Source organism: Methanolobus halotolerans (assembly GCF_004745425.1).
GTDB lineage: Archaea > Halobacteriota > Methanosarcinia > Methanosarcinales > Methanosarcinaceae > Methanolobus > Methanolobus halotolerans.
Window position 1 is genome coordinate 57,543 of record NZ_PGGK01000001.1, and the last position, 230,686, is coordinate 288,228.

209 protein-coding genes, 6 tRNA genes, 1 other RNA gene and 2 pseudogenes (2 of these 218 only partly in view) are annotated in these 230,686 nt (G+C 44.9%); 92 read left to right on the forward strand and 126 right to left on the reverse strand.

Annotated features, from left to right (window positions below; all coding sequences use genetic code 11):
* The 5 genes in view from CUN85_RS00305 to CUN85_RS00325 are tightly spaced (at most 38 nt apart) and all read right to left on the reverse strand, a layout consistent with a single transcriptional unit that may run on beyond the window.
* A protein-coding gene (locus CUN85_RS00305; protein ID WP_135387832.1) for a hypothetical protein crosses the window boundary here: on the reverse strand, positions 1 to 162 show its 5' portion. It extends 426 nt beyond the left edge of the window; the window shows 162 of its 588 coding nt (coding positions 1-162); its start codon is at positions 160 to 162; its stop codon lies off the left edge, out of view.
* Positions 163 to 174: 12 nt separating this feature from the next.
* Complete coding sequence (locus CUN85_RS00310) at positions 175 to 720, reverse strand: XTP/dITP diphosphatase (protein ID WP_135387834.1); 546 nt, start codon at positions 718 to 720, stop codon at positions 175 to 177.
* Positions 713 to 1,285, reverse strand: a complete 573-nt coding sequence (locus tag CUN85_RS00315) for a Kae1-associated kinase Bud32 (RefSeq protein ID WP_135387836.1) — start codon at positions 1,283 to 1,285, stop codon at positions 713 to 715. Before CUN85_RS00315 ends, CUN85_RS00310 begins: the two co-directional genes overlap by 8 nt.
* Before the next feature lie 23 nt (positions 1,286 to 1,308).
* The gene (locus tag CUN85_RS00320; protein WP_135387838.1) at positions 1,309 to 2,301 is read right to left on the reverse strand and encodes a bifunctional N(6)-L-threonylcarbamoyladenine synthase/serine/threonine protein kinase; all 993 of its coding nucleotides are present in this window, start codon (positions 2,299 to 2,301) and stop codon (positions 1,309 to 1,311) included.
* Positions 2,302 to 2,339: 38 nt separating this feature from the next.
* A complete protein-coding gene (locus CUN85_RS00325) occupies positions 2,340 to 6,572 on the reverse strand; it encodes a S8 family serine peptidase (protein ID WP_135387840.1) in 4,233 nt (1,410 codons plus the stop codon).
* Positions 6,573 to 6,814: 242 nt separating this feature from the next.
* Between CUN85_RS00325 and CUN85_RS00330 the strand changes: the two genes are divergently transcribed.
* Positions 6,815 to 7,144, forward strand: a complete 330-nt coding sequence (locus tag CUN85_RS00330; protein WP_167848738.1) for an antibiotic biosynthesis monooxygenase family protein — start codon at positions 6,815 to 6,817, stop codon at positions 7,142 to 7,144.
* 262 nt (positions 7,145 to 7,406) lie between these two features.
* On the opposite strand, the gene cobN is transcribed toward CUN85_RS00330, so the two are convergent.
* The 15 genes from cobN to CUN85_RS00405 all read right to left on the reverse strand — a co-directional run bounded on the left by cobN (position 7,407) and on the right by CUN85_RS00405 (position 22,162).
* Positions 7,407 to 12,638 (reverse strand): cobaltochelatase subunit CobN, encoded by a 5,232-nt coding sequence (gene cobN / locus CUN85_RS00335; RefSeq protein ID WP_135387844.1) that lies wholly within the window; start codon positions 12,636 to 12,638, stop codon positions 7,407 to 7,409.
* 157 nt (positions 12,639 to 12,795) lie between these two features.
* Positions 12,796 to 13,158: a DUF2149 domain-containing protein gene (locus tag CUN85_RS00340; protein WP_135387846.1), complete on the reverse strand. Its 363-nt coding sequence runs from the start codon at positions 13,156 to 13,158 to the stop codon at positions 12,796 to 12,798.
* Complete coding sequence (locus CUN85_RS00345) at positions 13,155 to 13,778, reverse strand: MotA/TolQ/ExbB proton channel family protein (protein ID WP_135387848.1); 624 nt, start codon at positions 13,776 to 13,778, stop codon at positions 13,155 to 13,157. The genes CUN85_RS00340 and CUN85_RS00345 overlap by 4 nt, the downstream gene beginning before the upstream one ends.
* Before the next feature lie 2 nt (positions 13,779 to 13,780).
* Positions 13,781 to 14,455 carry a DUF2162 domain-containing protein gene (locus CUN85_RS00350; protein WP_135387850.1) on the reverse strand — a complete coding sequence of 225 codons (675 nt, stop codon included), beginning with the start codon at positions 14,453 to 14,455 and terminating at the stop codon, positions 13,781 to 13,783.
* Between the two features lie 350 nt (positions 14,456 to 14,805).
* On the reverse strand, positions 14,806 to 14,955 hold the full coding sequence (locus CUN85_RS00355) for a 30S ribosomal protein S27ae (protein WP_135387852.1): 150 nt from the start codon (positions 14,953 to 14,955) through the stop codon (positions 14,806 to 14,808).
* Positions 14,956 to 14,964: 9 nt separating this feature from the next.
* Positions 14,965 to 15,279, reverse strand: a complete 315-nt coding sequence (locus tag CUN85_RS00360; RefSeq protein ID WP_135387854.1) for a 30S ribosomal protein S24e — start codon at positions 15,277 to 15,279, stop codon at positions 14,965 to 14,967.
* Entirely contained in the window at positions 15,260 to 15,850 is a 591-nt protein-coding gene (locus tag CUN85_RS00365) for a GTP-dependent dephospho-CoA kinase family protein (protein ID WP_235856134.1), read from the reverse strand. The genes CUN85_RS00360 and CUN85_RS00365 overlap by 20 nt, the downstream gene beginning before the upstream one ends.
* On the reverse strand, positions 15,851 to 16,036 hold the full coding sequence (gene spt4, locus CUN85_RS00370; protein ID WP_135387856.1) for a transcription elongation factor subunit Spt4: 186 nt from the start codon (positions 16,034 to 16,036) through the stop codon (positions 15,851 to 15,853). It abuts the gene before it with no gap.
* A 15-nt stretch (positions 16,037 to 16,051) separates the two neighbouring features.
* Positions 16,052 to 16,618 (reverse strand): DNA-directed RNA polymerase, encoded by a 567-nt coding sequence (locus CUN85_RS00375; RefSeq protein ID WP_135387858.1) that lies wholly within the window; start codon positions 16,616 to 16,618, stop codon positions 16,052 to 16,054.
* A 53-nt stretch (positions 16,619 to 16,671) separates the two neighbouring features.
* A complete protein-coding gene (locus CUN85_RS00380; RefSeq protein WP_135387859.1) occupies positions 16,672 to 17,049 on the reverse strand; it encodes a DNA-binding protein in 378 nt (125 codons plus the stop codon).
* The gene (locus CUN85_RS00385; protein WP_135387861.1) at positions 17,046 to 18,272 is read right to left on the reverse strand and encodes a translation initiation factor IF-2 subunit gamma; all 1,227 of its coding nucleotides are present in this window, start codon (positions 18,270 to 18,272) and stop codon (positions 17,046 to 17,048) included. Before CUN85_RS00385 ends, CUN85_RS00380 begins: the two co-directional genes overlap by 4 nt.
* Positions 18,273 to 18,546: 274 nt before the next feature.
* Entirely contained in the window at positions 18,547 to 19,302 is a 756-nt protein-coding gene (locus tag CUN85_RS00390; protein ID WP_135387863.1) for an RAD55 family ATPase, read from the reverse strand.
* Positions 19,303 to 19,439: 137 nt separating this feature from the next.
* Positions 19,440 to 20,597 carry a formate--phosphoribosylaminoimidazolecarboxamide ligase family protein gene (locus tag CUN85_RS00395; protein ID WP_135387865.1) on the reverse strand — a complete coding sequence of 386 codons (1,158 nt, stop codon included), beginning with the start codon at positions 20,595 to 20,597 and terminating at the stop codon, positions 19,440 to 19,442.
* An 84-nt stretch (positions 20,598 to 20,681) separates the two neighbouring features.
* Positions 20,682 to 21,287 carry a stage II sporulation protein M gene (locus CUN85_RS00400; protein ID WP_135387867.1) on the reverse strand — a complete coding sequence of 202 codons (606 nt, stop codon included), beginning with the start codon at positions 21,285 to 21,287 and terminating at the stop codon, positions 20,682 to 20,684.
* 23 nt (positions 21,288 to 21,310) lie between these two features.
* A complete protein-coding gene (locus CUN85_RS00405; RefSeq protein WP_135387869.1) occupies positions 21,311 to 22,162 on the reverse strand; it encodes a DUF63 family protein in 852 nt (283 codons plus the stop codon).
* Positions 22,163 to 22,334: 172 nt separating this feature from the next.
* Here CUN85_RS00405 and CUN85_RS00410 point away from each other — a divergent pair, with 172 nt between their 5' ends.
* The 7 genes from CUN85_RS00410 to cfbB all read left to right on the forward strand — a co-directional run bounded on the left by CUN85_RS00410 (position 22,335) and on the right by cfbB (position 29,726).
* Positions 22,335 to 23,393, forward strand: a complete 1,059-nt coding sequence (locus tag CUN85_RS00410) for an NAD(P)-dependent glycerol-1-phosphate dehydrogenase (RefSeq protein WP_135387871.1) — start codon at positions 22,335 to 22,337, stop codon at positions 23,391 to 23,393.
* Positions 23,394 to 23,414: 21 nt separating this feature from the next.
* Positions 23,415 to 23,864, forward strand: coding sequence for a UPF0179 family protein (locus tag CUN85_RS00415; protein ID WP_135387873.1), 450 nt, complete (start codon positions 23,415 to 23,417; stop codon positions 23,862 to 23,864).
* 92 nt (positions 23,865 to 23,956) lie between these two features.
* Positions 23,957 to 24,583 (forward strand): DUF2150 family protein, encoded by a 627-nt coding sequence (locus CUN85_RS00420; RefSeq protein WP_135387875.1) that lies wholly within the window; start codon positions 23,957 to 23,959, stop codon positions 24,581 to 24,583.
* A 144-nt stretch (positions 24,584 to 24,727) separates the two neighbouring features.
* Complete coding sequence (cfbE, locus tag CUN85_RS00425; protein WP_135387877.1) at positions 24,728 to 26,104, forward strand: coenzyme F430 synthase; 1,377 nt, start codon at positions 24,728 to 24,730, stop codon at positions 26,102 to 26,104.
* 218 nt (positions 26,105 to 26,322) lie between these two features.
* Positions 26,323 to 27,459: a Ni-sirohydrochlorin a,c-diamide reductive cyclase catalytic subunit gene (gene cfbD / locus CUN85_RS00430; RefSeq protein ID WP_135387879.1), complete on the forward strand. Its 1,137-nt coding sequence runs from the start codon at positions 26,323 to 26,325 to the stop codon at positions 27,457 to 27,459.
* Positions 27,456 to 28,250 (forward strand): Ni-sirohydrochlorin a,c-diamide reductive cyclase ATP-dependent reductase subunit, encoded by a 795-nt coding sequence (cfbC, locus tag CUN85_RS00435; RefSeq protein ID WP_135387881.1) that lies wholly within the window; start codon positions 27,456 to 27,458, stop codon positions 28,248 to 28,250. The genes cfbD and cfbC overlap by 4 nt, the downstream gene beginning before the upstream one ends.
* A gap of 12 nt (positions 28,251 to 28,262) precedes the next feature.
* Positions 28,263 to 29,726, forward strand: a complete 1,464-nt coding sequence (gene cfbB, locus CUN85_RS00440) for a Ni-sirohydrochlorin a,c-diamide synthase (protein WP_135387882.1) — start codon at positions 28,263 to 28,265, stop codon at positions 29,724 to 29,726.
* A gap of 8 nt (positions 29,727 to 29,734) precedes the next feature.
* On the opposite strand, the gene CUN85_RS00445 is transcribed toward cfbB, so the two are convergent.
* Positions 29,735 to 29,950 (reverse strand): DUF5652 family protein, encoded by a 216-nt coding sequence (locus CUN85_RS00445; protein ID WP_205804314.1) that lies wholly within the window; start codon positions 29,948 to 29,950, stop codon positions 29,735 to 29,737.
* 144 nt (positions 29,951 to 30,094) lie between these two features.
* On the opposite strand from CUN85_RS00445, the gene CUN85_RS00450 reads away from it, so the two are divergent.
* On the forward strand, positions 30,095 to 30,571 hold the full coding sequence (locus CUN85_RS00450; protein ID WP_167848739.1) for a TspO/MBR family protein: 477 nt from the start codon (positions 30,095 to 30,097) through the stop codon (positions 30,569 to 30,571).
* A gap of 69 nt (positions 30,572 to 30,640) precedes the next feature.
* Here the strand turns inward: CUN85_RS00450 and CUN85_RS00455 are convergent, their stop codons facing one another.
* Positions 30,641 to 30,940: a carboxymuconolactone decarboxylase family protein gene (locus CUN85_RS00455; protein WP_135387886.1), complete on the reverse strand. Its 300-nt coding sequence runs from the start codon at positions 30,938 to 30,940 to the stop codon at positions 30,641 to 30,643.
* 248 nt (positions 30,941 to 31,188) lie between these two features.
* On the opposite strand from CUN85_RS00455, the gene endA reads away from it, so the two are divergent.
* From endA to CUN85_RS00475, 4 genes are all read left to right on the forward strand, one after another.
* Complete coding sequence (gene endA / locus CUN85_RS00460; RefSeq protein ID WP_135387888.1) at positions 31,189 to 32,247, forward strand: tRNA-intron lyase; 1,059 nt, start codon at positions 31,189 to 31,191, stop codon at positions 32,245 to 32,247.
* A gap of 111 nt (positions 32,248 to 32,358) precedes the next feature.
* Positions 32,359 to 32,751: a DUF2209 domain-containing protein gene (locus tag CUN85_RS00465; RefSeq protein WP_135387890.1), complete on the forward strand. Its 393-nt coding sequence runs from the start codon at positions 32,359 to 32,361 to the stop codon at positions 32,749 to 32,751.
* A 24-nt stretch (positions 32,752 to 32,775) separates the two neighbouring features.
* On the forward strand, positions 32,776 to 34,023 hold the full coding sequence (hflX, locus tag CUN85_RS00470) for a GTPase HflX (protein WP_135387892.1): 1,248 nt from the start codon (positions 32,776 to 32,778) through the stop codon (positions 34,021 to 34,023).
* Between the two features lie 240 nt (positions 34,024 to 34,263).
* Complete coding sequence (locus CUN85_RS00475; RefSeq protein ID WP_135387894.1) at positions 34,264 to 34,953, forward strand: CehA/McbA family metallohydrolase; 690 nt, start codon at positions 34,264 to 34,266, stop codon at positions 34,951 to 34,953.
* Here CUN85_RS00475 and CUN85_RS00480 read toward each other — a convergent pair.
* From CUN85_RS00480 to CUN85_RS00495, 4 genes are read right to left on the reverse strand one after another with little or no spacing between them, the layout of a single operon-like run.
* Positions 34,939 to 35,643: a dihydromethanopterin reductase (acceptor) gene (locus CUN85_RS00480; RefSeq protein ID WP_135387896.1), complete on the reverse strand. Its 705-nt coding sequence runs from the start codon at positions 35,641 to 35,643 to the stop codon at positions 34,939 to 34,941. The genes CUN85_RS00475 and CUN85_RS00480 overlap by 15 nt on opposite strands.
* Positions 35,644 to 35,693: 50 nt before the next feature.
* A complete protein-coding gene (locus CUN85_RS00485) occupies positions 35,694 to 36,284 on the reverse strand; it encodes a DUF447 domain-containing protein (RefSeq protein ID WP_135387898.1) in 591 nt (196 codons plus the stop codon).
* The gene (locus tag CUN85_RS00490; protein WP_135387900.1) at positions 36,284 to 37,246 is read right to left on the reverse strand and encodes a triphosphoribosyl-dephospho-CoA synthase; all 963 of its coding nucleotides are present in this window, start codon (positions 37,244 to 37,246) and stop codon (positions 36,284 to 36,286) included. Before CUN85_RS00490 ends, CUN85_RS00485 begins: the two co-directional genes overlap by 1 nt.
* Before the next feature lie 19 nt (positions 37,247 to 37,265).
* Positions 37,266 to 38,393: a methanogenesis marker 9 domain-containing protein gene (locus CUN85_RS00495; RefSeq protein WP_135388331.1), complete on the reverse strand. Its 1,128-nt coding sequence runs from the start codon at positions 38,391 to 38,393 to the stop codon at positions 37,266 to 37,268.
* A gap of 227 nt (positions 38,394 to 38,620) precedes the next feature.
* Here CUN85_RS00495 and CUN85_RS00500 point away from each other — a divergent pair, with 227 nt between their 5' ends.
* Entirely contained in the window at positions 38,621 to 38,827 is a 207-nt protein-coding gene (locus CUN85_RS00500) for a hypothetical protein (protein ID WP_135387902.1), read from the forward strand.
* 58 nt (positions 38,828 to 38,885) lie between these two features.
* Here the strand turns inward: CUN85_RS00500 and CUN85_RS00505 are convergent, their stop codons facing one another.
* Positions 38,886 to 40,478, reverse strand: a complete 1,593-nt coding sequence (locus tag CUN85_RS00505) for an FMN-binding glutamate synthase family protein (protein ID WP_135387904.1) — start codon at positions 40,476 to 40,478, stop codon at positions 38,886 to 38,888.
* 476 nt (positions 40,479 to 40,954) lie between these two features.
* On the opposite strand from CUN85_RS00505, the gene CUN85_RS00510 reads away from it, so the two are divergent.
* Entirely contained in the window at positions 40,955 to 41,506 is a 552-nt protein-coding gene (locus tag CUN85_RS00510; protein WP_135387906.1) for a TMEM165/GDT1 family protein, read from the forward strand.
* Between the two features lie 94 nt (positions 41,507 to 41,600).
* Positions 41,601 to 41,807, forward strand: a complete 207-nt coding sequence (locus CUN85_RS00515; RefSeq protein WP_135387908.1) for a hypothetical protein — start codon at positions 41,601 to 41,603, stop codon at positions 41,805 to 41,807.
* A gap of 12 nt (positions 41,808 to 41,819) precedes the next feature.
* On the opposite strand, the gene CUN85_RS00520 is transcribed toward CUN85_RS00515, so the two are convergent.
* The gene (locus CUN85_RS00520) at positions 41,820 to 42,047 is read right to left on the reverse strand and encodes a hypothetical protein (protein WP_135387909.1); all 228 of its coding nucleotides are present in this window, start codon (positions 42,045 to 42,047) and stop codon (positions 41,820 to 41,822) included.
* Between the two features lie 271 nt (positions 42,048 to 42,318).
* Here CUN85_RS00520 and rnpB point away from each other — a divergent pair.
* Positions 42,319 to 42,690: RNase P RNA component (gene rnpB, locus CUN85_RS00525), an RNA gene on the forward strand.
* 12 nt (positions 42,691 to 42,702) lie between these two features.
* Here the strand turns inward: rnpB and CUN85_RS00530 are convergent.
* From CUN85_RS00530 to CUN85_RS00550, 5 genes are all read right to left on the reverse strand, one after another.
* Positions 42,703 to 43,854 (reverse strand): geranylgeranyl reductase family protein, encoded by a 1,152-nt coding sequence (locus tag CUN85_RS00530; protein ID WP_135387911.1) that lies wholly within the window; start codon positions 43,852 to 43,854, stop codon positions 42,703 to 42,705.
* 19 nt (positions 43,855 to 43,873) lie between these two features.
* Positions 43,874 to 44,497 (reverse strand): DUF116 domain-containing protein, encoded by a 624-nt coding sequence (locus tag CUN85_RS00535; protein WP_135387913.1) that lies wholly within the window; start codon positions 44,495 to 44,497, stop codon positions 43,874 to 43,876.
* Complete coding sequence (locus CUN85_RS00540; RefSeq protein WP_135387915.1) at positions 44,490 to 45,128, reverse strand: DUF116 domain-containing protein; 639 nt, start codon at positions 45,126 to 45,128, stop codon at positions 44,490 to 44,492. The genes CUN85_RS00535 and CUN85_RS00540 overlap by 8 nt, the downstream gene beginning before the upstream one ends.
* A gap of 71 nt (positions 45,129 to 45,199) precedes the next feature.
* Positions 45,200 to 46,447, reverse strand: coding sequence for a (Fe-S)-binding protein (locus CUN85_RS00545; protein WP_135387917.1), 1,248 nt, complete (start codon positions 46,445 to 46,447; stop codon positions 45,200 to 45,202).
* A gap of 2 nt (positions 46,448 to 46,449) precedes the next feature.
* A complete protein-coding gene (locus CUN85_RS00550; protein WP_135388334.1) occupies positions 46,450 to 47,223 on the reverse strand; it encodes a disulfide reductase in 774 nt (257 codons plus the stop codon).
* A 297-nt stretch (positions 47,224 to 47,520) separates the two neighbouring features.
* On the opposite strand from CUN85_RS00550, the gene CUN85_RS00555 reads away from it, so the two are divergent.
* From CUN85_RS00555 to CUN85_RS00575, 5 genes are all read left to right on the forward strand, one after another.
* Positions 47,521 to 48,210, forward strand: coding sequence for an RNA methyltransferase (locus CUN85_RS00555; protein WP_394346212.1), 690 nt, complete (start codon positions 47,521 to 47,523; stop codon positions 48,208 to 48,210).
* 200 nt (positions 48,211 to 48,410) lie between these two features.
* Positions 48,411 to 50,501 carry a minichromosome maintenance protein MCM gene (locus CUN85_RS00560; RefSeq protein WP_135387921.1) on the forward strand — a complete coding sequence of 697 codons (2,091 nt, stop codon included), beginning with the start codon at positions 48,411 to 48,413 and terminating at the stop codon, positions 50,499 to 50,501.
* Between the two features lie 13 nt (positions 50,502 to 50,514).
* Positions 50,515 to 50,805, forward strand: a complete 291-nt coding sequence (locus CUN85_RS00565; protein WP_135387923.1) for a DUF424 domain-containing protein — start codon at positions 50,515 to 50,517, stop codon at positions 50,803 to 50,805.
* An 18-nt stretch (positions 50,806 to 50,823) separates the two neighbouring features.
* On the forward strand, positions 50,824 to 51,489 hold the full coding sequence (locus CUN85_RS00570) for a hypothetical protein (protein WP_135387925.1): 666 nt from the start codon (positions 50,824 to 50,826) through the stop codon (positions 51,487 to 51,489).
* Positions 51,486 to 52,406 carry a coiled-coil protein gene (locus CUN85_RS00575; protein WP_135387927.1) on the forward strand — a complete coding sequence of 307 codons (921 nt, stop codon included), beginning with the start codon at positions 51,486 to 51,488 and terminating at the stop codon, positions 52,404 to 52,406. The genes CUN85_RS00570 and CUN85_RS00575 overlap by 4 nt, the downstream gene beginning before the upstream one ends.
* Before the next feature lie 30 nt (positions 52,407 to 52,436).
* On the opposite strand, the gene CUN85_RS00580 is transcribed toward CUN85_RS00575, so the two are convergent.
* Genes CUN85_RS00580 through oadA form a run of 4 tightly spaced genes read right to left on the reverse strand, consistent with a single transcriptional unit; the run spans position 52,437 to position 57,251 of the window.
* Complete coding sequence (locus tag CUN85_RS00580) at positions 52,437 to 52,997, reverse strand: S-layer protein domain-containing protein (protein WP_167848740.1); 561 nt, start codon at positions 52,995 to 52,997, stop codon at positions 52,437 to 52,439.
* Positions 52,998 to 53,007: 10 nt separating this feature from the next.
* Positions 53,008 to 53,979 (reverse strand): biotin--[acetyl-CoA-carboxylase] ligase, encoded by a 972-nt coding sequence (locus CUN85_RS00585; protein ID WP_135387931.1) that lies wholly within the window; start codon positions 53,977 to 53,979, stop codon positions 53,008 to 53,010.
* Between the two features lie 55 nt (positions 53,980 to 54,034).
* Entirely contained in the window at positions 54,035 to 55,516 is a 1,482-nt protein-coding gene (locus CUN85_RS00590) for an acetyl-CoA carboxylase biotin carboxylase subunit (RefSeq protein ID WP_135387933.1), read from the reverse strand.
* Positions 55,517 to 55,526: 10 nt separating this feature from the next.
* A complete protein-coding gene (gene oadA, locus CUN85_RS00595; RefSeq protein WP_135387935.1) occupies positions 55,527 to 57,251 on the reverse strand; it encodes a sodium-extruding oxaloacetate decarboxylase subunit alpha in 1,725 nt (574 codons plus the stop codon).
* A gap of 601 nt (positions 57,252 to 57,852) precedes the next feature.
* Between oadA and CUN85_RS00600 the strand changes: the two genes are divergently transcribed.
* The 5 genes from CUN85_RS00600 (at position 57,853) to CUN85_RS00620 (ending at position 65,041) form a co-directional block, all read left to right on the forward strand.
* Positions 57,853 to 60,696 carry a methyl-accepting chemotaxis protein gene (locus CUN85_RS00600; RefSeq protein WP_167848741.1) on the forward strand — a complete coding sequence of 948 codons (2,844 nt, stop codon included), beginning with the start codon at positions 57,853 to 57,855 and terminating at the stop codon, positions 60,694 to 60,696.
* A 20-nt stretch (positions 60,697 to 60,716) separates the two neighbouring features.
* Positions 60,717 to 61,208, forward strand: coding sequence for a chemotaxis protein CheW (locus CUN85_RS00605; protein WP_135387939.1), 492 nt, complete (start codon positions 60,717 to 60,719; stop codon positions 61,206 to 61,208).
* A gap of 58 nt (positions 61,209 to 61,266) precedes the next feature.
* Positions 61,267 to 61,866 (forward strand): CheR family methyltransferase, encoded by a 600-nt coding sequence (locus tag CUN85_RS00610; RefSeq protein WP_135387941.1) that lies wholly within the window; start codon positions 61,267 to 61,269, stop codon positions 61,864 to 61,866.
* 271 nt (positions 61,867 to 62,137) lie between these two features.
* The gene (locus CUN85_RS00615; protein ID WP_167848742.1) at positions 62,138 to 63,208 is read left to right on the forward strand and encodes a rod shape-determining protein; all 1,071 of its coding nucleotides are present in this window, start codon (positions 62,138 to 62,140) and stop codon (positions 63,206 to 63,208) included.
* Positions 63,209 to 63,235: 27 nt separating this feature from the next.
* Positions 63,236 to 65,041, forward strand: coding sequence for a hypothetical protein (locus CUN85_RS00620; protein WP_135387945.1), 1,806 nt, complete (start codon positions 63,236 to 63,238; stop codon positions 65,039 to 65,041).
* A 106-nt stretch (positions 65,042 to 65,147) separates the two neighbouring features.
* Here the strand turns inward: CUN85_RS00620 and pyrF are convergent, their stop codons facing one another.
* Positions 65,148 to 65,813: an orotidine-5'-phosphate decarboxylase gene (gene pyrF, locus CUN85_RS00625; RefSeq protein WP_135387947.1), complete on the reverse strand. Its 666-nt coding sequence runs from the start codon at positions 65,811 to 65,813 to the stop codon at positions 65,148 to 65,150.
* Between the two features lie 43 nt (positions 65,814 to 65,856).
* A complete protein-coding gene (locus tag CUN85_RS00630; protein ID WP_135387949.1) occupies positions 65,857 to 66,807 on the reverse strand; it encodes a deoxyhypusine synthase in 951 nt (316 codons plus the stop codon).
* Positions 66,808 to 67,160: 353 nt separating this feature from the next.
* On the opposite strand from CUN85_RS00630, the gene CUN85_RS00635 reads away from it, so the two are divergent.
* On the forward strand, positions 67,161 to 69,206 hold the full coding sequence (locus tag CUN85_RS00635; protein WP_135387951.1) for a cation:proton antiporter: 2,046 nt from the start codon (positions 67,161 to 67,163) through the stop codon (positions 69,204 to 69,206).
* A 756-nt stretch (positions 69,207 to 69,962) separates the two neighbouring features.
* On the opposite strand, the gene CUN85_RS00640 is transcribed toward CUN85_RS00635, so the two are convergent.
* A complete protein-coding gene (locus tag CUN85_RS00640) occupies positions 69,963 to 70,649 on the reverse strand; it encodes a DUF21 domain-containing protein (RefSeq protein WP_328591203.1) in 687 nt (228 codons plus the stop codon).
* A gap of 922 nt (positions 70,650 to 71,571) precedes the next feature.
* Positions 71,572 to 72,195, reverse strand: a complete 624-nt coding sequence (locus CUN85_RS00645; RefSeq protein WP_135387953.1) for an FKBP-type peptidyl-prolyl cis-trans isomerase — start codon at positions 72,193 to 72,195, stop codon at positions 71,572 to 71,574.
* Positions 72,196 to 72,539: 344 nt separating this feature from the next.
* Here CUN85_RS00645 and CUN85_RS00650 point away from each other — a divergent pair, with 344 nt between their 5' ends.
* From CUN85_RS00650 to CUN85_RS00670, 5 genes are all read left to right on the forward strand, one after another.
* Positions 72,540 to 72,956: a hypothetical protein gene (locus CUN85_RS00650; protein ID WP_235856135.1), complete on the forward strand. Its 417-nt coding sequence runs from the start codon at positions 72,540 to 72,542 to the stop codon at positions 72,954 to 72,956.
* A gap of 16 nt (positions 72,957 to 72,972) precedes the next feature.
* Positions 72,973 to 73,818, forward strand: a complete 846-nt coding sequence (locus CUN85_RS00655; RefSeq protein WP_135387955.1) for a metallophosphoesterase — start codon at positions 72,973 to 72,975, stop codon at positions 73,816 to 73,818.
* On the forward strand, positions 73,815 to 76,646 hold the full coding sequence (locus CUN85_RS00660) for a DEAD/DEAH box helicase (RefSeq protein ID WP_135387957.1): 2,832 nt from the start codon (positions 73,815 to 73,817) through the stop codon (positions 76,644 to 76,646). The genes CUN85_RS00655 and CUN85_RS00660 overlap by 4 nt, the downstream gene beginning before the upstream one ends.
* A 324-nt stretch (positions 76,647 to 76,970) precedes the next feature.
* Positions 76,971 to 77,981, forward strand: a complete 1,011-nt coding sequence (gene mtaA, locus CUN85_RS00665; RefSeq protein WP_135387959.1) for a methylcobamide:CoM methyltransferase MtaA — start codon at positions 76,971 to 76,973, stop codon at positions 77,979 to 77,981.
* Positions 77,982 to 78,217: 236 nt separating this feature from the next.
* Positions 78,218 to 80,152 carry a hydantoinase/oxoprolinase N-terminal domain-containing protein gene (locus CUN85_RS00670; protein ID WP_135387961.1) on the forward strand — a complete coding sequence of 645 codons (1,935 nt, stop codon included), beginning with the start codon at positions 78,218 to 78,220 and terminating at the stop codon, positions 80,150 to 80,152.
* Between the two features lie 133 nt (positions 80,153 to 80,285).
* Here CUN85_RS00670 and mtaB read toward each other — a convergent pair whose 3' ends face one another.
* The 9 genes from mtaB to CUN85_RS00715 all read right to left on the reverse strand — a co-directional run bounded on the left by mtaB (position 80,286) and on the right by CUN85_RS00715 (position 90,015).
* Positions 80,286 to 81,671, reverse strand: a complete 1,386-nt coding sequence (gene mtaB / locus CUN85_RS00675) for a methanol--corrinoid protein co-methyltransferase MtaB (protein WP_135387963.1) — start codon at positions 81,669 to 81,671, stop codon at positions 80,286 to 80,288.
* A 13-nt stretch (positions 81,672 to 81,684) separates the two neighbouring features.
* Positions 81,685 to 82,446, reverse strand: a complete 762-nt coding sequence (mtaC, locus tag CUN85_RS00680; protein WP_135387965.1) for a methanol--corrinoid protein MtaC — start codon at positions 82,444 to 82,446, stop codon at positions 81,685 to 81,687.
* An 834-nt stretch (positions 82,447 to 83,280) separates the two neighbouring features.
* Positions 83,281 to 84,393: a GTP-binding protein gene (locus CUN85_RS00685; RefSeq protein ID WP_235856136.1), complete on the reverse strand. Its 1,113-nt coding sequence runs from the start codon at positions 84,391 to 84,393 to the stop codon at positions 83,281 to 83,283.
* Positions 84,394 to 84,429: 36 nt separating this feature from the next.
* Positions 84,430 to 86,052, reverse strand: a complete 1,623-nt coding sequence (locus CUN85_RS00690) for a methylamine methyltransferase corrinoid protein reductive activase (RefSeq protein ID WP_135387967.1) — start codon at positions 86,050 to 86,052, stop codon at positions 84,430 to 84,432.
* Between the two features lie 208 nt (positions 86,053 to 86,260).
* On the reverse strand, positions 86,261 to 86,539 hold the full coding sequence (locus CUN85_RS00695; RefSeq protein ID WP_135387969.1) for a FeoC-like transcriptional regulator: 279 nt from the start codon (positions 86,537 to 86,539) through the stop codon (positions 86,261 to 86,263).
* Between the two features lie 12 nt (positions 86,540 to 86,551).
* The gene (locus CUN85_RS00700) at positions 86,552 to 87,025 is read right to left on the reverse strand and encodes a hypothetical protein (protein ID WP_135387971.1); all 474 of its coding nucleotides are present in this window, start codon (positions 87,023 to 87,025) and stop codon (positions 86,552 to 86,554) included.
* Positions 87,026 to 87,034: 9 nt separating this feature from the next.
* Positions 87,035 to 89,032 (reverse strand): ferrous iron transport protein B, encoded by a 1,998-nt coding sequence (gene feoB / locus CUN85_RS00705; protein ID WP_135387973.1) that lies wholly within the window; start codon positions 89,030 to 89,032, stop codon positions 87,035 to 87,037.
* A gap of 68 nt (positions 89,033 to 89,100) precedes the next feature.
* A complete protein-coding gene (locus CUN85_RS00710) occupies positions 89,101 to 89,334 on the reverse strand; it encodes a FeoA family protein (protein ID WP_135387975.1) in 234 nt (77 codons plus the stop codon).
* A 189-nt stretch (positions 89,335 to 89,523) separates the two neighbouring features.
* On the reverse strand, positions 89,524 to 90,015 hold the full coding sequence (locus CUN85_RS00715) for a metal-dependent transcriptional regulator (RefSeq protein ID WP_135387977.1): 492 nt from the start codon (positions 90,013 to 90,015) through the stop codon (positions 89,524 to 89,526).
* 509 nt (positions 90,016 to 90,524) lie between these two features.
* Here CUN85_RS00715 and CUN85_RS00720 point away from each other — a divergent pair.
* Positions 90,525 to 90,773 carry a hypothetical protein gene (locus tag CUN85_RS00720; protein ID WP_135387979.1) on the forward strand — a complete coding sequence of 83 codons (249 nt, stop codon included), beginning with the start codon at positions 90,525 to 90,527 and terminating at the stop codon, positions 90,771 to 90,773.
* Positions 90,774 to 91,241 (forward strand): helix-turn-helix transcriptional regulator, encoded by a 468-nt coding sequence (locus CUN85_RS00725; protein ID WP_135387981.1) that lies wholly within the window; start codon positions 90,774 to 90,776, stop codon positions 91,239 to 91,241. It abuts the gene before it with no gap.
* A 7-nt stretch (positions 91,242 to 91,248) separates the two neighbouring features.
* Here CUN85_RS00725 and CUN85_RS00730 read toward each other — a convergent pair whose 3' ends face one another.
* Together CUN85_RS00730 and CUN85_RS00735 are read right to left on the reverse strand one after the other, a co-directional pair.
* Positions 91,249 to 92,406: a pyridoxal phosphate-dependent aminotransferase gene (locus tag CUN85_RS00730; RefSeq protein ID WP_135387983.1), complete on the reverse strand. Its 1,158-nt coding sequence runs from the start codon at positions 92,404 to 92,406 to the stop codon at positions 91,249 to 91,251.
* Between the two features lie 128 nt (positions 92,407 to 92,534).
* Positions 92,535 to 93,455 (reverse strand): mechanosensitive ion channel family protein, encoded by a 921-nt coding sequence (locus CUN85_RS00735; protein WP_135387985.1) that lies wholly within the window; start codon positions 93,453 to 93,455, stop codon positions 92,535 to 92,537.
* A 238-nt stretch (positions 93,456 to 93,693) separates the two neighbouring features.
* On the opposite strand from CUN85_RS00735, the gene CUN85_RS00740 reads away from it, so the two are divergent.
* Positions 93,694 to 94,602 carry a hypothetical protein gene (locus CUN85_RS00740; protein WP_135387987.1) on the forward strand — a complete coding sequence of 303 codons (909 nt, stop codon included), beginning with the start codon at positions 93,694 to 93,696 and terminating at the stop codon, positions 94,600 to 94,602.
* A gap of 338 nt (positions 94,603 to 94,940) precedes the next feature.
* Positions 94,941 to 95,537: a c-type cytochrome gene (locus CUN85_RS00745; RefSeq protein WP_235856137.1), complete on the forward strand. Its 597-nt coding sequence runs from the start codon at positions 94,941 to 94,943 to the stop codon at positions 95,535 to 95,537.
* 273 nt (positions 95,538 to 95,810) lie between these two features.
* Here the strand turns inward: CUN85_RS00745 and CUN85_RS00750 are convergent.
* The 5 genes from CUN85_RS00750 to CUN85_RS00770 all read right to left on the reverse strand — a co-directional run bounded on the left by CUN85_RS00750 (position 95,811) and on the right by CUN85_RS00770 (position 99,052).
* Positions 95,811 to 95,882 (reverse strand) — tRNA-Thr (locus CUN85_RS00750).
* 67 nt (positions 95,883 to 95,949) lie between these two features.
* Positions 95,950 to 96,927: a class I SAM-dependent methyltransferase gene (locus tag CUN85_RS00755; protein WP_328591204.1), complete on the reverse strand. Its 978-nt coding sequence runs from the start codon at positions 96,925 to 96,927 to the stop codon at positions 95,950 to 95,952.
* 26 nt (positions 96,928 to 96,953) lie between these two features.
* Positions 96,954 to 97,565, reverse strand: a complete 612-nt coding sequence (locus tag CUN85_RS00760; protein ID WP_135387990.1) for a LysE family transporter — start codon at positions 97,563 to 97,565, stop codon at positions 96,954 to 96,956.
* A 115-nt stretch (positions 97,566 to 97,680) separates the two neighbouring features.
* Complete coding sequence (locus tag CUN85_RS00765) at positions 97,681 to 98,694, reverse strand: transcription initiation factor IIB (protein WP_135387992.1); 1,014 nt, start codon at positions 98,692 to 98,694, stop codon at positions 97,681 to 97,683.
* Between the two features lie 97 nt (positions 98,695 to 98,791).
* The gene (locus CUN85_RS00770) at positions 98,792 to 99,052 is read right to left on the reverse strand and encodes an H/ACA ribonucleoprotein complex subunit GAR1 (RefSeq protein ID WP_135387994.1); all 261 of its coding nucleotides are present in this window, start codon (positions 99,050 to 99,052) and stop codon (positions 98,792 to 98,794) included.
* 278 nt (positions 99,053 to 99,330) lie between these two features.
* Here CUN85_RS00770 and ppdK point away from each other — a divergent pair, with 278 nt between their 5' ends.
* Positions 99,331 to 101,994, forward strand: coding sequence for a pyruvate, phosphate dikinase (gene ppdK / locus CUN85_RS00775; RefSeq protein ID WP_205804315.1), 2,664 nt, complete (start codon positions 99,331 to 99,333; stop codon positions 101,992 to 101,994).
* A gap of 233 nt (positions 101,995 to 102,227) precedes the next feature.
* On the opposite strand, the gene CUN85_RS00780 is transcribed toward ppdK, so the two are convergent.
* The 16 genes from CUN85_RS00780 to serA form a co-directional block, all read right to left on the reverse strand.
* Entirely contained in the window at positions 102,228 to 103,193 is a 966-nt protein-coding gene (locus CUN85_RS00780; protein ID WP_135387998.1) for a polyprenyl synthetase family protein, read from the reverse strand.
* Positions 103,194 to 103,229: 36 nt separating this feature from the next.
* Positions 103,230 to 104,576 (reverse strand): RNase J family beta-CASP ribonuclease, encoded by a 1,347-nt coding sequence (locus CUN85_RS00785; RefSeq protein WP_135388000.1) that lies wholly within the window; start codon positions 104,574 to 104,576, stop codon positions 103,230 to 103,232.
* A gap of 62 nt (positions 104,577 to 104,638) precedes the next feature.
* On the reverse strand, positions 104,639 to 105,742 hold the full coding sequence (fni, locus tag CUN85_RS00790) for a type 2 isopentenyl-diphosphate Delta-isomerase (RefSeq protein ID WP_135388002.1): 1,104 nt from the start codon (positions 105,740 to 105,742) through the stop codon (positions 104,639 to 104,641).
* Between the two features lie 11 nt (positions 105,743 to 105,753).
* The gene (locus tag CUN85_RS00795; RefSeq protein ID WP_135388004.1) at positions 105,754 to 106,533 is read right to left on the reverse strand and encodes an isopentenyl phosphate kinase; all 780 of its coding nucleotides are present in this window, start codon (positions 106,531 to 106,533) and stop codon (positions 105,754 to 105,756) included.
* 1 nt (position 106,534) lies between these two features.
* Positions 106,535 to 107,443, reverse strand: a complete 909-nt coding sequence (locus CUN85_RS00800; RefSeq protein WP_135388006.1) for a mevalonate kinase — start codon at positions 107,441 to 107,443, stop codon at positions 106,535 to 106,537.
* A gap of 31 nt (positions 107,444 to 107,474) precedes the next feature.
* A complete protein-coding gene (locus CUN85_RS00805) occupies positions 107,475 to 108,272 on the reverse strand; it encodes an MEMO1 family protein (protein ID WP_135388008.1) in 798 nt (265 codons plus the stop codon).
* 67 nt (positions 108,273 to 108,339) lie between these two features.
* Positions 108,340 to 109,023: a 30S ribosomal protein S2 gene (rpsB, locus tag CUN85_RS00810; RefSeq protein ID WP_135388010.1), complete on the reverse strand. Its 684-nt coding sequence runs from the start codon at positions 109,021 to 109,023 to the stop codon at positions 108,340 to 108,342.
* A gap of 4 nt (positions 109,024 to 109,027) precedes the next feature.
* Positions 109,028 to 109,213, reverse strand: a complete 186-nt coding sequence (locus CUN85_RS00815) for a DNA-directed RNA polymerase subunit K (RefSeq protein WP_135388012.1) — start codon at positions 109,211 to 109,213, stop codon at positions 109,028 to 109,030.
* A gap of 201 nt (positions 109,214 to 109,414) precedes the next feature.
* Positions 109,415 to 109,511: transfer RNA gene (locus CUN85_RS00820), tRNA-Pro, on the reverse strand.
* A complete protein-coding gene (locus CUN85_RS00825) occupies positions 109,512 to 109,700 on the reverse strand; it encodes a DNA-directed RNA polymerase subunit N (RefSeq protein ID WP_135388014.1) in 189 nt (62 codons plus the stop codon).
* Between the two features lie 10 nt (positions 109,701 to 109,710).
* The gene (locus CUN85_RS00830) at positions 109,711 to 110,115 is read right to left on the reverse strand and encodes a 30S ribosomal protein S9 (protein WP_135388016.1); all 405 of its coding nucleotides are present in this window, start codon (positions 110,113 to 110,115) and stop codon (positions 109,711 to 109,713) included.
* A 12-nt stretch (positions 110,116 to 110,127) separates the two neighbouring features.
* On the reverse strand, positions 110,128 to 110,547 hold the full coding sequence (locus CUN85_RS00835) for a 50S ribosomal protein L13 (RefSeq protein WP_135388018.1): 420 nt from the start codon (positions 110,545 to 110,547) through the stop codon (positions 110,128 to 110,130).
* Positions 110,548 to 110,558: 11 nt separating this feature from the next.
* Positions 110,559 to 110,939 carry a 50S ribosomal protein L18e gene (locus CUN85_RS00840; protein WP_135388020.1) on the reverse strand — a complete coding sequence of 127 codons (381 nt, stop codon included), beginning with the start codon at positions 110,937 to 110,939 and terminating at the stop codon, positions 110,559 to 110,561.
* A gap of 144 nt (positions 110,940 to 111,083) precedes the next feature.
* Positions 111,084 to 111,548 (reverse strand): DUF2240 family protein, encoded by a 465-nt coding sequence (locus CUN85_RS00845; RefSeq protein ID WP_135388022.1) that lies wholly within the window; start codon positions 111,546 to 111,548, stop codon positions 111,084 to 111,086.
* Complete coding sequence (locus CUN85_RS00850) at positions 111,549 to 112,031, reverse strand: hypothetical protein (RefSeq protein ID WP_135388023.1); 483 nt, start codon at positions 112,029 to 112,031, stop codon at positions 111,549 to 111,551.
* An 82-nt stretch (positions 112,032 to 112,113) separates the two neighbouring features.
* Positions 112,114 to 113,685: a phosphoglycerate dehydrogenase gene (gene serA, locus CUN85_RS00855; RefSeq protein WP_135388025.1), complete on the reverse strand. Its 1,572-nt coding sequence runs from the start codon at positions 113,683 to 113,685 to the stop codon at positions 112,114 to 112,116.
* A gap of 376 nt (positions 113,686 to 114,061) precedes the next feature.
* Between serA and CUN85_RS00860 the strand changes: the two genes are divergently transcribed.
* The gene (locus CUN85_RS00860) at positions 114,062 to 115,561 is read left to right on the forward strand and encodes an ATP-binding protein (RefSeq protein WP_135388027.1); all 1,500 of its coding nucleotides are present in this window, start codon (positions 114,062 to 114,064) and stop codon (positions 115,559 to 115,561) included.
* Positions 115,562 to 115,603: 42 nt separating this feature from the next.
* Here the strand turns inward: CUN85_RS00860 and alaXM are convergent, their stop codons facing one another.
* Positions 115,604 to 116,314 (reverse strand): alanyl-tRNA editing protein AlaXM, encoded by a 711-nt coding sequence (gene alaXM / locus CUN85_RS00865; protein WP_135388029.1) that lies wholly within the window; start codon positions 116,312 to 116,314, stop codon positions 115,604 to 115,606.
* A gap of 112 nt (positions 116,315 to 116,426) precedes the next feature.
* Between alaXM and CUN85_RS00870 the strand changes: the two genes are divergently transcribed.
* Positions 116,427 to 116,633, forward strand: a complete 207-nt coding sequence (locus CUN85_RS00870) for a hypothetical protein (RefSeq protein ID WP_135388031.1) — start codon at positions 116,427 to 116,429, stop codon at positions 116,631 to 116,633.
* Between the two features lie 16 nt (positions 116,634 to 116,649).
* On the opposite strand, the gene CUN85_RS00875 is transcribed toward CUN85_RS00870, so the two are convergent.
* From CUN85_RS00875 to CUN85_RS00885, 3 genes are all read right to left on the reverse strand, one after another.
* A complete protein-coding gene (locus tag CUN85_RS00875) occupies positions 116,650 to 116,925 on the reverse strand; it encodes a YgaP family membrane protein (RefSeq protein ID WP_135388033.1) in 276 nt (91 codons plus the stop codon).
* Between the two features lie 66 nt (positions 116,926 to 116,991).
* Complete coding sequence (locus CUN85_RS00880; protein WP_135388035.1) at positions 116,992 to 118,347, reverse strand: dihydrolipoyl dehydrogenase family protein; 1,356 nt, start codon at positions 118,345 to 118,347, stop codon at positions 116,992 to 116,994.
* A 100-nt stretch (positions 118,348 to 118,447) separates the two neighbouring features.
* Positions 118,448 to 119,764, reverse strand: coding sequence for an MFS transporter (locus CUN85_RS00885; RefSeq protein WP_135388037.1), 1,317 nt, complete (start codon positions 119,762 to 119,764; stop codon positions 118,448 to 118,450).
* A 219-nt stretch (positions 119,765 to 119,983) separates the two neighbouring features.
* Here CUN85_RS00885 and hsp20 point away from each other — a divergent pair, with 219 nt between their 5' ends.
* From hsp20 to CUN85_RS00905, 4 genes are all read left to right on the forward strand, one after another.
* Positions 119,984 to 120,514 carry an archaeal heat shock protein Hsp20 gene (hsp20, locus tag CUN85_RS00890; protein WP_135388039.1) on the forward strand — a complete coding sequence of 177 codons (531 nt, stop codon included), beginning with the start codon at positions 119,984 to 119,986 and terminating at the stop codon, positions 120,512 to 120,514.
* Between the two features lie 224 nt (positions 120,515 to 120,738).
* Complete coding sequence (locus CUN85_RS00895; RefSeq protein WP_135388041.1) at positions 120,739 to 122,241, forward strand: homocysteine biosynthesis protein; 1,503 nt, start codon at positions 120,739 to 120,741, stop codon at positions 122,239 to 122,241.
* A 1-nt stretch (position 122,242) separates the two neighbouring features.
* Complete coding sequence (locus tag CUN85_RS00900) at positions 122,243 to 122,635, forward strand: 4Fe-4S binding protein (RefSeq protein ID WP_135388043.1); 393 nt, start codon at positions 122,243 to 122,245, stop codon at positions 122,633 to 122,635.
* Positions 122,636 to 122,693: 58 nt separating this feature from the next.
* Positions 122,694 to 123,407: a UPF0280 family protein gene (locus CUN85_RS00905; protein ID WP_135388045.1), complete on the forward strand. Its 714-nt coding sequence runs from the start codon at positions 122,694 to 122,696 to the stop codon at positions 123,405 to 123,407.
* A 62-nt stretch (positions 123,408 to 123,469) separates the two neighbouring features.
* Here the strand turns inward: CUN85_RS00905 and CUN85_RS00910 are convergent, their stop codons facing one another.
* Positions 123,470 to 124,165: an AIM24 family protein gene (locus tag CUN85_RS00910; protein WP_135388047.1), complete on the reverse strand. Its 696-nt coding sequence runs from the start codon at positions 124,163 to 124,165 to the stop codon at positions 123,470 to 123,472.
* A gap of 163 nt (positions 124,166 to 124,328) precedes the next feature.
* On the opposite strand from CUN85_RS00910, the gene CUN85_RS00915 reads away from it, so the two are divergent.
* The 3 genes from CUN85_RS00915 to CUN85_RS00925 are packed head-to-tail and all read left to right on the forward strand — an operon-like array spanning position 124,329 to position 125,963.
* Positions 124,329 to 124,580 carry a glutaredoxin family protein gene (locus CUN85_RS00915; RefSeq protein ID WP_328591206.1) on the forward strand — a complete coding sequence of 84 codons (252 nt, stop codon included), beginning with the start codon at positions 124,329 to 124,331 and terminating at the stop codon, positions 124,578 to 124,580.
* A 13-nt stretch (positions 124,581 to 124,593) separates the two neighbouring features.
* A complete protein-coding gene (trxB, locus tag CUN85_RS00920) occupies positions 124,594 to 125,499 on the forward strand; it encodes a thioredoxin-disulfide reductase (RefSeq protein WP_135388051.1) in 906 nt (301 codons plus the stop codon).
* 44 nt (positions 125,500 to 125,543) lie between these two features.
* Positions 125,544 to 125,963 (forward strand): DUF2111 domain-containing protein, encoded by a 420-nt coding sequence (locus CUN85_RS00925; protein WP_135388053.1) that lies wholly within the window; start codon positions 125,544 to 125,546, stop codon positions 125,961 to 125,963.
* 3 nt (positions 125,964 to 125,966) lie between these two features.
* Here the strand turns inward: CUN85_RS00925 and CUN85_RS00930 are convergent, their stop codons facing one another.
* The gene (locus tag CUN85_RS00930) at positions 125,967 to 126,146 is read right to left on the reverse strand and encodes a hypothetical protein (RefSeq protein ID WP_135388055.1); all 180 of its coding nucleotides are present in this window, start codon (positions 126,144 to 126,146) and stop codon (positions 125,967 to 125,969) included.
* 196 nt (positions 126,147 to 126,342) lie between these two features.
* On the opposite strand from CUN85_RS00930, the gene larB reads away from it, so the two are divergent.
* The 7 genes from larB to CUN85_RS00965 all read left to right on the forward strand — a co-directional run bounded on the left by larB (position 126,343) and on the right by CUN85_RS00965 (position 133,451).
* A complete protein-coding gene (gene larB, locus CUN85_RS00935) occupies positions 126,343 to 127,119 on the forward strand; it encodes a nickel pincer cofactor biosynthesis protein LarB (RefSeq protein WP_135388057.1) in 777 nt (258 codons plus the stop codon).
* Between the two features lie 80 nt (positions 127,120 to 127,199).
* Positions 127,200 to 128,384, forward strand: a complete 1,185-nt coding sequence (gene larC, locus CUN85_RS00940) for a nickel pincer cofactor biosynthesis protein LarC (protein WP_135388059.1) — start codon at positions 127,200 to 127,202, stop codon at positions 128,382 to 128,384.
* 88 nt (positions 128,385 to 128,472) lie between these two features.
* Positions 128,473 to 129,369 (forward strand): serine/threonine-protein kinase RIO2, encoded by an 897-nt coding sequence (locus CUN85_RS00945; protein ID WP_135388061.1) that lies wholly within the window; start codon positions 128,473 to 128,475, stop codon positions 129,367 to 129,369.
* Positions 129,370 to 129,402: 33 nt separating this feature from the next.
* On the forward strand, positions 129,403 to 131,376 hold the full coding sequence (locus CUN85_RS00950) for a DUF460 domain-containing protein (RefSeq protein WP_135388063.1): 1,974 nt from the start codon (positions 129,403 to 129,405) through the stop codon (positions 131,374 to 131,376).
* A 31-nt stretch (positions 131,377 to 131,407) separates the two neighbouring features.
* Entirely contained in the window at positions 131,408 to 132,022 is a 615-nt protein-coding gene (gene mobA, locus CUN85_RS00955) for a molybdenum cofactor guanylyltransferase (protein ID WP_167848743.1), read from the forward strand.
* Positions 132,023 to 132,042: 20 nt separating this feature from the next.
* A complete protein-coding gene (locus CUN85_RS00960) occupies positions 132,043 to 132,573 on the forward strand; it encodes a hypothetical protein (protein ID WP_135388067.1) in 531 nt (176 codons plus the stop codon).
* 206 nt (positions 132,574 to 132,779) lie between these two features.
* Positions 132,780 to 133,451 (forward strand): tetratricopeptide repeat protein, encoded by a 672-nt coding sequence (locus CUN85_RS00965; RefSeq protein WP_167848744.1) that lies wholly within the window; start codon positions 132,780 to 132,782, stop codon positions 133,449 to 133,451.
* Positions 133,452 to 133,454: 3 nt separating this feature from the next.
* Here CUN85_RS00965 and CUN85_RS00970 read toward each other — a convergent pair whose 3' ends face one another.
* The 3 genes and pseudogenes from CUN85_RS00970 to CUN85_RS00980 all read right to left on the reverse strand — a co-directional run.
* Positions 133,455 to 134,693 (reverse strand): MBL fold metallo-hydrolase, encoded by a 1,239-nt coding sequence (locus CUN85_RS00970; protein WP_205804317.1) that lies wholly within the window; start codon positions 134,691 to 134,693, stop codon positions 133,455 to 133,457.
* Positions 134,694 to 134,713: 20 nt separating this feature from the next.
* The gene (locus tag CUN85_RS00975; RefSeq protein ID WP_135388071.1) at positions 134,714 to 136,939 is read right to left on the reverse strand and encodes a DNA topoisomerase I; all 2,226 of its coding nucleotides are present in this window, start codon (positions 136,937 to 136,939) and stop codon (positions 134,714 to 134,716) included.
* Between the two features lie 429 nt (positions 136,940 to 137,368).
* Positions 137,369 to 137,464, reverse strand: a pseudogene (locus CUN85_RS00980) (peroxiredoxin); the annotation flags it as partial.
* Positions 137,465 to 137,549: 85 nt separating this feature from the next.
* Between CUN85_RS00980 and CUN85_RS00985 the strand changes: the two are divergent.
* Positions 137,550 to 138,323, forward strand: a complete 774-nt coding sequence (locus CUN85_RS00985) for an exodeoxyribonuclease III (protein ID WP_135388073.1) — start codon at positions 137,550 to 137,552, stop codon at positions 138,321 to 138,323.
* 1 nt (position 138,324) lies between these two features.
* Here the strand turns inward: CUN85_RS00985 and CUN85_RS00990 are convergent, their stop codons facing one another.
* Both CUN85_RS00990 and CUN85_RS00995 read right to left on the reverse strand, forming a co-directional pair.
* Positions 138,325 to 138,801: a TIGR00725 family protein gene (locus tag CUN85_RS00990; RefSeq protein WP_135388075.1), complete on the reverse strand. Its 477-nt coding sequence runs from the start codon at positions 138,799 to 138,801 to the stop codon at positions 138,325 to 138,327.
* Positions 138,802 to 138,834: 33 nt separating this feature from the next.
* Positions 138,835 to 139,347 carry a DUF367 family protein gene (locus CUN85_RS00995; protein WP_135388077.1) on the reverse strand — a complete coding sequence of 171 codons (513 nt, stop codon included), beginning with the start codon at positions 139,345 to 139,347 and terminating at the stop codon, positions 138,835 to 138,837.
* A 141-nt stretch (positions 139,348 to 139,488) separates the two neighbouring features.
* On the opposite strand from CUN85_RS00995, the gene minD reads away from it, so the two are divergent.
* The 4 genes from minD to CUN85_RS01015 all read left to right on the forward strand — a co-directional run bounded on the left by minD (position 139,489) and on the right by CUN85_RS01015 (position 144,375).
* Positions 139,489 to 140,280 carry a cell division ATPase MinD gene (minD, locus tag CUN85_RS01000; RefSeq protein WP_135388079.1) on the forward strand — a complete coding sequence of 264 codons (792 nt, stop codon included), beginning with the start codon at positions 139,489 to 139,491 and terminating at the stop codon, positions 140,278 to 140,280.
* Positions 140,281 to 140,365: 85 nt separating this feature from the next.
* Positions 140,366 to 142,468 carry a type II/IV secretion system ATPase subunit gene (locus CUN85_RS01005; protein ID WP_135388081.1) on the forward strand — a complete coding sequence of 701 codons (2,103 nt, stop codon included), beginning with the start codon at positions 140,366 to 140,368 and terminating at the stop codon, positions 142,466 to 142,468.
* Entirely contained in the window at positions 142,461 to 143,384 is a 924-nt protein-coding gene (locus CUN85_RS01010; RefSeq protein WP_135388083.1) for a type II secretion system F family protein, read from the forward strand. Before CUN85_RS01005 ends, CUN85_RS01010 begins: the two co-directional genes overlap by 8 nt.
* A gap of 1 nt (position 143,385) precedes the next feature.
* Positions 143,386 to 144,375, forward strand: coding sequence for a type II secretion system F family protein (locus CUN85_RS01015; protein WP_135388085.1), 990 nt, complete (start codon positions 143,386 to 143,388; stop codon positions 144,373 to 144,375).
* On the opposite strand, the gene CUN85_RS01020 is transcribed toward CUN85_RS01015, so the two are convergent.
* The 3 genes from CUN85_RS01020 to CUN85_RS01030 form a co-directional block, all read right to left on the reverse strand.
* On the reverse strand, positions 144,368 to 144,943 hold the full coding sequence (locus tag CUN85_RS01020) for a FumA C-terminus/TtdB family hydratase beta subunit (protein ID WP_135388087.1): 576 nt from the start codon (positions 144,941 to 144,943) through the stop codon (positions 144,368 to 144,370). The genes CUN85_RS01015 and CUN85_RS01020 overlap by 8 nt on opposite strands.
* Positions 144,943 to 145,782: a fumarate hydratase gene (locus tag CUN85_RS01025; protein ID WP_135388089.1), complete on the reverse strand. Its 840-nt coding sequence runs from the start codon at positions 145,780 to 145,782 to the stop codon at positions 144,943 to 144,945. Before CUN85_RS01025 ends, CUN85_RS01020 begins: the two co-directional genes overlap by 1 nt.
* 14 nt (positions 145,783 to 145,796) lie before the next feature.
* Positions 145,797 to 145,882 (reverse strand) — tRNA-Leu (locus CUN85_RS01030).
* Between the two features lie 217 nt (positions 145,883 to 146,099).
* Between CUN85_RS01030 and CUN85_RS01035 the strand changes: the two genes are divergently transcribed.
* Positions 146,100 to 146,345 carry a winged helix-turn-helix domain-containing protein gene (locus tag CUN85_RS01035; protein ID WP_135388091.1) on the forward strand — a complete coding sequence of 82 codons (246 nt, stop codon included), beginning with the start codon at positions 146,100 to 146,102 and terminating at the stop codon, positions 146,343 to 146,345.
* Between the two features lie 46 nt (positions 146,346 to 146,391).
* On the opposite strand, the gene CUN85_RS01040 is transcribed toward CUN85_RS01035, so the two are convergent.
* Positions 146,392 to 146,853, reverse strand: coding sequence for a hypothetical protein (locus CUN85_RS01040; protein WP_135388093.1), 462 nt, complete (start codon positions 146,851 to 146,853; stop codon positions 146,392 to 146,394).
* A 176-nt stretch (positions 146,854 to 147,029) separates the two neighbouring features.
* Here CUN85_RS01040 and CUN85_RS01045 point away from each other — a divergent pair, with 176 nt between their 5' ends.
* Positions 147,030 to 150,452, forward strand: coding sequence for a DNA polymerase II large subunit (locus CUN85_RS01045; protein WP_135388095.1), 3,423 nt, complete (start codon positions 147,030 to 147,032; stop codon positions 150,450 to 150,452).
* A gap of 15 nt (positions 150,453 to 150,467) precedes the next feature.
* Here the strand turns inward: CUN85_RS01045 and mmp10 are convergent, their stop codons facing one another.
* On the reverse strand, positions 150,468 to 151,700 hold the full coding sequence (mmp10, locus tag CUN85_RS01050; protein ID WP_135388097.1) for a methyl coenzyme M reductase-arginine methyltransferase Mmp10: 1,233 nt from the start codon (positions 151,698 to 151,700) through the stop codon (positions 150,468 to 150,470).
* A gap of 324 nt (positions 151,701 to 152,024) precedes the next feature.
* Here mmp10 and mcrB point away from each other — a divergent pair, with 324 nt between their 5' ends.
* The 6 genes from mcrB (at position 152,025) to CUN85_RS01080 (ending at position 159,188) form a co-directional block, all read left to right on the forward strand.
* Complete coding sequence (mcrB, locus tag CUN85_RS01055) at positions 152,025 to 153,329, forward strand: coenzyme-B sulfoethylthiotransferase subunit beta (protein WP_135388099.1); 1,305 nt, start codon at positions 152,025 to 152,027, stop codon at positions 153,327 to 153,329.
* Between the two features lie 38 nt (positions 153,330 to 153,367).
* Positions 153,368 to 153,865: a methyl-coenzyme M reductase operon protein D gene (gene mcrD / locus CUN85_RS01060; RefSeq protein WP_135388101.1), complete on the forward strand. Its 498-nt coding sequence runs from the start codon at positions 153,368 to 153,370 to the stop codon at positions 153,863 to 153,865.
* Positions 153,865 to 154,476, forward strand: a complete 612-nt coding sequence (gene mcrC, locus CUN85_RS01065) for a methyl-coenzyme M reductase I operon protein C (RefSeq protein WP_135388345.1) — start codon at positions 153,865 to 153,867, stop codon at positions 154,474 to 154,476. The genes mcrD and mcrC overlap by 1 nt, the downstream gene beginning before the upstream one ends.
* A gap of 6 nt (positions 154,477 to 154,482) precedes the next feature.
* On the forward strand, positions 154,483 to 155,232 hold the full coding sequence (gene mcrG, locus CUN85_RS01070; RefSeq protein WP_135388103.1) for a coenzyme-B sulfoethylthiotransferase subunit gamma: 750 nt from the start codon (positions 154,483 to 154,485) through the stop codon (positions 155,230 to 155,232).
* A 10-nt stretch (positions 155,233 to 155,242) separates the two neighbouring features.
* Complete coding sequence (gene mcrA / locus CUN85_RS01075) at positions 155,243 to 156,961, forward strand: coenzyme-B sulfoethylthiotransferase subunit alpha (protein ID WP_135388105.1); 1,719 nt, start codon at positions 155,243 to 155,245, stop codon at positions 156,959 to 156,961.
* Between the two features lie 175 nt (positions 156,962 to 157,136).
* Positions 157,137 to 159,188 carry a hydantoinase/oxoprolinase family protein gene (locus tag CUN85_RS01080; RefSeq protein WP_135388107.1) on the forward strand — a complete coding sequence of 684 codons (2,052 nt, stop codon included), beginning with the start codon at positions 157,137 to 157,139 and terminating at the stop codon, positions 159,186 to 159,188.
* A 55-nt stretch (positions 159,189 to 159,243) separates the two neighbouring features.
* On the opposite strand, the gene aroA is transcribed toward CUN85_RS01080, so the two are convergent.
* Positions 159,244 to 160,521, reverse strand: coding sequence for a 3-phosphoshikimate 1-carboxyvinyltransferase (aroA, locus tag CUN85_RS01085; protein WP_135388109.1), 1,278 nt, complete (start codon positions 160,519 to 160,521; stop codon positions 159,244 to 159,246).
* Between the two features lie 314 nt (positions 160,522 to 160,835).
* Between aroA and CUN85_RS01090 the strand changes: the two genes are divergently transcribed.
* Positions 160,836 to 161,300, forward strand: a complete 465-nt coding sequence (locus CUN85_RS01090; protein ID WP_235856138.1) for a DUF488 domain-containing protein — start codon at positions 160,836 to 160,838, stop codon at positions 161,298 to 161,300.
* Between the two features lie 2 nt (positions 161,301 to 161,302).
* Here CUN85_RS01090 and htpX read toward each other — a convergent pair whose 3' ends face one another.
* From htpX to CUN85_RS01105, 3 genes are all read right to left on the reverse strand, one after another.
* Positions 161,303 to 162,157, reverse strand: a complete 855-nt coding sequence (htpX, locus tag CUN85_RS01095) for a zinc metalloprotease HtpX (RefSeq protein ID WP_135388113.1) — start codon at positions 162,155 to 162,157, stop codon at positions 161,303 to 161,305.
* Between the two features lie 124 nt (positions 162,158 to 162,281).
* Positions 162,282 to 162,548, reverse strand: a complete 267-nt coding sequence (locus CUN85_RS01100) for a hypothetical protein (RefSeq protein ID WP_135388115.1) — start codon at positions 162,546 to 162,548, stop codon at positions 162,282 to 162,284.
* A gap of 68 nt (positions 162,549 to 162,616) precedes the next feature.
* On the reverse strand, positions 162,617 to 163,984 hold the full coding sequence (locus CUN85_RS01105) for a hypothetical protein (RefSeq protein WP_135388117.1): 1,368 nt from the start codon (positions 163,982 to 163,984) through the stop codon (positions 162,617 to 162,619).
* A gap of 281 nt (positions 163,985 to 164,265) precedes the next feature.
* On the opposite strand from CUN85_RS01105, the gene CUN85_RS01110 reads away from it, so the two are divergent.
* The 5 genes from CUN85_RS01110 to CUN85_RS01130 all read left to right on the forward strand — a co-directional run bounded on the left by CUN85_RS01110 (position 164,266) and on the right by CUN85_RS01130 (position 168,795).
* Positions 164,266 to 165,075, forward strand: a complete 810-nt coding sequence (locus tag CUN85_RS01110) for a helix-turn-helix transcriptional regulator (RefSeq protein ID WP_235856139.1) — start codon at positions 164,266 to 164,268, stop codon at positions 165,073 to 165,075.
* Positions 165,076 to 165,140: 65 nt separating this feature from the next.
* Positions 165,141 to 165,656: an amino acid-binding protein gene (locus CUN85_RS01115; RefSeq protein WP_135388119.1), complete on the forward strand. Its 516-nt coding sequence runs from the start codon at positions 165,141 to 165,143 to the stop codon at positions 165,654 to 165,656.
* Positions 165,653 to 166,648 carry a homoserine dehydrogenase gene (locus tag CUN85_RS01120; RefSeq protein ID WP_135388121.1) on the forward strand — a complete coding sequence of 332 codons (996 nt, stop codon included), beginning with the start codon at positions 165,653 to 165,655 and terminating at the stop codon, positions 166,646 to 166,648. Before CUN85_RS01115 ends, CUN85_RS01120 begins: the two co-directional genes overlap by 4 nt.
* A gap of 31 nt (positions 166,649 to 166,679) precedes the next feature.
* On the forward strand, positions 166,680 to 168,371 hold the full coding sequence (locus CUN85_RS01125) for an ATP-dependent DNA ligase (RefSeq protein ID WP_135388123.1): 1,692 nt from the start codon (positions 166,680 to 166,682) through the stop codon (positions 168,369 to 168,371).
* Between the two features lie 61 nt (positions 168,372 to 168,432).
* Positions 168,433 to 168,795 carry a hypothetical protein gene (locus tag CUN85_RS01130; protein WP_135388125.1) on the forward strand — a complete coding sequence of 121 codons (363 nt, stop codon included), beginning with the start codon at positions 168,433 to 168,435 and terminating at the stop codon, positions 168,793 to 168,795.
* Positions 168,796 to 168,807: 12 nt separating this feature from the next.
* Here CUN85_RS01130 and CUN85_RS01135 read toward each other — a convergent pair whose 3' ends face one another.
* Positions 168,808 to 169,839, reverse strand: coding sequence for a radical SAM protein (locus tag CUN85_RS01135; protein WP_235856140.1), 1,032 nt, complete (start codon positions 169,837 to 169,839; stop codon positions 168,808 to 168,810).
* 85 nt (positions 169,840 to 169,924) lie between these two features.
* On the opposite strand from CUN85_RS01135, the gene CUN85_RS01140 reads away from it, so the two are divergent.
* Positions 169,925 to 170,773, forward strand: a complete 849-nt coding sequence (locus CUN85_RS01140; protein ID WP_235856141.1) for a phosphatase PAP2 family protein — start codon at positions 169,925 to 169,927, stop codon at positions 170,771 to 170,773.
* Between the two features lie 68 nt (positions 170,774 to 170,841).
* Entirely contained in the window at positions 170,842 to 172,068 is a 1,227-nt protein-coding gene (locus CUN85_RS01145; RefSeq protein ID WP_135388131.1) for an MFS transporter, read from the forward strand.
* Here the strand turns inward: CUN85_RS01145 and CUN85_RS01150 are convergent.
* The 5 genes from CUN85_RS01150 to lonB all read right to left on the reverse strand — a co-directional run bounded on the left by CUN85_RS01150 (position 172,058) and on the right by lonB (position 179,017).
* Positions 172,058 to 172,888 (reverse strand): response regulator, encoded by an 831-nt coding sequence (locus CUN85_RS01150; protein WP_135388133.1) that lies wholly within the window; start codon positions 172,886 to 172,888, stop codon positions 172,058 to 172,060. The two genes, CUN85_RS01145 and CUN85_RS01150, sit on opposite strands and share 11 nt — an antisense overlap.
* Positions 172,888 to 174,207, reverse strand: a complete 1,320-nt coding sequence (locus tag CUN85_RS01155) for a sensor histidine kinase (RefSeq protein ID WP_135388135.1) — start codon at positions 174,205 to 174,207, stop codon at positions 172,888 to 172,890. Before CUN85_RS01155 ends, CUN85_RS01150 begins: the two co-directional genes overlap by 1 nt.
* Before the next feature lie 228 nt (positions 174,208 to 174,435).
* Positions 174,436 to 175,746: a TldD/PmbA family protein gene (locus tag CUN85_RS01160; RefSeq protein WP_135388350.1), complete on the reverse strand. Its 1,311-nt coding sequence runs from the start codon at positions 175,744 to 175,746 to the stop codon at positions 174,436 to 174,438.
* A gap of 5 nt (positions 175,747 to 175,751) precedes the next feature.
* Positions 175,752 to 177,083 (reverse strand): TldD/PmbA family protein, encoded by a 1,332-nt coding sequence (locus CUN85_RS01165; RefSeq protein WP_135388137.1) that lies wholly within the window; start codon positions 177,081 to 177,083, stop codon positions 175,752 to 175,754.
* A 32-nt stretch (positions 177,084 to 177,115) separates the two neighbouring features.
* Positions 177,116 to 179,017, reverse strand: coding sequence for an ATP-dependent protease LonB (gene lonB, locus CUN85_RS01170; protein ID WP_135388139.1), 1,902 nt, complete (start codon positions 179,015 to 179,017; stop codon positions 177,116 to 177,118).
* A 176-nt stretch (positions 179,018 to 179,193) separates the two neighbouring features.
* On the opposite strand from lonB, the gene CUN85_RS01175 reads away from it, so the two are divergent.
* From CUN85_RS01175 to CUN85_RS01190, 4 genes are all read left to right on the forward strand, one after another.
* Positions 179,194 to 179,643 carry a hypothetical protein gene (locus tag CUN85_RS01175; protein ID WP_135388142.1) on the forward strand — a complete coding sequence of 150 codons (450 nt, stop codon included), beginning with the start codon at positions 179,194 to 179,196 and terminating at the stop codon, positions 179,641 to 179,643.
* A 267-nt stretch (positions 179,644 to 179,910) separates the two neighbouring features.
* Positions 179,911 to 179,987, forward strand: a tRNA-Val gene (locus CUN85_RS01180).
* Positions 179,988 to 180,060: 73 nt separating this feature from the next.
* Positions 180,061 to 180,133: transfer RNA gene (locus tag CUN85_RS01185), tRNA-Phe, on the forward strand.
* 15 nt (positions 180,134 to 180,148) lie between these two features.
* A tRNA-Gly gene (locus tag CUN85_RS01190) sits at positions 180,149 to 180,220 on the forward strand.
* A 64-nt stretch (positions 180,221 to 180,284) separates the two neighbouring features.
* Here CUN85_RS01190 and CUN85_RS01195 read toward each other — a convergent pair.
* Positions 180,285 to 181,022 (reverse strand): endonuclease NucS domain-containing protein, encoded by a 738-nt coding sequence (locus CUN85_RS01195; RefSeq protein ID WP_135388144.1) that lies wholly within the window; start codon positions 181,020 to 181,022, stop codon positions 180,285 to 180,287.
* 223 nt (positions 181,023 to 181,245) lie between these two features.
* Between CUN85_RS01195 and CUN85_RS01200 the strand changes: the two genes are divergently transcribed.
* Entirely contained in the window at positions 181,246 to 181,440 is a 195-nt protein-coding gene (locus CUN85_RS01200; protein WP_135388146.1) for an MM0924 family protein, read from the forward strand.
* A 709-nt stretch (positions 181,441 to 182,149) separates the two neighbouring features.
* Positions 182,150 to 182,746 carry a ferric reductase gene (locus tag CUN85_RS01205; protein ID WP_135388149.1) on the forward strand — a complete coding sequence of 199 codons (597 nt, stop codon included), beginning with the start codon at positions 182,150 to 182,152 and terminating at the stop codon, positions 182,744 to 182,746.
* Positions 182,747 to 182,779: 33 nt separating this feature from the next.
* Here the strand turns inward: CUN85_RS01205 and CUN85_RS01210 are convergent, their stop codons facing one another.
* On the reverse strand, positions 182,780 to 184,195 hold the full coding sequence (locus tag CUN85_RS01210; protein ID WP_135388150.1) for a sodium/glutamate symporter: 1,416 nt from the start codon (positions 184,193 to 184,195) through the stop codon (positions 182,780 to 182,782).
* Between the two features lie 166 nt (positions 184,196 to 184,361).
* Between CUN85_RS01210 and CUN85_RS01215 the strand changes: the two genes are divergently transcribed.
* Positions 184,362 to 187,013, forward strand: coding sequence for a cation-translocating P-type ATPase (locus CUN85_RS01215; RefSeq protein WP_135388152.1), 2,652 nt, complete (start codon positions 184,362 to 184,364; stop codon positions 187,011 to 187,013).
* 50 nt (positions 187,014 to 187,063) lie between these two features.
* On the opposite strand, the gene CUN85_RS01220 is transcribed toward CUN85_RS01215, so the two are convergent.
* A complete protein-coding gene (locus CUN85_RS01220; protein WP_235856142.1) occupies positions 187,064 to 187,579 on the reverse strand; it encodes a LabA-like NYN domain-containing protein in 516 nt (171 codons plus the stop codon).
* A gap of 408 nt (positions 187,580 to 187,987) precedes the next feature.
* Between CUN85_RS01220 and CUN85_RS13470 the strand changes: the two are divergent.
* The 3 genes and pseudogenes from CUN85_RS13470 to CUN85_RS01230 form a co-directional block, all read left to right on the forward strand.
* Positions 187,988 to 188,401, forward strand: a pseudogene (locus CUN85_RS13470) (DMT family transporter); the annotation flags it as partial.
* A gap of 3 nt (positions 188,402 to 188,404) precedes the next feature.
* Entirely contained in the window at positions 188,405 to 188,977 is a 573-nt protein-coding gene (locus CUN85_RS13215) for a DMT family transporter (protein WP_235856146.1), read from the forward strand.
* Between the two features lie 268 nt (positions 188,978 to 189,245).
* Positions 189,246 to 190,457 (forward strand): hypothetical protein, encoded by a 1,212-nt coding sequence (locus CUN85_RS01230; RefSeq protein WP_135388157.1) that lies wholly within the window; start codon positions 189,246 to 189,248, stop codon positions 190,455 to 190,457.
* Positions 190,458 to 190,516: 59 nt separating this feature from the next.
* Here the strand turns inward: CUN85_RS01230 and CUN85_RS01235 are convergent, their stop codons facing one another.
* Positions 190,517 to 193,120, reverse strand: a complete 2,604-nt coding sequence (locus CUN85_RS01235; protein WP_135388159.1) for an S-layer protein domain-containing protein — start codon at positions 193,118 to 193,120, stop codon at positions 190,517 to 190,519.
* 325 nt (positions 193,121 to 193,445) lie between these two features.
* Here CUN85_RS01235 and glgP point away from each other — a divergent pair, with 325 nt between their 5' ends.
* Positions 193,446 to 195,122, forward strand: coding sequence for an alpha-glucan family phosphorylase (gene glgP / locus CUN85_RS01240; RefSeq protein WP_135388162.1), 1,677 nt, complete (start codon positions 193,446 to 193,448; stop codon positions 195,120 to 195,122).
* A 70-nt stretch (positions 195,123 to 195,192) separates the two neighbouring features.
* On the opposite strand, the gene tes is transcribed toward glgP, so the two are convergent.
* The 3 genes from tes to CUN85_RS01255 all read right to left on the reverse strand — a co-directional run bounded on the left by tes (position 195,193) and on the right by CUN85_RS01255 (position 198,949).
* Positions 195,193 to 196,713, reverse strand: coding sequence for a tetraether lipid synthase Tes (tes, locus tag CUN85_RS01245; protein ID WP_135388165.1), 1,521 nt, complete (start codon positions 196,711 to 196,713; stop codon positions 195,193 to 195,195).
* Between the two features lie 458 nt (positions 196,714 to 197,171).
* On the reverse strand, positions 197,172 to 197,891 hold the full coding sequence (locus CUN85_RS01250) for a site-2 protease family protein (RefSeq protein WP_135388167.1): 720 nt from the start codon (positions 197,889 to 197,891) through the stop codon (positions 197,172 to 197,174).
* 62 nt (positions 197,892 to 197,953) lie between these two features.
* Positions 197,954 to 198,949, reverse strand: a complete 996-nt coding sequence (locus tag CUN85_RS01255; RefSeq protein ID WP_135388169.1) for a TIGR03557 family F420-dependent LLM class oxidoreductase — start codon at positions 198,947 to 198,949, stop codon at positions 197,954 to 197,956.
* Positions 198,950 to 199,198: 249 nt separating this feature from the next.
* On the opposite strand from CUN85_RS01255, the gene CUN85_RS01260 reads away from it, so the two are divergent.
* A complete protein-coding gene (locus tag CUN85_RS01260; RefSeq protein ID WP_135388171.1) occupies positions 199,199 to 199,396 on the forward strand; it encodes a PLDc N-terminal domain-containing protein in 198 nt (65 codons plus the stop codon).
* 90 nt (positions 199,397 to 199,486) lie between these two features.
* Positions 199,487 to 200,116 (forward strand): diacylglycerol/polyprenol kinase family protein, encoded by a 630-nt coding sequence (locus CUN85_RS01265; RefSeq protein ID WP_135388173.1) that lies wholly within the window; start codon positions 199,487 to 199,489, stop codon positions 200,114 to 200,116.
* 102 nt (positions 200,117 to 200,218) lie between these two features.
* On the opposite strand, the gene CUN85_RS01270 is transcribed toward CUN85_RS01265, so the two are convergent.
* Both CUN85_RS01270 and CUN85_RS01275 read right to left on the reverse strand, forming a co-directional pair.
* Positions 200,219 to 200,710 (reverse strand): DUF2892 domain-containing protein, encoded by a 492-nt coding sequence (locus CUN85_RS01270; RefSeq protein ID WP_135388175.1) that lies wholly within the window; start codon positions 200,708 to 200,710, stop codon positions 200,219 to 200,221.
* A 151-nt stretch (positions 200,711 to 200,861) separates the two neighbouring features.
* Positions 200,862 to 202,157: an MgtC/SapB family protein gene (locus tag CUN85_RS01275; RefSeq protein ID WP_135388177.1), complete on the reverse strand. Its 1,296-nt coding sequence runs from the start codon at positions 202,155 to 202,157 to the stop codon at positions 200,862 to 200,864.
* A 137-nt stretch (positions 202,158 to 202,294) separates the two neighbouring features.
* Here CUN85_RS01275 and CUN85_RS01280 point away from each other — a divergent pair, with 137 nt between their 5' ends.
* Positions 202,295 to 204,538, forward strand: a complete 2,244-nt coding sequence (locus CUN85_RS01280) for an amino acid permease (RefSeq protein WP_135388180.1) — start codon at positions 202,295 to 202,297, stop codon at positions 204,536 to 204,538.
* A 403-nt stretch (positions 204,539 to 204,941) separates the two neighbouring features.
* Here CUN85_RS01280 and CUN85_RS01285 read toward each other — a convergent pair whose 3' ends face one another.
* From CUN85_RS01285 to CUN85_RS01350, 14 genes are all read right to left on the reverse strand, one after another.
* Positions 204,942 to 206,954, reverse strand: coding sequence for an amylo-alpha-1,6-glucosidase (locus CUN85_RS01285; RefSeq protein WP_135388183.1), 2,013 nt, complete (start codon positions 206,952 to 206,954; stop codon positions 204,942 to 204,944).
* A gap of 36 nt (positions 206,955 to 206,990) precedes the next feature.
* Positions 206,991 to 208,952, reverse strand: coding sequence for a glycoside hydrolase family 15 protein (locus CUN85_RS01290; RefSeq protein WP_135388184.1), 1,962 nt, complete (start codon positions 208,950 to 208,952; stop codon positions 206,991 to 206,993).
* Positions 208,949 to 209,758: a V4R domain-containing protein gene (locus CUN85_RS01295; RefSeq protein WP_135388187.1), complete on the reverse strand. Its 810-nt coding sequence runs from the start codon at positions 209,756 to 209,758 to the stop codon at positions 208,949 to 208,951. The genes CUN85_RS01290 and CUN85_RS01295 overlap by 4 nt, the downstream gene beginning before the upstream one ends.
* A 46-nt stretch (positions 209,759 to 209,804) precedes the next feature.
* The gene (locus CUN85_RS01300) at positions 209,805 to 211,004 is read right to left on the reverse strand and encodes a glycoside hydrolase family 57 protein (protein WP_135388190.1); all 1,200 of its coding nucleotides are present in this window, start codon (positions 211,002 to 211,004) and stop codon (positions 209,805 to 209,807) included.
* Positions 211,001 to 212,131, reverse strand: coding sequence for an alpha-amylase (locus CUN85_RS01305; RefSeq protein WP_135388193.1), 1,131 nt, complete (start codon positions 212,129 to 212,131; stop codon positions 211,001 to 211,003). The genes CUN85_RS01300 and CUN85_RS01305 overlap by 4 nt, the downstream gene beginning before the upstream one ends.
* 11 nt (positions 212,132 to 212,142) lie before the next feature.
* On the reverse strand, positions 212,143 to 213,012 hold the full coding sequence (locus tag CUN85_RS01310; protein WP_135388196.1) for a mechanosensitive ion channel family protein: 870 nt from the start codon (positions 213,010 to 213,012) through the stop codon (positions 212,143 to 212,145).
* Positions 213,009 to 213,722: a DUF432 domain-containing protein gene (locus CUN85_RS01315; protein ID WP_135388199.1), complete on the reverse strand. Its 714-nt coding sequence runs from the start codon at positions 213,720 to 213,722 to the stop codon at positions 213,009 to 213,011. The genes CUN85_RS01310 and CUN85_RS01315 overlap by 4 nt, the downstream gene beginning before the upstream one ends.
* Before the next feature lie 19 nt (positions 213,723 to 213,741).
* Positions 213,742 to 214,803, reverse strand: a complete 1,062-nt coding sequence (corA, locus tag CUN85_RS01320) for a magnesium/cobalt transporter CorA (protein ID WP_135388202.1) — start codon at positions 214,801 to 214,803, stop codon at positions 213,742 to 213,744.
* A 59-nt stretch (positions 214,804 to 214,862) separates the two neighbouring features.
* On the reverse strand, positions 214,863 to 216,026 hold the full coding sequence (locus CUN85_RS01325; protein ID WP_135388206.1) for a glycosyltransferase family 4 protein: 1,164 nt from the start codon (positions 216,024 to 216,026) through the stop codon (positions 214,863 to 214,865).
* 27 nt (positions 216,027 to 216,053) lie between these two features.
* Positions 216,054 to 217,028 (reverse strand): galactose-1-phosphate uridylyltransferase, encoded by a 975-nt coding sequence (locus CUN85_RS01330; RefSeq protein ID WP_135388209.1) that lies wholly within the window; start codon positions 217,026 to 217,028, stop codon positions 216,054 to 216,056.
* A 1-nt stretch (position 217,029) separates the two neighbouring features.
* The gene (locus CUN85_RS01335) at positions 217,030 to 218,829 is read right to left on the reverse strand and encodes a glycosyltransferase (RefSeq protein ID WP_135388356.1); all 1,800 of its coding nucleotides are present in this window, start codon (positions 218,827 to 218,829) and stop codon (positions 217,030 to 217,032) included.
* A gap of 200 nt (positions 218,830 to 219,029) precedes the next feature.
* Positions 219,030 to 221,747, reverse strand: coding sequence for a cation-translocating P-type ATPase (locus CUN85_RS01340; RefSeq protein ID WP_135388212.1), 2,718 nt, complete (start codon positions 221,745 to 221,747; stop codon positions 219,030 to 219,032).
* A 66-nt stretch (positions 221,748 to 221,813) separates the two neighbouring features.
* Positions 221,814 to 222,452 (reverse strand): MarC family protein, encoded by a 639-nt coding sequence (locus tag CUN85_RS01345; RefSeq protein ID WP_135388215.1) that lies wholly within the window; start codon positions 222,450 to 222,452, stop codon positions 221,814 to 221,816.
* Positions 222,453 to 222,857: 405 nt separating this feature from the next.
* Positions 222,858 to 223,679: a hypothetical protein gene (locus CUN85_RS01350; protein WP_135388218.1), complete on the reverse strand. Its 822-nt coding sequence runs from the start codon at positions 223,677 to 223,679 to the stop codon at positions 222,858 to 222,860.
* A 411-nt stretch (positions 223,680 to 224,090) separates the two neighbouring features.
* On the opposite strand from CUN85_RS01350, the gene CUN85_RS01355 reads away from it, so the two are divergent.
* Positions 224,091 to 224,741 carry a peroxiredoxin gene (locus tag CUN85_RS01355; RefSeq protein WP_135388359.1) on the forward strand — a complete coding sequence of 217 codons (651 nt, stop codon included), beginning with the start codon at positions 224,091 to 224,093 and terminating at the stop codon, positions 224,739 to 224,741.
* Between the two features lie 75 nt (positions 224,742 to 224,816).
* Here the strand turns inward: CUN85_RS01355 and CUN85_RS01360 are convergent, their stop codons facing one another.
* Positions 224,817 to 225,653, reverse strand: coding sequence for an MBL fold metallo-hydrolase (locus tag CUN85_RS01360; RefSeq protein WP_135388221.1), 837 nt, complete (start codon positions 225,651 to 225,653; stop codon positions 224,817 to 224,819).
* A gap of 68 nt (positions 225,654 to 225,721) precedes the next feature.
* A complete protein-coding gene (gene thiC / locus CUN85_RS01365; RefSeq protein ID WP_135388224.1) occupies positions 225,722 to 227,014 on the reverse strand; it encodes a phosphomethylpyrimidine synthase ThiC in 1,293 nt (430 codons plus the stop codon).
* Between the two features lie 218 nt (positions 227,015 to 227,232).
* Between thiC and CUN85_RS01370 the strand changes: the two genes are divergently transcribed.
* Positions 227,233 to 229,557, forward strand: coding sequence for a DNA topoisomerase (locus CUN85_RS01370; protein WP_135388226.1), 2,325 nt, complete (start codon positions 227,233 to 227,235; stop codon positions 229,555 to 229,557).
* A gap of 194 nt (positions 229,558 to 229,751) precedes the next feature.
* On the opposite strand, the gene CUN85_RS01375 is transcribed toward CUN85_RS01370, so the two are convergent.
* Positions 229,752 to 230,198 (reverse strand): nitroreductase family protein, encoded by a 447-nt coding sequence (locus tag CUN85_RS01375; protein ID WP_328591214.1) that lies wholly within the window; start codon positions 230,196 to 230,198, stop codon positions 229,752 to 229,754.
* On the opposite strand from CUN85_RS01375, the gene CUN85_RS13575 reads away from it, so the two are divergent.
* Positions 230,107 to 230,301: a hypothetical protein gene (locus tag CUN85_RS13575; RefSeq protein WP_328591210.1), complete on the forward strand. Its 195-nt coding sequence runs from the start codon at positions 230,107 to 230,109 to the stop codon at positions 230,299 to 230,301. The genes CUN85_RS01375 and CUN85_RS13575 overlap by 92 nt on opposite strands.
* Before the next feature lie 57 nt (positions 230,302 to 230,358).
* Here CUN85_RS13575 and ilvC read toward each other — a convergent pair whose 3' ends face one another.
* A protein-coding gene (gene ilvC / locus CUN85_RS01380) for a ketol-acid reductoisomerase (protein WP_135388232.1) crosses the window boundary here: on the reverse strand, positions 230,359 to 230,686 show its 3' end. It continues 680 nt past the right edge of the window; 328 of the gene's 1,008 nt are visible here — the last part of the coding sequence; its start codon lies beyond the right edge, outside the window; the stop codon is at positions 230,359 to 230,361.

The window sequence follows — 230,686 nt, forward strand, 5'->3', positions numbered from 1 at the left end:
TTTTTCAACCTGTGATCCGGTCAGGTACGGAGAAACATTGTTCCATGAGACTGTTACAAGGATAAGGATTACTCCTGCGCTGATGAGATAGAACACCATTTTCTGGGGTACTGTATCGATACCTCTGGTGTCTTTCCAGAATCCCCTGTCATTTCGTCCCATTCTTCTCCTGTTTTAATCCAGCCATTCGAAGAAATTGTCAATGGCCCTTCTTCGATGGGAGACCTTGTTCTTTTCTTCATTACCAAGTTCACCGAATGTTTTCCCGTTATAATCAAAAATAGGGTCATATCCAAAGCCGCCGGTTCCACGTTCTTCATAAGATATCTTACCCTCTACTGTTCCGGTGAATACCTTTGGCTCTGAGCCGGGCTCGCAGTAGCCAATGACGGATTTGAAGGTTGCGGTCCTATCCTTTTCATCTTCCATAAGTTTAAGCACTCTTCCGTTCCCTAGTTTCTCTTCCACAAAGGCAGAGTAAGGTCCGGGGAATCCTTTGAGTGCCTTAATGAAAAGCCCCGAATCATCCACCATCACGGGCATTCCCAGTTTCTCAGCTGCCCATTTTGCTCCATATGCTGCGATGGGTTCAAGCTCATCTTCCTGTAGTTCGGGATAGCCGTCACGGTTCTGGATAACCTCTATCCCTTTTACCGCAAGAATTTCCTTTGCTTCACCGAACTTGCCTTTATTACCTGTCACAAAAACTATCTTACGCATATCTGCCTCTTTTTTCTATATCTCTTACTCTTTCCAGCACTTCTTCAGCATTATCACACGTTTGCCTGTAACCTCTGCAAAAAGCATCTGTAAGTATCTCATGATCGTGATGGGTGCTCTCAAAGGTCTGGAACAGGACATGTATATCCACTCCTCTTGCCTCGATACCCGGATCAATGAAAGATAGTCCGAAATCTATCATGTATATCCTGTCGTTATAAACTATCATATTTGAAGTTGTAAGATCACCATGTATGATGCCGCCCGTATGCAGGTTTCCCACAAGTTCTCCGAGCCTTTCGCTTAAACTTTCATCGACAACATATTTCAGAGGTGTTCCCGGTATGTATTGCATAACGATTGTTGAGTTCTGTACGTCGTGCACTATTGGAGTCGGTATGCCCAGACGCCGGGCTTCGGATATCAGACGTGCCTCGTTCTTTGTCCTTTCTTTCCGGATGCGTTCGTCAAGTTCCTTCTGGCGGTATTGTTTAGGGATTCTCACTTTGATTACATATCCCCCCTCTACTTTAACTGTGGCTTCGGCACCTCTTGTCAGATACATAATATCACTTCACCTTTCCATGATCATTTACGCCAGCTGACATCCACGTCGTCAGGCCTGAAATTCGGATTCACATGTGAATCTTCGATAGCCAGAGTATCTCCTGCTTCATACATAAGAAGCCCCAGATAAGCTATCATGGCCCCGTTATCCCCCATAAATCTTTTTTCGGGTACATAGAAGGATGCTCCTCTTTCCTCACACATTATGTCCAGCATTTCCCGAAGTCGCATATTAGCTCCCACACCACCTGCAAGCAGTACCTCATTCTTTTCTGCATGTGCAAGTGCACGTTCGGTTACCTCTACGACCATGGCAAAGGCGTTTTCCTGCAATGAGTAGCATACATCTTCGATGGGATATCTCTTCAGGGCTTCCGTTGCTGCAGTTGAGAGTCCTGAGAAGGATAGGTCCATCCCTTTGACCACATAGGGCATGGGGATGTAGTTCGCTGACTGTTTAGCCAGCTGCTCTATCTTCGGTCCGCCCGGATGACTGAGGCCTGCACCTCTTGCAAATTTATCAAAGGCATTTCCAAGACCTATGTCCAGGGTCTCGCCGAAAACACGATATCTTCCCATCCGGTAAGCCAGTACCTGGGAGTTGGCGCCACTTACATATAGTGTCACAGGATCCTCAGCGGGTGTCTTCCAGCGTCCGACCTCTATGTGTGCGAGACAGTGGTTAACACCTGCAAGTGGTACATCAAGTTTTATCGAAAGCATCCTCGCTGCGGTGGCCACAGTGCGCAGACAGGCACCAAGTCCGGGTCCCTGCGAGAAAGAGATAGCATCGATGTCAGAAGTTCTGATGCCTTTTTCCTTAGCCTCTTCAAGGGCTTGCTTAATCATAGCAGAAGCGTATTTGGCATGATGCTGCGCAGCTTCACGCGGATGAATGCCTCCGGTTGGCGGACTGTATGTATCAGTGGCCTCTGATATGACATTTTTCTCATTTACTATGGCAACGCTGAGATTCCATGCAGTGCCCTCTATACCAAGGACTGTTCCTTTCAAATCTATTTCTCCAGCGCTTAATGGTCAGCATCATAATATTAATTTTGCTGTTTTCTTATCAGTAAGTAGGCGATGGTAAGAATTAGTCCTGTTAATCCCGTATAGACTAATAGCATTGTACCGGATGTTGAAGAGTCTGTTCCTGACCTTGATGTATTCTTTGTAAGAGGATATTCATTAGTTTCGATTTCTTCTTTCATCAGGACAGTACCGTCAACTGTAGTCTCTATCTGAGCTCCCGTACTCATTCCTGTTATGGCAAAAGGTGAAAATCCAGGTGTCTTTGCTTCAAAGTAAAGGTATTTATCATCGGAGCCAGACAGTTCTGTAGATAATTTACTCCATGCTCCTCCTGAGTATCGTTGAAGTTTTATGGATGACTGATCGATCCCATTGTCAAGCAGCCATTTCCTGTCAACCCTGAATCCGATTGCAGGGTCCTTGATGTTTTCCTCTGTGGCATAACCTGTTTTTCCGATCCAGATATTTATGTTCTTATAAACTGTGCCGGAGGCCGCACTATTGGAAAACGTGGAGGTGTTCTTTAAAACCTCGATGGTAACAGTGATTTTTCCCGCGTTCTTCAGTGACAGGTAGCGGACATAATCAATATCGTTATTCTCATCATTGAAATCAAAGTCCGCGAGCTCGTCCTTTCCTGCATATACTGTGAGTACATCCTTGAAGGCGATGTTCTCATTATCTTCACCTGTGGAGCCGCCTCCTCCACCTCCACCGCCGCTATTATCATTTCCGTCATCATCAGAAGATAATGTCGTTACGGTCGTATTTGTCCAGTTTCCAATATTTCCTACAAAATCGATTGGTCTTAGGCCATAACTGTAGCTTGTACTGGCAGAAAGACCTGTGTCTGTTATCTGCTGGTCAGAACTGTTCTCCAGTAACACACCATTTTTCCATATCTCAACACGATCTGTATCGTCGGATTCGTTCCATGAGATTGTTATGGATGATGATTTTCTGGAACTTGAAAGGCCACTGATCACTGGTGCAGTATTGTCCTCAAGTGGAGCATAGATACTAAGGTGAGTGATATTCGTGGTTGTGGTATTTGCAGTGCTGTTCACTGTGCTTCTGAATGGAATCCATGTTCTTTCATTTTCATCATACCATGCGACTACAAGCTTGTCCGTATTGTTCACAAGGTAAGGGTCGTATCCTAGTGTAAGGGACACATCCTCGTCAAACTGATGCGAATAGTTAACATCAGATTCATTAATCACTCTGATATCGATCGGACTTGCTGCAAGAATCGAACCGTTCTCAGGCTCCACTCCTCTTACAAGAGCTACAGAGATGTTTCCGGGATTGGATGGTGTGCCTGTGATGTTGAAGTTAATGGCAGGCTTACTGACATTATTGCTAATACCCGGGACAGAAAGGCTGACCTCATCATTTCCTTCAGTGTTGAATGTATCTCCAAGACTAAGGTGGATCGTTGTGTTGGAACTGAAGTAGTTCTTCTCAGAATTATTGAAGATGGAACTGACATTAACAGTATTCGTTCCGTTCGACAACGGGATGTTCGTCAAATTGAACATGCCATTTGAAACAGGCCATGACTCTTTGGTAATGATCCCATTAACATCGACCGAGATATTGGTTGCTATTCCTGCAGTTCCGTTCAGGGAGAAGTTATCAGCAGGCAGGTAATAGATCATTCCGGATACCGGTAAATCGACACTTGGCTGACTGGTAAATACAGTGAAGTTCACGGTGGCTGAACTGATATTTCCTGTGATATCCTCGGCAAAGACTGTGATATTATGGTGACCTTCACTTACATTTAAACTTGTATTAATTGAAAAAGCGTTACCAGCTGTAATATTCAAACCATTATCAATATTATACCAGAAATCACATAATTTCCTGTTACTAATGTTGATATCAAAACTTTCTTCCTGTATCACTGCATTCTCTTCAAGCCCCTGAATGCTTATTATATTCTCATCGGTACTGACATAAAAACTCCATTTGTGATTAATTTCTTCATTCTGGTTTGTCATTGCACTGACAAACACATTATGATATCCTTCTGTGTATGGGTTTTCAGTCCGGTTCTCAACCCTGTATCCACCATCTATGGGTTCTGATATGGAATTTACCAGTGATTCATCAATGGTCATGTTTATAGAGCTTGCATTGATTCCTTCGGGATGTGTGAAGTTAAGATAAACAGTGGTGGTATTGTCCTCAGTGAACGAATTACTGGCAGGGAATCCATCAACATCACATGTAAAATATGCTACAAGAGAGAAATTCTGAGGGCCCTCATTTATCTCTGTGCCATTTACTTCTACTGTATAGATCCCGGCAACAGGATTAGTCAATTCAATACTTTCAACATTGTTTGTATCATCAGGCGCGTTACTTAGATCATAATTTCCATAATATGTACCCTCAGGGCCTGTAACTGTAAGATCAAGGTTATTTACAAGTGTTTTACTTGCTGAAACCAGTCCCGGATAATCAGTCCAGACAAGTGTTACTCTGAGCATGTCCGATGAATCAGCTATATCGTAAGTCACATTCCACGAATCGCTGGTGTTCAATGGTTTAACATTATCAAAATATCTGATAATTCTCGGGTATTGTGGATATACGGAATTCTCGACATCAACACGCCCCCAACCCTGGGAGTAATCTGGCCTGCCGGTACTTTCTGGATCTATATCACGCGCTCCGTTGATTAACGTAGCTTTTATGAGTGCAGCACTGGGGTTGGGTACGTTCTCTATGTCCATATAGTACTGTCTTATTAGGGCAGCAGAACCTGCTACTATCGGTGTTGACATACTTGTGCCGCTCAGGTAAAGATAATCGCTATTAATTGCTTTGCCATATTCAGTATCTGTAGTTGCCTCACTTGATCTTGTAGAAGCAATATATGTTCCCGGTGCAACCACATCAGGTTTTATTCGATCATCTGCGGTAGGACCGCGGCTACTAAACGATGCAACATCATTAACGTTATCCGAGTAATGTCCTTCTTCAGGTCTGTCATTTTCCGAAGCACCTACTGTCAGAGCGTTCTTTGCTGTCGCCGGGTAACCGATTGTTTTACTGTCTGGACCCTCGTTACCTGCAGCAAAAACAATCAGCATATCAGGGTGCTTCCAGATGAACAAATCTACCTGTCGTGATTCCTCAGTATACTTCCCATTAACATCCCCTCCCCAACTATTAGAGTGTATTCTTGTACTTGTATCGGTATTATAGGTTTGCAGGAAAAGATCGTTTAAATCAGCTGGAAGAACTAAATTATCTTTAGACTTTCCAATTGCTTGAAATACTAATTTAGCCTCTGGTGCCATTCCTGCGTACTGTCCGCTGGAACGATGGCCATTGCCTAAAACTGATCCCGCGACGTGAGTTCCATGGCCCGAATATAAATCTCTTGTATCTTTATCGCCTGCCACATCAAAAATCTCTATAATCCTTCCCCTAAGGTCTTCATGCATTGTATTATCGTTCATGCCTGTATCAAGTCCGGTGTCACAAACAGCCACGATCTGTCCACTGCCGGTAAGCCCATAGTTTTCACGTGTTGTGTTCACAGTAATGATTTCTGCAGCAACATCGTTGTTGATAGTTGGCTGAACGTATTCCTCGATCCAGCTGACGCCATCAATTTCTGCTATTTCGGGCAGTTTATCAGACAGGGTGAGTACCCTTATCACATCACCGGAAACTGAAAGAACCTCCACACCGAGATTTTTGATCTCTGAACTTATCTTTTTGTTGTCAGATTCTGAGAAAAGCAGTACATGGTATGCTCTTTCATACTGGATATCGGTGGCTGATATCTGGAAATCTTCTTTCTCGGTAAGTCCGGGTTCATACTTATAGGAAGCCTGATACTCTCCTATCCATCTGACAAAATCAAGTGACTGTACCTGTACCTTCACATCATCGTTCATCCTGAAGATGAAAGCATTGTTCGGAACATAGTCGTAGATTACAGCTCCCTTCGATATTATGTCCCTTTTCCATATTTCCCTTACAGGGCCGGTAAATTGTACTATGTAGTAATTTTCCGTATCTTTAATGGACATGGTCGAAATATCCCGGGCCGCTGTATCGTTGGTCTTTTTCTCAGATCCGGTAATTTTGTCAGTGTCTATGTGTCCGGCCTTTAGGAGAATGAGGTTGTTGTTGGCGAGATCTCTGTTATCGCTACTAGCTGAAGCATTTGATATCGTGAAAAGAATGAGGATTAATATTATCAGGGTCTTGTTTTTCATGTGCATGAACCAACATCCTTTGGCTATACTCAGAATAACACGATATTATATTAAATATATTTATATCTAATGTCTAATAAAAAAATAAATCATATCTCTGTAGAAATCATTGCTAATTGCAGTTTTCATATAAGCAGCTTTAGCTCCTCAAAATGATAGAGAAAACTGTGGAATAATTTGATGGACTCCAATTTACATTACCATAAATATTAAAGTAAATGAGACAGAATATAAAAAGGGGAACTAATGTGGATGAAGAAGCTATATACTCAGTTGGAGTCTGGTCTGTAAAAACCGGCAAAGAAGAAACCTTTTTAAGAACCTGGATGGATTTCGCTAATTGGACCATGCAAAGTCAAAAAGGGGCTTGTAACGTTATAATGTTACAAGATTTGGAGCAAAAGAACAGGTTTATTTCTCTTGGTCCGTGGGATAATTTAGAAAGTTTGCAAGCATGGCGGGAAACTCTCGAATTTAAGACTGCTTTTGTGAAGTTCAAAGATCTATGTAATGAAATTGAACCACATACCATGAAAAAAGTGATTACTATTCCATCTCCACTGGTACAAAAAGAATAGCTCATTTCAACTGAATACTCACAATTTGCCACAAAGGCGAGGATATCCTCTGGATAACAAAATTCTAAGCCACACAAAGTATCCTATTCAGGGCTCTGTCAATATTCTGGTAGCAATAAAGTCAACGATTATTCGAAATGTACTGTATGGTTGTGGTGGAATATGTTACTTTCTCCCGATGAGGCTGATCCAGGGGGTTCCACAGGCCCCACAAATAAAATTGAAGAGGCGCTTTTTGGCTTGAAAAGCGCCAAAAGAGTCGTTAAAACTTTCTCCTTCTCCAGAATCCTAGGTATATAGCTCCCACACCAGCTAATACCAATATAGATGCTATGACGTCCGAACCGGAGAATGAGGTGTTACTCCTGCTTTCGGGATTAGTGGTACTATCCTTGGTCATTTCGTAGCCTTCCACATAGTTATCCGGGGACGGTGACTTTACAGAAGCTTCACTATCAAGGTCCGCACCTGCCCCGGCATCGTTTACAGTCTGGTTCCCTGAACCTGTTTCCACTATGCTGAGCTCTTTGCCGGTATTACTTGAACTGGAAGTAGAACTGGCTGGATTCGTGGTGGATTCGGTTTTTTTATCAGCTGCAGTTGTGGCCGTCTTCATAATCTCCCTGTACTGATCCATTTCTGCCTGACTGAGTTCTCCGGTCTCAACCATGGCCTGTGCTATTCCGTCCACAAAGTTCTGGTTCAGGATATTGCCGCATGTATGGTGACAGCATGTCGCACCGCTTTCAATTACGGATCTGACCTGTTCAGAAACAAGGTTTCGGAGAGCATCATCAGACGCATCCCAGCTATCCTTTCTGATGGTTTCGGTCATCCTGGCAACCATTGACTGGTAGGCATAAGGGTTGTTCTCCTTGAGCCAGTCGCTAAGCTCAGCATTGGCGAAGTAGTTGTCATAGACCTTGTTCCAGATATCATCACTTATAAGGTCTGGGTTAAGGGCTTCCCATCCCCAGAGGTTCTCAAGGAAGTTCTCCATCTCTCCAGCACCCTCAAAACCATGCTGCTGCATACCGCTTATCCAGGATGGGTTAAAATACCTTGCATAGAGTTCGTTTGCGATATAGGTCTGGAGTGTCTGTATCTCAAAGTCATTGAGGTTCTGCAGGTTCACAACATACGCCTCAGGAGCAGTGCCGGAAATGTATTTGATGGCATTGTACAGTCCGCCCATGTACTGGTAGAAATCATCCGTATCAAGTGCACCATACGTATTGGAACTCCTGCTGTGGAATATGGTCTGTGTGTCTTTCAGGTTGTTCTCAAAGACAGCCGTATTATCGATATCCACTACCCGGCCGGTTTGCTGTTTGATGTATTCGGCGATAGTCTGTCCCCAGATATCCTGGCCGTAGACGTAGCTCATCCTGCTGACATAAAGCTCTGCAAGCTCGGTGTTGTTCTCCCACGTGTCACTGGCGTCCACGGTGTTTGCCATGCCTGTTCCATAGTTCCCGTCGGCCGGACCGAATATCCTGAACAGTGCGACATCAAGTGAAAGATCCCTGTCCTGAATCGTTTCATTCAGGACTACCTGCAAAGCATCTGTGTTCTGTGCCACGTAGTTGTCATACTGGTCGCTCTCTTCCTGCTCATAGGCAAGCCTTACAGCCTTGTCTATCAACTGCACCTTCATAGGGAATGTGTCCCTGTACAGGCCGGATATCTGTACAATGACATCGACACGTGGTCTTCCCAGTTCGGAGGAGTCGATGAACTTAACGTCCTCCACCTTGCCGTTAGCAGAATTCCACACAGGTTCTATCCCCATCATGTAAAGGAGCTGTGACTCCATGATGCCTTGATGGCGTGTGGATTCTCCTGCCCAGAGGATGTACCCCACCTTTGTGGGATATTCCCCATTCTCTGCATAATATTCAGTAAGCCAATGGTCAACAAGGGCCTTACCCTGCTCCCAGGCCTGTTTTGTTGGAATTAGCTGTTCGTCAAAGGCATAGAAATTGCTGCCTGAAGGCAACGTGTCCGGACGCAGTACCGGGTCACCGCCAAGGTTTGGTCGTATGTATTCTCCATTCATGGCCTTGAGGACCTGCTGGACCTCGTTTTCTGCCTCAGCAAGCATTTCTGCATAATCAATAGCAGTGCTCAGGTATGTCTCGATATCTGTGGAAGTGGTGCCAAGTATCTGTATTTGTGCATCAGTTATGTCATCTTCTTCCAAAAGTACCTTTGACAGCAGGTCGTAATTTGCAGAATCCGAATCATTGTATGTTGCAACCTGTTCAGCAAACCCGCTGCCAAGCATAGAATTGACCATTCCCACAAGTTCCTGGTCCTCGGGTGCTTCCCCGAGTATGTGCAGGCCGTATGGCATTGACAGGCTCCTGAGTTCATAGAGTACATCCGTGAGCTCATCAAGGAATTCATCAACTGTCTCATTGTTGTCAGCTAAGGCCATGTTGACATGCTCATCAAGCCCAAGCTCAATTGCCAGATCAATTATGTCCTGCAGATGAGCCTGTTTCAGGTCATCATCCTCTGCAAAAGAGGTCTGGTAGGATGTTATCTCACTGCTGAGGGCGCTGTAATTGCCGTATAGGCCGGCAGATACTACAGGTGGTATCAGGTGGTCGATAACGACAGCATTTCCCCTGCGTTTTGCCTGCATGCCTTCACCCATTCCGTCCATTACATATGGATAGATGACCGGTATGTCCCCGAGCATGAGTGCAGGCCATTCGTCGCTGAGCAGGCAGAAGTCTTTCCCTGGCAGCCACTCAACAGTACCGTGCCTTCCCATGTTTACCATCACATCGGCATCGAACTCGTGCTGCAGCCAGAGATAGAATGCAATGTACTGATGGTGAGGCGGCAGTTCAGTATCATGATAGAGCACTTCATTGTCCTGCAGCCATCCTCTTGTGGGTTGGGGTGCAAGGACCACATTATCACTGAGCCGGATCTCAGGGATGACAATGAACCTGTCACCGTTGTCGTCTGTGTGGACCATTATCTCCCCGGGAGCCTCACCCCACATATCAATGACCTCTTTTCTTCTATCTTCAGGAAGCTCATTGAACCATGACAAGTAAGTGCTCTCGGGAAGCAGCACGACCTCTCCTGTCTCAACAAGTTTTTCAAGTTCTCCGGGGGCCCATGTCCCGACATTCCTTCCCTGATGAATCATGAGGTTAACAAGCTCTGTCTTGTTGGGTAGCAGGCTACTATCCACATTGTAACCTGCATCTGCCATACCTTCGAGAAGGTTGACGATACTTGGTGTGACTTCAAGATACGATGCACCGATGTTGTCTTTGCCTCCGCCATGATTGTAGTAGATGATGGCAACCTTCTTGTCAGCTTCATCCTTGATGCCGAGATTTGCCTGGGAAGTAGTGCGGTCAACCAGCCACTGTACCTGTCCATTGTGAGCAATGTATTTCTCAGCAGTACTGTTTTCCAAGCGCATTGTCTCCTTGGCGCCGAACATGATTGGGTCGATCATCCCTTCTGTTTCCGGGCCATATATCCTGAGCATATTAGTAACTGGTAAAGGAGTGCTCGTTCCTATCCACTGGCTCGTGTTCATATATCCGTTGAGTATGGCATTCACGATGGGAACTCCAAGTTCCTCTGTCTGAAAATAATTGCCACGGTAGTGAAGGGAAACAACAGTATTCACTTTTGTCCGGTTACTGTGATTCAGGTAACTATCCATGTAATTATCAGCATTACCATAACATGCAACTACATTCACACCCTTCTCTTCAAAACCCTCTATGAGTCTGTCGATGGGGTCCATGTCATCAGGGTAGTATGACCTATAAAATGTGATGCCCACGGTTGCTGCATTCTCATCAAATGCATGGCCATTTGTCCTGCCTGCATACCATTCAAAATACTCATCTGCACTATTTGTGAAGTATTCAGTAACCGTTGATGTCATTGCAGGATGATAGATTGCGCTATCAAGACCTGTCGGTCCCTCATATTTTAAGTCCGATCGATTGCAGAAAGTCTGTGACAGATAGAAAATCAGATTGTCAAAATTTGCTTCATCAGAAGACCCTCCTGACCAATAATTAGAAAGATACTTCTTAAATTCGGTCTCATCTGCAAACTGTGCGGGTATGTCGTAATCACTCTCTGGCAAATATGTGTTCGAACCTATTACAACTGCTCCGTTATCAATTGCATCTTGGACTGTATTCTCAAGAATGCCTGCACTCTGGGTCACCATTACGATATAGATTATATCTTCCTGGCTGAGGTCTATATTGTCAGGTATTTTGGTCGTTACATAATGTTTGAAAGTTATATTAAGGTCAGTATTGGCATTGATTCTTTCGGCAACGGAATCAAGTTGATTCTCATAGGACGAATAACCTGTAACAAAGGAGATGTTAAGGTGAGGAGCATTATTCCTCTCTGCGGATTGTCGTTGTTTTAACAGGACTACGTTACTTGCTTTGTAATAGTAATTACTCATTGCGTAGAGGTATGTAGATCCCTCTATAGCAGACCTGTCAAGATATGCAAGCACTTCATTCTCATCGATATCTGAACCACTAGCTATCTCCACTTCAAGTTCCGTAATATCTGAACCGTTCAAACTGACATCCGTTTTTCCGTTATACCATCTCCATTCCTGATATTTATTGGAATATGAATTGTTAACTGCGTACAGGATATATTCACCATTTGGTATGTCCTCAAAAACAAAATTTCCCTCATAATCACTGATTGTGTTAGCTACCAATTCATCAGTTCGTTTGTCTACAAGGGTCAATGTGCTTGCTTTGTAATAGTAATTGCTCATTGCGTAAAGATATGTGGTTCCCTCTATGGTTGACCTTTCAAGGTACGCAAGCACTTCATTCTCATCGATATCCGAACCACTAGCTACTTCCACATCAAGGTTCGTAATATCTGAACCGTTCAAACTGATGTCCGTTTTTCCGTTATACCATCTCCATTCCTGATATTTATTGGAATATGAATTGTTAACGGCATATAGTATATACTCCCCGTTTGGAATATCTTCAAAAACAAAATATCCTTCCGAATCACTGGTCGTATTAGCAACTGGTTCATCAGTCTGCTTATCAACAAGTACCAGTGTGCTTGCTTTGTAATAGTAATTGCTCATTGCGTAGAGGTATGTAAATCCTTCTATTGCTGACCTGTCAAGATATGCAAGCACTTCATTCTCATCGATATCCGAACCACTAGCTACTTCCACGTCAAGTTCCGTAATATCTGAACCGTTCACACTGACATCCGTTTTTCCGTTATACCATCTCCATTCCTGATATTTATTGGAATATGAATTGTTAACGGCATATAGTATATACTCCCCATTTGGAATATCTTCAAAAACAAAATTTCCGTCAGAATCGCTGGTCGTATTAGCAACCAAGTAATAATCACTTCCAGCTGCAGATGCAACCGTGATAAGTGAAGTTAACAACAATACACTTAATACTATTACCAATATATTTCTTTCTTGCATGTTATCACCGATGGCGTGTGAGCACTTCGGGAGCGCCGCCAAGCTTTTTCCGAAGTGCTCGAATCACTTTTTTTGTTCTTTAGTTCTCTGAATTTCACATCATATTAAATATAACTTGATTTAAAACACTTTAATTTGCGCAAGTCAATGAAAAAAATTAAGTAGAGAACTCGTTGTCATCCTCCGGCACATAGACCACTCTCCCGTCAGCCAGTTTGTACGCAGTACCCAAGGCCTCGCCTGTACCACCTCCGATCTGGTCGGTCATGTTCAGGACCTCTATAGGTTGACCTTTTTCTTTGATGATTATTTTCATATCCTCTTGACCCGGATTCTTTACGATGGTGATATCATCTGTGGGGCTGAGGAGTTCAGGTAGCTGATAGGACATCACCAGTGCCACCAGCAGTGCCACAGAGAAGACCATGGCAATATCAAAGAGGTTGGCAACACCTGTGAGGGGATTCTGCTCATCTTCGTTGTTTATCAATCCCGTTCGCCTGTATCTTCTGCGTTTCATTCTCCTACCTCGAGTGTGTCCAGAATGTAATTGATATCAGCCATGTCCTGCCAGTACCATCTTTTCCTTACCTGGGTAAGCACATAGCCTATGGTTCCTGCAAAGAGCCCGACTACGGTTGTTGCAAAGGCAATCATAAGGTTGTTTGCAAGCTGCACGATGTCACCCTCTGACAATCCGATGAGTGCTGGTCCTAGGGGAATAAGGGTTCCCATCAGGCCCAGCATCGGTGCGATGGTTGCCACGATCCTGGTCTGCTCAAGACGCTTTGCCATCCTGATCTCATACTCCTGTGATAGCCATTCGATAGCAGGGATCATGTTCTTTTCCAGATGGGCTGCTGCCTCCATTGCAAAATTTGTTACCATGAAGTTCTGACTGATACTTCGAAGGGCTTCTGCAGCTGTTCCAAGTGATTTGTCAGTAAGCTTATTCCTGGCCTCAAGACAACAATTCTCAAGGTTGCTCACATCACGACTACGTTTTGCATATTCCGACAGGAACTCTCCTATAAGGATCAGTGAAAAGAGTACCAGTAACAGGAGTATGATCACGACCGGGTATAGCAGTGAAGATGAGAACGTGTACAGTATGGCGAACAAAGACGAAGTTATATCCATTTTTATTGACCTCTCATATGATTAAAAGCGAAACCCCCGAGGATGAAAATAGAAAAGAATATCAATGGCAGTATCTCAAAACTCCCTCCTTCCATTGCTGAGATATTCATCTGCTTTGCCTTGATATATGCCGGAACAAGCATTGCTCCGAGCATGTAGAATATCCCCAGGAACATCATTACGGTCCCAAGGTCTTCAGGGGTGCGTCCCATTTTTCTGAAGACAAAGGTTGACGATATCACTGATAAGAAGAAGACGAGACCTACTATGATACCCACTTTCCATCCGCTCATCTCAAGACTTGAAGCAAGTATCATGCAGGATACAAAAAGAGCAGTCAGGCAAACGGGGCAGGGAATTGAGATCACCAAAAAGGTCTTTTTTGAAACATCATGTCCGCAGTTCCATTTCTTCTGGGTGTATATTCCGGTTGCTATCAGGATCAGTGCAATAAGGACATGAAGCGTCATTCCAAGGTTCGCGATCCCTTCTAAATAAGACTGGTCGACCAGCCCCACAAGACTCCCCAGGATGACAGATATAATAAAGTAACCGCTGGCAAGTAAAAGTACTTTTTTCTTTTCCAGTTTTGAAAACCCGCATCCAATTCCGGTCTTCAGACCGAATATGAATATACCAATAAGGATGCCTATGGCTGCTGCATAAATCGTATTCATTTCAACCTACCAATTAAACATTATATTGTGTTTTTGTTTAATTTTATTTATGTATTTAAATGGAATGCATATTTGATATTATGATCATGTGAGTTTCAATATAGCATTCAAGTGTTTGCATCTAAGGTAACACATAACATCTATTTATATCTTGCTAAATTGATTTTTCTAATCAAAATTCTTTGATACTCCAGAAAAACATTGCAGGTCTTACTTGTCTTAACATGGTAGGTTTAATAAAGTTCGCTAAGTAAGTTAATTGATCATGTGACAAAAGTCAAAAAAAGAAATTTCACAACCTGCTGGTTGTGTGAAAACTGAACTAAATGAAAACGAACTAATTAAAAAAATTACTTTTTAAATTCGGTGTAACCGCATTTTCCGCAGGAGCGTCTGTCCTTGTGCTCTGCAAGGAACACGCCTTCACCGCAACGAGGGCATGACTGGTGTGTCCGCTCGATAGAATCGCCGCTTACCTTGTAATGATCCTTTACTGCCATTATATCACCTTATTCTGCCGGAGCTTCAGCTGCCTCTTCTTCAGCTTCAGGAAGTGCGTTCCTTTTCAGGACATACTTCGCTTCTACTTGTTTCATGCGTTCTGCATTCTCATATATTTTGACATATGCACTTACTGCCTGTCTACCGAACTCATTCTTCATCCTCTGAACAATAACAAGTTCCAGAGGTACGTTCAGCATAGCCGCAACTTTTCCTTTTACCTGGTCCCTGGATGGGGTTGCCCCGTCGAATCCAATGTTCAGGTCCAACTCACGCCTGTTGAGGGGTGCGTTGTTTTTTTCCTTAATGATCTTGATGTCCATCTAATTTTCTCCAAATGGTTCTTATTTCTTCCTTGTTGTCCTGCGCTTCAATTATCTTGTTTAGCAGGCCTCTGATCTCTTCCTTTTTGGATTGAGTGATTCTTACGAGTACGACACCCTTGTCTGGTTGCCCATATAGAACAACCGATCCAGATGGTGCCGTTAGAATGGCGGGTAAAGCTGCAAGGTCTTCTTCGCCGCGCACGAATATTCTGACATGTTCATCTGATTTGATGGCGTTCTCAACGGCATCTATCAGATCTTCGGTTATTACCCCGGCTGGGTTGTCAACGAATATCTCTGTGAAACCCTTGTGCTTTGTGCCCACAACGACCCGGTCTGAAGCCGGACCGCGTTTTGTCCGGTCATCCACTATCAGGACGTCCGGTATGATATCTGAATTGAGCAAGTGGAATGTAGTAACATCACCTACGGATATAAGTTTTGTGGGACTTCCAAGGTCCTTGGAAAGCTCCCTGATAGTGTCATCTCCGCTGCCTGTATATAAAACACCAAATATCTTACTAAAAAGCGGTCTTAGTTGTTCATACAGGACGATCTGTGGTCCCAACTAGCGCACCTTCAGGGCGTACTTGTCGGCTACTTTCACATCGATCTTCTTTGCTATCTCTGAATTTTCCGGGTCTATTATTATAACCATGCCGCTCCAGTCTGCACTAAGGTTACTGGATCCGCAGATGGGGCATGTCTGGCTGGAGATTATGCGATGACATTCGCGACAAACCTGATCACTCATCTATCTGCCTCCTGATCATTCCGCCTTCTCGGCTTTAGGTTTTTTCTCTTCTTCGATCCATTCGATCTTCCCGAGGGAATGCTGCCTCATCGTAAGCCCGATCTTGCTTTCCCTGGGTTCCCTTTCATTGATACTGACCGCTACTATGCGGGCTCTGATCTTGTCGCCTTCTGAAAGGGCCCTGCCACCAGTCTTGCTGACAAGCCTGCCGTTCTTGCCGTCATAAGACATGAAGTCGTCGGTGATCTGGCTCACATGTAAAAGCCCGTCCATTGCTCCGATACTGATAAAAGCACCGAAATCAACGGTTTCAACGATTTCTCCTTCAATGACTTCCTGTATTACCGGAACGAATACTATAGCTTCAAAAGTAGCATCATAATACACAGCACCGTCGCCCACGAGGATGTGCCCTTCTCCTATAGTTTCGATTTCAGTAACGGCAACTATGGCACCCAGTGCCTTGTCGATCCTGCCTTCAAGTTTATCCTTCAATGCAGCTTTGACATTCGTTTTCACATCTCCGCCCAGAAGGCCTGGCGCCACACGAATTGTGTCCGCGAGTTTCATCTTTTTGTACATGTGATTGACTCCAATTATCCTGATATGATTAACCTAAATGATTTATTTGATCTTTAAACTTCATCTGTGATCTTCTCAAGCCTGTTCTTCTGGCGCAGGCATATGATCGGAATGCTCCTGTCCTCAAGCCTATTCCTCAATCCGATATCGTTGGTCAGTACGGCTGCACAAAGTTTTGCAGCAAGATCGATTATGACATCATCAGCATGTCCTGATGTTTCAACGATGTCACACCTCTGAGCAAGTGAATATGCCACCTTTGCAGCTGTTCTGTCCTTCCCTTTGAGTCCCTTCCGGAGCGATTCAAGTTCTCTGATCACAGAAAGAGGCACGATGTACCTGTCATATCCAAGTCTTTTGAGCTCCTCGAAAATATCGACATTGAACTGTACCGGTATCATCAGGCCATTAGTATCGATGATGACTTTCAATCCTTAATTACTCCTACGCCAATCAGACGCCAGCGGGATCCAACACGCCTGCTGATGGCCACTGTTGCCCCGATGTCTGCACAGACCGGTCTTTTGAGCTTTACCTCTGCAGTGTCCTTTCGCGCACTGGTAACAACACCTACGGTGGTGGCGGTACCAACGTTGAGCATCAGAGGTTCGCTTGTCTTGATCGGACCGATCTCCTCTTCATCTGTAACTCCTACGACCCTTTCAAGCAGGTGCAGTTCAAGTGTAAACAAGTCGTGAGTTGGTGGTAGTGTTCCGGGTGAACCTGCGACCTGCCCGGTAAGTGTATCGCTCTTTGTAAGTGCGGGATCAAGGCTGGTCCCAACTGCAAGCAAGCCTCCGGGGGTTGCCTGATCAACGGGTTCTTTTCCGGCCACTATCCTGGAAATCCTTGTCATTATCGGTTTCCATCTGGTTGTCCCCTCGCTTTCGATCTTTATGCCGGGGCATATCTCCAGCTCATCACCTGCATGAAGTGCACCTTCTGTCAATGTACCGCCGATCACTCCGCCGGATATGTCCTTTATGGGGGTGCCGGGTTTGTTGATATCGAAAGATCTTGCAATCAGCATATGTGGATGCTTGCCGAGTTTATGGACTGGGGTTGGTATGATCTCTTCCATTGCCTGTATCAGGGAATCGACATTAGTGTTCTGCTGGGCAGAGATCGGTATGATTGGTGAATTCTCAGCTACAGTTCCTTTGACAAATTCCTTGATCTGATGGTAATGTTCTATCAGTTGCTCCCTGGAAACCAGGTCTATCTTGTTCTGCACGATTATCAGATTTTTGATACCTATGATATTCAGGGCCATAAGGTGTTCTTTGGTCTGCGGTTGCGGACATTCCTCATTTGCGGCGATGACAAGGATAGCTCCGTCCATAATGGCAGCACCTGAAAGCATGGTGGCCATGAGTGTCTCGTGGCCAGGTGCGTCTACAAAGGACACTGTCCTGAGCTCTTCGGAAGGCTCATTGCATCCTTCACATTTCCTGGAAACCGTATAGCACTGTGGTTCCGGGCAGTTAGGGCACTTCCTGAATGTTGCATCCGCGTATCCGAGGCGGATCGATATGCCACGTTTCATCTCTTCACTATGTGTATCTGTCCAGACTCCTGACAGTGCGCTGACAAGTGTGGTTTTTCCATGGTCGACATGGCCTACCATGCCGATATTAACGCTAGGTTGACTCAATTTTTAATTTCCCTCCGGTTGAGCAATAATTCGAACGTACAAAATGTATGAAAGATTTTATTGATTGCAATTTAGATTTGTGCTATCATTCAATTAATCATATTTAAATGATTTCAACAGCTTTATCAATATTCAAACTTATCTGCCATATTCTGAACTTACCACTATTCTCTTTATATAGTAAATAATTTGCTCCTGCAGAATACCCTCACTATAATGATAAATGGAGCTACTTGAGATGAGTAAGGCTCGAAAAATTAGCTGGTGCGGTGTTTCAAACAGCCGATCCGAGTGCTTCCCTTAATATATCATCTCTCTGGAATATCTTTTCTATCTTTATACCCGAAGGCGTTATCCTGAAGCTTGTGGGTTCCAGAGATAGATCAGTACACCTCATCTTGGGAATATAGAGTTGCCTCAGGCCTTTTCCTTTTCTCCCGTTCCTGTTGGTGTAGAGCATTATGCTCCCGAAGGATATGTGTTCTGCGACACGGTGCTTTATATCTGATTCTTCCTGCCCGATGAGAAAAAGAGTCGTACATCTTTTTGAAGAAAGTATATCATTGATCGTGAAGAACTTGTCTGCAAATTCTTCAACGCTGTGGTACAGCGATAACATATCAAGGTTATCAATGACCACGATCTCTACATCATCAGGTATTTCCTGTACGTTCTCAACACAGTCCTTCTCAACAAAACCGATGCCACTTCCCAATCTGGAAGCATTATGTATCTTGTTAGTACGGACTTCGAAAGACTTTGTAATCAGAAGTGTCCCGTTATCCAGGCATCTCTTAAAATCAAAACCGATGTTCTCTGCCTGTTCCAGAAAACTTTCAACATTCACATGTGTCAGCATTAACATGCACTTTTTACCGTCTTTACAGGACTGGTGAAGAAAATGGGTTGCAAGGATTGTCTTTCCTGCGCCCGGGGGTCCACTGATAAGAATGCCGTGCCCCTTCGGATACCCTCTATCAAGTAAGTCGTCAAGTTCTGATATTCCCGTTGAGACTCTTTTAACAGGCATATGAAGAATATAATATATCTAATTATATAAAAAAGGTTCTATGGTCGTCTTCGGTCATTCAAGCTATCAAAAAAAGCAGGGGGTATACAAAAAAAATTTTGTTTTGCTCCCCTGGTTAAATATGGTGGATTTCCAGGTTAAGTCACAATTTTATCAAACTGACCTGTCTCAAGTGCTCTGCGTACCTCGTGTGCAAGGCGCCTGCCAGTGCTCATGGGTTTGCGCCAGAGTGTGTTCCCATAGGGGTGGCCAACTGACATATGAACATTGGTTCCGCCGCCTACTCTCGGTGCCACGTCATATATATAGAAATTCAGGTCTTTGTCAACACACGTCTGCAGACAGAAAGGACCTATTATTCCTGGGTCATAGTATTTCTTTGCAGCCTCTGCATATTTTTCACAAAGCAGGAACGACTCCTCAAGAAGTGATTCTCTCAGGGTTGCAGAATTGTGACCGCATACTGTATATTCAGGAGTGAGCTGATGCTCTGCCAGGCTCATCTGCTGGGGTGCAGGCAACCTGACATGACCGTCAAGGCTGGTTTCGAATCTCCAGTCCACGCCAAGTAACTCAAGTTTGTTCATTTCCGACTCGATGGGTGAGTAGAACATATCCAGGTTGAAAACCGGGCCTATAATGTATCTTTCGATCCTTGCGTTCTCAAGCGCTTCCTGTGTGATCACGCCCTGCTTCAGGAGTGCCCGTGACTTTGCAAGATATTCTTCATAGGTGCCTGCAGTGAAGAACCCTCTTTCAAGTTTCTTGACAGCATGGGGGAGTTTGACCATTACAAGTTCATCGATATCCTGGGGGTCCTCTATTCTTTCAGGGAATGGCAGGCCTGCCTTCTCAAGCAGCCAGTAATAATCTCTTTCCATTCCTCTCTCCTCGCTTCTGAGCATATTCCTGCTGCCTACAAGCGGAACCTTGAACTTGTTCTCTACATCGTCGATACCACAGTAAGAAGTAAATGATCTGTTGGGGATGAAAAGGACGTTATTGTCGATGAGTTTCTGCTGGTTCTCAGGTCTGATGATCTCGTTGAACTTACCCAGGGACAAAGACTCATCAACTATACCTCTGATAATCTTTCCATTGGTGTCCCTCTGGGACCTGAAGTAGTCGGTGTATGTTTTTTCACGTCCTTCCTGACAAACTGCCAATGTCCTGAGGTCTTCTTCAATGGCACCGTCAAATATATCCAGTGCTGAATGTGAGGCGACAGTGCCTATTTTTAATTTGTCAGTATCATAACCTTCGATAATCTCTATGATTTCTTTTCTGTCTATCATCTTATGACCTCGATCTTGTCCGGAAGATGTATATGGTGGTTAATAAATCTGTTCACATCATCTATCTGGCCTGCTTTCTCTGCTTTAGATCCCCGAAACAAGGAAAATTACCAGTGGCGTTATAAATGTCTCGACTATTGCAGCAATGAGTATCAGGGGCAGGAGTACGTAAATAAAAAGCCTCAACCCTTTTGTAAACTCCTCTGTAAGGTTGGCTGGTTTGCCAGTGATTGTCCTGAAAGTCTCATGGCCGAGTTTTATCCCGATGGCTGATGAAATGATCAGCATGGGTATCTCTATTATGCCATGGGGTGTCAGGCCTGCAATAATGAAGAACAGATTATTCTCAATTATCTGGATATGGGCAAAAACACCCAGTACAAACCCATTGATCACCAGGAATGCAAATGGCGCTATAGCAAATGCAGGTCCGAGAAGTATCGCAAATAACATCTTTATGGCATTATTAAAAAATATTAAAAGCATTATCTCAATGGCTGAAAGGCTCTGAAGCATCTCTGCGAGTTCCTCGAGGCCTGAAAGTGAACCTGCGGAATAATCCGGGCTGAGTCCGTATCCAATGTAGCCGGCAACCATTGACAGCACAAAAAGGAATGTGCTGATCACAATGTATGGTTTGAGCTCTCCAACATAAGTTCTAAAAGTAGTTCTGCTTTCTTGATTAAACATGGTTTCCCCTACTCCCTGCTGAATTAGATCCCCAAAGTCATTCTGATCGTATTCCTGCATGCAGGTGCTAACCCGAGTACAATTATAACTAATTTCAGGAACTCTTTAAGAGTCCTTGACTCCTCATCATCCTCAAATTGGGTGTCAAGTATATATATTACTGGTATGAAGATTGAAAGTTTTAACGGATACATTACCAGCGCGGTATCTGTAAGGTCTATAAGGTAGGCAGGCACTACATGTTTCTCATAATACCCCAGAAGATCCACGCCAACAACCGTGGAAGATGCATCAAGCAGATGAGCCATCATTATGGAGAGATTAAGCTTGCTCTTCAGCATCGAAGAACCTGCCCGGTCAAATATAAAATACAAAAGGTACAGGACCAGACCTGCGGCACTGATCACAAGGAAAGGGACCCAGGGCAATACTATATCTTCCAGGTATAACAGGGCAACGATGTTGGCAGCAAACCAAACGGTCCCCAGAAAAGCGAAGACTTTATGGAAGTCTCTCTTGTTGTCCATTCTGGATATCCGTCTCGATATGAACAGGAATATGATCGTGATGAAAGCCGAAACGAAATAGATGTTCGGTGTTATGAGAAGATAACTGACAGGAGGTTCAAGTGCACCTGTGTCCTCTATGACCCTGAAAGATGCACCTGCCAGTATGTAAGGTATCAGGGAGCCTGTCAACTTTTTATTGATACTGACATCATATCTCTTAAGCAGCTTTACTATCCCGAATACGCAGATTCCCAGAATAATTGCCCATGTGATCGTGTTAACAATATTGTAGCCACTATCCTGTAAAATAGGTTCGATATAGTACTCATTAACGAGCCGGTTTATTTCTTCTATGAATGAAACCATTTAGATCACAGCAGTAAGATAATATAGGAATATCCTAATACAATCAACATTTAATAGTTTATGGGAAAATGTCCGTCTGATAACAGGTATCATTTTATAAGGGCAGGTCTTCTATAATGCATATTAAAGAGATATATTCAGATATAAACCAGCAGGTATAGAATTGATCCCGATGCAAGATGGAATGAAGAAATGGATGCAACTCCCCAGAGATGTGCTGGTTGGTCATGGTGTCATCAATGACATCAATGATGTTTGCAAAGATCTGAAACTTGGAAATGATCCTTTAGTAGTTACAGGTACTACTACTAAGAAGATAGCAGGCGATGTCGTCTGCGATCTTCTCTCGGATTGCGGCGACAATGTGCATATAGTGGCTTCCACAGATGCTTCCATGTCGGAGGTTGAAAGAGTTAAAAAAGAAGCTATAGAGCACAAAGCCTCATACCTTGTCGGTGTTGGCAGCGGAAAATCGATAGATGTTGCAAAGTTTGCAGCCACCCAGGTCGATGTACCTTTCCTGAGCGTCCCCACTGCTGCTTCCCATGACGGGATCGTGTCTTCCAGGGCCTCTATCCGCAGTGAAGGTAAAACCACTTCTGTAGAGGCGAACGCACCCATGGCGGTAATCGCTGATACCGAGATAATATCCAGGGCACCCTACCGCCTGCTTGCAGCAGGGTGTGGTGATATCATCTCAAACTATACTGCTGTGAAGGACTGGGAACTTGCACATCGCCTGACCAATGAACCTTTCAGTGAATATGCTGCAGCCCTGTCCCTGATGACTGCGAGAATACTGATCGATTCGGCAGATTCCATAAAGCCTGATCTGGAAAGTTCTGTCCGGATGGTTGTAAAAGCCCTGGTGTCCAGTGGTGTTGCCATGAGCATTGCAGGTTCATCAAGGCCTGCATCCGGGTCTGAGCATATGTTCAGCCATGCCCTGGATATGGTGGCTCCGGAACACGCCTTACATGGTGAACAGTGCGGACTTGGAACAATTATGATAATGTATCTGCATGGTGGCGACTGGTGCAGGATAAAGGAATGTCTTGAGGTCATAGGAGCACCTACGACTGCTGAAGAACTTGGTATTGAAGATAAGTATATATTAGAGGCGCTTCTTGTTGCACATACTATCCGTCCGGAAAGATACACTATACTTGGCACAGGCCTGACGCCTGCAGCAGCTGAAAAAGTAGCACGTATAACGAAAGTAATCTCATGATCAATTATTCAAGGTGACCAAATGACAGATACAGATACCATGATCACTCTTGTTGGCTCAAGACTTGCAAAAGAAGGGGAAGAGTTCGTATTCCTCGGCGAGTCACGTGAGTGCCAAAAATGCAAACTGAAAAGAACATGTCTGAGCCTTGAGCCCGGACGCAAGTACCATGTCGTAAAGCTCAGGAGTGATACGGTTCATGAATGCTTCATCCACGATAGTGGAGTCCTTGCGGTAGAGGTTGTGAGTTCTCCTGTGGTGGCTGCCATCGATTCAAAAAAAGCGATTGCCGGTGCCAGGATCAGCTACGAACGTCCGAAATGCACGGATTTCGATGACAGTCTTTATGACCTGATAAATCCGGAAGGCATCAACAACGGGGACAAGTGTACTGTCAGCAAGGTCATTGACAGTATCGATGAAGGACTCCTGTCAGGCTGCTCACTGAAAAAAGTAGAACTTAATTTGTAAGTTTGTCTCGAATGTATTTTGTACGACAGCATAAATCGTATCAATAATAACAAAGACCCACGGTTAATAATTCAAAAAGTAGAGGTAAGGAAATGTCTGATACCGAAGATAAGTCTCTTCACCATGATTTTTATACAGAAGAACGCTGGACGAACTGGTTGAACCAGGTCAAGCAAAGCGATTTCAAGTTTGAGGAGTCCGAAGAGCCGCAGGGAAAAGAAGGAGCGATCTTTGTCAATATGGAAGACGACATCATCCTTGCCTGTTTGAAGATAATTGCAAAATATGACAGAGGTCAGATATCTGCCGATAATGCAATGCAGATGTTATCTCGTATAAGAGATATCGCACTGGCTGAGGTTGAGCCGATCTCCGAGGATGCAGATCTTATGATCGATTCTCTTCAGACATCCCTGATAGGCAGTTTTGCAGCATGTGAATGCTATCTGACTAGTGATTATGATGAAAAGGACAGTGTCGATGACCTCGTAAAGGTTGCTCTTGAGGCAGAAGGATCGGATGACATTGAGATCGCTCTTGCAACCGTTGCAGAGATCGGTGCACTGGTCCTGAAAGGAAATGATCTGTCCGATAAGACCCTTGAAGAAGTTCCCTACGGCCTGGTGGCAGAATGGCTCGATGGAATAGAGTCTATATCGGCTGCAATGGTAGGCTCTGACAGTTATAAAGAAGATGAAGAGGACGACGAGGCCTGCTAGTACTTCTATTCGTCTTCACTGTTTTGTTCAGGCTGGTCTGCATTTTTGCCGGGTCTTTATGGGAATAACTTATATGCATATGAAATAAGTCCGATATAACCGGGCTTGGTGTTTCCGTAAAACCCGTTTATCTTTCGAGGTTTCATGTTTTTTCCTAAAAATAATGTTGCGGTTCTTGACCTGACCCACGCTGGCCTGTTCATTGCCCGCAAACTCGTACAATATGGCGTGAATGTCACTGCAGTGGATGTATACGACACTGTGGACGATGGAACTCTTAGTGAACTGCAGAGGGATTACGGGATAAAAGTTTCAAAGAAAGCTGTTCCTATAGATCGCTTTGATTTTGTGGTAAGTCCGGTACACCTGGATCCTGCATATGAGATGCTCAGGTCTGCAAGGGAACAGGGCAAGGATATTATAAGCCATCACCGTGCAGTGGGAATGATACTGTCACATGGAAGGGTCCTTGATGGTGTTAAGGTCATCGAGGTGACCGGTTCTAAGGCAAAGACCAGCACTGCATCTCTTCTTGCTGATATGATCTCGCGGGTCATGGTGGTGGTCCTGCATACTTCCAGAGGGGTGGAAGTATGGAAGGACGGTGAAGCGGATATGATACATTCCGGGCTCAGTATAGCACCCGGCAGCATTCTGCCTGCTATTGACATACTAAAATCCGCGGAGATGCAAATTGATTGTTGCATCTTCGAGGTGTCCATAGGAGGCACCGGCTATGCGGATATCGGTGTTATCACAACACTGGAACCTGATTATTCTATCGCCAGGTCCAGCTCAATGGCAAGCGATGCAAAGCTGAGCATGGTCAGGCATGGAAAAGAGGGAAGTGATCTATTCCTGAACGCAAGGGACAAAAAAGCTGCTGAAATGGCTCAGGAACTTGGTAGGGATTTCTTCACATTCAGTGATTCGAAAGAACTGGCATCCGGTCTGCAAGCGAATCTCTCCGGGAAAAAAATTGTGTTTACTTCTGATACTATCAACTTTGCTGTTGATTTGAATCCTTTCTACAATGCTTCATCCTATACTACTGCCTTTGCAGCAGCAGGTGCGGTTGCCCTGCATATGGGGGTTGATACTAATATTATTGTTGATGTAGTGTCCGGTTTTACAGGTCTTGCGGGAAGGATGCAGGAACGGGGACTTGATGGCAGGATACTGATAGATAACTCTAACTCGGGAATGGATATACGTTCTGCTGAGAAGTCCCTGGATTACGGGCTGAAACGTCTTGGTAACAGGGGGACTGGGAAAGTAATGTTTGTTCTTGGAGAGGAGGCTGCGCAGGTGTGTGAGGGTCTTCCTCCTGAAGATGTGGCGGAATTAGTTAACAGGAAGATCGGGGAAATTGATATCCTCATACTTGTTGGTGAGAGGATGCGGTCCGTTACGCATGAAAGGGTTCTCTATGCATCTCATCTGGAAGAGGGTCTTGAAAATGCTCTCCGTTTATCCTCCCGGGGTGACCTTATCCTTTCCTGTGTGAAATGTTTCAGATGACTGCCAGATGTTCCGCTCCAAAGGTATTCTTTTTTGTAGAATGAACGATGCTTTTATAAGATGAAGAAGTAGATAATGCAGAAAAATTGCAGTCCTTTTAGTATACGATTTCATACTTATATTCATATTAATAACAATTGAATATAAGTTCCAAAGGAACTGCGACAATCAATTATGCATATCAAATAATATTTATCAAACAAAGTTACGGAATGACTATGATGGGAAATGAGATATCGATCATACATCCGCGGCCAAGTTCTATCGTGGCGGCGCTATATACGTTACGTGACCTGAATGTTGATGTTGCTATCCTTCACGGCCCGCCGGGATGTTCATTCAAGCATGCCAGGCTTCTTGAAGAAGACGGCATACATGTTGTGACAACGGCTCTTGATGAGAACGGATTTGTTTTTGGTGGGCGTGATGAGCTTTCCTCACTGCTGGCAAAGGTCAATGAGATGTTCCGGCCCAGACTTATCGGTGTGGTGGGAACATGTGCCAGTATGATAATCGGTGAAGAACTTCACGAACCCGTTCAGGATGCAAACCTGGATGTACCTATAATAGAGGTTGAAGTGCATGCAGGATACCCAAATAACACAAAAGGTGTTCTTTTGGCACTGGAATCCGCATGTGATGCGGGTATTATCGATGCAGAGGAGCTTGCAAGGCAGAAATTCCTTCTTGAGGAAGCGACCAATGTTGAGAAACGGCATGGTGCGGCTAGCAGGGAATACCTGGAACCTTCCAGAGGTGATGTGAAGTACAAGGTTGCCGAAAAGGTGGTCAACTACCTGAAAGAGGGTAAGCGCTGCCTGACCATCATGAATGCAAAGAAAGAGACCGGTTATATGTTCGCTGACGTTACTGTTGCCATCAACGAGGTCGCTGCACAGCTTGGCAAGGAGGGCAATGTCACCAATATGGCGAATGTGGATGACAACGTTGGTCTTCCCCGTGTACGCCACCACGCAAAAAGCATAATGGACGATTTCAGGGGAAAAGGTGTCATGATCCATGAGAATATCGGCGGCATGGATGAGTATCCTATAGCTGGTGAAAAGGTAAGTGAACTGATTTCGGAGAAATATGGTGATTTTGACTTTGCTGTCATTACCGGTGTCCCTCATGCAGTACCTATGGACAATCTTCAGAGAATGGAGGTTATATCCGTTACCAATGGGCCGAGACAGGTGATCCCGTTAAAGGAAATGGGGCACGAGCACGTTATCGTGGAAATAGACCTGCATCCGAAAACGCTTGGTGTGAACCATATTGTGGAATCTGAGTTCGGTGCAACTATACGTGAGGTTGCAAAGGATATGTTTGAAAAGAATAAGGAGCTTTTATAATGGCACAGAAGAGAATCGCCATATACGGCAAAGGCGGCATCGGTAAATCCAGCACTGCTTCCAATGTTGCAGCAGCCTGTGCCGACGAGGGCTACAGTGTAATGATAATCGGATGTGATCCTAAAAGCGATTCATCCATCACGCTGCTTGGTGGCAGGAGGATACCTACTATCCTCGATCTTCTGAGACAGAAGCTAGAAGTCACCGAGAAGCATATCGTCTTTGAAGGCTACAAGGGCGTTAAATGCGTGGAGGTTGGTGGACCTGAGCCGGGTATCGGTTGTGCAGGACGCGGTATCATCGTTGCTATACAGAAATTGAGTAAAGCCTGTAATTCCATGGCCGATATGGACCTGATAATCTATGATGTGCCGGGTGACATTGTCTGTGGCGGGTTTGTAGCACCCATACGCAAGGGGCTGGTGAATGAAGCCTACATCCTCACATCAGGTGAATACATGCCGCTCTATGCTGCAAATAATATATGCAGGGGACTTGCGAAGATAAATACCCCGCTATCCGGCATTATCTGTAATTCCAGGAGCGTAACCAGGGAAGAGGGAATCGTCCGGAAGTTCTCGGAGGAGATTGGCAGCAAGCTTATGGCTTTCATTCCAAAAGAGCAGATTGTCCAGGATTGTGAGAGGGACGGTTTCTCTGTGATTGAAAAAGCCCCTTATTCATCAATTGCAGTCACTTATCGTGAGCTTGCACACGCTATCATGGCCAACGACAGTTCGGTCATGCCTACAGCCCTTGAAGATGAAAGGTTGCGTGAACTAACGCGGTGAAGGTCGATCACAATGTCCGGCAACTCTCTTGATCAGCAAACAAAGAACATCCCGAGGATAATCCTGTCAGCAGGCAGTTCCTCTTCGGGTAAGACCACTATCACCATTGGCCTGCTCGCAGCCCTTACTGAGGCCGGATATAAAGTCCAGGCGTATAAGGTGGGGCTGGATTATATCGATCCGAGTTACTATACTGAGATAACAGGTCGCAGAGCCCGTAACATCGATGGTTTCCTGATGGACGGGGAAGGTGTGAGGGATGTCTTCATCCATGGTGCAGAGGTTGACGGGGAGGCCGATATAGCCATTATCGAAGGTGTGCGTGGACTGTATGAAGGCTTTGACAGTTTTACGGATACAGGCAGCACTGCTCAGATCGCAAAGCTACTGAAATGTTCTGTTATCCTTATCATCAATGCAAGAAGCATTACCCGCTCTGCTGCTGCCCTGGTGAGTGGTTTTAAGGAATTCGACAAGGATGTGCATATCTCAGGTGTCATCCTCAACAATATAGGCGGTCCGAGACATGCAAAAAAGGCCACCGAGGCGATTGAACATTATACAGGTATTCCTGTTATCGGAGTAATACGCCGTAACGGTTCCATGAAGATATCCATGAGGCATCTAGGCCTTGTACCTGCTATCGAGGAACGCCGCCGGGCAGATAATTTCGATGAGAGGATAGAATTTATCAAAGATACTATAAAAGAAGGTGTCCGGATCGACCGCCTGCTGGAAATGGCTCATGAGGCTCCCGGCCTTGAGAGGCCTTCAAAGTCGGTCTTCTCTCCACAGGAAATCAAAGGGAACCGCCCGGTCATAGGTGTTGCCCTGGATGAGGCTTTCAATTTCTATTACCATGACAATCTCGAACTGCTTGAAATGGCAGGAGCCCGGATTGAATACTTCAGCCCCATCCACGACAGCAAGCTCCCGGATGTGGACGGCCTGTACATGGGCGGTGGTTATCCAGAGCTTTTCGCAGCAGAGCTCGAGAACAACGTTTCCATGCGTGAGGACATCCTGGGTGCATCACGCTCTGGCCTGCCTATCTACGCAGAGTGCGGCGGCCTGATGTACCTGACAGAAAGATTGAGTACGGGAGTAAAAGGCATGGGCTCTCATCACATGGCTGAGATGCCCGAGTCCACCCATGAAATGGTGGGGGCGCTCCCCGGACACACACTAATGGGCCATAAGCGCGTAGTCAGCTATAATGTCGGCTCTCTTGCAATGGATACTGTTATCGGCCGGGCAGACAACTCCTTCCGCGGCCATGAATTCCATCACTCTGAGATCACCGATATTCCCGGGGATGCGAAGTTTGCTATCAGACTCTCCCGCGGTACCGGTATTATCGATGGCTGGGACGGGCTGACAGTGAACAATACGCTGGGCTGTTATGCTCATCTGGTCGCGAGCTCGTACAGGGAATTCGCGGGAAGCTTTGTGGATTTCATTATGGGGAAAAATTGAATTATGTATTATATCCCTTTTTTCCCTTTCTGGAATAGAAATATATAAATTATTGGAATTATCCTTACACTGTTTATTATCAGCATCGCAATGAACCAGTATTTCTGCTTGTTTCTTGCAGCTTTCCACAGGCCAATGCCTTTCCATACGATCTCCCGGATTACAAGAATCAGTATGATGGCCCAGAATGCCGTCGACTGGACATCAGTTGGCATATATGACATATAAACCACATTTTCCACCCGGAGATAATTTACTTCTGTTATGATAATAATTATTGTGCTATTTGTCTGTCATGCATAATTTTGATACCGGGGCAAATATAAGCACTCAGACTAAAACTATAGCAAGGTGGTAGTCTGGATACCGTGGATGTAGACTGGAAGAAACTGATTGCATCAATTGTTATCTGTCAACTTGCAGGGATACTCGGGGCTATATTCACAGCATCTGCGATTCCGACCTGGTATGCGTCTCTTGAGAAACCTTTCTTTGTGCCGCCGAGCTGGACGTTCTCGGTGGTATGGACGATTCTTTACCTGATGATGGGGCTTGCTCTTTACCTTGTATGGAAGAAAGGATGGGGGAGCCGTGATGTCCGAATAGCAATGGGTGTTTTCGGCCTGCAGTTATTCCTGAACTTTCTCTGGTCCATATTGTTCTTCGGTCTGCGGTCTCCTCTTCTGGGACTTATCGAGATAGTTTTCCTGTGGCTGGCTATAATAGCCACAATATGGTCATTCTACAGAATATCACGGACTGCAGGGCTGTTGCTTTTACCTTATATTGTATGGGTATCCTTTGCAGCCCTGCTGAATTATTACTTTTTCGTACTTAACCCTTGAAGGTCCTGAAATGTATGTTTTTCTGGCAGTCTGCCAGGTCTGGATCCGTTCATAGGTCTGTTCTCATCTTCAAAGTACGTCCTGCAATCCTCTTGCAGCTACATATACACTTCCCACTCCTGCTACATACTGAGTAACCCTTAAAGCTTCCATTATCTCTTCTTTTGTGACTCCTTCGGCCATGGCCTGCATTGCAAGTACTTTTACTCCGTCTGCAGCACCGGCGGCAGCATCAAGGGCCATTGCAATAAGCAATTTATACTTAAGGGGAATGCTGCCTTCTCCAAGTGCTGTTGTGCGGGTTATCTCTGTAAGGTTGAACAATTCAGGGTCTGCATCCATTATCGTCTTTAAGGGGTGTTCTTGCATTTCTATATCTCCATTAATTCCAGTGTTTTGATTCCATTATATAATGCTCTCTGAGCGCTTAACTATTTTTCTTTTATGTATAAGCATGATCCAATGACCATGCGGATTCTTCATTGCTATCGGATGTTCTTCTTTTTACCGTGATATGGGACTGGAGGTGATGGATTACCTGCTCATCAGCCCACTATTATTAAATAGATTGCTTGATATCTGTTCCCTGACTTATTTTAGCTCCACAGGTGACCTCTTTGATAGGAAAACTAATGCAGGATCGCGTCCTTTCGGGAAAAAAAGCAGTAAACGAACTTTATAGAACAGGTTATTACGGGCGGCCTAAAGAGGATTCTCTTGAACTTACACTCGTGGAGGCGGCATATCTCCTTTACAAGAACAAGCTAGATATTGAATTGGACAACAGGATACTGGAATTTGAAGAATTCTTTACGGAAGCTGCAAAAAGGCAGCAATATTTTGAATTGAAATATATCGTCTACAAGGACCTTCGGGAAAGAGGTTTCTATGTACAGTCAGGTGTCACCGATTTCAGAGTATATCCAAGGGGAGGGCATCCGGGAAAGGCACCTGCAAAGAGTTTTGTCTATGTCAGGTCCGAACGCATACCTATGCCCCTAACTGACCTGCTTCCATCTGTCAATGCCGCCGAGAACGTGCGCAAGCAGATGATCCTTGCCATAGTTGATGAGGAAAGTGATCTTACTTATTATGAAGTTAAAAAGGTAAATCCAAAAGGTAAAACGGATGTCATCCGGCCTGCAGGAGATCTTATCAGATCCACTCTCCTCAAAGACCGTGTCCTTGTCTGGCAGGCAGCTCATGCACAGTACCTTCACAGGAACGGGTTCTACGGAAAGCCCCTTGATGATGAACGTCTGCAGCTTTCTCTTGTAGAATCAGCTTATCTTCTGAATCTGGGTCTGATCCGGATTCAGAACAGTGATACGGGAAATGATCCCGGCATTGATGAATTCTCTTTACTTGCTTCTTCCATCGAACCGGATTTCCTGCGTAAGTACAGGGCATATGCAGATATGCGCAATGGGGGCCTTGTGCCCAAGACCGGTTTCAAGTTCGGAACACACTTCAGGGTCTATGCCGATGCTGTGTCTCTTGAGAAGATCCCTCACTCGGAATATCTGGTGCATACAGTTGCAGTGGACCATGTGTTCATGCTTCCTGTGATGTCAAGGGCCGTAAGACTTGCCAACAGTGTCAGGAAAAGGATGTTGTACGCCATAGGGGAACGAGATGGCATGATGTATCTCGATATTGGGAGAATAAAGATGTAATATGCTGCAACATAACTTACTTCCGGGATAAGGACCTGCAATCTTTAGTACAGATCAAATACCTATAACATTTCATTTGTTTAAATATCACATAACATTTAATTTCAAAGCATGTTCAATATAATCGCAGTGGATATCTCAGGGCGCCACAAGGCAAACGGCTATTATCTCATGGTCTGTGCGGCAGTTGCTGCATCCGTAACCGCAGATCATGTTGAGAAAGTTAAGCAGATCAACATACGTTACTTCAGGAAAAACTCGGCACCGGACGTTCAGATGGTCGTGAGTATGATGGAGGATACGGTATCTGAAATGAATTTTGATGGTACTGTTATCACGGAGCCAGGAGACATGTATAACCGACCTCAGTGGCTTATAGACAGCATGTTCACAATGGATTTCAAATACGAAGAATCCTTAAGTGAGAGACGTTGTATGGAGATCGCACATCATGTCTCGCTTAGTGCAAGGAAACTTCTGCTAAAGGAACTGGATATTCAATAAACAAATTACTAATGTTGTTTGATCATGAAACGCGCTATTCTGGTTAAAAGGAACGATCCCCGCAGTGAGGATTATGAGAATGAGCTCCAGATGACCGAACTTGAAGAACTGGCAGGATCTGCTGCTTATACCATTGTAGCTGAGCTGACACAGACCCGACATCCGGATCGCAAATACCAGGTCGGAAGGGGGAAAGTGGAAGAACTGGCACAGCTTGTGCAGGATGTCCATGCCGATAAAGTGATCTTCCATAATCCGCTCAGCACGATGCAGGTCTATAATATTTCTGAGATATGTCGTTGCGAGGTTATCGATAAATTCCAGCTCATCCTGGAAATCTTTGCAACCCGTGCAACAACACATCGCTCAAAATTGCAGGTGGAACTTGCAAGGCTGGAATACGAACTGCCAAAGGCAAGAGCTATAATCTCCATTCTTAAAAAGGAGGAACGTCCGGGTTTCATGGGTCTGGGGGGCTACGAGGACTCATATGCCCAGGATGTAAAGAACAGGATCTCCCGTATTAAGGATGAGCTCAAAGATGTTGAAAGGGACAGGGATTCCCTGCGAAGTTTCCGTCACTCCAAGGGTTTTTCACTCGTAGTACTGGCAGGCTATACCAACGCCGGTAAGAGTACACTATTCAATCTTCTTGTTGATGAGAGTCGCACTGTGAGAAATATGCTGTTCACGACCCTGGTGCCCACTACAAGGTCCCTTGATGTGGAGGGTAGGGAGGTTCTTCTGACCGATACCGTAGGTTTCATTGAGGACCTGCCTCACTGGATGGTAGATGCCTTCCGTTCCACGCTCAATGAGATCTTCTTTGCCGATATCGTTCTTCTAGTAGTGGATTCAAGCGAGCCTCTTGAAAAGATTCGCCGTAAACTCCTTGTCTCCCATGAGACAATGTGGGAACAGTTACAGGAAGTGGAAATAGTGACGGTTTTCAATAAAAGTGACCTGCTAACGGAAGAGGAACTTGACGAACGTATGCTCAGTCTTGGTTATCTTGCGCCGAATCCTGTGGCAGTCTCATCCAGAACAGGTTTTGGTATTAAGTCGCTGAAGCAGGAAATACGCAAACATTTACCCAGGTGGGATCGGATACAGTTATCCCTTCCTCTGTCCGAGGAGGGTATGTCCATGCTCTCATGGTTGTTCGATGAAGGTGTTATCCACGGTGTTGATTATAGTGATTCTATAGATATCGACTTGGAGGCCAGGGAGAACATTCTCAATAAAGCACGGTCCTTCGCGTTGAAAAAGTAAATCCTGATATTTTCTATTTGTTGCGATTTTGCGTAAAATATAAATACGATAGAGTTGTTTGTATGTGTGCGAACGGGTAACTTCTCTAATGTACCACAATCCTATCCAACCACCCAACCAACCACAAACTTCTATTTTCCCGTTCGCTTTAACTTTTCTTTGAATGTTTCTTTTTAATTTTCACTTTCCTGTTATTCTCTTATAAAAATCCTTATAAGGCCTCAGATCTTAAATGCTTTTATGCGATTTGATCTCCATGTTCATTCTATTTTCTCCAAGGACAGCAATGCAAGACCTGATGAGATTCTGGAATATGCTTCAAGGAATGGTCTGGATGGGTTTGCAATATGTGATCATGATTCCATTGAAGGTGGTATCGAGTGCGCAAAAAGAGCACAGGAGATCGGCTCTAAACAGATAGTTATCCCGGGTGTGGAGGTCAGCTCATCAAAGGGACATATACTTGTGCTGGGTGTAAAGGAAAGTATAGAGCCTGGCCTGAGTCCGGAAGAGACTATCAGAAAAGCACATGAACAGGATGCAGTAGTAGTCATTCCTCATCCGTTCAAGATATCTTCCCATGGAATAGGGTATCTGGATGGTCTCGATATCGATGCTGTGGAAGTCCTGAACTCACGTTGCATGACGAAAGGCCCGAACAACAAAGCCAGAAAAAGTGCAGAAGGGCTCGGTTTGCCCCAGGTGGCAGGGAGTGATGCACATGAGGCCCGGATGGTTGGCAGGTCATACACAGAAATAGATGCTTCCGACAGGAGTGTAAAAGCGGTTCTGGATGCCATCCGTGCAGGCAGGACAAGTGCCTGCGGGCATCTTACGCCGGCTTCATTCGTTATAAAACAGATGTTTGCAGGCCACCTGAAAAAGGCAAGAACACGTCTTAGAGGCTCCGGAAGATTACATATTTTGTAGGATGCTCATTATTTCTTCAGGTCTTTCAAGAACTGTTATTCCTTCAAGGCCTTTGAGTATTTCCACATTCTTTGAGTCGATATCCCTTACTCTAAGCTTAACAGGTCCGCCTTTGATGGCATTGAAATTGCAAAGTTCCTTGCATATGCCGCATCCGCTGCATCTGAGCAGGTCTACCTGGTCCTTTATGGCATTGTTCGGGCATTTCTCCCTGGGCGGACATTGTTTGCATTTGTAGCATATCTCCCTGTTAATCCCAATGGGCAGTTCTGATACCACAACACCTGCTATGTCCACGGGTACTACATAGACCGGTACGTTTCCTTTTACAGCTTGTGCCACTGCATTGCTGACAAGTGAATCTGCTGTTCCGTGTGCTATCTTGGATACTGTATTGGATGTGGCAGGGGTAATGATAAGCGCATCGTATCTGTCAAGAAGAAAACGGCCTGTTTTCGGCCAGCTCTTACCCTGCTGTGTCTCAGGGAATATCTCTTCAAGATAATCTCCACATGATATTGTTTCCATCTCCTTTTCAAGCCCGTACATCCTGACAACCTCTTCGGCTGCACTGGAAAGGAAAGTATTCACTCTTATGTCATGTTCACTCTTGATACGCTCAAATATCTTAAAACTGGATGTGAGAAGGTGCCCTGCACCAGTAATACCCCATGCGACTGTTTTTTTCATAGCGCAAAAAACGGTTTTTTCTAAGTTATATCTTTCTGCCGGCAGAGTTTCTAGAGGAACTCGTAGATAAGCTTCATTGCTTCTTTTTCAGCATTCCCTCCACATTTTTCCACGATATCACCGTATGCTTTGATGAGTCTGAGATATTTCTCATCCTCGGTCAGATGGTATCTGGTTGCGTGTATGCAGGCTTCAATGACCCCATTAAATCCGCGGTTGGGGGCGTGTATACTGCATTTGTTTAAATGTGCACGGATCGGGACCAGTTCGGAAATAAAAGCGTCACTGGTCAGTTTTGAATTCATACATTCGAAGGCAACCCAGCATTGTGCTTCTTTTAAAGGGGAGATTGATATGCCATTGAAGGTGTTTTGTTCGAATTCAGAATCCTCCAGGTCTGTGAATGTGGAAAGTACAAAGAGAATCGGGTCGCATGTTATATTTGCAACAAGTACTTTCCCGGCCAGTACATTCTCATAGGTCTTTGATCCTTTGAAGAGCCTGATGAAAAGCTTGTCCTTTTTTCTTATTATTCCCATGGGCGCCGCATTTGGTGTCCATCCTTTGTTCGTTGTTACAATAGTTTCGGAAATTCCTTCATATATCCCGAAATTGTCAAGATCGAAATCCTTGTCCAACATTAATATCTGGCTCCTGCAAGCAAAGCAATGAATATGCCGGCGATTACTATATCGGCAGTGGATCCCGGATTGATTTTTCTTTCCAGGAGTTCCCTGTCCATTTCTTCTATTAAAGGTTTTATGTCTTTAATACAAACTTTGTGATTATATATATTTTGTAGCAAGGATCTTGCATGGGACGAAACGGACATGGCAGTTTCACTGTCGAATTTGGTACTTATAAAAGTGTCTTCATTCTCTGACAGTATCTTCAAAAAAGCGTAAACTATCACGTCATTGATGTCAGCATCAGGCCTGCCGGAAGAATCATTCCTGTCCATGCTCCGGATGATTATCTCTGCACAGGCAGCACACCTGTCGAAGCCTGAAGTCCATTCATTTGCTATCAGGTCGTAATTCTTTGCGATTTCCATGAGCTCATAGAGACTGACCTTTTTTTCATTCAACTCGTTTATCGCTTTCTTGTCCTGCAGGCTGAATTCTTCTACGGGGTTGACCTTCACACCGGCGTCATCAAAGCAGCTATAGAAACTAACTGCATCTGATATGTCCGTATTTTTCAGTATTTTATGTGCGCACTCTGTGAGCTCGGGAATTGTGAACGTGTCCTTTCTATCAAGTATCCTTCCTGTTGCCATCGCAAGCGGTATAAGCAATATGATGGCCCCGAAATGGGTATTACCCCCTTTCTGCCAGCTAACGCTCTCTTTGACTGCTTTTTTTATGAGCTTGCCAACATCATTTGAATTACTGGCGGCTTCTTCTATGACAGGATATATACTGATGGCAGATGCCAGAAAATGTTCGTAACGTGTATCCTCGTAGTCATCATGTCTGTCCACATTTCCAGGTTTTGGAGAGGCTGAGACCTCAAGGCACATTGCAAGCTGGGCGCAGCGTGCGATATATGAACTAAAAGGATAAATCCCTCTTTTGATCGTAAAACGTGGTGTTTCACTCATCTGTCTGGCCTTTGCAGCTTTACCGGGGTTTTACATTTTCAAGGATGTGGTCTGCAAGTTCTTTCTTCAGACGCATGTATTCCGCATCAGATAGACCAAGTGTCTCAAGTACGCCATCTCTCAGGAAACATGGTTTCGAGATTTTACAACACCATACAAGACTTCCAAAACATGTACTGTCTCCGTACTCCAGTATTGTTCCCTTTGCGAACTCCATTTTAATATCTACAAACTCCTGTGCTGTAAGTCCCAGTGTCTTGATCTTGCCATGTACCGGGCATTGTTTGACCGGCAGGCAGCAGAATGTGAGTCCTCTTAGATCACCTTCACCTCTGCATACGTGTTTCGGGGCATTGTACCATCCCATATCTTCATGGAGTATTGTCACATTCTTTACAAGATGGCTTATAAGTGCCGGGTTCTCCAAAACTCCTCTTGCGACAGAAACCATATCAGCACCCCTTGAGAACATGTCCTTCGCTGTTCCCGGGTCAGTGACCGAATTGTTGCATATAAGGAACATGCGAGTGGAATCACGTATGCTCATGATAAGTTTGAGGTCCGCTCCCGCTCCTTCCATCATCGCATCAAGGTGGAGAATGTCAGCACCTGCAGATTCTATCTCTCTTGTAAGTTGTAAGTCGTCAACAACATTTCCTCTGACCTTTACGGAGAGAACCACTCCTGTTCCTTTTATCTTTTTTATTAATTCCGTAAGTAAAGGTATATTGTACAGCAACGCCTGCCCGGTTCCGATTGAGGTCATTTCCTCCTGCCGGCAGTGTGCATCCAATTCCAGGATGGCACCTGCATCTTTTGCTATTGCGGCTGCTTTTAGCAGAGGTCCAATGCTTGTACTTCTTACATTCACAGCAACGGCAGCCCCTGTACTAACTGCCATGATCTCCTGTTCAATAAATTTGAAAGGATCTTCTGCAATGAACTCTTCCCTACCTCTTGCAATCATATCCGATGCTGCACTTTGTGTCTTTTCGTCAAGATTGTATCCGCCCAGTATCACAAGTCCTGCGTCAGCTGCATGCTTGTTTGCAAAATCACTATCTGTTATACCGCCCATTGGGGCAAGTGCAATGGGATTCTTGAAATTAACATATCCTGCTTTCAGGTCAAAAAGTTCATCAGGCACACTTTCACCTCTGGTCTGCGTTTTTAGCTTTATGTGCTGCTCAATATTGGTTGTTTTCATATTAATATGACGCTGTGGGATATTTCTCCCGGTATTGACCATGAAACTTTCTAAAAAATGGCATACTATGTTTACCTGTAACCGGTACTCAAGAACTAAATACTATCAACACAAACATTTAAAATAAGCATTGATTCCGATCAATGGGACAAAGGTGGAGGTAAATTATGAATTGTATTGTATGCGGAGCTGAAAGTAATACCAGATATTGTAATGATTGTGGCAAAGTGATGGACGAGCTGATAAGAAGAGTGGGTGAAGAGCGCTGGGCCGCCATGGATGATTGTTCCTTCATCTATCCTATGGTGCTGCGGGTTGCAAGGGGGGAACTTGCGATAAACGATATTATACAGGCCCTGGAAGTTGAGGACTGAAAACGATTCAGTTCTCAATATCCCTTTAAAAAATAAAAAATAAGTAAGCAGGGCTTACTTATCCGTCAAGTATCTCTTCTGCAACGTCTCTATAGGCATCCATCACGTAAGAGATGCCGGAAACTTTTGCAGCTTCCTCTGTAAGTGTCATCAGATCTTTGCGTGAGAGTGTCGGAAGGCTGAATCTCCTGGAGCCCGCCATGAGCTGCTGGAGTCCTACCTTTGTCTTCTCTGCATAAGAGTATATACCGATTGCACCCAGTGGGATGTCCTTTATGTCATTGCCGTAGCGCTCTTCGAGTTCCTCGTAATGGATGAATATCTCTTCTGGCCTGTGACCGAATTCGGATACTGTCTTTGGCAGATTTCCTTCTTCAAGCCATTTGCCGATGTTCTTACCCACCATTCCGGGGATCATGAGTCCACGTCCCATGCATACTGCCTTGAAATAAGGTGAACCCATTGCAAGTACCTTGTAGATTCCATCCTCGCTTGAAAATCCTCCTGCCATTGCAAGGTCAGGTACTCTCTTGCCCCTTGCGCTTAATTTTTCTGCGAACTCGTAAACAAGGGACTGGAGATAGAATGTAGGTGTTCCCCATTCTTCCATCATTGGCCACGGGCTCATTCCGGTACCACCGGGTGCACCGTCATATGTCAGCAGATCTATCTTTGCATCTGAACTATACTTGATGGCCATTGCAGTCTCTGCCATGGAGTAGGCACCGGTCTTTAAGGTGATGCGCTTGAAACCGAGGTCTCTGAGCCTATCACATTCTGCGTGGAAACCTTCTTCTGTGACAAAGCCAAGTCTGGAATGTCTTTCGAATTCCCTGATGGCACCCATCTTGTATGCTTCCTGGACAGATGCAAGCTCAGGGTCGGGGGTCACGATGTAGCCTCTGTTCTTGAGTTCGATCGCACGGTCAAGATCCCTTACCTTGATCTCTCCGCCGATGCATTTTGCACCCTGTCCCCATTTCAGCTCGATAGTATCCATCTCATGCTTGCTGGAAAGATACTCTGCAACACCGAGTTTTGTATCTTCTACGTTCATCTGAACGAGCATCTCGCCGTATCCGTCGTAGAATTTCCTGTAAAGTTCTAACCTACGGTCCATTTCCGGGGATTCTGTCACAAGACCGTCGCTTCCCCTCTTAAGTCCCGGGTCGATACCACATACGTTCTCACCACATACTATGGTTATACCTGAGATTGCTGCACCTATTGCGAAGTGCTCCCAGTTTTTCCTTGCGATCTCTGTGGAACCGAGTGCTCCGGTAAAGATTGGTACTTTCATCTTTACTTTTTTGTCCCAGCCATATTCTGTTTCGGTACTGACATTCGGGAACCTTGCAGTTTCAGGGCTTGGCACCATGCCTTCTGGCATACCGACAGCTCCGACAGCATATCCCTGAATATTAATATGGGAATAGTCGATAGGGTAGTTCTTGTCAGCACCGGCTGTTATTTCGCCAAAAGGTCCGGGGTACAGGACTTCACGTCCTCTGAAAGTCGATTTAAAAATTTCACAATTTCCACGGCATCCGTCCACACAACGTGTGCAGATACCTGACATTGGTGCAACGCTCTTTGACCTGTTAAAGGTCCCAGTAGCTTCATTTGCATTTGGTTGTCTAAGATTGACCATACGTGTTCACTTCCTCTTTATTTTAGTACTATTTTTCAGGCCGGTCTTCCTGCTTCCGGCTCTTTCCTAACCATAAGGTGGCAATAGTAGGCTAGCGGTTGGCTCTTGCTTATATTTATAGTTTTCTCTTTTTTCTTTTTTTTCCACCTCTTTTAACACGCATACAATAGCCGCCTGCCGGTATCAATATTTAAATGTTTTTATGAATAACAAAAGCCGGTTAACTATGCTTATATATATTTTATTGATGATTTTATGCGCATTGTACTTTAGATAAGAATAGGTGTATATTCACGACGGCGTATCTTGTGTTTAGATTAAGGTCTCCCTGTGTTAATCTCTTCTAAGGGAATTAGATACAGTCATATTCAATGCTAAATTATATTGATAGGTTAATAAAAAACGATTGTGGAATCGATATTTTATAACATTTAAATTCGAGTTCAATTTAAATAGTACAGCTCTGTACTCTTTTCATGATCCAGGACATACTCATACCTTTTCTGCTGGTAGGTATTGCGGAACTGGGTGATAAAACCCAGCTCGCGGTACTGATCCTGTCAACGAAGACCAAAAGGCATGTCTCTTTACTTGCGGGTATTATGCTGGCCTTTATCCTGGCAGATGGGCTTGCTATCCTGCTTGGCAGCTTCATACGCGATGCTATTCCAATGGATTATGTGCGCATTGGTGCAGGGCTTATATTTATTCTGTTCGGTGTTATTACCCTTATCCAGCGTAAAAAGGAAGATGAAGGGGCTTCTTATGAATTAAAAAGTCCTTTTATATCAGGATTTACTTTGATTCTTGTTTCCGAGATGGGGGACAAAACCCAGCTTGCTTCTGCCTTATTTGCCACACAGTATGATCCTTTACTTGTTTTTACAGGCGTGATCATGGCACTGCTTGTTCTCTCTGTTGCGGCCATCTTCCTGGGTAAATTCATTATGGGAAAGATCAACAAAACAACTATATCTCTGATTGCAGGTATTTTGTTCATACTGATAGGTGTTTCATTCCTCTTGTAGGCTAAAACAGGGTAGAGCTGGATACGCACTTGAAACAACATTAATAAACCATCAGTCCTATCTTGAGAATGGAGGTTTTAGTATAGTCCACATAATGAGATGCCGGGATCTTGGATTCAATGATGATTTCATAGTTGTCGACAACGACCCTTCCAGAGCTAAGGAAAAAATGCGTGAGCATATTCTGGATAAGCACAAGGATGAGTTTGAACAACTCTCTGACTATCACCAGGAAGAAATAATGTCAAAAATGGATTTCCTGCTGACCCGCGGTTGTGGCTGTGGTGTATTGAAGCTCTGATTCTGTTTTAATTTATTTTCCAGTCCTTTTCATCCTGTGTCTGGTCAGAATGTAAAACCCTGCTATGGCGGGTGGAAGGCTTATAAGGACAGCTTTGCTGAGAGTATCTGTTTTCAGATAAGTAACACTCTCTGAATGCATGTGCACTTTGGCAGGTCCTGATACGGAATCCGCAAACATGATCAGGAGAACGAGCATGAGCAGAATGACTCCTGCCAGAAGATATCGGTTATACTGCATTTAGTACCGCCCTTCTTTCAGGTTAAATTTACTACTTAATAAATTTTGCCAATTTGTACTCTGTTCTATAGGTCAGTTGTTACAATCACTGAATGTCATATAATCTAAAATTAAATAAGATTAAAAGACAATAATATTCAGCCGGGTCAATAGTCCAGGCCGCAGTAACAAATATAGTTTTAGGATTCCTGGATAGGGGTTATCTTTTCTGACAAGCTGATTCATACGAAAGATATATGTACCATGCAGGAAGGAATGTAACTTATTCCATGAGAGAGGAAGGACGGCTGCCGGGTCGTAAGACCTGAGGAAAGTCTCCCCACCATATAAACACACGAGTGCCTGTAAAGGGCACCGGGCGAGAGTCCGGGCAGTTGTATTGCAACTCATGCAGTTCTTATGCATGCTGGCACAGAAACGATACCGTACCATGTTAATGCTGTGATGCTGAGAGGCTGAGGTCGCATGGATCGCGGATGGAACGGCGAAACTTCGTGGGTGCAAGTCGGAAAAAGGATTGGTCTTGATCATCCTGATTATATGACGCTTAGCCGAATGCCGTCAATGCAGCTTTTCGGAGCACATCTCCTGCCAGGCGGGATGATGTATTGCATTAACAGAAGGGAGCTTACTCTCCTCACTCATATCATATTTATCAGAATCTGCTCTTTAGCAGCCACCCGGGCCTGAAGTTGAAAAGTAGCCATTTAAGATATTGCTTGTAGCTCAACCTGAATGCTGCAACCTCAAGGAACTTGTCGATAATAGCTTCTTCTTTTGTGAATATATTGAACGTGAGTTTCGGAAATTTATGCATAATCCGTGCAAAGATGAGTGAATATCTGAGATGCTCTCCGAACTCCCGGTAACATCTTCTCTCATACTCCTTAAGCTGCACCATATCTGCACAGGAGCTGGAGCTTAAAACATCCGATATAACTTCTGCTGCAATCTGTCCTGACTTTATTGAATAGGCCAGTCCTTCTCCACTGAACGCATCAACGAACCCCGCTGCATCCCCGCTAAGTATTATCCGATTGTCTGTCAGGTTACGTTTATAGCCGCCACAGGGTACTACATGACCCTTAAGTTTGTATTTTCCTCTGAACCCGTTCTCTTCAAGGTACTCCCTTATGGCGCCGTTGGGATCAGGCAAAAAGTTTGCAACGCCTCCTATTCCCACGGAGTAGTAATTATCATGTGGAAATATCCATCCGTATCCCATACCCGAAACCCCGAATCGCATTTCAATGCTCTTCCGGATGTACCTGTCGATGGCTTCATTGTCTTCTTCCACTTCCGTAACAATACAGATTCCATATTCTCTTTTCTTGTCTTTTCTTCGGACAGTGTTTTTTAAAGGACTCTGTGAACCCGTTGCCAGGATCACAAACCGGGACTTATATGTCGAACCTTTAGTTCTTACAGTTACATGATCGCTGCCATTTGAAAGTGAAGTCACTTTCTCTCCATGGATGATCTCGATTCCGGTCTCCTGTGCTTTCTCAAGCAGGAAACTGTCAAGTTTGCTGCGTGTGACAATGACCGATATACGATAGTCCTTGAAACGCTCGATGACCTGATCACTGAAACATATCCTGCTTCCATAAATCTCCTTCTCAATTAACTTCCCGGGTATTTCAAAATCAAGGTAGGACATTGCATGGTCTGAAAGGGCACCGCCACATGGTTTGTATCGTGGAAATTCTTCTTTTTCTATCAGCAAGGTTTTCAATCCTGCTTTTCCTGCGATTCTCCCTGCTGCTGAGCCTGCAGGACCGCCACCCACAATGATCAGGTCATACATCTGTTTCACCAGTTAATATTCAATTGTCAGCAAACATCTCCAGTGTCTCGATCACTTTGCTATATTCAACTTTAGTATTGAAGCACCCATCGTTTAGCATGGGGATGCCATATGTGACAATGTCCTTTCCTTTCAGTCCCATCATCACCTTGTTGAGCTCGTAGTCACAGGCAATTAAAAGAGCACCATCGTATTTTCCTTCTTTGATTATATGTTTTACAAATGAGGACCCTGTTACGATGTAGAGTTTATAGCCAAATCTGACTGCATCCTCCTTAAGCCTGGTGAACACACATTTCCCGCAGGATATGCACTGTATCCCTGCTTTCGTAGAGGATGCGGGACATTCAATGAATCGCATGCAATGAGGGGCAATTATCATACGAGCCCTGGTATTTGCAAATTTATTCCTGTGGGCAATGTTCTTCAGGGATACCATCCACTTGTCGAGCTTGCGGGTGTCAGATAGTTTGAAGAAGAAGAATTTAAGGGGGAAGTAGAAGAAGTCAAGCACTTCTACAAAGAACCCGGCAAGCCATACATTCCGGTTCAGACTGATCCTGCTTGCAGCCAGAGCTACACTTGCCAGCATCACGGATACAACTGATAGGATGAGTATGATCTCTCCGAGAAGCCTATACATCACATTCCTCCATTTTCCTTATTACCTCTTCAACATCTACTCTTGTGTCAAAGCATCCGTCCTGGATCAATGGTACTCCCTGCACTACCATAAACGGGGATGCTCCCTGCATGGATTCGGTGAGTTCAGGATAGCACGCCACACCGATGCAGCTTTCTGGTCGTTGAGTCTTGATTATCTTCTTTACGAAACTGCCTCCCGGGATGACATATACCTCAAAGTTATGTTCCTTTGCAGCTTCATGGATCCTACTGATGTCGCATAGTCCGCACATCTTACATTCATATCCCTTTATGGGGTCACAGCGCGCCTTACAGGAGGGGTGACGCATGCATTGTGGAAGGAATATCACACGTCTGCCTTTTGTATCTTTAAACTTAGCGATCATGACAGCATTGCGTACCTCCACCAGTATCTCATCTACAATGATATCATTTATTAAAAAAGTCCTGCATATCGTTTTTGCAGGCCCGTAGAAAAGGTATAAAACAAAAAGGATGAAATTGGGGAGTAGTATCTTGTGCTTCTTATAACTGTAAATACCTAGCAATAGTGCCACCAGTATGCCTGCTAATACAACTATGGCGATGGCAACAAAGACCTTTCCAAGAAAATCATAAGGTATTGGCATGAGCAAACAGAGCTAGGAAATATGGTTGCATTTAAATCGATGTATGAATAAAAAAGAGACAAAGTGAATTATCACTCTGTCGGTGCGTCACTGAGGTCTATTCCCATTGCCTGTGCTGCTAACACTACAACGTCTTCAACCTCAAGTTCCTTTGCACCAATGGCGTCCCTGCCGTCACTGAGGTTTCTCTTACAGAAAGGACAGGCACTTGAGAGGATGTCTGCCTGAGTCTCAAGAGCGTCATCGACTCTTGTTTTTGCAACTCCTAAAGCAAGATCCGGAATACCAGCTTTTACACCACCGCCTGCTCCACAGCAGCGCTGGTTCTCTTCTATCCTCTCCATCTCGACCAGTTCTATGCCGGGGATACTCTTAAGAACTGCTCTTGGAGGCTCGAATACTCCTACATGGCGTCCAAGGTGACACGGATCGTGGTATGTAACCTTCTTGTTAATGGACTTCTCCCATTCGATCTCTCCCTTCTCTATAAGATCCTGCAGGAACTGTGTGATGTGGACTACCTTGAAAGGAAGCTCCTTGCCTGTAAGCCTTGGCCAGTCTATCATGGATGCCCTGAAACAACCTGCACATGCATAAAGGACTGTCTTTGCACCCTTTGCCTTGATGTTGTCCACATTCTTCTGGGCATTGATCTTTGCAGTGTCGTTTATGAAATACTGTCCTGTTCTGATCAGGGCGGATCCGCAACATATCTCATCCTCGCCAAGCATGGTGAACTTGATGCCAAGTTTATTAAGCAGGCGGGCGGTTGCAAGGGCCAGTTTCCTCTGTCTGAGTTCGGCAGTACATCCGCCAAAGTAAAGGATCTCTGCCTGGTCCTCTATCTTTACGTCCTCGGGAAACCAGTTTGTCCTGTCCTTGTTCTCGGCCATGTACGGATTCTTGTACTCTCCGATGAGCTTGAGGAAAGCACTCTGCTTACCGAACGGACCGGTTCCGCGTTTTACAAGGTTTGCACGCATGGATTCCCAGAGTTCAACTGTGTTGATCGCAGACTCACAGACAGTTGCACACATTCCGCATGTAGTGCAACCATATACGTCATCTTTGAATTCCTCTATCTCCTCTTCTGATATCTGCTTTGGTCCGAATAGTCTGGCTCGCAGACCATAGGACTTGTTCATGAACTCCCTCCACCTGAGGATCTTATCCCTTGGTGCAAGACCCGGCTCCTGTCCGGATGCGTCATAGGTTGGACACCAGTTCACACACTCACCACATCGGCTGCATGCATCAAGTTCCATTAACTGAACGGCTGTAAGATTATCTGTATTAACTGTAGGTTCGCGCTTAGCCATTATTATTCTCCTCCTTTGTTTGCAAGGAGTGCGAGCGGTATTGCAATCATGTGTATGTATTTACTGAATGGGATATATGCAATACAGAAGAGCAGTGAGATCACCACGTGGAACAGTGCTGCCGGGGGAGCATATTCGAATGGCATGTCAAAACCCCAGAATCTTCCTGTTCTTATTCCGTCTGCAATAAATCCTGAAATTGTGATAACGGTGAGTCCGATCAGAAGGATCGAGTCATATGCTATGGTTGCTTCTCTGACCTTGGCAACGAACAATCTCCTGTATATAGCTATTATAATGCCTGTAAGCAGTATATAGCTGAATATATCGTTTGGTACTGCAAGCATTTCCCTGAAGACTGCGGGTTCTATTAGGTGAATGCCGGCCAGCTCTATCATTTCCACTGCGAACATAGCAAGTGAAAGTACGAAAAGCGCCATCCATCCAAAGAATATAGTAAAGTGCATGAACCATCTCAGGGGACTTCTTCTCAAAATCCTTCTCTGGAAGAGGATGTCCAGGAAAAACGTTTCCAGCACTGATTGATTATGTACGTGTGCATGTTCGCTCATCTGGTATGCAAGCATTCTCGGGAATGTAAAGATGCTGCCTGAAGGTTCAAGTCCGTAACCAGTAGAACCCATACCCCATTTTTTCAGATTTATATACATTCCTATAAGGAAAATACCAATTGCCAGGTTCGCAAGGATCATTACTATTAGGAAATTTATCCTTATTATGTCACCGTCTAGTAATAAGCCGGAATAGTACTCCATACTCATTTTTAACTTTCTCCTGAAATATTATCATAAAATATAATTATCACCTTAAGAATCAAAGTACGTTTTTACTTATGAGTAACCGCTTTGGTTTGCATGATTGTAGTATCGATATTATTTAAAGATTTGCATCATGGATATCTGCATCGGGAGGCTGATTGTTCAAAAAGGTTTTAGGTAATGAGTTCTTAGGTAGGTCTACATCATAATCAAATCCCTATCCGTGACTCTTATCAAAGGATAGTTTTAGAAATCCATGTCTAACTTCCTGCAATAAACTTCAGGAACATACAAATGAACCTTAAAATAGTACTCGTTGAACCTCTGTATCAGGGAAATGTCGGCTCAGTTGCCCGTGCGATGAAAAACTTCGGTTTTTTTGATCTTGTGCTTGTAAATCCCTGCAGGCTTGAAGTGGAAGCCAGGGCAATGTCCTCTCATGCCTGGGATCTGCTTGAGAATGCGACAGTCGTTTCCTCTCTTTCAGATGCAATAGCGGATTCCAGTATAGTTATAGGGACTAGTGGCGTGTCCGGTAGTAAATTCGATGAGCATCTTAGGGTCCCTGCCTTTTCCCCGCGTGAAGTTAAAGAAAGCCTGTCGGGAATCGATGGTAATGTGGCTGTACTTTTTGGCAGGGAGGATCAGGGTTTTAACAGGGAGGAACTCCGGCTATGTGATATGATCATGACCATCCCTACATCAGAGGTCTATCCTATTATGAATCTCTCACATGCGGTTGCAGTCGTACTCTATGAGATGAGTGGTATGACTACAGGTGAGCTTCCTCTTGCAGATGCTTTTGATGTACGTTTGCTGCATACGCACTTTGCCGAAGTTCTGGATGACATTAACTATCCAGAACACAAAAAGGAAAAGACGAAACTTATGCTGAAGAGGATATTCGGGCGGGCCTGCCTGCTTGAAAGGGAAGTGCAAACTCTGAGGGGGATAATGAGGAGGATACAGAAAAATCTCCGTTAAGAATATTTAACACTTAAGCATGTTTCGAAATATTCATATTGCTTTAAGTGTATCTTGCATACCCGATCGGGTATCGGTATGTATAATATAATTGCTAAAATATGATTGTTAAAGATGGCTACTTGGATTCAGTTGCCTAAAGTACAATTGCTTGACTATAATTGTTCAATATCAAATTCTGTGTGATTTTTGTGTAAAACATGACTGAAGGTAAGTGGGATGAAAAGTTCAGGACTTTTCTAAAAAAATATTACTGGGATAACATTCTCCAGCTTGCAAATGACTATCCTGACCAGCGTAGTCTGTATGTTGATTTCTCAGATCTTGAGGTATTTGACAGGGAACTTGCGGATGAACTTCTCTTTCACCCGGATGAGGTAATCCCGTCAGCTGATAATGCACTTCAGGACATTGACCTCCCGGTGGAGAAAGTGCTTGATGATGCAAAGGTCCGTTTTGTCAGGATACCGAACAAGGTCCCGAACCGAGATCTCAGAAGTAAGCATCTTATGCAACTGGTTGCCATTGAAGGCATGGTACGAAAGGCAACGGAGGTCCGCCCGAAGATCCTCAATGCAGCTTTCAAGTGCATGCGCTGTGAGCATATCACTCTGATACCTCAGACAGAGCTCAAGTTCGTGGAGCCTGTTGAGTGTGAGGAAGAATCATGTGGAAGGAAGGGACCTTTCAAGATCATGATAAACCAGTCACTCTTCATTGATGCACAGAAGTTGCAGGTCCAGGAATCCCCGGAGAATCTCAAAGGTGGTTCCCAGCCTCAGAGTCTTGATGTAGATGTGGAGGATGACCTTTCGGGAATCGTTAAACCAGGTGACCGTGTTGTTATCAATGGCGTTCTGCGCTCTCATCAACGGACTACGCGAGAGGGAAAATCTCCTTTCTATGACCTGGTATTGCACGCAAATTCCATTGAATATGTAGACCAGGAATTTGATGAACTTGATATATCGGCTGAGGACGAAGAAGAGATCCTTGCATTGAGCCGCAATCCCGATATATATAATAAGGTGCTCAAGTCCATAGCACCTTCCATTTATGGTTACGAGGACGTGAAGGAAGCTCTCTCCCTTCAGCTCTTTTCAGGTGTTCCCAAACACCTGCCGGATGGTTCCAGAGTGCGTGGGGATATTCACCTGTTATTCGTGGGAGATCCGGGTGTTGCAAAAAGTCAGATGCTTCGATATATGGTGAAACTTGCACCAAGGGGTGTCTTTGCATCGGGAAAAAGCGCATCTTCAAGTGGTCTGACCGCCGCAGCAGTAAGGGATGATCTTGGTGACGGTCGATGGACCCTTGAAGCAGGTGCGCTGGTCATGGCTGATATGGGTATTGCCTCAATTGACGAGATGGACAAGATGAGCACCGAAGACAAAAGTGCGCTTCACGAAGCAATGGAACAACAAACCGTCTCAGTTGCGAAGGCCGGTATCATTGCCACATTGAAGTCACGTTGTGCACTTCTTGGGGCTGCGAATCCTAAATACGGACGTTTTGACAGGTATGAAGGCATAGCTCAACAGATAAACATGCCTCCGGCTCTCATGTCAAGGTTCGATATGATCTTCGTGCTTCTGGATACCCCCAACGAGGAAATGGATGCCAGAATCGCTAATCATATTCTCAAGTCGCACTATGCAGGGGAGCTCTCCGAACAGCGTAAGAATATACTCTCAAGTGCCATCACACAAGAACAGGTGGACGAGCATATGGAAGTAGTAAAGCCTGACATCGATCCCGATGTCATGCGTAAGTATGTCGCGTATTCACGGAGGAACATCTATCCTGTAATGGAGAACGATGCGCGTGAGCATCTGATAAAGTTCTATATGGACCTGCGGAAGATGGGTGAAGGAAAGGACTCTCCCGTACCGGTGACAGCACGTCAGCTGGAAGCCCTGGTCAGGCTTGCCGAGGCAAGTGCCAGGTTAAGACTTAGTAATGTGGCTACCATTGATGATGCAAAGAGAACTACCAGGATAGTATATTCATGTCTCAAACAGGTAGGTATCGATCCCGATACAGGAATACTGGATGTTGATATCATAGCTTCCGGTACTACCAAGAGTCAGAGGGATAAAATAAAGTTAATTAAACAAATAATCAAAATGGTCGGTGAAAAGCATTCCGGAGGGAAAGCTCCTCTGGAGGAAGTCTATGCTGAAGCACAGGCACAGCAGGTTGACAGGCAGCATGCAGAAGAACTTATCTCTAAAATGCGACGCTCCGGTGACCTGCTCAAGCCAGATAAAGACCATGTAAAAGTAATATGATCGATGTGGTTTGATGTATCTTAAAATACATAGATCCGGTGGGAGTGTGATCGTCGCTTTATGTGACAGAGAAATACTCGGGAAGACCCTTAAAGAAGGAGACATAAGTGTAACAATCTCTGAGGAATTCTATAAGGGTGATCCGGTATCGGAAGAAGAGGCCAGGGATGTCTTGTCCAGGGCTGGAAATATCAATATCTTCGGAGATAGGTCTGTATCCTGTGCCATAGATTGTGGTATTGTGAATAAGAACAACGTGAAATTTATCGATGGAGTGGCACATGCCCAAGTCTTTAGAATTTAAATATTGTGAGGTTTGTCTATGAGTGATGATGCCCGGAACGGGCCTGCTGTAGATATTACTACCTACGGGAAACAAGAACTTCTTGAAAAGGTCATTGGCAAACATAAACGTTTGCTGGATGAGTACGCGTCAGAATTAGCTGAGATCGAGATCAAGGTGAATTCCCTGAACTCTGCCATTAGTTCTTCCAAACAGAGGAAAGAAGAGATGAACAGCAAGATCGATATCCTTACTGAAAAAAGACAGTTGTTCTACCATCAGGCTGAAAAGCAGCTGGATGATCTCAAAGCATTGTCTGAGAATGATCCTGCGTTCTTGAGGGGATTAAATGAGATATCAGAAAGGATATCAAAGGCAAAGACCTCTCTTCCTCCCGAAGAGGAGAAAAAGCTTGTTGATTCCATCCTTGAGGGCCTGTCCTCGCTCGCTGCAGATGGTTCCGGCAGGGATACTCTGGATTCGATCAAAGCGAGGGTCAACGATGCCGTTGCCTCCCGGATGGAACTGTCCTCCATAAAGAACTCGGATGAAGATTTCGATAAAGAGAAAATAGATTCTGAAAATGCGCTAAACGAGCTTAATCCCCGGCATAAATGGCTGGAGAACCGGACAAGCAGCCACAAGGAAGCACTTATGTACTGGACAAAGGTATCATCAGAGCAGGAAGATGAGGTGAGATCATGACCGGTGATATTTCAACGATGTCAGAAAAGGAGTTGAAAAACAAGGTCAATGAACTGAGGACTCAGATAGGCCAGCATGACAGGGAACTAAAATCCATCTACAGGGAATTGAAACTTCATCGTACCAACATGGATGAGCTCAAGGCAAAACGTGATGAGTTGAATTCAAGGGTAAAAGAACTTGTGAAAAAGGCCCGTGAAGCCAAGTCCAAGAGGGATGCTTTTAACGAAAGGATTTCTGCCCTCAAGGCCTCAAGGAGCGAGATAGAAGGCCAGAAAAACAAGTGTACCACCGAGATATCCGAGTTGAAGAACAAGCGTGACAACCTCAACAAGCTTTCAAAGGGAAGTGTGGACACACTCTCAAAAGCATATGTGGCTGATCTTGAAGTCTTTTCCAATGCCGATATTCCTTTGAAGCACGAGATCGATCTTTTCGAGAGGCTGGTTACAATGAAGGAACGACTGGATGCGGCTTTTGATGCAAATAAGGTCCACCAAAAGCTTGTGGAGGCCTATGAGAGTTCAAAGGATGTATTTACCACTCATACGGATGCCGGCAATGAGATACATGAGCTTGCGGAACAGTCCCAGAAGTATCATCTTGAGATGATCGAGATATACAAGCAGGTTGACGAAATACGTAAGGATGCTGATCTCGCGCATTCTCAGATCACTGCAAAGTTCGCTGTCACCGCACCTATAAGGGAAAGGATTGATCCGCTCAAGGCTAAGATATCCCAGCTCAGGGAAGAACTGGATGTTCAACTGGAAAAACTCGACGATATAAATCTTGAGAAAAATGAGAAAAAGCAGGAAGAACACCTTACAGTTGCTAAAGAGAAACTGGATAAGAATGCAAGGTTAAGCCTTGAAGATCTTAGGATCCTCATGGAAAAAGGAGATATCAAATTCTGACGGAGTCTTCCGTCATTCCCTGTTTTTACTTTACTTCTTTTTAGCTCTTTTGTCAAGGCAATATGTTACAATCGTAATTACGACAAGCGCCAAGAACGTTCCAAAACCTGGTATGGATCGGTTATTTCCATCGAGCCGGCTATCTGATGTATTGTCATCCGATTGATGATTTTCTGTTTTATCTTTTATTTCAGGTTCCGGAATCTCAGAATCAATATACTGATAAACGGGTTTGAATGTGAGAAGTTCTCCTTGGGGGCTTGAATATATTGTGTCCAGTGTAATATTTAATATTTCTCCGTTACGAGAATAAACCAGAGTTTCACCCTCACTCAATATGCCTTCCCTGATCACTTCCCCGTTAAGTGAGAGCTCCACCCATGCCTTATTCGTTCCCTGGTTCACACTTTTGATCTTCAGGTAATATCCCTGGTCAAAAGACCATGACTCTCCTGTAGTCAGGAAAATGCCGGTTCCGTTGAGGAGTATCTCGTTCTCAGCACATGTGGCCGGGGGCAATGCAGATAACAGTAAAATCACTGCTAGTAAGTATATAATGATCTTTTTGTGCGCCTGAGAACTTTTTTCCATAACCGGGACCTTATTTGATATATCTGCAGCGTCCTGCAATGATCTCCTCTTTGACATTGTTATCGGTAAGTATCAGGAGAGCGCCTCTGTCAGTGATTCCCACTGCCTTACCCTCGGTAATCTTTGTCGGTGTTGTCACAGTTACTTTCTTTCCTATAGTGTCAGAAAGGGATATCCATTCACTGACAACGTTTGAGAACTGCTGGGTCTTGAATTTGATGTATTCTTGCTCGAGCTGGAAAAGCAGGTCCTTTATAAAAGATATCCTGTCGATGGGTTCTCCAAGTTCTGCCTCGATACTTGTAGAATTCTCTTTGATATCTTCCCGGAATTCATTCAGCCTGACATTTGCATTGATGCCTATCCCGAGGATGACATGTTCAACCTGTTCTACCTCAGCATCAACTTCAGTAAGTATCCCGCAGACTTTTTTGCCATTGATTAGCACGTCGTTTGGCCATTTAATGCGGGCGTCGACTCCCAGATCACGCATTGCTTTAGTTACTGCCAGGCCTGCAACCAGTGTCATCTTGGCTACGTACTCAAGAGGTATGGAAGGTTTCAGTATAACCGAGAACCATATACCGCCCGGGAGTGACAGCCAGTCGCTCCCCATGCGACCACGCCCTTTTTTCTGGGTTTCCGCTATAACTATGGTTCCTTCTGGATATTTTCCGGCGAGTTCTTTTGCAATGCTGTTCGTGGACTCGACTTCATCGTAATAGACAATCTCCTTCCCAAGCAGACTTGTTTCAAGACCTATTTTTATCTGTTCAGGGTACAGCATATCTGGTGAGGACTTAAGTGTGTATCCTATCTTCGGTGAGGACTGGATCTCATAACCGTCTTTCTTGATCTCCTTGATGTATTTCCAGACCATTGCACGGGTTATGCCAAGCTTTGATCCGATCTCCTGTCCGGATACTGGTTTACTCCCTGAACTCTTAAGTATTCTTAGAATTTCGGTTTTATTCCCATTCACAGATATCTCACCAGTGAATATTTAGTTCCCACACTATATATTACTCACAGATTGATTATTTTTTCCGTTCATCTGCAGCTTTCATGTATGAACCTACAGCTGCAGTGATGGCTGCAATTTTCTGATCTCTGTTTTCAAGAGCAGACGCTAAGGTAGCCCCCCTGGTGGAATCTTCCTTCACAACTTTCCTGACATCTTCGATGATATTGTGATCATCGATGAAATGAGTGGTGAGTTTACCTTTCCTGAAGCTCTCGTTTCTCAGGACTGCTTTATGGAACGGGATGTTCGTTGTCACTCCTGCAACCACATACTCGTAGAGCGCACGGTTCATGCGATCAATAGCTTCCTCTCTGTTCTGTCCCCATGCACACAGTTTAGAGATCATTGAATCATAATACGGGGATATTGTGTATCCCATGTGCACACCACTGTCGACGCGTATACCGGGGCCGCCGGCAGAGCGATATCTCCTTATCTTGCCAGGGGAAGGTGCGAAATCATTGAGAGGGTCCTCTGCATTGATACGACATTCTATTGCCCAGCCTCTATAGGTTATATCCTCCTGCCGGAATGGGAGTTTTTCACCCCATGCAATGCGCAGCTGCTGTTTTGCAAGGTCTATGCCGGTTATCATTTCCGTAATTGTGTGTTCGACCTGCAACCTTGTGTTGACTTCAAGGAAGTAGTATTCTCCCTTGGAATAAAGGAACTCTACGGTTCCTGCGTTCTCGTAGCCTATGGCTTTGGCAGCTCTGACCGCTGTTTCACCCATCTCTTTACGGAGTTCGGGGGTCATCACAGGAGATGGTGCTTCTTCTATCAGCTTCTGGTGCCGGCGCTGTATGGAGCATTCTCTCTCCATCACGTAGACGACATCGCCATACTTATCAGCAAGTATCTGGAATTCTATGTGCCTGGGTTCCTCAACATATTTCTCAATGAAGACTGTCGGATCACCAAAGGCCGAAGAAGCAACGGACTGGATCGAATGGAATGCTGTCTTGAATCCCTCTTTGGAATGAACTATCTTCATACCAATCCCACCGCCACCGGCGGATGCCTTGATTATAACCGGATAACCGATTGAATCAGCTGTTTCAATGGCTTCTTCCTTACTTGCTACAGCCCCTTCTGTTCCCGGGACTACCGGAACACCCGCTTTTATCATCACATTCCTGGCGGCGATCTTGCTGCCCATCTGTTCAATGGCTTTGCTGGGCGGGCCTATAAAGACTATTCCTGCCTCTTCACATTTTCTGGCAAAGATACTGTTCTCAGAAAGGAATCCGTAACCAGGATGTATCGCTTCTGCTCCGCTCTCCAGTGCCACTTCTAATATCTTGTCGATGTTAAGGTAACTCTGGCTTGAGGGTGCAGGGCCGATATAGTATGCCTCGTCTGCATATTTCGCGAAGAGGGCGTTCTTATCTGCCTCCGAGTATACGGCCACTGTCTGGACTCCTAACTCCCTACATGCCCGCATCGCTCTGATCGCGATCTCTCCTCGGTTTGCAATAAGTACTTTTTTGAACATGACAACTCTCCTAATTAATACTCATGAGTACACAACCGGAGGTTATAGCATCACCTTCAGCGACAAATATCTCTTTTACTATGCCGCCATGCGGTGCATGAATGGCATTCTCCATTTTCATGGCCTCTATAACACAGACAGTATCACCTTCGCTGATCTGCTCTCCTACCTCTACCTTGACGGACAGTACCATTCCCTGCATGTGACTGGTAACGGCTCCGGAAACAGGATCAGGAGTGATCTCTCCCTTTGACCCTTCAACACTTATTCCTCCCACCGGGTTGACTTTGACATTGAACATCTCTCCGTCAACCTCCACCTTGAACTCTGTGGGTACTATAGTAGTATTAGCAGAGGCACATGGGTTCTGTTGGGTGCTGATCGGTACAAGCTCTTCCTCCTTTGCTTCTCCTTTCAGGAAAGCGGGAGCAATTGCCGGATACAGGATGTATGTAAGTATATCCTCTTCCTTTTTTACAAGACCTGCATCTTCAGCTTCCTTTTTCATCTTCTCGTATTCCGGCTCAAGAAGGTCTGCCGGTCTGCATGTGATCGGTTCTTCATTTCCGATTATCTTTCCAACAATTGCATCATCGATCTTCTGAGGTGGTCTGCCGTAGAGGCCTCGTACATAATCCTTCACTTCCTTCGGGATCACCTTATATCGCTCTCCCATAAGGACGTTCAGTACAGCCTGGGTGCCTACTATCTGGCTTGTTGGCGTAACAAGCGGGGGGTAACCCAGTTCGGCTCTGACTCTGGGCATCTCGGCAAGCACCTCGCCGTACTTATCAAGCGCATTCTGCTCCTTGAGCTGGGAAACAAGGTTTGACAGCATGCCTCCGGGTATCTGGTAAAGAAGCACGTTAGTATCGATCTGCTCTGAGATCGGATTAAGGATGCACCGGTACTCCTCTTTGAGTTCCTTGAAATACTGGGCTACCTCGGCTATTAGTTCAAGATCCAGTCCTGTAGCACGTTTTGTCTCGGCAAGTGCGGCAACGATGGATTCGGTGGGTGGCTGGGATGTGCCCCATGCAAAGGGGGAAAGTGCTGTGTCGAGTACATCAACGCCTGCCCTGCATGCTGCTGTATAGCTCATCGGCGCCATGCCCGATGTACAGTGACAGTGCAGGTCTACCGGAAGATTGACCTCCGTCTTCAGGGCTTTCACAAGATCGTACGCCTGCTGAGGTGATATAAGTCCTGCCATGTCCTTTATGCACAGTGAGTCACATTCCAGTTCAGCCAGTCCTTTTGCCAGTTCAACATACTTTTCAATTGTATGCACCGGGCTGATGGTGTAACATATTGTTCCCTGGACATGTGCGCCTTCCTTTTTAGCTACGCTGATTGCCTTTTCCATGTTGCGGATGTCGTTAACGGCATCAAATACCCTGAAGATGTCGATTCCGTTCTCGTAGGCCTTTTTGACGAACTTCTCGACAACATCATCTGAATAATGTCTGTAACCTACCAGGTTCTGTCCGCGCAGGAGCATCTGGGCGGGTGTGTTCTTCATGTGCTTTTTGAGTTCTTTCAACCTTTCCCACGGGTCTTCGTTAAGATATCTTATGGAACTGTCAAATGTAGCACCACCCCACATCTCGAGTGAAAAGTATCCGATCTCGTCCAGTTTGTCAACTACTGGCAGCATGTTGCGGGTGCGCATTCTGGTTGCTATAAGGGATTGATGCGCATCTCGAAGAATGGTTTCAGTTATTTTTACTTTCATGGAATCCTCCGGGAAATGATTATTGTATCAGTATTACTATGAATAATTACTGAGGATAATTTTTAAAATTCATCTGGCACCAAGTCTCAGATGGGTTTCTGTTTCTATATATCATGTTCTTTTATGTAGTTTCTGGTGAACACTTATATATCGTTCAAAAAAGATTCTCTGGCGGCCCACTTACAAAAAAATAACTGCAAATATATTTCTTTTTTGGTCATGCAGATAAAAAAGAACACATTCAAGTAAGAACTTTATTTATCGCCCATTATAATATTTTCTACATAATGCCTTTTACCATTTAGCTCTGCTTCAATGATTGTTTTTACAACAGGAACTGTTTTCCCATCGGTTCTTACCAGCATGCAGCTCGACCTGTCGATATCGGCATCTAGCTTTACTTCAGGATCTGCCTGGCTTATCAGTTCCTTCTTTTTGCAGTTAAAATGGATATACTTTTATATTAAAGCATTGATAGTATATTTGTAATAATTATAATTAAATAGATATTATTATCTATTCTTAATCTGCAAAACAAGCGCGTAACTGTAAACATAATGTTCGGACCCGCCTGTTTTACGAGGGTGTATATATGCTAGGCATGAACAACAAACTGAACAAAGAAATCACTCGCGTGTTGAATGACATCAGCAATGGGTCTCTGGATTCCAGGATAAGCTTGGAATTGACAGGTAATGATGAAATACTTGCTGAGAAGTTCAATGCTTTTATTGGGAATGCTGTTGAATGGAAACGTTCCGCTGATTCCCAGACTGTGATCGCCGATGAGGTAAGCAAGCTTGCCGTGTGTGCATTGGAAGGTAATCTCGATAAAAGGATAAAGACCGGTGAATTTAACGGCAGGGCAAAAGAAACCATGGATGAGATCAACAGTCTGATGGATGCTGTGGTCGAACCATTCATGGCTGCATCTAAGTATGTCCGCAGGATATCCGAAGGTGACATCCCTCCACAGATAACGAAGGAATACAAAGGTACCTTCAATGAATTTAAGAATAACCTGAATGCCTGTGTGGATGCTATCAATTCGCTTGTTGAGGACTCCGCCAGGCTGGCTGAAGCAGGTATTGAAGGCAGAGTAGATGTGCGTGCTGATGCTTCCCGCCATGAAGGTGATTTCAAGAGGATAATCGAAAGCCTGAATACCACACTTGATGCAATCGCACGACCTCTTCACGAAAGCACGGATGTTCTTCTGAAGCTGGCGGTCAATGACTTCGAGACTGGTGTTGATGGGGAGTATACGGGTATTTTCAAGGACAATGCCTACGCTGTCAATGAGGTAAGAAACAGGCTGCTAAACATCCAGCGTACGTTCGAATACATGGCTGTAGGAAACTTCAGTGATCTTGAAAGATACAGGAAGGCAGGCAAGCGCTCGGAGAATGATAAACTTCTTCCTAACACCGTTCTGTTGATGGAAACCGTCAAGGGAATGGCTGACGAGTTCATAGGGCTTGGTACAGCCGCAGAAGCAGGCAGTCTGGACCACAGGGTTGATTCTTCAAAGTTTGATGGCCTTTTCCAGGAAGCGGTCAATAGTGTAAACGATGCATTTGATGCTCTTATCGCTCCGCTCAACATGACTGCAGACTATGTTGAGAACATTTCCAGGGGTGAGATACCGGAGAAGATACACGACGAGTACAAAGGTGATTTCAACATAATCAAAAACAATATCAATGCCTGTATCGATGGTCTTGCAGGCCTTCAGGAATGTGATGAAATACTGCAACTCATGGCAGAGAACGATCACACACGTAAGGTTGAAGGCCAGTATCAGGGTATATTTGCTGATGTGGGTGAAGCCACGAACTCCATCCGTGACAGGTTGCTCACGGTGATGTCTGTCAACAAAAGGATTGCTGTCGGCGACCTTGGTAATCTTGAAGGTCTTAAAAAAGTAGGTAAACGTTCTGAGAACGACGAACTGATCCCCTGTTATATTACTATGATGAGCAATATAGAAGGCATTGTAGATGAGTTCATAAAGCTGGGTCGTGCCAGTGAAACCGGAAACCTTGATTACAGGGCCGATTCTTCAGCTTATGACGGTGTATTCCAGGAGGCCATCGATACAGTCAACATGGCGATCGATGCGCTTGTAACACCTTTGAATGAATCTATCCGTATAGTCAATGAATATTCTGAGGGTAGACTCGATGCCAGAGTAAGCTTTGAGACACAGGGCGACTTTAAGGTATTTGCAAATGCTCTTGACAGTTTCGGTGACAATCTTCAGGCCATAATTGCAGATTCAAGTGAAGTTCTGGAGGCTATTTCGAATAACGATCTGACACGTCCTGTACGAGTGAGGGGTGTAGGCGAATTCCAGTTGCTTACAGATGGAGTTGAGAATACACGCATGTCACTGAACGATGTTGTTTCAACAGTCAATAATAGTTCAAGGAATGTTGCATCCACAGCAGAAGAAATGTCCGCGTCTGTAGAGGAGATGACCTCGTCATCCTACCAGATAGCAGACACTGTTTCTGAGATCTCCAAAGGTGCTCAGAACCAGGCAGGTAAGACCGAGGAAGTTTCACGTGCGATGGTTGACATGACAATGACCGTCCAGGAAGTAGCTACCAATTCCCAGAAGGCGGCTGAAACTGCAAAAGAGTCCAACGAGCTGATCCATGACCTGGGTGAGCTGGCAGGGGATCTCCTCAGGAAGATGGAAGGCATCAAAGGAGCATCCTCTGAATCATCTAAAGCAATAATGGAACTGGATGGTAAATCCAAGCAGATCGGTGAGATCGTTAACCTCATAACCAGTATTGCCGATCAGACCAACCTGCTTGCGCTCAATGCAGCAATAGAAGCAGCTCGTGCAGGTGAGCATGGACGCGGGTTCGCGGTAGTTGCCGATGAGGTCCGCAAACTCGCAGAAGACTCCGGTAATGCTGCTAAGCAGATCGCAGGTCTCATACATCAGATACAGGATGGTACTGCAAATGCTGTCACTACAATGCAGGAAGGGGCGGATGAGGTTTCCCATGGTGCCTCCGCACTCAATGATGCGGTCAATATGATACAAAAGGTTGTAACCGCCGGTGACCTTATCGCAAGCATGGTGCAGGATATTGCAGCTGCTGCACAGGAACAGTCAGCTTCCATTGAAGAAGTAACGTCTTCAGTAGAAGAGGTCAGCGCCATTTCCGAGGAATCAGCAGCAGGTACGGAGGAAGCATCTGCAGCCGTACAGGAGCAGACGGCAACAATGCAGGAGCTTTCAAGATCTGCAGAAGACCTTGCCCTGCTGGCAGGTGAAATGAAAGTCGTGGTTGACAAATTCATACTCGATGAAATGCAGTTGAATTGTACTGGTTCACTTGAAAAGGGTGTTGACACCGATGCAGACAAAGCTGATAATAAACCGGATGGTATTGGAAAAGGACCCCGGGACAGTGCTCTTGTATGAGTCCGCCTGAGGAAGATCACATGGACGAACTGTTATTTGATGGGACAAACACTTCCGATGATCTGCTTCAGCTGGTGATCTTTCAGCTTGGAGGTGAGGAGTTCGGTGTTGAGATCATAAAAGTTCAGGAGATCATCAGGATGCCTGAGATCACTCACATCCCCCAATCTCCTGATTTTGTCGAAGGTGTTATCCACCTTCGCGGAAGGATCATAGTTGTGGCCAATCTCGGCAAACGCTTTAACCTTAACTTAAAGGATGTAGATGAGAATTCCAGGATAATTGTTGTTGAGATAGAGAATAATGTTGTAGGTATGGTCGTCGACTCTGTCAATGAAGTATTGAGAATTCCAAAATCAAATGTTGAACCTGCACCTGATCTTGTTCTTTCGCAGATAAGCAGGGACTACCTAAATGGTGTTGGTAAGGTCGACGACCGTCTTCTTATACTGCTGGATCTTGCCAGGGTCCTGACTCTTGAGGAAATAAATGAGATAGCCACCCTTGCCTGATTGGCAGGATATTTTTCATTTTAAAATATCTTTGACAATTTTCTGTGGAAGGAACATTATGGCTTTTACATACTTTTTCAGGGACATGCAGACACTTGAGATGATAAGGGACCACATTATTCCGGAACTTAGAACCCGCAGGTATATACACATATGGGATGCGGGCTGTGCCATGGGTCCCGAACCATATTCACTGGCAATTGTATTGCGTGAGAACATGGGAATGATCTTCAGGAATGTGAAGATACATGCAACTGATATTGATAACAGCAATCTCTTTGGTGATATTATCAGCAAAGGTATATACCCCAGGGAACAGGTCCAGCGGATACCAAAGGACATTATAGATAAATATTTCTCTCCGGCCGTCGAGCCGGGTCATTTTGTAATATCAGATGAAATAAGGAACAGTGTTTCTTTCACCAGGCATAACCTGCTGGACCTGCAGCCGATAAGAAAGGGTCTGAATCTGATCATGTGTAAGAATGTACTTCTCCACTTCCAGGAAAAGGAACGCATAGATGTTATCAGGATGTTCCATGATGCTCTGGAGGGGGGATATCTTGCCATGGAGCAGACCCAGAAAATGCCGGCAGAGCTTAATGACTATTTCGAGCCGGTGGTTTCGAATGCACAGTTGTACCGGAAACTTTGTTGACTGTCCTGTCAAAGTCATGGAATTAAAAAATGCCCTGAAGTTAAGATAATCATTGGTGCGTATCATAATTAAATTTCCAATGTGGTCCTTGTATTTTGTACATGGGTGAAATAACCGGCTTACGTTCACAAGTGTCTGTTCTTTAACCGATATTTTTTCGCCATCATTTTTATCACCGCCATAAGTCAGTGTTTCATGTTCATAATACATAAATACTGATTTACCACAACTTTGTCTTATCAGATGTCAGACAAAGATCAGGGGTATCAATTTGGAAGATTTTGAACAGGTCCAAAGTGGGAAGGAAACTGAAAATAAGACTTCAGAGCCTGCAAATGGGCAAGAGGTACTTTATGTGGGTATCGATCTTGGTACTTACACAATAGCAATATGTACAAACAAGGGAACAAAATTTGTGGGATACAGTGCCATTGCTTATGAAGGAGAACAATTTCCGCAAAGCGTGGAAAATGAGAATATCCTTTTCGGAAAAGCTGCTCTTGAACAGACAGATATGGAACCAAAAGTGCCTGTAAAGGATTTCCTTATGGGAAATACCGGCAATCAGGAACCTGTAAAGTTCTTATTACAACATTGTCTCAAGAGTGCCGGGATAGAACTCGACTCCGGGGAAAGTTATGCAATTATAGGTGTTCCTGCAGGTGCTGATATCACCTATAAGAAATCCATACTGGGTATGGCAAGAGGGATGTTCACAGGTGCAATGGTGGCCGATGAAGCCTTCTGTATAGCTTATGGAAGCGGCCGTATGGAGAATTGCCTTATTGTAGACATAGGTGCAAGTAAGCTGAATATCTGTCATATCAATGGCAATGTTCCCGGGGATGAGGACCAGATAAAAATATCCTTTGCAGGGGAGAACATCGACCTGGAGCTAATTGACCTGATCAGGGAAAAGTATGAAGATGCGAAGATAACAAAGCACCTTGCAAGGCAGTGGAAGGAAGAGTTTGGCTATGTAGGTCTTTCAGATGTCCGGTGCGAAGTTGAACTGCCATTAGAAACCTCATCTGAAGAATCATCAATTACCGAAGAACTGAGGCTTGCATGTGAATCAGTAGTTCCTGATGTTGTTTCAGGCCTGACCAAAATGATCTCCGATTCGCAACCGGATATCAGGGAAACATTGAGGAACAATATCTATGTATGCGGCGGTTGCAGTAAAATAAAAAATGTTGGCAATTTCATTGAAGGCGAGTTGAAAGAGCTGGGTGGAGGAAAGGTTTTCTTGTCGGAAGATCCGGATTTCGCAGTTGCTCAAGGTGCCAGAAAGCTTACTGAAAGAATGCCTCAGGAATTCTGGTCACAGGTGAATAGTTAATTAGACAAAATATCCGGATGTGTTTTTATGAGTTCATTAACTTGGTCAAAAAATGCAAAACAGGTAAATAAGGGCCGACAGGACTTCACTCCTAACATTTACCGTAAACCTGTAAAAAACGATGATGAGGACAAAGAACAACATATGGTTCCGTCTTCCGGTGGTCAGGGTAAAACCGATCCACAAGGGCAGGATCCTAAAGTTAAAGAACTTGAAGACGGTCTTGAAGATATAAGAGAAAAATATGAAGCTGAGATCCGGGAATACAGGGAAAGGGAAACTGTTCTTGCCGAAGTGAAGTCAAGATACGAATCGGAAATGGGAGAGTACAGGCAAAAACAGGAGCATCTCAAACAAGAGATGGAGGAACTTTCCAGGCAGGAAAAAGATCTCAACCGAAAATGTGCCCTGCTCATATCAGCAACTTCAAAGGTTGAAAACCTGATACCTGAGATAGAAATTAACGATCTTGAAGAGAAACGCTCTGCCTTTGAGAAACAGAAGGCTGACTTCGAAAAACAGGTAGCAGAGCTCGAGAGTTCTAAGTTAGAGTACGAGGAACAATTTTCCATTCTCGAGAATAACAGGACAGAACTTTACAATCAGAACTCCTCCTATGAAGAAAATCTGCAGTCCTATATGGAAAAAAAGGATGAACTTGAGGAAAAAGTAAGATCACTCGAAGAACAGATGTCTTCAGGCAGCAATCTCACAGCTGACCTTGCAGACTTCAACTATGCAGGGGCTGTGGAGGTTGTAAGATTTAGGTACTTCTCCGAATTAAAAGAATTGAACCGTAAGCATGCTGATCTTCGGACACTTCGGGAGGAACTTGAAAGTGAGGAAGCACTGCTTATGGCAAAGAGTTCCGGTGTCGAGGAGATCAAGGCACAGATCGAGAAAGAATTCTCCAAACTCAAACCAAGGGCAAGCGAGCTGGAGAACGCTACCTGGGAATATGAGGAAAAGGCCAAAAAGCATAGCGAGAACGAACGCATGCTGTCGGATATTATATCAAGATACAATGTGGAATATGCTCTTTTCAAACAGAGGCAGAGTGAACTCAAGGAACTTAAAAGCGTACAGGAAAAACAGGAATATGATCTTGTCAGGAGAAAGCTTGCGGCATTTGAATCCGGAAAGCTGCTGAAATCTGAGGTATGCAGGATAAATTCCCTGTCCGAGGAACTGGCAGAAAAGGTCCGTGGGTTTGAGGAGAATATCGTAAATTACGAGACCGATCGTCTGAGCTATGAAGAGAAACTCAGGGTCCACACTGAGAATGAGGAAAAACTCTGTGAAGATATCTCAAAGTATGAGTCCGAACTCAAGGTTCATGAAGAGAAGCGCTTGGAGCTGGAAAAGCTCAGGTCATCCCTTTCCGGGTCAGAAGATGCTCTCAGGGAGAAGCAGTCAGAGATTGACAGACACAAAAAGGAACTTGAGATTGAAAATGAGAGCCTTCTTGCTCATCAGAAAGAAGTTGATGTTCAAAGAACAGAACTCGAGTCCGAGCTTGAAAGCATCAAATCAAAGCTTGAAGATAACAAGCGTCTTGAAAAAGAACTTGAAACCACATCAAATGAGCTGGTATCAAGACGCAGGGAACTGGAGGGGCTAGTTGAGACCACACATAAGGATATCGGAACACAGGTGACGATACATCGTCAGCATCTGGATATCAAGAAGATGAGTACCAAGCTCGAACAGCAGTCGGTCTATATACAGAGTCTGAAAAAGTCTCTGGAAGAACTGCAGGGTTCCCTTGAAGATTCAAGGAAGAACGAAGTGTTCTCAGAAATAGTACAAATGAATATCGGAATCTTAAAGTGATTCCTTAAAGTGGTCTGTTTAGTTCATATTGTAAATGTGCCTCAGAACTCATAGGGTTCATCATGGATCAGAACGGTTTTATCATCACAGGCACACTTTTCAGATTTCAACTTGAATCTTTAATAACTTTTTTTATTTCCCTGACAATACCTGCTGCAGCTCCTGCGGGGTCAGCGGACTGGTAGAGGCTCCTCCCAACGATCACCCAGTCAGTACCTGCCATGATGGCATCAGAAGCGCTACCTCCCTGGGCACCAACGCCCGGGGATATTATAGCAAGCTCCTCACCTATTATTCTTCTGATCTGCTTTACCCTTTCCGGACGGGTGGCAGGGGCTACGACACCTGAGGCACACTGGTCTGCGGCCATCTTTGCGATAGCCTTTCCGGCTTCCTGCATGAGATCAAGTGCACCGGGGTGGCTCATTTCGGTCACCACGAAAATGTCCTTCTTACGTTCGCGTGCCAGCTCAACACATGCCTCAAGACTGTCATGCCCTGTAAATCCCTGTACTATCACTGCATCAGCACCTGCATCGAATACCTGCTCACAGATAAGGCGGTTTGTGTTCGGGATGTCCGCTACCTTGAAATCCGCTATGATGGGCGCATACTTCACCAGTTTTTCTATGATCTGAAGCCCACTCGCAAGTACGAGGGGATAGCCCACCTTTATCGCATCTACATGTCCGGCAACAGCCTTTGATATCCTTATAGCCTCATCACTGTCCAGCACATCCAGTGCGAGTATGAGTCGGGTGTTCTTTTCCATGAGATCTCTCCTTGATAGTGGTTTAAAGATATGCTCTCCTCTTTCATTCCTTGGCCAGTCGGCTCCTTGCAGCTGCAACAAGGATGGGCAAAGTTATTGTGGCATCGGAATGTACTGTCACAGAGCGTGCCGTCTCGCTGACCTTTCCCCACGAGCGTGCTTCATCAAGGGTCGCACCGCTCAGGCCACCTGTTTCAGGCGTGTCCATTGTCAGCTGGATGGCGTATTCGAACTCCTGGTGTGTGATTAGCATGGACTGGAAAATATAGTTCTTGGGAACGCCGCCCCCTATTAACAGGGCACCGGGCTTCTTTGACTCGTAGCAGATATCGATTATTTCCTTCATGTCAGCGAAGGCATCCACTTTTAGTGGATTCTTCTGTTTGTAGAGCCATGCCTGCAGTCCTATCATGGAATCCTGTATGGCCGGACAGTAGACAGGAACGTTCATATCAGCTGCAGCCTTCAGGATTGAGTTATCATCATCTATATTCCTGCCGATGTGCGTCATAAGCTCCCTTATGGAAATGGTATCGTCGCCAAGTCCCGATAAAATTGCCTGCATCTTTTCCTCGAAATCGACAAAATATGTTTCGGGTAGATAGACATCGTATATCCTGTTGATCTCGTCATGTTTCAACTCAATGTCGTTGCACTCCGCACATCCCTTATAGTGGTGCAGTCCCAATGACTCAACAATCTCATGCACCATATTCGCACCGGTGGTCACCAGTACGTCTATGTAGCCGTCCCTGATCAGATCAGTCACGATGCTTCTCATTCCTGCCGGTACCATGGCTCCTGCCAGCCCGAAAAAGCTTGTGGAACCTTCACTTAGCATCTCATGGTAGATGTCCACAGCATCCGCCAGCTTACCTGCCCCGAAAGCGCATCCGCTAATGGAGTTTATGAGTGAATCAACATCCATGCCGGCTGTTATCCTGGCCTGGTCGATAGGGTTCTCGAGCTTTTGGCTATGTAGGTCATGTTCCATTTTAAGTCCTCTTAATTTTATAGTTCCTATGGCAGGCTCATTCATTAATGTTGCTCTAAGCATACTTTTGGAATGAAGAACAAAGTTTGCAGAATCAAATTGATCCCTTACTTCAGATAAACCTTCCATAACTGAATATTTACAGAATAATGGCTTGTAGAAGACCTGTCAAAACACAATCTGTAGAATAAAATAGGTATATCTGTTTGATAATCAATATACATTTTGAAATTTTGTTGACCTTAATTTTCTTTCGAATTCTGAGGATTTCTACAGAGCCGACATCCATCGTATTTTTATATTATAGGGACTTCTGGTGTTCAAATATGCGTTGATAACCATAGAGAATAAACATGTCCCTGTCAATACCTTTACATGAGCCTGTGCTGATTTTTGCGTTGTCGATGCTTGTTTTCCTTATAGCACCTCTTCTGTTCAAGCTACTTAGACTACCGGGGATGATCGGTATAATCCTTGCCGGTGCACTAATTGGGCCCAATGCTTTGCATATACTGGAGAGAGATCAGACGATTGTGCTTCTTGGTGAAATCGGTCTTGTTTACCTGATGTTCATAGCAGGACTGGAGATAAATATTAATAAATTCATTGAGAAGATAGACAGGAGTCTGGTGTTTGGTACACTATCATTTTTAATTCCGCAAGTTGCAGGTACTGCTGTGGGATATTATGTGTTGGATCTGCCTTTCATTGAAGCCTTCCTTTTTGCATCGGTGTTTGCTTCACAAACCTTGCTTGCATATCCTGTTGTCAAGAAGCTTGGCATCGTCAACAATGAGGCCATTACTGCAGCGATTGGAGCTACTTTACTTACTGACACAATGACCCTGATGGTCCTTGCTGTTGTGATTTCTTCTCTGGAGGGGAGCCTTGATTTATATTTCTGGATCGGGTTGCTTTTCGGGCTGACCGTTTTCTTTGCAGGCTCTTTGTTCATTGTTCCTCGCATTGCACGATGGTTTTTCAGTAAATTTACAGATGAGAGTTATTTTGAATTCCTTTTTGTCCTGGTTATAGCATTTATACTTGCATATCTTGCAGAAGTTGCAGGAATTGAACCTATTATTGGGTCTTTTCTGGCTGGTCTTTTGCTTAACCGTCTAATTCCAAATACCAGTCCACTCATGAACAGAATAGAATTTGCTGGAAATGCATTGTTCATACCTTTTTTCCTTTTTTCAGTAGGAATGCTTACAAATATCCATTCTTTCTTTGAAGGAGGAAACCAACTCATTGTGGCACTCTGGATGATAGGCGCCATGTTCGCTGGCAAGTTTGGAGCTGCATGGCTTGCAGGGAAAATGTACCGCTATAACAAGGATCAGATTATGAGCATGTTCGGTTTGTCTATTGGCCATGCTGCAGCAGCACTTGCAATTGTACTTGTCGGTTTTGAAGCCGGTCTTTTCAACGAGGGTCTGGTAAACGCCGTAGTGATAATGATACTTGTTGTCGGGGTAGTAAGTCCTCAAATTGTTGAAATATATGGTAATAGGATTTCCCTTGCAGAGAGTGTCACATGCCATCCTCAGGAAGTAGACTCCCGTATACTAGTTACTTTTTCGACGCAATCCACTTACAAGCAATTCTTAATGGACCTGGCCCTGATGATTCGGGAGAAAAGATCAAGTGAACCGTTACATGTACTTTCTTTTGTAAAATATAGTGGTGAGGATTCTGAAAAAAAGGTTGTTGAAGCTGAGAAAATGCTTTTGCAAACCGTTAGTTATGCTGCATGCGCTGAAGTTCCTGTTAACACTCATGTGCGTCTTGGCTATAACGTAGCTTCCGGTATAATGGGAGCGGTTCTTGAGAACAGGATATCAACAGTCGTGATGGGCTGGGATGGTGTCCATTCTCCAAAGGAAAGTATTATTGGTTCTGTCACTGACCAACTACTAAGAGGAACTAAGAAACTTGTGCTTGTTTCAATGATAAGAAATCCTTTGTGTAATACGCAGGGAATAACTCTTATAATCCCTCACGGCATGGCTCATAACTCGGGTTTTTGTTCCGTAGTGGATTCAATAAAAAGGATAGCTGAACATACATCAGCACCAGTGAAGGCTATAGTGGTGGACGATGACCCCGAAAAATATAAAGGATTTTTAGATAAGTCAGGTTCTGATATTTCCATCACATTTGAAAGTATGGAAGGATGGGACGCTCTTATACAGTCTCTGGATGCAAGAGGTGGATGTCAAAATGAGCTTAGAATAATTGCAAGCACTCGTCGGGATACTCCTGGGTGGCATTCGATATTACAAGTGCTACCAAAACGTATTACTACATTTTTTAAAGGTAATCTTATAATAGCCTATCCACCATCCGAAGAAAGATTTGATGATAAAGCAGATCATAATATTTTCCTCCTTCGATAAATACCACGTAAGGCAGGAGAATATAACTGGTAAACTATCCTTAAAAAGATTTGAGGTGCGTCTACTTGCCAAGAAATTCGGTCTACACAATTAATGAAGAAGAAGCTCTATAGAAATTCTCGATATTCTAACAAATATTAAAGTTAGCAACAATTCAAAATGTACGGCTAGATATTGAACAAATGTGCCATTTTAGTCTTATTGATGTTGATTTAGGTAGGTTTTCTACAGAGCCGAAGAAAGTATTAATAATGTTTCATGTTTCTCTTCAATAAGGTAAAGTCAATTTGAGTACTTCTCTGATTTCGGCTCTGTAGAATACTACTTTACATTTTATTTTGGTACGGCTTCGTGAAAAACTATCACAATGTAAAAAATAAAACGGAACAGGAGGTCTGGCAGTTTTAGCTAGGTACTAGTTCACTCAACCCTGATCACTAATCCTCTCAATAGTCTTCCGAGGATATCCGATCCGGTAATGATTTTTTTTAACCGGATCATCCTTGTTCCAGTAGAGTATCAGGTCCTCGTCAATAACATCATCCTCCAGGTCCCTCGGGTAGGCCTTAAGGCGGTTTATGACACTGCCTATCTTCTCATTAGGATTTGAGACTACAATTGGATGGTGGCAGTACCTGTAAGGGTCGAAGCCTGTGTCGACCTTCAGGGCACCCCGCAGGAAGCCGTCCGCATCAATGGCTATTTTTGGTTCATCCCTTTGATTTAAGACTATTGTCCACTTCTTACCTGAAGAGGCTATCTTTCTGAGCAGTGGGTCCCCCGGATTCTATCTATCTTCGGGAATATGGGGCGGTTGTTCTCAAACGGAAGTTGTATTATACTCTGGGGGTGTATTACTGATCCTTCTTCCTTGATAGGAAGATCGTCTATGGAAAGAAAGTTCAGAGCACCTATACCCTCGCATTTCCCAATGTCTGATTGACAGCTGTTAATGTGTTTTATTATCATTGTACGAAAGGCCCTTTCTTTGAAATATTCCACCTCTTCCTTTCCAAGTATTCTATCAAGGACGATACTGGATGGTTTGGCTACTGGATAGAGAATTATCCCGTAGAACCTTACCAGAGGTGAAAGACGTGCTCCCATTTTCAGAGCATTGCGGGAGAAATATGCCTGGGGCAGTAGTTCTCCGAATGTGGCTATGCCTGCCGTGGAAAAGGCAAAGGCTGCAACCCCTGTCATTATGGTGTCTGTGAGTAGTGCCAGTAGAGTATTTATCGCTACGTTCCCCCACAGCAAAGTGGAAAGTAGGTAATGTGAATTCTTGCGAAGGCCTATAAGCTTTATTGCATAGGGGTTTTTCAATTCTGCTTCTATCTCAAGTCTTAAGGGGCTCAAACCAAAAAGGCCGATTGTCAAACCTGAGAAAATAGCAGACTGTACAAGACACAGAAAAATGAAGATCCATGTAATTTCTATCATAAAGTTTCACTGGATTTATAAAGGAAATTTTGCATTAACAAGTAATCTATTGTAGCTCCAAATTAGAAACGACTTTGTATTCATTTGCTCCAAAGAGTTTCTTCTACACTCTTCATATGTATGCACCAATCGATATTAATTCTTTTGCATATGTTTGTTTATCGATTACTTATAAGTAAAAAGTAAATCCTATTTTTTGGGTCTGTAGAAATACTGGATACTTGGAGAAAATAATAAATTAACAATAATTTAGAATGTACCAGGGGCAATTGAGTAAATTTAACTTTTATTCTATCTATTCTGATCGATTTTCTAATGGACCAAAAATAAATAAGAAGCATAAACCTTGTCCAGCTTGGATGGTAAGCTCTTCTATTCAGATACTAATACTTCAATTGCACGTAGGCGTTTAATGCGTTCTTCAGTAACAGGATGAGCCCGGAATAAATTCATAATAGAACTTCTCTTCAATGGGTTCACTATGAACATATGTGCTGTACCCTCTCTTTTACGCGTGCATCTCCTATTCTTTCGACATAATGTGCTAATCCATACTCCAATTTTAAAGAGAGAACATATTTTTATAATTAAATTGCGTGGTTATATCAGAGGTGTGTGATTGCCAATATTTTTCGTACCACCCCACCACCCAAATCCGTTAGTGCAAGTCGCACACCTCTTTGATTGATTGCTTATCTCATATTGCAGTAACTTCTATCAATTTATTATTTGTTAAAAAAGAGACATTAACTTTTAGAAGTCCAGTTTAATAATGTAAAAATGGCACTTGTTTTACAGAGCTTAATGAACGGGCAGTTTTCAGTCATGTAGCAGCCCAGAATTCCGGAAACGGATGATTAAAATATGACTCACAATCCCGGAACTCTGGCTTTTTTTAGGCTGGCTAAACTACAATAGGTAGTTATAAGCCTTCATCTATGGGAAACTCTTCCTCATCCACAATAGATTCTTCAACACCTTCTGTTGCGACTTCACCTTTTTCAACGGACACCACAGTTATATCAAAGACAATCGTTTCATTTGCAAACGGTGAATTAGCATCCAGTACTATATGAGTATCATTGACATCCGTAACTGTGATTACTCCCATCTGGGACATCAACTGTTCTCCAGGCTGAGGTACCTCGGTTGTGTTGGTGGCATTCTGGTATTCCTGGATGGGTATCTCTTGTACCAGCTCTTCTCTGTATGGGCCAAAAGCCTGTTCAGGTGGCAGTGTAAGTTCTTTCTGTTCTCCTTCGCTCATACCAACAACACCTTCATCAATTCCCATAATGGTCTGCTCAGACCCTACTTCGAACACCAGTGGTTCCGCAGTCTGCATAATATCGTTATTTTCAGCGACGGTTTCATTGGACGTCTCAATAACTGTGCCGTTTTCGGTCATTAAAGTGTAATCCAGCGTTACAGTATCCCCTTGTTCTACTGATGCTGTCTGTGCTGTGATATCATCGGTATCCACGCATCCGCTGAGAAGCAGGGCACTTCCCAGTATAAGCATCATTATAATTTTTCCAGATCTCATCAGTTCTTCTGAGGGGATGACTATTAATAGTTTTTTTGGTTTGAAATAAGCATTGTTAACCAAGTATAGTAAGTTCTTTATATTTTGTACTTTTTCAAAAAAAGGATAGATTATTTTGTCGAATATGGGATATCTGGAAAACCTGTTTTCTGTTTTATTTATTGCGTAATAGCTTAAAAAAGATATCATTCCAGAGTGCCAGTTTCAATCGAAAGGGAAACCATGCATCCACTAGTACACAACCCTGGCAGGTATGCTGAAGTTGTGTATGTAATTCAAATAAGTATCTCTACAGAGTCGAATTAACTGCAAAATTTAAATAATGCATTAAGACCATAATTCTCATGATGAGTTCCATTATAGACAAAGTTGTTCCAAAACAGAGGAAGATGTCTACCAAACTCGGCGGCATGCTTATTATAGTTGGGGAGACCATGTTCCTGTTCTCCATACTTAACTTCCTTATGATCACCAGGCTGCAGTATTACAGTTCAGGGGACTCTTTCATCCGGACAGTGTTTCCACATTATATTCTGTTCCTCCTGGGATTGTCGGCAGTTGCATTCATTGGAATGTGGCTTGCATACGTCTATGTTTTCCCCAGTAAGCAGAAGTTCTCTCAGGAGCAGGCCATTAAAGATGGTCGCAGTCCTATGTACAGTACAATACTGGAGATACAAAAGGAACTGATTGAAATGAGGTCCACAATCAACTCACTTTCAGAAAAGATTGATATAATGGCTGAGGATAAGAACAAATGATCCGTTTTTGAAAGAAATGACAATAGAACTAAGGCCCATAATCGATGAACCTGCCCTGGTGGTGGAGAATGAGACAAAGACACTTGTCATCGCAGACATCCACCTCGGGATAGAGTGGGACCTGTACAGGAGTGGCATCTCTATACCAAGTCGTATGCAGTACGGACTTGACCGCGTGCTGAGGCATATAAAGCAGGAATCTCCCGGGAGGATAATCCTGCTTGGGGACTTAAAGCATAACATCCCCCGGATATCCTGGCAGGAGAGGGATGAGATTCCATATTTCCTTGAGTCACTGGCCGAATATGCGGAAATAGATATCTTCCCGGGTAACCACGACGGAGGTATCGAGTGTCTGGTCCCAAAAAGAGCGGATATAAGGGTACATCCGGTCAGAGGGTCGATAATAGATGGTGTCGGATATTTCCATGGTCATACCTGGCCGGACCCGGGACTGCTTTCTGCAGAGTACATAATCACCGCACACAATCATCCCACTATACGTCTGACCGATTCCCTGGGATATGTTGTTACAGAGCAAAGCTGGATACGGACACGACTCAAACCGGATGTACTCCGGGGGCATTTCAGGAATCTGGACCTTCAGGCCGGCAAAGTTAAATGGAAAGGTCCTGAGCTTATTATAGTCCCATCTTTCAATGAGCTCTGTGGGGGAATTGCATTCAATGAGATCCTTCATGATGGCCTGCTTGGTCCGATGTTCTCTTCCGGGGCTGTGGACATCGATGATGCACAAGTCTACCTGCTGGACGGGACATCACTAGGTGCTCTGAAGCATATTCGCAGGATGGAAGAGAGCAGATTCCGTGTAAAGCGCAAGAGGAAAGGTGTAAATAAATGAGTTTTGGCAACATCTTTGACTCATTCAATCCCGGGATACAGGAGGCTTTGAAGAAACAGGGCTTTGAAGCACCTACGGAACCACAGGAAAAAGTTTTCCCTCATATCCTTAAAGGTGAGCATACTTTCCTGGTAGCCCCTACTGGCTCCGGAAAGACAGAATCTGCTGTCCTTCCGATATTTAATGCCATACTTTCAAAGAATACGGAACAGAGGACTGGTATCTCCGCACTTTATATAACACCCCTTCGTGCGCTCAACCGTGATATGCTTTCACGTATTCGGTGGTGGGGACTTGAGCTTGACATTGATGTCCAGGTACGTCATGGTGATACTTCTCAGTATGAGAGGCAGAAACAATCACGTAAGCCCCCTGATTTGCTTATAACAACTCCCGAGACCCTCCAGGCAATGTTCACTGGCTCACGCTTGCGGAAAAATCTGGAATGCGTGACACATGTAGTAGTGGATGAGATACATGAGATGGCATCTTCAAAAAGGGGTACGCAGCTTGCAGTTGGTCTGGAGCGGCTTGTGGAGCTTGCAGGTGAGTTCCAGAGGATCGGGCTTTCGGCCACAGTAGGCAATCCTGAAGAAATCGCGAAGTTCCTGGCCGGGACAGATAGGGATGTTTCGGTTGTGGTTGTAACCATGCTTAAACTCCTGGAATTTAATGTACTTACACCTTCGCCTGCCGATGAGGATATTGAGCTTGCCAAAAAGATCGGTTCGGAAGCTGAGTTTGCAGCTCATCTGAGATACATAAGGACTATTGTTGAAAATAATGTATCTACGCTGATCTTTGTGAATACCAGGCAAAGTGCGGAAGCCCTGGCATCCGGTTTCAAGATGCTTGAACTGCCTATTGGTGTGCATCACGGATCCCTTTCGGTTGATTCAAGGATAGAGGCAGAGGAATCCTTCAAGAGCGGTGACCTGAGGGGTCTTATCTGCACTTCTTCCATGGAACTTGGCATCGATATCGGTAATGTTGACCACGTCGTACAGTATGGTTCCCCCAGACAGGTTTCAAGGCTTTTACAGCGTGTGGGTCGTGCCGGCCACAGGATACATGAGGTTTCCAGGGGGACCGTACTGGCCATGGGGGTGGATGATGTGGCAGAGAGTATGGCTATCTGCAAACTTGCACTGGAGGGGAAAGTGGAATCCATTGACCCTCATATGAACTCCCTTGATGTGGTCGCGAACCAGATATCCGGTATGGTCCTCGATTTTGGTGAGGTGGAGATCGAACGGATATTCACGATTCTCAAGCGTGCTTATCCTTTCAGGGACCTGAGATTTGAGGTATTCAAAAGAGTAGTTGATCAGGTTAACGATTACAGGATGGTTTGGAATGAGGAAGGTTCGAACATCCTCTCACGCAGAAGAAAGAGCTGGCAGTATTATTATGATAACCTTTCCATGATACCTGACGAAAAAAAATATGAGGTATTCGATATAGTTACCGGAAGGACCGTTGGTGTACTTGATGAAGCCTTTGTCATTAACTTTGTAGCACCCGGCGCTGTTTTCATCACCAAGGGCGATATGTGGAGAGTACTTGAGATGCACGGCGACCGTGACAGGATAAAAGTAGAGCCTGTAAGTGGAATGGGGGAGATCCCAAGCTGGGTCGGTGAGGAAATACCTGTACCCTTTGAAGTTGCAGGGGAAGTAGGCTCTATTAGAAGGTCGATTGCAGACAGGATTCTCGACGGCTGGGATGATAACAGGATAGCAATGCAGCTTACCGTTGATCATCCGGTTGATTTAAACGGGGCTCTGGAGCTTGTAACTCTCATACGGGAGCAGGTCACAGGTAATTTCCCTGTTCCTGATTCAACGGTCATCGTTATTGAGAATGATGAAGATGCTGTTCTTATCAATGCGTGCTTTGGTCACAATACCAATGAGACCTTTGCAAAGGTCCTGACATCATTGCTTGCTGCGAGATATGGCAGCAGTGTCTCCCAGGAGATCGATCCGTATCGGATAAGATTACAGCTTCCCAGGAGGTTAAAAGCACGGGAAATCGGGCAGCTGATACGTGATATACAGCCTGAACATATCGAACCTATCATAGAGATGACTCTGAAGAACACTTCTCTTATGAAGTGGAAAATGGTGCATGTTGCCAGAAAGTTCGGTGCTCTGAGCAAGGATATCGATTATGACCGGATAAGCATGAAGAAACTGCTTGATATATACCGTGGGACTGCTATGTATGACGAGGTTATCAGGGAGATTTTCCATACAATGCTTGATGTTGGAAAAGCATCAGAACTCTTCATGCAGATATATTCCGAAGAAATATCTATTGTTACCAGTCCCTCGACTCCGATAGGGAGGGCTGGTTTTTCCATGAAAAGGGACCTGGTAGCACCTGAAAAGGCTGACAGGTCCATAGTGATGGCTCTTAAAGATCGTATTATGAATGACAGAGTAATACTCTTCTGTGTACACTGCAAAAAATGGATATCAAGAAGGCAGGTAAAGAATGTTCCCGATGAGATCATATGTCCGGTCTGTGATTCTAAAATGATAGCTTCTCTTAAACCCTGGGAGGAAGACGAAGTAAAACTTGTGCAGAAACAGGGGAAAATAAGTTCTGAGGACGATCTCAAACGTGTCAGAAGAGTCTACAGGAATGCCAATATCGTAATGACACATGGGAAACAGGCTGTGGTGACGCTTGCCAGCAGGGGTGTGGGTCCGGAGATGGCAACTCGTGTGATACAGAAGATGAGGCATGATGAAGAAACATTTTACAGGGACATACTGGTGGCTGAAAGGAACTATGCAAAAAATAAGAGATTTTGGGGTTAGTTTACGTTTTTGGGCTTTATTAATTGGTTTTACTGGGATTTTCTTAGAACTTTTCACTGGAATATTTCTTTTATAAGTTCACTCTGAATTTAGTTTTAAAAATTTTATTTAAATTGGATTCGGGTGTTTTTCAAATATTGTGTTTTTCAAATATTAATAGATAAGTAATACATAATCAGTATGATATATGCATTTATAAAAACGTCTACTCTTACTGAACTTTCCGTCGGGAATTCTTGAAAAGCAGCTTCAATCCAATAGTTTTATATCTGATGCAAGGTAAATCAAGGTGACTAAAGTCTACTCTAAAGAGAAGGATTCATTATGAACATGAAAGAAAGGTTTTTAAAAGCATTAAAAGGTGAAGAAGTCGACAAAGTTCCTGTTCTGTCCGTAACACAAACTGCTATTGTTGAGCTTATGGATAAGACTGGTGCTGCATGGCCTGAAGCACACAGCGATGCACAGAAGATGGCAGACCTTGCACTGGCGTCATATACCGAATGCGGTCTTGAGGGTGTAAGGGCTCCTTACTGTCTTACAGTGCTTGCAGAAGCCATGGGCTGTGAAGTCAACATGGGTACAAAGAACAGGCAGCCTTCTGTCACAGACCACCCATATCCAAAGGGTGTCGATGACCTTAAAATGCCAGAGAACCTCCTCGAACAGGGCAGGATCCCAGCGGTAAGAGAAGCTCTTGGAATTCTGAAGGAAAAGACAGCAGGCGAAGTTCCTGTGATTGCCGGTATGGAAGGTCCGGTCACACTTGCATCCGATCTTGCAAGCGTTAAGAAGTTCATGAAATGGTCCATCAAGAAGCCAGAAGACTTCCAGACCATCCTTGATTTCTCATGCGATGCATGCATTGAATACGCAAATGCTCTTCTCGATGCAGGTGCAGATGTTGTCAGTGTACCAGATCCGGTAGCTTCCCCAGACCTTATGTCTCCTGATACATTCGACAAGATTCTCAAGCCAGTACTCCAGAAATTTGCAGACGGTGTTAAAGGCCCAATGATTCTCCACGTTTGTGGTGACGTTTCCCCGATCCTTGAAATGATGGCAGACTGCCATTTCGAATCCATAAGTATCGAAGAGAAGGTCAAAGATCTCGCAGGTGCAAAGACTAAGGTCGGCGACAAGGTAACCATTTGTGGTAACATTTCAAGCCCATTCACACTTCTTTCAGGTGATGAGGCAAAGGTCAAGGCAGACTCAAAGAAAGCTCTTGACGATGGTGTTGACGTACTTGCTCCTGGTTGTGGTATCGCACCGGACACCCCGTGCTCGAACCTCAAAGCAATGGTTGCAGCAAGAGACGAATATTACGCATAAATCCATACTTGCATGGCATAGTTTCGGAACTATGCCTGCATTCATTCTTTTTTGATGTTCAGGTCTTTGGTTTTATAATTTAAGTTGTATTCTAGTATTTGATGCAGTCGATGACCTGAGTTTATTCCATAAATTTTTAATATAACCTAAATCTAGTTGTAAGCATATATTTGTTCGATACGCTTTTTTGTCAAGTGAGATTAAGGCGTCAATATTCTTAAAAGGAGTTTTTTATTATGCAATTCAGTCTTGGGATCGATGCTGGTGGTACATATACAGATGCTATTCTGGTAAGGGATTCAGATGGTTCTGTCGTAAGTTCCAGTAAAGCGCTAACAACTTATCCGGATCTGATCATTGGTATCAGAAACGCGATTGATGATCTTGAAGAACAATATCTTCCAAATGTAAGTCTTGTATCTGTTTCTACAACTCTTGCCACAAATACCGTGCTAGAAGGCACCGGTAGTCCCGTTGCACTAATTCTTGTTGGTGAACATCCTATTAAGGATCAGTTCCCTGCAAAGCATATTATCCTGGTGAACGGTGGGCATAATTTCAACGGAGAAGAAATCCAGTCTCTTGACATTGAAAAGATTAAATATTTTGCTCAGAAGGTTCAAAATGATGTTGCAGCGTTTGCTGTTTCTTCCTTTTTCAGCATCCGTAATCCTGAACACGAACTGGCTATAAGGGATATCGTTCATGGTTTAACAGGAATGCCTGTGGTCTGCGGGCATGAACTTTCCCAGGACCTGGGTGCATATGAGCGGGCTGTAACCGCATCTCTGAACGCACAGCTATTACCTATATCTGATCATTTCATCAAATCCGTAATAGGGGAGGTTGAAAGAAGGAACATCAATGCGAAACTGCTGATGTTGAAATGTGACGGTACTGTTGTCGGACTCAGGGATGCTCTTGAAAAACCTGTAGAGACGATCTTTTCAGGCCCGGCTGCAAGTCTGGTAGGTGCATCTTACCTTTCGGGTTGCGATACATGTGCAGTCATAGATGTAGGGGGAACAAGTACTGACGTTTCGGCAGTATATGCCGGTGTTCCTGAGTTGACAGATGAGGGTGCTATTGTGGGTGGATGGAAAACGAGAGTCAGGGCAACAAGGATGGAAACTTCTGCAATGGGTGGTGATAGTCATGTGTGGACACGTTCCAATAAGATATTCATCGGTCCCAGAAGAGTAATTCCTCTTTGTGTTGCTGCAGCTAGGTATTCCGGCTTTATGGAAAAACTTCAAAAATCTATTATTCCTCCAAGGCATGTTCTTGACAGGAATATACAGCCCACTAAGTTCTTTATGAGGTCCGGTTATAAGGCATTCGAGATGAATGATTCCGAAACAGCAGTATTTGATGTGATCGGGGAAGAACCGATGTCTCTGGATGAAATATCATCACTTTCAAAAAAGTATCCTTCAAGTATTGTTCTTGATTCCCTCATACATAAAAGATTGATTCAACCAGTTGGTTTCACGCCCACGGATGCATTGCATGTCCTTGGGGACTATGCTCAGTGGGATGCAGAAGCATCTATGATCGGGGCTGAAAAACTCTCTCGAATAAATAAGCTGAATGAGTTTGAGTTCTGTGCCAGGGTAAAGAACATGGTTGCAAAGAACATGGCTTTTGATCTTATGTCATTTCTCCTGAAGGGTGTGGACAGGCTCGGTATTGAGAAAATAGTTGATGGTCAGTTCCCGGCAAGATTCAAGACGGACATCCCTGTTGTCCTGCTTGGAGGGCCGGTGAGTGCCCTTGGCGGAGAACTTGCCAAGGTTATAGATGCCGAGATTATCGTTCCGGATCATGCAGAAGTTGGGAATGCCGCAGGTGCACTTTTTGGTAAGGGGATAAAAAGGATCGAGTTTTTTATAAGGCCAATCTCGGTTGCTGATCCGGATGGCGGTTACTTGGTTTTTTCACCAACTGGAAGAGAAGAATTCAGAATGTATAATGAAGCGCTTACTTTTTCAAAAGAGCTTGGCAAAAGGATGGTTTTGGAATATATGGGTGACTGCGGAGTAAGTAAGGATAACCTAGAAATAAAGGTAAATCTGAAGACATTTTCTCCAGAAGACTGGAAACACGATCCAGTGGAGACTAAACTGATGGTGGTAGGAGTTGGTTACCCCAAAGATCTTCGAAAGCATTAATAAAAAAACTTAATGGCTCTTTCTTTTAATTTTTCTATTTGCTTATAGCTTAACTTTTCAAGTAGTTAAGAAAATCAGTTTGAGTAAATAAAGAGTAAGCTACAAAAAAAGAAAAAAGTAACAAGTTCTAAATTTAGAACTTGTAGTTTGCGTCTGGTCTGAATACTGCAACTTCTGCCTTGTACTTCTCGAGACTGTCGCTCATGAAGGTGTCGGCTTCGTCAGTCATTGCGTCGAGTGCTGCCTTTGCATCTGCAAGTGCATTCACTTCGAACTTTGACATGCTGAGCTTCTTGGCTTCAGGTGAGTTCAGAATGTCGACACTGGCAACTGCTGCGTTCTTTGCACGGAGGAATATGTCGTCTCCGTCCTTTACGATTGCCTGTCCTACCTTGTATGCATTGTCGTATGCAAGGACGAATCCCTGTGGGTCTCTGTATTTGTCAGAGAGTACGAGGATGTCACGAAGCATCTTTGCATTTCCGGTTTCGGTTGCTACGTTGAGCATTGCTGCATCGTAGTTAAGGGTCTCTGACCAGCACTGGACAGATGTACCACCGAATTCACCGTGGTATTCTACGGACTCGTTGGACCACAGGTCACAGCACTGCATGACAAGGTTACCCATTACATCGGAGTGAGCACATGTTGATGTCTTACCTTCCTGTGCAATTGGACATCCTGTGATGGACTTTACAATTGTGTTCTCATATCCACAGTCCTTTCCTGGACCCTGGGCACCTGCTTCATAACCTGCGAGTGTCCTTGGTGCGGAAATTGCTCTTGCAATGATTGCAATGGTGTGTGCAAGATTCTTGTCAAGGAGACCACCTGCAATAAACATTGCAGTGTTTGCCTGTGCACAGTCTGTGTCACCAGCTGCAATTCTTCCCTTCTTGTCTGCGATCTTCCTGATGTCTTCCCATATCATGGTCATGTCCATTGAACCGAGACAGCCAATAGCGTAAATAAGACCAGGTATGTCGTTTCTGAGAATTGCGTAGTCGAGGATTTCCTTACCGCCCATTGTTTCGATGGACAGGAAGTCAGCACCGCCTTCTGCAACAGCTTCGAATGACTCCATGAGTATGTCATACTTCTTGCCGATCAGTGCAAGCAGATCACGGTCTTCACGAATGTCACCAGGTGTGTGCCTGAGACCACATTTGATTCCATATTCTTCGTGGTATTCTTCGAGAATAGTCTTCTGTACGTGAGCGATCTCTCCTCCCCATGTTGGGTTGTTAGTCATCTGCTCTACGTGTTCTGTCTCGAGTGAAACTGCTGGGAAACCGACCTGTACAGCTCTTGCCATGATGTCGGTTGTAAGTCTGCGGTATTCTGAAACGAGTTTCTCCTTTGAGACTCCGGCTTCAGGTCTTGGTGCATAGTTAACTTCTGCTGTTACGTATCCGGCACCTACTTCTAATCCGAGTTCTGCCTTTACAGGGTAAACTGACTTACCGAAGATCATATCGTCAGCAGCTTTGTATGCCATATCTGTGTATCTTTTAACCATTTCTCTCACCTCTTTAGTGTTTGTGGAACTGATCCTTTAACTGTGCAAGGCCTTTGCCTGCCAGTATTGCGTCTGCCATCTTTGGTGCATCTGCTGCTTCTTCTCCATATACACCGAGTTCATACTGGGTAACGAAGTCCTGGTTAACTGCACCGCCACCACACTGGAATGGTATTTTAATTCCAGACTCGAGGAGTCTGTCATTGACTTCCTTGAATGCATACATTGTTGTTGTCATCAGTGCTGTTCCGGTAAGCATCATTGGGCTTTCCTTCTTGACTGCTGCGATGACCTCATCGACTGGTACGTCACGGCCAAGGTCGACTACGTCGTATCCGGCTGCTCTGAGTAAAGCTGCTACGATGGTCTTACCGATGTCGTGTACGTCTCCTTCTGCTACGTGGCATACGATCTTGCCTTTTGGTTTAGGTACTGATCCACTCTGCTCTTTACAGAATTCGATACCTTCGAGCATTGCGTCAGCAGACATCATTACATTTGGAAGGAAAATGACACCCTGGTCGTATAAGTCGGTGACGATCTTCATTCCTGGCATAAGGACATCATCGATAAGTGCAATTGGGTCTGCTCCACCCTCGATTGCCTTCTCGAGACCTTCAATTACGTCATCCTCTTCTCCTTCAAAGATTGCAGCGGAAATTGTTTTTGCTGGTTCTGCTGAAGGATACATTTCAGATGCCATCTGCTCAGGTGTCTGTGCTTTTTCTTTCTGCACATTGTACCTAATTAATATTTTAGTTGGGTCTATATCCATCTATTCTACCTCCTTAGTATCTAGATTGGTTTCTGCTACCTGACCATCAAAAATAATGGTGAGGGTAGCAAATGGATTTCAATCAGCTAACGGTGAAAATGATGCTATGGAAGATCTCCACAATCTGACAAGCATCCTTAACCTTTAGCCAATTTTATTTTCCACATAAGCACCTATTCTAGGTAGCTATATAAACCTAGCGGTTTTGTTATTTTATAATATATTTCTGATACATCTCGCTGATATATTTCTCAAAGTATCTACTGCAGTCTATTTTTTATGTGAATCATTGCCTACTGAGCTACTATATTTCATAAGTTGTGGTCTAACAGTTAGTTTTAAATTGCTTTTACTACAATTATATTCACACAGTTAGGGTGCAAAAGGGTAAATTTTAAATAAGATAGTTTTGAATTCAAAGTTAATTGATTTAAATCAAGTATTGTTTAGTAAATAATATGTTTTTATACAATAAACTTAAAAGCAAGTCTTAAAAAAACCGAATAGTTGTTTTCATATCTAGTTAATTATTTTATTAAGTACGTATTTAATTATAACTTATTCTATCTGTCTCAAGTTTATGCTCTTTTGTATACCGTTTGATTTAAGTAATGGAATATTTTGATTGACATAGATCAGGATGTTTTATACTGGTTGAATGTCTTCTAAAAAATGACGATTGCGTTATATTTATATATAGTTAGTTCCCAAGTCAGGAATCGTTTAAGGTATAAAATTTAATTCTTAATACCCAAATCTAAATTTCCTGAAATAAACAAAAAAAGAATCTCCTTTGTAGAAAGGAGGCAGATATATTGAATTATTGCTTCAGTGCTAGTGGTCTTTTTCGTGTGCATGACCGGAGATCTTATGGGTAAAGTCTATGTCTTTCACACTAAGTTTTCCTTCAATGGTGTCCTGCACAATATCTACGAGATCATCATGTCCGATATTGGAAACTGCTGACAGTATTTTCAAGCGTGGTACTTTTGTATTATTTGATTCGAACACCTCTACTGTCACATCCTTGTCATAAGCCGTCAGGTTCACTTTTATGGTGTCTGTTCCTGATTCTGCGAACAGTTTGATGTGACCTACGAATTCAGGACTATGCTTCATCACTTCTGATTTGATACCCTCCATTATATCCAGGGCAACAGATCTGGCCGAATCTGTATCAATATTATCAATAGTATATTCGGTTGCATAGCTGGTGATGCCTGATGCCTCTATGGAATTCATAGTAGCTTCAATTGGCAATCCGGTATCTTTGTCAAGTACCTGTATCTCGGGATTTGTTGTCTTGAGTTCAATATTTTCAACATCCCGTATCAGCTCATCGGCCTCCTCACCAAGTGTAATTCTTACAAAATTATGCCAGTGTTCATCTTCATATGCGGCAGAAAGCAGGATCACTTTCGCTTTTGGATTCAATTGTTGTACAGATGCTTCTATTATGGGTATCCGTATCTCCTCAACAAGATCCAGCTTATTGATGCCCAGTATTTCTGCATCTATTATCTGTCTCATGGCAAAGTTCTTTACTTCTTTCATAAGCTGTTTGAACCTGCTTCCGTCAATAAGTGTCACAAGGGGCTGGACGGATACATCGCTCAGGTTCATCAGGTTGATCTCATTCTTGATCAACTGTGGAAATGCGATACCGGTGGGTTCTATGAGCAAGATGTCCGGGGCATAATCCTTGGCCAGCAGGGTAATGGTAGTTTTCATGTTGACCTTTAAAGAGCAGCAGATACATCCGCTGGTAAGCTCTGTTGTCTGGAGTCCGTACTTTGAGATCACATCTCCGTCTATGCCAACCTCGCCTATCTCATTGACTATGATCGCAACTTTCTTACCTGCATTGCTGAATTCTCTTCCAAGTCGTAAGATGGTGGAAGTTTTACCACTCCCTAAAAATCCACCGATCACTAGTACTTTCATCATATTGCCCTCTGCTTTGTTTTACTGAAAAAGTGCAGATTATTCTGCTATCTCCATAACTTCCAGATTTTCCCACTTGAACTTATCTTTCGGACAAGCATTGATGCACCTCTTACAGTTTGCACCGTCACAAAGATCCGACCTTATCATCACAAGCCCTTCCTCATCTATGCTGAGTGCATCTGTAGGACATACCTTGGCACACTTCTGGCACTCAGGACAATCAATTTTCATCGTAAGGTAGGTACCGACCTGCTCAAGTACATCAAGACCTTCCTCTCCAAGTACAGGAATGTCTTTTTCCACACGCTTATCCACCTTTGTGGGATGATCGGGAAGATCGATCTGCGGAAGTTTCTTCTTTTTAAGGAATTTCTTGAGCATCTTAAAGGGCATTCCCTCTGTCCAGTAGGATATCTCCTGTATGTAAGCTTCCTTAAAGCCCTGGTCCGTTGCAAACATGACATGATTGCTCACAATCCTGGATGCAATTTCCTGGAGTTCCCACAACCTGTCCTCCGAAAGTAGTACTTCTCTTGCTACGATCAGTGAGGTGTTACCGATCTGTATGACCTCGTCTACGCTGTATGGTACCATACCTATCTGATGAGCCTTAATAGCATCCATGTAAGTTCCTGCTGCACCTGACATGTATGCTTTTTTCACCTCTGCTACTTCTATGCCTGCAGCATTACAGAGTGCAAGATGTCCGGCACGTATGGCACCGATTGCCAGTCCTGCCTCTTGGACATCGCTCTCAAAGAACTTTACCTTGTCCTGGAGGTACAGAATATGATCCGGCGTATTTATCTTTGGGAGTTGTATGATGCCATTCTTCATGCCGGCATCAATGATCGCTATCACACCTGTGCCTGTAATTCCCTTAGCTGTGATACTGTCATCCTCTACGACATCTCCGTTCCTGGGATCGATCAGTTTTCCCTTTACGGTGTTCATCTCGTCATCAAGCACATAGTTGCGTATATTATCATTCTCGAACTCCACATCGGAGATCACAAAAGGAGATGCAAGTTTTCCATGCTTTATCTGCTGACCTTCAAGTGCAGGGCCTGCAGCAGCGGAACCTGTATAGATGGTCCCTTCATGGATCAGTGCCATTTCGGCATTGGTTCCGTAATCAGTCGCGATTGCAGTTTCTTGTGTATCAAGGAAACCTGACTTGATGATAAGTGCAAGGGCATCGGCGCCGACCTCATGCCTGATGGCAGGCGGTACTACTAGTTTGGCATTCGGATAAACCTCAAGACCTGTGATCTCAGAGCAGTCAACTATGCGCGCATCCCGGTTCTCCTCTTTGATGTTCAGTTTCTCTTTTTTCCTTTCACCTGCGTATGCAAGGTCGTCTATAGGGATTCCCTGGAAAATGGAAAGCTGTATAGGGTTACCACAGATGGCCATTCTCTGCAGTTCTTCAGCTTCTACTCCAAGTGCCTCTATGATTTTCCTTACAGCATTTACATGCAGTCCGTGTGCACGTTCCAGGCCGTATGTGATGGCAAAATCAAGATGATCCATCACATTTGCCCCGGGAAGCGGATTTCGAAGTGTTATTACAGTCTTCTTTATGTCCCCGCTGTCAAGGTCTATCTTCTGTGCTCTTATACCACTGGTTCCTAGGTCGATTGCGACTCCTGTTCTCATATGAATCCCTTGAATACCTTTTGAATTTTCTATAACATTAGTACTGAGCTATAACTTAAAAATATATCTTACGTACTGATGTCTATGTGCAGTACTATTTAAATTGATTGTAGTACTTATAAAATAACCGAAAAACAGCAGTACGAGTTAACGCTGTTATAGTGAAACTTAAATAAAACAAGTGTTTTTGATTTAAAATGTCTGTACGTTAGTATCTCATCCTATCGCACATTCTCTGGCCTTTTTCAGTGAGGACAAGCTTTTTCCCTGTCGTATGGCTGCCTTCTATATGGCATACTGTTGTTCCCCTACAGGATCTGCATCCGGAGCATGCAGGGGCTTTCTCATCAATAGTTCTTATGTACCCCATGTGTTCCATGGTCTGTATCATCTCTTTTAGTCTTTCGGAACTGATATTGAGTTTTTGTGCGGTTTCTGCGGTTGAAAGATTATCGATGTAAAGGTAACTTAAAATTTCTTTGATCATGTTTTCACACTTTCAATCATTCTCAATGTCAAAATCATCTTTCCATTGCAGGTAAGATAACAACGATATGAATCCAAGGTATATCTCCGGCCTGATGTCATCAAGTATGGACCAGTCAGCAAATGCTGTATTTTTCAGAATGTACACTTCCAGGATGTTTCCCACTGCCGCCAGCACATATATCCCTGCAAATATGAGTGAGAGGAGTATTCCAACATATACATAGGCTATCCCTTCTTCTCTACCTGAATGTATTTCTACGAAGCCATAAATGAATACGCTTCCCATCAGTATGAGCACAAATCCGCCAATGGCATCAGGGGGGATGAATAACACATCTGTTATGAACCTTCCAAGGTTTTCAGGTGCCGTAAGGTTTAACAAAGCTTTTGACGATCCCGTGATCAACTGTATGGTCCCAAAAAGAATATAAACAAAACCCATGAAGAGGGCGAATACCATTTTACGGCGATTGTCCCTTTTCATATTATCACCTCAATACCCAAGCAGTTTTCCTCCCTGATATACTATAAACGCAATTATCCATGCAATAGTAACTCCGTAGATCAATGCGAAAAGTGTCCATTTCCAGGAACCAGTTTCCTTTTTAATTACTCCAAGGGTTGCTACACAGGGCATGTACAATAAACTGAACACCATCAGACTCAGTGAGCTCAAGGCTGTTATCGCAGGATCTGCAATCAGACTCTGTGTCAAAGCTTCCGGGTTATCTCCTACCCCAAACAGGACTCCCATGGATGCAACTACGATCTCCTTTGCCACAAATCCGAATATCAGTGAGACAGTGATCTTCCAGTCAAAGCCGAGAGGTTCCATGACCGGTTCGAAAATGTGTCCTATCATACCCACGTAGCTCGCTTCGCTTCCGTACTCTATTCCCCAGGGGAAAGATGCCAGAAGCCAGATGATGACCACGCCTAACAATATGATCGACCCTGCTTTCTTAATATACATTGCCCCGTTATCCCACATATGGATCAGACTGGTCTTGAGTGTGGGTACGCGGTATGGCGGCATTTCCATAATAAAAGGTGCAGGTTTACCTTTAACAAGGGTAGCCCTCAGAAGTTTTGCAGATGCTACGGCAACTGCAATTCCCAGTACGTACATCATAAAAACAACGGTTCCTGCCTGACGTCCAAAGAAAGTTCCTGCAAATAGTATATATATGGGTAATCTGGCCCCGCAGGAAACGAAAGGAACTACGAGTATAGTGATCAGCCTGTCCTTTTCATCCTCTATGCTGCGCGTTGCCATGATCGCGGGGACATTGCATCCAAATCCCATGAGCATGGGTATAAAGGATTTACCATGCATGCCTATCTTGTACATGAGCCTATCCATAATGAAAGCTGCTCTTGAAAGGTATCCACTACCTTCAAGCAGGGAAAGCAGGAAGAACAGTATGAATATGTTCGGGACAAATGTCAGAACAGCTCCGACTCCTCCTATAATGCCGTCTCCTATAAGGGAGGCCAGCCACGCAGGTTGAAGAGAATCGGCTACAATGTTTGCCAGCCATGTAAATCCTATCTCGATCATGCCTGTGAAAGGAGTGGCAAATGCGAATGTTAGCTCAAAAGCACCCCACATCAGGGCCAGAAAGATGGGTATCCCAAGGTACTTATTGGTCAGAACTCTGTCGATCATGTCTGATTTGCTCAGCTTCACATTACATCTGGTGCACAATTGTGGAAAGATAGCATTGATCGTTTCATAACGTTTGTCTGCGATATCTGCCTCGTATTCCTCCTGGTCAATTGAATCAAGCAGATCGTTGATGGCTACCGAGGCAGGACTTTTTGAGATTTTCTCCATGACATTCATATCACCTTCAAGGAGGCGAATACTGATCCAGCGTAGAGGATATCTGTCTGCGAGTTCTTGATCAGCGATAAGTACTTTTTCGATCTCAAGTATCATCCCCTCTATCTCATCCCCATAACCGATTTCGTGTCCATGGTACTGCTCATTGTTCTTCTCCTCGATAACCTTATCAAGCAACTCCTCAATACCGATATTACGGCTTGCGACCGTCTTGACAACTGGTGCTGCCAGTATCTCCTCCATTTTGTCGAGGTACAACTTGTCTCCCCTTTCCAGGGCCAGGTCACACATGTTCAGAGCAATAATCATCTCTGTCTGCAGTTCCATCAGCTGTGTTGTAAGATACAGGTTCCTTTCGAGGTTCGAAGCATCCACTATCTGGATGACGATATCAGGTTTCTCCTCAATGATGAAATCTCTTGCAACGATCTCGTCCATTGAATAAGCTGTCAGGCTATAGGTTCCCGGCAGGTCGATAATTTCGATTTCATAACCCTTGTAGATCTTCGTACCGCTCTTTTTCTCAACAGTGACTCCGGGCCAGTTACCAACATGTTGTCTTGATCCGGTTATTGCATTGAATAACGTGGTCTTCCCTACATTTGGGTTACCTGCAAGGGCGACTCTGATCTTATTGTTTTCCATTGTGTCCTCTGTAATGTACTTATTAGAAGGCTCGAAGATTATGCTCTTCAAAAGAAGGCGAGGATCTATTAAATAATGTGAACGAAGATCTGTCTTGCTTCATCTTTTCTTATCGAGAGGTTGTACCCCTTTATCCTGAATTCTATGGGGTCTCCAAGTGGTGCTTTTCTTATAAGCTCAATTTCCGAACCCGCAACCATCCCCATATCGAACAGCTTTCGTCTTGTATGTCCCTTTACACGAACTTTGGTTATTTTGGCTAAATCGCCAGGTTTTAGGGTATCAAGTGTGATCTCAGACATTTAATTTGTTCCTTAGGCAATTATTTTACATCCTGTTTATGACTTAGCGTAATCACACTTTTGATATATAGTGATTTCGCGATACCTAATTTATTTAAATGCGTAAAACAGCAATATCAATAACATTATCTATGCTGCATGATTCCGGTTTCGTACATGTGGCTATAGAATTTGTTTTATGAAAGGAGTTCAATTTGTCTTTGCTTTTTTCCCGTGTACCGGACAGGTATCTTTTGCTGCAGGGGTGCATTCGATGTATTCGCCAGTTGTGTAGAAATGCCTGAAATGCTCTAGCCAGTATGGCCATTCTTCTCTTCTGTCAATAAATTCTACGAACTTTGTAAGGACATCAAAGGTTTCAGGAGCTAACACATGCTCTATCTTGCATGCATCCTGGTCGGCTGTCTCTTCATCAACTCCCAGTATCAACAGGAAATCCCTTATAACTCCGTGTTTTTCCATGGTGCACTTGGCAATCCTTTCACCTTCTGGTGTAAGCGTAACACCGCCGTATTTCTCATAATTGATATAACCCAGTTTAGTAAGCTTCTTGAACATTCCTGTAACACTGGGGGAACTCAGTTCCAATTCCTTCGAAACATCTTTCACCTGAGCATAACCTTTTCTTTCAATTACCCTTTCAATTACTTTCAGGTAGTCTTCAACTCTTTCTGTTGTCATTGCTCCTCACTAGTGGGATCATATTCCAGCCGATGGTCCTGTATATTCAGCATACATAAAATATGTTTTATAAGTCCTTTTATATCTGCTATCTGATTTATTGCTATGCACAAAACACTATATATACTTTGCTGAAGTTTACTATATTTTGTAGCAGTGGCTAAAATCGTTAAGATCTTTATCTTATACTTACTTTCGTTTTATGATCTGATCTCCTCTTGCTAATAAAATATAAAGCAATTCTAAATATGTGATTTCAATTCCTGTAAAAAAAGATATTGTATAGAAACTTATTTATATTTGTTTATATAATATAATATTACTAATATATTCTAGATAAACTGGCCTGGTGTTACTGATAGTAACATGTTGATGAGTATTCCTCTGAATTCTCTATGGTTCATTTGTAAGCAGTGAATTCTGACGGTTTCGGTAGGCGGTATGCGATGAAAAGAACTTTACTCAATATGGTATTCACTTGTAGTTTAGTAAAAGATATTTTTTTATTATTGAATGATGGTCCAAAGGATATTGTGGGTATTCAATTTGCTTTAAAAGCAAGCAGACAGGCCTTGCTTCCAAAGATCAGGATACTGCAGGAAGAAAATATCGTTTCTGTGGTTGACGGTTTCTGTCAACTGACAGTTTACGGAAGGATACTGGTCGAAAAAATGGTGCCACTGCTGGATACATTTGATTCGCTGGGGGATATCGGCAGCTACGATATGGCTTTCATTCCTCCTCATCTATTTAAATAGATGAATAACATCGGTCCATGTACTATAGTAGATCCCTCTCCTCCCGAAATATTTGAAGTGGACAAAGAGTTCCATAAAAAGTCAAAAGAATCAAAGTCTGTTGCTGCTATCACAACTTTTCTGTTCCCGAATTTCAGTAATATATTCACAGAATATATTGAAATGGGGATACGTTTATCGCTCATTATCACGAATGAGCTTTCTGACAAGGTTAAGAGTGATTGTCCTGATGAAGTCACAAAGTTGATGGACAGTGAAAATGTGGAAATTTACGTTCATGAAGAGGATATGCATCTGGTATCTTTCACACAAAATGATTGCGGGCTCATGCTCCGGCTACTGTCGAACTCAAATCCTCCCAGTTACGATTACAAACGAATTTTTTTCCAAAGCCCGGGTGCGCTCGAATGGGGCAAAGACCTATTTGATCACTATAAACATAATTCCGTACTGTTGACCGGTATATAACTTTATATTATTTACCAGCAGCGAAGTATGCTTGTATTCTATCCATGCCCTCTTTTATATTCTCAAAGCTATTTGCATAGGAAAAACGCAGATAACCTTCCGCACCATCGCCAAAGTCAATTCCCGGTGTTACTGCTACGCCAATATCCTCAAGTATCCTGTAGCTGAGTTCAAGGGAATCCTTCCCGAATTTACGGGCATCTGCAAGTATGTAATATGCGCCTCTTGGTTCACTTTTGACTTCCAGTCCTGCCTCACGTATCCTCTCTAACATATAGCGGCGTCTCTTATCGTAAGTCGAGACCATCTCCCTTACAGTATCCTGAGGTCCGCGAAGGGCAGCAATCCCTGCATATTGTACAAATGCATTGGTTGATATGAAAAAGCTCTGCTGCATCTTCTGCAAGGTTCTTATGTATTCTTTTGGAGTTATCAGGTATCCCAGTCGCCACCCGGTCATGGCATAAAGTTTTGAAAAACCATTGAGTACAAATGCATTCTCCGTATATTCCAGGATGGTGTGGTCCTCTCCTTCATAAACGAGTCCCTGGTATATCTCATCTGAAATGATTGGTATTTTACCTGCAATATCTGCCAGTCTTTCAAGTACCTCTGAAGATAATACATGTCCTGTTGGGTTAGATGGTGAATTTATGAGGATTGCTTTTGTTCTCTCATTGATCTTCTCCTTTATCAGTTCTGGTTGCAGCATAAATCCATCGCAACTGTCCATAAAGGCAAAACTGGGAACTCCGCTTACGGCCTTTACAAAGTTGGGATAGCATGCATAATGTGGATTTGACATTATTACTTCATCACCGGGATTTATAAGCGCCATGAACAGTAAAAGCATTGCAGGACTGGTTCCTGAAGAGATCACCACCTGCTCAGGGATGATATTCACATCGAATTTCTGTCTGTAGTTCTCAACTATGGCTTCCCTGAGTTTCAGCAGACCCTGGCTGTGAGTATACTTCGTGTTACCTGCGCACATGGCAGCAGTCGCAGCTTCACAAATATGTGGTGCTGTGGGGAAATCCGGTTCTCCTATCTCAAGATGTATTATTTCCCTGCCTTCTCTCTCAAGTTCCTGCGCCCTCTCCAGGATCTCCATCACATGGAATGGGGGCATGTTCACAATTCTGTCGGATAGACTTATGTTCATTGCGATGCACGTTCCGTAATCTGCTCTATAGGTTCAGGAACGCTTAAAAATATAAAATAGTTTTCATCAGATAAAAAGGTGTCAGATCAAAAAATAACCAGGCTTATGAGCCTGGTTTTAATATGGTTTTATTTCTTTTCCCTTGCATAAGCAACAAGAGCTTCTTTTATACCCCAGCGGAAAGCTACAACGATTGCAATTCCCCATGCAAGCGGACTTAGCAGGATATAGAATATACTTGTGTCTATGAGCAATGTATCGAGGGCAAGAAGCACTATTATCAGTGCAAGGAAGCCTCTAAGCGCAGGTATCCATATTTCGCTGCCTTCGACATCCATACTCTTCATCATGCTTCCGATGTAGTCTGCGAACAGGTCGATTGCCAGAAGGCCTATCACAAGTATGATTACTCCCGCAAACAGGTTTGGCAGGTAGGCTAATATCTGTCCGACGACTACCGCGATCATGGACAGATTGAGAATGTCCAGTGCGGCAACTATGAATATCAGGTATCCGAAAAGCCTCACGAGCCAGGATGTTATTCCGGAAAATGTTAGTCCGCTGGTTCTCATGGCGCTTCCGTAGGATGTCCTTTCAAGGCGTTCATCGATTCCGGACGCAATAAGAATGTTCTTCACAAGATCTGCAAGGAAATCAACAATCAGCAAGCCTATTATTAAGACTACCAGTGCAGAGAGTATAATTGGTATATACAGGATAATGGTTGTGATGAAATCCGCTACGATCTGTATTTGCAAAAGGTCGATAATAATAACTGCAAAGATAATGTAGATGAACCATCTTATCGCCGCATCGAAAAACTCAACGACTGTCACCTGGGCTCGTTCAAACATAGTTCCCAGGGATGTTCTCAGTATCAGATCGTCAAGTCCTATCTTATCAAGGATCTTGGCTCCTATCTTCCCTAAAGCTCTTCCTGCGATCCACCCAACAATGATAAGCAGTATAACTGCCAATAAGGTCGGAAGGAAATTAATTATATCATTCGCTATATCGTATAAACTACTGGTTAACGATCCATTTGCCATATGACGTACCCCTTTCTAATTCATTCACCAATAAAGATGCTTGTATCAAGCAATGCTCCAACCCCTTTTTACAAAAAAAAATTAGTTCCTTTTGTTATTTAAACTTATTCTAAAATCTCCTATTTGTACAATATGGAAGAAAAAATTTTTATGAAAATAAATATTTACTAATTTTGTATAGATCCCTGATGTTATTATAGCATGGTATATTTAACGTATCAATAGAGAATTTGATGACATGAATCCTGACTTCATCAAAAAGATGGACTCGAAAATCGATCAGATTAGTTCTTTCCCTGTCATCAATGGATATTACCTTGTCATTGGCGGCGGGAAAATAGGGACGAGATTTGTGGAGCATGCAAGAAAATCCCGTTTACCTTTTGTACTTGTGATTGACATTGACTGTGAGGCACTGGTTTCTGGGAATGTGACGGTGCTTAAGGACAGGTGGCATCTTGTTGATGTCCTCGATTCATTGACTGCAAGTGGAAAAAGTGATGATTGCTATGTCTCATGTAAAGGCCCATCAATTCATGGATGTAATATCTTTTTTTACTGCATGGATTCAAAAGAGATACCTTATCTTCTGAACCATGGGATGCCTGAATACATAATTCCTGCCGTTCCCACTCATGCCGCAGTTGATATTGTTGAAGATCTTCTGAATTTTCAGAATGAGAGAGCATTCATACGCAAAGTTTGCATAGACGAAGATGATGAGGATTCAATGCAGCTCTTTAAGAACATCGTTTCCTTTTTTCCTGATAACATCGTGGCAGGAAAATTTCCGGAACATGGTACTATTTTCCTATCGTATGCCCGCCCTGGGGAGATATGTCCTGGCAATTGTAAGGGACAGGAAGGTTACTGCTACACTTTCACAAGGATAAAACCAATAACGATAACCAGCTATGTGCTTGAGCTTTCCGGGAGTGAAGCCGGCTGGGTGTTTGAGAGCTGTCAGATGGCGCCTGGTATCGGTGGAATACGTGGCAGGGATCTCAGGGAGAATCTGATAGCGATAATGAAGCATATACGTCGGATAAAAGGGGAACCTTCAATCCATGGTACCGGAGAGAGGTCTTTCTTTATAGCGACAACATGTAACTGCCATGGTATTCTCAATATTCTGCAGATAGTATAATGTCCCCGGAACCCACGCTTTCTGTTCATTACCGATTAAGATATTGTGAGAAGAAGAAAGATTGGCCGGATAGGATTGGTTGGTTGGTGGTACGTTATGAACCCGGCCTATATTTTAATAAAGACTATTAATATAAATATATGTCCATTGATCAAATGAGATTGCTGGAACTACAAATTTTATTAGAATTATCTCGACAACTCTGTCATATTTGATTTAAGAGCTTATGGATAACAGTCTTACTTGGTTGAAGTAGAATACCTGCAAAGCTTGCGTGTTTCCGGTCAATTGCAAAGTATTATATCGCTTCAATCCAGACTAATATTTGGGGCTTTAAAATGGATAAGTTCGAAAGGTACTTATTTGCAATTATGGGGTTAGTTATAATTGTCCTTCTGGTGGTGGTCATCAGTATGCTTGGCAATCCTGTCTCAAGATATGATTATCAGTCAGGATACAGTCAGCCTGGTGGAATGATGGGTGGTCCCAGTGGCCGGATGGGTCCGGAATATGCCTATCCATATGGGGTATCGGATATTGATCCTGAGTTAACAGATTTCGACTCAAACGGTGAGATGATATATTACACGGGATATAATGAAAGCGGACAGAAGATTCCTTTCTCATACGGTCCTACCTGGCTTTCCGTTCGCGGTGGTAGTTGTGTCAGCTGCCACGGAGTAGACGGCAGAGGCGGTGTTCCGGTAATGATGGCTTATGAAATACCTTCGGATATTACCTATGAGTCACTGACATCCGAAGAGCACGATATGGAAGAAGGTGAAGGCCATCCTCCATACACTAACGAGACAATCAAGATAGCCATAAGGGAAGGTATTGATCCGTCAGGTGATGAACTTGATCCGGTCATGCCAAGATGGCATATGTCAGATGAGGACCTGGATGATCTCATTGAATATTTGAGAGGATTGTGATCTACAAAAAAAGATGACGAAGAATAACTACAAACAGTAAAAATCGAGACGATCGTAAGCACCGCAGTCATGCCCGGCCCGAAGCCCAGTTGGCTGCGGCGGCAGCTAATCTCTCAAAACCCACTAAAGCAATAAATTATACTACCATTCCAGTAAAAACTTCTTTCCGGATTTTTCAAGAAGCTATAAGCATATCTAACAGTAATAAAAGCCACTCATTCTTTTCGTGGTTGTAAATCCCTATAATTCCGCAACTTAAGATTTAGAAATTAGAGCCTCCGGGGGGATTTGAACCCCCGACCTGCTGATTACGAATCAGCCGCTATACCCCTAAGCCACAGAGGCGAATGTTAACGACCTTATACTTGTATAGGGTGATTTAACGATTTCGCTTATTATTTATTTATTTAAATCACGATACTTTTACTTCGATACAGACATTGAACTGGCGGGGGGCGTAGGAGCGGACGACCCTTGATCCCGTCAGTTGGATTGTCCTGCCGGCCCTGGATGCTGATTTTCGTATAAGATTCAGGGAGCTGTCGAAAAGGTCGTCCCCGGGTGTGATATCATAATAATGGATAATTGCTCCGGGTGCACATAGTTTTATGGCGGCATCCAGGAATTCATGGGCGTTGTGGGGGAGGTTCATTATCACATGATCGGCTGTTGAGGCAAATCTTACAGCTTCCTGGTTGGCATCTCCTTCAATGGCCTCCACATTGCTGATAGAATTGAGTTCTATGTTCCGGCGCAAAAAATCCACAGCATCGGGGTTCTTGTCGATTGCTATCACGCGGATATCAGGGCTTTTCTTTGCGATCATGATACTGTAGGGCCCCACACCTGCAAACATATCCACAACGGTCTGGCCTTCACTTACCTGTGCGAGTATTCGCGAACGTTCCGTTGCCAGGCGGGGGGTGAAATATGCTCTCTCCATGTCTGTGTAGTATCTGCATCCATATTCTGTGTGAACGGTTGAGGTCCTGTCCTCTCCTGCAATAGTCCTGAACCTGCGGGTCCTGAACTCCCCTTCAACAGGTCCCAGGGCTGCAAGTACCGTCCTGACGTTCTTCTTCACTTTCATAATGGCATCAGCAACCCTTTCAGGTTCTGCAACATCATCTTCGATAAGTGCGATATCGCCGATCACTTCAATATGCGGTACTTCATCAAGGATGTTCTCAAGCTTTAACTGTCCTTTCTGTTCCTCGAATTCGTATTCTCTAAGCTCAAATTCCCCTGGCAGTTCTTTAAGGATGTCTTCATGCTGTCCTTCTGTAAGGGGTAAATAAAGGAACTCTCTCTGCGCACTTATGCGCACAGACTTGTCCAGCAGGTCCATCTCCAATAACTCTCTTCGTATTGGTTCTCCATTTTTCTTCAAAACTCTTATGCAACTCTTAATCATGTTCACATACCTATAATAAACCATGATCCGAACAGGACGAGAAACAGACTGCAAGACATCAGTACTCTTTCATAAAGCTTTGGGGACATGAACTTCTTCCCCTTGCTGAAGGAAGTTGACACCAGCGTAAAATATCCCAGGTCGGCGATCCAGTGTCCGATCACGAACATTGCGGCAGCCAATATACTGATCTCAAGTCCGCGCAGGACAAGTGCACTGCCGGCAGCGAGCCACCACAGCCAGAAATAAGGGTTTGAAGCGGAGGTAACTATCCCTGCAAGCACAGGATTCGAGCCGGTGGTTCCGTGCTCATGCATTGAACTTGCAGCACCCTTTGCGTTCCTGAATGTAAGGACTCCAAAGATGATCAATGTGGCTCCTCCTATGAAGGATATTGTCATGACTGTGTTGTCACTGACTGCAGTGACGCCATATATCACAAGTATGCATACTAGGAGTTCCAGGAAAGCGTGACCCAGGAACACCTCCGGGCCTGCTCGCCACCCTTTCTTCAGGGACGTATCTATTGTCGCGAAAAGCATTGGTCCGGGTACGAGCGCACCTGTCATTCCAACGGCAAATCCTATGGCCAGCATCTCCAGCAGTTCTAACATAGTCTACACTGCATAATCAGGTCAAGTGCAAAAAAGCTTTGGCAAAAAAAGCATCTAGGACAAAGGAAGAGGTAGTACGGTCTTCCTTTGTTTTGTTTATCTGGTATCCTTTTGTTCAGAGGATAATTTCAATATCCAGCTCTTCCGCAAGTTCCTTGTACCTGTTACGGATCGTGACCTCGGTCACACCTGCAACATCAGCGACCTCTCGCTGGGTGCGGCGTTCGCCACAAAGGATGGAGGCAATGTAGATAGCTGCAGCAGCTACACCTGTAGGGCCGCGGCCACTGGTAAGTTCCTTCTCTGATGCCTGCCTGAGGATCTCAACACCCCTGGACTGGACTTCACCCTTCAGGTTGAGTCCTGAGCAGAATCTCGGGACATAGTCTATGGGTGATGTAGGCATGAGCTTAAGGGACAGCTCTCTTGATATGAAACGATATGTCCTTCCGATCTCTTTCCTGCTTACCCTTGACACCTCCCCGATCTCATCAAGTGTCCTTGGGACGCTGCACTGGCGGCATGCTGCATACAATGCGGCTGCTGCAACACCTTCAATGCTCCTTCCGCGGATTAGGTTCTTGTCGACAGCTTTCCTGTATACGACAGCAGCAGTTTCACGTACGGTCCTTGGAAGACCAAGAGCCGATGCCATGCGGTCGAGTTCAGAAAGTGCGAAGGCAAGGTTCCTCTCAGTTGCGTTACTTACGCGTATCCTACGCTGCCATTTTCTCAGCCTGTAAAGCTGTGCCCTGTTCTTGGATGATATTGACTTGCCGTAAGAGTCACGATTCCTCCAGTCTATCATAGTGGAGAGACCTTTATCGTGAATGGTATAGGTCATAGGTGCGCCCACACGGGAACGCTTCATTCGCTGGTCATGGTCAAACGCACGCCATTCTGGTCCTTCGTCAACGAACTCTGCGTCAACTACAAGTCCACAGTCCGAGCATACAAGTTCTGCTCTCTCATAGTCCTGTACAAGATTTCGGCTGCCACATTCCGGACACTGGACTTTTGCTTTTTCAACTTCAGTGTCCTTTTCTTTCTCTTTACGTGCCTTGATCATTGCACGTATCTTCTCCCTTTCGGAAGTATCGGAATAACGTACCCTTTCAACTTCGACCATTTCAATCACCTTTCATAATAAACTTAAATATATTCCACAAGTCTTATATCGTTCAATCAAAGCTCACTCTGTCTGTATTTTGAAACTAGTTCTACTCTCACTGAACATATACCCGGTCGTTGATCAAGTTCTTCAGATCAGAATCAGTAGATCCCTTGTTCGGTTTCACAATAAAAAAAGGCCAATCAACAGGTCCGAAGGTGCCGGAGATCCTCCCTATTCTTTTTATTGATTTATCAAGAACAAAAGAATTTATTCTAGGCATATCTCTCATGGATCCGGAGTATTTCTTTTCATCCCCTCTGATGATAATACCATCCTGCTTCGAAATATGTAATACTTTACCCAATCTTTTCATGTTGTGTATGTTTAGAATCTATTGTTTCCCTGTTTTTATGGTCTTTATCTCGACTCTATTCTATATATAGTTTTCGCAGAACTTTTAATATCTAAGCTAATCATTACAAAAAGATATCGTTTATTCCGGGAATAAATCTCCCGTACTTTAGTTCGTACATGGCCTTTTTATGTTGTAGCAGACCACAAACTTAAAGTTATAACAGGTCCATTCTGGCACGACTTATACTTAATAATTTAATACGATCCATCATATATCTTATGCATGGAGGAAATTCGGTGGCAGATAGAAAATTCGTATATTTTTTCGGGAACGAAGATACAGACGGTAAAAATAGCATGAAAGATCTGCTGGGTGGCAAAGGCGCCAACCTGGCAGAGATGGCCAACCTGGGAATTCCGGTTCCTCCCGGCTTTACTATAACAACTGAGGTTTGTGTGCTCTATCTTGAAAAGGGAGCATATCCTGACGGTGTACTTGATCAGATCAATGATGCGATCGAGAATCTTGAAAGGGTTAATGGTAAGAAGTTCGGGGATATCGAGAATCCCTTACTGCTTTCAGTAAGGTCGGGTGCACGTGTCTCCATGCCAGGTATGATGGATACTGTTCTTAACCTGGGCCTCAATGACGATACAGTTGAAGGGCTTGCAAGGAAGACAGGTAACGAAAGGTTTGCATACGACAGTTATCGCAGATTCCTTACAATGTTCGGGGATGTGGTACTGGGTATAAAGCACGAGGAATTCGAATCAGCGATCGAAGCCAAGAAAAAACAACTCTGTGTAAACCTGGATACGCAACTCAATATCGATGCTCTCAAAGAACTGGTCGAAGAGTTCAAAGGTATAATCCGCAAGAATACCGGCAAAGATTTCCCCCAGGTTCCACGTGAGCAACTTCAGATGGCAATTGATGCGGTTTTCAATTCATGGAACAATCAGCGAGCTATCACATACAGGAAGCTCAATAACATTCCCAGGGACTGGGGAACTGCAGTCAATGTTCAATCAATGGTTTATGGGAATATGGGTGAAACTTCCGGTACGGGTGTTGCCTTCACAAGAGATCCGGCAACTGGTAAGAAGGTATTCTTCGGTGAATATCTGATCAATGCACAGGGCGAAGACGTGGTGGCCGGTACCAGGACTCCGCAATCTATAGAGACCCTGAAGCAAACAATGCCCGATGCATATGCTCAACTGGTGGAGATCTACCAGAAACTTGAAAACCATTTCAAGGACATGCAGGATATAGAGTTCACAATTGAGGAAGGTAAGCTGTACATGCTCCAGACCAGAAATGGTAAGAGGACTGCTGCAGCAGCCTTGAACATAGCAGTGGACATGGTCAATGAGGGTCTGATCGACAAGGAAACCGCTCTTATGAGATTGAGGCCGGAGCAGATAGACCAGTTACTACATCCGATGATCGATCCGGAGTCAGAATATAAGATAGTTGCTACAGGTCTGCCGGCGTCACCTGGTGCTGCTGTCGGTAAAGTTGTTTTCACTGCCGAGCATGCTGAAGAGATGGCTGCTTTGAACAAAAAAGTAATTCTGGTCAGGACCGAGACATCCCCTGAAGACATCGGCGGTATGAATGCGGCCCAGGGCATACTCACAGTTCGTGGTGGAATGACCTCACATGCTGCAGTTGTTGCCAGAGGAATGGGAAAACCCTGTGTTGCAGGATGTGACGCACTCAGTATCGATATCCATGAAAAGGTCTTTACAATTGGTGATTTTATCATCAGGGAAGGGGAATATATTTCTATCGATGGTGCAAAAGGATGCGTCATTATGGGGGAAGTCGATCTTATTACACCAGGCGTCACCGGGGAGCTGGAAACACTGCTCACGTGGGCTGATGAAGTAAGGAAGATGAAAGTACGGTCAAATGCCGACACTCCGCATGATGCGCTTGTTGCAAGGGAGTTCGGTGCAGAGGGTATCGGATTGTGCCGAACCGAACATATGTTCTTTGGTGATGACAGGATACCTGTTGTGAGGGAAATGATCCTGGCAGAGGATGAAGACCTTCGAAAGAAAGCTCTCAATAAACTTCTGCCAATGCAAAGAGGGGATTTCATTGGTCTCTTCCGTGTGATGGAAGGTTACCCGGTAACCATACGTCTGCTCGATCCTCCATTGCATGAGTTCCTTCCAAAACATGAAGAACTTGCTGCTAAACTAAGGGACCTTGAGGCAACTGTCTCGCAGACTGGCATAGGCGAGAGAGGGAATCTTAAGAGATTAATGGAACGTGTCGAATCCCTCACAGAGATAAATCCCATGCTCGGGCACAGGGGTTGTCGTCTTGGTATCACGTATCCTGATATCTATGAGATGCAGGTTCGGGCGATCGTAGAGGCTGCATGTGAGCTCAAGCTGGAAGGTATAGACATCGTACCTGAGATAATGATCCCTCTGATCTGTCATGTAAATGAACTCAAGTCGGTCAAACAGCATGTGGTAAACATTGTCGAGGCTGTGCTTAAAGAGAAGGATGTCAGGATGGACTATCTTGTAGGTACCATGATCGAGCTTCCAAGGGCGGCACTGACAGCTGACCAGATTGCACATGAAGCTGAATTCTTTTCCTTTGGTACGAACGATCTGACACAAACGACTTTTGGTTTCAGCAGGGATGATGCGGGTAAGTTCCTCCCGTTCTATGTTTCAGATTCCATCCTTGAGAACGATCCGTTTGCAGTTCTTGACCAGGAAGGTGTTGGTGAACTCGTCAGGATTGGAATTGAAAAGGGCCGTTCCACAAAGCCGGACCTTAAAATTGGTATATGTGGTGAACACGGGGGAGAGCCAAGTTCAGTCAAGTTCGGTTACAGGATCGGACTGGATTATGTAAGCTGTTCCCCATTCCGTGTTCCGATAGCCAGACTGGCGGCAGCACAGGCTGTTCTTGAGGAGAAGGAAGAATAAGATAATACAGTTCATCCGCATTAGTTCAGTTTGAACGGCTGTCCTGATTCTGACAGCCGCTTTCGGTTTTTTTGAAACCCTGTTTTATTTCAATACGGCTGATCTCCATGAATATCAATTCATATAGTCCGACTATGCTGATATGAACATGGATGTAGATAATGGGCCTCTAAATATACGAAATTCAACAGCCGACTTAAAAAGAGATGAACTTGCTTTGATCTGTAGCAAGTTCAATGTGATCTCTGGATCATATAATCTGCAATAGCACAAAGTATGTCTTTTGATTCAGAATCCTCCAGAACATCAAGCAATTCCTTGCTTCTTGCTATATATGAGAGTGCAAGGTCTCTTGCATATTCAATAGATCCTGAATCTTCCAGCATGTGGACCGCGTTGTTGATCTCTTCATCACTGGCATTTCCCTTGCCAAAGATATCGAGTTCAACACCGTTGTTTAAGGCGTGGATCGCGATAAGTGTTTTCTTACCTTCCATCAGATCGCTTCCTCTTATCTTACCGAGTATCTCTTCAGGAGTTATCATGTCGATGACATCATCATATATCTGGAAGGCAATGCCTATCAGTCGTCCAAATTCATAAAGAATGTCTGCAACTTCATCGGATGCTCCTCCGAGAATCGCACCTATCTGACATGAAGCAGCATAGAGTACTCCGGTCTTCTTCTCTATCATTTCAAGGTATTCTTCCTTAGTGACATCCATGCGGTTTTCAAATTCCACATCCATCCATTGTCCTTCACAGATGTCCCTGCACGTCTTTGACAGAATATCGATGCACTTAAGTATTTTTTCAGGATCTCCTTCTGCATGTGCAAGTATCTCAAAAGCCTTGGAGTAAAGGGTGTCACCGGCAAGAATGGCTCCTGCCTCACCCCATTTCACGTGTACTGCCGGCATTCCTCTGCGGATGTCATCCCTGTCCATTATGTCATCATGAACAAGTGTGAAATTATGCACCAGCTCCACGGATACGGCAGCAGGAACCACTTTTTTCGGGTCCGAACCTACTGCTTCAGCAGTGAGTATCACGATGGCAGGACGAAGTCTTTTACCACCGGCGTCCGGAAGATAGCGGGCTGCCTTGTAAAGTTCTATGGGTCTGGAGACAGGGAGGTAGTCCTCAATGCCTCTGTCAACATGCACAGACCTCTTTTTTATCTCTCCAATTAAGTCCATACTCATTCTCACTGTTTTTTCTGGTTTTTATAAACATCACTCTTCTTCTATATAGAGTTCTTCTCCATTCCTTAGCAGGTGTAATGTGTCGCCAAGGGAATAACCGGCATCTTCTGCCATCTGGATATACTCGCTGTGCATATGTATTGTCCCGTGTGCAGGAATGACATGTTCTGGCTTCAACATCCTGAGCAGTTCCCAGTGGTCTTCCCTGTACGCATGTCCGGAAACGTGAACATCGTCGTATATCCTTGCGCCCCTCATCTTAAGTTTTGTTTCAAGTGAATAACGGTTTGCCTGTGTCATCGGGCTTGGTATCACGTTCGCTGAAAAAATGATCCTGTCACCGGTCTCTATCTTGAAAGGTGTATCTCCATTTGCGATCCTGCTGAGTACTGCACCTGGTTCTCCCTGATGGCCTGTGACAACGGGAAGGTACTTGTCCTTGCCTTTTTCCATTATCTTTTTCAGCGCACCGTCAATGTCCCTGCGATGGCCGTATATTTCCACAGTATCGGGCAGATTTATATATCCGAGCTGGTGGGCGGTTCCTACATATCGTTCCATGGACCTTCCAAGTAGTACGGGTATCCTGCCCATTTCACTGGCAAACTGGACTATGGAATTCATACGGGCTATATGGGAAGCAAACGTTGTGACTACCATTCCCACATCCGATTCCTCGGTGCCAAGAAGCACGTCCTTAAGCATCATGTGTGCGATCATCTCGGAAGGTGTTTTCCCATTCCTTCCTGCGTTCGTACTTTCGGTGATAAGTGCGATGACTCCTTCCTGACCAAGCTTCGTAAGCCTTTCAAAATCGGGCATTTCTCCTATGGTTGGTGTCCTGTCCAGCTTGAAATCACATGCATATATAATACTTCCACTTGGTGTGTGGATTGCCAAAAACACGGTATCAATGATACTGTGCTGTGCATTCACGAATTCAATGGATATGTCTTTTGTGATCTCCATCGTATCGCCTGATTTTAACGCAACTATATTGTTCTTAACACCGAACTTTCGCTCAGAATCTATCTGATGCTTTATAAGTGCGGTAGTATAAGGTGTTGCTATTATGGGCGCAGTGTAACGATGTGCGAGTTTGGATATTGCACCGATATGGTCAAGGTGTCCGTGTGTACAGACTATTGCACGTACATTTCCGTTGACCTCATTCATTATAGTGTCATCCGGAATGGCTCCCATCTCTATTAGTTCAAGGGAATGCATGCGGTCTATGTCCACATCTTCATGTATCTGGACCCTGTCCAGGCGAAGTCCCATGTCGATTATTATTATATCCTCATTTATCCTGACCGCAGTCATATTGCGGCCCATTTCATTATATCCGCCTACTGCGATAATACCTATTTCAGTCATATATTATCCTCTTTATGTTTATAAAAAATTAATTTGTTTTAACAAATCTTTCTGAATGACAGTTAAACTATCTGAAAATCACTCTTATCAGAACGTAGTGCAAACTCTTTTGCATCAAAGCCCCTAAGTTCGATATATTCTTTTGTCCATCCTGTTATTACCGTTGGGGCCGAACGCAGTTTTTTGATATCGTTGCAACCGCAAAGGAACATTGCCACCTTCAGTTCATCAAGTAAACGAGAGATGCTTTCCTCAACTTGCTTTTCACCTTTCATGGCCGGCTCTACGAAAGGTAATGCAGCACTGGAGACTGATGAGCCAAGAGCGATGCATTTCGCTATGTCAAGTCCTGACCTTACGCCACCGGTGGCAATAACCGGCAGTAAGCTACTGCATTCGACAATGCTTGGAACGGTAGGTATGCCGAAATCCCAGAAGAGATCACCCAGCAGTTCTGACATGATATCCTCTCTTTCTCTTGCACGGTAGACTTCCACACCTGCCCAGCTAGTTCCCCCAACACCTCCGACATCTATAGCTGCGACTCCTGCATCCTTTAACAGCCTGGCATCTTCCAGTGAGATCCCTGCTCCCGTTTCCTTAACGATGATGGGTGTTTTCAGGTTGCAGATCTCCCTTATGCTGTCAAGTGCACCGGAAGCGTCCCTGTCACCTTCGGGTTGTATGGCTTCCTGCAGAAAATTCAGGTGTATTGCCATAGCATCGGCATCTATCATCTCTATTAATCTCTCAACACCTTCAATACCGTATTGTCTTATCTGTGCAGCACCTATATTTCCATAAACAAAAGTGTTGGGTGCCTTATCGCGGACAACCCTGAAAGACTCTTCCTGTGAAGGATCTTCGATGGCCGCTCTCTGGCTGCCAACGCCTATCCCTATACCAAGTTCTTCCGCAGCACTGGCAAGAGCTGCATTAATAGGTATGGTCCCGGGGTGCCCGCCTGTAATTGAGGCTATCATGAAAGGTGCATTCAATTTACTTCCAAGGAACTCCACAGACAAATCGATTTCGTCCATGGACATTTCGGGGAGTGCCCGATGCACAAGCATAATATCGTCAAATCCCGCTCCCATTCTTCTTGATTCCACAGGGCTTGTAGCACATAGTTGAAGGTGTTCTATCTTTCTCTGTGAAGTAGTCATGATACTGGTCCTTAATATTCCGCTTTTGAGATCGCAGTGCCAATGTCCTCTCCGCTTAAGAAGCCTGAGACATTTCCAGCCTGACCTGCGTTGAAAATGTATGAAGTGATATTCGATGATTCACTAAGGTTTAACAGTTCAAGTACCTTTCCCAGCATCCCGCCTGTAACATCGGTATTGGCAGAACCGCTGATGAACTGCTTTATCTGATCGAAGTTATCAGGCGTTATCCTTCCAATTGTCTTGCCGCTTCCGTCAAGCACACCTTCCGCGGCACTTCCTATGCCAATGCGCTCTGCTTTTAACTTGAATGCAAGATAAGGTACTATCTGATCTCCCGAGAGTACTGATGTGCCAAGTCTTTCATCCATTACCACATCACCATGTAAAACAGGTACAAAACCCCTATCTATCATTTCCTGAATATGGGCAAGGAACATACTCTTTATCCTTGCATCATCAGAAACAACGCAGTTCATAGGATGAATTCCGATGGCGTTGACCCCTGCATCGTTCAGGTAACTGACTACCAGTTTGTTCAGGTCCTTTACGGACAGATGGGTTATAATGCTTCCCCTAGGGTCGAACTTCCCATTCAGTTCATAGCGCTTTGCCTGGGGATGTCCAAAAGAACCCGCACCATGTACGATTACCAGGCCTGTATCAAATTCTGATATTTCTCTGGCAATTCGTTCTATTTCTTCATACCTGGCAGCGCCTTCATTTTTTCCTTTATCGGTGATTACACTTCCGCCTATCTTTAAAACCGTAATGCCTTGTCCTTTTTTCATGCTATGGCTCCAGTCTGACACCTTCATGAGTGTTTCTTGTGAGGATGGCTTCGGCACCGATATTCTTTATCGCACTAGCAACTGCACTGGCACTTGTTTCGTTTGCGAGTGCAACAATACATCCTCCTCCGCCTGCTCCTGTGATCTTTGCGGAGATCGCACCGGCATTCCGTGCCGCATATACCAGTGCTGACAGTTCAGCTCCTCCGACACCGATGGCATCGAGAAGTCCATGATTTACGTTCATCAGTTTACCGGTGGTCTCATAGTCATACCGGTTGACAGGTTCTTCAGCCAGGTGCGCCATTTTACCTATATTGTCTAGTATGGGATCTATGATATCGGGGAATTCCTGGCGCAGTTGTGCCACATTTGACACAAGATCCTTCGTTGATGAGGACTTCCTGGTATTTCCAATCACCAGCTGACAGTCCAGGTCTTTGAGTTTGCGGCGTTCCGGGATAAGGACTACTCCACCCATTGTACTCACATAGGTATCAGTGGGGCTGGCATTTCCCTGTATTTCCCTTTCGATAGTATGTCCTATGTTTGCGATATCTTCCAGTTGCAGGTTGCATGCGTAAAGCTGGTTCAATGCCTGCAGCGTTGCAACGGTAACAGCTGCAGAAGAGCCGAGTCCCGAACCCACAGGAAGTTCTGACCGGATTTGTATCCTGACTCCTTCGATGTTCGCATGACCTTTCATTTTTTCAATTACACTGGATACATAGGGATGTATCTCGAAATCCAGGGCAGTTGTTCCAAGTACCGACTCAATGACTATGGAATCATGTTTTGTTGCCTGCACCCTTGTACGCAGATCGATGGCGCAACATATGGCACTTTGTCCGTAAACAACTGCATGTTCACCGAACAGGTATACTTTTCCGGGCGCAGAGCACGTTATCATATTAACTCCAATTCATCATTACCAACATACTTTATTCAACTACCAATGCCGCATATCCTACTACCTGCGAATAATCACCACTCACATCACCGCTGTTCGCATACTTCAACAGCTCTACATTGCCTGCACCAAATTCCATTGCTGCTGTAAGCATAGCTGCAATAGGGCCAAAACCACAGGCTGTGATATTCTTTTCTTCCCTTCTTCGATAGAACTCCTCAATATCTTTCCTGATAATCGAGTCTATAAGATAGTGATCATTATCATGTGCTACTTTTGCAGGCTGGTAATGTGTAAAATCGCTGGAAGCTATGAAGACTGTCCGCTTGCCACTTTTCTTTGCAGCATTTGCAACCACTTGTCCGACTTCAATAGCAGTCTCTTCATCTTGCAGTCCCATGCAGATAGGGAGTATCTTGAAATCATCTCCGAACCTGTACTGAAGAAAAGGTAACTGTACCTCTATGGAATGTTCAAACCTGTGTGCCAGTTCGTCATAATCCACAATGCTTCCGGCAAGGAGTTTTCCTGTTTCCTGGTCAGCCTCTATTTCTCCAAGTGGTGTGGTCCACGTTTCCTGGGAAAGAGCAATGGCTGATCCGTATCCGGTATGGTTGGGACCAAACAATACATAGGTATCTGCTTTCGGGAGCAAGGCATAAGCGTGCGCTGCAACCTCCCCTGAATAAGCATATCCGGCGTGGGGAATCACAGCCCCTGTGATCTCCCTTTCCCGGATGTCTATGTTCTTAAAGCATCTGCTCAGTTCTTTCTTGAGGTCCCTTGGACCCAATGGATAGAACTGGCCGGCAACTGTTGTTTGTCTCATACTACTATTCACCCCATGAAATATACGGGTTTTTTCTATTTGTAGTATGCCTGTACAGCTAGCTGGTTCAGATGCCTGCTTCGAAACTTTCGAGTTCGTAGTTGAACATTGTGTTGTTGGATTTTGTAATCTCTCTTGCGAGCAGCCAGTAGACAAGTGAAAGTGCTTTTCTGCCTTTATTGTTTGTCGGGATGACCAGATCTACATTTGATGTCATGTTGTTCGTATCACAAAATGCGACTACTGGTATTCCGATATCATTTGCCTCTTTTATTACCTGTGCATCGCCGGTAGGGTCTGTGACAATGACTGCATCCGGTTCAAAGAAGTGCTCAACCGTTGGGTTTGTGAGTGTTCCGGGGATGAACCTTCCGACCATGGATCTTGCGCCGATTGCCTTTGCGAATATTTTTGCAGGGAACTGTCCGTACTGCCTTGCAGATACTACAAGTATCCTCGAAGGGTCATACTCGGACAGGAAGTTTGCAGCCAGCTTGATCCTTTCGTCTGTAGCCTGGATGTCAAGTACATAGAGTCCGTCGGTCCTTACACGGTACACGAATCTCATCATGTTCTCGGTCTTCTGCTGGGTACCGATGTGTACTCCTGCTGCAAGATACTCATCTATAGGAACAAGCGAAGTGGTCTTCTCTCCCTCACTTCCTTCCTTTGGTTCTGTTATGTTTCTCACTTCACTCTCAACTTCTGTGTTATTATCTTCTGTAATCTTGATATCTTCGGTTGTATCCATTCTATCACCTTATGATTTTGTCTCTTTTTACTGTAATGGGAATGATTCCCAGTTCGAACTCTTTTTTGGCAAGAAAAAGGGAATTTGTATTTTGATCATCGACCAGCACTGGCGCTCCCATTGAAATCTGTAATGATCTTGCTCCAATGATCCTTGCTTTCTCATACCTTGTATAGTGTTCTGTGTTCAATCGATCACCTAACGTACAATTCCGTAGCAATAATAATTAAAATAGTTCGACCATAATGACTATTAGCATAAAAACAGTTTCTTAGCAAACAACCTTATTATGGTCCTTGGATTAACTTGAATAATAAATTCTATTCGGAATCCCTCCGAATGTGGTCGCATGTCTTACAACAGGCTCCTCCAGTGTTTACCTGAAAGGTAATGGGACCGCTGAGATTTGAACTCAGGTACCGGCGTGATCCGCATGATCTGCTCATGTCCCGAACGCCGAAGGATGGTCCAGGCTACCCTACGGTCCCTTACTGGTATGGAGCCAGTGTGTCTACAAGTTCAACGTGGGAGAGGATCATCCTGCGGCAGCAGTATCTTGTGATCCCGAGATCATCAAGCACAGTGCCTGCATTCTCGCCTTCCTGAACACGTCTTTTGTACTCTTCCCAATAGTTTGAAACTACCTTTCCACAGGTAAAACACCGGACTGGAATCATTGCTTAAATCTCACCTGTAAGATTTCTGATATCTTGAACGTGCACCAGGTCCGCCGAACTTCTTAGTCTCTTTCTGCCTGGAGTCGTTTACAAGCAGGTTACGGTCATATGCCATGTAGGTATCACGGATATCTGTGTCATTCGTCCAGTCCACTATGCCTCTCGCGATAGCGGTTCTGACTGCACTTGCCTGTCCCATGATGCCGCCTCCATTGACTGTGACATCGATATCAAGAGTAGCTGCCGTCTCGCCTGCGATCATGACTGCCTCGTCTATTTTCAGTTTTGCGAACTCAGGATCGTATATCTCGAGAGGTTTCTTGTTAATGCGCACTCTTCCTGTTCCTTTCTTGACAGTTGCACGTGCAATTGCTGTCTTCTTTTTACCGGATGAAGTTACAACTTTAGTTGACATTTCTTATTCTCCTCAGAATTTGGAACCCAATTTTGCGCTGACCTGTCCAAGGGTAATGTACTTGTTCGAGCTCAGACGATTCATGTCTGCTTCTTTCACGCTGATTATTTCTTTGTCATTGAACTCTGAAGGGACGCCGATGTACACCTTGAGGCGTGACATTGCATCTTTTCCTCTTGAACGTTTGTAAGGAAGCATTCCCCTGACAGTTCTCTTCAGTATCCTCTCTGGTCTTCTGGGGAAGTAAGGTCCGAATTCACGGTTACCAATGTTCAATATCTCGTCATACTCCCTCAGGGTACTCAGCCTGGAGCCGGATATGACTGCCTTATCGGCGTTTACTATGTCTATCTGTTCGCCTGCCAGTAATCTTTTCGCCACTGTGCTTGCAAGCCTTCCCATAATAAGTCCATCTGCATCGATAATTGTCATCATGATCACCTTTACTGCAGAATCCTTATTCCGGATCCCTTGGGATTCTCTTCAATGATCTGTTCAATCGTCAAACATTTCCCACCAAGGCCGGTGATTTTTTCCTTTGCTGTCAAACTGAAGCTTAATGCCGCCACAGTTGCTGCTTTGCCAATCATGCCCGAACCCAGTACCTTGCCAGGTATAAGAACAGTTTCATTCTCATTTGCATACCTGTTTATTTTACTGAGGTTTACTTCAGCATAGTTCTGCCTTGGCTTTTCCAGCCTGCTTGCTACATCTTTCCAGATGAGCACATCGTTATCATAGGATACCTGTTTCAAATATGTGATCAATTTTGGTATCCGTGGATTTGTCTTTCTGACTATTTTTGCATTTGTTTTCTTGCTCATAATGTTCCTCCGCAAGATTATGTCTCACTCACGCATTCAATGCGTTCGAACATCCTTAAGGTGCCAGTAAAGTAAGAACATGGAATCTATTTATAATAAATTCGTGGCTCTGAATGACATTACTACTACATAAAGGTTATGTACTCATTCTCTATTAAAGACTTTGTCATATAACTTTTGATAGATACTCTCTATGTCACATCCCTTCTCTTTTGCAACAACGAGGGCTGTTATCTCTATATCCACAAGGTCTCCCAGCCGTTCCTGGTGGGTATTTATTTCAGCAATAGCTTCTTTTTCAGTTTTGCCTGTCTTTGCAGCGATCATGGTAATGAGTTCTTCTATCGGGGTCTTTTCCGAAAAGATATTACCGGATGGCTTGAAACCCTGGGGCAGCTCTATCTTCTCAATTGCAAAAGCAGGTATCAGCCTATTTCCTTCAAGTCTTAGAAGCCTGGAACGAATGGCTTTGTCCCTTATTCTGGATGCAAGGTCGGGGGCCATCCATTTCAGGTCAAAGGAGAGCGCGAACTCAAAATCCTTTATAGAAAGAGAGGATGTTGCTTTTTTCTTGAAGGGTGTTGCAACAACCAGTGTCAGTTCATCCATTTATGAACCACGTCTTAGCTCATCAATGATGGTATCTGCAACCCTGCCGCATTCAGTACGTTTTTGCCCGTCGATGTGGTTTATCTGAAGGACCATTAATTCATTCTCAAGGATTGCGCGCACCAGGTAGATGTCACCTCTGAAGGGTACCCTGTTATATTTGCCGTCGAGGTAACTATAGTTCAGATAGATCTTGAAGTCAATGATCCCTTCTTTTTCTATGGTTCCGATTATCTCATCAACATTATCATAGTTCAATGAGGCGAAATCTATACCGTTGGTTACGATCTCTACGCGTATTTCCCTTTTTGCCTGTATCCTGTGTCCTCGCTGAGTCACGGATTCAGTCACAAACATCCCGAATTTCCCGTCCATGTTTGCCATGACCTTTATAAAAAAAGGTAGATCCGAATGGTAACGGTACTTCTGTTCGAACTCTACCTGCCTGTGAGGAAACCGGTGATATATTCGCTTTCTCATCATTTTAAACGATCATCTTCCGCCTTTGTACTATATTACTGACTATATTGGGACTATATTGCTAAATATATTACTACAGGTGTCCTCAGAGCTTAATGAGTTTGGCATCGATGATTCCTTCTACAGACCTCATCTCCCTGAGGATCGGTTCAGGGACTTCGGAATCAACGTTCAGGGCCATGATGGTTGTTCTGCCAATCTCCACTCTGCCAACCTGCATACCTGAGATATTGATGTTGTTCTTACCAAGTAGAATGCAACACGGTCCGATAACATTGGGTTTGTTGATGTGATTTGCAACAATTATATATCCTGCCGGGGCTATATCAACATGTTCATCATTGATACTGATTATCTTTCCTGCATTGCCTATAACGGCACCTGTGATCGATTCTGATTCATTTCCTTTTGTGATCCTGATTCTTATTGTAGATGCATATTCTTCCGATGTCTCCGATTTGCTTTCGACGACTTCCACTTTCCTGGATTTTGCAACGGAAGGTGCATTGACGTAATTGACCGCTGAACCGAGTGCTACCTGGAGCATTCCTTTCAGTGCAGCAACGGTCATTGGTCTTGTATCCTTTTCTGCGATCTCGCCATGATAGCTGATCTCGATCTTCTCATAATTCTTTCCCATCAACTGGGCACAGCCACTGCTCATGGTTTCTGCAAGCTTGATGTATGGAGCAAGCATTGTCATTACTTCTGGTTTGACGGAGGGTATATTGATCGCGTTCTTTGCAGTCCCTCCCGTCAGGACCGAAATAACCTCTTCAGCAACCGATACTGCAACATTAATCTGTGCTTCCTCAGTGGATGCGCCAAGATGTGGGGTGACTATGAGATTCTCGCAGTCAAAAAGGGGGCTGTCAAAAGGTGGTTCACTCACGAACACATCTACTGCAGCACCGGCGACCTTCCCTGTTTTAAGAGCTTCAGCAAGTGCTTCCTCATTGATTATGCCACCGCGTGCACAGTTGATTATCCTTGCAGTACTTTTCATCATGTCAAGCTCTGCCTTATCGATGATGTTCCTTGTCTCCTTTGTCAGGGGTGTGTGGACAGTAATAAAATCAGCCTCTTTTGCTATCTCCTGTACTGACATGAGTTTGACACCGAGCTCCTTTGCTCTCTCCTCGGAGATGAAAGGATCATACGCCAGAATATTCATTTCCAGTCCCTGTGCTCTTTTCGCAACTTCTGCACCTATGCGCCCAAGCCCGATTACCCCAAGAGTTTTCCCGTTTACCTCAATACCCATGAACTTCTTACGTTCCCATTTCTTCGACCGGAGGGATGAATTGGCCTGTGGGATATTCCTGGATAGTGCAAGCATCATTGCTATTGTATGCTCTGCAGCTGAAAGCATATTACCCTCGGGGGCATTGACAACAATAATTCCCTTTTCAGTGGCTGCCTCCACGTCAATATTATCAACTCCGACCCCCGCTCTTCCGATGATCTTCATTTTATCCGCAGCTTCAATAACATTCCTGGTAACCTGTGTTCCACTACGGATAACAAGGGCTTCATAATCTGGTATCTTTTCCACCAGTTCTTCTTCCGAGAGTCCGGTTAACACGTCAACTGTAAAATGCTGATTGAGCTTTGCCAATCCCTGTTCGGATAACGGATCGCTGACCAATACTTTCATTCTGTTTATCTCCACAAGATCAATATAATTCCTGATATAATTATTAATAATTTATCTATAATTGTTATCTCTATCTTTACGGTATGGAATTAACGTAACCATATGTTTTATAATTGTCCGCATGCTGTCTATAAGCCTTATATTTTGTCTTAAAGGACAACAACTTTGAAATAGCAACTTTAGATATAGCTAACTACTTAAAAAGTTAAGCATCAAATAACGTATCAGTTATACTCACTGCATTCTCCATTTTTCTTGAGAGAAGTCCACTTAAAAATCGGAACATATATATCCTATATATGAGGATTTTGTATATTCACTATCAAAACAATAACTGGTAATTGTTGAAAACTTACATTGTTCTTGCAGGCGGTACATGAATATGAAGTTAATTGTTATTCTGGTCTCGGCAATTCTTGCTTTTTTCATACTGGCCTGTTGTGACTTAATAAATAACTTTGCAATGGGAAATGGGAGTTTTTTCAGCCAATTGACAGATATATCTGCTAATGAGCTTTACCTTCCATCCTTTATTTTCGTAGTGTTCATGTTCTCCGGTATCACTGTTGCAGGGATGTCAACAAAATGCGAGGTTGCAGAGAGAAGGGCATCAAAAAAGGACAGGGACCTTTTGATCTTGCATTCAGCTACTTCGATATCTGCCAGTTCTCTTGATGGCGAGACATTTTTACATGATGTGCTAAACGAACTGATCTCTTACCTGGGGGCAAACTATGGCTTTATCCATATGATCAGACATGACCTTGGTAAGGCTGTTATGGTCGCGGATGCAGAAGCTCCTATACAGATGAAAAGATCGATCGGGAACATCTCTCTTGATCATCCGTTGGCATCCGGTATCCTGCAGGATAGGGATTCGTCCCAAAAGACCGGTACAGCTCCTGTCATCACTACGGGCCCGGAGCTTCATCCTGAAATAGATTCCGGGAACTTTATTGCTTTCCCGATGATAGCACGCAACCAGGCGATCGGTTTTTTCATGTTCTCTGTAAAGCAGGACTGCCAGCTGAATGAAGAGGACCTGTGCGTTCTTGAGAGCGTGGGTAAGCTGTCGGGTATTACTGTCGAGAACATAGGGCTTTTGGAAAAGACGACCAAAGCATATGATGAACTGAAATCCCTCGATCAGATGAAAGATGAGTTCGTTTCCAATGTGACCCATGAACTCAAAACTCCGCTGATATCCATAAAAGGCTACAGTGAGATAATGTATGAAGGTATGCTGGGTGAATTGAATGAGAAACAATTGCATGGTCTTAAGGTTATCGTCTCAAACTCTGAACGCCTGTACACTCTGATAGAGTCGCTTCTGCATATGAATGCTTTCCAGTTCAAAAAACAACATGTCTTTTCCCCCCTCTGTTTAACAGATGTACTGGAAAACGCTATCTTAAGCCTTTCATTCAAGACCGGGGAAAAAAGGATGCTCCTGGATAAGATATATGGAAAGAATATGCGTTTTGTTTTTGGTAACACGGAGATTCTGAAACAGCTATTTGCCTATCTTCTGGACAATGCAATAAAATTTTCCCCTGAATCAGGTAAGGTAAAGATATCCGTATTCGAGGAAGGTGAATACATGCATGTAGAAATATCGGATAACGGTGTTGGTATACCTGAGAACCACCTTCCACGGATATTCGAGCGGTTCTATCAGGTTGACGGTTCAATGAGCCGAAGCTACGGTGGCAACGGACTTGGCCTCTACCTTTCCAAGAACATAGTTGAGGTGCACAGGGGAAGGATATGGATCGAAAGTACCGAAGGAGTGGGCACTACGGCCCATATACTGCTGCCTGCATATGTAGAGAAGAATGACAATGTGGAAAATGTCCTGATGGGGAATGTAATTTAAGGCTGTGCTGCAGTCCGCAAGATCTTTTGCATTGTCTGTATTTTAACCGGTCCTGAACCTGAAATATACTCTTCTGTTGTTCTTCCCTTTGTTCTCTGCCTTAAAGATCTCTATGTGGGGTATCTCTCCCGTGCTGGAAACATGGGTCCCGCCACAGGCCTGTCTGTCAATATTCCGGATGTCTATAACCCTTATTTTTTCCAGTTCCGGGGGGAATGCATTCTTGAGCTTGACGACCGAAGGTATGCTGAAAGCCTCATCTTTTGGTAACAGGCTTATTTCAACAGGGATATCAAGATCGATTATATCATTGACCCTGGATTCATAGGATCTCAATTGTTCCCGGTCAAAGTTCTCAAGGTTGAAATCGACCCGTGTCTTATCCACAGCAAGCTGGTTCCCGCTGATCATGGCACCCGTTTCATTATGGATGACCGCACTTAATATATGGCAGGCGGTGTGATAGCTCATGAAAAGCTGCCTCCTGTTCCAGTCGATGATGCCTTTTACCCTGTCTCCTTCCCGAAGTCCGGGTTTCGAGACCTCATGACCTATCTTTCCATCGAATCTGCCGACAGATATCACCGGGAACTCTTCACCATCCCGCAGAAGTGTTCCTGTATCATGGGGCTGTCCTCCTGAGTTCGGGTAGAAAGCCGTTCTGTCCAGTACTACGAATCTGTCGTCCTTTACACTCTTAACCGCAGCCTCGAACTCCCGAAGATAACAGTCTTTCAAGTATAGTTCTTCCATACATCTGACTACATATCTGCTTAAAATATACTTTTTGCCGGATATGTTTGGAAAGACTTCCACTTCTTTTAGAAAAAGTCAAATAGTATCCGTTTTTTAATCTTGATGAACGATGTCAGAAACCAATGACCGCAATATTCCCGTCTATCCTATACTGACTGTGAATTTCATAGGTACACCTGGCTTAAGCCCGGTGCTTCCTTTCCTGATCTTCCTTGTTGTGGAATATGGGGAAATGCGCTTGTCTATGGTATACTCGCTTCTTTTCATGTCCTTCAGGCTGCTTTTTTTTGAAGCTGTCAACCGAAGAGCGATCTGAGACCAGCAGTTCCTATTTAATATGCTTCTTCCTGATCAGCTGTATCCGGGGAATGGCATCTGTTGACATCCTTTTTGGCCGTGCTGATCCCCAGTAATGTATATGGGGTGCAATGCCTTGTCAGGGAAGTGAAAATGCCTGTGAATCCAACAAGTGCCAGAAGCCATTTCAACTTGCTCTGTCTCATGATGCCGAGTGCCAGAGCTGAGATCGCAAGTGAACCCAGGAGTGCCCTTACGTACAGATCGAGGCCACCCACATTTTCCTTAAAAAGCATTTCTTTCAGATCCATATAACTCCTCCTTTTAATTTCCAATCTGATGAACTGTAATGATCCCGGTTTTAAAGGATAGTCGATCTAACCCAGCATACTATTGATGTCATAGGTGATGCTCGGATAAGCATAGAGAACATCCTTAACATCTGATATTCTCATTCCATGGCGTATTGCCAGAGAAAAGAGATTGACGACGTTCTCAGCATCCGGTCCCAGCATATGTGCACCCACTATTCTTCCTGAACCTTTCTCAACTATGACCTTCGAGGCTGCAAATTCCATATTCGTTCTAATGACTGAGTACCACTGGCACATATCATTGAATATCACTTCATGATTATCGGTCATCTCCTTCTCGGACAGACCCACGCCTGCAAGGGGCGGTATGGTGAATACCGCCGAAGCTACTGTACTGTGATCTGGTTTGTGCCTGTTACCTTCAAGTATGTTCGAAGCGACCACCTTTCCCTGCATAGTTGCAACCGGTGTCAGGGGGAGTCCCGGTTTGATACAGTCGCCTGCTGCATACACCCGGGGGTTAGATGTACTCTGGAGATACTCATTAACATCTATGTAACCATCCTTAGTTGCAACGTTTCCTTCCTCCGGCTTAAGTCCCTCTATCCTGGCGGTCCTGCCCAAACCATGTACTACCATGTCACATGTATAAGTCAGTTCTTCATCAGTGTTTCTGTCCAGGGCCGTAACTGTGATCTCAAGGGTTTTGGTGTCGTACTCTATCTTCCGGATCTCCTGCATGGTCCTTACATGGATACCTGCATATTCCGACGCTTTAATAAGGATCAGTGCAAGGTCTGGCTCGAAATTCTTCAGTACTCTCTGGCTTCTATGCAATATCGTTGCCTTTATACCTGCACGGGCCGCTGCATGGGCAAGCTCAAAGGAGATGAAACCACCACCTCCAAAGATAATACGCTCCGGGAGCTCTTCTAGGTCGAGGAAGTCGCTGCTTGTTGTAATATGCTCCATTCCCGGTATTCTTATATCAGCAGGTTTTGCACCGGTTGCTAGGACAATGTATTTTGCCCTTAACCTGTCATCCTCTATCATGAGGGTGGAACCATCCGCGAAATGCGCTCTTCCGTGGTAGGTGTCTATGCCCGCTTCCTCATATCCCTTGACCCTGGCAGCAGAATATCTGTCAATTATATCATTCTTAAACTCGATCAGCTCTTTCCAGTTTATTTGCTGATGCGGTTTCGCTCCGCCTTTTCCTGCCATTCTGTTATTCGAATCGATGATGTCTGCCATGCCTGTGAGTATCTTCTTTGGAGTGCATCCTTTAAGGACACAGGTTCCTCCATATCTTTCAATATCGGTCACAGCAACCTTCATGCCTGCACTTTTTAGCCGGTGTGCGATGGCGGATCCAGCTACACCGGTTCCCACTACTATGGCATCATAATATTTCTCCATATTTTCCCCACCTTTTAAATAAACCCGTGTCATCAGCCTTCCATGAACTTTAACTGATGAATGGTCGTAAGAACTCTCTCTGGATTCTATATATTAATTTTCATGTTTTCTGTTTCTCTATACTGATAAGCCTTAATGAAAGGATGACCGCAGTGAATATTATGATGGCGGCTATCAGAAAGGAGATTGTTTTTATCTGAGTATAGAGCAAGCCCCCCACAAGCAGCCCCAGGATACTGGCGAAACTGCTGGTACTCATGGCAAAACCCTGGACTGATCCCTGATATGTACTTCCTGCGAATTTGGAGAGGACCGAAAGGATGCATGGCCACATAATACCGTTCCCAAAAGCAAAAAAGGCAGCTGCCAGGTATATTAGGTAGATGTTACCCGGGATTATAAGAATGAACTGCATTCCAAGTATAAATCCGCCAACAACTATCAGTGCCGATTCCATATATCTGTCTGTGAGTTTTTCAAGTACGGGACCCTGTACAAATGCCATCATGGCGCTGATTCCCGAAAAGTATATGCCCAGGGCAGCCGGACTCCACCCTAAGGCATTCACGGCAAATACGGGGAAGGCCGTATAGTATATGTTAAAACCCAGGAATATCAGGAAGTATAGCATCAGCATGAAAGGGATATATTTTAGTTTGAAGACATCTTGCAATTTTACTTTCTTCTCATTTTCGACCTGGTAGCATTCCTTTTGTTCCTGTCCGAGTATCTTCCTGATGTTTTCTTTATCAGGGTACTCTTCCATGGTGCAGTTAGACGTTTCCGGGAGGAAGAATATGATTATCAATGTACCGACTATTGAAATTGCCAGGGCTGCGGATACCGGCAGGATCTCGCCGTAGACGGTTGCACCCAGAATGCCCGCAAGAGCCGGTCCGACCACATAACCCAGATTGGACGCAACAGACATTCTGCCATAATTCTTGTTGCGCTCTTTTTCGGATGTCAGGTCGGCAAGGTATGCATTAGCCACCGAAACATTGCCTCCGGTGAGGCCGTCAAGTGCTCTGGCAAAGAATATCGCTACCAGTGGCAGAGTGATTGCAAAAACTCCCAGGATGTCAGAATCCACATCTATCAGTTCGGTAACAGGCATGAACAGGGCTGCAAGGAAGATGATCCATGCAATAAGCGTTCCTATCTGACTCAAAAGCAATATCTTCTTCCTGCCATGGATATCGGACCATTTTCCAAGTATGGGAGCTCCAATCAGCTGAAAGGCAGGATAGGTCGAGGCGAGTATACCATAGACAAGCGCATTTCCTCCATATTCTGTTACCAGGAATACAAGAAAAGTTAGTATGATTCCAAAACCCAGAGTTCCGATGAACGTGACGGTGTACAGTGGGAAGAGCTCCTTTCCGTTTTCCTTCGGGGTAACGGGACTCTTTGCCATTATAATAAACTCTGGCCCTATGCATTATAATCATTTCGATTAGCAGGGCAGGATATCGTCCTCATAGTACAGAAAAAACATGGGACATTATTTTTCAACGAGTTATTTTATATGGGATGCCCGATTCTACAAGTTCTGATTACACGACACAAAAAGAGAAAAATAGTTGTGAATACTTTAACTATTGTTGACTCATTCCTAAAGCTATGTGGTGTTTCAATGTCTGACAAAAGAAGAAGGCGAAGTTTTTTTGATAAGTTTCCGGATGATGAGGACTTTAGAGATATTGAAGAGATCATCGAACATATGATGGAAAAGTTTGGTATAGATCTGGATAACATCTCTAAACAACCGTTCTTTTATGCTTTCGCTATATCGAAACGCCCCGGGGAAGAGCCTGAGATAAGAGAATTCGGCAATATACCTGATTACGAGGATGATGTAGACTCAGAAAGGCAGCAGGTACGGATAGAGCAAAGAAGCCCGCTTATAGATATTTTTGAGATCGATGACATGATACATGTTATTGCAGAACTTCCCGGTATCGATAAAAGTGATATTGAAGTGAGCGCTACAGAATCTTCAATGGAACTCAGGGCTTCCAATGAGGAACAGAAATACTGTGAGAATATCGAACTCCCTGTCACAGTTGACCCGGATACCGCAAAGGCAAATTACCGGAACGGTGTTCTGGAGGTCATCCTGACAATAAAGGACTTTGGTAACAAACGCCTTGTACAGATAGATTGACGGTACTATGCCTGCCTGTCATATCTCCTATTTCTATTTATTCTGATTTGATGTTCCGGGTGACTGCAGAACATTGTTTCCATTATCAATGCAGGTAGCTTATCAAGAATATGAAAATGGTAGTTGATATGCATTTTAACTTAGCTTGCATTCATGTCTAAATAACCACAAGTAATTTATAGTAATCCAAATTATTCATTTTCATGGTATCTGAGGTATAGTGCATGGTAAAAAAAACAATTCACGAGATCAACGCTAAAATAAAGGATGGCAGTGTCAATGTTGTCACCGCTGAGGAAATGGTGGACATTGTTGCAGAACTTGGCCCGGAGGGTGCTGCCAGGGATGTCGATGTAGTGACAACAGGTACCTTTGGTGCCATGTGTTCATCCGGTGTCTGGTTCAATTTCGGTCACTCCGATCCACCTATCAAAATGCAGAAAGTCTGGATGAATGATGTTGAGGCTTATACCGGCGTAGCTGCTGTCGATGCATTTCTGGGGGCAACTCAGCTTTCCGAATCCCTTGGAATGGAATACGGCGGAGCACATGTTATGGAAGATCTCATAAGAGGGAAGTCAGTGGATCTGCATGCAACCTCCCACGGGACAGACTGCTATCCGCGCAAGGTACTGGATACTACACTTACTCTTGATGATGTGAACCAGGCAATAATGGTCAATCCAAGGAATGCATACCAGACATATAACGCAGCAACCAATGGCACAAAACAGACCATCCACACCTATATGGGTTCCTTGCTCCCGAGGTTCGGGAATGTGACATATTCAGGTGCAGGTGTACTCTCTCCGCTTTCAAACGATCCTGATTACCGGACAATCGGTACTGGAAGTCGTATTTTCCTGGGAGGATCACAGGGCTATATTGTGGGACAGGGTACCCAGCATGCATCTGCCGGTAAGTTCGGAACTCTCATGGTACAGGGTGATATGAAGAAAATGAGCGCTGATTACATCAGGGCTGCCAATTTTACAGGTTATGGTACTTCACTATATGTCGGAATGGGTATCCCTATCCCTGTACTTGATGAGCATATCGCGAAGGCTGCCGCCGTGACAGATGCTGATATCACTACCAATATACTTGATTATAGTGTCCCGAGCAGGGACCGCCCTGTCCTGCGTAAGGTAACATATGCAGAACTGAAGTCCGGCTGTATTGAACTCAATGGGAAAGAGGTAGCTGCATCGTCACTTTCAAGTTTCAAGAAAGCCAGGAAAATAGCAGGCGAACTGAAAGACTGGATCGCAAAGGGTGATTTCTTTGTGACAATGCCGGTGGAGAATCTGCCCGTTGATACTTCAGCAAGGCCAATGAAAGAGACTGAAGGGGTTTCCTTTGTGTCCGAGATAATGTCAACAAGTGTTGTGACAATTGACAAGGATGCAAGTGTCTACAAGGCTGCAAAGATCATAATGGAGACCGCATTCAATCATCTTCCTGTGGTAAGCAGGGATAATTCACTGGTGGGCATTGTAACAGCATGGGATATCTCAAAGGCTGTTTCCCAGGATAAGTTCGACCTTGTAGAAGACATGATGACAAGGAAGGTAATAACCGCAAAGGCCGATGAGCGCGTGGATGTGGTCGCCAGGCGTCTTGACCTGCAAGGTGTATCTGCGTTACCTGTTCTTAATAACGAAGATAACGTAATCGGTATCATCACGAGTGATGACATCAGTAAACTGTTCGCCAGGAGGCGCTGATATGAAAATAAAGATCAATATATTACCTGAGATTGTCACAAAGCCCATCCTTGCCGAAGCTATCCTTGAGACCGGTGTCCTCCTTAACGTGTCACAGGCACATTTCGATCGTTCTCACGGGGAGGTTGTTGCAGATGTCCCGGAAGAGGTTTTCGAAAGGATAAGGTCCGCGCTGGTATCAAAGGGTGCTGTTGTCAGGAGACTTGACACTCCCATTGAATGGAATGAGGATGAGTGTGTCGAGTGCAGTGCCTGTATATCTGTATGTCCGACAAAGGTCTTCTCACTGGATGAAGATTACAGTCTTCTTGTGGACAAGAGCAAATGCATACAGTGTGGTACCTGTGTTGAAATGTGCCCGCATAATGCTCTCGCTCTGATCAACAATAAATGAAATACATCCGCAGACCGATAAAATATGGCTTTAAGGCCCACCTTTTTCTTTATTTAATATGAAAGAGAATTATCGCTTAAAGGAGACCATTGTCACTATCCAGGCGGATGAACGGTCTTACATCGAAGCTGCCAAAGAGGCTATAATCTATCATCGCAATGAGCTCGAGAGATACATATCTGCAGATCCTTTCTTTAAGACGAGCCTGGAGCCTTATGATCTTAAGGGCGATGCTCCTGAAGTCGTCAGGAGGATGATGAAAGCCGGAAATACAATGGATATAGGTCCGATGAGTGCTGTTGCCGGTACGATATCCTCTCTTGCGGCGGAATCGATGGTGAGATCAGGGGCATCATTTGCTGTGGTGGATAATGGAGGTGATATCGCTATTATCAACGACCGGCCGGTTGTCATTGGCATCTATGCAGGTGAATCACCTTTGAAAAACCTTGGTTTCACTCTGGAGCCGGGGGACGCCATTAAAGGTATATGCACATCTTCAGGCACGGTGGGGCCTTCGATCAGTTTTGGTATGGCTGATGCAGCGGTTGTTTTCTCAGATGATGTCTCCCTGGCGGATTCTGCCGCAACGGCCCTGGGAAACTCAACAGGTGTCGGGAAAGAGTCTGTGGAAGAAGCATTTGATACCGTGCGAAATATAGCCGGGATAGAAGGAGCTATTGTGATACAGGGTGGGTTCATTGGTTTCTGGGGCAACATCCCTGAACTTACAAAGGCTGATGTCAGGTATGACTATATCACTAAGGCCTGAAAAAGAAACAATAAAAAGAAAAGAGTGCTTGCTTTTAAAAAAAGTTCGAAATTAAGGTATCTTCAGGAAGTGTTTGTAACAAAAGCGATTTCCTCGTAGGGCTGGATGACTACGAAACCTTCGCCTTTGAAGGCCATCTGTATGCTCTCACCACTTGATCTTCCCATGAATGTTTTCAGGGATATATCCGTCTTGATGTCCGGTTTGAGGTTGCCCGACCATGCAACTGTTGCATTGGGGTCGGTATATACAGGTGTGTTCCCGGTCACTTTTAGAGTTAGGGGGTCGTAGTGTGTGGTTATGGCAATCATACCTTTTCCTTCAAGCTTGATGTTGAAAAGTCCTCCTGACATCACACCCGCCATCTTTCTCATTAGTTTGATGTCCCAGTTGATGCTTTCTTCAAAAGCGAGCAGATCATTACCGTTCACATATATGGAATCATTGTCAAGGTTGATAATGGATATCTTTTTTCCGCTGTCTGCTAGATATACTTTACCTGTACCCTCCGCTTTTGTGAGGGACAGACCTTCTCCTGTAAACGCTTCCTTTACAAATTTCCCAAGTCCGTGCTCAAGTACTCCCTCACGTGTGAACCTGACATTTCCAAGGTATGCTACCATAGTGCCTCTCTTGGTCCATACTTTACCGTCGAGGTTGACTTCAAGCATCCTTTCGCGTTCCAGTTCGAACTTTCCCTGCCCCAGGTCTTTCTGTGAGGTGTTCTCTATGAATTCTTCTATTGTATATCGTGGCATGGCAAATTATCTCCTATCCTTGAATCTCATATTGTTCCTTGCATATTGCTCATCATATTTTTATATTGTAGCTAGTATTAATATTATACTTTACGGGCCTACAAATTTATATAATCTGGGACGAGATATATCATTACTGAATTAGATCAAGAAATGTAAAGGAGTGGTAAAATTGGTAAAAGTAACTCTGGTACATTCGGAATGGTGCCATTTCTGTCCGGCAGCAAAAAGCCTCTGGAGGGATCTCAAAGATAAATATGATTTTGATTATAATGAAGTCGAGCTGGATACTCCTGAGGGGAAAGAGCTTGCCCAGAAGTTCAAGATCAGGTCCATCCCAACGACCATCATTGATGATAAGATCGCGTTTGTAGGTGTGCCTGACAGAGATAAGGCAAGCAATGTAGTAACCTGAGTGTGTCGGTATCATGTATGATCTGATCATCGTGGGAGGAGGGCCTGCGGGGCTGTCAGCAGGTATATATGCTGTCCGGTATGGCATGGATGTACTGGTGCTTGAAAAGTCTATAGTGCAGGGACAGATCTCACTGACGAGTGTTATTGAGAACTATCCGGGATTTGCCTCCATCTCAGGGGGTGAGCTCATGCAGCAATTCAAGGCCCATGCTACTGCTGCTGGTGTAAAAACCAAAGCTGCAGAAGTCAAAAAGGTAGAAGATGGTGGGGACAGGAAAATTATCTCCACCTTTGATGAGGAGATCGAGGCCCGGGCCGTGATCATAGCAACAGGTGCAGAGCCAAGGCGTCTCGGAGTTCCCGGAGAAAGTAAATTCCTGGCAAGGGGTGTTTCCTATTGTGCAACATGTGACGGCCCGTTCTTTGCCGGCCAGGAGGTCATTGTGGTGGGCGGAGGCGATTCGGCTATCACTGAAGCCCTGATACTTTCCGGTATTGTCAGTAAGGTCTATATTGTTCACAGGAGGGAAGAACTCCGGTCCTGCAACCTGCTAAAGGAAAGGGCTGCTGAGAAAGAGAACATCGAGTTTATCTGGGACACTACTGTCGAGGAGATCCTCGGTGAAGAGCTTGTAGAGAAGGTCCGTCTGAAGAATGTGAAGACGAAGGAAACAACCGAAATGAGTATTGACGGCGTATTCATCTATGTAGGAATCACTCCCAGGACAGGGATAGTTGATGTCGATAAGGATAAAGTCGGTTTCATAAAGACCTCTGATTTAATGGAAACTTCTGCCCGGGGCATATATGCAGCCGGTGATTGCCGTGAAACTGTCCTGTGGCAGGTCGTTACTGCTGTTTCGGATGGTGCGGTTGCAACAGTTTCTGCTTACAAGTATATCATGGGCCTTGAATGAATATCAAAAAAGATATCCCGTTTTAAAATATGGAATGATGGAAGATGGAATGCAAGAATGAGAACAATGGGGCAGATTGTCTGAAAATATGTGTGGATTCCACCGCCGACGATGTCGCTCCGATAGCAGTTGCCATACACAGTCTTTTAGGTATCCCTATTACTATCCGTAGTATGAACTATAAAGGGATACGTATGGAAAGGGGAGTTATCGTTGACAGAGATTATACGGGACCTGTACTCGAAGAGGTTATCAGGACCAATACAGTGGTAAGGACAGTTCCTGTGGAAGGCGTGTACAAGGGAAAATCCGTGGTAGTTGCTCCCATAAGAACCGTCGAAGGTGAGGCCATCGGAGCTATTGGCGTGGTAGACCTGGTTGCAGCCCTTGATATCCTTTCAATGTTCCGGGAATATCCTGGAATCATCGATGAGGTTGAAGAATCCAGAAAAAGGATGCAATGACCTTCAGAGGTCTTTATACCTGTGGAATTTCATGGCCTGTGTGACTACGAACGCAACAATCGAAATAGCGACAGCGAGCAATATTACCATAACCACATTGCCATTTTCTGCAGATCTCATCATGCTGTAAAATAAAAAGGCGCTCAGTGAAATACCAATTACCATCAGTAGTACGGCTGGCAAGCTATATATTTTTTCAAGTGGTCCTTCCATAATGGGAACAGAGTTTTATTCATATTATAGTTTTCTATTGAGCTCTTTACTTTTAATAGTGTTAATATATGTGTTTGCTGTCATATTAATGTATAATTGCAGCTGATATATCAAATCAACTAAATAATATTCATTCCTATGAATCTATTAAATACCGGAGTTAAAGATGGAACTTAAGAGCATACTCAACAAGATAAAGAACAACGAGATGGACCTTGAGGCCGCAGAAGCGCAGATCAGGTGCATGGGTTATGTTCCGGTGTCCGATATTGCCAAGATTGATATATTCCGAAAACACCGAACAGGTATCATGGAGGCAATACTTGCAGAAGGGAAGGACCCGAAGGATGTTGTGGAGATCGCAAAAGCCCAGGTTGCTGCAACCGGCCGCGTGCTGATCACCCGTCTTGGAAAAGATCATAGGATGGCACTTGAGTCTTCTTTCAGCCCGGATGATCTTGAATGGGGCCTGCACAGGACTTTGGCTGTAGTCCACGACGGCACGCCAGCTCCCATAACCGGGGGTATTGTTGCTATCATCACAGCCGGGACCGCTGATATAGACGTTGCTGAGGAAGCCCGGATGGTGGCCCATGAGATGGGATGCGAGACCATTGCCATTTATGATGTGGGTGTTGCGGGTTTCCACCGGCTTGTGGGGGAAATGTTGAAACTGCAGGAAAATAAACCAGATTCCATAGTAGTTGCTGCCGGCAGGGAGGGTACTCTTCCGACTGTGGTTTCCAGCCTTATGGATGTGCCTGTCATAGGCCTGCCGGTTTCAACCGGTTATGGTGCAGGTGCCAGGGGTGAGGCTGCCCTGCTTTCCATGCTACAGTCATGTTCTGTCCTTTCGGTTGTGAACATTGACGGGGGCTTTGTGGCTGGTTCCTTCGCTGCAAGGATAGCAAACACAGTTGCAAGGGCAAGGAATAATCAGTAGTTGCTGGTGTGGATTCTTGGTAATGCAAAATAATACTATATTTCAGGATACGAACATATCAATTCAGCAGATGTGAGATTATGAGGTCCCTTATATTCGAACCGTTCTCAGGTGCCGCCGGCGATATGATACTTGCAAGCCTGATAGGTCTTGGTGTTGACAGTGAAAAAGTGCGCGATGTGATTGAATCTGCCGTTGACGTATCAGTGTCTGTTGACAAGGTCGACAAACGTGGTATTGAAGCTGTCAATGTCCGGATCGATGTTCCTCACGAGACTCATTCCAGGCACTATTGCGAACTTACCGATGTGATAAAAAGCGCAGGGCTGCCTGCTGCTGTGGAACAGAGCGCTCTTGGTGTCTTTGCCATCCTGGCAGAAGCTGAGTCAAGGGTACATGGATTATCTCTTGAAGAGCTACATTTCCACGAGGTCGGACAGAAAGATGCACTAGCGGATGTCATAGGCTCCTGTTTTGCTATTCATGAGCTTGGAGCGGATGCGGTCTTCTGCACACCTGTTAACGTTGGTGGCGGGAAGATCGAGTCTGCTCATGGTGTGATGGCAGTGCCGGCACCTGCAACTCTCGAGATACTCCGTCAGAGCGATCTGGTATTCTATGGTCATGGCTGCATGGAGATGTTGACTCCCACAGGTGCCGCCATACTTGCATATTTTGCAAAACCCCTGGATAACCTTCCTCGCGGAACGGTCAGCTCAGTTGGTTATGGTGCAGGAGATGCAGATACTGCGGATCCGAATGTGTTACGCTCGATGATAATGGAAATGCAGGATACGATTTCCAGGGATACTATAGAGATACTGGAAACCAATGTGGACGACGTGACCGGGGAGATACTGGGCAGTCTTTTTGAAAAACTGTTGTCCGTGGGTGCAAGAGATGTAACGATTACACCCGCAACCATGAAAAAAGGAAGGTCCGGCCACATAATCAAGGTCATTACAAAACCCGAGAACAGCGACCGCGTGGCAAGGGAGCTCATGAAGGAAACGGGCACACTTGGCATACGTGTAATTCCCACAAGGCACCGCTATGTTGCAGACCGCAGGATGGACCGTGTCAGTATCAACCTCGGCTCACAGCATTTCGAGGTCTCGGTCAAGATAGCACAGGATAAGAACGGCGAGATACTGCATATGTCAGCAGAGTATGAGGACTGCCGCAGGGTTGCCGAAAAAATAAAATTACCGCTGAAGGAAGTCATAAGAAGAGTTGAGGAAGAGGCATGGGGCAGATTCCTGTAAACCAGCTATATCTTCTGTTCTTCCAAAAGCCATATTCTTCAGGTCCATACCACAAACCATCTAAACAATCCCAACTATTACACAGCAAATGATAGCCGACGTCATTAAGATATTCAGAGAACTTGATAGTAAGGATCTTCGCATAATCCAGAGTATCGAGATCGGTATGAAGCACTATGAGTGGGTGCCCGTAGAGGAATTGCTGAAGATCACCCGTCTGTCATATTCCACACTGGTGTACAGGATAAGGGCGCTCAAGAAGAAGAATCTTGTAGTGGTAACCAACATACCTTATGAAGGCTACCAGATATACTATGATGCATACGATGCGCTCGCACTTAACACATTTGTCAAAAGAGGTACCATAAGTGCCATTGGCGATGAGGTCGGTGTTGGCAAGGAGTCAGTTGTGCTTGAGGCTGTGAAAGAGCCTGAACTTGGTATAGGTGAGCCGCAGGGAGTTGTAATAAAGTTTCACAGGGAAGGCAGGACCAGTTTCAAAGCTGTGAAACGTGTGCGTTCTCACCTTGAGGACAAGGAGCACTTCTCATGGATATATGCAGCCAGGCTTTCTGCTAAAAGAGAGGCTGAGGCTATGAACAAAATGTATCCTGATGTCTCAGTACCCAGACTTATAGACAACAACAGGCATGCACTTGTCATGGAAATTGCAAAGGGAAACCTTTTGTACAGGACAAAACTTGAAGATCCTGCATGGTTTCTGGATTGCATAATCGATCAGATGAAGAAAATATACCAAAAAGGTGTCATTCACTCCGATCTGAGCGAGTATAACATATTCGTACATGAGGGAGGCATACAGATAATTGACTGGCCGCAGTATGTCGATACAGGTCATCCCCATGCCGATGAGCTGCTTGAGAGGGATGTCGGGAACCTTCTGAAACATTTCAAGCGTAAATATAATCTTATCAGGGAACCTGAAGATGTCCTGGCTGTGATAAAAGCATCTGAAGAGGCATAACTATATTGCATCACTGACATAATTTACAATTATATGCAAAATGGGGTTATTTACGGAATCGACATCGCAAAGGGCTCCTCAAGGGCCCAGGAAGCACCACGATATGCCGTGGCTGTTCTGGAAGAAGGTGAAGTCACCCATTATTCCATGCTTCGCCGGCACAAGATACTGCGCATGGTACAGAAGGACCGTCCGGTCTATATTGCTGTGGACAATATCTATGAACTGGCGGCAGATAAGAGGGATCTCATTCACTTTCTTGATCAGCTTCCCGAAAGTACTAAACTGGTCCAGGTTACCGGGGGTATCCACCAGAGGCCCCTGACCCGGCTTGCCCGGGAACACCACTTTACATTCAACCAGTTCAACCCGAATGAGGAGGCTGAGGCATGTGCTGTACTGGCAAGTCTTGGTGTGGGTTGTGAAGTCTCATTATTTGAGGACCTGACAAAGATAAAGGTCAGCAGAGCACGCTCTCTTGGCAGGGGAGGCTGGAGTCAGAACCGCTATCGAAGAAAAGTGCATGGCGCCGTAAAGGAAAGAAGCAGGGAGATAGAAAGCATACTGCGTAAATTTTCCCTGAGTACTGGTTTTGATTACACTTCCAAGGTCACAGAAGGTTTCGGGGGTTATGTCAGGGCAGAATACACAGTCAACGCAAGAAGGGATCGGGTGCCTGTTAAGCCTTCTTCTAGTGCTGATGTTCAGGTGACAGTGAAAAGTGTCGAAAGGGACAAGATAAAATATCTGCCCCTGAAAACCAAAGGGCGCAAATATACAATCGTCGGCATAGACCCGGGAACAACAGTTGGTATCGCCATACTTTCTTTTGAAGGGGAGTTGCTTTTCCTGCAGAGTATTCGTGGTATATCACATGATGAAGTTGTTAAGCTGATAGCAGAGTACGGTAAACCCGCAGTTATCGCAACAGATGTTTTTCCTATTCCTTCTGCTGTGGAAAAGGTACGTCGCAGCTTCAGTGCGGTTGTTGGTACTCCCGGAGGGGAGATCCGTGCCGAGGAAAAGATCGCTCTGGCACGCCCGTTCGGCTATTCCAACGACCATGAGCGGGATGCCCTTGCAGCCGCGCTTACAACATATAAGAACTACAAGAATGTTTTTTCCAGGATTGAAAAGAGGGCTCCTAAGCATCTTGATGTGGATAAAGTAAAGTTCCACGTGATCCGTGGCGCCTCGATCGAGGAAGCCATCGAAAAAATAACGCCTTCGCCTATAGTCCGGAAAGAGGTCAGATCAGAACCCGAAAAAGAGGAAGGGGCAAATGTAAATGAGCTTGTCCGGAAACTCAGGGAAGAGGTAAGCCAGAAAAATTCTCAGATAAAACAGCTCAAGGACTATGTGGCCGAACTCAAATATGAATCTGGCCAGAAGGAACGCACCATCGAGTCACTGGAGATGCGTATAAAAAAAATAAGGGGCGCCGACTATCTGAAAGTCCGTAAAGATAAGGAAATAGGTATCAGGGACAGGGAGATAGAGAGGCTCAGAAAAGAGATCCGTAAAGTTAGCAAATCACTCAAAAAACAGCGTATGCAAACCAGGCGTATCAAGCAGATACATAAAAAGGAGATGAAAGGTGAAGGCCTGCCTGTGAAGATCATCAGCTCCTTTGCAAAAGAGGCAATACAGCACACTAAAGATACATATGGTCTGAAAAAAGGTGACCTTGTCTATCTTGAGGACCCAAGTGGCGGTGGACCGATAACAGCATCCATACTTGTGGAGTCTGGTGTCAGAGCCGTTATAATATCGGAAGATATGCCCTATGCAGCTCTTGAACAGTTCTACGATTCCGGTATTCCCGTACTTAAGGGTCTGAAACTGCAGAGAGTAGATGATTTTGCTACCGTCGGGCCGGATGCTTTGGACAGGGCTGTCTTCGAATGGGAGGAGGAAGCCCGGCAGCGTCGTAAAGAAAAAGAGCATGAGCAGTTCAAGTCAATGCTTGATGAGTACAGAAGCGAGCGCAGAAGGGGTCTTGTATGAACATGCGGCCAGTGTCCGGAGGCTTTTGCTTATGATGAGATCTTCACTTCTGCTGACCGGAGGTCTTGGGACAAGACTCAACGGGTATGAAAAAGCGCTACTTCCTTTAAAAGATGGAACTTTCATAGAGAATACCTTGCAGATACTGGATTCGGTCAGTGACGAGGTTATAGTCTCGTTCAGGGACGAAGAACAGTTCCGGTTCTTTGAGGAGTATGTCCGTGGAAGGGAAATAGTGATTGATAAGCTCAGGAATGCCGGTCCTCTTGCAGGTATGCTGGAAGGATTCAAAAAAGCATCAGGTGCGTATGTCTTTGTTGTTGCGTGTGATATGCCTTATCTTAACCGGGAAGTAGTCGAATTACTGTTCGATATCTCCGATGGTCATGATGCCGTAATTCCTGTAAATCCCTCCGGGCAAAAAGAACCCCTGCATGCAGTGTACCGGAAAAGGGCCATGTTCGATGCAATAGAGTTTTCTCTCAGTAAGGGCATCAGGTCTGTAATGTCCCCTGTATCCGGACTGGATGATGTATTGTTCCTGGGGAGTGAGGAAATATCGAAGATAGATAAAGGACTCATGACATTCACTAATATAAATACTCCTCATGATCTGGATATGCTCGAAACGGACCGGTCCGGGTGATCCTATGGAGGTAAAACATTATGGATAGCACTATTGTAATAGAGAAAGCCATCAAAAGGATAGCAGATACATATGATATTGATGTTTCTACTGTTAGCAAAGCAATATATGAGCCAGAAGGACCGCTGGATCTTGAGAGTATGGTCGATGAGGGTATTTTCTGTTTCAGGGGGCCCGACAATGAAATAAAATATGACAATGCATCTATATGCCTGTCTAATAAGATCCTTGCAAATAAGGATGTTTCTAAAAACCTTTTATCCACTATATATTCAAGGGTCAGTAACTGGGATAAAGAGGATATGAACGTTCTTCTGGCGGATCTGAAAAGAATTGTCAGTATCATGGAGCTTAACCCGGATGCTTATCCCTGTCTGTCCTCATGCGATCTGGATGTGGGAAACCTTCCCTCTGAAAGGATCCCTGATGACATCAAAGGTAAATATGATGTATGGGCGATGGACAAAAAAGGCATGTGTCTTGTTGGTATTGATGCAAACAAAGTCATTCATATAGATGATATCAGAAAGCCCTCCGGCAAGGCTGAATAAATGACTGATCTATGCTTTTTACTGTCAGCCTGAAATCCTAAAGTTTATATCAAATTAAATATATTTCATTGTATCAAACTAATGCTTGAATTATTATAAGATCATAGTTGTAATCTGTTCGGTGGTTGCTGAATGAGGATGTCTGCTATTTGGGACATATGCACAGAAGGATCTTGAAATGGCAATGGCATATTCCGGAATCAAACATGGTCCGTCATTCTGTTGTCGTAATCTCGGAGTTGGTTGGCGGGATGGAATACGATACCCCTGAAGAGTGGTTCAAACTGGCTTTTGAAGCTGAGTACCCGGAAGAGAAAATAGAATACTTCGATCTTATACTTGAATGTGAGACCAGGAATCCGGAACTCTGGAGCGATGAGGCCATTGCGCTCATATGGAATAACAAAGGCATTGCGTATACATTTATGGGAATGTATCGTGAATCGCTGGAATGTTTCGAGATATCACTGGATCTCAACAAGAATGATATTGATGTCTGGTACAATACAGGTGTTACTCTTTTCCAGCTCGGAAGGTTCGAAGAAGCTATCAAATGCTACAACAGGATTCTTACAATCGATTCCCGTAATGATAATGCATGGATCAATATGGGTGATGTTCTTGAGTATATGGGCAGGCACAACGAGGCCATAGAATGTTATAGCAAAGTTCACAAGGAAATCGAACTTGACAGTAAATTCGCTATTGTATGGAACAAAAAAGGACTTGTCTATTTCGGAATAGGGCTCTATGAGGATGCTGCCGAATGTTTTTCAAAGGTGCTCAATATCGATCCCGAAAACACCGAAGCAATAGAACATCTCAGGATTGCCATGGAAGAGGTCAAAAAGAAAAACAACAGGCTGATACGTGCCTGATCATCAGACTGTGAACTCTTCTCCAAGTTCAGGTGCATGCGCATCGACACCAGTCTCTGCTCTTATCCATTCGGCAAAACATTCCGTGTCCTCTCCGTGCATGGTAAAGACATGTTCGGTGCCCCTGTTGCAAAACTCGGATACGATGGCTTTTAGTTCCCGGTCCCCGCAATGAGCTGAGAAATCATACTGCTCCACCTTGATTCCCAGTTGCTGGATGACACCGTCATTCTCTATGACCCCATTATCCAGGGCCATTCTTCCGTTAGTTCCCTCTACCTGATAGCCTGTGATAAGGATCTTGGATTTCGGGTCCTTGAAGAGCTTTTTCAGGTAGTACATAACCGGTCCTCCGTTCAGCATCCCGGCTGTTGTGACTATCACCGAAGATTCAAGGGGTACTCTGTTCCTCTTGATGCCTGCTACCATGGTGGCGTGGCCGAAAGCTCTTTTGAGGTGAGCAGGATTCCGCAGATAGTGCGGGTACTTCATCATGAGCTTATAGGCAGCCACGCCCATTCCGTCAACATACGCCCTGATGCCGTGTGCATCAAGGAGCATGAGTATCTCCTGTGTCCTTCCAATCGCAAAGGCCGGAATAATAACGTTGCCTCCCATGTCAAGGGTGTCTCTGAGTGAGTCGATGAACGCCTTTTCGATCTCTTTTCGCGGAAGGTGTTCCTCTCCGAAGTAGGTGCTCTCGATAATAAGGGTGTCCGCATCAGGGAAATCCGCGGCACCGGATACCAATCTGGTGTCCAGGGTATTTATGTCGCCTGTATAGAACAGGCTCTTTGAATCCTTCCCTTCAAGATATATGGAAGTAGCCCCGGGTATATGGCCAGCGTCAAAGAATTGTGCCTTGTATCCATGTGTATGGAATTCAATCCCCGGATCGAGCCTTTTTGTCTTTTCCATGAACCGGGACAGGTCCGTAGTGTCAAATGCGGCATCCTGTCTCTTTTTATCTGCTATCTTCAGGGTATCTTTTGCAAGCATACTTGCAAGTTCGAATGTCGGGGGTGTCATGAACACCTCGGGCGCAATGTCCATCAGATTGGGAACGGCACCGGCATGGTCAAGATGTGCATGTGATACAAGTACAGCCTCCGGCCTTGAACCATTGAGTGGGTACAGGGTATTCTCGCCCGGTTTTAATCCGTAGTCCAGCATGATCCTGTCATCGACAAGAACTGCCGAACGACCTACTTCCCTGCAAGCTCCTTTAAATTTTAAGTTCAGCTAGATCACCTTTTTGTTCATCAGGCAATGGCATCCTGCCAGTTTCTGATCTTTTTAACGGGGATGTTCGTGGTCTTCGCCAGTTCAAAGGCATCCATTTCGACAAGGTCATTGACCCCGGATACACCTGCATCCTCAAGTTTCTCTGCAGTTACTTTGCCAATTCCTGATATGTCTGTTATCTTTTTTGGTTTGATCTTGCCATTGTTATTCTTTTTCTCTTCTTCCTGGGATTTTTGCCACTCATCGAAATTGCAGTGAGGACATCCGAGGTTCCATGGCCTTTTCCCGGAATTGATGATGGTTATATGGTAGAGATCATGGTCCTCGCATATCTTATCCGTAACGATGACCTTGCCACCTCTTGGCAGTGGCAATGCGAAATTGCAGTCCGGGTACCCTTCGCATCCGATGAATCTGGAACCTTTTCTCGAACGCATCACCATCAGGTTAGAGCCGCAGTCCGGACATTTGCCAATTATCTTATCTTCCCTTAAGCCTGCGCGAAGTACTTCGCTGACACTGTCTTTATTCTCATCAAGCTCCTTGAAGATAGAGAACAGCATTTCGCGCGATTCACTCAGGACTTCTTCCTCCGGGATCTCGCCTTCGGCTATCCTGTCCATATCCGCCTCCAGCTTGCTTGTCATATCATGTTTTGATATGGTGGGCGCGAACTTCTCCAGTGCCTCCACCACAGCATAAGCAGTCTTGGTAGGATGAAGCGGGTTTCCGTGGATATATGCCCTGGAGTACAACTTGCTTATTATCTCGTGGCGTGTTGCCTTTGTACCGAGTCCCAGCTCCTCCATGATGCGGATAAGCCTGCCCTGGCCGTATCGTCCGGGAGGCTGTGTTTCCTTGTCCTCTACTTTTTTGTCCAGGACTTTAAGCTCATCCCCTTCCTGAAGTTTAGGTAACAATCTGTCTTCCGGGGAATTATAATGGTAGTACCATCTCCATCCCGGAACTATCAGCCTTGCACCATTTGCTTTGAATTCTTCTGAATTGATATCGAACCTTGCTCTGATCGTCTCCCACTGTGCAGGTTCGGCAAAGGTTGCAAAAAAACGTCTGACAACAAGCTCGTAGACTTTCCATTCCTGTTCGTTGAGCTCGGACTTCTTTGCAAGGGATGCTGGATAGATAGGTGGGTGATCAGTTGTCTCCTTTTTACCTCTTGTGGGTTTGAGTTCTTTCTGTTCAAGAAGTTTTTTAGCATATTCCTTGAAAGGCCCTTTACTGAATATTTCTATCTGTGCCCTCATGTCTATACTTTCGGGGTAGACCGTGTTGTCAGTCCTGGGATATGATATGAAACCGTTCATATAGAGTGATTCTGCGATCCTCATGGCATTTGCAGCCGTGAATCCGATAGAACTTGCCGCGCCGATGAATTCTGTAGTATTGAATGGTGTAGGTGGCTTGTCGGTCTTGGTGGATGTGGCAATACTTGAAACAATAGCTTTATCGCCTATCTTCTGAAGTACTTCGTCTACCTCTTCCTTGTTCCAGAAACGGCTTGTCTTGTGTTCGACCTGGAATAGTTCATCTGTTGACGTCTTAAGATTTACAGAAAGTTCCCAGTAAGGCTTGGGTACGAATATATCCCTCTCTTTTTCCCTTTCAACTATCAGGGCAAGTGTCGGGGATTGCACCCTTCCGACAGAAAGGAACATATTTCCAAGACGTCCGGCAGCAAGGGAAATATAACGTGTCAGGGAAGCACCCCACATAAGGTCGATGACCTGCCTTGAGTGTCCCGCATCTGCCAGGTTGAAATCTATCTTAGAGGGCTTTGAGAATGCTTCCTCTATCTCCTTGGGTGTGATGGCACTGTAATGTACACGATCGAACTTTAAATCCGGATTGACCTCTTCCAGTATTTTAAGAGCTTCGACACCTATCAGTTCCCCTTCCCTGTCATAGTCAGTGGCTATGGTTACTTCTGTGGCCTGTTTTCCCAGTTTCTTAAGCGCGGATACAATCTTTACCTGGGTGGATGCGGTGATTATATCTGCGTCTATGAGTTCCTTTGCTTCTACTTTTTGCCAGTTGTTATAGGCTTTCGGAAAATCCAGCTTCACGATATGGCCGCTAAGTCCAATGAATATCTTCTTATCTTCCTCCGAGCCGAACTCGTAGGTATCAACACCGCTAACACGTACCTGTTTCAGCTTATTGGGTGCAAGAATGTTTGCTATCCTCTTTGCTGCAATGTGTTTTTCTGCTATGATGAGATGCATATTATCTCCAAAGTCCCTCATGAAATCAATGATAGAAATTTCCGGCCGGAAACATAATAAAATTTATTACATAAAACGGCTTTTTATCGTTCTATTTTAAAAACATTCTGATAAATATATCTATCGCAATCAAAGTTAACTGGCCGGATCGACCGTAGGCCACGAATCTCCGACTATCTGCTTTTGAATTTGAGGTCCCCGGGATGATTCGGCTATTATGGAAAAGGTGGATGTAAATGAAAAAGGTATACATTCCCTGAAACAGTCTAAAGTCAGGAATGTGTGGATTAATCAATCTGTACGATTTTTTTTATGTGCAAACCCGATCTCTTCAGAGATTTCCCGAAGATTGCCTTTCACATAGGCTGATTATGATTGTTTCCTGAAGCACATGAACCAGTCAAGACAGTACTTGCTGTCTTCTTCTGACTAGACCCTTTCCTTTGAAGTTCAGCATGACCTTGGTGGTGGAATGTTGACATCTTCTCCGGGTTGCCATTTTGCAGGGGTAGCAACATTATCTGCATCGGTGATCTGATGATTAACAGGGGAAACTTAATTAGCAGTGACATCTGCAATAAATAAAAAGTAATTCTCACAGAGGTAAACAATGAAAAAGATCAGGATCATTTCCTGGAACGTCAATGGCATCAGGTCGGTTCAAAAGAAAGGTTTTGTTGAATGGTTGAAGCGTGAACAGCCCGATATTCTATGCATTCAGGAGACAAAGGCCCAACAGGAGCAACTGAATCAAGGTCTGACAGAGGTTGATGGTTATCACAGCTATTTTGCCTCGGCAGAAAAGAAAGGTTACAGCGGTGTTGCAATTTATAGTAAGCTACAGCCGAAAAGTATCAGGTGCGGATTCGGTATCGAGAAGTTCGATAGCGAAGGAAGGGTGCAGATAGCAGATTACGGAGATTTCTTATTATTCAATATATATTTCCCTAATGGAAAAGCATCCGAAGAAAGGCTGGACTACAAGATGGAGTTCTATAATGCTTTCCTGGAATATGCCGATACCATGAAAGGCAAGGGTAAGAAACTGATAATATGCGGGGATGTAAACACTGCCCACAAGGAGATAGACCTCGCACGCCCGAAGGAGAATGAAACTGTATCGGGTTTCCTCCCGATGGAAAGGGAATGGATAGATAAATTACTTAGCCATGGTTATGTTGATACGTTCAGACACTTCCACAAGAAAGCCGGTCAATACACCTGGTGGAGCATGCGCACCCGGGCAAGAGAACGCAACGTCGGCTGGAGGATCGATTATTTCTACGCCAGCGAGAATGCCATGGATAATATATCTGACTCCTACATTCTGTCGGATGTGACAGGCTCGGATCACTGCCCCATCGGACTGGACCTCAGGATATGACTTAGAAGAAGCTAAGATCCTGTCCTGTCCCTGCGGCACATAAGGCAAGTTCAACGGCTTCCCGGGGACTGTCAGCCTTTATAGTTCCTTCGATTTCCCATCTGGATTCGAGGGTGACGACTGTTTTTCCCATTTTCAGGGCAAGAGCTATTTCGGAAAGGGTTCCGTATTCTCCTCCCACAGCTATCAGAGCATCGCATGACTGGGCGATGATGGCATTTCGTGCATGGCCCATGTTACTGAGAATTGCGATGTCGATATAATGATTCGGACTTAGCCGGTTGTCTCCGGGAAGTATTCCTATGGTCGTGCCACCTACTTTTTTCGCTCCTCTTGGTGCGGCTTCCATAACTCCTCCGAGCCCTCCGCAAATAATAAAAGCACCGTTTCTTGCGATCTCATACCCGACTTCCTCAGCCATCAGGTACAGGTCCGCATCACATATACAGGCACCAATGACTCCAATCTGCATTTTCATGATATGACCTTGCGTACTTTATGCAGATGAAATTCAAATGTACTCGCTCTGTATACTTAGTATCTCTTTACTGTCCTTCGCAGTAGAATACTCTTCCAGTGGTTCATGGTTCAGTTCCAGGAACGTATGTCCCCAGTTGAATTTGCTCATCACTGCCTGTGCCTGTTCCTTGTTTCCAAGTATGTATAATGCTGCAGCAAAGGCTTCTGCTGAGGTGAGCTTGAAAGGTCTCCCGAAATTGACGGGGTTGCCTGCAACCAGAAAGGGAAGTGCACGATGTTGTAGATTGAGCTTTATAAGCTTCGGGAACACCTCTTCAACATGCTCCCATGAACAATCAAGTACTGTGATACCTTTCCCCGAACTATCTTGTGGAGACAGGGCTTTTTCGGCCATTGGGTCCAGTAAGATCGATTCCCTGGGAATCCGGTTTACTTTTTCGAACATCTTTGCAAGCTCAAACCGGGCCATCTTCTTTCCTGTGCATTTTTTGGGATCACACTGGCTTGCGTGGTAAATGAAGAGTTTGATGTCTTTTCGATCCATAGTTCGTTCTTGGCGTTATCCTATAAATTGCTTGTTTTGGCAGTACCACTCTAAAAATATTATGCATATCTTTTTATATTTATAATACCTTTTTTAATTAAATATATTTATATCTCACTATACTCGATCTTGGGGTGTTTCATGACCGCAAAAATATACACAATCATATCAGGAAAGGGTGGTACAGGTTCTACCACTGCTGTTATTAGTATTGGAGCCGCTCTTGCAGGATTTGCAAAAAAGACCCTTATTGTTGATGCGGACCTGGGTATGCCCACTATAGGGCTTATGCTGGGCCTTGAGACAAAGGCGACACTGCATGATGTTCTTTCAGGTGATGCTGATGTCAGGGATGCTATCTATGACGGACCTAACAATCTCAAGGTATTGCCAGGAAGCATATCTCTGCACAGTTTTATGAACACTGACCCGGGTAAGCTGGCAGATTTAATAGAAAGTATCAGAGAGAAATTCGAGTTCATACTGATCGACTCTCCTACTGGTATCAGCAAGAACTCATTATCGGTGGTGTCGCTTGCAGACGAGATAATACAGTTGATGAACCCTGATATTGCATCTCTTGCAGGTGCAATGAAGGTCAAAGCGATATCTGACTCAATGGGTAAACAGTTCTTCGGGGTCATGGTGAACAGGACCGGCGTAATAAACAATGAACTAAGCAACGAAAGAATAGAGACCACTCTGGGCCTTAAGATCCTTGAGAACCTTCCGGAAGATCCCAATGTAAAGAACTCGGTTGCATTCAAGGCACCGATCGTGGTCAAGTATCCCGGTTCTCCTGTATCGGTAGGCTTCAACAGGCTTTCTGCGGAGATCGCAGGTATCAAGGTTCCCGCAATTGAAACATTTGTTGAGGATAAGAGCAAGCAAAAGAAAGGCAAAAGGACACTGTTGTCCATGAACCGGAAGTGAGGTCTGTCAGTGTGCACGCCAGGAAATTACATGAATTGTTCAGTTCCCGGAATAAGAGATTAGATCCTGACAGGAGCTGGTAATTATGGATGATAAGACATCTAGAGATAAAGACGGCAAAAAGGATATCCCAAACCTTCCTGATGGCGGTGAGGCGATTGAAACAGCCGGATCTTCGATAGGCACCGAAGACGTCTTGCCCTCAGATAATGCAGGAACAGAAGAACTTCCTGCTGAGGTGCAGACCGATAATATCACGACGCTGGTTTCTGAAGAATATACTATTCCTGCCTCTCTGCCAGGGGATTCTTTTGTTATCCGTGAATCAACAGAGAGTCTGGCTGATGATAATACCTATGAGCTTGTGCCAATTGTTGATGAGGATATATTTGTGGATGAGCTTGCTGATCTGGTCCTCCCCTTCGATGAGGTTGTGAGCATCGAGGAACTTAAAAGCAAGGTGGATGCCTCATCCCTTGACTCCGGATTTGATGATGGGATATCTGATGAGATGGAGCTTAAGTGGGAACAGGTGGCAAAGGAGATCTTCAGAGAGAAACCTGTTGAAGAGGAAACAGATGAGGACGACGAAGATTCCGAGACCCTTAAAGATCGCATCAACAAGCTTTTTGCAAGGAAGAAGATCAATGTTGACCCTTATCACATGATAGAGCATGGTCCTATTGTTGATTTTACAATTCCTGCGGATAGTCCTTACAAGGAAGTAGAGTTATACGAAGTAAATCCTCCTTATGCATATGTAAGGATCGCCTATGATCCAATATCGCATGAGTTTCAGTATCAGGCACTGGAGCCCATACTTCGGGAGAAAGAAAAGGAACTTCTGGATGCTATCAAACTGAAGTTCGTAGAAACACTTGACATTGATCTTAAAGAGATATCCAGAAAGAATGCACAGGTTTACCTGCGTGATAATATAATGGAATATCTCCGGGAATATCAGATCGATATATCTCCTAAAAAACGTGAAAGGATAATGTATCACCTTATCCGGGATTATGTTGGATATGGTGAGATCGATGTTCTGATGAAGGATATTTACCTTGAGGATATCTCATGTGACGGTCCCGATACTCCCATCTATGTATATCACAAGGAGTATAATTCTATTCCTACCAGCATAGAGTTCAGAGGTGACGATGAACTGGATTCCTTCGCCATACGTATCGCACAGATATGCGGCAGACATGTCTCCATTGCAAACCCTCTCCTGGATGCTACAATGCCTGATGGTTCCCGTATACAGATGACACTTGGCAGGGAGATCACCACGCGTGGAAGTACTTTTACTATCAGGAGGTTCAAGGATAATCCTATCACACCTACGAACCTGATCGATTTCCATACATTCTCCCCGGCGATAATGGCCTATCTGTGGCTTGCTGTCGAATCCAATAAAAGTCTTATCTTTGCAGGCGGTACGGCATCAGGAAAGACGACTGCAATGAATGCTGTTTCCCTTTTCATACAGCCGGAAATGAAAATAGTGTCCATAGAGGACACAAGGGAACTCAACCTTTCCCATCCCAACTGGATACCCGGTGTCACAAGACAATCATTTGAAGGCGGTGGCAAGGGTTCCATTGAGATGTATGAACTTCTGAGGGCATCCCTGAGGCAGAGGCCTGAATACATACTTGTGGGTGAGGTCAGGGGAGCCGAGGCCTATGTACTTTTCCAGGCAATGTCTACAGGCCACACTACCTTCTCCACCATGCATGCTGACTCCGTACAGTCGGTCGTTCACAGGCTGGAGAATCCCCCTATAAATGTCCCGAGGATCATGATCCAGGCGCTTGACCTTGTAGCTATCCAGGTCCAGGTAAAGGTCGGTGATGAGCGTGTCAGAAGATGTAAGACGCTGACCGAGATAGTCGGTGTCGACCCGAGGACAGGTGAACTGCTTACCAATGATGTATTCTCATGGGACGCTGCAAGGGATATGTTCCAGTATTCAGGAAGGTCCTATGTGGTAGAAAATGTCATGGAGAGCAGGGGCTGGACTGAAGAAAGGGTGCGTGAGGAACTGAAACGTCGCCAGGACATTCTGGAATGGGCCCGTGAGAAAAATATCGCCCATTTCAAGGAATTTGCAAAGATCGTGGTTACGTACAACCGTGAACCTGAAACATTAATGAAAATCGTAAGGCAGGATCTTTATGGTTAATCCATATTTTACTTTTGCGTTCAACATCTTCGGTAAGTATTATTCGGAGAAAAGGCTCAAGTATTTCGATCTTCGCCGTAACCTGTTAAGGAACAGGTCGGATATGGCATATGATACCTATCTTTCAGGTGCATTGCTGACTTCGATCATAAGTTCTGTTGTTGCTCTTATGGGTTTCTCTTTGATAATTGCGTTCCTTGGTGTTCCTGCTTTCAGGGCCACCCGACTTACATTTCCTGCATGGGTGGCCCCGTATATGGAGTACAAATCCTTCGTGGTCGCCATAATTGGTGGTATTCTTGTCATGGGAATAGTTTTCCTGATAATCTACCAATTATTCATGCTGTACCCGATATTGATGTCAAGCGACAGGAAGCGAAAGATCGACATTATGCTCCCATATGCCGTTAATTATATGTCTGCAATGTCCGGAGCAGGTGTATTGCCTGTGGATCTTTTCAGGTCCCTTGCGAGTAACCCTATCTATGGTGAGGTTGCGGTGGAATGCCGTTATCTGGTACGTGATCTTGAAATTCTTGGTACCGATCTTGTAACGGCTATGAAGGATCTTTCAATGACCACTCCTTCTACAATGTTGCAGGATTTCCTTCAGGGGGCAATAACAGTTGTGACTTCCGGGGGAGAGCTTGAAACCTATTTCCAGATAAAGACCGAGCAGTATCTGATGGAGAACAGGCAGCGTCAGAAGGAATTCCTGGAGACTCTCGGACTTCTGGGCGAGACCTATGTCACTGCTTTTGTAGCCGGCCCTCTTTTCCTGATAGTCGTTATATCTATAATGTCAATAATGGGCAGTGCGCAAATGGTGTTCCTGTACCTGATAATATACGCACTGATCCCGGTCGGCAGCATTATGTATGTTATCCTTATAAGCAGTATGACCCCGGAGACCTGATATGAAGATCAAGGAATTATTCAAGAAAAACCTGTATTCCGATATGAACCTTACCGAGGAGGAGCTGTGTGTACTTGAAGACTCCATGGTCAGTGAGAAGATGGAGGAATCAAAGAAAAATGTACTTCTGAAGGAGTTTCTCAAGAATCCGGGGAATACACTCTTCAGGAATCCTGAATATACATTTCTCATAAGTGTTCCGGCTGCTTTGCTGGTTTTTACTTTCGGAATGTTCATGACATGGGGCACACCGCTTATAGACGATGTGATAATTTTCACAGCATTAACTATTATAACACCTCCTGCGATTGCTTATCAAAAAAAGGCACGGAATACTGACAAGATCGAGGAGTACCTGCCAACTTTCCTTCGGGACATTTCTGAAATGAGCCGGGCCGGCCTGACACTTCCACGATCAGTTAACACTGTTGCAAAAGGAGAATACGGGGCTCTTACTCCGGAAGTCAAGAAGATGGACCTGTCAATTTCATGGGGTGTTTCTTTTGAACAGACTCTTCAGAACTTTGCCGGCAGGGTGCCAACACCTATTATTACGAGATCTGTATCTCTGATCACCCAGGCAAGCAGGGCCGGAGGACGTGTTTCATCTGTGCTGGAAGCAGCAGCCCGTGATGCAAGAGAAGTAAAACTGCTTCAACAGGAGAGGAACGGGAACATGATCGTCTATGTGGTGATCATTTATATGTCGTTCTTTGTGTTCCTTTTTGTAATAGCCATGCTTACATCATCATTTGTTCCCACCATGGCAGAAGCAGGAAAGGCTGCATCCGCAGCAGGTGCAGGTAGCCAGTTCATAGGTGCATTCGATCCTGCCCAGTATACGCGGCTTATGCTTCACACTGCAGTAATACAGGGTTTTATGAGCGGGCTTGTTGCAGGTCAGATGGGAGAAGGTGCAGTTTCCAGGGGACTGAAGCACTCCATTATCATGACAATGATTGCCTGGATAGTTTTCACATTCTTCATCTAAGGCCGGCGACTACTTTTCCGGCCTTTTCCTCTATTTCTGAAAAAAGATCGTTACATTTTGCATCAATGCCTACTACTAGCGGGCCGAAGTTCTCCACCTCTAGCTCCCACACCGCTTCCGGCATCCCAAGGTCTGGCCAGTGGACATTTGTGACATTCTTTATGTTCTCTGCAGCAAGGGCCGCACAGCCTCCGGTAAATGCAAGGTAGGCACATTTTCCTTTGAGTGTATCGGTAACACCGTCCATACCACCCTTACCTATAAGGGCTGAAACGTTGTAGTTCTTAAGGAGTAATGGTGTCATCTTTGACATGCGTGCACTGGTGGTGGGCCCTGCAGCAATTACTTCCCATTTTTCATTTTTTTTCTGTACCAGGGGCCCGCAGTGGTAAATGACCGCACCTTCAAGATCAAAGGGAAGCTCTTCCTGCTTTTCGGTCAGTTCAAGTATGCGTGCGTGGGCTTCATCCCTGGCGGTGAGTATCGTCCCTGTGAGATAGATAACATCACCGATATCAAGCTTGAGAATTTCCTCTTTTTGCAGAGGTGTCTTCAGGTGGTACTCCATTATTCACCATCTCCGAGTGTAACAGATGCATGGCGGTTGGCCCAGCACTGGATATTAACTGCCACGGGCAGGGAGGCAGTATGGCAGAATGCCTTTTTCACGTGTACTGCAAGGGCGGTTGTATCTCCTCCAAGTCCCATAGGCCCTATGCCGAGAGAGTTGATGTCGTCAAGTATACTTCTTTCAAGCTCATCCATCTTGCCCGTATCTTCCAGCAGGGCAAGTTTTGCAAGTCTTGCTGCCTTGTCGAAAGATCCTCCGATGCCAACTCCGACAACGATTGGCGGGCATGGTTTTCCACCTGCTTTCAGGACCGTTTCAAGTACGAATCGCCTGATCTCTCCTGTCTCTGTGGGATTAAGCATCTTCAGGGTGCTCATGTTCTCAGAACCTGCCCCCTTCGGGGCTACGGTTATCTTTATACCGTTGCCTTCCGTGAGATCGTATTTTATGTCAGGTATGCCATCACCGATGTTGTTCCCACTGTTGTTGCGGCTAATAGGGTCAACTGCATTGGGGCGCAGAGGTATCTTTTCGGTGGCAAGCCTGACACCTTCTGCTATCGCTTCCTCCAGGTTGAAATCAAGCCTGGCCTCCCTTCCTATATCTACAAAGAATATGAGTATGCCAGTATCCTGGCAAATGGGAATATTTTTCCTGCTGGCGATATCTATATTCTTGAGGATTGCTTCTAACTGTTCCCTTGCTACAGGGGAGGATTCATTTGCCTTTGCTGTCCGCAATGCATTGATAACATCGTGTGGCAGGCTGGTCTCGGACCTTTTTAATATATCAGCCACGGAAAACACTACATCGTCATAGGAAATGTTTCCTTGCAAAAAAAATCACCTTGTGGTGCGGGAGAAGGGATTCGAACCCCCGAACGCCTGCGCGAGCAGATCTTGAGTCTGCCACCTTTGGCCGCTTGGTTACTCCCGCATTTGAGTATTCGGTCTTTGTACAGCGGTATTTATTATAAACCTATCTATCGCCTTTTATCTCCATATTCTTTTTTATGAAAGGATTTGAAAATTATTTTTCTATTCGCGATTTCTATTACGAAAGAATATTCAAAAACGATTAGGTTAAATATTTGTGTTGCAATATTCTTTATCAACCAGAATAAAACAGAACTGGGCATATAGTATGAATTTAGATGCGGGGGGGCATTCTTATTAGGAGAAGTAGACTGGATATTACACTTGCTATTTTAAAAATCGCTACAAACGGCGCAAAGAAGACTCAAATCGTTTACGGGGCGAATTTGAATTCAACAATAGCAAACAAGTATCTAACAAGGTTGGAGGACAAGCAACTGATAGAACAGAAGGGTAATATGTTCATTACCACTGACAAAGGACGGGTATATAAAGATCTGGCTAGCGAACTGGATGTCCGCTAGTCTTATGGCCATATTTTTGAAATAAAAAACGGCTTAAAAACTTAACTTATGTAAGTCCTAATATATCTGATAAGTTAAGCAGAATGTTTGCTACCTTGAATTTAATGGTGCCTGCGAGGCCAACCGGCTCGATATTAATGTCCTTATTTTTCATTGCATTAAGGAAAGCCTCAACAGGATTCCCGGAATCCAGCAATTCTTGAACGGCATTCTCTTCCAAAGTTACTTTGACCGTAGCTCCGATATAGTCTTCAGAATCGATTTCTTCAAATGTTGTGATCAGGGCTTTTTCTGTCACTGCCTTGATATGAAGCTCTGAGCCATCATTCATCTCTATCAGGAGATGTATTACTTCATCTCCAAGCATATTTTTGAGCAGGGAAGGAACATGGCTGGCATTCTCATTATACTCGTTCACTTTCATATCAAGGTCATTGAACATCTCAGCACTGGCAGGCTGCATAAAGATAGTCAGTAAAAGCAATAAAAACACTATTATTTTTTTCATCTCATTCCTCTCAGATCTTTCATCTCATTCTATCAAAGCATTATTAGTATATATTTATTTATGTATTATATATTAAATAGCAATCTATAATTTTAATATCATAACAATAGCTTTTAATCTTCGGATGCGTACATGCATAGATCATAATAATCATAGGGTAAAAACAGAGGTTCTGAATGGGTGAGATAGTAGTTAGTGACTCGATGAAGGCTTATTTCGAAGTGCTTGAATCCCGGCTGGAGCAGGAGATAGATATAGCCAACCGGGCACGTTCAAAGGGTAAGGATCCAAAACCTGTAATAGAAATCCCTCTTGCCAAGGACCTTGCGGACAGGGTTGAGAACCTCATCGGCGTCAAAGGAGTTGCCGAGCTGATACGCCAGTTCGAAGAGACAATGTCTCGTGAGGAAGGTGCGCTCGCAATCGGTAAAGCGGTTGCGGAAGGTGTTGTTGGTGAGTTCTCTTCAAAAGCTGAGGCTATAGAGGCATCTATCCGTGTTTCTGTTGCCATGCTCACCGAAGGTGTGGTGGCTGCTCCAATTGAAGGTATAGACCGCGTGGACATCAATAAGAATGACGACGGCACTGAGTTCATAAGGATATACTATGCAGGACCAATACGCAGTGCAGGAGGGACGGCACAGGCGTTATCCGTACTTGTAGGAGATTATGTAAGGCGTGCCGTGGGAATCGACAGATATAAGCCTCGTAAGGAAGAGGTCGAAAGGTATGTCGAGGAGATCATTCTTTACAGGCGTGTGGCTACCTTGCAGTATACCCCTACCGAAGCTGAGATCCGTCTAATAGTTGAGAACTGTCCTATATGCCTGGACGGAGAACCCACCGAGGCTGAAGAGGTGGAAGGTTACCGTAACCTGGAAAGGATACCGACCAACAGGGTACGCGGAGGAATGGCTCTTGTGCTTGCAGAAGGTCTTGCCCTGAAAGCTCCGAAGGTCCAAAAGCACGTAAAGAAACTGGAAATGGATGGCTGGGAATGGCTTGACCAGATGATTTCCGGCTCAAAGAGCAGTGAAAGAGATTCAAAGGAAGATTCAAAGGGGGTAAAACCCAAAGAGAAATATCTCGCAGACCTCATAGCCGGAAGGCCGGTTTTCTCTCACCCCATGCGCCCGGGTGGTTTCAGGCTCAGGTACGGTCGTTCAAGGAACACATCGTTTGCAGCATCCGGGATAAGTCCTGCAAGCATGGTCCTGCTGGATAGCTTTATAGTTGCAGGCACTCAGCTGAAAGTAGAGCGTCCGGGAAAAGCGGCAGGAATGGCTCCGGTGGATTCCCTGGAGGGTCCGACCGTTCGGCTGAATTCCGGGGATGTCATGCGAATTGATGATGAAGAGCTTGCCATTGAGATGCATCCGGAAGTAGAATGTATAATAGATATAGGTGAAATACTGATAAATTATGGTGATTTTCTCGAGAATAACCATCCGCTAGTTCCTGCTTCCTACTGTCTTGAATGGTGGGTGCAGGAGTATGAGAACCTGGTTCGGGAAGATAGGCTGGATGCATCTGTTCTCAGGGATCCGTCTCAGGATCTTGCACTCGGGTTATGTGATAAATATGCTGTCCCTCTGCATCCAAAGTTCACATATCTCTGGCATGATATCATACCGGAGGAACTGACGGCATTATCGTTGTTCGTTGAGAAATATGGTTCTGTGGATACTGAAATGTCCTGCCTCACACTTCCGTATGATCTGGTCCTTGAGAAGGAGATAAAACCAGTCCTTGAAAATCTGCTGGTGCAGCATACGGTGAGGGACGGTAAGATAACCATAAAAGAGCCCCTGCCTTTTATCCGGTGCCTTGGGCTGGATGAGAGTCTCTGCAGAACATGGGACAATCTTCCCGCGGATGACGCTCTGGGGGCTGTATGCGGGATTAGTGGTCTTAAAGTTCGTGCCAGGGCTCCTATAAGGATCGGTGCAAGGATGGGGCGTCCTGAAAAGTCCAATAAGAGAAAGATGACTCCTGCTCCTCATGTCCTGTTCCCGATAGGAGAGACCGGTGGCAATACAAGGAAAATGGAAACAGCTGCCGGCTACAAATCCTCTATGAATGGCAAGGTAGGTCTCATCCGTGTTGAGATTGGTAACAGGGTCTGTCCTTCCTGCGGAAAGGATAGCTATGAACATAGGTGTGATTGCGGGGAGTTCACAGTCCCTAGATTGTCATGCCCCAGATGTGGTATTGCGTCCCAGAAGGAGGAATGTCCCAAGTGTGGTACGAAGACCACGTGTGTGAAGATGCAAAACCTCGATTTTAAGAGTATCTACCAGAAGGCTTTCGAAAAACTGGGTGAGAGGGACAATATCGAACTGAAGGGTGTCAAGCGCATGATGTCCCGGCACATGACTCCCGAACCTCTCGAGAAAGGTGTCCTCAGGGCAAAACATGATATATTCACTTTCAAGGATGGCACAGTCCGGTATGATATGTCGGATATTCCTCTGACACATATCCGGCCTGACGAGCTCAGTGTGCCTGTGGCAAAACTGAAAGAACTCGGTTATACCCAAGACATGTATGGTAATCCACTGGAGCGTGATGATCAGATATTATGCCTGAAGGTACAGGATCTTGTTGTCTCATATGATTGTGGGGAATACCTTTTACGCACAATGAATTATATTGACGATCTTCTTGTCAGATACTATGGTGAAGAGCCATATTATAAGGCTGACAGTATCGATGACATGGTAGGGGCCATGCTCATGGGACTTGCACCTCACACCTCTGCAGGAGTACTCGGCAGGCTGGTAGGGTTTACCAAGGCATCCGTGGGTTATGCCCATCCTTTCTTCCATGCGGCAAAAAGGCGCAACTGCGACGGAGATGAAGACTGTGTAATGTTGCTTTTGGACGGTTTGCTGAACTTCTCCCGTGATTACCTGCCTGAGAAAAGGGGTGGGAGGATGGACGCACCTCTGGTGCTCTCAACCAGGATAGATCCGAGTGAGGTCGACAAAGAAGCGCACAATATTGATGTCTGTGACCACTATCCACTTGAATTCTACGAGGCCACGCTCGAATATACCAATCCAAAGGAATTCGAGGATAAACTGGACCTGGTAAGCGGCAGGCTCGGAACTCCTCTCCAATATGACGATTTTAAATTCACACACCATACAACCGATATTGCAGCTGGTCCGCTTCATTGCGCTTATAAGACACTTGGCAGTATGGTGGAAAAGATGGATGCACAGCTTGCACTTGCGGACAAGATACGTGCTGTGGATGCTTCCAATGTAGCGGAAAGGGTGCTGGTCTCCCATTTCCTTCCGGACATGTTCGGTAATCTGAGAGCTTTTTCCAGACAGGGTACAAGATGCGTGAAATGTGCAGCCAAGTTCAGAAGACCGCCACTTACGGGAACCTGTCCGAAATGTGGTGGCCGGGTTATACTGACGGTCCATGAAGGAGCTGTTAAAAAATATCTGGCGGTATCCAAGCTAGTTGCTGAAAAGTACAATGTTTCCAGTTATACTAAACAGAGGATCGATCTTGTAGGCCTGGATATGAAGTCACTTTTCGAGAATGACAGGGCCAAACAGATGGACCTGCTGGAATTCATGTAGGATGAACCCGCACTTTCATTCGGGTGCAAGTCCACATGCGTTTATCTCATGAATTAGCTCGGTAAACTGCTCTATCTCAAAATCAAGAACTTCCTGCTTTGTCATTCCTATGGACATTTCCCCGTCATAGGAAAGCATGTCCGGTCCCCTGCGAACAAATCTGTCAATACCATCTTCTGAAAGCACCTTTTTTGCTTCAGGGTCATGCACAAAAGCTCTGCCCGGGATTATTACCGTTTCCTTGATCTCAGACAGGTCAAGTGCCTGCAGGTCTTCGACTGTTATGAGGCAGGCGATATCTTTTCCTGCAGGAACCACATTGACAGTGCTTCCAAGTTTTTCGAAAACGAGCCCGATTCTGTCTGCTGCTGCCTTGCTTGTCAGCAGTGTTGCCTCTTTGGTGACAGGAGGGAGTCTGGCAAGTGCCTCCTCTTCATTCCTGATGGCAAAAGGTGAACCGATCTGCGGGTCTTCAAGTGGAGTTCCTGTGATCCTCATGCGATACATTTCTGCCGCATTACGTACAATACCGGTGAATTCCTCAATGCTGTGGGTTCTTATCCCTTCCATGACGGGTGCATTTCCAAGTATCAGCCCTTCTTCGCATCTGTTGGCAAAACGCATGAGTATTGCTCCTTTTGCACCCATTTCCTCAAGGTCATCGAGTGTTCTTTCGAGTACTTCTCCGTCATTTGCTCCGGGAACCACCACGATGGCAGCATAGACGTCGCAATTTGCGCAAAAATCTCTGAGTACCTGCAGGGATGCTTCAGGCTCGGGGTCATGCATGTATTTGGCTCTTATTTGCGGATCAGTTGAAAAGACAGTGAACGAGACTTCAGTTACGCCATAGTTGATATAAAACTCCGCTTCGTTCCCTTCACTGAAACCTTTTCCGCTGGTATATCCCAGATGAATGGGGTATCCGAACTGGGAGAGGTTGGCAACTAGTGGCATAAGCTCAGGGTAACAACTGATGTCTCCACCACCACTGATCGTTATTTTATCAATGTTATCTGAGCTGAAGTTGATTTTCTGGTAAGTCTCCTGGAATACGAACTGCGCAGGCTTGAAACCGGAATATATTTCCCTTACGCCTCTTGTACAATAGTCGCACCCCTTCCGGAAAGGAAAACAGTACTTACAACCAAAGGGTGGTACTTCTGTGACCTTCTTAAAATAACAATAGGCACAAAAACCCTTACAATCTATGCCTGGATTCCCGCCTACATCTGCCGTGATTTCCATAATGTTTTTTACATAATATCTGTCTTACTTAAACTTTTGTGGTGAATCCCCGGACCCTGGTAAATATCTGGATGTCGAATAAAGAGATATCAACATTGCATATTATTTTTTTTAAATTAATTCAGTTATCGGCGGATACTGAACTCGGGTTGCATGATGCAAAAGGTTTAAACATCATCGTTACTTAATACTCCCGAGAATTCCCACTGGAAACTTTTGCGTGCAGACATATGTAATGTGGTACAGAGCAATTGATTATCATCGTATCGGATGTGCGCTTCCAGAAGGGTTATTTCTGCATAGAAACATAGGAGGAAAATATACGTGTCTGATAAAATAGACATTTACGACGACAGAGGTAAACTGTTGGAAAGCGGCGTCGATCTAATGGATATTGCTCCAACAAGAAACACAGCGATCCAAAATATCATTAAAGATACCAAGAGAACTGTTGCTGTAAATCTTGCCGGCATTGAGAAATCACTTAAAACAGGTGCAATGGGCGGCAAAAAGAAACAGATCCTTGGTAGAGAACTTGATTACGATATTGTTGGTAATGCAGGTGCAATTCAGGATGCAGTTGCAAAACTCGTAAGCGTAAGCGAAGACGACGACACCAACGTAAAAGAGCTTGGTGGCGGAAAACAGATGATCGTCCAGGTACCAAGCGTAAGGGCACAGGTCGGTGCTGACTACGTATCTGCAAGTACCGTAACCGGTGCAGCAGTTGTCCAGACTATCATCGACATGTTTAACACTGACATGTTCGACGCACCTATCATCAAGTCCGCTGTATGGGGAAGCTACCCACAGACAATGGACATGTCCGGTGCAAATATCGCATCGATCCTAAGTATCCCACAGAACAACGAAGGTCTCGGTTACTCCCTGAGGAACATAACCACAAACCACATTGCAGCCATTACTGGCAAGAAGGCAATGAACGCAGCCGCACTCTCATCCATCTTCGAACAGGTAGGTATGTACGAGATGGGCAATGCTGTAGGTCCTTTCGAGAGACACCAGTTACTTGGCCTTGCATATCAGGGTCTTAACGCAGGTAACTTCGTCTACGACATTGTAAAGGAGAACGGTAAGGAAGGTACAATCGGTACTGTTATCCAGTCAACAGTGGACAGGGCTCTTGAAGCAGGTATTATCTCAGTGGACAAGACCGCACCATCCGGATACAAATTCTACAAGGCAAACGATGTCTCCATGTGGAATGCATGTGCAGCAGCAGGTCAGCTTGCAGCAACCATGGTGAACTGTGGTGCAGGCAGGGCAGCTCAGAATGTTTCATCAACCATCCTCTACTTCAACGACATCCTTGAGAAGGAAACAGGCCTTCCAGGCTGTGACATGGGTAGAGCACAGGGTACTGCAGTAGGTTTCTCATTCTTCAGCCATTCAATATATGGTGGCGGTGGACCAGGTATCTTCAACGGTAACCACGTTGTGACCAGGCACTCCAGAGGTTTCGCAATTCCTTGTGTATGTGCAGCTGTCTCACTTGACGCAGGCACACAGATGTCCACTGTCGAGAAGACATCATCACTTGTTGGTAACGTATTTGGATCTATTAAAGAGTTCAAGGACCCAATCAAAGCAGTCGCAGGAGCTCTCTAAGACCCAAAACCCTCCTAAAATATCACAGGTAATTACAAATGGTCGATTCTTCATCAGACACAAACGCTGTGCAACTTGAAATTTTTCCTTCAAGATTGCTAAGACCGGAAACAGCCCAGAACTTATTGAACGAGATCGCTGAGATCGAAGGTGTCACAAGGTTGTTTGTCCACGGCCCGAGGCTTCCTCAGAACGTCCCTTACGGACCTGCAAAAGGTGAACCTGTGCAGCATCCCGGGAACAAAGTCATCGAGGTTGCAGGTCAGGCCATGGAACTTGCTGTCTGCGTAGGTGGCATCCGCATGGAAGTTATCAACGTTGACGTAAAAGAGCAGGTCAGGGAAGTTTGTGAAAAGATCCTTCCTGTATCTTTTGAGTTCAGGCAAGGTCACTTCATACCGACAAAGCAGACTGTGACGGATTACGCTAAGCGCGGACCCGGTGCGGATCCTTTGATGATAGGAATGACCGATCCCAAAGGAAAGCTCAAAGATTATCCTGTATGCATCCTGAAATCCGAATCCAGGGACGAATGATCATGTTTGACCGGGAAACACAGGTTGTAGACTGCAGACACGGTATGGGTCTTGGCAGAGGGGGAGGACTTGCACAACGCGGTACTCTTTCAGAGACAGGACGAACCGATGTGATTGCAGTTGCCATGAGTCCCGGAAGAAGGCATATCACAAAACCCGTCTGTGAACTCACGTACGGGATGCGCAGGGAAGAGATCCAGGTAAGTGTGCTCGTGCTGAACACCGGTTCAGGTGTTCCGGACACCAATATGGGTTCCGGCTCTTTTGGTATAAGCCCCGAAGAGATCGCACAGATAAACAGGCACAAGGTTGCTGTTATCCACACAGGGAACATCCGGGAACACGTAGTAAGGAAGGTGAAGGCGATACTTGAAGAAGCCAGTATTCCTGCAGTAATTGTTTGCCAGACTCCCGTGGATTTCGAGGATTTCGCAATGGCAGGGGTAAAGACAAGACTTGTAAAACCACAGGAAAGTGATATTTTAACCAAAGGAAGGGTAATGGAAATTGTGAGCGGAGTTACACGAGGAGAATCATGTTCAAGGGAAAAGCTGAACGAACTCGTGAAAGCCGTGAAAACCACAATGCGATCATTAGAGAATCAGGAGTGAATAATTATGGCATATGAACTACAGTATTATCCAGGAGCAACATCCGTTGCAGAAAACAGAAGGAAACACATGTCAGGAAAGGTCGAGAAGCTCAGAGACATTTCCGATGAAGACCTGACATTAGTACTTGGTCACCGTGCACCAGGCAGTGACTACCCAAGTACACACCCACCACTCGCAGAAATGGGTGAACCGGAAGATTCTATCAGGGAACTCGTAGAAGCAACACCGGGCGCAAAGGCCGGTGACAGGGTAAGGTATGTACAGTTCGTTGACTCAATGTACAACGCACCGGCAACCCCCTACTTCAGATCCTACAACGCAGCTATCAACTTCAGAGGAGTCGACCCAGGTACACTCTCCGGTCGTCAGGTAGTTGAAGCCCGTGAGAGGGACATGGAAGAACTCGCAAAGTTCCAGATCGAGACCGAAATGACCGACCCGGCACTTGCTGGTCTCAGAGGCGCAACAGTCCACGGTCACTCACTCAGGCTTCCTGAAGACGGTGTAATGTTCGACATGCTCGAGAGAGTAAGAAAAGAAGGCGACGTAATTGTAATGCACAAGGATCAGGTAGGCAGGCCAATTGACAGGAAGGTCAGTCTTGGAAAGCCAATGTCCGAAGAAGAAGCAGCAAAGAGAACAACAATCTACCGTGCTGACAACGTTGCATTCAGGGACGACGCAGAAGTCATTGAATGGGTTCACAGAGTATTTGACCAAAGGACCATCTACGGCTTCAAGCCAGAGAATTGAGGTGATGATAATGGCAGATGACAGACAGAGGAAGTTTGCAAAACAAATGGAAATCAAGTTCACTAAAGAACATGGTTCCAACAAGATGGAAGGCGGTGAGATCACAGACAAGAATGTAACATACTACAGGCTTGGTGTCGATCAGAACCCTCGAAAAGTAGAGATGAAAAAGGCAGGTCAGGAAATCTCAAAGAAGAGAGGACTTGTCGGCTACAACCCAATGATGCACTGTGGTGGTATCCCACTCGGTCAGAGAGCACTCACTCCATCATTTTTGTCCGGAACGGACATGATGGTCGAGATGGATGACCTTCACTACGTCAACAATGCTGCAATGCAGCAGATGTGGGACGACATCAGGAGAACCTGTGTTGTCGGTATGGACATGGCACACGAGACCCTTGAGAAGAGGCTCGGTATCGAAGTCACACCAGAGACGATCAACCACTACCTTGAGACACTCAACCACGCACTTCCCGGTGGAGCAGTCGTCCAGGAGCACATGGTCGAAACCCACCCTGCACTTGTAGATGACTGTTACGTAAAGATCTTCACCGGTGACGATGAACTTGCAGATGAGATTGACAAGCAGTTCCTCATTGACATCAACAAGGAATTCCCTGCAGAGCAGGCAGAGCAGCTCAAAGCAGCTATCGGAAAGACATCATGGCAGGCAGCTCACATTCCAACCATTGTCAGCAGAACCACAGACGGTGCTCAGACAACCAGGTGGATGGCTATGCAGGTCGGTATGTCATTCATTTCAGCATACAGCATGTGTGCTGGTGAAGCAGCAGTAGCTGACCTTTCATATGCAGCAAAGCACGCTGGTGTTATCCAGATGGGCGAAATGCTTCCTGCAAGACGTGCACGTGGTCCTAACGAGCCTGGTGGAATACCTTTCGGCCACATGGCAGATATGGTACAGACAAGCCGTGTAGATCCGGAAGACCCAGCACATATAGCCCTTGAGGTAGTCGGTGCGGGATGTATGCTCTATGACCAGATATGGCTCGGATCATACATGTCCGGTGGTGTCGGTTTCACACAGTACGCAACCGCAGCATACTGTAACAACATCCTTGATGACAACCTGTACTACAACGTTGACTACATCAACGACAAGTACGATGGTGCAGCAAACAAGGGTATTGACAACAAGGTAAAGGCAAATCTGGATGTCGTAAAGGACATTGCAACAGAGTCCACCATTTACGGTATCGAGAATTATGAGAAATACCCAACAACACTCGAGGACCACTTCGGAGGTTCCCAGAGAGCAACCAGCCTTTCCGCAGCAGCCGGTTCTGCAGTATCAATTGCAACCGGTAACGGAAACGCCGGTCTGTCCGGATGGTATCTCTCAATGTACCTGCACAAGGAAGCACTCGGAAGACTCGGTTTCTTCGGATACGACCTGCAGGACCAGTGTGGTGCAACAAACGTATTCTCATACCAGTCCGACGAAGGTCTGGCTCTTGAACTGCGTGGACCAAACTACCCCAACTACGCAATGAACGTAGGCCACCAGGGTGGATACGCCGCGATCACATCCGGTGCACACGCAGGACGTGGAGACGCATTTGCAGTCAACCCACTGATCAAGGTCTGTTTCGCAGACAACCTCCTGCCCTTTGACTTCACACAGCCAAGGAAGGAGTTCGGTAGAGGAGCTCTCAGAGAGTTCGAGCCTGCTGGTGAGAGATCACTCATCATCCCGGCAAAATAATTTTAAAAGAAGTGCAGGCTCTAAGCCTGCTACTTACTCTTTTTTTGAAATTCCTGCTTTTGTTCTACTGTTTATTTTCTTCGACATGACATGGTAATGCTTAAATATTGCAAAACCATTCTTTTTTGCACTACCATTAATAAATTTGATCTTTGTTCTCAAGGAGTGACACGATATGCAATATAGTCTGGGAATTGATGCAGGTGGAACGTTTACTGATGCGGTTATCATCCGTGATTCGGATGGTGCGATAGTCGGGAGCACAAAAGTACTTACCACCTATCCCAATCCGATCGGTGGTATAAAAAAAGCAATCGATGAACTGGACCCCGAATATGTCAGATCTGTAAAACTTGTCTCTGTCTCTACGACTCTTTCCACTAATACAATACTGGAAGATACGGGTTTTCCTGTTGGTGTGATCCTGGTGGGTGATTATGTGATACCTGAGGAAGGTTTTCCTGCGAAGTACTATGTCCGCCTGAACGGCGGTCATACGAGCAACGGGGAGGAAGCAGCGCCTCTTGATGAGGAAGGCGTAAGAAAGTTTGCCATCGAGATCAAGGATCAGGTTTCTGCATTTGCAGTTTCTTCATTTTTCAGCAACAGGAACTCAGAGCACGAACTTCGGGTGAAACACATCATAAAGGAACTCACCGGATTGCCTGTTGTCTGCGGTCACGAGCTTTCCCAGGAGGTCGGTGCATACGACCGCTCCATTACTGCTTACCTGAATGCCCAGTTATTGCCTATAACACACAGGTTTATCAAGTCCATCATGCAGGATATCAGTTCCCGGGGAATCGATGCAAATCTCCTTATGCTCAAATGTGATGGCTCGGTAGTCAGTATGGAAGAAGCTCTGGAGAGGCCGATCGAGTCCATATTCTCAGGCCCTGCAGCCAGTCTTGTTGGTGCCGCATACCTAACCAAATACGATACATGTGCCATGGTGGATGTGGGAGGCACCAGCACGGATGTCGCATTGATCAGGAATGGTATCCCCGAGTTAAGTGACCAGGGTGCTGTAGTGGGTGGCTGGAAGACCATGGTGAAAGCGATCAGAATGGAAACGTCTGCAACCGGTGGTGATAGTCATATCTGGACACAGGACCAAAGATTCTATGTCGGGCCAAGGAGGGTGATACCGCTGTGTCGTGCTGCAGTGGAGTATACTGGTTTTCTGGCCAAGTTGGGGGAGTGCAAGAATCCTTCCCGGAAATTGTTATGTGAGAATGTACAGCCAAGCAAGTTCTTTGTAAGGACAGGTTTTTTGCCCATGGACCTTAGCAGAACAGAAGAGGAAGTATATGATGCTATTCAGGGCATGCCTGTATCGTACACTGAACTTTTCCTGAGGCTTAAAAAACAGCCAAGTGTCAGGGCACTGGACAGTCTGATACAGAAGCGTCTTATTCAGGCTATAGGTTTTACACCTACGGATGCACTCCATGTGCTTGGTGATTTCCAGATGTGGGATGCTGAGGCATCGGTACTTGGTGCTGAAAAACTGGCCCGCTTCATGAATATGAAAAAGGAGGAACTCTGCAACGAGATCAAACGTAAGGTGGCATGGAATATGGCATCTGACCTTGTATCATATCTGGTGGCCGGTATCCCTGAGTCGGTCGTGGAGAAAATGCTATCGGGTGAGAACTTCACTCGATTCAAGATAGAAACCCCTGTAGTACTTCTGGGTGGTCCGGTCGTCGCATTCAAGGAGGAAATGGAGAAACTCATTGATACCGATATAGTGCTTCCCGAATACGCCAGTGTTGGCAATGCTGTTGGAGCTCTTGTAGGTAAGGGTATCAAACGTGTGGAAATCCTGGTAAAACGGGACTTCTCTCCGATAACAGGTGAGAATGTAACAAATGAAGAACTGAAGAATACAAAAGAGCTTGTCAGGTATTTTGTTTTCGCTTCCGGAGGAAGACAGATGTTCTCTGAATACCTTGAAGCCGTGGATTTTGCAACAACTACTGCTAAACAGGTCGTAATGGACTACATGAAGTCAGCAGGTTATTCTGAAAGTGAGGTCGACCTGGAGGTGACCAGGAAGGAACTCTCTATCAGGGAAAATGAAGAACCGGTGGAGACAAAGGTCATTGTTGTGGGTGTTGGTACGTCGAAGATCGTTGTGGAAAAAGATGTGATTCCAGATTATATGCGGAAGAAAGCGCTCAGTTCCCGCAAAGCTGCTGAACACTCATATTCAGGAAAGTGAGGGGAAACTTCCCCTCCTGTATTTTTTAAATATCTGTATCTTTGTCGGAAAAGGATCAGAATATTTTCAGTTCAGCTCCCAGCGATTGCATTTCCTCGAAGAAGTTAGGATAGGATATTTCCACCGATTCGATTGTATCGACTGTGGTATTCCCGGCCACCATGCCTGCAATGGTCAGTGCCATTACTATCCTGTGATCGTGCCAGCCGTGCAGATCGGCACTTTTCAATGTTCCGCCGTTTATTGTGAGCTTGTCAGTTTCTTCCTTCACAGTGATGCCCATTTTGGTAAGTTCGAGTGCCATCGCGTGAAGCCTGTCTGTCTCTTTATAGCGTACATGTTCTGCATTCTCTATTACTGTCACACCCTGTGCGCATGCAGCCAGGACTGCTATGGTTGGTACAAGATCAGGAGTTGCACCTGCATCGAATGTAGTTCCCTGAAGTCCATTTCCTGTGATTCTGACCACGCCTTTTACCCTGTCCCATGATATATCTGCGCCCATGCGCCTGAGCACTTCGATTATCTCCACATCTCCCTGTTTTGACGGGAACAGGTTCTTTACAATAACAGTTGATCCTGTCATTGCAGCAGCCGCCAGGATATAGGAAGCCGAAGAGAAATCCCCGGGGACGGTATAATCCTTCAGGTCATACTTCTGGTTTGCAGGGATGATGAACTTTATATTATTTGTTTCCTCAGTGAGGATCTCGCAGCCTGCCTGTTCAAGAAGTTCTTTTGTGACATCCACATAGGGCTTTGATTTCATTTCCCCTTTGATTGACAAAGTCGTACTTTTAGTAGTAAGGGGACATGCTATGATCAGCGCAGAGACGAACTGGGAACTGATTGATCCGTCAATGGTAGTAATGGCTCCTTTTAGTCCTCCTTTTACCACAAGAGGCGCACATCCGTTGCCACGTGTGGAATATGCTTCAACCCCCAATCGATTAAGCACATCGAGAAGAGGCTGGTTCGGACGAGTCCTTATGGAACTGTCTCCTGTCAGTACAGTCACTCCTTTTGTAAGGGCTGCAATGGCAGTCATGAACCGGAGGGTCGTACCTGAATTTGCAACGTCTATGATATTCCCGGGAACTTTTGGTTTTCCGTTCATCCCCTGAATAATTAACCGGTCGTCCTTCCTTTCAATATTTGCACCGAAAGACTCACATGCACGGATAGTTGCAAATGTGTCGGCAGACATAAGTGGTCTGTGAACCACACATTCATCCGATAATGAAGCAATTGTTATAGCCCTGTGAGTATAGCTTTTTGAGGACGGTGCGAATACTTCACCATTGATTTTCGAAATATTGACTGCTACTTTCATTTTTACCTCATTCTGTATGAGAAAAATGTACGTTCTGAATGATATTCTTATCGATTCCTGGTGCGAATAACTTTATGTGGGGGACAGTGATTGGAACATTTACAATCGTTTTAACCGTTTTCCATATCTTAGTACTCTGTATCCGCATAAATGCATGGGTCAAACTGGCGTTCAAACGAAAGAAATAAACCCTACATGTCATATCCATGGATAAGTCCGGTAAATATCGAGCCAGAATTTGTTTTCCGGATGCACTATCTATAACATCTGAAGAACTGAGGTGTCAAATTTATATGAACCCCCTCCTTTGTCTGTTGACTTTACCAGCTGCCCGAAAAAATAACTGCTACACCATAGGATATGGCAACCGGTCCTTTGATGAGCTACTTGAAATGCTTCTTGCGAACAGGATTACGGACCTTGTAGATATACGCAGGTACCCTCAGTCAACTTTTGAAGATTTCAATAAGGAATATCTTGAAAAAGCCCTCCCTAAAAATGGAATTCGTTACGTCCATTGCGAAGGGGTTGGAGGCATGCGTGATTCGACATACACCGAATACATGGGTACCGATGAATTCAGGGGTGACTTTGAGAGGTTGCAGCGATTTATCCTGAGGGTGAACAGGGATGGCGGGAAAATAGCTTTAATGTGTGCTGAGAAAAGTCCCAAGGGCTGTCACAGGTATTATCTTTCTAACAAACTCGAAGAAAACAGTGTAGAGGTCATCCACCTGGTCGAACCCGGGCAGATGAGCCTTTTTAAGTTCTTTGACTGATTTTACATTGCGCGCAGGCGCTTAATACGTTCCTCTGTAGCAGGGTGGGTTCTGAAAAGGCTCATCAACTTGCTTCCTTTCAGGGGATTCACGATGAACATATGAGCTGTACTTTCAGATGCCTGCACATCTCCTCTTCTTTCCTGGTAGTGGGAAGAGCCGTATTCTAACTTTTCCAGCGCATTTGCAAGAGCCCATGGTTTTTGTGATATGTTTGCTCCTTCTGAATCGGCTGCGAATTCCCTTGACCTTGAGATAGCAAGCTGTATTATTGTAGCAGCTACTGGTGCTACTATCGCAAGTGCAATGAACCCTAAGATACCGTTGCCTTCGCCATCCCTTCCGCCAATTCCTCCGAATATCGCTGCCCATTGAACCCATGTAGCTATCATTGTAATGACACCTGCTATGGTTGCTGCGATTGCACTGATAAGTGTGTCACGGTTCTTTACATGCGCAAGTTCGTGCGCAAGCACACCTTCAAGCTCTTCCGCGGTCAGGAGGTCAAGTATCCCACTAGTTGCAGCAACAGCTGCATGCTGCGGATCTCTGCCGGTTGCAAATGCATTAGGCATGGATGTATTGACTATGTAGACCTTTGGCATAGGAAGGTTTGCACGCATTGCAAGCTTCTGGACAATGCCATACAACTGCGGATGTTCTGCAGATGTGACTTCCTGGGCACGGTACATTTTGAGTACGATCTTATCACTGTACCAGTAACTGCCAAAGTTCAGGACTACTGCGAACAAAAAGGCGATTATCATGCCTGACATTCCACCAACAAGGCGTCCGACCAGGACCAGCAAGCCTGTAAGAGATGCCAGCAGAATTGTGGTTTTTAACATATTCCCCATTATTTTCCTCGTAATGATATTTTTGCAAATCTATAATAAGCAATATCTGATTGTTTGTTATTCTATATAAAACTTTTCTATGTTGATATGAATTTTAATAAAAAAAGAAAAATATGAACTTGTTTCACATCTCTTCGACGGATATATTCTCTTCCTGGTCCATACCACTTATCAATGCTTCAAGTTCTGCGATCTGTGCTTCAAGGTCCTGGATCTCGGAATCGGTGATTCCGACCATTTCTTGATTAAGAGTATTATCAGCAATGGAGCTATCAACCCCTGTATCTCCTGAAACCACCTCATCTTCGGAAGAAATATCTTCAGTACAACCCGACACCACCAGTCCAATGACCAGGATGGCCAGTATCACAATGTATTTTCGTCTTAACATGAACATCCCTCTCCTCAAATATATTTATTTAGTTATTTTTATTTATCTGCCTGATTAAATGTTCTCAGTTAAATACTTGTCTGGTTTGCAGATCCGTCGGTTTCGTTTCCGGATCCATCGCCTGAATCATCTGTGTTTTCATCTTCCAAAGAGTCGTCTTCTTCGTCCTCATCTTCTGATTCTGTTTCTTCATTCTCGTCATCAACGTCCATATCAGGAACTGCCCACTCATTCTCTACACCTTTCATTACATAGGTCCCGTCTCCGGTGAGCATAACTGTGCCTGTACCGTCCGCATCAAGGGATATGTCTGTTCCACGCAGCATAACTGTTAGGCGACTGCCATCGATAGTAATATCTCCGGTGAGGTTGTGATAGACAAGTGCCCTGTTATTGTTATCGCTGTTACCTGAATTGACATTAGATGACTCGTAATCGGCATTCTCTGTATTTATCTCTGCATCCCCGGCCATGTCCTTTATCACAAGCATGGCATTGTCTGCAGTAAAGTTTAGCGTGAAATTACCGGAAATCACTGCGGTCCCATTTCCGTCAGCACTCAATGTATCTTCTCCGGTCAGGACTATAAGTCCTTCACGGTTCTGTTTGAGTACCTGCAGCATGTTCCTTAGGACCGCATTTGCATCCCTGATGCTCTGGCCTGCCTGATTCATGTTCCGGACAATCTCATCCTGGCCCGTGTCATTGGAGTATGCATTTCTTGCCTGTTCCTGATGCTGTTCCGCTTCAAGTATAAGTGCGTTATATTCCTCCAGCATCTCTTCAAGCTCGGTCACATCTTCACCTTTCTGCTCCATACGTGCAATCTCGCTCTCAAGGCGAAGTTTCATAGCTTCAGATGCCTGTATGACTGAATTCAACTTGTTAGTGGCCGTCTTGGCTGAAGAGCTGACTTTCTCCTTGCGTGCATCCTTCCAGATATCTCTGATGTCTTTAGCTGATCCGGCAAGTTCAGCTCTTGTGTTTGCTGCTCCGATATCTTCTTTTTCTTCGGTCAGGTCCTGTATATATTCCTCATTATCAAGGGAATCGATCATCACATCGATTGTACTGTTAAGATACTCTTTAGCAGCCTCAATAGCTTCCCCGGAATCAAGGGCATTGTTCTTGGCTTTTATCTGTATGAATTTGTCCTTTGCCTCGGCATAACTGGCCTGCCGGTTCTTAACATCCCTGGCCTGGTTCATTATTGCGTTGCGTGGTGCATCCATATTTGCATTAACCCTGTCTCTGTCCTGGTCCTGCGCATGAACGCCGGCAATACTGTCATTGTCTTCTTGACCAGTATTATTAGATTCTAAAATTAGTTTCTTCTGTCCATTATCCGGGTTTGCAAATGCTACTGCCGGAATAACACTGGCCAGCATAAGCACAACAAAAAGGTATGCAAATATTTTTATTCCTGTCTTTTTCATACTTTTACCTCAGTTTTATGTTTTTGTTATCAGCTTGAGTTCTGCATTTGCAATCCCGGGATCCTTTCCCGCGACTTGCACCTGCAATCTCCTGATTGTCAGATGAGCATATAAGCATACTTTACTTTATCTGAAAACTAAACCATATCTGATGCTATTAATGCCTTAATGGTGGCTCTTTTACTTCATAATGCTTTATAATGGCTTATTTGACTTTATTTCCTGATCACGAGGAATATATAAGAAAATATTATATGCATGTAGTAATAAATGTATCATCCGTGTCAATTCTAAAAAAACGATGTGTTCTGATCTTATTGTTCCTGACGACGATTATACCTGTTGCAGGGGCAGCTGATATGGCTACTGTTCATGGTGTCATCTATGAATGGGATACCTTCGAACCTCTGGAAAATGTCATAGTTGAAGTGAATTCCACCCCGACTCAGTCAATGCTTGCGAGGTACGGAATCTATACGTTTGATTTGGCGCCCGGGAATTACCTTCTGTCCGCCAGCTATTATCAGGGTTCAACTCTAAGATATTATGCAGAAGAAGAGATTCGGATAACTAATGATGGGGACTATGTAATAGACATTATCTTTCTCCCAACCTACTATGAGGAAGGGGAAATGAACGGATCCGGGTTCGATGAACTGGATGAACTTGCAGACCTCGCTGAAAGCGACATGCCTGCCGAAGAGAGCGGTTCGTTTTCCACTCTGATCTATGTGGCGATAGTTCTTGTTATGGTGCTTGCAGGTGCATACGTTCTTGCCAGTCAGAGAAAAGCTGATGCTGTGGGCAGATCACCGGATGGAAGTGAGTATCTCGAAAATGATGGTCTTTTACCTCTTTCTGATGGATCTGCCGGCCTGCCTGCCGACCTTCAGGAGGTCGTGAGTATAATCTCAAATAATGGTGGGCGCATTACCCAGAAAGACCTGAGAAGCCGGCTGAAGCACTCCGAGGCAAAGGTCAGCCTCATGATATCGGACCTTGAGAACCGCGGTCTGGTTCAGAAGTTGAAAAAAGGTCGTGGCAATGTTATAATTCTTGTCGGGTCGGAACAAGTAAACCAAAATGTATAACTGTATCTAATGAGTATTGGTAGAAAAATCACAGAATTTACTTTAATCTATAGACGAGGGTATACATGAGAGTTTCAATGGATCTTGAGTTAAAAGATATCCCCGGACAATTACTCCTTGCACTGAAGCCGATCTCCGATTTCAAAGGTAATCTTATCTCTGTGGTACATCACCACGAAAAGAAAACACCTCGAGGTACGATCCCGGTGCAGGTATTGTTCGAGGTCAAGCCGGATCATCTCGATGATCTGATTTCCGACCTTGAAGAAAGGGGTGTCCGTGTTGTAAGCATGGACGAGAAGCGATATCTTGAACATGGTGCTGTCATACTGATCGGCCATATAGTTCACACTGATATACAGGATACCATCGACCAGATCGATAATACGGGATATGCCGAGGTAGTTGACCTCAACCTGTCGATGCCAAAGATCAATATGCCCTCATCGGCTTCCCTGAAAATAGATGCTGTGAGCAAAAAAGATCTGCAGGCTGTAGTTGAATTGCTCAAATCAATTGCCAGAGAGAAGGATTTGCTGGTAATAGAACCTATAGAGAGCCAACTGAGGTTGATGAAGTGAAAACGATACGTGCATCTGTAATTGGTTTCGGTGCGGTGGGTCAGGGTGTCGCTAAAGTCCTTCTGGAGAAGAACGATTACCTTCGCAGCATAGGTATAGACATCAGGATTGTTGCCATAGCTGATTCAAGGACAGCTGTGATTGATGGCGAAGGCGTGGATCTTTCTGCAGTCCTTGCCTCTAAAAAAGAAAAGGGAGTAGTAGGAACCGAGAAGATCAGCGGTACCGGGATCATAAAAAGTGTTGATCATGAGCTTGTAATCGAAACAACTCCCACGAATATCAATGACGGTGGTGTGGGACTGGTCAACATGTTTGCAGCTTTTGAGAAGAGCATGGATGTGGTGACTTCTAACAAAGGACCACTTGCTCTGAAATACGTTGAGCTTTTTGAAGCTGCTAATATATCTGGCTCCAGTTTAAAGTTCGAAGCAAGTGTTGGCGGTGCCATGCCAGTCATCAATCTCGCATGCGAAACTCTTGCAGGTAATAAGATATTGAGTATGGAAGGCATATTCAACGGTACATGTAATTATATCCTCAGTCGCATGGTCGAAGAGCATGCATCATATGAGCAGATGCTTGCAGAGGCTCAGGAACTGGGTATAGCCGAGGCAGATCCCTCATATGATGTGGAAGGTATAGATACAGCTTCCAAACTTGTTATAGTCGCAAATGCGGTCTTCGGGATGAATGCCAGCTATAAGGATGTGACAGTGACAGGTATCACAAGGATAACTCCTGAAGCTCTTCTTCTTGCAAACGTTGACGGATATGCTATCAAACTGATCGGCGAGGTGAACGATGGTAAGATCAATGTAGCACCAAAGCTGGTACCTTTGGTCCATCCTCTTGCCGTAGGAGGTACATTGAACGTGTTCTCAGTGCAGACGGACATATCCGGTCCTATAACCATCACAGGAAGGGGTGCTGGCTCCATAGAAACAGCAAGTGCTATCCTGAGTGATATTATCTCTCTTTATAAACAATGATCTGACTGTATTTTCAGACTGACATATTGCTATGATGAACTTTAGAGAATTCGCACAGGCCTGTAAAGTAATCGAAGATACTCCTGGCTCTCTTGAGATGACCTCACGGGTTGCTGAACTGCTGGACAGGGCCAGCCCGGATGAACTTCCAGTGGTCACGCATTTCGTGATGGGCGAGGTCTTCCCTGCCTGGAGCAGTGAGGAAGTGGGTGTCGGTGCAGGTATCCTCTATGCTGCTCTTGCAAGATCCTCCGGTATCCCGGTGAGTGAGATCGAGGGCATTGTGAAAGAGACAGGTGACCTTGGTGAGACCGCTATCAGGGCGCTTGGCAAGAGTTCAAAGGAGCAGGCAACATTCTCGTCTTTTCTTAGTGAGTCCGATGATATCTCCGTACTCGAGGTCTTTCAGCGTTTCCGGGACATATCAAAGGCATCCGGCAAAGGCTCGCAGGCAGCAAAAATAAAGAACCTGCAATATCTTTTCAATTCAGCTTCTCCTGAGGAGGTGGGCTATATTGCCAGGCTTGCAGTGGAGGACCTGAGGATAGGAGTAGGTGAGGGCATAGTACGAAATGCTATCGCATCCGCTTTTTCGATCCCTGTCGAAGTTGTGGAGCGTGGATTCATGCTTACTAACGATCTGGGACTCGTGGCAAGCACTGCTAAAAAAGGCGGTACGGAGGCAGTTTCCAGGTTGGATATGCGGCTCAATCACCCCATCAGGATGATGCTCGCACAGTTGGCTCCTACGCTGGAAGCCGCAATTGCGGATATAGGCAGGCCTGCCATTGAGTGGAAGTTCGACGGTGCAAGGGTGCAGATCCACAAGGACGGTGATAACGTTAGACTTTACTCCCGTCGTCTTGAGGACATCAGCAGCTCACTTCCGGACATCGTTGCATCCATTCGGGAATATGTCCATGCGGACTCGGCAATACTTGATGGTGAAGCTGTGGCCATGGATGAGAACGGAAGGCCAAGGGCTTTTCAGGATATACTGAAACGTTTCCGTAGAAAATACGATGTGCAATTAACAGCAAAGCAGATCCCCCTCAATATCAATATTTTTGACATTATGTACCTTAACGGGGAAAATCTCCTTGATCAACCTCTCATCAATAGACGGGAACTGCTCAGGAACTGCGTGGAGAGCGCAGACTCTATCCGGGTGGACCGGCAGGTAATTACAGATGACCCTGAAGAAGTCAATGCTATCTATACAGAGGCTCTGAGGGCAGGTCACGAAGGCATAATGATAAAGAACCCGCAGTCTCCATATTCCCCTGGAAAAAGAGGCAAGAACTGGCTTAAGAAGAAGCCCGTGATGGAAACACTTGACCTGGTTGTTATAGGTGCTGAATGGGGCTATGGAAGGCGGACCAGTGTTATGGGTTCTTTTGCTCTTGCCTGCCATGATCCTGAAACAGGCCGTTTCTTGCCCGTGGGTAAAGTTGCCACCGGTTTTTCCGATGAACAGCTTGCTGAACTGACCGCACTGTTCTCTGGCCTTATAATAATGGATGCTGGAAAAAAAGTAGAGCTCAGGCCGGAAGTGATCTTCGAGGTCGCCTTTGAGGAGATCCAGAAAAGCACCAACTATGAATCCGGTTACGCTTTGCGGTTTCCCCGGCTTGTAAATGTAAGGGATGACAAGTTTCTGGAAGATGTCGAGACAATAGGGAGGCTTGGGGAAATGTATCGGCTGCAGAGGGAAAGGAATTGAAAGTTTGTGCTCATACGAATAACCGGGTCAAAGATCTCAAAATAATGGAGTCTCAACTTCTATGAAAATGAAATTGCTCTCATTCCTGCTGATGGCTGCATTCCTGGTATTTGCGGGTTGTGTGGAGGATATACCTGCTATAGATGAGCTTGCAGTCGATGGGGAGAACGGTGGATCGGACATGGTGGTTGTCTACCTGGATAATTTTTCCTTCCATCCTGAATATGTCGTCATATCAGAAGGCGACACTGTCAAATGGATCAATAATGATTCTGCTGCATCTGTGATAAGGGGAAATTCATTCCAGTCTCCGGCTCTGAGGAAAGGTGACAGCTTCAGTCATACTTTCGAGGACAAAGGCACTTACAATTACTTTTTGATATCTCATCCCTGGACCCGCAGTGGTATAATTGCAGTCGAATAATTATCTGCCTTTTCAGATCAGTATGTCTTCAAGCCCTTCCTCTTTCACTATCTGAAGGGCTCTTCTTTTTTCTTTTTGTGTCAGAAAACGATCTATTTCAGGATACCTGCAGACCATGTGGTGAGGTGTATACTGGAACATCAGGTTCAGTCTTACATGTGGGGTATTTTCAGCTATCCACTTCATTATGGGTTTTGTACAGCATTCCAGGTGTCCGGGCATGACGAGATGTCTGATCAGGATATCCGCCTGTTTATTTGCAAGCTTGAAGTTATTCTCTACTGTATGTGTATAGTTCCTGACCCTGGAATACCGGTCTGCACAAATATCATTACCGTACTTGAAATCACCAAGGTACAGGTCCACGACTCCTTCAAGTAGTGCTGCAGACTCGGGAGAATGGTACATGTTCGAGTTCCATACAATGGGTATATTGACCTTGATCTCCCTGATAACTTTCAGGATATTCGTAAGGTGGGGTGTGGGTGTAACAAAATTGACGTTTCTTGAACCTTTTTCATGCATATGGCCAACAATACTTGCAATCTCTTTCGGCCTTATAATCTTTCCGCTTTCAGGATGGGTGGAAATGTCCTGGTTCTGGCAGAATACGCAGGAAAATACACATCCTGTGAAGAATATGGTATGTGATGGCACAAGCTGCAATTCTTCTCCCATATGCAGAAATTCGGATGCATATTTTGATACATCTGTCAGTCCGCAAAATCCCTTCTTGCCTGCATGGCGGTCGACCATACAACGATGCTGGCAAAGATGGCATGCTTGCATGATCCTCTCGGATAACTCTATTTTAAGATCCAGCAGGCTTTTTCCAGCCTCCGGATGGCTTATATGGCTTCTGGTTAAGAATGGATCCTGTTCAAGCTCTCTGTATCTTTGCATCCCTTCATCATGTATGTTCCATAATTCTTTTTCCGTTAGGTTCTTCTCAAAGGAAACATCTACATATCTTAAGATATTATTTCCGGCTGGAACTTTGTTAACAGTTACTTCTGAATACCTTTCCATGAAAAGCTCAGGCATAAACATTATTTACGACTTGCACTAATTAATAAATAACTCCAAAGAAAAATTGATGTGCAAGGATAGAATGACAGCTATTGCATTAATGTCAATAATGGTACCGGTCGTAGTATTGCTTAATCTGATTGCATACTATGTACTTATTCCAAAAAAAAACAGGGGGTGGCAGGATATCTATGCTTACGCCGGTAAATCCGGCAGACTCTTTTCATATGGTGTACTGCCTTATTTCCTGCTTGTTTCCTGTGTCTACGTACTTGTGAGATCAGAGGGGATGCTTGCAAAATCTCTTGGTATAACTCCTTACTACCGGCTTGCAGAGTTTATTTTTTTGATAGAAGGGGGTACAGTCAGCTCTTTTCAGGCGATAATGAGTCCGGAGCTGACATATTTCAGTGCTTTCATCTACCTGTTTGGTTTTTCATTCCTGTTGATATTCACCTTTGTGGTACTGGTATGTACGGGTAAAGTAACAGTTCTTCAGGAGTATTCCATTGCAGTCGTTCTGGCATATCTGATAGCCTTCCCATTCTATATTTTTATGCCTGTGAAGGTGACTGGCTACACTTTGCCAACAGTCATTCCTCTGCTTTATGAACTCAGCCCGGTCATAAGTAATGGTATAAGAAGCGTGGACCCATATCTTGATAACTGTTTCCCGAGCCTGCATGCAGCACTTTCTATAATTGCCATGCTACTTGTCGTTTTCAGGACCGATTTCAAGCAACTGAAGGCAGTCGTTGTCATACTGGCTTTACTGATTCAGTTCACGATTTTCTATCTTGGTATACACTGGATAATTGACTTTATCGGGGGCATCCTGCTGGCAGGTCTATGCTATTATGTAGCTACGCGGTACAGGGAGATGATTGTTCAAAAAATCACCATACTTCTCACATCCATCGAAAAGAGAAGGGTCGGAAGGATTCGTTAATGATTATTACCTGAACTATGTTCACTTTTATATTTTGATGATCTATTTCTATGGGAAGGAGTGCCTTAATGGAAGAGCCATCCAACGGATCTGATACAGGACATGTTCCTGAAAAGAGGAAACTGGATCCACAATTATATATTCTGTCATTTTCAAAGTTGTTCAAGGATCTGGGTACGGGGATGCTTGCTTTCCTGATCCCGCTCTACATAGTTGGTTTGCACAGTTCTGTTTTTGCAGATACTCCTATAGTTGTAAAAGCTGGTATCGTCGCAACTGTGTTCGGTATATCCAATGCCTTCTCCCAGCCTTTAATGGGAAGACTGTCCGACAGGCTTGACAGGAGAAAGGTCTTTATCGTTGCGGGGATGCTTGGGTTCACAGTTCTCTCGTTCATATACGCCAACACCGGCGAGTTCGAGTATATTGTGTTCTTCCGTTTCATCCAGGGAATTACCGTAGGTGCGACAGTTCCTGCTATTGTTGCAATGGTGACACACCTTTCTACAAGCCATACAAGAGGAAAGGCAATAGGAATATATTCTTCCTTGCGGGGTTTCGGGTTCGGGACTGGTTCATTGCTAGGCGGCATCATTGTAAACTACTATGACTTTAGCTCGGCGTTCTACGTTTGTGCACTACTGGGCCTGATAAGCACCTTTTCGGTATCCTTCTTTGTAAATGAGACCCGGGATACTTCTGTGAAGGGAGGTTATGCTAAAATCGCTCATGTAAAGGACCTCCAGTTCCCGGTACTTGCATCTGCCATGTTCATGATGATGGTGGGCATAATGATAATATTTGCTTTTCTGCCTGAATACAGGACAAGGCTTGATGCAAGCGAGCTATCTCTTAGTATTGCAGTCTCTGCCTATGTACTCTCAAGAATCGTTTTCCAGACACCAATGGGTGAGATTTCGGACAGGATTGGTAGAAAAAGAATGGTAGCTATGGGTTTGCTCATCAATGTCCCGATAGTCGTAGGTCTTGGATATGTGGAGAGCATAGTTCAGCTTATATCCCTGCGTGCATTCCAGGGCATAGCCATGGCCGCAGTGGAAACTCCTGTTATGGCTCTGGCAGTAGAGCTCACCGGCGGTTCCGGTGTAGGTTCAAAGGTAAGTACCATAACCGCTTCACAGGCAGCTGGTATGGCCCTGGGACCATTGCTTGGAGGATTGCTTGCGGGATATGTATCTTTCAGGGCTCCTTTCTATCTGTGCGGAGCTTTGATCCTGCTATCTTTTTTACTGGTACTGGCAGTGGTTCGGGATCCGGAGCCATCTAATGATTAGTCTTCTGGATATTGTCACCGCTGAAAGAATAGTTTAAAAAGGATTTCTCAATATCCTTTCTTTCACTTATATCATAAAAAACAATGATCGTACCCATGATCTCATTGCGGGAATTTTTAATGGGGGAGCCGATCACATCTATGGGTGTGTGGTTGTTCTCTCTGGAAATTAATACTGTTTTATCATGCAGCCCATAAAAAGCGCCTTCATTCAGGACCTTTTGTGTTGGGTTTTGTACTGTCTTTCCTGTATCCTCACAAATTACCCTGAAGATCTCTTCGATCGGTTTATCAAATGCTTCTTCCTGCCTGTACCCGGTAAGGGCCTGTGCGAGTGGGTTAACTAGCTTCACTTTTCCCTGTGCATCAGTGGAAATGATCGCATCTCCTATGTTGTTTAGCAGGGAATTTATCCAGTTTTCGTTCTCAAGCAGTTTTTCCTTTTCGAGCGCTCTTTTGTAAAGGGCTATTTCGATATTGGTTCTTAGTTCCCTGTTCTCAAAAGGTTTTAATATATGTCCGAAGGGGCTTGTCAGTTTAGCCCTTGCTATTGTCTTTTCATCGGAGTATGCTGTCAGGTATATCACAGGAATATCACAATGATCATGTATTATCTCGGTTGCCTTGATGCCGTCCATGTCTCCCTTCAGGACCACATCCATAAGTATCAGGTCAGGGTTGTGAATTCTTGCCATCTCAATCGCATCTTTTCCGGTCGAGACCATGCAGGGAACACTATATCCGAAACTCTCGAGACTATCCTTTATGTCTAGAGCAACTATTTTTTCATCTTCGACGATCATTATCTTTTCATCTGTCATCAATAGTCCCTTCTTCTGTAGGATAGTTCCTTGAAAGTTATTTTGAATCCGGTACCGTTATTCCTGTTAAGTTCGATCTTTCCTTCTATCTGTTCTACAAGGGAATTGACAAGTTGAAGTCCGAGTGAATCTGTATCTCGGAAATCTGTATCTTCCGGGAAACCGATTCCGTTATCACTGATCTTAAGGATGAACTTATCTTTTTCAGGATACAGTTCTATCTCTATCTCTCCGGTACCTTCTCTGAATGCGTGCTTCAGGGAATTTGATACGAGTTCATTAATGATCAATCCGAGTGGTATGGATGTATCTATACTAAATGTAATGTTTTTAATATTTATATGGATTTTGATATTGTCTCGTGAAAAACCATATGAACTCAATAGATATTCTGCGAGTGTTGATATATAAGTTTTCAGGTCGATCTTTTCCAGGTCCTGTGAATTGTATAGGTTTTCATGGGCCAATGCCATTGAACGTGCCCTGTGCTGACTCTCCTTGAAAGCCTCGATAACTTCGTGGTCCCTGAATTTGCGGGACTGGAGTCTCAGAAGGCTGGATATGACCTGAAGGTTGTTTTTTACCCGGTGATGTATCTCTTTTAGCAGGATGTCTTTTTTATGTGCTTCTTCAGCCTGTTTTATCTCGGTGACATCTTTCACCACGGACATTATTTCATCTTCACCGCTGACAACGATGCGCACTTCAAAATCCCGAATCTCACCTTTTACGGGCAACTGGTATTGCATTATCTGCATTTTTCCATTACTGAGCACCTCTTTGATAATCTTAAGCTCCTGTGCTGCAATATCATTTGGCAGTACATCTTCGATCTTTATGTCCAGAGGCATATCCGGTGATTCGTAGAGGCATTCGTCGGTGGAGAGCTTATAATTGCAGATAGTACCATCCTTTTTGATCTGGAATACCATATCAGGCATTGCCTGTATTATCGCTTTTATGGTTGCATCCCTTTTTGATATAAGTTCTCCTGACCGTTCAAGGGATTCGAGCATCCTGTTCATGGATACTATGAGTTTTGAGATCTCATCGTCACCTTCTTCAAATATGCGCCTTGAGAAATCCTGGCTTTCTCCAATATGTCTGATATCATCGTTGAGTTTGTTAAGGCGCGAGATATATGTGTTCTCAAGCAGGAATAATGTTACAGCCCCGAATAGGCTTCCGGATAGCAAAAATATCACAAGATAAGCAAAACTGTTCATTATAACTGTCTGGGAGCTAATGTACAGAATAATTATCAGTCCTGCAATGGTGGCACCAATGATTGTCAGGGTCTTTTTTCGTAGCGAGGTCATTAGTAACACTTTCCGGAGTATCAGCAGGAAAAAGTATAATTATCATTGACCGGAATTTATATAATTCAATAAAAAAAGGATTTGTAAATTATATATAATTTACGTCATTAACAAGCTGGCTGGAAGCTGTAAACCGTTATTATCCTTTTATTTAAGCCAGAAGTATAAAAGCAGAAAAACAATTCAAAAAAGTATAATAATCATGAAAAGCAGGATACGTATGTCTACTTATCCTACCACATTCATTCCTTCTATACTGACAGAAGGTGTAACAATCCCTCCGACCTTGCGTACATCCTTACCTGCCCCGTTCATCTTTGTGAGCATGTCGAATATATTGCCGGATATCATCAGAGATTTGATGGGCTTGTCAATTTTTCCGTCCTTGATCATGAAGGCGTTCCTTGCCTCAACGGAAAAATCTCCTGATATGGAATTTGCGGTATGGGCGCCAATGACAGAGTTAACCAGTATTCCTGTATCTGTTTTTGCAATGATGTCTGTGCCTGTGTGGTCTACGATAAAGTTCCTCGGTCCTACTGAAGGTGTAGAGAAATATGATCCTCTTGAGGCATTCCCGGTACTTTTAACACCATCCTTGCCTGCAGTGTATGAATCATAGAGGTAGGACTGGAAAACACCATTCTCTATGACTGTCGTCCGCTGTGAAGGTACGCCTTCATCATCAGCCTGGCCGGTCTCAATTCCGCCTTCAAGCAGGCCGTCATCAATAATTGAGACCTTTTCGGTAGCTATACTCTCCCCGATCCTGCCAATAAGATTCGAGCGGCCTTTCTGTACGTTATCAGCATCTATGGAAGGCATAAATGCATTTCCGATAAGATCGGAGAATGCGAACGGATGCAGTATGACATTGGTTTTCTGTGGCTCAATGGATACGCCATTCTTTGAACTATCTGCAAGATCTGCAGCATTTTTACCAATATTCAAGAAATCAATGTCATTCGTGCGTGATATGGCAAAGTCATAAGCTGTTGAGGCGCTGCCTCCTGTCGTAATGACATCTGTGAATCCGGAGATGCCGGTGGATCTCTCTTCAATTTCGACTCCATTGGTATTCATTACCATACGCTTCCCAAAGCCACGGCTGAAACTACCGGAAGTTACGACAATACCCCTTATCGATTTCGCGCCTTCTAACATTTTCACGGTACAGGATATGCAGTCATCAAGTTCCATTTGCTCCAGTTCGGGGTCCCTTATGCCTGATACGCGTGGATACTCTCCATTGGAGGGCAGTGATTTCCAGTCGGGGTCACTGTCGCGAACCCTGGCAGAGCTTACCGCACTCTTTGCTGCATCCTCTATGCGACTGATGATATTAGTACTGGCAAAACCGACAGCTCCATTGACAATGGCACGAATACCCAATCCCTGTGAGATGTTCTCCTTTGCACCTTCGATCTCATCTTTGCGGATGTCTACTGAGGTCTTATGGTCTTCCATAATAAAGATCTCTGCTTCGTCTGCCCCGCGATCGGTTGCAGCCTTCAGCCCTTTTCTTGCAAGTTCATACATGTCCATCATGCACCACCTACCATAGCTTCTGATACCAGCAGATGCGGGGACCCGTCTGTCACGGGTACCAGCTGTCCGCCTTTGCCGCATCTTCCGGAGTTCATACTGAGATCATTTCCTACCATCTTCACATTATTGAGTATCTCAAGGATCTTTCCCGAAAGTGATACGTCCCTGAGGAGGGTCTTAAGTTCTCCATTCTCAATGAGGTAACCTTTTTCGGCGTTGAACTGGAACACACCTTCGCCGGTATTCACCTGTCCGCCTCTTGAGCCAATGAGGTATACACCGTCACCGATTTCCTCAAGCATTTCTTCAAACTTTGATTTACCGCTATCGATGTAAGTGTTGCTCATCCTGACGATTGGTCTGGAATGTCCCTGTGCTCTGCTATGTCCGGGCCTGCCGCCGAGTTTTGCAGCTGTTTCCCTGGAGTGCAGGTATGAGTTAAGTACTCCGTCCTTGATCACAACGGTCTCTTCTGACTGGGCACCTTCGTCGTCAAAAGGATAATAGCCGTATTCATGTAATGTAGGGTCGTCGATGACATTGATAAGTGGTGATGCGATCTCCTGACCTATCCTGTTCTCCAGTATGGAGCTTCCCTCCAGCACAAGATCAGCCTCGGATGCATGTCCCACGGCTTCATGTGCAAAGACGCCAGCCAGTTCCGGATCAAGTATCACTGGCATATTACCGCCCTTTGCCGGCTTTGCTTCAAGGAGCTCCAGGGCGGTTTTGGCTGCTGATTCTGCAAGTGCGAAAGCATCATACTTCTCGAACAGTTCATATCCCGTAACACCAAATCTGCTTTCACGCCCTGCCTGGTACATGCCGTTCTTTGATGCAACGGCACTTATGGCAAAACCGGTTCTGGTTATGTCATATTCTCCTTCGATACCAGTCGAATCGGAATACATCATTTTATAGGTAGATTCATTGTAAACGGCACTGACACTTGAAATATTATCAAGTTTCGCTCTTTTTCCAATCTCGTTCAATTGGCTGACCTTTTCTTCAAGGGAAATGTCCCTTGGATCAATCTTCACTTTAGGCAGGTTCCTGACCACAGGTTTTACAATGTCCATCATCTCTACTTTTTCTTTGGAAGATCTCTCGTTCATGCCCCTGGCAAGTTCTGTTGCTGCTCTGATCGCTTTATTGAGATCGAAATCTCCGTCTGCTGAGGTCATTCCCCATGATCCTCCACTCAGAGCTCGAATGCCTGCTCCTTTAGTATAGTTCACGGATACTTCCTTTATATTCCCGTTATCAAGAATAATGGATGTTGTTGTTCCTTCAATTATCTTCGAATCAAAAAAGTCTACTTCAAACATGTTTACACTCCCGTAAAAAGTAAAGTCCCTGTTTAGACAGGGACTACATCGGGCAGATCAAGATTCAACTTGAAATTAGCCAGGTTCTGGAGCTTTTCCACGATGCGGTTCTTTTCAGGTCCTACAAAACTGTGCTCAATGACCTCTACAATAGTTGTTACAGGTATGATCTCGATCTTGTCCCTGTAAGCTTCTTCTATCAGGACATCATCCTCGTTGGATTTCGGAATGATCACCTTTTTAATACCTGCCTGTGCTGCTGCTTCTATCTTATATGTCACACCACCGATAGGCAATACGTCTCCGCGCACTGACAGTGAACCTGTCATTGCCACCGACTGGTCGATAGGTATGCCTTCAATTGCAGATATGACTGCTGTGGCAATCGAGATTGACGCACTGTCACCTTCAACTCCTTCATATGTACCTATGAACTGTATGTGGATGTCGTGGTTTATGACATTCTTCCCGGTGATATTCTTGATCACAGCTGACACGTTCTGCACGGCTTCCTTTGCAATATCCTTGAGCATACCAGTGGCGATAACGCGCCCTTCGGAGCTGGACTGTGCAGGTGTGACTTCTGCCATTATGGGCAGTACTATTCCCGAATCTCCGCCCATGACTGCAAGCCCGTTGACCCTTCCCACAGCTCCGCCCTTTTTCTTGAAGAGCTGGTAATCCTTCTTGCGTTCAAGATAATTATCAGCAAGCTGCTGCTCTATGGACCTTGCCATCTTCTTGGCTGCAAGCACATGTTTCTCTGTGACAGTTGTAACTTCTTCTGATTGTGCTATATCTCCTGCCACTCTTATAAGACCACCGAGGTCACGCAATTTGAGGGTAAGATGACCTTTTCTCCCGGCTCTTCTTTGTGCCTCACGTATGACCTCATCCACCGCACCCTTATCAAAGGGCGGGATGTGGCCGTCTCTCATTACTTCCTGCGCAACGAACCTGACAAGGTTCTTACGGTTCTCAGGCGTGTCCAGCATGGATTCGCGCATGAACAGTTCATATCCGTATCCTTTGATACGGGATCTGAGGGCAGGATGCATCTTTTCCATTGCATCCAGGTTTCCGGCCGCAACCATGATAAAGTCGCAAGGCACCGGTTCGGTCTTTACGAGTGCACCCGAACTTCTTTCTGACTGGCCTGTAATAGGATACTCCTTTTCCTGAAGTGCTGTCAGCAGGCTCTGCTGGGACTCAAGGTTCAGAGTGTTGATCTCGTCGATGAAGAGCACACCTTTATGTGACTTGTGGATGTCTCCGCTCTCTACCCTGTCATGTGCAGGGGTCTCAAGCCCTCCTGACTGGAACGGGTCGTGCCTTACATCTCCAAGAAGTGCGCCTGCATGGGTTCCTGTGGCATCGATAAATGAAGCATGCTCTTTCTGGTAATTGGAAACGATCATCTTTGGGATCATCTGTTCTTCCTTGGGCATGAACTGGCGTGTAAGAAGTAGTATCATGATCGCTGCAATGATTCCCCACAGGAGCTGGCCGACATAGAATGAATATATGATGATACCGAATACCAGTATCATCATGAGCATATTTCGCGACTGGACCTTTTTCTGTGCTTCCATCTTGTGAGCCATCACGATCTCCCGGCCCTTGCCAGCAGGAACTAACCTTATCTTGGGATTGTTATTGTCTTCCGGATTAGGATAGGCAAGTATGTCCTGCAGCTCTTCCTTTGGCAAAAGCTCTGCCATTGCTTTGGCAAGCAGTGATTTTCCGGTTCCGGGACTCCCTATCATCATTACATGTCTTCTCTGGCTGGCTGCCTTTTTAACAACCTCTACTGCATGCTCCTGTCCTATGATCTGGTCGATCATCAGTTCAGGTACATCTATGGAGTCAGTTGTATCAAAAGTCTCTCCATAGAGTTCTATCTTTTCACCAGAAGTAGTTATATCGTTCTCCATAGTCTACTCACAAAGTTTATGGTTTGTTCTGAGGTACGTACAAAATATATACTTGACGGTTTTTAAGTAATTTGTAAATATCATTATATGAATGTACCTGCAAGTAAAAACTTATAAATACTAACGCATTCCGGCTATAAGAACCTATTTATTATCCCAGGGGTATATCTGGTATCATGAAACCGGCTCCATTGCTATTTTTCACAGTTATCACTTTGATTTTCTCATTATCCATCACAGGATATGCTTTTTCAACTGAAGGGCAATATATACACTTTAAGCAGATGTCTGTGGAGTTTGACGGGACGGATGCAGAAGTGACTGTGTACTATGACCTCAATATGTTCTCCCGTTTATATGTTCTGCTGCTTGGAAGTTATAACCTTGAGTCTACACTGGAAAACGTTTTTTTCGATTTTGAGGATGTAAGTGTGATGGAGATCGGGAACAATCGTGCAGTCCTTTATGTGGAAGATATATCCCGGCAGAATTCGGAGTATTATCTGCACGATTCACATGACCTTGGGGCAACTGTGGATGTGCTGACAATGATCTATCCTGACGGCTCATCGAGAAGCGTACCTTATGCAATATCAACTCCATACACTTTCTATGGCAATGACTGAGCAAGACACAGGGCTGTACGCGAACTCAGTCTGGTCATATGTCAATATGCAGGTATGCCGGATATCACCATTTCGGGTAATTATCAGTATGAAGTTCTTCGATTCATTTTTAGTATATAAAGAAGCATGAAATATTCTTTTCAACCCAAAAGGTTTATCAACAATAATGCATTATGAGGGATGCTGTTAAGCGCCTGATGCTTGCGGTAATGTCCGGGAACGGATTTACATATAAAAATCAGTGCTTACAGACAATTGCAAATCGATGGGCTCGTGGTCTAGCTGGTTATGACGTCGCCTTGACATGGCGGAGGTCGGGTGTTCGAATCTCCCCGGGCCCACCACAAAATCAAAACTGTCAAATGACAGTTAAGTTTAAATCTGAAAGCAGCATTAAGGTGCTTGCTGACCCTGAAGGCCCAGGTAGCTCAGTTGGGAGAGCGCTGCCCTGAAGAGGCAGTTGTCCCCGGTTCAAGTCCGGGTCTGGGCACCTCGATCCAGTAGCACATCAGTAGTGTAGCGGTTATCACCGGGCGTTGCCAACGCTCGAACCCGGGTTCGAATCCCGGCTGATGTATGCTATTTCTTATTAAACTTGTGACATCACTGTATCTTGCACACTTGTACTCAGGCACTTCTGGTTACGCTTTTTTCTCCAGGCTGAGTGTATAAACTTCTACTCCTGCACCCTTGCAGGCATTAAGCCTGCTTTCTGATATCTTTGCGCAGACAATACCTAATCTTATCCTGTCTCTGGTTATCCCGAATTTTTCCGAGTAGGTAACGAACCTCTGTACCTGGCCTATGGCGTTGTCCCTGGCCTCTATTTCGATTTCTATCAGGAGATGTTCTTCATCCTTGCTTATGAAAACCGCGTCAATCCTTCCACCGCTGGTCTCAACTTCGGTATCCATAAATACCAGCCCTTCTTCAATAAGTTCGGGAAATGTAGAGATCATGTGTGAGATGTCTTGTTCAGAAATGGACTCCTGGTCGGTTACATGGCTCACATCGTCGGCCTTTATCATACTTTCCAGGTGGGATATGATATCGATCCTTTTTTTATTAACCTCATGAGGATACACATTTCTGGGTCGCTTATCCTCTGTCTGAATCAGTATTCCATTCTTGCTGATTTTCTTATTACGGGAGACCGGAAGGGCACCGCCACCTTTACTGACGACGCCTATGCCGTTTTTCCTGCTGATCAGGCGAATAGATTCTATCAGTTCTTCCTTGTCAGTTCCGGTAAGTTGTTCAATATATATCCGCTCGTAGTTAATGCCATGTTTTTCCTTCAGGCTTTCAAGCAAATCTGTATACTTCACCGTTTCTTTTTCATCATTTTCCCGATTTACGTATAATTTGTACTCTAACATCTCTCTCTCCATGGAAAGTGGTCCAAAATGGGTAAGGAATCTATTCTGTGCAGGTATTTAAATTGATTCTAGGGAAGAATCTGTCACTTGGAGTGGGAAATAGTGTTGGGCCGGTTGTGGTGGTTGATAAGGTATAAATAAAATAACGTATCCTTTCTAAAGGGGGGACGGATACTATAATACATTTAATTGGGATCCGTTTTGGCCCGGGGAGATGTAATGAATGAAGCAAGCTTTTATTGAAAAGTACTATATGGACAAAGATGTTGAAATTGACATCGGAGGAGAAGATAATTACCGGGGTATAGTTGCAGAGTGTAACGACGGGATACTTAGCCTCATGTGGGACATAGCTGATGAGGGCTACACTCACATAGATATAGACGACATCAGGGCGATCTGGAAACAGAAAAAGTAGATTGCTTGTAATATTTTCCGTTTACTCGTTTTCTTTTTTTCAGGATGCCGGCAGCAGGCATTGAATCTACTGTCACAAGTGAAGGGTTGCAGGGAACCTTTTCTATTTTAAAGTTGTTTACTGTTTCTGTCATATCAGGTAAAGATCAACAAAAATAATTGCTTGTGTTATAAGGTCATTGTTGTTGATCTATAATGATTATCGGGCATCCGGTCCCCTGGTATATTTCTATGGGTTTGGTTTGTATCCAGGTGGACATTCATGACACGGGGTTGCAAAGACGGGCGATAATAGCGGATTTGCAGGATATGTTGTTTAGTGACTGCATCTCAGCGAGTTGGCGATGCTGCTGTCTTCATGCCAACTTGCATCAAAAAGAGTGCAGGTAACATCCTGTGGAAGTTTTAATTAACTGTCCCTGGTGTGGTATAAAGTTATTAGAAGCTGAAAAAGGTGTTCAGCAATGTAAAGAATATGGATATTTGACTAAGAAAGTATGGATATACGCTTAACTGTGTATGGGATAATTTTAATCATTCTGTGAAATAGGCTTGATGGAGTACGTTTCGCAAATATGGCCGGTTAAATGTATATCTCCGAAAGACTACAAAGAAATGCCTGAAAACGTATCTGATTTTTTTCTTTTTGTCTATTTTAACCCGGAAAAATCAGTTAAATACATATTGTTTGATCAGGGAATATTACAAATATGAAATATGAAAGTGGGGTAATCATATCTTTTCTGGTTATAGTCCTGGGGATAATATTGTACTTCCTGTTCCAGGAAAGCGACATCGCAGTAAGAATGACTGCCAGGGCAGCAGGGCTTCTCGGGTACTTTTTTTTGTTCCTTGCAATATTGTCATCTGAATACCTGGCAAGCATAAGGAAAACGTTCGGCAGATCTTTTATCAATGTACATCATCACCTTGCGAGGGTGGGAGTTGCTCTCGTACTGGTCCATCCCATAACCGTGGCTTACCAGTTTGGTCTGAGTGCGTTCCTGCCAGTCTTCTATCCTTTGGCAGAGTTTCTCAGACTTGCAGGAAGGCCGGCTTTCTACATTATTCTTATAGCTGTCCTGGCAGGCATTTACAGGAAAAGGATCCCTAAGAACTGGAGGTCCGTCCATGCATTGAACTATCTTGCATTCTTAATGGTTTTCATTCATGCATGGCTCATCGGTACCGACCTTCAGAACCCGGTGATGCAGCTTATCTGGATCTCAATGGCCCTTATTGTAGTTGCTGTATTTATTCACAAGCATCTTATTTCCGCACCCGGTCGCAAGAAGGGCAGGAAGTAAGGCATCAAGTCATAAGATGTTGCCTTCGCCCTGTCATTTCCTGCCGAAGTAGAAGATTCCCAGCCCTCCCCATAGTAGCATGAGGAATGTTGCTAATATGAGTACAGGTGTCGGGCCCAGGTAGAATATGAGTGGTACCGAGGCTGCCGTAAACACGCCACCGCCAACTATCGGTTCGAAAAGGAGCTGTTTATAGCCGAATCCCTCAAGAGCGGGGGACTTATTGTCGGGATCTGCTATTCTCATAAGCAATAGGCCACTGGCAGTCATTCCCATGGACTGTCCGAAATTACCTATGCCTCTTTCGAACCAGTATGAAGGCATCATCCTTGGTCCGAGGAATAAAAACGCTACGATATTCCACACAATTCCAACCGTCGCAAGGACGACAAACGGCATCAGGTTATTGCCTATCACACTCAGTGACAGTGTGGCGATTGCGCTGGTGATCAGTACGTCAAGTGATAGCCCCTGGATCCTCATCATAAGCCCCCTGTCCAGTGTCTGATGCACATCGAATCTGTCAAGGAATGCCTGAAGGATGATCCCTCCTATCATTGCCAGGGGAAAGAGCGGTATATGGGCCAGGAGGTACATGCCTGTTGCCTGCCCCCAGGTCGCCTCCTCGATTTTGATCAATATCTGAAGGATCATGTATCCTATTCCAATGGCAACACCCACATATGCAAAATGCAGCGACATGGGCTCAATAGATTCGGGTCTTGTCGTTATCATCCCTGCAGACTCCCTTGCATCAAAGTCGATGATGCCGGTCTGCCGTTTCTCATCAAGGGAAATCTGGGAGGGATTTTTAAGTACTTGTGTTTTGCCGTTCCTGGCACCATAGTTCAGAAGCACTATCCCGAATACAACACCAAAGAGAATTCCTACGGTTGCAAGTCCTAAAGCCAGATCTGCCGCCTCTGCAAATCCAAGTTCTTCAAAGGTTGTGGCCATGCCTGCCGCAGTACCATGTCCTCCCTCGAATGATATCTCTATGAGGGCACCTGCCATAGGGTCAATCCCATAAAGAGGGCTCAGGATGAGGATGGTCGCCAGTATCCCGAACACGTACTGTCCCCATGCTATGGTCTGTCCGTGAGCTATCTGCGGGCCTGCTATGTGCCATACTTCCCTGATACCGGGTATCTTCTTTCCAAGGAAGAGTGTCGCAAATATTATACTGATGAAAATGCCGGGCAAAGCTTTCCATACATTAAGCATCTCTTCCGGGAACATTCCCTCCGAAAGGAAAGTGCCGGAATATCCTGCCCATGAAATTAAATTGCCCATGACCTCGGAACCCAGGAACAAAGCAAGGAATCCTCCTATCAACGAGCTTGGGATAAAAAGCGTTTGAAGGGTAGGTGACATGAGTCTTATCCATTTACCCAGAAGCAAAACAATTCCAAGCACTAAAAAACTCATTCCGATCATGGCAGCCGACACAAGATAACCTCCTGTTGCTTTGCAGGATATATTCTAAAAAGCAACGAGTCAAGTTTGTCCGGTAACTTATATACTATTTTTGCTTCCTCCGGATTTTGTGTGATCAGGGCAGGAATGTGTTCCTGCAATGATTAGTTATTTATCATTTCAGGCATCTCTTTTTGTTATGGGTGAAGAGCAGTGGTGCAGTATACATTCAGACGATGTCTTCAACTTGCTAAATAGCCATCCCGACGGCCTGAGTCCGGAAGAGGCAGAGATCAGGCTTGCACGGGATGGATATAATGAGGTATCTTCCAAACAAGAGCATGGTTTTTTTTACCGTTTCTTTAAGCAGTTTGCAAGTCCCCTGATCTATCTGCTTCTCGCAGCTGCTGCTATTACATTTATTCTGGAACTGTATGTCGACGCGATAGTTATACTGCTAGTTGTACTGGCAAATGCAATAATAGGTTTTATACAGGAAGGGAAGGCTCAGCATGCCCTTGAATCCCTTTCAAAGCTGCTGGTGCCCGAAGCAAGGGTCCTGAGGAGTGGAATGAGCAAGGTATTGCCAAGCAGGGAGCTTGTTGTAGGGGATGTTGTACTGCTGGAGGCCGGGGACAGGGTCCCTGCTGATGTGAGGATATTCTATGCGAAAAATCTCAGGGCTGATGAATCTATATTGACAGGTGAATCAGTACCTGTGGAAAAGAGCACTGACTCTATAACGACGGGCTGTGTTTCTTTTGGTGACCAGAAGAATGTTTCCTTTGCCGGCACTCTGGTCAATCAGGGTCAGGGGAGAGGCATTGTAGTTGCCACGGGTAATCGGACTCAGATAGGCAGGATATCCGAATTCATCAGGGAAAGTAAGGAGATGTCCACTCCTCTTCTACGTAAAATGGACCATATGAGTTATGTGCTGTCTGCAGTCATCGTGGCTATAGCGGCGCTGACCTTTGCAGTAGGTCTATTCAGAGGTTACGGAGCAGTTGAGATATTTATGGCTTCTGTAAGCCTTGCCGTTGCGGCTATTCCTGAAGGATTGCCTGCGGTCATAACTATATCAATGGCCATCGGTGTAAACAGGATGGCTGCAAAGAATACAATTATCCGCACGGTCCCCGCCGTCGAGACCCTTGGCAGCGCCACTGTGATCTGTACGGACAAGACTGGTACTCTCACAAAGAATCAGATGACCGTGACCCGGATATATGCCGCAAGCCGCTGGTATGAGCTCACTGGCACGGGCTATGTTCCGGAAGGTGATTTCCTGCAGGATGGGGTAAGTATCGACCCAATGGCTGACAAAGCCCTTATGAACACATTAAAGGCAGGTGTCCTGTGTAATGATGCCTCTTTTAAAGGTGTGGATGATATTGATGGTGATCCAACGGAAGGTGCGTTACTGATATCTGGCCTCAAAGCCGGGAAATTCTATCTGCCACGGAAGGATATCGTACCTTTCGAGCCGGAAGAGAGATTTATGGCCACCTTGCACGAAAATGAAGATGGTTCTAAGAGCATTTATGTAAAAGGTTCTCCCGAGAAGGTCCTGGATATGTGTATCTCTCAGTTCGACGGGCAGCGTGCAGGTCCGGTGGATGCGGAAGGTATACTCGGGGCATCTGAACAGATGGCTTCAGATACATTGAGGGTGCTGGGAATGGCATACAAGGATGTGCCTGCAGATGTGGAAAGTATAGAAGCGGAGGATATAAAAGAACTTGTATTTCTTGGTCTTCAGGGTATGATGGACCCTCCCAGGGAAGGAGTCACAGAAGCCATTGAAAAATGCAAAACCGCAGGTATCAGGGTCATAATGATCACAGGGGACCATCTGAGAACGGCCTATTCCATCGCCACGAAAGTGGGTATAGAAACAGAGGGTGCCCTTTCCGGAAAAGATGTGGGGAATATGTCCGATGAGCACCTGGGGCAGCGCCTGGATTCGGTATCTGTATTTGCAAGGACCTCTCCGGAGGATAAACTCAGGTTAGTCCGGCTTCTCAAGGATATGGGGGAGGTGGTTGCGGTTACAGGTGACGGGATCAATGATGCACCTGCCCTTAAAACAGCCGATATCGGGATATCAATGGGCATTACAGGTACAGAGGTTGCAAAAGAGGCTTCGGATATGGTGCTGGCAGATGACAATTTCTCTTCTATCGTATCGGCTATCGAGGAAGGGAGGGATGTTTATGGCAAGATACAGAAAATATTGCTATGGACACTTCCCACAAACGGCGGGCAGGCCCTCTCCATAGTGGCTGCGGTACTTCTGGGACTGACACTGCCACTGGTGCCACTGCAGATATTATGGCTTAACACTGTCACAGCCATCGGGCTCGGGGTTCCCATAACTATGGAGCCAAAGGAAAGGGGTATACTAAAAAGGCCGCCAAGGCCTCCGCGTGAACCTGTACTGACGCAGCTGATCAGGAGGAGGGTGGTTTTCGTCTCCTTACTTATCGTTGCAGGTGCATATCTGACGTTTTTCCTGAAAATGGAACGTGGGGGGGATATTGATGCAGCACGTACTGTTGCATTGAATACAATAGTGTTCTTCCAGATATTCTATCTTTTCAATTCCAAATCCCTGCACGATTATGTACTGAGGGATATTCTTTCAAACAAGGCCATGTTATTGGGAATTGCTATCGTGTTAATACTGCAGCTTGTGATCACCTATGAACCCGCCATAAACTATATTTTTTCCACAGCTCCTATTCTGGCTGTTGACTGGCTGATCATAATGCTTGTATCGAGCACAGTATTTTTCCTGATAGAATTTGAGAAGTATTTGTATAAGAATGGGTACCTCTCGCAGGACTGAAAGGATATGTGTCTGGACCGGGGTCAGATATTTTTCAAGATGCCTGGTATCTATTTCCTGCGTAGTATGCTTTCATCCATCGGGTAGTATTCTGTGGCTGAATTGATAAGTTCGGCAGCTGTGTTCCTTTCAAAGGAATATACTTCAACACGCACTCCTGATGCTTTAAGGTGATTTACAAGGGCTGTGAAGTCGCCGTCGCCACTGACCAGTACCAAAGTGTCAACTTTTGAAGCTATCGATATGGCATCAATGGCGATTCCCATGTCCCAGTCTCCCTTTGTGGACCCATCCGGCCTTATCTTCAACTGTTTTGTTCTTGTTTCCCATCCAAAGGTCTTTAACAGATACTTAAATCCGCTCTGGTCCACTTCCTCTGTCTCGACCAGATAGGCAATTGCTCTGACAAGCTGCCTGCCTCCAAGCACAGTGGCAAGCAGCTTATCATAGTCCAGTCTGCTGTCATAATAGATATTCTTGGCAGAATAGAACATGTTCTGTACATCGGCCAGCACTGCCACTCGCTGATCTTTGAAAATGGCTGCTTCGTTTTGAGAATTGAACACAATATTTCATTCCTTAAACTTGATTTTTTAAATTATGGATGTTACAGATATAATATAAATCCTATTATTTCTTTTCTTATCATATAGTTCGATAATTTTTTCGATGTCTCCTTCCTTCTGAAACTAACAAAAGATTGCCGGGATAAATATATTCTCTCTGGTAATTACTACTTTATCTATGTTTAAACCTGATATAATCATAAATAATAGTATGATTGCTTGTTATGGTCTGTTAAATGTCATTATAATGACATTACCTTGTTTAGAATACAATTAAACCTAATTTGTACTGTATATGAGCTTTATAAAGATAAAAATCAATTTTAGAACTCTTATATGCATTAATATTCATTAATAACTTTTTATTATAGATAATTATTTAAATTAAGCGCCTATTCTATGGCGGCCATGAATTTAGAACTTAAAAACAATAATAACTCTTATTTAGAACTCATAATATCATGTACTATCTTTGGATCCAGTGGTATCTTCTTAAACCATATATATGGCATGCAAACAGGATCCATACTATTTTATAGGCTTTTATTCGGGTTTACATTACTTTTAGGTTACCTATTTATCTCAAAAAAGTATGAAGTCTTTCGAATAGGTGAAAAAAAGCGTTTTCTACTTCTGATAGGTATTTTTAACGTAGTTACTACTTATTCTTATTACACTTCCATCAAATACTCTGGTCTTTCAGTAGCAGTACTACTTCTATATACTGCACCTATATACGTAACTCTTCTATCACCACTCTTTCTGAAACAAAAGATTACTCTGCGGGGTATTATATCACTTTTTGTCTCGATGATAGGAATCTCCATGGTAGTGATACCTTCAAATGGGTCACTTGAACAGAACGGTCACCTACTTACAGGAATTATATTCGGCTTGATATCAGGTCTCTCCTATAGTGGGACAATCATGACAGTCAACCACCTGAAGAATGACTACTCAGGCACAGCGCAGCTTTTCTGGTCTACATTCATCAGTCTGATCATATTGGTGCCCTTCGCCAGCAATGTGCCGGAAGCCATCCTTTTACCGAATTTGCCTATACTTGTTATGTTCGGACTTATGACAACGGCGTTCGCTTCCCTGTTATATCTGAACAGCGCTTCGAAGATAAACGCCCAGACTGTGAGCGTTCTGGCATTACTTGAGCCGGTCAGCGGTATAATATTCGGTTTCTTCTTCCTGCACGAACCGATTATACTGAAGACCGTCCAGGGATGCATATTCATACTTTTCGGAGCCTGCATCCTGGTCTGGGATTACAGGACAGTACAGACATATGGAATGAAAGGTCCTTTTGTCTCGTTTCAAACTGCTTTAAAAAGGAGACTCCTGAATATTCCCAGGATCACTTTCATGTTATTGTCCGGAAGATTCTAAGTTATGCTACACTTATAGTACAGTATGACTTCTGATCGGCGATTACAACTTTCAGATTGAAGTATTATCCGTTCAGAAAAAGCCGGTACTTTAATATTCCGGTACACATAAAAAACCTATCAGGGACTATAGGGTTGATCTTGTGAGGTATCTTGGAGTAGATCAGAAGTTAAAAATTAGCAAAGTTATCTTGGCTAATAGTATTCCTAAGATATGGGATATCGCGTACAGACTTTCACGTTTTCTTTTTTTGCGGGACTACGGGTACATGTACAAAAGGTACCTTCAGCTTGATCTTAACAAAAAAGAGTTTGAGATCCGGCTTGGTTCGCTAATAGCCGGGCTACGTCCGCAGTTAAAGAGACGGGCTGTCAGTTATGGCATGGATGGTAAATGCATTGATGTTCTGCTTGCTGATATTCAGGAAGATTTGCTGTTCCAGTTTGAACGATGGACAGATGATGAATATCTTGCTTTTGTTAAAATGATATGTAAGACCATGCTGGATGATAAAGGCTCTGAGCACAGGGTAAAGTCACCTGGGGTTGTGGAAAGTATGCAGGAGGTAGATTCTCTTAATGGTCCTCTCACGGGAAGATTGATTCTGAATATGTTGGAAAACAGATGCTCCCTAAAAGAAAGGGAAATGCTGAAATTGCTCCGGAGATCAGAAGCTTCCCTGGGATCTACTCATGGACATTCTAACAGTGCTAGCTATGCCAATGGTCTTTATCAGACTTCATCCGGGAGAATAAAGATCCTTCTTATGGACGGCAGTGCGTGGGGAGATATCCGATCAATCCTTCAACATGAGTTCACACACTTCTTTACCCACGAATCCTGCTTTAATACCATCATCAAAGCCTGGCATGTCCCGCAGAGCACATACTTGTCAGAAGATGAGCTGGAGGATATACTTATCAACAATGTTCGTTCTGTTGTTTTACATCTTTACACAGGCAAAGCGCTGAAAATGGAAGAAGTTGAGCAATTCCTCCGCTGGAAAATACCGGTTGAAATAAAACCTTCTGCTGAAAACTTATTCAAAAAAACGGTATGTGAAGAATCTATCAATTCTGTCGTTTTTTGTATGGACGACATTGCTGAACTGGACATCATGAAAGATGATCTGATGGTACGGAATATGACCTTCAGCCTGTGCAACATTCTGGACGAGTCACTTGCATATCTGTCCGAAAAATACACTGGTCTTACCTATGATGCCGGCAAGCTTGCCGTGACACACAGCACAACAGCAAACATCAGGGATTTCGAGAAGATATACAGGTCACTGGAACGCATTACAGCCAATATGAACGAGGAAGATTTCGACACGTTCGCTAAATGCCTGTGTGACAGGTTCCTTAGTATATGGGATCCTTTCTGGGGTATCAAGGAATATGAAGCTGCAGTCGACAGTATACTGGATGTACGGGTCTGTGTTCCTGATAAATGCACCATTAAAGACAAGACACATTAATTAGTAAAAAATAGAAAAGTACCTGCCACAAAGCAGGTACTCAAAAGCCGTTACCTGTTCTAGGTGCGTCTTCTGGTCATCCACAATCCTACTGTGACAATTATCAGCAAGGTGAATGCTACTCCTGGGAAGGGAATTCCCTGCTCTTCAACATCAAAAGTACCATTAAGTGTTCCGATGCTCACATTATAGGTACCTGTTTCATTTCCGACTACAGTGAACTCCACTGACTGGTTAGCACCAGGATCAATTGTGACATTCTCTGTATCTGCCACTTCGCCGTTGACAAGGAGTTCTACTTCTTCCTCACCAGCCTCCAGACCGGTATTCTCAACATTCGCTGTTATTGTGACCTCTTCTCCTGTCTGAACAAGGAGCGGTTCGATGTTCAGGTCCGAGTATGCGAATCTTGCCTGTGATTCCTGTACGTCGATATTCAGCTCAGCAGATAGATACTCATCCGAAGAGGTGGTCAGCTTGTGCATGCCCGGATCACGTGCCGTATAAGTGACAACGCCCTCCTCGTCCGTGGTACCGACGCTTCTGCTATCATAGAGCACTTCCACACCTTCTACAGGATCACTATTGATCAGGGTGACAACTGAAATGTTGATAGTGTCTCCTTCGGTTATGCTTTCAGGTGAGACTTCTATGGCAAGTCTCCTGCTGACATCTTCCGGTGATATCACATCAACTTCAACACTACCCCGGGCAAAGCCTTCCTTTTCTGCCGTGACAGTGAAAGTGCCTGCCTCTTCAGGTGCATATTCTATGGTACCGTTCTCAGAGGTTTCTCCAATATTCGTATCTCCAAACATCACTACAGCTTCAGCTACCGAAGTGCCCCTTGAAGTTACCTCGATGGTAACAGTATCATTCTGCTCGATGGCTCTGGGTATATTGATAGTGAGAGGTTCGGTTGCTTCGGTAGTTACTTCGACGAACGGATAGTACCTCAGAGTACCGGAATCTGCTACCCTGAACGAGATCTCTTCGGTTACATCTACAGTATTATCCCTTGAAAGGGTAACTGAACCGTCGTTCTCCATAACGATCTCAGAGGCTGAGAATGAAGTTATCTCCAGTTCTCCGAAACTGTCACCTGACTGAACTTCTATGTAGTCCTCTGATATCTGGAATATACCCTCGATGAATACAGCATTTGTCTCAGTTCCCCTGAATATGTTCTGGAAATGCACTGTTATTATGGCAAGATCGTCAGTATCACCGACATCTGTCTCGTATACATAATCGCCTTCACCGGACACAATACCAGTATCAACCTCATCTCCATTCTTCTCAAGGGACACAAGTACGGAATCACCTTCAAGGTCAACTTCTTCAATTATCAGCTCGTATCCTTCTTCAAGCACAAGCCGGGAACCTGTGAACAGGGATGTTTCCATATCGCTGTCGATCAGTACCTGCGAGAGCTGGCCACCTGAGAGCAGGCTGTCTTCATCTGCAAATGCAGTGTCATCTGAATAGCCGGCAAAATACTTCTCAGCAAGGAAACCGATGACATTGAATGTACCCCAGTCATCATACTCGAAACTGACCTGTTGCGGTTCGCTCCTGTAGATCAGGCTGCCATCAGGGATCGATCTTCCATTGAGTTCCGTGATCTCCAGTGACTCCGTACCGACCCCTTCATCAATGTTGTAATAGAAACCTGCGAAGTTTAGGGGGGTCCAGGTAAACGCTTCATCCTCTATGACAGTTCCCCTTAGCTCGTACGTGACGGGTTCTGAGATGTCCCTCTCGGGACCGAATCTGAGTATCTCATCATCAGCAACGACAAAATCAAGATTACCCATTATATTGACAGTATTTCCTCTGCTTAATGATATCGAACCGGAGTTCTCCATGCTGATCTCGTCGGAACTGATGGTCTCAACTTCCATTGTGCCAAAATCATCACCTGATTCCACCTCTATATATTCTTCGGATATCTGGAATATACCCTCGATGAATACTGCATTTGTCTCGGTTCCTCTGAATATATTATTGAAATGAACAATTATGACAGGTACGTCTTCTTCCGAACCGAGGTCAGTCTCATATACATAATCATCATTTCCTGCAACTACATCGGTCTCTATCACATCGCCGTTTCTCTCAAGGCTGATAAGTACGCTGTTACCTTCAAGGTCCACTTCCTGGATGTTAAGTTCATAACCTTCTTCCAGAATTATGGAAGAACCCGAGAAGACCGAGAGTTCGTCATCCGTGTCCATAACGATCTTTGAGAGTTCCCCGTTTCCCATCAGGCTTATCGGATCATCTGCAAAAGTCGTATTTCCGTTGTAACCTGCAAAGTATCGTTCTGCCATGAAACCGATGATTTCATAAGAACCCCAGTCATCGTGTTCGAAATCCGTTTCAATCGGAACGGTGGAATATCGCAGGTCACCCTCCTGAATGGACCTGTCACTGTAACTCTGCAGCGTCACGGTCAAAGTCTCGGACCCCTCTCCGGAATCCAGGTCATAATAGAAGCCAGGATAGCTCTGCGCTGTCCATGTGTATTCCAGGGACACGTTCGAATCAGCTGCCCATATCCGGTTGCCTGTAGTGTTGTCCTGAGCAAGAGCCGTTGTCGACATGGCAGCAATTGACAACAACAGACTTACCAGTAAAACTAAGTTAATATCTTTATTCATGTTTAACCCCCAACTTGAATTGTGGCTTATTGTTATAGCAAATAAATTTATACCTGGTCAAGGTATATCAATCTTCTTTATGTTTAAACAATTGTCATTATGTTCCTAAACAGTGTTAAAGAAGAACAGGATATTTCCAACTACATGACATGAATATGTTGATTCTATTCTTATCACTTAGTAAAATATCCACAACCATTTTGGCTTAATGTTAAAAATGCATTAATATCTGATGCCGTCATAATATTTATTCGGTCATTCTATTAATTGCGGGATTTGAAAAAGGCTCGTGAAGTGGTCAGTATATCAGGAGGAGCAGGGTTATATGGATGAATTGAATGAATTTTTCAAAGGGAAGAAGATAGCTTATTTTTCAATGGAAATGGGGTTACAGAATGAGATCCCGACCTACAGCGGAGGCCTGGGGATACTTGCAGGAGATGTTATTAGAGCCAGTGCAGATCTGGGTATTCCGCTTGTGGGTGTCACTCTGGTCAGCAGAAAGGGCCATTTTGCACAACATCTGGATGAAAAGGGAAGACAATCGGAAGATGAGCAAAAATGGTCTCCGGAAGATTACATAAAATTGCTGCCTGCGGAAGTAACTGTTCGGATACAGCAGCGGGATGTTAGGGTAAGGGCATGGCTCTATGAACATAAAAGTCTTACAGAGGAACTAATTCCTGTGATCCTGCTGGACACGGATGTCGATGGTAACTCCCCGGAAGACAGGGGGATCACCGATTACCTGTACGGAGGTGACAGCAGATACAGATTGAAACAGGAGATAATACTTGGTATTGGCGGGGCAAAGATGCTTGATAAGCTTGGTTTGCATATGAGCAAGTATCACATGAATGAAGGGCATTCAAGCCTCCTGACAATGGAACTGCTACGCAGGAACGAAATGGACCCGGGCAGGGTGAAGGAACTCTGCGTGTTCACCACCCACACACCGGTTGCGAGCGGGCATGACAGGTTTTCCTATGATCTGGTGAGAGAACTTATTGAGGGGGAACAGGAGATCGGAGCACTCCGGAAGTACGGAGGAGAAGATGAGCTAAATATGACCGTCCTGGCCCTGAACCTGTCCGATTACATAAACGGAGTGGCTAAAAGGCACAGGGAGATATCGGAAAAGATGTTTCCCGGTTACAAGTTCAGGTCCATTACCAATGGGGTGCATTCCTATACCTGGGTCTGCTCTCACTTCAGGGTACTTTATGACCGGCACATACCTGGCTGGGCCAATGAGCCCGAACTCCTAGTCAGGGTGAAAAATGTGCCCGGAGACGAGATATGGGATGCCCACAAGAATGCAAAAAAGGAACTTATAGATCATGTCAACATGAAAAAAGGAATTGGCATGGACCATGACACCCTGACCATCGGTTTTGCAAGGCGAATGGCGGAATACAAACGACCTGCATTTATCTTCTCCGATCTTAAAAGGCTCATGAAGGTCAATGAAGCAGGTAAAATCCAACTGATATTTGCAGGTAAGGCTCACCCTGCCGATACACGGGGTAAAGAGATTATAGAAGAGATATTCGGTTATATTGAAGACCTTAAGGATACGATAAAGATCGCCTTTCTTGAGAACTATGATATGGACCTTGCCCTGAAAATGGTCTCAGGTGTGGATGTCTGGCTCAATACGCCAAAAAGGCCCTTTGAAGCTTCCGGTACGAGTGGTATGAAGGCAGCTCATAACGGGGTTGTGAACTTAAGTGTGCCGGACGGCTGGTGGATAGAGGGCTGCGTTGCGGGAGTTACAGGTTACTCGATCGGGGCGGGAATAGATCCTGATAGCTCTCCTGAAGAAATAGAAAGGATAGAACGTGATGATCTCTACAACAAACTGGAGTACATAATAATACCGAAGTACTATGACAGGAGAGATGAGTGGATAGCCATAATGAGGAATTCCGTAGAGATGATAGCCTACTACTTCAATTGTCACAGGATGATGCGCAGGTATGTCACAGAGGCATATTTATGACACAGGTAATTGTCACAGGAATTATACCTGCTGACAGGATGTGTCCTGCCCTTTTTTTTAAGTTCCCTGGTCAATTGCCTCTCTCATCGGTAAGGCCAGCAAGGTCTGACTTCTGCTCGTATTTCCCCGGTATATAAGGCTTTGAGAATTTCGTCTCAATGTTCTCACGGTGCAGGGTATTGTATGTGCAGAAGGGTATGACCTTTCCATCAGGTGTCGCATAATGTATGCCACATTGTTGAACACGTTTGATATCGAAGTTGTACATGTCCTGGAAATGCATAGCTCCCAGAAAAAGGCTTTCTCTGTGGAATTGCTTTACTACGTTTGATTCTCCTTCTTTTAAAACGTTGAGCAGCATCTTTGTGACGTTGACACATTTTGGCTCCTTTTTGGAATCAATAAAACCCGGTACTTTGCTCAGTACCTTTCCGATTACCAGAAGGTTGTGGCCGTTATCATTAAGCTCATATGATGCTTCATCTATCATTTCCATAAGGCCTTCAACATCCACGAAGTCCGTTATGGGTACGATCCTGCCGTTGTCTACAAAGAGATATGTTGCTGCTCCGCAATGGGGATGCACTGTCATCTCAGGTAAGGCCTTATGACGGGCTTTTGCAAGGAATCTTGATATCGGTACCACAAAAGGTACAGGGTACCAGGCGTCTCCGGATATCTCTCCCTCTGTCTGTTCCTCTACAAGCCTTGTGAGATCAGGTATGGTGATTCTGTTCTTTTCTCTTTCCTGCTGGCATATTCGTCCGGTAAAGGATACCGGCTGGAAATTAACACCTTTGACAATATCCCTGTTCTCCGCAGCAAACCTGATAATATCTCCTACCTGCTCGTCGTTGACACCCTTTGAAAGCGTAGGAACAAGTGTTATACTGCGTAATCCTGCTTTTCGGGAGTTATCGATTGCTTTTAATTTCAGGGGAAATGCATTGAACCCCCTCATTTTGATATAAGGCTCTGCAGATATCCCGTCGAACTGCAGATACAATGTTTGCATCCCTGCTTCGGCAAGCTCTTTTCCAAAATCGACACTCTGTGCAAATCTGAGGCCGTTGGTAGCTATCTGTATCTGGACAAAGCCAAGCTCTTTGGCCATTTTAATAAGTTCGGGAAGGTCTTCACGAACTGTCGGTTCCCCTCCGGTGAACTGTATGGAGTGGCAGGGTACCGGTTGCTGGTTCCTGAGCATTGTCATCATGTCATATATCTGCTCTTTGCTGGGTTCATATATCCGTCCAGAGTTCCTGGCATTTGCAAAACAGATAGGACAGGACATATTGCACCGGTTCGTAACATCGATGTTTGCAAGGATGGTGCTCGTCCGGTGGGAAACACACAAACCACATTGGAAAGGACAATCGGTATTAAAGCTGATATTCGGGTTAAGAATACCTGAGCCAGTACATGTGAACTTTTCAAATCTTTCAAACATACTTGCATCAGACCAGCAGATGTCCCGAAAAATACCATGATCTACACAATTCTTTTCCATCATGATCCTGCCATCTTCTTTGAAAAGAGTAGCTTCGATCAAATGTCCACATACAGGGCATATCGAGTAAGTGTGTCTCAGATAAAAACCTCACAAATAAATTATCCAACCCACAAATGGATATAGTAAAACGTTGGAAGTTATCTTATATATTCTTTTTTAAAACCCATTTTTCAGGCTATATGGGCGTTACGTAGTTCCTGTGAGGATACACCAGGTCATTAAGGTCTGCTATAGTTACCTATAATCTTAAAATTACTTACGCAACATGATTTCATACTAGTATTTATATGAACATATATACAGTTTTACTTGCGAGAGGGAAGCAGGGAAAGAGTGCCAAAGTGTGGTATAATTGGTATAAACATGTATTGTACCAGCAAATAGCTTATGCATGTGTATATCCTTCAATCCTGACTATAACTTCTGCGGTTTAACCAATAATACTTGTTCTCTCTCGCTATATCTGCCGGTCCGGAGATTAAAACCTGTTCTTTGACATTTTAAATATACCCGTGACACATTTTTATATATCAGGGTCAGAGTTTTCCGTATCTGTTCTTAACTTGTCGTTCTTCTCCGCTGGCACCCATATATACGAAAAAAGCGATCAGAATTAACCAGAAACTGATGAACAAACCTATAATACCCATCAGAAAAGCAAATATCTTCCCAATAGAAGCAGCTTTTTCCGTGGCTTCTACAAAACCCATGCGTTGTGCAAAAAAGGCACGGAGGATGCGTCCACCATCCATGGGGAATGCCGGGATCAGATTGAACAGTCCCAGTATTATGTTTATGTAACCCAGTATAAAGACCATTAGAAAGAAAGGTCCTCCTTCTGATGGTGATACTGTGGGGTTGAAAAGATAATTGAACGCCAATAGTACGATTCCGATAACAATACTTGAAAAAGGTCCTACAAAAGCCATCTTAGCTTCACTTGCCGGGTCATGCAGTTCTTCTTTCATGGATGAGACCCCGCCTATAAGGTAAAGTGTGATCTCACTGATGCTCCCTCCATACCTTAAAGAAAAATAAGAATGGGCCAGTTCATGAGCGAGTACGGAGGCAAAGAGCAGAATCGCTGTTAAAAGTGACAGCAGATATTTAACTGGTTCGGACTCGATTCCCGCAAAGCCGAAGGGTTCCGGCTGTATGGCAAAGATCCATGTAAAGAACGGTAGTACTAGCAGAAAAGAGATATGTATCTTTATAGGTATGCCAAATATCTTTGCTATCTGAAGCGAATTTCTCATTAGTTTCCTTCCTTATTAGTTAAAATAAACTTACTTTTCAGAGATTTATTATAAAGGTTCCATCATGCCGTTTTCCTCAGATGTGGTAGTACCTGCTTCCCATAGTCCTTGATGAACCCGAGCTCATCAGGGCCTGAATAATGGAAATAAATATGAGTGTAACCTGCATCTATGAACTGTTGTGCATATCGAATGTGTTCTTCCGGATCAGAGGAAATGCATGCATTCTGCCTGATCGTATCCTTGCCCACCACTGCACCGTTTTCAGCCGACATCTCTGGTGTATATATCTTATTAAGGAACAAAGCAGGTATCATGGAACCTGCCCAGTATCTCTGCAGGTTTTCTATCGAATCCTCCAGGCGTTCACCGTATGCTACTGTAAGTTCCACTGCTTTTGGCATATTTTTGACATCTTTGCCTGCACGCTTGGCACCGCTTTCGAATTTTTCCAGTATCTGCCTGTACTTCTTGATATGGGAGTCACCTACTGTCAGTAGGCCGTCTCCGTAATATCCTGCGAACCGGGCACTTGCCGGAGCAAGGGAGGAGAAGTATATCGGGATATCCTCTTTCGGTAGAGTATAGATCTTTGCTTTATGGGTACAATAGTAATTACCCTCAAAAGTTATCTTTTCCCCTGTCCATAGCTCACGGATCAGTCTTACTGCTTCCTCAAGCATATCCTGCCTTTCACTGAACTCCGGCCATTCGCAGGTCACGGGATACTCGTTCAAAGCTTCTCCGGTCCCCACGGCCAGATAAGTACGACCGCCTGCCAGGGAGGATAATGTCGCAGTGGCCTGAGCGATTATTGCCGGGTTATACCTGAGGATAGGACATGTCAGACCTGTCCCAAGTTCTATTTTCTTAGTACTTACCGCTGCAGCCCCGAGCCATGTCCAGGTAAAACATGCCTGCCCGTCCTCACTCCACGGATGAAAATGATCGCTTACATTTATAGTGTCAAAACCATTGTTCTCAGCAGTCACCAGCTGCCTGAGCATCTCGGAAGGTGTATACTGTTCCGGTGCTATTTTCAAGCCTAACTTTACCAATACTGATCCCCCACATAATAATGAACTCAAAACACTTAATTTTATATTGATTTCAACCGTATTTAAGATTTAGGCACTGGTAAAAAAACACTCCGGCATTTATAATGTAAATCCCTGAAGCATTTCGGGCCTGGTTTATTTTTCTGAAAGTGCTGCACTCAGGAAATTTCCGGGTTTTTTCTACAGGGCCCAAATAGTTATGTATTTTAAAGTTAGATTTTAAATGGGTAATAAGGGGTAGGTGTACGTATGAGTTTACTTGAAACGACCTGGGGTTTGCTGGTACTTATCTCAGAGATCTGGGTCATATATGATCTGTTCACATACAACAGGTCAATAAGTACAGCAATGAAGATCTTCTGGATACTTGTTGTACTTCTGCTAGGGATAATAGGTGTTGTGCTCTATTATTTCTTCGGGAGAAGGAGATCCGGGAGAAGAAGATGACACACAGCATATGGGTTCGGGCATGATACAGAATCAAAACTGAACTCTGTTTTTTGCTTACAGATAATTGCCTGGAAATCCTTTACGAATATGAGTGATAAAAAATACTTCCTGAAAGGTGAGATCGGGCGCCAGCTGATACATATACTTACAGGTTTTATCTTTCTTTTTATCATTTTCTTATCGGGTAGTTATGCAGCCCTGGTGTTCACAATTCTGCTTGTTGCAGTTATCTTCACATCATTTTTGTTTCAGGAGTTTCCCGTTCCTAAAAAAGCACCGGATATTTTCCGCAGGCTTGGAAGGCCCTTTAAACAAACAGTAAAACTTCAGGGAACCATATTACTGATTTTTGGGGTGCTTACTATTTTACTTCTTTTCCCCAGGGATATTGTCTATGCTTCGGTAGCTATAGTTACCTTTGGAGATTCGATCGCAACCATTGTAGGTGTATCAATAGGTAAACATAACCTTCCATATTCCGAGAACAAGACCCTGGAAGGGACACTTAGCGGAATCGCTTTCGCCTTAGGGGCAGCCCTGCTGTTCGTGACACCGTTGCAGGCATTTCTGGGGTCAGTAGGCGGCATGCTTGTTGAGAGCACTATTGATTTGCATACCGTTAGAAAAGCAAGCCTGAAAGCTTTATCTGAATTTTTCCTGAATGATAATTTCCTGATCCCTGTCTTTTCATCCCTTTTGATGTTTGCAGTCAGATAATAAGTGAGATATGTCCCGGTATCTGGAGTATTTCCCTGTTTTTCAATCTTGTCATACGCTCATATGCAGGTCCCTCACTTTAATCTGGTTAAAGAAAAATACTTAAATGTTCTTGCTGGCACATAATGCTTCGATCGCGCGGTCCATACTGCTGTCTTCTTCGGCAACAGCCCCAAAGTCCCCGCGCAGGGCCTTAAGAGCATATTTCTCGACATCTATCTCCTTGCGGGTGCGTACGCCGAATCTTCTGAACAGCGATACTGGGGGGCACCATCCCTGTACAGCATGCTGGAACAAAAAGGCCGTAACGACCCCTGACAGAAGGAACCATTTCCGGTTGATCGTAAATCCAAAGGCTACTCCTGTAAATGCGAGCACGCTGGCATTGGTCTCTAACATACGATCGATATCCCATTCCTTATCCAGTTCATCGATCCTCTCGCCAATTTCGAAGTCTGACTTCCCTGCGTAAGAGAACAGGCTCTGCCGGATATCCCGGTTGATTTTCTCGTTTATTTCACGAGGTGTGTTAGCACGTACCCTGTCTCCTTTTACAAGTTCTTCATGGTAGCCTGTATCTCCCAATTCTTCCATATATGTCTCCCCAATCCAATTATAATCCCAATTAACCCTGTAACAGATTATGAGTGATAAATAGTGTGTTCACAATCATATAAATGTACTACTGCCCCGGCGGAAGAAGCCATGAAAATCTGCTAAATATGCTTAGACTGCGGGATCCGTCCTAGATCATCGTTGAACTTATGTAGTAGTTCCATACCGCAAGGGAAGCGATGCCTGATAGTGTGATTAGTACAAAATAGAATGCCACCTTGCGGAAAAGCCGGTTTGCGCCAGTGATCTTCATATACACGGGTTTGGAAAGTGTACTGATAATGCCTGCAACAACAGCAGTCTGGGCGGCCGTGTGGTAAGAAACTTTGCCTTCGATTGCAAGGGAAGCCATGGATGCCGTTACAGCTGAACTGCTGGCAATACCTCCGAGAGCGGTCGCATATGTACCAAGAGGTCCGCCGATGGAGTAGGTAATATTTGCGATTACCAGTATGATTGTGAACAGTATGCCGAACTTCAAAGCAGGAACAATGGCAAACGGAGACTTCAGGGAAATAGTCTCCTGTACAGGAGGCACGTTCTTTGCTTTACGTACCATCAGGTACGTCACCAGGGACATTATAATAAAAGGAGGTATCATCAAAAATGTTACCCTCCCTGATGTGTCGATAAGAAAAGCAATGATCAGGTCCCTTATTATCATAGATACAACAGTTAATAGCGAACCGACGTAAACATGTTCGATAAGTGATGGTTTCGTCCTGGATATATTTGACAGGGAAACGATCGCAGCCACACTGCTGGCGAGTCCTCCAAGAAAACCGGAATAAGCGATTCCTCCTTTTACACCTGTTTTTCTCAGGAGTACGTAACTGATGAAACTGACAGCAGATACGAGTACCACAATCAATATCACCGATTTCAGGCTAACCACATCATAGACCGGTTCATCAGGTACAATGGGATAGAGTATGAATGCAATAACTATGAACTGCAGAGCATCGATTATCTCCCTCTCTGAAAGACTCTCAGCCAGTGAATGGAGAGGCTTTTTCTCTATCAGCAGAAATGTAATGATCACTGCCAGGATTATCGCAATCTGGAAGAATCCCTTTGCTACCAGTATCCCCAGAAGGTAGGTTGAAAAAAGAGCTACTGCGGTGGTAAGACCTGATCTGCCCCTTACGACATTTGCCTCATATACAATAATAACACAGTTGATCCCTACGAACACAGCAGTGATGAAGAGTATCGCATATCCCACATAGTCGGCCAGGAAGGAGGAAAGGGTTCCAAGAATGCAGGTAATGGTGAATGTCCGGACCCCGGCAGAGATCTTCTTGTCCTGTCTCCAGCTTTCCCGCTCCAGGCCTATCAGGACTCCTATCAGGAGTGAAAGGCCTATTTTCGTTAAGATGTCTAACAGGAAAGGATCCAGACCAGGTGTTATTTCTGCAGGTATCATATGTTCCGATCAAATGGGGATTATCCGACTTAGGCATGGATAGTTTAATTTTCGTTTAAGAACAGATAAACATTATCCAGAACATAGAGGAACGGTTATATACTCTTGTTTATGAAACTTATCGGGGAATTTCGTTCATGTCTGTAGGTAATGATGATCCTCCGGAAGGAGAAAACCTGCAAAACAAGGTTGAAGAGCATAAAGGCATTGTACCTGGAAAAAAACTTTTCGGAACATTCGGAGGTGTGTTCGTCCCGACACTCCTGACGATTCTTGGTGTGATCATGTATCTGAGGGAAGGGTGGGTTGTCGGTAATGCAGGTCTTCTCGGAGCATGGCTTATTATACTTATCTCCTTTAGCATTACTCTTGCCACGGGTCTTTCTCTATCGTCTATTACGACCAATATCAGAATAGGTGCGGGAGGTGCCTTTTCTGTAATATCCCAGTCCCTTGGCCTTGAAGTCGGTGGCAGTATCGGAATTCCTCTTTATCTTTCCCAGACCCTCGCAGTGGCAATGTACATATTCGGTTTCCGTGCTGGCTGGCTCTGGATATTTCCGGACCATCCGGCTATAGTCGTAGACCTTTTGGCTTTTACTATACTGTTTGTTGTTGCCTACATCAGCGCATCCATGGCATTCAGGATACAGTACGTGATTCTGGCGATCATTATTTCTTCCTTCATATCTATCATCTGGGCTGCATACTCGGGTTCTATGCAGGAGCCTATTACGTGGTGGGGCTCTTTTGCAGGTTCTCCGGAGAATGAGTTTTCAGGAATTGGTTTCTGGGGTGTGTTTGCTGTATTCTTCCCGGCAGCCACAGGTATAATGGCTGGTGCAAACATGTCCGGGGAGCTGAAAAACCCCCGGCGTAGCATCCCGGTTGGTACGCTTTCAGCCATTGTCCTAAGTCTTGTCATCTATATGTTGCTGGCTTTCTGGCTTGCAAGTTCCGCAAGCAATGAAGAGCTGGTGAGCAATTATACGGTAATTGCAGAAAAGGCTGCATGGGGTCAGCTTATTGTTGCAGGTCTGCTGGGCGCCACATTCTCATCGGCCCTTTCGTCCATAGTGGGTGCGCCACGTATCCTGCAGGCTCTTGGTGATCATAAGATACTTCCCGCAAGTGACTGGCTGGCACAGAGATCAAGCTCAGGAGAGCCCCGCAATGCAATGATAATGACCGGTATCATAGTCTTCCTGGCACTGTTGCTGCGTAACCTGAACGCAATTGCTCCGTTTATTGCTATGTTCTTTCTGCTGACCTATGCAATGATCAATATGGTCGTGCTGATAGAACAGAATCTCCAGCTGGTTAGCTTCAGGCCTCTTTTCAGGATACCCAAGGCCGTTTCTTTTATAGGGGCCTTTGGGAGTTTTTTTGTAATGTTCATAATCAATCCCATATTCAGCCTGCTGGCGGTTGTGGTTGTGGTGCTGATACATGCCTATCTCCTGAAAAAACATCTGAAGGCACCTTTCGGGGATGTACGAAGCGGTCTTTTCGTAGCAATTGCGGAATGGGCTGCAAAACAGAGCAATAAGATCGCTCCTTCGAATGAAAGGACCTGGAAGGCAAATCTGCTGGTACCTGTGGAGGACCCCAATATACTGGCTGGCGCCTTCCATTTTCTGAAAGATATCACTTATCCCAAGGGTTCTATCAAGATACTCGGCCTGACAGGAAAGGTCGATGATAAAAAGCTCACATCCCGTCTGATAGACCTGACCAGCTCATTCAGGAAGAGGGGGGTCTTCTCTTCCTGGACTATCATCGACACCGAGACGTTCGAACAGAACCTGGTGGCAGGGATGGAAGCACTGGGTGGTTCGTTCTTCAGACCCAGGGTGCTGTTCATTCATATGGACAGTTTTGACGGTCAGGATGATAAGATCAGGAATGTGGTCAAGAAGGCTTCACAGCATAACATTGGTGTGCTGATACTGGCTGTTCACCGGAATGCTGTTTTTGGGAGAATGAACTCCATTAACCTGTGGATAGATGATCACAGTCCTGACTGGGACATCAGCATGGACCTGGGCAATCAGGACCTGGCCATTCTCATATCCTATAAGCTTAAGAAGAACTGGGAAGCATCACTGAGGATGATCACGAATGTACAGGAACAGCACAATGTTTACAAAGCTAAGGAGTATCTGGAGAACCTTGCTGAGATTGCAAGGATCCCGAATGTAAAGGATAAGGTCCTGCTTGGTGATATAAGGTCCAATATATCCAAAGCTCCGCAGGCTTCTATAAATATTTTCAGTATGGGACCCGACCCTGACTTTGATTTTATCCGCAGTGCCGTCGAACGGACAGGTTCTTCATGTCTGTTCGCGCTGGATTCAGGGGAAGAAAATGCCCTTGCATGATTTTAATGATATCTTCTCCGGTCAGCTGCATATGCTTTCCGATGTTTGGTCCGGATTCAACAGGTAAAGGCATGTTTAACTAAAATGATAAAGTATAAGAATGATAATGACCAAATTCCTAAAGGGGAGTGATTTACAAATGTTAGAATGGATCGTTAGAGTCCTGGTAGCTTTGATTGTTCTTCTTATATTATGGCAGATCTTGATGACCCTGCTTTAAGAGAGATAGCAACCGGCTTAACAAAACTTCCGGATGCAGACAGCTGTGGCTCATGCATCCGGATAAACACATGGGTGTAATGTAAAGAAAGGACTGACTAATGAGATCTGTCAAAATAATATTTCGGGCTGATCTTATGCTAATATGACAGTTAGTTCTAATTCATGTTTTTGTCTCTCTATTCTATCTCTGATGCTTTACAACATTACTCTGATACAGTATCTCCTCTGCCTGGATACGGCTTATCTCTGCAACACTCCATGCCTGGGAAATGCATCCGCCCGGTATGTGGGGAGCATCCCCGTCAAATATCTCTGAAATAGTGCCAATACCTGCCTCATCAAGGTGTTTTCTGAGGCTTTCAAGGAGCAGTTCCATCTCTGTTTTGCTATCCTCTGAGTATTCTTTAATTTTCCTGTATGCCGTTATGTACGGTCCGAGCAACCATGCCCAAACTGTACCGTTATGATATGCGCGGTCTCTGTTCAGGGTATCTCCTTGATAGTTCCCTATATATTTTGCATCAGACGGGGAAAGGGTCCTGAGGCCATAAGGTGTCAGCAGTTCCCTTGTGACAACATCAACGATGCTCTTCTCCATTCTTCGGGGCAGCATGGTAAACGGGAGTGACACGGCAAGGATCTGGTTCGACCTTACAGAAGCATCCTTTTCATCAGACCCGTTATCCGGTCCCGGGATGGTATCATAGAGACATTCCTTTTCCCTGTTCCAGAATTTTTTCTCGAAACTACTTCTGGCTCTTTCGGCGGTCTTGGTAAATGCAACTGTGTCTTTCCCGAGGCGTTCTCCCATGTACTCTGCATATCTCAGGGCATTGTACCAGAGGGCATTTATCTCACAGGCTTTTCCTTTTCTGGGTGTTATCTCCAGGTCACCAACCTTCGCATCCATCCAGGTAAGCTGTCCCCCATGGGATATCAGGCAGTCCTCATCCATTATAATATCAAATTCCGTGCCTTCGCGGTAACGGGCCAGTATAGCTTCGACCGTGTTCCACATGGTATTGATAAATTCAGTGTCATCTGTGTAGTCGAAGTATCTTCCCAGAGCATGAATGAACCAGAGGGATGCATCCACTGTGTTATAAAGCGGCGATGCATTCGGGTTATCGGGAAACACGTTGGGTATAAGGCCTTCCCGACAGTTGTCTGCAAAGGTCGAGAGTATATCCCTGGCAACATCGAACCTGCCTGTTACAAGTGTTAATCCGGGCAGTGATATCATAGAATCCCTTCCCCAGTCCGCAAACCAGTGATAACCGGCTATAACGGTCTTTGAGCCTGTGGAAGTTCGACTGACTATAAAAGAGTCTCCTGCAGTGACGAGCCTCCCGAAAAAAGCATCATCTTTGTCGCATTGTTCTACAAGCTTTACCCTGCGCCCGATCTCCCGGTCAAGCGATTCCCGGACATATCCGATATCAAAATGATCTGGCAGATCCGTATCTTCTGTGGATGCAACAATAAAAACAGATGAATTTCCTTTTCCAATACTGGTTTCGAAATATCCCGAATTGAAATTATCCTCTATGTAAGGATAACCCCTTGAGAGTTCCATATCATATTCAAAATCGTAGTACCAGTAAGTCTGTGGTGTGTACCACATATCCGAACTCAGGTATAGTGTACTCTGTCCGTTTTTCAGGACTGTGCTCTTTTCTGCAGCCTGCTGGTCGAAACTGATATCATCGGCTCTGGTCAGATGGTGGATATTTCTGTCGTTCACAAGTGGAAATACCCTGAACCTCACTTGAGTATTGAGGGGGTTGTTTATGTTGTATATTATCACGGTCGTATTTTTTCCATAGACCATGAACACCTTCTTTTCAATACTGATATCTCTGACATTGTAGTTAAAGGAAGGAACCGGTTCTGTGGTGAAGTTTTCAAGGTACTGGTAACCATGAGGATGGATATTACCTGGATATTTGTGCACTCCGAGGTAATATGTTTCCTCTCCGATACGGATTTCCTCGTCAAGTGAGGAGAGCAGCAATCTTCGTTGCACCGGAGGGTTCATGGCTGCTATCATCAATCCATGGTACTTTCTGGTGTTCATTCCCAGGGAAGTGGATGAAGCGTATCCTCCAAGACCGTTGGTAATTATCCACTCCTTGCTCAGCAACTCTTCCTTTATGCCATATCCGGTCCCGGGCGTATAAGTAGTGTTCTTCATAGTGATATCTTACCATATCAAAGCACTGCCAAAAGGCTACTTCAGTCCATCAAGCAGAACGATGTTTTCCAGCATCAGGGCACAGCTCCAGCATAAAGGAATGGCCCATGCCGGCCTGCCAGTGTGCTTGTTCACCTGCTCAGGTAACATTCCGGCACTGGTAGTCCCCCTAAGTGACCATCGGATGTATTCCAGTGCTTCAGTTGTCATTATTTTCCATTCTTCATTCTTTTCAGTACCATCATTTACGCCCTTGATCGATCCCGCAAGTGAGAGCATCGCCTTTGACAGCCATAGAGTTGTCACTACCCAGGGATTACCGTCAATATACGTATCATCCTCATATCGTTTGATACCAAAATGATCATTAACCCGTACCCTGAGCCTGGACTCGATGTTGCCGATCATCGAATGGATCATTGCCCGTTCGTTCTCATCATCCGCAGAGAGCATATTGAAGGGTACGAAAGTACCAAGGATACTGGCATCGATGTCTTTATCGATTCTGCCATTATGGGCTATTCCCCTTGCAAAGTAACCTTCCTCCGGCAGCCACAACTGTTTAATTGTCTGTTGTTTGATCAGTTCAGCTCTTTCAAGCCATCTGCTGGCAAGATCCATTTCGTTATAGTCCTTTGCCATCTGTGCAGCACCTACCAGCCCGCCGTAGATCGCAGCATTGGTATAGGTGAAGATGCCGGAATAGGTTTCCCAGAGGCATATGCAGGGTTCATGCATCCCTTCCGGAGTTCTTCTCATCAGGTATTCAGCTGCTGAGAGGACAGTCGCCCAGATCCTGTCAAGGAACTCTCTTTTGAGTACAGGTTCCAGACTGCTATAATAACTCTCCATTGCAAAGAGCGTGGAGCCGGTCTCATCTATCTGGGTGGAATGACTGAAGTTTCCCCATGAGGAACCTGCATTGCCATCAAGCCAGTATCGCTGGAACCAGGAACCATCCGGGAGCTGGGTCTTTTTGCACCACCTGAAGAAACGTTCGCAGTATTCGGGGTATCCTGCATTTAGAAGCGCGATCACAATCTCTGAGCTGTCCCTGTTCCAGCAATAACCGTATCCGCCGCTTTTTTCAAAATCATGGTCGAATTCAGGTGCCGCAACAAAGGAGCCTCTGACCGGGTCATTGAGGATGCTTAGTGTAAGCAATGAACGGTTGAATGCTTCCATCAGTTCCAGCCTGACAGACTCAAATCCCGGCAGATCCTTAAGTTCCAGTAGCGTTTTTCTGGAGAGCCACTTAATCCCGCTTTCTTGAGTCTCATTGAGCATGTTTTCCATAGTCTGATTGCGTATGTCGCGTATTCTTCCGTAAAGCGATAGTCTTGTGGATGCAGCACTGATGAATATGGTTATCTCGGCTGTAGAACCGGCATCAATGTCCAGTTTCCATCCGATGGCATTGTTTATGTTGCCTATGTCCTCGCGGTTGTTCTGAAGTTCACCATCTTCCATGTCGTACTTGGCATTGGTCCACCAGATAGTGTCAAGCGCCTTTCCTATCTGCCATTCTTCGAATACAGGTCGCGAGCTGATCCCGATGTGGTAGTCCTTCCAGTACTGAACGAGCATCCCGGCATCATGATCGCAGAATGCAGAATTCTTTTTCTGCATCTCGCCAATCTTGAAATTGGAGTAGTAAAAGAACTTCCCGTGAAATCCTCCGTGGGATGTTATACTGTAATTACGCACCATTATGGGCTGGTCCGTATGGATAAAATCCCTGATATGCATTTTCAGACCGCAGGGATGCACCAGTTCAGTATTCACAATATTGGTGTTCTCGAAGTATCTCTGACTGACGTGCCATTCGTGATCGTTGGACCAGATGAGCCTGTGCCCGTCATACAAACAGGACTGGGATTCTTCCAGATGCTGGGCGAAGTCCCTGCCAGGGTAGAAAAAACCGAAGAGCTCTCCTTTTTTACCCATGGTGACCAGTAACTGCCGGTTACCCAGGATAGAATTGGGTTGTCTGATCAATCCAGCTCTCTCCTCAGAACGTGTTCTATCTTTGTACCCTCTGGCGCAGGAGACACTATATGCTCACAGGAAATGTGTCCTGTGGTCAGACACTGACTTTCCCGTACTCGTACCGCTCTTTTGGTAACTTCCGATATGAAACCTGCAAAAAAACCACTGACATATGCACAAACGGGTACTTCGCTCTCTTTATATGAATCGGAAATGAAACAATCTCTGGTCGTAATAGTACCTTTAAGGCTGTGGATGTCGATATCATATTCCAGTATTCCCCATCCTGCAGCCATGAAAAGCTCTTTTAACAGGTCAAAACAGTTATTCTCATTAATATTGATAATTTCTCTTAAAAGTTTGACTGCAATGGTACCGCTTTTAATTCCGGTAAGCATTTGAATCCCTTCAGCTTGCTGAACGTGTTCGTTCAATATTTTCAGGATATCGACAAATGTCCTAGCCCTTAAAATGATGGCCCTTTCTCCGAAAAGGCTTAAAGGGAAATCTACAGCCTGCATGACCTGGTTCCTTGAGATCCCGAATTCCACATTCAGTACCACATCAAGTTCCTCCAGCTCTTTGACAATGCTGCTTACATCCTTTCCCTTCTCAACTTCCGTGAAGATGACATATTTGCCTCTTGAGGGGTCTTCAAGACTATCAAGATATGCAAACCTCATATCAAGTCCTTTCTCTGCAAACAGGGATGTAATGTCAGCTTCCGAATGTACGGTATTCCTATAGGCTACCCTGAACCAGATGACTTCAGCTTCTTCGTCAGCTTTTGAGAACATGCAAAGGTCTCGTACCATGATCTGAACTCCTTGTAAATTGAATATAATTGTAGCAAGTAAAACCTTATTCCGTTTTTCTTAGCTTCCTGAAAACCTTTTCCTTAAGATCCATCATCACTGCCATGAAATTGACTGCAGCGTCATAAGGCGAGGAATGTATACTGAAATACGAATGAACATCTCCGTCACCCAGCCATTTTGTACTCATGTAGTAATAATGGTCCGATGTCAGCAGATGTTTCCATATCTTTATGAGCTCTTTATCACCGGTTGCCTTTACATATGGTTCAAGCATCTTTGCTTCCTCAAAACATCGTCTCTGCATATCGTTCCCAAGCCAGGCGCTGGTATCTCTTTCAATATCGGCCCAGGAGATCGTCGAGAACTCCCCGACATCTATCTCGCCTGCAGGGGAGTAGTTTTTGATAGTCTGGGAAGGGGTGAAAAATCTCACACCCCGGTCGGTGATCTCTCCGGGCAGTGCCCTGAGAAATTCAAATATCCCTGTATCTGTCCACTGATGCTCTCCGAATGTCTCGTAATCCATGAATATATTGCCTGTCTCCCCTGAACTGCTGGATATCCAGTCTGCCCATTTGTTTGCAGTCAGCGGATATTCCTCCCACCAGGGAGATGAGAAACGGTATCCAATGTCATCACTCAACTTGTAGTTCCGGAGAAGCACTGCAATATCGCTGCCTTTTGCCTTATATACATGGTTCGGGGACCTGCCTTCCAGTACCCGCTCGATACCTTCGGTCAGTATTGCCTTATAACCCATTTCCGCAGCTAACCCGGCTATGGTGTTATTGTACATGAGCTCTGTGTTCCTGAAGACTTGCGGCTCGACACCCAGCATCTGTGATATTGCTCTGCGGTGCTCCCTGACCTCTTCGATGAATTCCTCCCTTGACTCGAAAAGTGCAGCAAGAGAATGGTAGTAAGTCTCATCAAGGAACTCCACGCAACCTGTATCTGCAAGCTCACGGAAAGAGTCCAGCACGTCCTCGCCCCAGCTCTCACACTGGCTCAAAAGAGTGCCTGTAATCGACATGCTTGCCCTGAACTCACCATTAGTGGTATCTATAAGTTCCAGTATAGTGCGGTTTGCGGGCAGGTAGCATTTCTCAGAAACCCTCCGAAAGATATCTTTATTGATATCGTTATCGAAATATCTCTCAAATCCGCCTGACCTTTTATCAGGCCAGAACCATTTTAGCCTGTGTGGCTGGTGAAGCTCAAAGTAAAAGCAAAGAGACTTCATTTACAACCCTCCACTAAAGATCGTTTCAGATCGGATAGTATAGAAAAATTATTGACCGCTCTCTCATATCCCATACGACGTCCTTCTGCATTCATTTCAAGGAAAATATCAGTCTGCTGCAGGTGACGATATATGTTCCTGAGCTTTTCACTTTTCTCATCAGGGCCACAAATGGCAAGCTCGTCACCAATAGTCTGGAGCTCATACATGTAAAGATGCTGTGCATGGTTGCCTAAGAGGTTATGCATACCGTAACGTGCTGTCTTTTTAGAATGAAGGGATGGCAGTTTCTCCGTGCTGTATCTTCCTGCAGCTTCCTCCGGTAAGAGCATTTCAATATCCTGCTTCGCCAGACTTGCCGGCAGGTCCCTGAGAAACTGCAGAATTTCTGTGTTCTTCCGGAGATGGTTTTGAAGTGCATCGTACTTTATGTACAGTGTGATCACATCCCCCTGCACACCTGCGACCCATGCAGCGAATTTTTCAGGTATCAATGGGAATCCGGGCCATGTCCTGTCGGAGAACATCCTTTCGATGTCTTCGCTTAGATTGATGTGGCGCAAAAGGGTCGGGACCTCATTTTCATATACACATACAGGCTCACTACCATTGATCAGGTTTTGTGAACCCTCTGCTATGAAACATTCAAATCCCATGGCCCTGATAGAACCCATGACCTTCTGCTCAAGCAGCAGTTCCGGGTTTGCAAAGGATACAGGTTTCATGCCGAACAGATCCTCCAGTGTTTCGACATGCATGTGCACCTGTGTTTCAAACTCTTTTAGATCATCGAACAAAGGACAGGCCGAATGATAATAAGGAGATGCTATAAGGCCTGCACCCATACTGACAAGCTCCTTGAAGCTACGCAGTATGCCGGGTGTCCATTTGCATTGTTCCAGAAAGACACCTGATATATCAAAAGCATATTTCCCGCCATTATCCATAGAATCTGCCAGGGCGCGGTTGATGTCTGTCATATCCTTTTCCAGCCTTGTAAAATTCTGGAAAGCCTTCTCCATATCAAAGTACTTTTTAATTTCCGGAGAAGCGTATCCTTCCCACGGCCAGTACCATCTGACGGGCAATGGAAGGTGCACCTCAAAACAAACGCATACGGTCTTCATCAGCTCTCTCCTCAAAATGTCTCATTGATCTCATTCTCATTACTCCCGATCTGAGGTATCCTCTCTGTCTGCAGTTCGCTGGCAAACCAGACGGTTCTCTGTGGGAAGGGGATCTCTATACCATTCTCTCCAAGTGTCTTTTTGATGACCCAGAGAAGCCTTGTCTTCAGCTCGTACCACTCGGTTATGGGCGCCCATATCCTTACAAGTATATTGACCGAGTTATCTCCAAGGTTATCAACAAATATTCCCGCTGGTGGGTCCTTGAGTGCAAAGGGTTCCTTATCCAGTATCTCCTGAATAATCTCTATTGCCTGATCGGCATCATCTTCGTAACGTATCCCAACGACGTAATCGAATCTCCTTACCACGTTTGCAACGTAATTGGTTATGTCGGTCGTGAAAACAGTCTCGTTCGGTATCCTCATGTACAGGCCGTCATAAGTCCTGATGATAGTGGAGATCATGTTTATGTCTTCCACATACCCTGCATGGTTGTTGATGTTGACCTGGTCACCAATCTTGACAGGCCGTTCGGTCATCAGAAACAGGCCGGATATGAAATTCCCGACAATGCTCTGACTTGCAAAACCTATAACGATACCTACGACACCACCGGCCACAAGGAGGCCTGAGGGTTCTATGTTAAGGATAGGGAAAATAAAGACCACAATAGCAAGTACGATCACGCCATAATATGCTACCTTCTGCATAATATTCATATGCTCAGAATCGATCTTGTCCTTGAGGGACCTCTGCATATATATGCTGATTCCTTTTCCGATGGCAATTGCTATAAAGAGGATCAGCACAACCCCTATGATCTTAAGTATCATGTCCTGGAAAGTCAGGACCGAGTCCATCACTCCGGTAACATTCATAGGCCGAACTCCATTATGCTCTTTGTGCTGTTAAGCAGTATCTTGCGTGATGTGTACAGTTCAACCGATCTGTGGAAACCAGGTGACAGGGCATATGTCTGGAATTCCGTTTCTGCAAGGCTCTTATTTATTATCTTCATTTGAGCCCTCATGGATATTCTGTCCGAACCGTAGTATATCTTCATCCCATAAGCGTTGAACACGGCCCTGGTCAATTCCATCCAGTTATTTGTGTCGTTAATGATCTCCAGTTCCAGATCTCCTTCACGAAGTATGTCCGGATGGGGGTATGAAGAATGGACCTCGCTTTCCCAGTACTTGCATATAACTCCCCGGTTGGGATCGCCATAGAGGGTGAACTTACTGGGAGCAAGTGTCAGTATGTCTATGAGTTCATGTTCCCCTCTTTTCCTTGATACGAATATACCTATCTCTACCGGGAATTTCAGATGTACCGTCTGTTTCTCGTAAGGAGCGATCATAACTGGACGTTGGAACTCTATAAGCAGGAACGAACTCAGGGCCTTGGGGATGTTCACAGGTTCAATGGGGTTTATGAGGAATTCACAGCCATTGTGAAGGAGGATCTTTTCAACTGTATCGTCTCCATTCAGAACTCTCTTGTAGACGAGGTTGCCATTCTCCTTTTCTACTGATATTGTGATGTCTTCTTTCTCTATTGTGAAAGGTGGAGTATATTTATTGAACATTATAGGGTCCTTTACTGTTTTATAACCATTTCTTGTTGCGGAAATACATGACCATTGCAGCGGATACCATTATCATGATAATCCACACAGCCGGGTATCCCCATTTCCATTCCAGTTCGGGCATGTACTCGAAATTCATGCCATATACACCTGCAACAAAGGTAAGTGGTATGAATATAGTGGCTATTATAGTTAATGTTTTCATGACCTCGTTCATCTTATTACTGATACTGGACAGATAAAGGTCCATTACTCCGGTAATGATATCGCGGTATGTTTCGATGCTCTCGGCCACCCGGATAGTGTGGTCATATATATCCTTCAGATATATCTGTGTGGTATCTGCTATAAGCGGGGGTCCGGTCCGTTCCAGACCGCTGATCACTTCTCTGAGCGGCCACACGGACTTGCGGAAGTATATGATCTCCTTTTTCAGGTCATGGATATCTTCAAGTGTCTCAGAAACGGGGTTCTGGATCAGCTCGTCTTCAAGTGTTTCTATAATCTCACTGACTCTCTCCAGCACAACAAAATAATTGTCAACTATGGAATCCATCAGGGCATAGGCAAGATAACTGGCATCCATGGAGCGGATGCGCCCTTTTGAGGTCCTTAACCTCTTCCTCACGGCATTGAATGTATCACCTTCGACTTCCTGGAAGGAAACAACAAAATCCCGGCCAAGTACAAGGCTTACCTGTTCGGCCTTGATGTCGTTATCAATATCGTCATACCGCAGCATCTTGAGCACCAGGTATATGTATGACTCGTAATCCTCAATTTTCGGACGCTGGTCCGTATGCAGGATATCCTCCATCACTAGCGGATGCAGTTCCAGGTGTTTTCCCAGCTTCTCAATGATATCTATCTGATGTATGCCGTCAACGTTTATCCAGGTCACACCTTTGCGGTCCTGTTCAAAACAGTCCTCTATTCTCTCTGCGACTTTTTCCTCAAAGCTGTCCTGGTCGTAGTTTATCAGGGTGATCTTCGGCCTTTCAGTTTTCCTGTCACCGATATGCACAATAGTGCCCGGCGCAAGGCCTGCTTTTCTTGAATATCCATTGAGCAAGTTTTTCATCCATATCGCCTGATGTTATCAATTTTTCAAGAGGAGCAACATTACATCGCCGGACACTCTCAGTTCTTTGCATCAAGATAGATCTCTACTGTCTTCTCAGCTATCCTGTCCCAGTTGTATTTATCCCGGAGTTGTTCCCTTCCTGCTTTTCCAAGCTCTCCGTCAGCATAGTTGTCCAGTACATAATTGATCCCCCATGCGATAGATTCGGGATTTTTGTACACGGTAACACCGTTTTTGAAATTGTCAACAAGTTCAACGGCGTCAGTTGCTACGATATTCCTGCCGGCATCCCATGCCTCCAGCAGGACGATGCCAAAAGGCTCATTGCGGCTTGGGACGCACATGACGTTACAGGCATTGACCCATTCCTTTTTGACCATCTCACTGGCATAACCCAGGAAATGACAGCTGTCACTGACTGCCAGCTCAGATGCAAGTTTCTCGCAAACGGGTCTCATCTCCCCTTCCCCTATCAGTACGAACCTGGCATCCCATCTGTTCTCAAGTACCTTTGGTATTGCCTGTACCAGCAGATCAGGCCCTTTCTGGTAGTTCATCCGTCCCACGAACAGAATAACAGGTGCATAGGGATGTATGCCATGAGCGGATTTGACCTTCCCGGCATCAACCTCCATCCTCATATTGTTCTCATAGAGTCCGTTGGGGATGATCGCCATTTTGTATTCAGGGATCTGGTATAGGTACTGTATCTCTGCTTTGAGGGCCTCGGAAGTGACGATCACCTTGGCTGATTCATATCCTCCTCTCCATTCCCTGTGACTTATCTCGGTGGCCTCCCACCAGCTTCCATGAACATTGCCGTTCCTGCCCCATTCGGTACTGTGGTAGGTGATGATGAAGGGGATTCCCAGATCGTCTTTTATTCTTGTGACCACGTTCACAGGATGCCAGTCGTGGACATGTACGATGTCAAAACTGCCAAATCGTGTGACGCTGTCCAGGAAAGCATAGAACATTGCATCGCACATACTATTCATCTGCTGAGCTATGCCTCCGTTAAGGGAATGGTTGACACGGTGATAATGCACTCCTTTGATCATCTCATAGGGGGTCATATCTTGATTACGGGTGAATATATGAATCTCATCACCCCTTGATGCAAGCGCTTCTGCAAGTTCGGAAACGTGCGGAGCAAGTCCCCCAACCTTTACCGAGTAAAGGCTTTCCCATGAAAACATCGCGATTCTTAGATTTTCCATAAAATATCCTCCCTTAGATCTTGTAGTTCACTCCCTGTCCAGCAGATGCTTAACTGCCAGCTCAGGGGGTATTGAGTTTATATGTATGTCCGTATTCTTTTCAAAGCCTGCTGCAATTGATGTGGCAGGCTGTATCCTTATATTGAAATGATAGTCAGGCTCTTCGGCCTGAAATATCATATAGTTGTATGCAAGCTCCGGAATTGTTGCATCCAGTCTTGAGATGGCAGATCTCAGACACTTTCCCAGAGAGAGAAGTAACCTATCGCTGAAGCCGGAGATATGGTTCACATGTTCCAGCGGAAGTATCCATAGCTCATATGGTACTTTCGAGCAGAAAGGCGCTATCACGACAAAATCCTGATTCCTGCAGACCAGCCTTTGACTATCTATTTCCTTTTCAACGATAACGCAGTAAGGGCACTTATCAAGGCCTTCTATTGCCCGTATCTCCTTCTGAAGGCTGGGAGGCACAAATGGGATCGCGATGAGTTGCGAATGTGTATGCCCAAGGGATGCACCAGCTTTCTTGCCCAGGTTCTTGAAAAGAGATACATATCTCACACCATCCCTTGAACGATAGTACATTACCCTGTCCCTGTACACCTGCATAAGGAACAGCATCTTCTCATCACTGAAAAGGTTCAGTCTGTCCTCATGGCGGGGGCTTTCCACGATCACCTCATGAAAACCATAACCTTGCATGATCTCAGGATCCGGGGAGGATACTTCTTCCGTGTCAGGTGAGAGTGCAGGGAACATGTTGGGGATACATCTTACATCCCATCCGCTCACTCTCTGGCCCTCACCATCCCTGAGGATCTCTCCGCCTTTGTATACTGCTGTTGCAGGAGGGGTACGGTCTTCATTTCCCTGGCAGAAAACACAACCTGAAGAGGCCCTGCCTACATCACGCGCCTCTGCTGCAGAAGGCCTTTTTCCCCTGTCGGATGCTATTATGCAGTACTCGTCAAGGAAGTAGTGTTTGCGGATCTCTGACATATTATTTTATCCTTGTACCTGTAAGGAGTTCATAGTATTGCTTTGTGGGTGCTTCCCAGTTCATATCCCCTGCGAGCAGGCTTGCTTCCTGGCAGAGCAGATTGTACTTGACCCTGTCATCGGTATAGGTGTCGATGAAGTAATCCATTGCAAGTGCGTAATCGGTTATCGATTCAAGATAGGGGAGATTGATGTTGTCTACGACTATTACACCACCCATGCCCATAACAAGCCTTTGGAGGGTGCCTAGGGCATCGCTGAAACCGCATACCTTGCTGACTATGCTCGGTGTTGCTTCTTTTCCGGCTTCGAGGCCTGTCAGGAGGAACGGCTCATACCTGGAGGGGAAAACACCTGCAATACACCCTGCCATGAACTCGTCTGTTTTCATATTCAATCCGCCGTCATGGTCTGACAACCATTGAGGATAAAGCACCGCAGCCACATGTCGGCTCCCGTCGGGAATACGGGAACATTCCAGCCCCCTGGCCTGTATCATTTGCTGCAATCTTATTTCCTCGCCTATCAGTAGCTCTTCCGGGAGGTATATCGGGAAATTGTCAGGTGTATTGGTCTTTGGGCCGTGGGCTGCTACAATAAAACAGATGATCCTGTAATCCTCATCAAGATAACCTGCATCTATCTGTGTCTTTACCATTCTGTCAAGTATGACCAGCGAATCCAGGAGGTCCGGATATCCTTTGTTCTCGATCTCGATGCGGGAAATGGAAAATATGGGTACTATCCTGTCGGGAGGGATCACTTTGCTGTCGTATACACTGTATATCTTCTCCGAAAGGAATTTCTGTATCTTCTTACGGTATGCTTTCTTCTTTTCCCATTCGATATCATCCGGGTGCAGGTCTATGCCGTTGCGCACGACTATGGAATCGATCCCGTAGAACAGCTTTATTTCCCTGAGGGTCGAGTCTCCGACAGCAGTGACCACATCAGCATGGGATGACAGCGACTCAAGCTTTGAAAAATTGGCAGGTACTCCACTATCCCATGAGCTGTCCTTTTCTCTCACCTTCCGGATAGAACGATGGCCTGAGGATCTCCCTGGTATCGTTGCATGGTATGTTGCAACGGTCTGGACATTCACACCGATCTTATGAAGACGGGCAGCGGCATAGAATACTCCGAACTCATGGCAGTGAAGTGAAACCTGCATGGACGGGAGCAGGGAGGCTGCAAACTCCGATACCGCATTATCGTGATATCCGGCAGCGATCTTTTCTCCTGCAGTCACAAGGATCCGGATGAACTCGGAGATCGCATAGGAAAGATTAAGGTAGTGGGTGTACTCCATGCCATTGTTCATGTTCTCATAATGAAGGGAGTCCAGTCCCAGAAAATCGTATGCCTCGGATTTGATCATGCTTGCCAGGGACATGGTCTTGCCTTTATATTCTGTATTCAGGCGGTCGAAATCCTTTGTTTTGAACATCAGGTAAAGTATATCTGTGTCCCGTACCTTCCCTGACCTGATATGTGTCTCTATGCCCTTCGACCGGAGGGTATCAAGTGTTGTGAGCAACTCACCTTCGGCTGCATATTCATCGAATTCACTCAGGTCCGTTATACGATTGAGCCCTTTGTTCCAGTCGGCACCACTGTGGCCGTAATAAGGGCCTGCAACAATGATCACAGGTGGTCTCTCTTCACTGATGACGCCATCGCTTATGAGCTTTGCAAGATTTCTGGCCTCAGCATCAATGACATTCCAGATACCGCCCATTTTGTTAGACTTTGGTCCTGCTTCTTCACCCGCTATTACGATGAACTTTTTTTCCAGCATCATCCAGCTCCCATTTTCTCGTCTTTTCTCTATATTACCGATTGTATATGAGAATATCTGAAAAGATTTTGAAGGATACTCTTTCGAAAAACCGCTTTCTGCGGGAGGACCTGGGTTCCTGTTATGTGGTCTCTCTTCTTGCGGACCGCACAACCTTTCGTCCCTGCCAAAAAGGCTACTTCAGGCAGAAGGCCTGAAGATCACCACCCGAACAGCTTGCCGACGGTAGCTGAATCCTTCCTTACAAAGTGTTTCCTTAACTCATCCGCCACAAACAGTAACAGGGCAAACGGTATGGCCAGCAGGACATATTCCAGTGGAACAGGGGTGGTATTGAATACTGCATTAAAGGATGGCTGGTACATGATAAGAGCAAGTATTATCAGCTCGCTGGCTATACCGATGAGTACCATCCTGTTACTGAACACACCTTTTGTGAAGACGGACTGCCTCCTGGTCCTTGAAGTGAACACATTTGCGATCTGGCAGACAATTACTGCGGCAAAGAAAGCCGTTATCGCCTGCCGGTAAAGAGGATCTGATAGGTCAAGCTGCTGTCCCCATACCCATCCACCGCCATAAAGGACCGCGAAATAAGATGCAAAGCCTGCAGCTGCCTCGATGGGTCCTTTTAGGCCGTAGGCAGTGAGCAATACCTGTGGTGTGAGCAGTTTCTCCTCTCTTGAACGCGGCGGACGTTTCATAATGTCTCCCTCTCCCCGTTCGATGGCAAGTGCGATTGCAGGCAGTATGTCAGTACCAAGGTCAATGGCAAGGATAAGCTGTACGTTCATTGGCAGGGGTATGGCAAGCAGCACGAAGGCTATGAAAGGCAATATCTCGGGTATATTACTTGTCAGGATATAGGCAATGAACTTCTTGATATTATCAAAGACTGTCCTTCCTTCTTCCACGGCATTCACAATAGTTGCAAAATTGTCATCAAGCAGGATCATGTCCGCGGATTCCTTGGCAACATCGGTACCGCTGCCCATGGCAACGCCCATGTCCGCGTTCTTGATCGCGGGGGCATCGTTGACACCGTCCCCTGTCATGGTGACGATCTCGCCTGCCGCCTGAAAGTTTCTTACTATCTTGAGTTTCTGAAGGGGGGAAGTACGGGCGAATATTATGCTATCTGACTGCAGTTTAAGCTCCAGTTCCTCTGGCGGCATCTTTTCAAGTTCCGCACCGGTTATCAGAACCGGCTCCCGGTTCTCACTATTGAGCCCTACTATATTCGATATGGATGTTGCAGTTACCGGATGGTCTCCTGTTATCATGACCACCTTGATGCCTGCGCGGTAGCATCTCCTGATAGATTCTTTCGCCTCGGGGCGTGCAGGGTCAAGGGCACCGGAGAAGCCCAGGAATGTGAACCCTTCCTCGTATTCCTTTATCTCATCGGCCTTCCTGAAAGCATAAGCCAATACCCTCTCGCCCCTTTCTGCCATCTGGAGGTACTCATCTTCAAGTCCGCGTTTCATCCGGCCGGTTAGCTCCTGCTCTTCCCCATCAAGCATTATGCGGTTACACAGCTTAAGGAGTACCTCCGGAGCGCCCTTGAGATAGGAGTCCATATCGCCTTCAGGGGTCCTGCATATAACCTGCATTTTCTTTACCCTTGAATCGAATGGATACTCTGCCAGCCTGGGAAACCTTTCCTGGGTTTTCCTGATATCCTTGAAATTATCCGCATAGGCCAGCAATGAACCTTCGGTGGGGTCGCCCCTGTATCCCGGAGACTCATCTGATAGTCGTGAGTTGTTGCAGACCGCAGCAACCCGCAGGAGCATCTCGGGTGGTTTCTCACCATTTTTCACATCAATGTATCCCGAGCCAGTGTGAACCGAATTCACTGCCATCTTGTTCTGTGTAAGGGTACCTGTCTTGTCGGTACAGATGACCGTGGTCGAACCCAGGGTTTCCACGGACTCGAGCTGCTTTATCAGGGCATTCCTTTTAGCCATCCTCTTGGATGCAAGGCTCAGAGCGAGCGTTACTGTAGGCAGAAGTCCTTCCGGGACATTGGCAACGATGATGCCGATGGCAAATATGAGGTTGGCAAGATATGCGTCCTGGATGAAGTAGCCTATAATAAAGAATACTATTCCCAGAAAAATAGCAATTGCGGATATAATCTTGACAAAACGGTTCAGTTCCTTACGGATGGGAGTTTCTACTGAGATCGTTTCCTCGGTAAGCAGGGATAACTTTCCTATCTGCGTATCAGGACCCGTGCTGAAAATGACAGCTTCTCCGTTACCTGTCTGCACAAGTGTACTGGAGAACACCATGTTCCTGCATTCCAGCATTTCATCGTGCGTACATTCCAGAGCTCTCAACTGGGGTTCGGCTTCACCGGTTATGGGTGAGTTGTCGACCTTCAGGCTGTTCTGCACGATGAGCCTGGCATCAGCAGGCACCTTGTCACCCTCTTCAAGATAGATAACATCCCCCGGTACCAGTTCGGAGGCAGGTAACTCCACTATCTTCCCGTCACGCCGTACCCTTGCAGTGGGGGCCATAAGGCTCTGGAAGCTTTCCATTATCCTCTGGGCCTGGTATTCCTGGATGAATGTGAAGGTCGAGTTAAGTATGACCACACCCAGAAGGGCGATGGCGATGAAAATATTACCCTGGCCGGGATCCAGGTATTCGGCGATGAACGATAATGATGAGCCAAACAGTAATAATACGGCAAAGAAGTTCCTGTACTGTTTAAGGTATTTCTTCAGCAGACCTTCCTTTTCCTTCTTTGCAAGAACGTTAGCTCCGCAGACATCTTTGCGTTTCAGTGCCTCTTCAGAAGAAAGTCCCTCTGCTTTTGTGTTCAGTCTGCGAAGGAATTCTTTAAGCTCGATGGTATGTTCATCACCACTGGAGGTACATTGAAAGTCCTCCTCTTCAGATGCCATATCCCTAACCCCTATGAGCTTATGCACAGCTGCAATAAAAGAGTTGCTCCGGGGTTAGGATATTTTTTACATGCTACTGAAAGAGATGTAGATATTCCATATTCCTATGACAATGAAATTCACTGCCAGTGCGGCAAGTAAGAGTCCCATGAGCCTGGTGAATACCAGCATTCCGGTGTATCCCATGAACTTATATATCCTTCTTGAGAAGTGGAACAGGACCAGGCCAATCCCGAAAGTGACAAGTATTGCAAGAATTACAAAGCCGCTCTGCATCATCGATTCCGCACTTCCCATTAATACAATGACCGTGGTTATGGTACCCGGACCTGTCAACAGTGGCAGTGCGATAGGAAATATCCATATGTCACTTCTGTCTATGGACTTGTCTATCTCACCCTTGGTTATACTCTCACGGGAAACCTTTGCAAGTATCATATCAAATGCTACGACAAACAGGAGGATACCACCTGCAACCCTGAGGGAATCTATGGTTATGCCGAAGAAATCCAGTATCATCTCTCCGGTAACTGCAAAGAATATGGCTATGACGCTGGCAAGGATGACCGATTTATTAGCAATTATGTTCTTTTCTTCATAGGTTACGTTGTTGGTCAGTGAAACGAAGGTCACCACTGCGCTCGGAGGGCTTACTATCGCAAACAAAGATGCAAAAGCAGTTAGAAAGAAAACCAAGTCGTCCAAAAGTGATACCTCCTTTGGTCCATACCAATAGATGGGGGCTTACATAACTTTTGTGGTAGTGCTGATACTGCCGGAAGTGAAGTTCCTTCAGACATTTTATTATTTTATTGAAATTTCTGGCATTGAATCCTCAGGTATAACTGTATTTACTTTTCACTTAGTAAAAGCCTTATGGTGCTGAAAATCGTTTAAAGACAAACATATTTGAATTATAGTTCTGATTGTTTTGGGCATTATATAGTTATCTTTATATATGATGTATCCTATTAACGCCGTCAACCAGAATAAAATAATACTCTGGTATTAGTGGCATGGGGTCTATATCCATCTATACTACCTCCTTCAAAAGCCTCATCCCGCTAAGAACGGCTCCGGTCTCCACCCGGAGCCATTTTTTGATCTCAATCACATTCTTTTTCTGAGTGACCATGCAAAGTAACTTAACAACAGGTTAAGCCCTGAGAAAATGATCGACAATATGGAAAACCCTAGCAGATATATGTTATATCTCAATATTTCTCCCGCTACATTCCTGGGGTCGGCATATATCACAAAGGCAAGGGTATTGGCAACAATCAGGACAATGAAGATAACAGGCAGTCCTCGTGTGGCTCCTTTCAGGTCCGCCCTGCTCAGGGCTATATGAGATGAGACTCCAATGGACAGTAAAATGTAGATCCAGAAGTTAATGTTCACAAGATTTGCCGGATCGGCCAGACTTGCGAGCAGTCCTGTCAGGAAAGTGGCTACGGAGGCCATAAAAGAGGAGCCGGACAGGGTGCTGCCGGTAAAAACCGCCAGCTGGCCCGAAAAGCTGCTGAACAATTCGGGTAGTAATATATACATACTACCGATCAGAACAACATTCCCGCTCAGGATGGGGCCGATGCCAATGAAGAAGTTGCCCATGCTCTGGTAAAGGCTAGTCCTGCTATAACTGTGTTGTACATATCCCAGGGTGGCGTCGCTGGCTTTAAGATCCAGCAATTTTACTTTCCTGATTCTGTGCCTGAACATCCAGCACATGAGCAGGTGTCCTGTCTCATGCACAGGTACTCCGATCCATGCGGTCAGGAGAATCGCTTTCTTTCCAAAACTCTGGCGCAGGTAATTATTCGAAAGTCGTTCCATATATCCCAGCAGGAGCCCTATCAATAATACCGGTCCTGCAAAGGCCAGTAGTTCCAGCAGGCTTAGCTGGATTATCATGCCGATCTCCCTGATCATATTATTCCTCCTGCTGTCCGGCCCTGTGCGGACTATTTTTCATAACAGATTAAAAGGCCATTATTTACAGGGGTAGTTTACGGATAAGTACTTATTCAATAAAACTAGGATAATTCCTAGTAGCGGGTAATATGTGGGGAAAGGATGATAGTTCTACCTGCTCAGCCAGGGGTGTTCCTCACACTTAGCCTGAAGGTGATATCAATGGATGAGAAAAGGGATACAAGAAAGCATATTGAAAATCAGTTCCGTGAGATGCGTGATTATATTTCCAGAAATGTCAGAGACCTCGAACTGGAAAAAGAGTTCGATAAACAGGCAAGGGAAATCACCGAGTACGTGGACCAGAACATCAAGAAGTTCAGGGGTGGCACGGCAGATCCGACCACTGGTGAGACCACGGGACATTCTATGCCACTGATAGGTGACGATGCTCCCTCCTTCACTGCGGTAACGACAGCCGGTGAGATCAACTTCCCCAAAGATTACAGGGATAAGTGGGTCATACTCTTCAGCCATCCGGCGGATTTCACACCTGTGTGCACGACCGAGTTCATGACATTTGCGAGCATGCAGGATGAGTTCAAGGCTCTCAACTGCGAGCTTATCGGATTGTCCATCGACAGCATATACGCACACATTGCATGGCTGAGGACGATCAGGGAGAAGATAGAGTATAAGGGAATGAAAGATGTGGAGATCACATTCCCTGTGATCGAAGATCTGAAAATGGAAGTGTCAAGGAAATATGGTATGCTGCAGCCACGTGCATCGGACACCCAGGCTGTCAGGGCTGTATTTATGATCGATCCCAGGGCCAAGGTCCGGGCGATACTTTACTATCCGCTCTCCAACGGAAGGAATATGGACGAGATAAAAAGGCTTTTGCAGGCATTGCAGAAATCCGATGCAGAAGGTATTGCAACCCCTGCAAACTGGCAACCCGGCGATGATGTAATAATCCCTCCGCCTGGCTCCTGCGGGGCTGCTAAGGAACGGATGGAAGCCAAAGAGGAATCAAAGTACTGCCTTGACTGGTTCATGTGTTTCAAGAAAGGATGATCTGATCAAAGGACCGGAAACGGTCCACAATACTTTTTTTCATAAGCAGGGGTCACAGCAGATCCGTGGCCGGGCTCAATATTGAATTTCAAGCCCGACACCGACCTCTTCTATGTTGCATGCATGTGAGAGTGCGATCTTTGACATAAGGTCGATGCAATGACAGGCGTGAACTCTCTGCGGTTTTGTTTTCTCCAGGTGATCCATAGTGCCCTCCAATCGCTCTGTGGAAGGCCTGAGCAAATGGAACCCTCCTACGATGTCGACTATGCGCTCCTCTTTACACACTTCCTTTGCATAACGGATGATGTTGCATATGCCCGAATGCGAACAACCGGTGATGATCACCAGTCCGCTGACGGTCTTGAAGACCATCGCAGTGTCATCTAAAATGCTGTCCGGGCTACTGTGATCATCTTCAATGATACAGCCAATCGTCTCCTTTGCCTCAAAATCGAATACGCGGGGGATCTGTCCCAGAAAAACCAGCTGTTCGGATATCCACATGGGGTCCCGGGAGTGCCTGATCTCCATGCAGGTGGCAAGCCGGTCTTCGGAGACCAAAGCACCGATCTCTCCTGCTCCTTGCTGGTATTTTCTTTTAAATGCCAGGGGGTGTGCCAGTAGTACTGGTCTTTTGTACTGTCTGCCTTCAAGACCGGCTTCTGTGAAAAGACGTAACAGAGGCTCGAGTCCTCCTGTATGGTCCAGGTGTCCGTGTGAGATAACGATATAGTCAAGTTCAAGCAGGTCGATACCCATCTTTTGTGCATTCCGTATGAATACATCGCTGTATCCCGTATCGAAAAGCACCTTTGATCCATTCTCTTCCAGGAGATATGAAACCCCCGGCTCTCCCAGGTAGTACTTGTCTATCAGGGTATTATTGTCCGTAAGGACGGTCAGTTTCATAGGTAAAAGAAGGTGTCCGGTATTAATAAGATTTTTAGCTCTTCAAATTTGAAAAACAAGGAAAAAGGTCAATTCTGTTTCTTTTCCTTCTCTTCCTCAAGTGCCTTGCTAACTATTTTCATAGCGCAGAGGTCTCCGCACATGGAGCATGCATCACTGCCTGTTATGCGGCTCTCCCTGATACTTCTTGCACGCTCACCATCGATCGCAAGGCTGTATTGTGTTTCCCAGTCAAGGTTTTTGCGGGCTGTTGCCATTTTATCATCGACCGCCCTTGCACGCTCTTTTTGCCCTTCCTTGGTAAGGTCTGCTGCATGGGCTGCTATCTTTGTGATAATGGTACCCTCCCGGATGTCATCGTTTGTCGGGAGCGCAAGGTGCTCGGCTGGTGTTGTCATACAAAGGAAATCAGTGCCGCACATGCCAGCAAAGGTTCCTCCGATGGCTCCGGTTATGTGGTCATAGCCCGGGGCGATATCGGTCACAAGGGGGCCCAGCAGATAGAGGGGTGCATCATCACAGAGGCTTTTCATTCCCTTTACACTGAGCTCGATCTCATCGATCGGAACGTGTCCGGGGCCTTCTACAAAGCACTGGATATTCGCTTCCCTTGTGCGTCTTACAAGCTCTCCGAGAGTTATGAATTCCAGAAATGAAGGTCCGTCAGAAGCATCATGTATGCATCCCGGTCTCATGCCATCTCCGAGACTTATTGCCATATCATACTCCTGTGCTATTTCCAGCAGGTAATCATATTCTGAGTAGAAGGGATTGTCCTCTCCGTTATGCAGCATCCACGCAAGGGTGAATGAACCTCCCCTGCTGACAATATCTGTTATCCTGTTACCCTGCTTGATCCTCTTAAGGGAGTCCTGGTTCACACCTGCATGTATGGTGACAAAATCAATTCCATCCTTTGCATGTTTGCGTACGGCATTGAACATGTCATCGGAGGTCATATCCACAACAGCTTCCTGTGAAGCTGCAGCCTGGTATATGGGAACGGAACCTATGGGGATGTTCACAGCATCCATTATCTTTTTCCTTATAAGGTCCAGATCCCCGCCGGTGGACAGGTCCATGAGCGCATCAGCACCGAAAGCTTCTGCAGTCTTTGCTTTCTCTATCTCATCATCGATGTTGATATGGTCACGTGACGTTCCTATATTGGCATTTATCTTTGTACTGAGATATTTTCCTATGCCTACGACCCTGCAATCCCTGGCAGGATTATTGGGTATACTGATGAGTCCTCTGGCAACACATGAACAGATGGTTCTGGCGTCAATGCCCTCATCCCTGGCAACCGCTTCTATCTGAGGTGTGATGATCCCGCGTTTTGCATCTTCCATTAATGTCATTAATTACTCCTTCACTGCTGCATCTGTATGGGCTGCAATATAATCTCAGCCCATATATATGTTTCACAAATGTGATTTATTTATGGGAATCTGGGCGGGTTTTGACAAAGGCGGTCCTTTCATATCTGAATAGCAGTCTTCTGCCTTATTTTGTATCTCTTAATACTTTCACTCCGCAAGCTCAATTCTTATCTAATATCAAATCATTAAGGTCCAACATGTCTATAGTCGTATTCACGGAAAAGAACAAGGCAGCTGCTCAAATTGCGGGAATTCTCAGCGGAGGCGGATTCAACCGTGCATCAATAGATGGTATTCCGGTCTACGACTTCAAAAAAAATGGAAAAGAATGGCGCATAATGGGCCTTTCCGGGCATATAATGGGCTATGATTTCCCTCCTGAGTACAACAACTGGAAGGAATGCGACCCTGCAGTACTCCTTGATATTGACCCTGTAAAGAATGTACTAAAAAAACCATATGCTATCGCCATCTCAAAACTTGCGGGCCATGCAGATGAGCTTATCCTTGCGTGCGACTTTGACAGGGAAGGGGAAAACATTGGTTTTGAGGCCAGGTCAATAGCACAAAAAGTTTCAAAGGCTCCTGTAAAAAGGGCACGTTTCTCTTCTCTGTCTGCAGGTGAGATAAATCAGGCATTTGAAAATCTTCTGGAGCCTGATGAAAACCTGGCAATGTCTGCCGAGGCGCGCCAGATACTCGACCTGAGGATGGGTGCTGCTTTCACAAGGTTTCTGACGCTTGCTGTCCGGGAGAGGGCTCACACCAAGGGCGTTATTTCAATCGGGCCCTGTCAGACTCCTACATGTGGCTTCGTCTATGAACGTGAAAGGCTGATTCGGGATTTTGAATCTAAGGATTTCTGGAAGATCGAGGGTTTGTTCTCTTATTCAGGTAAGGACTTTATGGGAACACATCGGGGCGGACATATCTATGATAAGGCAAAGGCCGATGGTATATTCAGGCGTATAAAGGACTGCAAGAAAGGTATTGTTGCAAAGAAGAGCGAGAAAGAGTCCGCAATTAATCCTCCTTATCCGTTGAACACCACCGAGTTTCTCAAACGAGCCTCCAAGTTTCTGGGAATAAGTCCTGATACTGCCCTTGAGGTCGCTGAACAGTTATATCTTGCCGGTTTCACAAGTTATCCGAGGACCGAGACCAACAAATATGCAGATGATTTTGATTTTAAGGCCAGTTTGATCGGTTTCAGCTCTGGCGAGTTCCGTGAACAGGTCCTGGCCATACTTTCCCAGCCTGAGATTAGATGCAGGAACGGAACGCGGGACGGGCATGACCATCCTCCTATCTATCCCATTAAAGCTGCAAACAGGCAGGAAGTCGAGAAAAATGTAAGGATGCCGGATGTCTGGAAGGTCTATGACCTTATAGTCCGGCATTTCATTGCTAACCTGATGCCCCCTGCAGTATTTGATAAGACCCGTCTGGAAGTTCATGTGAGGGATGAGATATTCGATACCACGGGTTCGATAATGAAGGATGCCGGCTGGCTGGCCGTATATCCTTTCGAGACCAAGAACGATAAGTTCCTGCCAAATGTGGAACTTAATAAGGAAGTCGATGTCAAAAAGATCAGCAATACCAAGTCCAGGACAACTCCTCCCAAGAGGCTGACCGAGGCTGAACTGCTGACGCTGATGGATAAGAACGGGATCGGGACCAAAGCCACTGCTCCCTCTCATATTGAGACCAATAAGAAACGAGGCTATTTTGAAACGAAGGGCAAGTCCATTGCGATCCTTGACACAGGTTTTACTCTCATGGAATCGCTGGATTCCACTGTGCCGATCCTGGTCAAGCCTGATATCCGTGCTCGTATCGAGGCTCTTATACAGGATGTAGAGGACGGGCAAAAGACGTTTGAGAATTCGCTGGAGGAAGGCTCCCATCTGATCAAAGAGATGTACTCCCAGCTCTCTTCGGGCAAGGAGCAGATAGTCATGAAGATGGCCGGGACCATAACCGATGAGAACATATCGTCGGATAAAAAGAACTTCATCGGCGAATGTCCGGAATGTGGAAGGATGCTTCGTATCATTAATACGGATAAGGGCAGGTTCGTAGGCTGCAGCGGTTATCCGACATGCAAGAAGACCTACTCTCTCCCGAAGACCGGTGCACTAACTGTGATGCGGTCAAAAGAGTGCAAAAAAGAAGGTGTTGCCATCGTCAAGGTGGGTAACAAATATCATTGGTCTGTTGGTATGGGTCCGTGTTTTACGTGTGATTCGGAAAAGGTTTGTTTTCCCCCTGATGTGGTCGGACCATGTCCTAAGTGTGATGGGTCTATGTTCATACTGACCACCAAGGATACAAGGTTTCTGGCCTGTACCAACAGGTGCGGGTATACACAGTCCCTTCCGAAGGAGGGCAGACTTACGATACAGAAGAAATGCGGCCAGTGCGACTGGAAACAAATCCGTCTCAAGGCTAAGGATAAAGATGCAACGGAAATGTGCATAAATCTGAGGTGTGCCTCGAGAAGGCCAAACAGAAGTTAATAAGGCAAACTTGATTTAATGCCAAGGCAAGTATTGTTGAATTAACTAGTATTTTTTGACACATATTTATATATGAGGAAAACATTCAGTGAATTAGAGGCGAAGATAAGCTACAACCAAATTGCAATCATTTATCCTTTTGGTTGGGTCTGCTATACCTCCAATTCATCTCCACAATGATCATCTTCGTCTCTCTACCTCCATTTTCTTGAACATTTTTCCTCAAAACATACCTCTTTGAGACCTTTTCTGCTTGTGCCGGAAGCTTCTTGTGCAGGATGGCCGATAGCAATTACTGCCATAAGTTCCATTGACCCGGGGCAACTAAGAATCAAGTTAACTTTCTCTTTACTATTCAATATCTCTCCCAGCCAGACCGCGCCAAGCCCCAGGTCACAGCATGAAAGAAGCATGTTCTGTATGGCAGCACCTATGGCCTGGATGTCCTTTGTCCGATTGTACATGGTCTCCTGGTCAAGAAATACCGCTATCAGCAGAGGAGCGCTTCTGATCACTTTTGCGTAATGGGTGCAATCTTCCATCTTCTCCATGGTATCTCTGTTCTGGATGACAATGAATTTCCATGGCTGGTTGTTCAGGCCCGAGGGTGCCCATCTTGCGGCATTGACAATGGTCTCTATATCCTCGCGGCTGACCTTCTCTTCAGTAAATTCCCTTATACTTCTTCTTGATAGTATAGTCTCTATTGTTGCTGGCAGTTCAATACCTCCGGTTATGATGTAACTATAATGTAATAAACTACGTTAATAAGAAATAAAAAAGATGTGCAGGCCTTCAGGCCTACTTTTCGTTGAGTTCGCTGTTTAGCCAGGGCATCTTTGCTCTGATCTGCTTACCAACAACTTCGAGTGGATGCTCCCTGTCTTGTCTTTCCATGGCAGTGAGCACGGGCCTGTTTGCCTTTCCCTCAAGTACGAACTCGCGGGCAAACTCACCGTTCTGTATCCTCTCAAGAGCATCATACATGGCTTCCCTGGAAAGCTCGTTGATGACCTGCGGGCCCACGGTCATACCGCCATATTCTGCAGTGTTGGATACTGAGTACCACATCTTGTCAAGTCCGCCCTCGTGGATGAGGTCAACTATGAGCTTCAGCTCATGACAGGTC

What these genes read in the sequence shown, in the direction of transcription:
- serA (WP_135388025.1), bottom strand. Translation starts at nt 113,685, where the DNA reads ATGAAAGTATTGGTCAGCGATCCGTTATCCGAACAGGGATTGGCAAAG.
- CUN85_RS00530 (WP_135387911.1), bottom strand. Translation starts at nt 43,854, where the DNA reads ATGTATGACCTGATCATTGTGGGTGGCGGTCCTGCAGGCTCAGCAGCA.
- CUN85_RS00325 (WP_135387840.1), bottom strand. Translation starts at nt 6,572, where the DNA reads ATGCACATGAAAAACAAGACCCTGATAATATTAATCCTCATTCTTTTC.
- CUN85_RS00630 (WP_135387949.1), bottom strand. Translation starts at nt 66,807, where the DNA reads ATGGAACATGACCTACATAGCCAAAAGCTCGAGAACCCTATCGACCAG.
- CUN85_RS00610 (WP_135387941.1), top strand. Translation starts at nt 61,267, where the DNA reads ATGGCTTTTACATACTTTTTCAGGGACATGCAGACACTTGAGATGATA.
- CUN85_RS01145 (WP_135388131.1), top strand. Translation starts at nt 170,842, where the DNA reads ATGGAAGAGCCATCCAACGGATCTGATACAGGACATGTTCCTGAAAAG.
- CUN85_RS00445 (WP_205804314.1), bottom strand. Translation starts at nt 29,950, where the DNA reads ATGTCATATATGCCAACTGATGTCCAGTCGACGGCATTCTGGGCCATC.
- CUN85_RS01265 (WP_135388173.1), top strand. Translation starts at nt 199,487, where the DNA reads ATGAGTGATAAAAAATACTTCCTGAAAGGTGAGATCGGGCGCCAGCTG.
- CUN85_RS00885 (WP_135388037.1), bottom strand. Translation starts at nt 119,764, where the DNA reads ATGGCAAAGAGTCCCGTTACCCCGAAGGAAAACGGAAAGGAGCTCTTC.
- CUN85_RS01105 (WP_135388117.1), bottom strand. Translation starts at nt 163,984, where the DNA reads ATGAAAAAGACAGGAATAAAAATATTTGCATACCTTTTTGTTGTGCTT.
- CUN85_RS00550 (WP_135388334.1), bottom strand. Translation starts at nt 47,223, where the DNA reads ATGGAGTACTATTCCGGCTTATTACTAGACGGTGACATAATAAGGATA.
- CUN85_RS00415 (WP_135387873.1), top strand. Translation starts at nt 23,415, where the DNA reads ATGACAGATACAGATACCATGATCACTCTTGTTGGCTCAAGACTTGCA.
- CUN85_RS00360 (WP_135387854.1), bottom strand. Translation starts at nt 15,279, where the DNA reads ATGGACATCAAGATCATTAAGGAAAAAAACAACGCACCCCTCAACAGG.
- CUN85_RS01130 (WP_135388125.1), top strand. Translation starts at nt 168,433, where the DNA reads ATGAAAATGAAATTGCTCTCATTCCTGCTGATGGCTGCATTCCTGGTA.
- CUN85_RS01275 (WP_135388177.1), bottom strand. Translation starts at nt 202,157, where the DNA reads ATGATACCTGCAGAAATAACACCTGGTCTGGATCCTTTCCTGTTAGAC.
- CUN85_RS00800 (WP_135388006.1), bottom strand. Translation starts at nt 107,443, where the DNA reads ATGATAACGTGCTCTGCGCCCGGAAAAGTATACCTGTTCGGTGAACAT.
- CUN85_RS00950 (WP_135388063.1), top strand. Translation starts at nt 129,403, where the DNA reads ATGCAAAATGGGGTTATTTACGGAATCGACATCGCAAAGGGCTCCTCA.
- CUN85_RS01330 (WP_135388209.1), bottom strand. Translation starts at nt 217,028, where the DNA reads ATGTCAGAGATCCGCAAACACTACTTCCTTGACGAGTACTGCATAATA.
- CUN85_RS00555 (WP_394346212.1), top strand. Translation starts at nt 47,521, where the DNA reads ATGAACCTTAAAATAGTACTCGTTGAACCTCTGTATCAGGGAAATGTC.
- CUN85_RS01125 (WP_135388123.1), top strand. Translation starts at nt 166,680, where the DNA reads ATGATGAACTTTAGAGAATTCGCACAGGCCTGTAAAGTAATCGAAGAT.
- CUN85_RS00570 (WP_135387925.1), top strand. Translation starts at nt 50,824, where the DNA reads ATGAGTGATGATGCCCGGAACGGGCCTGCTGTAGATATTACTACCTAC.
- CUN85_RS00410 (WP_135387871.1), top strand. Translation starts at nt 22,335, where the DNA reads ATGCAAGATGGAATGAAGAAATGGATGCAACTCCCCAGAGATGTGCTG.
- CUN85_RS00565 (WP_135387923.1), top strand. Translation starts at nt 50,515, where the DNA reads ATGTATCTTAAAATACATAGATCCGGTGGGAGTGTGATCGTCGCTTTA.
- CUN85_RS01010 (WP_135388083.1), top strand. Translation starts at nt 142,461, where the DNA reads ATGGTTAATCCATATTTTACTTTTGCGTTCAACATCTTCGGTAAGTAT.
- lonB (WP_135388139.1), bottom strand. Translation starts at nt 179,017, where the DNA reads ATGGAGAACGATATAACTACTTCTGGTGAAAAGATAGAACTCTATGGA.
- CUN85_RS00830 (WP_135388016.1), bottom strand. Translation starts at nt 110,115, where the DNA reads ATGTCAACTAAAGTTGTAACTTCATCCGGTAAAAAGAAGACAGCAATT.
- CUN85_RS00900 (WP_135388043.1), top strand. Translation starts at nt 122,243, where the DNA reads ATGAAAATAAAGATCAATATATTACCTGAGATTGTCACAAAGCCCATC.
- mcrD (WP_135388101.1), top strand. Translation starts at nt 153,368, where the DNA reads ATGGTCGATTCTTCATCAGACACAAACGCTGTGCAACTTGAAATTTTT.
- hflX (WP_135387892.1), top strand. Translation starts at nt 32,776, where the DNA reads ATGAAACGCGCTATTCTGGTTAAAAGGAACGATCCCCGCAGTGAGGAT.
- CUN85_RS00490 (WP_135387900.1), bottom strand. Translation starts at nt 37,246, where the DNA reads ATGAGTGAAACACCACGTTTTACGATCAAAAGAGGGATTTATCCTTTT.
- CUN85_RS01160 (WP_135388350.1), bottom strand. Translation starts at nt 175,746, where the DNA reads ATGTATGAACTTGCAAGAAAAGGGCTGAAGGCTGCAACCGATCGCGGG.
- CUN85_RS00500 (WP_135387902.1), top strand. Translation starts at nt 38,621, where the DNA reads ATGAATTGTATTGTATGCGGAGCTGAAAGTAATACCAGATATTGTAAT.
- CUN85_RS00310 (WP_135387834.1), bottom strand. Translation starts at nt 720, where the DNA reads ATGCGTAAGATAGTTTTTGTGACAGGTAATAAAGGCAAGTTCGGTGAA.
- CUN85_RS01250 (WP_135388167.1), bottom strand. Translation starts at nt 197,891, where the DNA reads ATGAGAAATTCGCTTCAGATAGCAAAGATATTTGGCATACCTATAAAG.
- spt4 (WP_135387856.1), bottom strand. Translation starts at nt 16,036, where the DNA reads ATGAGTGATCAGGTTTGTCGCGAATGTCATCGCATAATCTCCAGCCAG.
- CUN85_RS00960 (WP_135388067.1), top strand. Translation starts at nt 132,043, where the DNA reads ATGGATAGCACTATTGTAATAGAGAAAGCCATCAAAAGGATAGCAGAT.
- fni (WP_135388002.1), bottom strand. Translation starts at nt 105,742, where the DNA reads ATGACTACTTCACAGAGAAAGATAGAACACCTTCAACTATGTGCTACA.
- aroA (WP_135388109.1), bottom strand. Translation starts at nt 160,521, where the DNA reads ATGAAAGTAGCAGTCAATATTTCGAAAATCAATGGTGAAGTATTCGCA.
- CUN85_RS00880 (WP_135388035.1), bottom strand. Translation starts at nt 118,347, where the DNA reads ATGGAGAAATATTATGATGCCATAGTAGTGGGAACCGGTGTAGCTGGA.
- CUN85_RS00905 (WP_135388045.1), top strand. Translation starts at nt 122,694, where the DNA reads ATGAAAGAGAATTATCGCTTAAAGGAGACCATTGTCACTATCCAGGCG.
- alaXM (WP_135388029.1), bottom strand. Translation starts at nt 116,314, where the DNA reads ATGGAAGAACTATACTTGAAAGACTGTTATCTTCGGGAGTTCGAGGCT.
- mcrG (WP_135388103.1), top strand. Translation starts at nt 154,483, where the DNA reads ATGGCATATGAACTACAGTATTATCCAGGAGCAACATCCGTTGCAGAA.
- larB (WP_135388057.1), top strand. Translation starts at nt 126,343, where the DNA reads ATGGAACTTAAGAGCATACTCAACAAGATAAAGAACAACGAGATGGAC.
- CUN85_RS00945 (WP_135388061.1), top strand. Translation starts at nt 128,473, where the DNA reads ATGATAGCCGACGTCATTAAGATATTCAGAGAACTTGATAGTAAGGAT.
- CUN85_RS00785 (WP_135388000.1), bottom strand. Translation starts at nt 104,576, where the DNA reads ATGACTGAAATAGGTATTATCGCAGTAGGCGGATATAATGAAATGGGC.
- CUN85_RS01315 (WP_135388199.1), bottom strand. Translation starts at nt 213,722, where the DNA reads ATGTTCAATAAATATACTCCACCTTTCACAATAGAGAAAGAAGACATC.
- CUN85_RS01195 (WP_135388144.1), bottom strand. Translation starts at nt 181,022, where the DNA reads ATGTTAGAGTACAAATTATACGTAAATCGGGAAAATGATGAAAAAGAA.
- CUN85_RS01280 (WP_135388180.1), top strand. Translation starts at nt 202,295, where the DNA reads ATGTCTGTAGGTAATGATGATCCTCCGGAAGGAGAAAACCTGCAAAAC.
- CUN85_RS01200 (WP_135388146.1), top strand. Translation starts at nt 181,246, where the DNA reads ATGAAGCAAGCTTTTATTGAAAAGTACTATATGGACAAAGATGTTGAA.
- CUN85_RS00455 (WP_135387886.1), bottom strand. Translation starts at nt 30,940, where the DNA reads ATGCAAGAACACCCCTTAAAGACGATAATGGATGCAGACCCTGAATTG.
- htpX (WP_135388113.1), bottom strand. Translation starts at nt 162,157, where the DNA reads ATGGGGAATATGTTAAAAACCACAATTCTGCTGGCATCTCTTACAGGC.
- CUN85_RS00350 (WP_135387850.1), bottom strand. Translation starts at nt 14,455, where the DNA reads ATGAATACGATTTATGCAGCAGCCATAGGCATCCTTATTGGTATATTC.
- CUN85_RS01015 (WP_135388085.1), top strand. Translation starts at nt 143,386, where the DNA reads ATGAAGATCAAGGAATTATTCAAGAAAAACCTGTATTCCGATATGAAC.
- CUN85_RS00605 (WP_135387939.1), top strand. Translation starts at nt 60,717, where the DNA reads ATGGACGAACTGTTATTTGATGGGACAAACACTTCCGATGATCTGCTT.
- CUN85_RS00620 (WP_135387945.1), top strand. Translation starts at nt 63,236, where the DNA reads ATGAGTTCATTAACTTGGTCAAAAAATGCAAAACAGGTAAATAAGGGC.
- CUN85_RS01235 (WP_135388159.1), bottom strand. Translation starts at nt 193,120, where the DNA reads ATGAATAAAGATATTAACTTAGTTTTACTGGTAAGTCTGTTGTTGTCA.
- CUN85_RS00340 (WP_135387846.1), bottom strand. Translation starts at nt 13,158, where the DNA reads ATGAAACGCAGAAGATACAGGCGAACGGGATTGATAAACAACGAAGAT.
- mtaA (WP_135387959.1), top strand. Translation starts at nt 76,971, where the DNA reads ATGAACATGAAAGAAAGGTTTTTAAAAGCATTAAAAGGTGAAGAAGTC.
- CUN85_RS00985 (WP_135388073.1), top strand. Translation starts at nt 137,550, where the DNA reads ATGAAAAAGATCAGGATCATTTCCTGGAACGTCAATGGCATCAGGTCG.
- CUN85_RS00835 (WP_135388018.1), bottom strand. Translation starts at nt 110,547, where the DNA reads ATGACAATTATCGATGCAGATGGACTTATTATGGGAAGGCTTGCAAGC.
- CUN85_RS00375 (WP_135387858.1), bottom strand. Translation starts at nt 16,618, where the DNA reads ATGTACAAAAAGATGAAACTCGCGGACACAATTCGTGTGGCGCCAGGC.
- CUN85_RS01260 (WP_135388171.1), top strand. Translation starts at nt 199,199, where the DNA reads ATGAGTTTACTTGAAACGACCTGGGGTTTGCTGGTACTTATCTCAGAG.
- CUN85_RS00580 (WP_167848740.1), bottom strand. Translation starts at nt 52,997, where the DNA reads ATGGAAAAAAGTTCTCAGGCGCACAAAAAGATCATTATATACTTACTA.
- CUN85_RS01305 (WP_135388193.1), bottom strand. Translation starts at nt 212,131, where the DNA reads ATGAAGACCGTATGCGTTTGTTTTGAGGTGCACCTTCCATTGCCCGTC.
- rpsB (WP_135388010.1), bottom strand. Translation starts at nt 109,023, where the DNA reads ATGGATACAACCGAAGATATCAAGATTACAGAAGATAATAACACAGAA.
- CUN85_RS01020 (WP_135388087.1), bottom strand. Translation starts at nt 144,943, where the DNA reads ATGGAGTACCACCTGAAGACACCTCTGCAAAAAGAGGAAATTCTCAAG.
- oadA (WP_135387935.1), bottom strand. Translation starts at nt 57,251, where the DNA reads ATGAAAGTAAAAATAACTGAAACCATTCTTCGAGATGCGCATCAATCC.
- CUN85_RS01165 (WP_135388137.1), bottom strand. Translation starts at nt 177,083, where the DNA reads ATGTTTGAAGTAGACTTTTTTGATTCGAAGATAATTGAAGGAACAACA.
- CUN85_RS00420 (WP_135387875.1), top strand. Translation starts at nt 23,957, where the DNA reads ATGTCTGATACCGAAGATAAGTCTCTTCACCATGATTTTTATACAGAA.
- CUN85_RS01100 (WP_135388115.1), bottom strand. Translation starts at nt 162,548, where the DNA reads ATGTTAAGACGAAAATACATTGTGATACTGGCCATCCTGGTCATTGGA.
- CUN85_RS00645 (WP_135387953.1), bottom strand. Translation starts at nt 72,195, where the DNA reads ATGAGATCTGGAAAAATTATAATGATGCTTATACTGGGAAGTGCCCTG.
- mobA (WP_167848743.1), top strand. Translation starts at nt 131,408, where the DNA reads ATGATGAGATCTTCACTTCTGCTGACCGGAGGTCTTGGGACAAGACTC.
- CUN85_RS00590 (WP_135387933.1), bottom strand. Translation starts at nt 55,516, where the DNA reads ATGTTCAAAAAAGTACTTATTGCAAACCGAGGAGAGATCGCGATCAGA.
- CUN85_RS00700 (WP_135387971.1), bottom strand. Translation starts at nt 87,025, where the DNA reads ATGAAAAGGGACAATCGCCGTAAAATGGTATTCGCCCTCTTCATGGGT.
- CUN85_RS01340 (WP_135388212.1), bottom strand. Translation starts at nt 221,747, where the DNA reads ATGGCATCTGAAGAGGAGGACTTTCAATGTACCTCCAGTGGTGATGAA.
- CUN85_RS00520 (WP_135387909.1), bottom strand. Translation starts at nt 42,047, where the DNA reads ATGCAGTATAACCGATATCTTCTGGCAGGAGTCATTCTGCTCATGCTC.
- CUN85_RS00655 (WP_135387955.1), top strand. Translation starts at nt 72,973, where the DNA reads ATGACAATAGAACTAAGGCCCATAATCGATGAACCTGCCCTGGTGGTG.
- CUN85_RS00850 (WP_135388023.1), bottom strand. Translation starts at nt 112,031, where the DNA reads ATGATGAGAAAGCGAATATATCACCGGTTTCCTCACAGGCAGGTAGAG.
- CUN85_RS00745 (WP_235856137.1), top strand. Translation starts at nt 94,941, where the DNA reads ATGGATAAGTTCGAAAGGTACTTATTTGCAATTATGGGGTTAGTTATA.
- feoB (WP_135387973.1), bottom strand. Translation starts at nt 89,032, where the DNA reads ATGGAAAACAATAAGATCAGAGTCGCCCTTGCAGGTAACCCAAATGTA.
- CUN85_RS00640 (WP_328591203.1), bottom strand. Translation starts at nt 70,649, where the DNA reads ATGATAGAAATTACATGGATCTTCATTTTTCTGTGTCTTGTACAGTCT.
- CUN85_RS00760 (WP_135387990.1), bottom strand. Translation starts at nt 97,565, where the DNA reads ATGTTAGAACTGCTGGAGATGCTGGCCATAGGATTTGCCGTTGGAATG.
- CUN85_RS01155 (WP_135388135.1), bottom strand. Translation starts at nt 174,207, where the DNA reads ATGACCTCGCTACGAAAAAAGACCCTGACAATCATTGGTGCCACCATT.
- CUN85_RS01040 (WP_135388093.1), bottom strand. Translation starts at nt 146,853, where the DNA reads ATGAAAAAAATAATAGTGTTTTTATTGCTTTTACTGACTATCTTTATG.
- CUN85_RS00995 (WP_135388077.1), bottom strand. Translation starts at nt 139,347, where the DNA reads ATGGATCGAAAAGACATCAAACTCTTCATTTACCACGCAAGCCAGTGT.
- CUN85_RS01370 (WP_135388226.1), top strand. Translation starts at nt 227,233, where the DNA reads ATGTCTATAGTCGTATTCACGGAAAAGAACAAGGCAGCTGCTCAAATT.
- CUN85_RS01035 (WP_135388091.1), top strand. Translation starts at nt 146,100, where the DNA reads ATGCGGGGGGGCATTCTTATTAGGAGAAGTAGACTGGATATTACACTT.
- CUN85_RS00315 (WP_135387836.1), bottom strand. Translation starts at nt 1,285, where the DNA reads ATGTATCTGACAAGAGGTGCCGAAGCCACAGTTAAAGTAGAGGGGGGA.
- cfbD (WP_135387879.1), top strand. Translation starts at nt 26,323, where the DNA reads ATGATGGGAAATGAGATATCGATCATACATCCGCGGCCAAGTTCTATC.
- CUN85_RS00735 (WP_135387985.1), bottom strand. Translation starts at nt 93,455, where the DNA reads ATGGCAAATGGATCGTTAACCAGTAGTTTATACGATATAGCGAATGAT.
- CUN85_RS01295 (WP_135388187.1), bottom strand. Translation starts at nt 209,758, where the DNA reads ATGGTACGAGACCTTTGCATGTTCTCAAAAGCTGACGAAGAAGCTGAA.
- CUN85_RS01115 (WP_135388119.1), top strand. Translation starts at nt 165,141, where the DNA reads ATGAGAGTTTCAATGGATCTTGAGTTAAAAGATATCCCCGGACAATTA.
- CUN85_RS00895 (WP_135388041.1), top strand. Translation starts at nt 120,739, where the DNA reads ATGGTAAAAAAAACAATTCACGAGATCAACGCTAAAATAAAGGATGGC.
- CUN85_RS00770 (WP_135387994.1), bottom strand. Translation starts at nt 99,052, where the DNA reads ATGAAAAGATTGGGTAAAGTATTACATATTTCGAAGCAGGATGGTATT.
- CUN85_RS00635 (WP_135387951.1), top strand. Translation starts at nt 67,161, where the DNA reads ATGTCCCTGTCAATACCTTTACATGAGCCTGTGCTGATTTTTGCGTTG.
- CUN85_RS01205 (WP_135388149.1), top strand. Translation starts at nt 182,150, where the DNA reads ATGAAATATGAAAGTGGGGTAATCATATCTTTTCTGGTTATAGTCCTG.
- CUN85_RS00395 (WP_135387865.1), bottom strand. Translation starts at nt 20,597, where the DNA reads ATGATAGACAGAAAAGAAATCATAGAGATTATCGAAGGTTATGATACT.
- CUN85_RS00990 (WP_135388075.1), bottom strand. Translation starts at nt 138,801, where the DNA reads ATGAAAATGCAGATTGGAGTCATTGGTGCCTGTATATGTGATGCGGAC.
- CUN85_RS01135 (WP_235856140.1), bottom strand. Translation starts at nt 169,839, where the DNA reads ATGCCTGAGCTTTTCATGGAAAGGTATTCAGAAGTAACTGTTAACAAA.
- CUN85_RS00515 (WP_135387908.1), top strand. Translation starts at nt 41,601, where the DNA reads ATGAGATGCCGGGATCTTGGATTCAATGATGATTTCATAGTTGTCGAC.
- CUN85_RS00845 (WP_135388022.1), bottom strand. Translation starts at nt 111,548, where the DNA reads ATGGATGAACTGACACTGGTTGTTGCAACACCCTTCAAGAAAAAAGCA.
- CUN85_RS00540 (WP_135387915.1), bottom strand. Translation starts at nt 45,128, where the DNA reads ATGCCAATACCTTATGATTTTCTTGGAAAGGTCTTTGTTGCCATCGCC.
- CUN85_RS00475 (WP_135387894.1), top strand. Translation starts at nt 34,264, where the DNA reads ATGCGATTTGATCTCCATGTTCATTCTATTTTCTCCAAGGACAGCAAT.
- CUN85_RS00740 (WP_135387987.1), top strand. Translation starts at nt 93,694, where the DNA reads ATGAATCCTGACTTCATCAAAAAGATGGACTCGAAAATCGATCAGATT.
- CUN85_RS00400 (WP_135387867.1), bottom strand. Translation starts at nt 21,287, where the DNA reads ATGTTTAATCAAGAAAGCAGAACTACTTTTAGAACTTATGTTGGAGAG.
- CUN85_RS01175 (WP_135388142.1), top strand. Translation starts at nt 179,194, where the DNA reads ATGAAACCGGCTCCATTGCTATTTTTCACAGTTATCACTTTGATTTTC.
- CUN85_RS00485 (WP_135387898.1), bottom strand. Translation starts at nt 36,284, where the DNA reads ATGTTGGACAAGGATTTCGATCTTGACAATTTCGGGATATATGAAGGA.
- mtaC (WP_135387965.1), bottom strand. Translation starts at nt 82,446, where the DNA reads ATGGATATAGACCCAACTAAAATATTAATTAGGTACAATGTGCAGAAA.
- CUN85_RS00965 (WP_167848744.1), top strand. Translation starts at nt 132,780, where the DNA reads ATGGTCCGTCATTCTGTTGTCGTAATCTCGGAGTTGGTTGGCGGGATG.
- CUN85_RS00390 (WP_135387863.1), bottom strand. Translation starts at nt 19,302, where the DNA reads ATGCCTGTTAAAAGAGTCTCAACGGGAATATCAGAACTTGACGACTTA.
- CUN85_RS00695 (WP_135387969.1), bottom strand. Translation starts at nt 86,539, where the DNA reads ATGATCAAAGAAATTTTAAGTTACCTTTACATCGATAATCTTTCAACC.
- CUN85_RS00505 (WP_135387904.1), bottom strand. Translation starts at nt 40,478, where the DNA reads ATGGTCAATCTTAGACAACCAAATGCAAATGAAGCTACTGGGACCTTT.
- hsp20 (WP_135388039.1), top strand. Translation starts at nt 119,984, where the DNA reads ATGTCTGACAAAAGAAGAAGGCGAAGTTTTTTTGATAAGTTTCCGGAT.
- CUN85_RS00510 (WP_135387906.1), top strand. Translation starts at nt 40,955, where the DNA reads ATGATCCAGGACATACTCATACCTTTTCTGCTGGTAGGTATTGCGGAA.
- minD (WP_135388079.1), top strand. Translation starts at nt 139,489, where the DNA reads ATGACCGCAAAAATATACACAATCATATCAGGAAAGGGTGGTACAGGT.
- CUN85_RS01310 (WP_135388196.1), bottom strand. Translation starts at nt 213,012, where the DNA reads ATGAATGTTACCGGAGTGATGGACTCGGTCCTGACTTTCCAGGACATG.
- CUN85_RS00805 (WP_135388008.1), bottom strand. Translation starts at nt 108,272, where the DNA reads ATGAGACAAACAACAGTTGCCGGCCAGTTCTATCCATTGGGTCCAAGG.
- CUN85_RS00535 (WP_135387913.1), bottom strand. Translation starts at nt 44,497, where the DNA reads ATGTATAGGCTTCTCGGAGAGATCATACTCATCCTATCAGTTGTATCC.
- CUN85_RS01140 (WP_235856141.1), top strand. Translation starts at nt 169,925, where the DNA reads ATGTCAATAATGGTACCGGTCGTAGTATTGCTTAATCTGATTGCATAC.
- CUN85_RS00690 (WP_135387967.1), bottom strand. Translation starts at nt 86,052, where the DNA reads ATGAGAACAGGAGTCGCAATCGACCTAGGAACCAGTGGTATAAGAGCA.
- CUN85_RS00600 (WP_167848741.1), top strand. Translation starts at nt 57,853, where the DNA reads ATGAACAACAAACTGAACAAAGAAATCACTCGCGTGTTGAATGACATC.
- corA (WP_135388202.1), bottom strand. Translation starts at nt 214,803, where the DNA reads ATGAAAAACTTGCTCAATGGATATTCAAGAAAAGCAGGCCTTGCGCCG.
- CUN85_RS00465 (WP_135387890.1), top strand. Translation starts at nt 32,359, where the DNA reads ATGTTCAATATAATCGCAGTGGATATCTCAGGGCGCCACAAGGCAAAC.
- CUN85_RS00975 (WP_135388071.1), bottom strand. Translation starts at nt 136,939, where the DNA reads ATGCATCTCATCATAGCAGAAAAACACATTGCAGCAAAGAGGATAGCA.
- cfbE (WP_135387877.1), top strand. Translation starts at nt 24,728, where the DNA reads ATGTTTTTTCCTAAAAATAATGTTGCGGTTCTTGACCTGACCCACGCT.
- CUN85_RS01360 (WP_135388221.1), bottom strand. Translation starts at nt 225,653, where the DNA reads ATGAAACTGACCGTCCTTACGGACAATAATACCCTGATAGACAAGTAC.
- pyrF (WP_135387947.1), bottom strand. Translation starts at nt 65,813, where the DNA reads ATGGAAAAGAACACCCGACTCATACTCGCACTGGATGTGCTGGACAGT.
- CUN85_RS01215 (WP_135388152.1), top strand. Translation starts at nt 184,362, where the DNA reads ATGGGTGAAGAGCAGTGGTGCAGTATACATTCAGACGATGTCTTCAAC.
- CUN85_RS01270 (WP_135388175.1), bottom strand. Translation starts at nt 200,710, where the DNA reads ATGGAAGAATTGGGAGATACAGGCTACCATGAAGAACTTGTAAAAGGA.
- CUN85_RS00860 (WP_135388027.1), top strand. Translation starts at nt 114,062, where the DNA reads ATGAATATGAAGTTAATTGTTATTCTGGTCTCGGCAATTCTTGCTTTT.
- CUN85_RS01285 (WP_135388183.1), bottom strand. Translation starts at nt 206,954, where the DNA reads ATGAAGAACACTACTTATACGCCCGGGACCGGATATGGCATAAAGGAA.
- CUN85_RS00660 (WP_135387957.1), top strand. Translation starts at nt 73,815, where the DNA reads ATGAGTTTTGGCAACATCTTTGACTCATTCAATCCCGGGATACAGGAG.
- CUN85_RS00765 (WP_135387992.1), bottom strand. Translation starts at nt 98,694, where the DNA reads ATGGTCGAAGTTGAAAGGGTACGTTATTCCGATACTTCCGAAAGGGAG.
- mtaB (WP_135387963.1), bottom strand. Translation starts at nt 81,671, where the DNA reads ATGGTTAAAAGATACACAGATATGGCATACAAAGCTGCTGACGATATG.
- thiC (WP_135388224.1), bottom strand. Translation starts at nt 227,014, where the DNA reads ATGACATTAATGGAAGATGCAAAACGCGGGATCATCACACCTCAGATA.
- CUN85_RS00710 (WP_135387975.1), bottom strand. Translation starts at nt 89,334, where the DNA reads ATGTCTGAGATCACACTTGATACCCTAAAACCTGGCGATTTAGCCAAA.
- CUN85_RS00795 (WP_135388004.1), bottom strand. Translation starts at nt 106,533, where the DNA reads ATGAAAAAAGGACAAGGCATTACGGTTTTAAAGATAGGCGGAAGTGTA.
- CUN85_RS00840 (WP_135388020.1), bottom strand. Translation starts at nt 110,939, where the DNA reads ATGAGCAAGAAAACAAATGCAAAAATAGTCAGAAAGACAAATCCACGG.
- CUN85_RS01080 (WP_135388107.1), top strand. Translation starts at nt 157,137, where the DNA reads ATGCAATATAGTCTGGGAATTGATGCAGGTGGAACGTTTACTGATGCG.
- CUN85_RS01150 (WP_135388133.1), bottom strand. Translation starts at nt 172,888, where the DNA reads ATGACAGATGAAAAGATAATGATCGTCGAAGATGAAAAAATAGTTGCT.
- CUN85_RS01325 (WP_135388206.1), bottom strand. Translation starts at nt 216,026, where the DNA reads ATGGAAAATCTAAGAATCGCGATGTTTTCATGGGAAAGCCTTTACTCG.
- larC (WP_135388059.1), top strand. Translation starts at nt 127,200, where the DNA reads ATGAGGTCCCTTATATTCGAACCGTTCTCAGGTGCCGCCGGCGATATG.
- glgP (WP_135388162.1), top strand. Translation starts at nt 193,446, where the DNA reads ATGGATGAATTGAATGAATTTTTCAAAGGGAAGAAGATAGCTTATTTT.
- CUN85_RS01045 (WP_135388095.1), top strand. Translation starts at nt 147,030, where the DNA reads ATGGGTGAGATAGTAGTTAGTGACTCGATGAAGGCTTATTTCGAAGTG.
- CUN85_RS01335 (WP_135388356.1), bottom strand. Translation starts at nt 218,829, where the DNA reads ATGCTGGAAAAAAAGTTCATCGTAATAGCGGGTGAAGAAGCAGGACCA.
- CUN85_RS00480 (WP_135387896.1), bottom strand. Translation starts at nt 35,643, where the DNA reads ATGAAAAAAACAGTCGCATGGGGTATTACTGGTGCAGGGCACCTTCTC.
- CUN85_RS00670 (WP_135387961.1), top strand. Translation starts at nt 78,218, where the DNA reads ATGCAATTCAGTCTTGGGATCGATGCTGGTGGTACATATACAGATGCT.
- mmp10 (WP_135388097.1), bottom strand. Translation starts at nt 151,700, where the DNA reads ATGGAAATCACGGCAGATGTAGGCGGGAATCCAGGCATAGATTGTAAG.
- CUN85_RS00715 (WP_135387977.1), bottom strand. Translation starts at nt 90,015, where the DNA reads ATGACAACAGAAAGAGTTGAAGACTACCTGAAAGTAATTGAAAGGGTA.
- CUN85_RS00650 (WP_235856135.1), top strand. Translation starts at nt 72,540, where the DNA reads ATGATGAGTTCCATTATAGACAAAGTTGTTCCAAAACAGAGGAAGATG.
- cfbB (WP_135387882.1), top strand. Translation starts at nt 28,263, where the DNA reads ATGTCCGGCAACTCTCTTGATCAGCAAACAAAGAACATCCCGAGGATA.
- CUN85_RS00560 (WP_135387921.1), top strand. Translation starts at nt 48,411, where the DNA reads ATGACTGAAGGTAAGTGGGATGAAAAGTTCAGGACTTTTCTAAAAAAA.
- trxB (WP_135388051.1), top strand. Translation starts at nt 124,594, where the DNA reads ATGTATGATCTGATCATCGTGGGAGGAGGGCCTGCGGGGCTGTCAGCA.
- CUN85_RS00345 (WP_135387848.1), bottom strand. Translation starts at nt 13,778, where the DNA reads ATGGATATAACTTCGTCTTTGTTCGCCATACTGTACACGTTCTCATCT.
- CUN85_RS00545 (WP_135387917.1), bottom strand. Translation starts at nt 46,447, where the DNA reads ATGGCTAAGCGCGAACCTACAGTTAATACAGATAATCTTACAGCCGTT.
- CUN85_RS00685 (WP_235856136.1), bottom strand. Translation starts at nt 84,393, where the DNA reads ATGATGAAAGTACTAGTGATCGGTGGATTTTTAGGGAGTGGTAAAACT.
- CUN85_RS00875 (WP_135388033.1), bottom strand. Translation starts at nt 116,925, where the DNA reads ATGGATCTGAAAGAAATGCTTTTTAAGGAAAATGTGGGTGGCCTCGAT.
- CUN85_RS00910 (WP_135388047.1), bottom strand. Translation starts at nt 124,165, where the DNA reads ATGCCACGATATACAATAGAAGAATTCATAGAGAACACCTCACAGAAA.
- mcrA (WP_135388105.1), top strand. Translation starts at nt 155,243, where the DNA reads ATGGCAGATGACAGACAGAGGAAGTTTGCAAAACAAATGGAAATCAAG.
- cobN (WP_135387844.1), bottom strand. Translation starts at nt 12,638, where the DNA reads ATGCAAGAAAGAAATATATTGGTAATAGTATTAAGTGTATTGTTGTTA.
- CUN85_RS00825 (WP_135388014.1), bottom strand. Translation starts at nt 109,700, where the DNA reads ATGATTCCAGTCCGGTGTTTTACCTGTGGAAAGGTAGTTTCAAACTAT.
- CUN85_RS00355 (WP_135387852.1), bottom strand. Translation starts at nt 14,955, where the DNA reads ATGGCAGTAAAGGATCATTACAAGGTAAGCGGCGATTCTATCGAGCGG.
- CUN85_RS13575 (WP_328591210.1), top strand. Translation starts at nt 230,107, where the DNA reads ATGGTATCTCTGTTCTGGATGACAATGAATTTCCATGGCTGGTTGTTC.
- CUN85_RS13215 (WP_235856146.1), top strand. Translation starts at nt 188,405, where the DNA reads ATGGTAGTGATACCTTCAAATGGGTCACTTGAACAGAACGGTCACCTA.
- CUN85_RS00405 (WP_135387869.1), bottom strand. Translation starts at nt 22,162, where the DNA reads ATGGTTTCATTCATAGAAGAAATAAACCGGCTCGTTAATGAGTACTAT.
- CUN85_RS00870 (WP_135388031.1), top strand. Translation starts at nt 116,427, where the DNA reads ATGTCAGAAACCAATGACCGCAATATTCCCGTCTATCCTATACTGACT.
- CUN85_RS00575 (WP_135387927.1), top strand. Translation starts at nt 51,486, where the DNA reads ATGACCGGTGATATTTCAACGATGTCAGAAAAGGAGTTGAAAAACAAG.
- CUN85_RS00730 (WP_135387983.1), bottom strand. Translation starts at nt 92,406, where the DNA reads ATGAACATAAGTCTATCCGACAGAATTGTGAACATGCCCCCATTCCAT.
- CUN85_RS00925 (WP_135388053.1), top strand. Translation starts at nt 125,544, where the DNA reads ATGGAATGCAAGAATGAGAACAATGGGGCAGATTGTCTGAAAATATGT.
- CUN85_RS01300 (WP_135388190.1), bottom strand. Translation starts at nt 211,004, where the DNA reads ATGAAGTCTCTTTGCTTTTACTTTGAGCTTCACCAGCCACACAGGCTA.
- CUN85_RS01355 (WP_135388359.1), top strand. Translation starts at nt 224,091, where the DNA reads ATGCCACTGATAGGTGACGATGCTCCCTCCTTCACTGCGGTAACGACA.
- CUN85_RS00780 (WP_135387998.1), bottom strand. Translation starts at nt 103,193, where the DNA reads ATGGACTTAATTGGAGAGATAAAAAAGAGGTCTGTGCATGTTGACAGA.
- CUN85_RS01230 (WP_135388157.1), top strand. Translation starts at nt 189,246, where the DNA reads ATGTACAAAAGGTACCTTCAGCTTGATCTTAACAAAAAAGAGTTTGAG.
- CUN85_RS01350 (WP_135388218.1), bottom strand. Translation starts at nt 223,679, where the DNA reads ATGATCAGGGAGATCGGCATGATAATCCAGCTAAGCCTGCTGGAACTA.
- CUN85_RS01005 (WP_135388081.1), top strand. Translation starts at nt 140,366, where the DNA reads ATGGATGATAAGACATCTAGAGATAAAGACGGCAAAAAGGATATCCCA.
- CUN85_RS00725 (WP_135387981.1), top strand. Translation starts at nt 90,774, where the DNA reads ATGAATAACATCGGTCCATGTACTATAGTAGATCCCTCTCCTCCCGAA.